The following is a 189,383-nucleotide window of genomic DNA, read 5'->3' as shown; positions in this document are numbered from 1 at the left end:
GGCGGCGTGTCAGTCTACGTAAATATTGATTGACACGCCGCCTTCGCGGGCAAGCCTCGCTCCTACAGGAGGATTGGGTTACCAAAATCAAACGGCGCCAACGCAAACCCTTGCTCATCCACCTGCAACACCCAGCCTTGACGGTCCCAATCCCCCAGCACAATGCGCTTGGCCGCCTGCTCGCCAATCTGCAACTTGTGGATGGCGGGGCGATGGGTGTGGCCGTGGATCAAGGTTTTCACACCATAGGCCTGCATGACCCGCGGCACTTCTTCCGGCGTGACATCGACAATGTCATTGGCCTTCATCCGCGTTTGCGCACGGCTTTCACTGCGCAGCTTGCGCGCCAGTTTATGCCGTGTGCCCAAAGGCAGATGGCGCAGGATGAACAGGGTGATCGGGTTACGCAGGTAGCGCCGCAGCTTCATATAACCTACGTCGCGGGTGCAGAGGCTGTCGCCGTGCATCAACAGCACCGGCTCGCCGTAAAACTGCACGACACTCGGATCTTTGAGCAAGGTACAGCCGGCCGCTTTGCAGAAGGCCTTGCCGAGCATGAAGTCGCGATTGCCGTGCATCAGGAAAATGGCCGTGCCGCTGTCGCTCAAATTACGCAGGGCCTGGCAGATGGAACGCTGGAAGGCTGTCATGGCATCGTCGCCAATCCACGCCTCGAAAAAGTCGCCCAGAATGTACAACGCACTCGCCGAGCGGGCGCGTCCAGCGAGCAAATCCAGAAACGCCCGGGTAATGTCCGGGCGCTCCTCTTCCAGATGCAAGTCTGAAATCAGCAGTATCACTCAATGATCTCGGCTTTCTCGATGATCACGTCGTCTGCAGGTACGTCCTGGTGACCGGCCTTGGAGGTGGTGGCCACGCCTTTGATCTTGTCGACGACGTCGGTGCCTTCAACCACTTCGCCGAATACCGCGTAGCCCCAGCCCTGAACGGTCTTGGCGCTGTGGTTCAGGAAGCTGTTGTCAGCCACGTTGATGAAGAATTGCGCGGAAGCCGAATGCGGCTCCATGGTGCGGGCCATGGCAACGCTGTACTTCTTGTTCGGCAGGCCGTTGTCGGCTTCGTTCTGGATGCTTGGGCGCTTGTCTTTCTTTTCTTTCATGCCTGGCTCGAAACCGCCGCCCTGGATCATGAAGTTACCGATGACGCGGTGGAAAACAGTGTTTTCGTAGTGACCGGCCTTGACGTATTCGATGAAGTTGGCAACGGTCAGCGGTGCCTTTTCAGCGTTCAGTTGCAGGACGATGTCGCCGAAGTTGGTAGACAGTTTGACTTTGGTCATGATGGGTACTCATTCTAAGAATTCGTGGGTTTCGGGGCTCTACAGCCCTCAACCGGTCCGGCCAGTGTCGGCCAAGGTGCGCAGTTTAGCGTGCCGGACGCGAATTTCGAGGCTGTTTTTCATCGCCGGCCGATTAAATGCAACCGATTGCCGGCCTGCTCTGTCAGCCACTTGACAGCATCGGCTATGATAAGCCCCTTTGATTTATAACAGCCGCTTTGATTTGGCCAACTGGCCGCGCACTTGTACGTTCAAGGATCCTATGAGCAAGCCCACTGTCGACCCTACCTCGAATTCCAAGACCGGCCCTGCCGTGCCGGTCAATTTCCTGCGCCCGATCATCCAGGCGGACCTGGACTCGGGTAAGCACACGCAGATCGTTACCCGTTTTCCGCCTGAGCCCAACGGTTACCTGCACATCGGTCACGCCAAGTCGATCTGTGTGAACTTCGGCCTGGCCCAGGAATTCGGCGGCGTCACGCACCTGCGTTTCGACGACACCAACCCGGCCAAGGAAGACCAGGAATACATCGACGCGATCGAAAGCGACGTCAAATGGCTGGGCTTCGAATGGTCCGGTGAAGTGCGCTATGCCTCGCAGTATTTCGACCAGTTGCACGACTGGGCGGTAGAGCTGATCAAGGCCGGCAAGGCCTATGTCGACGACCTGACCCCCGAACAGGCCAAGGAATACCGTGGCAGCCTGACCGAGCCGGGCAAGAACAGCCCGTTCCGCGACCGCTCGGTTGAGGAAAACCTCGACCTGTTCGCTCGCATGAAGGCCGGCGAATTCAAGGACGGCGCACGTGTGCTGCGGGCCAAGATCGACATGGCCTCGCCGAACATGAACCTGCGCGACCCGATCATGTATCGCATCCGTCATGCCCATCACCACCAGACCGGCGACAAGTGGTGCATCTACCCGAACTACGACTTCACCCACGGTCAGTCGGACGCCATCGAAGGCATCACCCACTCGATCTGCACCCTGGAGTTTGAAAGCCATCGTCCGTTGTACGACTGGTTTCTCGACAACCTGCCGGTGCCGGCGCACCCGCGTCAGTACGAATTCAGCCGTCTGAACCTCAACTACACCATCACCAGCAAGCGCAAGCTCAAGCAGCTTGTGGACGAGAAACACGTCAACGGCTGGGACGATCCGCGCATGTCCACGCTGTCGGGCTTCCGCCGCCGCGGCTACACCCCGGCGTCGATCCGCAACTTCTGCGACATGATCGGCACCAACCGTTCCGATGGCGTGGTCGACTTCGGCATGCTCGAGTTCAGCATCCGTCAGGACCTGGACGCGAATGCCCCGCGCGCCATGTGCGTGCTGCGTCCGTTGAAAGTCGTGATCACCAACTACCCGGAAGACCAAGTCGAGAATCTCGAACTGCCACGTCATCCGCAGAAAGAAGAACTCGGCGTGCGCAAGCTGCCGTTCGCCCGTGAAATCTACATCGACCGCGATGACTTCATGGAAGAGCCGCCAAAAGGCTACAAGCGCCTGGAGCCGAACGGTGAAGTGCGTCTGCGCGGCAGCTACGTGATCCGTGCCGACGAAGCAATCAAGGATGCCGACGGCAACATCGTCGAACTGCGTTGCTCGTACGATCCGGACACCCTGGGCAAGAACCCTGAAGGCCGCAAGGTCAAAGGCGTGGTGCACTGGGTGCCGGCTGCGGCCAGCGTCGAGTGCGAAGTGCGTCTGTACGATCGTCTGTTCCGTTCTCCGAACCCGGAGAAGGCCGAAGACAGCGCCAGTTTCCTGGACAACATCAACCCTGACTCACTGCAAGTCCTCACCGGTTGTCGTGCTGAACCCTCGTTGGGCAACGCACAGCCGGAAGACCGTTTCCAGTTCGAGCGCGAAGGTTACTTCGTCGCGGATATCAAGGACTCGAAACCGGGCGCTCCGGTATTCAACCGTACCGTGACCCTGCGTGATTCGTGGGGCCAGTGATCAAGTCTTAAGGAACCGTCGTGCTTACGATCTACAACACGCTCACCAAGAGCAAAGAAGTCTTCAAGCCGCTGGATGGCAACAAGGTGCGCATGTACGTCTGCGGGATGACCGTGTACGACTACTGCCATCTGGGCCATGGCCGCAGCATGGTCGCGTTCGACCTGGTGACCCGCTGGTTGCGGTTCAGCGGTTACGACCTGACCTACGTGCGCAACATCACCGATATCGACGACAAGATCATCAATCGGGCCAACGAGAACGGCGAGTCGTTCGAGGCCTTGACCGAGCGCATGATCGCGGCGATGCACGAAGATGAAGCGCGCCTGAACATCAAAAAACCGGACATGGAGCCGCGTGCCACGGATCACATCCCGGGCATGCACGCGATGATCCAGACCCTGATCGACAAGGGTTACGCCTACGCACCGGGCAATGGCGATGTGTACTACCGCGTCGCCAAGTTCATGGGCTACGGCAAGCTGTCGCGCAAGAAGATCGAAGACCTGCGCATCGGCGCACGAATCGAAGTCGACGAGTCGAAACAGGACCCGCTGGACTTCGTGCTGTGGAAAGGCGCCAAGCCAGGCGAGCCGAGCTGGCCATCGCCGTGGGGCGACGGTCGTCCGGGCTGGCACATCGAGTGCTCGGTGATGTCCACCTGCTGCCTGGGCGAGACCTTCGATATTCATGGCGGCGGCAGCGACCTCGAGTTCCCGCACCACGAAAACGAAATCGCCCAGAGCGAAGCGGCCACCGGCAAGACCTACGCCAACGCGTGGATGCATTGCGGCATGATTCGCATCAATGGCGAGAAGATGTCCAAGTCCTTGAACAACTTCTTCACCATTCGCGACGTGCTCGACAAGTACCACCCGGAAGTCGTGCGTTACCTGCTGGTGTCGAGCCACTACCGCAGCGCGATCAACTATTCGGAAGACAACCTCAAGGACGCCAAGGGCGCCCTCGAGCGTTTCTACCATGCGTTGAAAGGCCTGCCGAAAGTGGCACCTGCTGGCGGCGAAGCCTTCGTCGAGCGTTTCACCCAGGTGATGAACGACGACTTCGGCACGCCGGAAGCCTGTGCGGTGCTGTTCGAGATGGTCCGCGAGATCAACCGTCTGCGCGAGAGCGATCTGGATGCGGCGGCCGGTCTGGCGGCACGCTTGAAGGAACTGGCCAGCGTGCTGGGTGTATTGCAGCTTGAAGCCGATGACTTCCTGCAGGCCGGTGCCGAAGGGCGGGTCGACGCGGCTGAAGTCGATGCACTGATCCAGGCGCGCCTGACTGCCCGTGCCAACAAAGACTGGGCCGAATCCGACCGCATCCGCGACCAGCTCACCGCCATGGGCGTGGTGCTGGAAGACGGCAAGGGCGGCACGACCTGGCGTCTGGCTGACTGATCGCTGCGTTTGCTACAAACAAAACCCGCCTTGTGCGGGTTTTTGTTTGTTTGGTTGAAGATCAAAAGATCGCAGCCTTCAATCCCCCAATTGGCGCAACCGCTTGTAAAGGGTATTGCGACTAACCCCTAACCGCCGCGCCAAGTGCGAAATATTTCCCCCAGCCGCCTGCAATTGCCGATTCAATGCCTCGGCATCATTCAAATCAACGGCTATCGGCTCCGGCGTATCCACCGGCTCCATCTCCAGATCGACAAAAAAATCATCCGGCAAATGTTCCGGCCGTACGGGTTGCTCTTCGGCCATGGCCAACGCCACCTGCATCACGCTGCTGACCTGACGCAAATTCCCCGGCCACGGATGGCGGCTGAACAGTTCCAGCACCTCGGGGCTCAACCCGGCCCACTGCGACGGTTCACGGTGTTGCTCCCACAAGCGCTTGAACAACGCCTGCTTGTCGCTGCGCTCCCTGATCGGTGGCAGTTCCAGGGTCAAACCGCCGATGCGGTAATACAAATCCTCACGAAACCGCCCCAACTGCACCTGCTCGCGCAACAAGCGGTTGGTCGCCGAGATGATCCGGATGTCCACCGGGAACAACTCGCTGCTGCCCACCGGTTGTACGCAACGTTCCTGCAATACCCGCAGCAGCCGGGCCTGGGTCGGTAGCGGCATGTCGCCGATTTCATCGAGGAACAGGGTGCCTTTGTCGGCCTTGCGGATCAGCCCGATGCTGCCTTTCTGGTTGGCGCCGGTGAACGCGCCTTTCTCGTAGCCAAACAGCTCGGACTCCACCAGTTCGGCGGGGATCGCTGCACAGTTGACGGCAATGAACGGTTGTTTGCTGCGTGAGCTGGCGTGGTGCAGGGCTTTGACGAAGACTTCCTTGCCGACCCCGGTTTCCCCGTGGATCAACAATGGAATGTCCTTCTCCAGCAAACGTTCGGCCTGGCGCACGGCTTTTTCCACGCGGCTGTCGCCAAAGTGCAGGGTGTTGAGGCTGATCGCGGCGGGCGCTGCCAGGGTGGGCTCAGTGCACTTTATTTCAGGGCTTTTCGTTTCAGTGCTCTTTTTTTCTGCAAACAGCCGCGCCTGAATCGACGCCTGTTTCGGTCGTTTCAGCACGCACTGGAAACGGTTGTTTCCTGAGGCTTGCAGGGAAAACGGCAGGCCGTCCGGCTGATTCAGCAGTTCCATCAACGAGACTTTGAACAGGCTTTCGACGCTGACCCGCGACAGGCTGATGCCCAGCAGATTGTCGGCCCGGCGGTTGGCCGACAGTACCTGACCGGTTTCATCGAAGATCAGCATCCCGGCCCATTGGCTGTCGAGGTTGTTCAACCCGGTGTTGAAGGTCAGTTGGAAATGCTGGCCGTGGAACAGGTTGAGGATCAGCCGGTTCTCCACGGTCTGGCTCATCATCTTGACCATGCCCAGGGTGTGGGAGGGCGGCAGGTAGCTGTCGCTGGACACATCCAGCACCGCGATCACCTTGCGCTCGGCATCGAAAATCGGCGCGGCGGAACCGGTCATGAAGCGGTTGGCCTTGAGGAAATGTTCATCGTGCTCGATGTGCACGGCCTGCTCGCAGGCCAGCGCGGTGCCGATCGCATTGGTCCCGCTGCAATGCTCCATCCAGCTGGCGCCGACGCTGAAACCGCGGGTCAGGCTCGGCTCGATGAAACGCTGGGTACCCCACGACGTCAGCACCTGGCCGTGATTGTCGGCGAGCATGATCAGGCAATTGGAGTTGCTGAGGATGTTTTCGTAATACGGCAGGACTTCCTGATGGGTGGTTTGCACCAGGGAATGCTGACTTTCCAGCAAGTGGGCGATGCCGTCTGCCGGCAGCTGATCGAACGCTGGCGCGCTCTGATGATCGAGCCCGAACGCGCGGCAGCGGGACCAGGAGTCCTGGATGATGGCGTCGTGGGAGCGCTTTGAGACAGGTACGGCCATGGCGGTCGATCTCTGGGCAAGCTTTTATTGTTTTTATGGGTTTTGCATCACGTGAGGGCCACGCAAAAAACATCCGTAGAGTGTTGTTCACATTTGTTCATTGTCAATCGTTGAATTGTTCAGTTGTTCATTCGTGGTTGTTCATTTCTGTTCATCAACGAATCCGATTTTTATCTTGTTTGATGGGATTTCCAGCCAAATCAAACGCTTGAGATTTTTGGCACGGATGTCGCTATGTAGCTCCGGTCGCTTGACTCAAAAAATAAAAAAAGGCCGAGCCATGTCACTAATCCTGGAACATGTCAGCCGCACCATCGAAGGCCAGACCTGGATCGACGATGCGTGCCTTAATTTCGAACCCGGATCGTTCAACGTTTTGCTCGGTCGCACGCTGTCCGGCAAAACCAGCCTCATGCGCCTGATGGCCGGTCTGGACAAACCCGACAGCGGCCGCATCCTGATGAACGGCGTCGACGTCACCCAGCGCCCGGTGCGTTTGCGCAATGTGTCGATGGTCTATCAGCAGTTCATCAATTACCCGACCATGACGGTGTTCGAGAACATCGCCTCGCCGCTGCGTCAGGGTGGCGTTGCCAATGAGTTGATCCAGAGCAAGGTGCTGGAAACCGCGAAGATGCTGCGCATCGAGAAGTTTCTCCAGCGCCATCCACTGGAGCTCTCCGGCGGCCAGCAACAGCGCACGGCCATGGCCCGGGCGCTGGTCAAGGACGCCGAGCTGATTCTGTTCGACGAGCCGCTGGTCAACCTCGACTACAAGCTGCGCGAAGAGCTGCGCCAGGAAATGCGCGAGCTGTTCAAGGCGCGCAATACCATCGCGATTTACGCCACCACCGAACCCAACGAAGCCCTGGCGCTGGGCGGCACCACGACGATTCTTCACGAAGGCCGGGTGATTCAGAGCGGCAAGTCCTCCGAGGTGTATCACCAGCCGCAAACCGTGCTGGCGGCGGAGTTGTTCTCCGAGCCACCGATCAACCTGATGCCGGGGCGCATTGCCGGCAACGAAGTCAGTTTCGCCAATTTCGTGCACTTCCCGTTGAACGTCGATCTGCGTCCGGTGGGCGAGGGCGAATTCCGTTTCGGCGTGCGTCCCAGCCATATCTCGCTGGTGCCGAGCAACGACGACGATCTGGAACTGGCGGTGACCGTCGAGGTGGCCGAGATCAGCGGTTCGGAAACCTTCCTGCACGTGCGCAACGAGTATTTCCTGCTGGTGCTGCACTTGCCGGGGGTGCACGAATACGACGTCGATGCGCCGATTCGCATCTATATCCCGACTCATAAACTGTTTGTGTTCGATATGCAGGGGCGGCTGGTCCAGGCGCCCGGTCGCCGCATTGCGAGGGTTGCCTGATGGCCGAAATCCGTTTGCAGAGCCTTGCCCACAGCTACACCCGCACGCCAGCCGGCCCTGAGGATTACGCGATCCGCGAGATGGACCACGTCTGGGAGCAGGGCGGCGCTTATGCGCTGCTCGGGCCATCGGGGTGCGGCAAGTCGACCTTGCTCAACATCATTTCCGGGTTGCTCAGCCCGTCCCAGGGCCAGGTGATGTTCGACGGCAAAGTGGTCAACGAACTGACCCCGGAAAAGCGCAACATCGCCCAGGTTTTCCAGTTTCCGGTGGTCTACGACACCATGACGGTGTTCGACAACCTGGCTTTCCCGCTGCGCAATCAGGGCATGGTCGAAGCGAAGATTTTCAGCAAGGTGCATGAAATCGCCGAAGTCCTCGACCTTCAGGCATTGCTGCACAAGAAGGCGCGTAACCTCACCGCCGATGAAAAGCAGAAAGTCTCCATGGGCCGTGGGCTGGTGCGCGATGACGTGTCGGCGATCCTCTTCGATGAACCATTGACGGTGATCGACCCGCACCTGAAGTGGAAGCTGCGGCGCAAGCTCAAGCAGATCCACGAGCAGTTCAACATCACCATGGTCTACGTCACCCACGATCAGCTCGAAGCCTCGACCTTCGCCGACAAGATCGCGGTGATGTACGGCGGGCAGATCGTGCAGTTCGGTACGCCACGGGAATTGTTCGAACGGCCGAGCCACACCTTTGTCGGCTATTTCATCGGCAGCCCGGGGATGAACCTGATCGACGTCCAGCCGCAGGCCGGCGGTGTCGGTTTTGCCGGGACTCACTTGCCGTTGTCCCACGCGATGCAGCAACGGATCGCCGACAGCGAATGGAAAACCCTGAAGGTCGGCATCCGTCCGGAGTTCGTTCATGTGTGGGAGGAAGCCTTTGATGACGCGTTGCGGGCTAAGGTCGTACACGTCGAGGACCTGGGCACCTACAAAATCATGACCCTGAACCTCGACGGCGTGCTGCTGAAAGTACGCCTGGCCGAAGACAAACCGGTGCCCGAGGGCACGGCGTACATCAGTTTCCCGGGGCAATGGCTGATGGTCTACGCCGATGATTACTTGCTGGAGGTGCTGCCATGAACAAGGTGCAGAACAACAAGGCCTGGTGGCTGGTGCTGCCGGTGTTCCTGCTGGTGGCGTTCAGTGCGGTGATCCCGATGATGACCGTGGTCAACTATTCGGTGCAGGACATCTTCGACCAGTCCAGCCGCTATTTCGTCGGCGCCGATTGGTACAAGCAGGTGTTGCTCGACCCAAGGCTGCATGACTCGCTGCTGCGCCAGTTCATCTATTCCGCCTGCGTGTTGTTGATCGAAATTCCGTTGGGCATCGCCATCGCCCTGACCATGCCGATCAAGGGCCGCTGGTCGTCGCTGGTGCTGATTATCCTGGCGATTCCGCTGCTGATCCCGTGGAACGTGGTCGGCACCATCTGGCAGATTTTCGGTCGGGCCGACATCGGCTTGCTTGGGTCCAGCCTCAACGGCATGGGCATCAGCTACAACTATGCGGCCAACACCATGGACGCCTGGGTCACGGTGTTGGTGATGGACGTGTGGCACTGGACGTCGCTGGTGGCGTTGTTGTGTTTCTCCGGTCTGCGGGCGATTCCGGATGTGTATTACCAGGCGGCGCGGATCGATCGGGCGTCGGCCTGGGCGGTGTTCCGGCACATCCAGTTGCCCAAGCTCAAGAGCGTGCTGCTGATCGCGGTGATGCTGCGGTTCATGGACAGTTTCATGATCTACACCGAACCGTTCGTGCTGACCGGTGGTGGTCCGGGCAATGCCACGACCTTCCTGAGTCAGACCTTGACCCAGATGGCCGTAGGGCAATTCGACCTCGGCCCGGCGGCGGCTTTCTCGCTGGTGTACTTCCTGATCATCCTGTTGGTGTCGTGGCTGTTCTACACCGCCATGACTCACTCTGACGCCAATCGGTGAGGCCTGCCATGAGCAAGAGAAAGCTGATTCCGCTGCTGGTCTACATCCTGTTCCTGCTGGTGCCGATCTACTGGCTGCTGAACATGTCCTTCAAGAGCAACACCGAAATCCTCGGCGGCCTGACGCTGTTTCCCCAGGATTTCACTTTCGCCAACTACAAGGTGATCTTCACCGACCCGAGCTGGTACACCGGCTACCTCAACTCGGCGTACTACGTCAGCATGAACACAATCATTTCCCTGACCGTGGCGTTGCCGGCGGCCTATGCGTTTTCGCGCTATCGCTTCCTCGGTGACAAGCACCTGTTCTTCTGGCTGCTGACCAACCGCATGGCACCGCCGGCGGTGTTCCTGTTGCCGTTCTTCCAGCTGTATTCCTCGATCGGCTTGTTCGACACGCACATCGCGGTGGCGTTGGCTCACTGTCTGTTTAACGTGCCGCTGGCGGTGTGGATTCTTGAGGGCTTCATGTCTGGCGTTCCCAAGGAAATCGACGAAACCGCCTACATCGATGGCTACAGCTTTCCCAAGTTCTTCGTGAAGATTTTCGTTCCGCTGATCGGCTCCGGGATCGGTGTCACGGCGTTTTTCTGCTTCATGTTTTCCTGGGTCGAATTGTTGCTGGCGCGAACCCTGACGTCGGTGAACGCCAAACCCATCGCCGCGGTGATGACCCGCACGGTCTCGGCGTCCGGCATCGACTGGGGCGTGCTGGCAGCGGCGGGGGTGTTGACCATCCTGCCGGGCATGCTGGTGATCTGGTTTGTTCGCAACCACGTGGCCAAGGGCTTTGCCCTGGGCCGGGTATGAGGAACTGATGATGGAATGGATGAGTTGGACCAGCCCGACGGCGGCGTTCTTCGGCGTCATAGCCTTGATCCTGGTGGGCATGACGACTTGGGAGTTGCGTTCGCCAAGCATTCTTCGAAAAGGTTTTCTGCCGATTACCACCACCCGTGGCGATCGGCTGTTTATCGGTCTTCTCGGCAGCGCCTACCTGCATTTGCTGGTAATCGGCGTCACCGACTGGAGCATCTGGATAGCGTTCGCGTTGTCCCTGGTGTGGCTGTTGGCTGTGATGCGTTGGGGCTAGTCGAATCGCTCGGCAATGTTGCTCCGAAACCCATAAAGGAGGTCTCTATGTTCGACAAAAACAATAAGCTGCGACATAGCATTTCACTGGCAGCCATGCTGGCACTCAGCGGATTGAGCGCATCGGCCTGGGCTGATGCCTACGAAGACGCTGCGAAGAAGTGGATCGGCGGCGAATTCAAACCGTCCACCTTGACGGCCGATCAGCAACTCGCGGAATTGAAGTGGTTCATCAAGGCGGCCGAGCCGTTTCGCGGGATGGACATCAAGGTTGTCTCGGAAACCCTGACCACCCATGAATACGAGTCCAAGGTGCTGGCCAAGGCCTTCACCGAGATCACCGGGATCAAAGTCACCCACGACTTGCTGCAAGAAGGCGATGTGGTGGAAAAGCTGCAGACCGTGATGCAGTCGGACAAGAGCATCTATGACGGCTGGGTCAACGACTCCGACCTGATCGGTACGCACTTTCGCTATGGCAAGACCGAGTCGATCACCGACCTGATGGCCAACGAAGGCAAGAACTTCACCTCGCCGACCCTCGACATCAAGGACTTCATCGGCATTTCCTTCACCACCGCGCCGGACGGCAAGATCTATCAGCTGCCCGACCAGCAGTTCGCCAACCTGTATTGGTTCCGCGCCGACTGGTTCGATCGGGCGGACCTGAAAGCAAAATTCAAGGAAAAGTACGGCTACGAATTGGGCGTGCCGGTGAACTGGTCGGCCTATGAAGACATCGCCAAATTCTTCAGCGAAGACGTCAAGGAAATCGACGGCAAACGCATCTACGGGCACATGGACTACGGCAAGAAGGATCCATCCCTGGGCTGGCGCTTCACCGATGCCTGGTTCTCCATGGCCGGCGGCGGCGACAAGGGGCTGCCCAACGGCTTGCCGGTGGACGAGTGGGGCATCCGTGTCGAGGACTGCCATCCGGTCGGTTCCAGCGTGACCCGTGGCGGCGATACCAACGGCCCGGCGGCGGTGTTCGCGACGCAGAAATATGTCGACTGGATGAAGGCCTATGCGCCGCCGGAAGCAGCGGGCATGACCTTTTCCGAGTCTGGCCCGGTACCGTCTCAGGGCAACATTGCCCAACAGATCTTCTGGTACTCCGCCTTTACCGCCGACATGACCAAACCGGGCCTGCCGGTGGTGAACGCCGACGGTACGCCGAAGTGGCGCATGGCGCCGTCGCCGAGAGGGCCGTACTGGGAAGAGGGCATGAAGCTTGGGTATCAGGACGTGGGTTCCTGGACATTCATGAAGTCCACGCCTGAGAAACAGAAACTCGCGGCCTGGCTGTACGCGCAGTTCGTGACCTCGAAAACCGTGTCGCTGAAGAAAACCATCGTCGGCCTGACACCGATCCGCGAGTCGGACATCAACTCTCAAGCCATGACCGACCTGGCGCCGAAGCTCGGTGGCCTGGTCGAGTTCTATCGCAGCCCGGCGCGGGTGCAATGGACCCCGACCGGCACCAACGTGCCGGACTATCCGCGTCTGGCACAGTTGTGGTGGAGCCACATCGCCGAAGCCGCCAGCGGCGAGAAAACCCCGCAACAGGCGCTCGATGGTCTGGCCAAGGATCAGGACGCGATCATGACCCGTCTGGAACGCTCCAAGGCCCAGGCCACTTGCGCGCCGAAAATGAACCCGGAACGCGACGCGCAATACTGGTTCGACCAACCGGGCGCACCGAAGCCGAAACTGGCTAACGAGAAGCCCAAGGGTGAAACCGTGAGCTATGCCGAACTGCTGAAATCGTGGGAGGTGGCGCGTAAGTAACAGATCGGCCTGCGACGTCGAACGGCACCTTCGGGTGCCGTTTCTATTTATGCCCACTTTCTCGTTTCAGCGACTGGCGTACGGTTCTCATTACCGCGAGGTCGAAGGCGTTGTGCCCGGCGTGGAGCAGACGACAACGGATGTTCTGGCGCTGGCGAAGCCAACGTACGCTGGACATGCCGAAGGTGTCTTTGATGCCTTGTATCACCAGGGTATCGGCATCGACCCGGAGACGCTCGTCCGCCCGTGTGAAGAAATAGTGATTAACGTGGTAATGCAACTCCAGGCAGATGGCGCGCACCGCTTCTTCATCAACGAAGTCTTCGAGTGCGTGCGGGCACATCGATTGCCCGTTCAATTGCAAAATAGCCTGCAGCCAGTGGATGGCAGCCTGACGCTGTTGCACCTCGCAACCATTGCTCAGTAGCTGGTAGATACCCCGCGCACTGGCGTCGTGGGAGCCAGGGGTTAATTGAGATAAACCCTCGCTCAAGGTTTTATCGTAGGCGCTTACGTTCGCAACAAACGGTATGAACACTGAGACCAACGTGGTTTTCAGAATGGCGTCGGGATAGCGCTGCTGGTATTGGATGGCCAACCAGCTTCCCCATGAAATGCCCAGCAAACTGATTTTTTCGAAACCAAAATGCCGCCGCAGGGCATCGATGTCTTCAACGGACAGCCCAGTGTTGTTGTGCTGGAGCTCGCCGAGGGGAAGGGAGCGCCCGCAGCCACGCTGGTCGAACAAAATGATATCGAAACATCGCAGATCGAAGAACTCAAGATGATGGAGGGCGCTACGACCACCCGGCCCGCCATGCAGGAAAAATATCGGTTCGCTGCCGGGGGTGCCGTGCCGCTCCCAATAGAGATGGTGGCCGTCACGAGTCGGGTAGTAGCCATTGATCGGGGAGACCACCATCAGATGGGAACCTTCAGCCTGTAGAACTGGAACAGCTCCGTGTGCCGGGGGCGGGCCGCTACACTGGAAATCACCTGCAGTTTCAGGATCTGGGCCATGTAGGGAACGGAAATCAGTACCGGCGTATGGCCGAAAACGATAATCGTGCTTCCCGGATTCACGCACGGTGCCATATCGTGCAATGTCTGCTGCGCATCGGCGCGAGTCATGACTTCGGCATTGAGGAAACGCAGTATCAGCACATCACATTTGATGCCGGCAGAGGCAATGTTTCGGGCATCGGCCAGATAAAATTCGGCAGATGAGGTGCCATGACGATTTTTTGCATGTTCGATCATCGACGCCGAACGATCGGAGCCCAGGCAATGTCGGTCGGGGAGTTCGCGGGCCAGGTGCGCAATGAATTCCCCAGTCGAGCACGCCGGATCATGGATCACCGCGCCGGGACTCGATATCGTCTTGAGTAACGTTGCGCAATGCTGGCGAAAGTGGCTTTCGTCGGCATCCAGTTGCTTGGCGAGCGATTCATTGCACTGCCAGTATTCGGGCGGGCAAACAAACTCCAGGCCCGTGTCATCAGTGACAGGAAGCGGGAAACACACCTCGCTGTCCGGTTTAGTCTGCGCAACGTGGAAAGCCGTTTCCTTTTCTTGTCGGGTAACTCCTCGAAAATAGATCTCTGCACCTTCATTGCCCCAATGCCACTCAGCGAGCGGTCCGAGCAACATCCAGGGCCTGAGCAGGCTGTTGATATGCCAGCCGTCAGTGTCAGTGTGTTGCAGGACTTTTCGGCCCACCCAGTCGCAGCCATTCACGCGCAGAACAAAGAGCTGATGGAGCCCCGGCCCCAAGGGCTCGACGTAACGATCGAGTTTGCCAGGGGAGGCCACATGACGGACGAAGGATTGAGCCAAGCGCTGTTCTCGATGGAGGGCAGTCGTTGCCGATCGAGCGTTCATGCCGGCACTCCATGTCGCCTTTCCAAGCGCCGTCCCCGCGCCTGCGGGATAACCACATTGCCGCTGGAGACTACGAAAAATCGCTCCAGCCCCGGAATGACGACATTGACCAGCGTGGTGCCGAGGGCGGTCTGGTGAAGCGGTGCAATGCCCAGCGTGCGCCCATACCGATGCAGGTCTTCGGCCAGCAAGCTGATTTGCTCGGCCAATGGTCGTTCATCACGAGCATCGGGCAAGACTACCGTTTGTTGCTCGCACAGGTTCAACAGCGGATGCAGATCGAATCGCAGGCAGCGCAACAGGCGAGGAAAGGCCGTCAGATGCCGCTGAGCGTTGCTCAGATAGTCTCTCAGTTCAGGCTCCGAGGACCAAAGATGTAACTGAACCAGTTCGGTAAGTGCTCGCCATGCGCCATGCCTGGCATCGATCGAGCAACCGGTGCCGAAGACTCGCGGGTGAGTGCATGGCGCGGCTGAAAAGGCCAGAAAGGTTCGCGGCAGGAATTCGGTGCTGATGTCGACAAGGACGATCTCGGCACCGATCTCCGCTTCGGCGTCCAGCCACAGCCGACCCAGCTCGTCGTGATCGGACATGCGTGCGACGCGGCGCAGGGGCGCGTGGTTTTCGTAGTAAAAATGCTCCAGCAAGAACAACGAAACCGCATCGCGCTCAATACATTCATTGGCAGCATGCAAAACCGCCTCGTTGTAAGTTGCGCCAATAGCGGTTCCGCTATTATTGGCATAACGTTGCAGTGCGCCATAGTTGGTTGTGTCTTGTATCGGTGTTCGTCGTGAATAACCGGGTGTGCATAAAGCGACCGGGTATGTAAATGAAGTGTGCTTTAGAACATTCGTATACTGTCGGCAGGCTGTTATGGCATTGGGTTGTTCGGCGATAAGTGCCAGGGCAGTGTCGTCAGTAAATAGTGACGTGTCGGAAAAATAGCGCGGGGCTACATAGTGAATGTCGGATGTATCCAAGTGGTCACTTAAATAGTGTTCCAGCATTTCGTAAAGTGCACCGACACGGGCGTGGCGCGGGTAGCCTTTACCTGATCCCCTGGCGGTGTGGTGCTGATCGCTGGAGCTGGCAGAGGCATGGACCGCGACAATCTGCTGGCCCAGTGTGCGGGTGTCGACACGCAGGCCCAAGCTATCAAGTTCAGCGTGAATCCGCTGTTCAGCTTGCTCCAGGGTGAGTTCTCGTTCGGCTAGTGTGAAACCCATTGTTCGCTCCCTCGAGAAACGGGGGGCGCCGGCCCCCCGTTTTTTATACGGCTTCCAGTTCGGACTGTTCAGCCTCAGTCAGTTGCAGTTTTTCAACCTGCTCTGGCGTAGGCGCTTCCTGTTGTTCAAGGTCGATCACTTTGTTGGCGTTCCAGTTACCCATATAACCCATGATTAAACTCTCTTTTTGTTAGACATTGGATGTGCTGTATCGAGCACGGAGCAAATGTATAAGGCAGGTATTGGCTCGGTCAAAAATGACAGGAAGTTTCAAAAACCATATTCAAGGGGTGTTGAAATACGTACACATCAATTGTCGGCTTGACGATTTTTTTCGTGACGCATCGGCGGGTGTTGAATGGGACGGTATTGCGGGACATACCCGCCCCAACGATTTCGACGCATGCACTTGTCGGAAATTTCAGCTGCATGGAGGTGCGAAATCGTGATGACTGACTTTTGTGGCTCTTCAGGGTTCTTCGCGCGACGATTTTTCCTATCGCGTATGAAGGCGTTTCAGAAAAAATGCAGGTTGAATGACTGGGCATCTATTCATCGGGGGTGGGAAATCCCAATCGAAACACCGTCAACGTCCCAGGCGAGCTTTTAACCTGTGCCACCCCCTGATGCAGGCTCATGATCGAGCGCACGATGGCCAGGCCCAGTCCGGTGCTGCCTTGTGAGCGGGAGCGGCTGCTGTCGACCCGGTAAAAGCGGTCGAACAGGTGCGGCAGATGCTGCGCTTCGATGCCCGCGCCGGGGTTGCTGACTTCCAGTGCAACCTGTGTCGCCTCTTGCTCAATGTGCAGCGAAACCGTTTGCCCGGCCGGACAGTGGCGCAGGGCGTTGGACAGCAGGTTCGAGATCGCCCGTTGAATCATCAGCCGGTCGCCCAGCACGCGCGCGCTGCCGGTCACGCTCAGGCTGATGCGCTTGTCTTGCGCCGACAAGGAAAACAGGTCGGCCACTTTTTCGACTTCTTCTTCCAGGGCGACCGACTCGAAAGATGTGAGCGCTGCGGGGTTACTGGCCTGCGCCAGAAACAGCATGTCCGAGACAATCCGCGCAACACGCTCCAGCTCTTCGGTGCAGGACACCAAGACGTTTTTGTACGCCTCGGCCGTGCGTTCCCGGGACAGCGTCACCTGTGCCTTGCCCATCAGATTGTTGATCGGCGTGCGCAGTTCATGGGCCAGGTCATCGGAGAACTGCGACAACTGCTGCACACCATTGTCGAGGCGATCCAGCATGACGTTGATCCCCTGGGCCAGTTCACTGAGTTCCTGGGGCATGTCGAGCACCGACAGCCGATGGCCGAGGTCTTGCGTCGAGACCATCGCCGCCACTTTGCGAAACTCGCGCAACGGCATCAGCCCCCGCTGTACGGCGGCCCAGGCACTGAGGCCGATGAAGATCAGCAGCAATGGCAAAGCAATCAGCGTCGAGCGCAGATAGGCGCTGAGCAACGCCTGATTGTGGGCATCGTCCATCGACAGCAGCACCGGGACGCGGGTGCCGTCCTTGATGCGGACCAACCGAGAAGCGGTCAGGTAGCGCTTGCCTTGATCGTCGGTGCCGTCGGAGAACGCCAGTGGTTCGTCGGCAGCCAGTACTGCCTTGCGTTCAAGGCGCGGGTCGGCCATGCCGGAGCCGGATTTCAACAGCGGCGTGCGCAAGTTACTGCGGTCATAAATCGTCAGGGTGAGGTTGTCATGGCCCATGACCTGATCGAGCAGAATGTGCGGCGCCGAACGAATTTCTGCGGCATCGGCGTACAGCGACAGGCTGTGTTCCACCTGTTCCACCTTCTGGGCCAGGCTGTTTCTGGATAACGCGTTCAACTCATGGGTCAGGGCAAAGTAGGCAAGGATCGCCAGGAACACCACCAGTAGTGCGCCGAGAATACTCACCGTCAGGCCCAGGCGCATCGACAGGCTGGCCGGCTTCATTCCCGCGCCTCCAGGACATAGCCGACACCGCGCAGGGTGTGGATCAGTTTGCTGTCGAACGGGTCGTCGATCTTCGCCCGCAAACGCCGGATCGACACTTCGACCACGTTGGTGTCGCAGTCGAAATTCATGTCCCACACCAGCGAAATGATCTGGGTGCGGGTCAGTACTTCCCCGGACTGGCGCATCAGCAGATGCAGCAGGGCGAACTCCTTGGTGGTCAGGTCGATGCGCTGCTCGCCGCGAAAGGCGCGGTGACGGCCCGGATCAAGTTCCAGATCGGCGACTTTGAGCACCTGCGGCACCGGGATGTTTTCGCTGCGGCGCATCAGCGTGCGCACCCGCGCCAGCAATTCCGGAAACTCGAATGGCTTGACCAGATAATCGTCGGCACCCAGATCCAGACCACGAATCTTGTCGGCCAGACGCCCGCGCGCGGTGAGCATCATCACCCGGGTGGAATGGGTGCGACGCAATTGCTCCAGCACGCCCCAGCCATCGAGTTCCGGCAGGTTCACATCCAGGATCACCAGGTCGTATGCCTGCTGTTGCGCCAGATGCAGTCCGTCGGCGCCAGTGGCCGCGTGGTCAACGATATAACCACTTTCCGTCAGTCCCTGATGCAAGTATTCGGCAGCTTTAAGCTCGTCCTCGACGACAAGGATTCGCATGATTTATCACCACTTTTATTTAATGGATATTTAATTAAGGTGGCCAGGAAAGTTGTTGTTTTTGTAGGGGCTTCCGGACGGATTTGAATAACGACTAGAGGTTGTGAGTGCTGGTTTCCTACGGCGGTTTCCCTGTGTGATGGCGTGCAAGGTAAAGGCTGTAGTGGCTACAGGGTCAACTGAAATGCTGAGTCTTGAGCCCTGAGTATGGTCATCTGCGACAGCCTGTCGCAGCGGGCAAGCCCGAATGCCCATGCGCTACATTCAGGCAAGTGCTGTTTGGCAGATAACTACCGTGTATTTGTTTCCATGTATTGCTATGTTGCCTTTTGCACTTCGCATCCTAGATCAAAACAACTTCCATAAGCCGTGGATGACGGATTTGTAATGTTCCAGTCACCTTGCCGATAAGTTCAAAACCCTACCGTGGCGGCATCAAAGATTCTTGAATAAAGGAAGTCTTCCATTGCCCGGTTTAAAAGAGCGGACGGCGCGAGCACGCCTGAAAAAAACAGCGAGGACAGTGACGGCCAGCGTTGTGTGGCTGGCCGGCACGGGGCTTGTGCATGCATCGACCCTGACCCTCGATCAAGCCCTGCAAACGGCATTTGCCGGTAACCCGGATCTGGCGGCTGCGCAGTGGGAAATCGGCATCGCCGAGGGTGAGCGCAAACAGGCCGGTCTGATCCCCAACCCCGAAGTGTCGTGGGAGGCCGAAGACACCCGGCGCGATTCGCGAACCACCACGGTGATGCTCAGCCAACCGATCGAACTGGGCGGCAAACGTGGTGCACGGATCGACGTCGCCAGCCGCGCGCAGGACGCCGCCGGGATCGAGTGGGAGCGCAAGCGCAATGCCTTGCGCGCCGATGTGATTCAGGCGTTCAACAGCGCCCGGACCGCGCAACAACGCTTGCAGTTGTCCCGCCAGTCGCTGCAACTGGCCGAACACGGTTTGCGCGTCGCCCAAGGACGCATCGAGGCCGGCAAATCCTCGCCAGTCGAAGGCACCCGGGCGCACGTGCAACTCTCCGAAGTGCGCCTGGAACTGAGCCGCGCCGAACGCGATCGGGCCAACGCCTACCAGCAATTGGCGCAGGTCATGGGCGCACCGTTGCCAGCCTCGACCACCGTGCAAGCGGCCACGCAAAGCGTGCCCACCGTGCCACCGGCGAGCCGATTGCTGGAGCGCCTGAACGAGACCGCCGAACTGCGTCTGGCCAAATTGCAGATCGATCAGCGCGAAGCCTCATTGGGTCTGGAAAAGTCGCAACGCATTCCCGACCTGACCGTGAGCATTGGCAGTCAATACAGCGAAACCGAGCGCGAGCGGGTCAACGTGGTCGGGCTGTCGCTGCCGATTCCGCTGTTCAACCGCAATCAGGGCAACGTGCTGGCGGCAGCCCGGCGCAGCGATCAGGCGCGGGACCTGCGCAACGCCACCGAGCTGCGTTTGCGCACGGAAATCCAGACCGCCCTTGAGCAATGGCAGACCGCCAACGGCGAAGTCGAAGCGTTCAACCAGACCATCCTGCCCGCCGCGCAAAGTGCGGTCGACAGCGCCACACGCGGCTTCGAAATGGGCAAGTTCGGCTTCCTCGATGTGCTCGACGCCCAGCGCACCCTGATCAGCGCACGCAGCCAATACATCCAGGCCGTCAGCGAGGCGACGGACGCGCGAGTACGCATCGAACGCATCTTCGGCGACCTCACCGTCAGCCCTTGAATTTCATCTTTCAAATCACTGCGCGATGGCATGGCGCAGAGGAGTTTCCATGGAAAAAAAACTGATCGTGGTGGCTGCGGCGACGTTGGCGCTGGGCATTGGTATTGGCTCGATGTGGCCGGGAAATGCGTCCATCGACGCTCACGCCGATGAAGCGGCGGAACACGCCGGTCACGCTGAAGAAGGCACAGCAGCCAACGGTGAACATACAGAAGAAGGGCACCTGGAGCTGAGCACCGAACAGATCGCAGCGGCGGGCATTCAACTGGCCGAAGCGCGGGCGCAGAACATCAGCCTCGGCTTGCCGTTCCCCGGCGAAGTGCGCTTTGACGAGGACCGTACCGCGCACGTGGTGCCTCGGGTGCCCGGGGTGGTCGAGTCGGTGTCGGTCAATCTCGGGCAGTCGGTGAAGAAGGGCCAGTTGCTGGCGGTGATCGCCAGTCAGCAGATCTCTGATCAGCGCAGCGAACAGGCTGCCGCGCAGCGGCGCCTGACCTTGGCGCGCACCACCTACGAACGCGAGAAAAAACTGTGGCAGGACAAGATCTCCGCCGAGCAGGATTTCCTTCAGGCACGCCAGGCATTGGAAGAAGCCGAAATTGCCCTGACCAATGCCCGGCAAAAAATCAGCGTGCTCAGCGGCAGCGTGGTCGCCACCGGCGGCAATCGCTATGAACTGCGCGCGCCGTTCGACGGTGTGGTGGTGGAAAAACACCTGACGCCGGGGGAGGTGGTCGATGAGACCTCGGCGGCTTTTACCCTCTCCGACCTGTCGCGGGTGTGGGTGACGTTCGGCGTTTCGCCCAAGGATCTGACCAAGGTACAAGTGGGCAAACCGGTCACCGTCAGCGCCCCGGAACTCAATGCTGAAATCGCCGGCACCGTGGCCTACGTCGGCAGTTTGCTCGGTGAACAGACCCGCACTGCAACGGTCCGCGTGACCCTGGAAAATCCGCAAGGCTCGTGGCGCCCCGGCCTGTTCGTCACCGCGCTGGTGGCGACCGACAGTCGCCAAGCCAGGGTCGCCGTACCTGAAACCGCGATCCAGACCGTCGAGGACAAACCCACGGTGTTCGTGCGCACCGATGACGGCTTCAAGGCGCAAGCGGTGGAGCTGGGCAGTCGCGCGGCCGGTCTGGTGGAAGTCACCCAAGGTCTGGAACCGGGCGTGCAAGTCGCCAGTGCCGGCAGCTTCATCCTCAAATCGGAATTGGGCAAAGCCTCAGCCGAGCATTCTCATTGAAGGCTCCCACTGATCCGTCAACCTCGACCGGAAGGTTCTCATGTTCGAACGCCTGATCCAGTTTGCCATCGAGCAGCGCATCATCGTGCTGCTCGCCGTTCTCCTCATGGCCGGCCTCGGCGTCGCCAGTTACCAAAAACTGCCGATCGACGCCGTGCCGGACATCACCAACGTCCAGGTGCAAATCAACACCGGCGCGGCCGGGTTCTCGCCGCTGGAAACCGAGCAGCGCATCACCTTCCCGATTGAAACCGCCATGGCCGGTTTGCCGGCGCTGGAGCAGACCCGTTCGCTGTCGCGTTCGGGGCTGTCGCAGGTCACGGTGATCTTCAAGGACGGCACCGATCTGTTCTTCGCCCGGCAATTGGTCAACGAGCGTTTGCAGATCGCCAGGGAGCAATTGCCCGAGGGCGCGGAAGCGCTGATGGGGCCGATTTCCACCGGGCTCGGGGAGATTTTCCTGTGGACGGTGGAGGCGCAGGACGGTGCGCTGAAGGACGACGGCACCGCCTACACGCCAACCGATTTGCGGGTGATTCAGGACTGGATCATCAAGCCGCAATTGCGCAACGTGCCCGGTGTGGCCGAGATCAACACCATCGGCGGATTCGCCAAGGAATACCAGATCGCCCCCGACCCGAAGCGGCTGGCGGCTTACAAATTGACCCTCACCGATCTGGTCACGGCGCTGGAGCGCAACAACGCCAACGTCGGTGCCGGTTACATCGAGCGCAGCGGCGAGCAGCTGCTGATTCGCGCGCCCGGGCAAGTGGCGAGCACTGACGACATCGCCAATATCGTGATGGCCAATGTCGACGGTACGCCGATCCGGATCAAGAACGTCGCGACGGTAGACATCGGCCGCGAACTGCGTACCGGTGCCGCCACCGAAAACGGTCGCGAAGTGGTACTGGGCACGGTGTTCATGCTGATCGGCGAAAACAGCCGAACAGTCTCCCAGGCGGTGGCGACCAGGCTTGAGCAGATCAATCGTTCCCTGCCCAAAGGCGTGATTGCGGTGCCGGTGTATGACCGCACGCACCTGGTGGACAAGGCCATCGCCACGGTGAAAAAGAACCTGGTGGAAGGGGCGATTCTGGTCATCGCGATTCTGTTCCTGTTCCTGGGCAACATCCGCGCGGCGTTGATCACCGCGATGGTCATTCCGCTGTCGATGCTGTTCACCTTCACCGGCATGTTCACCAACAAAGTCAGCGCCAACTTGATGAGCCTCGGCGCCCTCGACTTCGGCATCATCGTCGACGGCGCGGTGGTGATCGTCGAAAACACCCTGCGACGGCTGGCCCATGCGCAGCAGCATCACGGGCGTTTACTGAGCCGTTCCGAGCGTTTCCATGAAGTATTCGCAGCGGCCAAAGAAGCGCGGCGGCCGCTGATTTTTGGCCAGTTGATCATCATGGTCGTGTACCTGCCGATCTTCGCCCTGAGCGGTGTCGAAGGGAAAATGTTCCACCCGATGGCCTTCACCGTGGTCATCGCGCTGTTGGGCGCCATGCTGTTGTCGGTGACGTTTGTGCCGGCGGCCATTGCGTTGTTTGTCACCGGCAAGGTCAAGGAAGAAGAGGGCGTGGTCATGCGCGGCGCGCGTCGCGTTTATGCGCCGGCGCTGGCGTGGGTGATGTCCCATCGCGCCATGGCGGTGGGGGCGGCGCTGGCTGTGATTGTGCTCAGCGGCGTGCTTACCAGCCGCATGGGCAGCGAGTTTGTGCCGAGCCTCAGTGAGGGCGATTTTGCCCTGCAAGCCTTGCGCGTGCCGGGCACCAGCCTCACACAATCGGTGGACATGCAGCAGCGTCTGGAGACCTTGATCCTCAACAAGGTGCCCGAAGTCGAGCGTGTGTTCGCCCGTACCGGCACCGCCGAAATCGCCTCCGACCCGATGCCGCCAAACATCTCCGACAGCTACGTGATGCTCAAGCCGAAGGCGCAGTGGCCGGATCCGGGCAAGTCCCGCGAAACGCTGATGGCCGAACTGCAACAAGCCGCCGCGACGCTGCCGGGCAGCAACTATGAACTGTCGCAGCCGATCCAGTTGCGCTTCAACGAACTGATCTCCGGCGTGCGCAGCGATGTGGCGGTCAAGGTGTTCGGGGATGACATGGACGTGCTCAACGCTACGGCGGCGAAGGTCGCTGCCGCCATGCAGAAGGTCAACGGCGCGTCCGAGGTCAAGGTCGAGCAAACCACTGGCCTGCCGGTGCTGACCATCAACATCGACCGCGACAAGGCGGCGCGTTATGGGCTCAACGTCGGTGACGTGCAAGACACCATTGCGGTGGCGGTCGGCGGGCGTCAGGCCGGGACATTGTATGAAGGCGATCGGCGTTTCGACATGGTGGTGCGCCTGTCTGATGCCATGCGCAAGGACATCGACGGTTTGTCGGCACTGTTGATTCCGGTGCCGGCGCCCCTGAATGGCGCGGCCGATCAGATAGGCTTCATCGCCCTCAAGGATGTCGCCAGCCTTGATCTGGTGCTCGGGCCGAATCAGGTCAGCCGCGAAAACGGCAAGCGGCTGGTGATCGTCAGCGCCAACGTGCGTGGGCGCGATATTGGCTCCTTCGTTAAAGAGGCCGGCGAGGTGATCGAGCGCGATGTGCAGGTGCCGGCGGGTTACTGGACCGGCTGGGGCGGGCAGTTCGAGCAGTTGCAGTCGGCGGCCAAACGCTTGCAGATCGTGGTGCCGGTGGCCTTGCTGTTGGTGTTCGGCTTGCTGTTCATGATGTTCAACAACCTCAAGGATGGCTTGCTGGTGTTCACCGGGATTCCGTTTGCGTTGACCGGGGGCGTCATGGCCTTGTGGTTGCGGGACATTCCGCTGTCGATCTCGGCGGGCGTTGGTTTCATTGCGCTATCGGGGGTGGCGGTGCTCAACGGGTTGGTGATGATCGCGTTTATCCGCAATTTGCGGGAGGAGGGGCGTTCGCTCGCTGATGCAATCAATGAGGGTGCGCTCACACGTCTGCGCCCGGTGTTGATGACGGCGCTGGTGGCGTCCCTAGGCTTCATTCCCATGGCTTTGGCGACCGGCACGGGTGCCGAGGTGCAGCGACCGTTGGCGACGGTGGTGATCGGTGGGATTCTGTCCTCGACCATCCTGACGCTGCTGATTTTGCCGGCGCTGTATCAGCTCGCGCACCGAGGTGAAGAGGAGAGGAGTCCCACCTCATAAGCCAATGTTTCAGGCATACCACTATCTGTGGCGAGGGAGCTTGCTCCCGCTGGACTGCGTAGCAGGCCCCTTCTTTTTTTGTGAAGGAGGGGCCGCTTCGCGACCCAGCGGGAGCAAGCTCCCTCGCCACAGGTGCCTTTCAGGTTACATAACGGATATGTAATTTGCGCGCCACCGTCACGAAAGGTTCGGATTGTTACCTTGATCCCGTTAGTTAATTAAACGAGGAATCAAGCATGAAATTTGTACAACTGAGTGCGTTCGCAGCGGCGTTGGTGATGTCTTCTGTTGTTTTGGCTGAAGGTGGCGGCGACAGAGTCTTTGAGAAAATGATGGCGGCCAATGACCGTTCGGTGGAGGCGTTTGTCGCCAAGGAACAGGCGCGTAACCCCGTCGTGTTGAATGAAAAAAAGGACGACAAGACCAAAGACTTGTAAGCGTGTCGCACCTGAACTAGCCCGTCATCGAAGGCCGATGGTGGGCTTTTTTTTGAGCCTGGATTTGAAGGTACTGGATATGAAAGTTTTTAAGTTGATGGCGTTCGTCGGTGTGATGGCGATGTCGTTGAATGCGCTGGCAGAAGGCGGCGGTGACAGGACGTTTGAGAGGGCGTTCAGTGCCAACGCCCAAGCCATGCAGCAATACGCGGCCAACCAGGGCAAACCTGCGCCGGTGGTGAAAGATTACGAATACGGGATGAAGTTGGATGTGGTCAAAGTGGTGAGCGTTGTGCGACCGCAAGTTGCCTGCTCCGTGGTGCCGACTGCCATGACCTATGAAGATTCAAAGGGCCAACTCAATACCATCAAATACACCGTGGCAGGCGATTGCCGCCGACAGGGCGGGTGAGGGCACAGAGGGCCTCCAACCTACGTTGAGTATTTCAATTCGGGATGTTTAACAGATATGGCGAAGGTAGGGAGGCTTCCCACAATGTTTTCAGGTTGTCCGTCGGACGTCCGCTCTCTAGCCTGTGTTTGTCGCTGCCAATTCAGTGATCGGAATTGGAACCCCGCGGCTCCACTGAAAGCAAAAGCGCCTTTCATGACGTGCGCACCTTGATGTGTGCACTCCGTTATGGCGGCTGTGCGCGGGAGACTTCGAGTCTGTCGGGTTTTGCTCAGTGGCCCGGGTTCCAACCTGCGTACAGCTGCCTCCTTTTCGCGTTGAACCGAATGGGTCAGCTCTAACCATCACGCTGAATGCCGAAATCATGAAAAAGCCAACACCAAACCCTCCCGAAACAGAAACCGACCCTGTAGGCGTCGCCGAAGGCTGCTTCTGCAGTGCTCAATTCACGGGCATAAAAAAGGCGCCCCGAAGGACGCCAAAGGATTCACCTCTTACCAAAGGAGCAAGGAGCTTCTAAAGGTGAATTTGCATTAGCCGTGAAGTCAGAGAATCGCCAGCGGATACTCGACAATCACCCGCACTTCATCCAGATCCGACTCAAACGCCGTGGCGCGGGTGGTGGCCTGGCGCAAACGAAGAGACATGTCTTTCAACGAGCCGCTCTGCACCACGTATTTGACTTCGATGTCGCGCTCCCAGCGCTTCTGGTCAGTCAGTGGGTTGCCGTCGGCATCGCGGCGCATGTACACGGCGTTGGCGTTGGAGTAATCGGCGTCGGTGCCGCGGGCGTAACGAGTCATGAACGACAAACCCGACACGCCATAGCTGCTCATGTCGAGGTCGTAACGCACCATCCACGAACGTTCCTTGGGCGAGTTGAAGTCGCTGTACTGGATGGAGTTGTCGAGGAAGATCGAGTCGGACTGGCGCAGGTAATCGAAGTCGTCGTTGCCGTTGTTGCGCTGGTGCGACAAGGCAACGGAGTGGGCGCCGAGTTTCACCCCGACACGGCCGCTCCAGATGTTGTTGTCGAACTCGCCGAGCAGTTGTTTGCCTTCGTCGACCGCCTTGTAATAGTTCAAGCCACCGAATAGCGACAGGTCATCCGACAGCGGATAAGTCCATGCGGTGCCGGCGTAATACTGATTCCAGGCATCCTTGAGGCGACTGGAATACAGGCTGAAACTGAGGTTTTTGTTCAGTGCATAGTCGCCACCGAGATAGCCGACCCACGGCGAATTGACTGGACCGGCGTAGAAGGTCGCGAAGTTCTCGCGCATGTCGCTGGACACCGGCTGGCTCATCGCATGCAGGCGACCGCCCTGTACCGACAGACCTTCGATGCTGGTGTTGGTGGCCGTGACACCCCGGAAGCTTTCCGGCAACAGTCGGGAGTCACCCGCCGCAACCACCGGGTTGGCGGGGAACACATCGCCGACCTTCACCACCGTATCGAAGGCGCGCACTTTGGCGACGCCACCGACCTTGGTGTATTCATCCCGCGCCTGACCATCGCTGTCGACCGGCAACACGTCGAAAGAACTACGGCCACCGTTGCGCCCGTCACCGGTATCGAGTTTCAAGCCGATCATCGCAAACGCATCGACCCCGAATCCAACGGTGCCTTGGGTAAAGCCGGATTCGAACTTGCTGATGACCGCGTGAGCCCAGGCCTCGGAATAGCCATTGCCGGTGGGACTCGACTGGCCGTCACGGTGATCACGATTGAAGTATAAGTTGCGGTTGAGCACCGTCAGGCTGCTGCCCTCGATAAACCCCTCGGGTTTTTCTTCCGCCAACACCATGGACGGCCCGGAGCCGACAACCACCGCTAAAGCGGCTATCGACATTTTTGTATTGTTAACCATCAATCACTCCTTGGGTTCGGCAGAACGGGAACGTGCTTCGGCGTGGGTTTTATTGTTCGGCGGGCAAGGGCCCGCCGGCATGGTCGCCGGGTGACATCGTTGCAAGCTGCGGATAACGCCAAGGTGATGGGGGAATTACAATTTCGTCATGTGGGTGTGGTGTTGCCCGATCAGACCAAAACAGCCAGATCCGTGTACCGGACAACCAATGGATCGGCGGTGAGGAGTTTCATGGGTTCTGTCATGGCCGTTGCAACAATGAGACGGTCAAACGGGTCACGATGGTGATGTTCGAGGTCCTTCACGGCAATGGCGTGTTCTGAGGTCACAGGCAGCTCGATGAACCCGCTGTCGAGGCAGCACTGGCGGATTTCTTCCAAGTCAACGTTCAGCTTTCCCAGTCCAACCTTGATCGCCATCTCCCAGAATGTCGCTGCGCTGATGTAAATGTCGGCAGCGCTCTCAATGAGCTTTCTGGCTTTGCTGGATAGCCTGGGGTCATCGCTGAGCGTCCAGAGCAAAATATGTGTGTCGAGCAGAAGCCTCATTCTTGAGTGCCTTCAAAAGCATCGAGCATGTCGTCAGGCAATGAGGCGTCAAAGTCTTCGGGGAGCACCAGTTTGCCTTTCATCGCTCCGATACGCTGGCCGCGGGTTTTTCCCACCGGAACCAGACGCGCAAGGGCCCGGCCATGTTTGGCAATCGTGATGATCTGCCCGGCGGCTGCGTCATCGACGAGCTTGGACAGGTTATTTTTTGCTTCGGCCAACGGAACGACGATCATGGTGTCTCTCCCATATTCTGGACAAATATAGCCAGAAATTTGAGGGGCGGTAAAGATGCGCGATTCTTCAAGTGGGACGGGGGGCGATTTGGAGCGTTTCACTCGATGGGTCAGCAGCGTGACATTACCCTGGCGCTCAGCGGCCAAGGCGTCGAGGCCGTCTACCAGTTCGGAAAAGATGTCACGGTTCATTGTTCTTTCTCGCGTTGATTTATCGATCCAGCCAGTCATTCAAGATAGAGCCAAGTGCGCAGTGCTGGATGTAGGACGAAACGGACATTCCTGCGCGAGGTTTCGGGGATTGCAGAAGGAGGGGAGGGCAGCGGTAACAAATCCCACAAACGCAAAAACGGCACCCGAAGGTGCCGTTTCTGTTTTCTACCGAGTATCGCTTAAGCGATCAACCCGCCAACCCCGACTGTTGAACCAGGTTCAGCAGCGGTTGTGGGTACAGGCCGAGGAAGAACGCCAGTACGGCGATCGCCAGCAGCATCACGCCGCCTGCACGTTGTTCCCAGTGCAGTTGCGCATCGTGGCGACGCAGGTTCGGTTCCATCAGGTACAGGGTGACCATCACACGCAGGTAGTAGAAGACGCCGATGGCGCTGCCCAGTACCAGGGAGCCGACCAGCCACCATTGGTGCGACTCGACGCCGGTGGCGATGATGTAGAACTTGCCGATGAAGCCCGCGGTCAGCGGGATACCAGCCAGGGACAGCATCATCACGGTCAGGACGGCGGTCAGGTACGGACGGCGCCAGAACAGGCCACGGTATTCGTACAGGGCATCCGCGTCACGGCCGCTGTACGGCGAGGACATCAGGGTGATCACACCGAACGCGCCGAGGCTGGTGATCACGTAGGTGACCAGGTACACGCCGATGGCTTCCACGGCCAGGCCCTTGCTCGCCACCAGGGCGATCAGCAGGTAACCGAAGTGTGCGATGGACGAGTAACCCAGCAGACGCTTGAGGTTGCTCTGGGTCAGTGCCAGCAGGTTACCGAACAGGATCGACGCGATGGCGATGACGGTCAGCACGTTGCTCAGCACGCCACTGCTCGCCGCTGGCGAGATCTGGAACAGACGCACCATCACCGCGAACACAGCCACTTTGGAGGCCGTGGCCAGGAACGCTGCCACCGGTGCCGGAGCCCCTTCGTAAACGTCCGGGGTCCAGAGGTGGAACGGTACCAGCGACAGTTTGAACGCCAGGCCGATCAGCATCATGCCCAGGCCCAGTTGCGCGATCGGGCTAGGCAGGCCGGTGGCCGCCAGGGCCTGACCGATGCCGTTGAAGCTCAGGCTGCCGGCTTCGGCGTAGAGCAGGGCCATGCCGAACAACAGGAACGCGGAACCGGCGGCCGACAGCACCATGTACTTGATGCCGGCTTCCAGTGAACGCTTGTTGAAGAAGGCGTAAGCCACCAGACCGTAGACCGGTACCGAGAGCAGTTCCAGACCGACGAACAAGCCGGCCAGGTGCTGCGCGCTGACCAACACCAGGCCACCGGCGGCGGACATCAGGATCAGCAGGTAAAGTTCTTCACGGTTGCCCGGGTAGCCCGTACCGCCATCGCCCAGGTAGGCGTGGGCGAGGGTCACACAGGCGAGGGTGGCGACCAGGATCAGCGCCATGTACAGGCAAGCGAAGGTGTCGATCTGCAGCAACGGGGTCACGGCCAATGGCGCGACTTTCAGGGCTGGCAGGATCGACAGCAAGGCCAGGTTAAGACCTGCCACCGACAGCAGGAAGGTTTGCGAGTGGTTGCGGCGCCACGCGATAGCCAGCATCACCACGATGATCGTGGCGCTGGTGATCAACAACGGCGCAAGCGCGATAAAGTGTTGAGTCGTGAATTCCATAGCGCTCTTACCGGGCCGAAGCGAGTTGAGTGAAGGCGGAGCCGAGCCACTGCTGCACGCCATGCATCGTCGCGGCAGAGGTATCGAGGAACGGTTGCGGGTACACGCCGATGTAAAGCAGCAGTGCCGCAAGCCCAACCACCATGATCAGTTCGCGACCGTCCATGCCATGCAGCACCGCGTCGGATTTCGACGGGCCGAAGTAGGCGCGGTGGATCATGATCAGCGAGTAGACCGAACCGAATACCAGGCCGGACGTGGCGATCACGGTGACCCATGGCGCGCTGGCGAAGGTGCCGATCAGGATCAGGAACTCACCGACGAAGTTACCGGTCGCCGGCAGGCCCAGCGACGCCGCTGCGAAGAACAGGCTTAGGGCTGGCAGGTAGGCAATCTTCGACCACAGGCCACCCATCTCGCGCATATCGCGGGTGTGGGTGCGCTCGTACAGCTGACCGGAGAGGATAAAGAGTGCCGCGGCCGACAGACCGTGAGCCAGCATCTGCATGACCGCGCCCTGCAGTGCCAGTTGGCTGCCGGAGTAGATGCCGATCAACACGAAGCCCATGTGGGAAACGGACGAGAAGGCAATCAGACGCTTGATGTCGGTTTGCGCAAAGGCCAGGAACGCACCGTAGAAGATCCCGATCAGACCCAGGGTCATGGCGAACGGCGCGAACTCGGCCGAGGCATTCGGGAACAGCGGCAGGGCGAAACGCAGCAGGCCGTACGCAGCAGTCTTCAGCAAGATACCGGCCAGGTCCACGGAACCCGCGGTCGGTGCCTGGGCGTGAGCGTCAGGCAACCAGGAGTGGAACGGTACGACGGGCAGCTTGACCGCGAAGGCGATGAAGAAGCCGAGCATCAGGATGTACTCGGTGGTCTGCGACATCTTGGTTTTCAACAGATCGGCGTAGTTGAAGGTAATCACGCCGGTGTCGTTGAAGTTGACCAGTACCAGGCCCAGGATCGCCACCAACATGATCAGGCCGGAAGCCTGAGTGAAGATGAAGAACTTGGTCGCCGCGTAGATCCGGGTTTTCTTGCCGTCCGAAGAACTGTGACCCCAGAGCGCGATGAGGAAGTACATCGGCACCAGCATCATTTCCCAGAAGAAGAAGAACATGAACAGGTCGAGGGCGAGGAACACGCCAACGACACCGCCCAGGATCCACATCAGGTTCAGGTGGAAGAAGCCCACGTGACGCTGAATCTCTTTCCAGGAGCAGAGTACCGAGAGGACACCCAGCAGGCCGGTCAGCAGGATCATCAACAGCGACAGGCCGTCGAGGGCCAGGTGCACGTTGATGCCGAAGCGCTGGATCCAGACGTGTTTGAACTCAAGCGCCCAGGTCGGATCGGCGCCAGGTTTTGGTGCAAATGAATAGTCACCGTTGGCCCACAGCCAGAGGCCGAGGGAGAGCAGCAGGGACATGGTGATCAGCGCAATCCAGCGGGGGAGGGTGGCGCCGAAGCGCTCACCCATCCAGCACAGCAGGCCGCCGATGAAGGGGATCAGGATTAGCCATGGCAGAATCATGACGGGCTCGTTTCCTTTCGCAAGTTCGCAAGGTTCATAGTCAGACCGCTACCAGCACGACGGCGCCGATTACCAGCACGGCACCAGCAGCCATCGAGGCGGCATACCAACGCAATTGACCGGTCTCGGTGCGGCTCAGGGCGGTGTGACCGCCTTTGGCCATACGCGGGATCAGACCGATGGTCTGGTCGAGCGGGTCTTTGCGCAGAATGTGGCTGATCGCAAGGTATGGCTTGACGAACAGTTTGTCGTAGATCCAGTCGAAGCCCCAGGCAGCGAACCACCAGGCCGAAAGGAAGCGGCCGATGCCGCTGTTGGCGATAGCCGTGACGAAGCGACGCTTGCCGAGGAACAGCAGCGCGGCCAGCAGGATACCGGACAGGGCGATGGCGCCCGAAGCGATTTCCAGGCTGTGCTTGGCTTCGCCGCCGGCATGGCCGACGCTTTCCGGCAGTACGCCGTGCAGCGGTGGAACGATCATCGCGCCGACGAACGTCGACAGTACGATCAGCACCGACAGCGGCAGCCAGTGAGCAACACCGTGACCGGCATGGGCTTCGGTCTTCGCTTCACCGTGGAACGTGATGAAGATCAGGCGGAAGGTGTACAGCGAGGTCATGAAGGCACCGACCAGACCGGCATACAGCAGGCCTTCGTTACCGCTGGCGAACGCTTCCCAGAGGATTTCATCCTTGGAGTAGAAGCCCGCGGTCACCAGAGGCAAGGCCGCCAGGGCCGCGCCGCCGACGATGAAGCTGGCGTAGGCCAGTGGCAGTTTCTTCCACAGGCCGCCCATCTTGAAGATGTTCTGCTCGTGGTGGCAGGCAACGATCACCGCACCGGATGCAAGGAACAGCAGCGCCTTGAAGAAGGCGTGGGTCATCAGGTGGAAGATCGCGCCATCCCATGCACCGACGCCCAGGGCCAGGAACATGTAGCCGATCTGGCTCATGGTCGAGTAGGCGAGGATACGTTTGATGTCGGTCTGAACCAGTGCGGCAAAACCTGCCAGCACCAGCGTCACGCCACCCACGACACCTACCAGGTGCAGGATATCCGGCGCCAGTGCGAACAGGCCGTGGGTACGGGCGATCAGGTAGACACCGGCGGTTACCATGGTCGCGGCGTGGATCAGTGCCGAAACCGGAGTAGGGCCGGCCATCGCATCCGCCAGCCAGGTTTGCAGCGGCAGTTGCGCGGATTTACCGACAGCGCCGCCCAGCAGCATCAGGGTCGCCAGAACGATCCAGAAGTCACCGGCCTTGAAGTGCTCAGGCGCCTTGACCAGCAGTTCCTGGATATTCAGCGTGCCCAGTTGCTGGAACAGGATGAACAGGCCGATGGCCATGAACACGTCGCCGACGCGGGTCACGATGAAGGCTTTGAGTGCCGCGTTACCGTTGTTGCGGTTGCTGTAGTAGAAACCGATCAACAGGTACGAGCACAGGCCCACGCCTTCCCAGCCGAAGTACACGAACAGCAGGTTATCGGCCAGGACCAGGAACAGCATGCTGGCGATAAACAGGTTGGTGTAGGCGAAGAAGCGCGAGTAACCGGCTTCACCGCGCATGTACCAGGACGCGAACAGGTGGATCAGGAAGCCCACGCCCACCACCACACCGAGCATGGTCACGGACAGACCATCCAGGTACAGGGCGAAGTTCGGCGTGAAGCCTTCCACCGCCATCCATTGCCACAGCACCAGGGTGTAGTGGCCACCCTCCGGCGGTGCAACGTTGAATTGCCAGATCACATAAGCCGCGACGATCGCCGACAAGCCGATGGAGCCGACGCCGATCAGCGCCGAGAGGTTTTCCGAGAGGCGTCCCCGGGAGAACGCCAGCAGCACAAAACCGATCAGGGGGAACAGGAAAGTCAGATAGAGAAGGTTCATCCGCGCATCTCGCTGGCAGCGTCGATATCGAGAGTGTGGAAGCGGCGATACAGCTGCAACAGAATCGCCAGGCCGATACTGGCCTCGGCGGCTGCCAGGCTGATCACCAGGATGAACATGATCTGTCCATCCGGCTGCGCCCAGCGGCTACCGGCAACGATGAACGCCAGTGCGGAGGCATTCATCATGACCTCCAGGCTCATCAGCACGAAGAGAATGTTGCGCCGGACCATCAGGCCGACCAGACCGAGGCAGAACAGGATGCCGGCGACCGCCAGACCATGCTCCAAAGGGATAGCAGGCATCGTCATTGCTCCTTGGCTTCGTTGCGGCCCAAGTGGAACGCCGTGACGGCTGCGGCGAGCAGCAGCATCGAGGCGAGTTCGACCACCAGCAGATAAGGACCGAACAGGCTGATGCCCACGGCCTTGGCGTCTACGGTGGTGTGGCCGAGGGCCTGGCCGCTGGAGTGGCTGAACAGCACATACAGCAGTTCAGCCAGCAGCAGGCCGCCGAGTACGACCGGGCCCAGCCAGATACCGGGCTTGAGCCAGACGCGCTCTTGCTGAACCGAGGCCGGGCCCAGGTTCAGCATCATCACCACGAACACGAACAGCACCATGATGGCGCCGGCGTAGGCGATCACTTCCAGTACACCGGCAAACGGTGCGCCAAGGGCGAAGAACGTCATGGCCACGGCGATCAGCGAAATGATCAGGTAGAGCAGGGCGTGCACGGGATTGGTGTTGGTGATCACGCGAAGCGTGGACACAACAGCGATACCCGATGCGAAATAGAAAGCGAATTCCATCGTTCTTCCTTAAGGCAGCAAGCTCTTCACGTTGATCGGCTCGGCTTCATTCTGCGCGGCGCCTTTTGGCTTACCGGCAATCGCCATACCTGCAACACGATAGAAGTTGTAGTCAGGGTTTTTACCGGGACCGGAGATCAGCAGATCTTCTTTCTCGTAAACCAGGTCCTGCCGCTTGAACTCGGCCATTTCGAAATCCGGTGTCAGCTGGATCGCGGTGGTCGGGCAGGCTTCCTCGCAGAGGCCGCAGAAAATGCAGCGCGAGAAGTTGATGCGGAAGAAGTCCGGGTACCAGCGACCGTCTTCGGTTTCAGCTTTCTGCAGCGAGATGCAACCCACCGGGCACGCCACGGCGCACAGGTTGCAGGCTACACAACGCTCTTCGCCGTCGGGGTCGCGGGTCAGGACGATACGGCCACGGAAACGCGGCGGCAGGTACACGGGTTCTTCCGGGTACTGCAGCGTGTCGCGCTTGCGGAAGGCGTGGCCGAAGATCATCACCAGGCTGCGAAGCTGGGTGAAGAAGCCATGCACGATGTCAAAAATGTACTTCATGATTCTCTATCCTCACTGAGCCGCGACGGCGGGCGTGTTGAGCAACACGATCGCAGCGGTCACCAGCATGTTGACGAGGGTCAGCGGCAGGCAGAACTTCCAGCTGAAGTCCATCACTTGGTCATACCGTGGGCGCGGAATCGAGGCGCGCAGCAGGATGAAGAACATGATGAAGAACGCGGTTTTCAGTGCGAACCAGATGAACGGGATCTGCGGCAGCAGGCCGAACGGGCCGTGCCAGCCACCGAAGAACAGCGTGACCAGCAGCGCCGAGATCAACACGATGCCGATGTACTCACCCACGAAGAACATGCCCCATTTCATGCCGGCGTATTCAATGTGGTAACCGTCGGCCAGTTCCTGTTCCGCTTCCGGCTGGTCGAACGGGTGACGGTGAGTCACGGCGACGCCAGCGATGAAGAAGGTCAGGAAACCAAAGATCTGCGGAATGATGAACCACATGTTCTGCGCTTGGTATTCAACGATGTCGCGCATGTTGAACGAGCCAACCTGGATCACGATGCCCATCAGCGACAGGCCCATGAACACTTCGTACGACACGGTTTGTGCCGAGGCCCGCAAGCTGCCCAACAGGGCGAACTTGTTGTTGCTCGACCAGCCGGCGAACAGCACCGCGTAGACCGAAAGACCCGCCATGGCGAAGAAGAACAGGATGCCGATGTTGATATCCGCCACGCCCCAGGTCGGGGTGATCGGGATGATCGCGAAGGCAATCAGCAAGGCGCTCATGGCCACGACCGGTGCCAGGGTGAAGATCACTTTGTCGGCGAACGGCGGGGTCCAGTCTTCCTTGAAGAACATCTTGATCATGTCGGCCGCAATCTGGAACGCGCCGAACGGGCCGACGCGGTTCGGACCGTAACGGTCCTGCCAGAGGGCGAGCAAACGACGCTCGACCCAGCTCAGCAGCGCGCCGCAAACCACTACGGCGAGCAGAATCACGATGGCCTTGAGGACCGCGATGATTACATCGATCACTTCAGGAGTGAACCAGGTCATAGCGCTGCCTCCTGCAGACCGTCAACGGATTTGCCAAAGATGGCTGGTGGAATGCCGGCGATACCTGCAGGCAATGCGACCAGACCGGCACCCAGCTCTTCGTTGATGCGCAGCGGCAGACGCAAAGTCTGGCCGGCAACGTTCAAGCTCAGCAGGGCACCGTCATTGACACCCAGGCGATCGGCTTCGGACTTGGCCAGCGACACGTAGGCGGCCGGGATGCGTTCCTGCACCGGTGCGGCTTTGGAAGAGTTTTCTTCGCTGCCGAACAGGTGGAAGAACGGTACGACCTGCCAGGTGCCTGGCGCCGGGTTGAACGCACGCGGAACACTGGCGAACCAGTTCAGCGAATCACCGGTGCTTTCGATCAGGCGAGTGCCCGGGTCGCCAGCGCGCAGGTGACCACCGACTTCGTCCTGGAACTTGTTCCAGGCTTGCGGCGAGTTCCAGCCCGGAGACCAGGCGAAAGGTACTTGCTGGCGCGGTTCGGCGGAGCCCGAGTAACCTTCCATGGAGAACGAGAACGCGGTGTCGTTATCCTGGGAAGTACGCGGTTCGTGCACGCTGATGTCGGCGCGCATGGCGGTACGACCGGAGTAACGCAGCGGTTCGCGCGCCAGTTTCAGGCCTTTGATCCGGAATGCGGCGGACGGTGCGGCATCGACGATACGCGCCAGTTGCGGCGTGCTTGCAGCAACGGCAGCGGTGACGTGGTCCAGTTGGGTCCAGTCGATCGGCTGGTTCAGCAGGGTCGAACGCAGGGCGTGCAGCCAGCGCCAGCCTTCGTGAACCAGAATGCTCGCGTCGAGGTAAGTCGGGTCGAAGACCTGGAAGAAGCGCTGGGCGCGGCCTTCCTGGCTGACCAGCGTACCGTCGCCTTCAGCGAAGCTGGCCGCTGGCAGTACCAGGTGCGCGCGATCGCTGGTGGCGGTCTTCTGATGGTCCGCCACGATCACCACTTTCGCGGCGTTCAGGGCAGCATCGACCTTGGATTTGTCGGTGCGGGTGTACAGGTCGTTTTCCAGCACGACGATGGCGTCGGCACGGCCGTCGATTACCGCTTGCAGCGCTTCGTCGACCGAGTTGCCGCCGAGCATGGCCAGGCCGAGGCTGTTGGCCTCTGGCACGATCAGGCTGATGGAACCGTTCTTCTCGCGCAGCTTCAGGGCTTTGGCGATGTTTGCCGCCGCTTCGATCAGCGCCTTGGAACCCAGCGAGGTACCGGCAATGATCAGCGGACGCTTGGCGGCGAGCAGGGCGTCGGCAATGCGCTTGGCCAGCGCCAGAGCTTCAGCGTCCAGACCTTCAACGGCCGGTGCGCTGGCGTCGAGGGCGTGAGCCACGGCGAAACCGATGCGGGCCAGGTCGTCTGGTGCGGCGTGAACGCATTCTTCAGCGATGTCGTCGAGCTTGGTTTCAGCCAGGCTGGCGATGAACAGCGGGTTCAGCTCGTGCTGGCCGATGTTCTTCACCGCGGCGTCGAGCCATGGCTGAACGCGCATGGCGTCGGCCATGTCTTCGGCCTTGCCCTTGACCGATTGACGCAGGGCCAGGGCCATGCGCGCAGCGGTCTGGGTCAGGTCTTCGCCGAGGACGAAAATCGCATCGTGGTCTTCGACGTCGCGCATGTTCGGGATCGGCAGCGGGCTGTCTTTGAGCACCTGCATGACCAGACGAATGCGTTCCAGCTCCGAGGCTTCGATACCGGAGTAGAAGTGCTCGGCGCCGACCAGTTCGAGCAGCGCGTAGTTGCTTTCGAGGCTGGCGCGTGGCGAACCGATACCGACGATGTTGCGACCGCGCAGCAGGTCGGCGGCTTTATCCAGTGCTTCGTCCAGGCTCAGTTTCGCGCCGTTGGCCAGCAGTGGCTGACGTGGGCGATCCTTGCGGTTGACATAGCCATAGCCGAAACGGCCACGGTCGCACAGGAAGTACTGGTTCACCGAACCGTTGAAGCGGTTTTCGATGCGGCGCAGTTCGCCGTAACGCTCGCCCGGGGAGATGTTGCAACCGCTGGAGCAGCCATGGCAGATGCTCGGCGAGAACTGCATGTCCCATTTGCGGTTGTAGCGCTCGGAGTGAGTCTTGTCGGTGAACACACCGGTCGGGCAGACCTCGGTGAGGTTGCCGGAGAACTCGCTTTCCAGGGTGCCGTCTTCAACGCGACCGAAGTACACGTTGTCGTGGGCGCCAAACACACCGAGATCGGTGCCACCGGCGTAGTCCTTATAGAAGCGCACGCAGCGATAGCAGGCGATGCAGCGGTTCATTTCGTGGGAAATGAACGGGCCCAGTTGCTGGTTCTGGTGGGTACGCTTGGTGAAGCGATAACGGCGCTCGTTGTGGCCGGTCATCACCGTCATGTCTTGCAGGTGGCAGTGACCGCCTTCCTCACAGACCGGGCAGTCGTGAGGGTGGTTGGTCATCAGCCATTCAACGACGCTGGCGCGAAACACTTTCGCTTCTTCGTCGTCGATGGAGATCCAGCTGCCGTCGGTGGCGGGGGTCATGCAGGACATGACGATCCGACCACGCTTGTCGTTCTCGTCGGTGTACTGCTTGACCGCGCACTGGCGGCAAGCGCCAACGCTGCCAAGGGCTGGGTGCCAGCAGAAATAAGGGATATCGAGGCCTAGCGACAGACATGCCTGTAACAGGTTGTCTGCCCCATCGACTTCGAGCTCTTTGCCGTCTACGTGGATAGTGGCCATGGTTCAAAGTTCTTCGTTGGCCCGGTGTCAGCGGGCGTGGCTAATGGAATCTTGTTATCCGTCCAAATCCAAACAGCCTCGAAAGGCGTCATCGGACGAAAGGCGAACGGCACGGACCGTTCGCCTTTTTTAAAGCGTTAAGCGCCGACTACGATCGGCTTTGCCAGAGGCGGGACGACGGCGCGGGTAGGCGCGATGCCGGCTTCGAACTCTGGACGGAAGTATTTGATGGCACTGCCCAACGGCTCCACGGCACCCGGTGCGTGAGCACAGAAGGTCTTGCCTGGGCCGAGGAAACCGACCAGACCCAGCAGGGTCTCGATATCGCCGGCTTGCCCTTCACCGTTCTCGATCGCGCGCAGCAGCTTGACGCTCCACGGCAGACCGTCACGGCATGGGGTGCAGAAACCACACGATTCACGGGCGAAGAACTCTTCCATGTTGCGCAGCAGGGAAACCATGTTGACGCTGTCGTCCACCGCCATGGCCAGGCCGGTACCCATACGGGTGCCCACTTTGGCGATGCCGCCGGCGTACATTTGTGCGTCCAGGTGTTCCGGCAACAGGAAGCCGGTACCGGCGCCGCCTGGCTGCCAGCACTTGAGCTTGTAACCGTCGCGCATGCCGCCGGCGTAGTCTTCGAACAGCTCGCGACCGGTAACGCCGAACGGCAATTCCCACAGGCCCGGGTTCTTGACCTTGCCGGAGAAGCCCATGAGCTTGGTGCCCATGTCTTCACTGCCTTCGCGAGCCAACGATTTGTACCAGTCCACGCCGTCGGCGATGATCGCCGGCACGTTGCACAGGGTTTCGACGTTGTTCACGCAAGTCGGCTTGCCCCACACGCCGACGGCGGCAGGGAAGGGCGGCTTGGAGCGCGGGTTGGCGCGGCGGCCTTCGAGGGAGTTGATCAGTGCGGTTTCTTCACCGCAGATGTAACGCCCGGCGCCGGTGTGGACGAACAGCTCGAAATCGAAGCCGCTGCCCAAAATGTTTTTACCCAACAGCCCCGCTGCCTTGGCTTCTTCCACTGCACGGTTGAGGTGCTTGGCAGCGGTGGTGTACTCGCCACGCAGGAAGATGTAGCCACGGTAGGTTTTCAGCGCGCGAGCACTGATCAGCATGCCTTCGATCAGCAGATGGGGCAGTTGCTCCATCAGCATGCGGTCTTTCCAGGTGTTCGGCTCCATTTCATCCGCGTTGCACAGCAGGTAGCGGATGTTGATGGATTCGTCCTTGGGCATCAGGCCCCACTTCACGCCAGTGGGGAAGCCTGCGCCGCCGCGACCCTTGAGGCCGGAGTCTTTCACGGTCTGGACGATGTCGTCCTGGGCCATGTCGGCGAAGGCCTTGCGTGCAGCGGCGTAACCGTTCTTGGCCTGGTACTCGTCGAGCCATACGGCTTCGCCGTCGTCACGCAGGCGCCAGGTAAGCGGGTGAGTCTCGGCCGAACGCTTGATGCGGTTGGCTGGACCGAAGGAAGTCAGGGTCATACGTAGCCCTCGAGCAATTTGGCAACGCCGGCAGGCTGCACATCACCGAATGTGTCGTCGTCGATCATCAACGCCGGCGCCTTGTCACAGTTGCCGAGGCAGCAGACCGGCAGCAGGGTGAAGCGACCGTCGGCGGTGGTCTGGCCCAGGCCGATGCCCAGCTTGCTCTGGATTTCGCTGACCACCGACTCATGGCCGCCGATGTAGCAGACCATGCTGTCGCAGACGCGGATGATGTGACGGCCGACTGGCTGACGGAAAATCTGGCTATAGAAAGTAGCCACCCCTTCAACGTCGCTGGCCGGGATGCCGAGGATTTCGCCGATGGCGTAGAGCGCGCCGTCAGGCACCCAACCACGTTCCTTCTGGACGATTTTCAGGGCTTCGATCGACGCCGCGCGCGGGTCTTCGTAGTGATGCAGCTCGTGCTCGATGGCCGAGCGCTCGGTTTCGCTGAGGGCGAAACGGTCTGTCAGGATAAGCGTGCTGTTCATGCTTAACGGTCCACGTCGGCCATAACGAAATCGATACTACCCAGGTACGCGATCAAGTCCGCGACCATGCTGCCTTTGATCACCGAAGGGATCTGCTGCAGGTGCGGGAAGCTTGGGGTACGAATCCGGGTGCGGTAGCTCATGGTGCCGCCATCGCTCGTCAGGTAATAACTGTTGATGCCCTTGGTCGCTTCGATCATCTGGAAGGATTCGTTGGCCGGCATGACCGGGCCCCACGAAACTTGCAGGAAGTGCGTGATCAGGGTCTCGATGTGCTGCAGCGTGCGCTCTTTAGGCGGCGGCGTGGTCAGCGGGTGATCCGCCTTGTACGGGCCTTCCGGCATGTTGCGCAGGCACTGCTCGATGATCTTGATGCTCTGGCGCATTTCTTCGACGCGAACGATGCAACGGTCGTAGGCATCGCCATTGGCCGCCAGCGGGACTTCGAATTCGAAGTTTTCGTAGCCGGAGTAGGGGCGAGCTTTACGCAGGTCGAAATTGCAACCGGTCGAACGCAGGCCGGCACCGGTGACGCCCCATTCCAGGGCTTCCTTGGTGTTGTAGGCGGCGACGCCGATGGTCCGGCCACGCAGGATGCTGTTGTCCAGTGCGGCTTTCTGGTATTCGTCCAGACGCTTTGGCATCCACTCGACGAAATCCTTGACCAGTTTTTCCCAGCCGCGTGGCAGGTCGTGGGCGACGCCACCGATGCGGTACCAGGCCGGGTGCAGGCGGAAACCGGTAATGGCTTCGATCACCGTGTACGCCTTCTGGCGGTCGGTGAAGGTGAAGAACACCGGAGTCATCGCGCCGACGTCCTGGATGTAAGTCCCCAGGAACAGCAGGTGGCTGGTGATCCGGAAGAACTCGGCCATCATGATGCGGATGACATCGACCTTCTCGGGCACCTTGATGCCGGCCAGCTTCTCGACCGAGAGCACGTACGGCAGGTTGTTCATTACGCCGCCGAGGTAGTCGATACGGTCGGTGTACGGAATGAAACTGTGCCAGGACTGGCGCTCGGCCATCTTCTCGGCACCACGGTGGTGGTAGCCGACGTCTGGCACGCAGTCGACGATCTCTTCACCGTCCAGCTGCAGGATGATACGGAACGCACCGTGGGCCGAAGGGTGGTTCGGACCCAGGTTGAGGAACATGTAGTCCTCGTTCGGGCCGGAACGCTTCATGCCCCAGTCTTCAGGCTTGAAGCGCGCGGCTTCTTCCTCAAGCTGTTGCTTGGCCAGGGTCAGGCTGAACGGATCGAACTCGGTGGCACGGGCCGGGAAGTCCTTGCGCAGCGGGTGACCTTCCCAGGTCGGCGGCATCATGATGCGGCTCAGGTGCGGGTGGCCGGCAAAGTGAATGCCGTACATGTCCCACACTTCACGCTCGTACCAGTTGGCGTTCGGCCAGATGCTGGTGACGCTCGGCAGGTTGAGGTCGCTCTCGGACAAGGCGACCTTGATCATTACGTCACTATTACGTTCGATCGACATCAAGTGATAGAACACAGTGAAGTCGACGCCGTTTGGCAGCCCTTGACGCTTGGTACGCAGACGCTCGTCCACGCCGTGCAGGTCATAGAGCATGACGTACGGCTTGGGCAGGTTGCGCAGGAAAGTCAGGACTTCGACGAGTTTGGCACGGGCAACCCAAAGCACCGGCATGCCGGTGCGGGTAGGCTGGGCGGTGAACGCCTCTGGGCCAAAACGGTTGTTCAGTTCGACGACCACATCCTGGTCGTCTGCCTTATAAGGCGGGATGTACAGAGCACTGCCTGCAGTCATGGTTATTTATCGCTTTCGGTCAACGTAAAGAATGAAGCCAGGTTCTCGTTCTATAAAAGAAGCAGATCTGGATCAGACTTCGTCGGGGCTGCGCAGGTTGGTTACCTGAATACGCTGTTCGCGGCGCTGTTCCTTTTGCGAAGGCATCTCGGCGCGGTAAACGCCTTGATCGCCAACGACCCAGGAAAGTGGGCGACGCTCCTGGCCAATCGACTCCTGCAACAGCATCAAGCCTTGCAGAAAAGCTTCAGGGCGGGGTGGGCAGCCAGGCACGTAGACGTCCACGGGCAGGAACTTGTCCACCCCTTGAACGACGGAGTAGATGTCGTACATGCCACCGGAGTTGGCGCACGAACCCATGGAAATGACCCATTTAGGTTCGAGCATCTGCTCGTAGAGACGCTGAATGATCGGCGCCATCTTGATGAAGCAGGTACCGGCGATAACCATGAAATCCGCCTGACGCGGCGATGCCCGGATTACCTCGGCGCCAAAGCGCGCGATGTCGTGGGGCGCCGTGAAGGCGGTGGTCATTTCCACGTAGCAGCACGAAAGACCGAAGTTATACGGCCACAGGGAGTTCTTGCGCCCCCAGTTGATCGTGCCGTTGAGCACGTCTTCGAGCTTGCCCATGAAAATGTTTTTGTGAACTTGATCTTCTAACGGATCGGAAACGGTTTCCCGTTGGCCAATCGGATACTGCTCGTTAGGAGCATCGGGGTCGATCCTGGTGAGATTGTATTGCATTGCCAAAGCCTCATTGTTTCAGCTTCGCTTGCCGCTTAAGACGAGCTGCCGGAGCCCAGTCAAGGGCGCCCACTCGAAATAGGTAGACAAGACCTGCCAACAGAATTGCTATGAAAACGAGAGCTTCGACGAATCCGGTCCAGCCGCTTTCGCGGACGGACACAGACCAGGCAAAGAGAAAGAGGGCTTCGATATCGAAGATCACGAAGAGCATCGCGACCAGATAGAATTTGGCTGAGAGCCGCAAGCGGGCGCCACCTGTAGGTAGCATGCCGGACTCGAACGGTTCGTTTTTGCTGCGGCCCCAGGCTTTTGACCCGAGGAGGCTGGAGACGCCGAGCATGAAGGCGCAAAGGCCGCCGACACCCAGAAGGAAAATGGCAAAGCCCCAGTTGTGGGCCATGAGTCCGGTCGCTTCGGGCATGCTGGTAATCCTTAACAGAGAGCAAAGGTCTCTGAGCTTGATAAAGAAATAAGGCAGTGACGATATGTCGCAGCAATCAATCCCGCTGATTTTATGGCTAAACACCCTGCAAGTAAAATTCCTATAGCGAAATTATTTATTGGAATAAGGACATGGCGCATCTCCAAAGCCCTGCAGCCCATACGGTTCGGGCATTAGCGGGGGTTTTGTCAAATATGTTTTGTAGGGAATGTAACGAACATAGTTTTCGCTAAATGATAATCAATGTTATTTGGTGTGGTTTTCAAACTGTTTAGCGAGCAGCGGTTTGGGAAGTTGTCTTATATGCGCGTTACTGCAAGTAGCGCGCGGGGTGGTTTTACCTTTTTTTCCTGATCGTGAAACTGCTCTGGATCAAGGTTTTTCCCTGCACCCGCTCCTACAGAGGGGGAGAATCGCAGGCAAAAAAACGCCCCGAACCAGTCGGGGCGTCAGATGAGCGGCTTTGCGGTTAGCTTTTTATTCGGTCCGCAAGGGCCGTTTGTTTAAGCGAAGCAGATCAGTGGAACTGTTCTTCTTCGGTCGAGCCGGTCAGTGCGGTTACCGAAGACGTGCCACCCTGGATCACGGTGGTCATGTCGTCGAAGTAGCCGGTGCCCACTTCCTGCTGGTGAGCCACGAAGGTGTAGCCCTTGGCGGCGTCAGCGAACTCTTGCTCTTGCAGCTTCACGTAGGCAGTCATGTCGTTGCGGGCGTAGTCGTGTGCCAGGTTGAACATGCTGTGCCACATGTTGTGAATGCCGGCCAGGGTGATGAACTGGTGCTTGTAACCCATGGCGGACAGTTCGCGCTGGAACTTGGCGATGGTCGCGTCGTCCAGGTTTTTCTTCCAGTTGAAGGAAGGCGAGCAGTTGTATGACAGCAGTTGGTCCGGGTATTCCTTTTTGATCGCTTCGGCGAAGCGACGGGCTTCGTCCAGATCCGGCTTGGCGGTTTCGCACCAGATCAGGTCGGCGTACGGCGCGTAGGCCAGGCCGCGAGCGATGGCCTGGTCGAGACCGGCGCGAACCTTGTAGAAGCCTTCCTGGGTACGGGTGCCGGTCACGAATGGCTGGTCGTACGGGTCGCAGTCGGACGTCAGCAGGTCAGCAGCGTTGGCGTCGGTACGGGCCAGGATAATGGTCGGTACGCCGGCGACGTCGGCTGCCAGACGAGCAGCGGTCAGCTTCTGCACGGCTTCCTGGGTCGGAACCAGTACCTTGCCGCCCATGTGGCCGCATTTTTTCACGGAGGCCAGTTGGTCTTCGAAGTGAACGCCGGCGGCGCCTGCTTCGATCATGCTTTTCATCAGCTCGTAAGCGTTCAGCACGCCGCCGAAACCGGCTTCAGCGTCAGCCACGATCGGGGCGAAGTAGTCGATGTAGCCTTCGTCGCCCGGGTTCTTGCCAGCTTTCCACTGGATCTGGTCAGCGCGACGGAACGAGTTGTTGATGCGCTTGACCACGGTTGGAACCGAATCCACCGGGTACAGCGACTGGTCCGGGTACATCGATTCGGCGGAGTTGTTATCCGCAGCCACTTGCCAGCCCGACAGGTAGATCGCCTGGATGCCGGCCTTGACTTGCTGTACCGCCTGGCCACCGGTCAGGGCGCCCATGCAGTTGACGAAATCTTTCTCAGGACGGAAGGACGGCTTGGCGCCCTGGGTCACCAGGTTCCAGAGCTTCTCGGCGCCCATTTTTGCAAAGGTGTGCTCAGGTTGAACCGAGCCACGCAGACGGACGACGTCAGCAGCGGAGTAATTGCGCTTCACGCCTTTCCAGCGTGGGTTTTCAGCCCAGTCTTTTTCGAGGGCTGCAATTTGCTGTTCGCGTGTCAGTGCCATGGAGATAAACCTCGTCGCGTCTTTAATCGAAAATGGTTCTGGGTGAACAATTCCTGCGTGCCAAATACGCTCATTCAGTTGGGGGCGTACATGGCTGCTCGCTGACCAGAAGCTTAGGCGGTCAAGTCGGGTTCGGCGGGGATGGCGACGGGATGAACGATGGGCTCGAGGGGGAGGTGAGCAGGTAAGGGCGAACTGGCGAGCGCATTCGGGCGTCGTGGGCCTTGGTGCGAACTTCAGTGTGGAGCCGGGTTACCTAATTACGCTTCCGTCCCTCGGGACAACTTCGTTCCAGTCGGCAACCTCGTCAAACACACCTTGTGGGCGGTACAGACACGAATCGGCTCGCGGGGTAGGGTGCGAACAGCGACTCGAAAGCCCTTGCCAGGGCCTCTGATTAGCGGGAGCGAGGCCATCATGCCTTTGCTTTTTTGGCTCGTCAAACGTTTTGTAGTGCTTTTTTTCAAGCACTACATCTTTGGTCTAATACGACTAATCAGTCAGTTTTTGGTGCTTTAGTCCAAGGTGTCGACTTTCACCCGTAAAGTCATGTCATCCCGGCCCTGAGTCGAGTAGCTGCGGGTCAGGCCCTGTTTGTCGGCCTGAGTCTGACGATTCACGCCGGCCAGGGTGATCCACTCGCCCAGTCGACCGCTGACAGTTGTGTCGGTACTTTGCACGTTCACTACATCGGGACGTTCCTGGCTCATCCGGTCACGGTTGGTGCTGATAGCCAGGTGAACGATGTTGCCGGTGACGCTGGCGGTGACGTAGAAACCCTGGGTGACATTGCGGTATTCGGTCTGGCTGCGCAGGTCGCCATAGCCGTCAGTCTGAGTGCTGGTGAGCGGCACGCTTTGGCCGACCTGGATTAGCGCCGGTGCGCCTTCGCTGGCCTGAATCTGCTGGATACCGCCTTCACGGCTGTCGGTGCTGCGATTGATGATGCGGGTTTGATTCGGTGCGGCACCGTTGACCGAGTAGCCCTGATCGCCCTGAAAGTTGTTTTCGTTGGTGTCGACGGTGATCAGTAAGCGTTTGGGGGCGGTGTCGAGTTGCGCGAGGAAGGTCTTGAGTTCATCGATCTTGTCGGGCTCGGCGTTGACGATCAGCTGGTTGCCGTAGGCGCTGACCTTGCCGTCCTTGCCGATGAAGTTCTGCGCTACTGGCAGCAGGTCGGCGCTGGTGCGGTAATTCAGGGGCACGATCTCGGTGGCGGCCATGACCGAAAAACTGCAGGTCAGCAGCAGCGTGGTGAGCAGGGTGCGTAGGGACATGTCCGTTTCTCCGCAAATCAAAGGTTTGATATTGCCAGTTTGTCGGCCCGGCGTGGTGCGAGTTGAATCACAGACAGCAAAACGCCCCGGCATCCGAGAATGGCGGGGCGTTTTGTGGAGTTCTTGATGGCTTTTGTGGCGAGGGAGCTTGCTCCCGCTGGGGCGCGAAGCGGCCCCAAAATTATCAGGGCTGCTGCGCAGCCCAACGGGGGCAAGCCCCCTCGCCACAGGGAATCAAGTCGAGTGACGCACCATGTCCACATGCGGAATCCCGGCTTCCAGGAATTCCTCACTGACCATGCTGAAGCCCAGGCGCTCATAGAACGCCGTGGCTTGCACTTGCGCGCTCAGCATCTGCTGCTTCAGTCCGCGCTTCTCGGCTTCACCGATCACCGCTTGCATCAGCGCATCGCCAACCTTCATGCCGCGCCAGTCTTTGAGCACCGATACCCGGCCGATGTGGCCATCGGGCAACAGGCGGGCGGTGCCGATCGGAAAGTCGCCTTCGAAGGCCAGGAAATGCACCGCCGTGGCGTCATCGGCATCCCATTCCAGTTCAGGAGGAACGGATTGCTCGGCGACGAATACTGCCTCACGAATGCGCCGGATCTCGGCGTTGTCCTTTTGCCAGTCTGCGACACGTACGTGAATCTTATTCATCGGCAAACCCCAGGCTGCCCTGCTTGACCAGTTCACACAGCAGGCCACGGCCGTCTTCGTCGCTCAGCCATGAGCCGAGGTTATCGACATGCAGGGCGTCGGCGGCGCAGATCATTTTCAACAGCTCGCGCAGCTTGCCCGGCAGGTAGCGGCTCTGGCCGCTGGCGAACAGCAGCAGGTCGTCGTCGACTTCCGACCAGGCCAGACGCGCACTCGGGTTGCGGATCAGCACGGCACCTTCTTCGAGAGCGCTGAGGAAGTCTTGCTCTTCGACTTCTTCCGGGCCGACCACCAGTTCCGGGTAGCGCGGCTCGGTCATGAACTGGCCGAACCAGGTCAGCAGCAGGCGCTCGTCGCTCATGTGCTCGGCCAGCAGGCTTTTGAGGCGATCAAGGGCATCGTGCTGGATCTGATGAGGATCGACCGCCGGCAGGGCGTCGGCGTCGGTGTAGCGCTCTTCGTCCGACAGGAACTGGCTGAGGAAGTCGGTGAAGTGGGTCAGCACTTCAGCGGCGCTCGGGGCGCGGAAACCGACTGAGTAGGTCATACAGTCGTCGACAGCCACGCCACAGTGAGCCAGGCGCGGCGGCAGGTAGAGCATGTCGCCCGGTTCCAGTACCCACTCATCGGTGGCTTCGAATTCGGCGAGGATGCGCAGGTCCGCGTGCTGCAGCAGCGGGCTCTCGGTGTCGCACATCTGGCCGATTTTCCAGTTGCGCTTGCCGTGGCCTTGCAGCAGGAACACGTCGTAGTTATCGAAGTGCGGGCCGACGCTGCCACCTGGGGCGGCGAAGCTGATCATCACGTCGTCGACGCGCCAGCTCGGCAGGAAGCGGAAGTTTTCCAGCAGTTCGGCGACTTCCGGCACGAATTGGTCGACGGCTTGCACCAGCAGGGTCCATTCGCGTTCCGGCAGTTTGCTGAATTCGTCTTCGGCGAACGGGCCGCGGCGCAATTCCCAAGGGCGCTCACCGTGCTCGATCACCAGGCGCGATTCGACTTCTTCTTCCAGCGCCAGGCCGGCCAGTTCGTCGGCGTCGATCGGGCTTTCGAAATCAGGAATCGCCTGACGGATCAGCAGGGGTTTTTTCTGCCAGTAGTCGCGCAGGAATTCCCGTGCCGTGATGCCGCCCAGAAGTTGAAGAGGAATGTCAGGATTCATGTGTAACCTATTGAAAAAATGCACTTTTCAGACGGGAATAAAAACGCCCGGCGGCGCCGGGCGTCTCAAACGGGTAGAGCGGTCGATCAGATGCGTTTGGCTTGTGCTACAGCGTTGCCGATGTAGTTGGCCGGGGTGAGCAGTTTCAGCTCAGCCTTGGCGGCGGCTGGCATGTCCAGGCCGTCGATGAAAGTTTGCAGTGCTTCAGGGCTGATGCCCTTGCCGCGCGTCAGCTCTTTGAGCTTCTCGTACGGGTTTTCGATGTTGTAGCGACGCATCACGGTCTGGATCGGCTCGGCCAATACTTCCCAGCAAGCGTCCAGGTCGGCGGCAATCTTTTGCTCGTTGAGCTCCAGTTTGCTGATGCCTTTGAGGCTGGCTTCGTACGCGATCACGCTGTGGGCGAAGCCGACACCGAGGTTGCGCAGCACGGTGGAGTCGGTCAGGTCGCGCTGCCAGCGGGAGATTGGCAGTTTGCTCGCCAGGTGCTGGAACAGTGCGTTGGCGATGCCCAGGTTGCCTTCGGAGTTTTCGAAGTCGATCGGGTTGACCTTGTGCGGCATGGTCGACGAACCGATTTCGCCAGCGATGGTGCGCTGTTTGAAATAACCCAGGGAGATGTAGCCCCAGATGTCGCGGTCGAAGTCGATCAGGATGGTGTTGAAGCGCGCGATCGCGTCGAACAGCTCGGCGATGTAGTCGTGCGGTTCGATCTGCGTGGTGTACGGGTTGAAGCCCAGGCCCAGCTCGTCTTCGATGAAGGCGCGGGCGTTGGCTTCCCAGTCGATCTCAGGGTAGGCCGACAGGTGAGCGTTGTAGTTGCCGACGGCGCCGTTGATCTTGCCCAGCAGCGGAACGGCGGCGACTTGGGCGATTTGACGCTCCAGGCGGTAAATCACGTTCGCCAGCTCTTTGCCCAGGGTGGTCGGCGATGCCGGTTGGCCGTGGGTGCGCGACAGCATCGGCACTTCAGCGAAACGGAGGGCCAGTTCGCGGATGGCGTTGGCGGTCTGGCGCATCAGCGGCAGCATCACGTCATCACGGCCTTCACGCAGCATCAGGGCGTGGGACAGGTTGTTGATGTCCTCGCTGGTGCAGGCAAAGTGGATGAACTCGCTGACCTTGGCCAGTTCCGGCAGCTTGGCCGCCTGCTCTTTGAGCAGGTATTCAATGGCTTTGACGTCGTGGTTGGTGGTGCGCTCGATCTCTTTGACACGCTCGGCGTGCTCCAGAGAGAAGTTTTCCGCCAGGGTGTTCAACACAGCGTTGGCTTCGGCGGAGAACGCCGGCACTTCGCTGATGGCAGGGTGAGCGGCCAGGCGCTGGAGCCAGCGCACTTCAACCAGAACGCGAGCACGGATCAGGCCGTATTCGCTGAAAATTGGGCGCAGGGCCTGGGTTTTGCCGGCGTAGCGGCCGTCAACAGGGGAAACCGCAGTGAGCGAAGAGAGCTGCATGGGGTGTTCTCGGACAGTCGGGCAACGAAATGGGGCGCGTATCATACATGAAAAATATCCGCCGGTCCGTTGCCAACTGACCGGCGTATTACGCGTTACTGACTACAAAACGGTATTGCAGGCGCGGTTCAGCTGCTGCGCATCAGCGGGTAAAGCTCTTTAAGCAACTTGCGTCGGCTGATCACCAACTGCCAGCGATGACCGCCCAACTGCCGCCACAGGCGTGCCGAACGAATCCCGGCCAGCAACAGTGCGCGGATTTTCGAGGCATTGCTCGGTTGCTGCAGGTTGCGCATGTCGCCATGCACCTGAATCCGTTGGCGCAAGGTGCTCAGGGTGTCCTGGTACAGCGCACCGCAAGCGGCGATCACGTTTTCGTGGGCCGGGCCAAAGTGTTCGACCTGGGACTGAATCTGCGGCAGGCGTTTGCCGATCACGTCCAGCATGTCATTGCGCTTGGCCAATTGGCGCTCCAGTCCCAGCATCGCCAGGGCGTAGCGCAGCGGTTCGCGCTGAAGGGTGCTGGGATCGCGTTCCAGGGCGCCGATCAATGCGCGATAGCCTTCGCGCAAATTGATGTCGTCGCCGCCATACACTTCCAGAGTGTCCTTGGGGTCGCGAATCAACAGGCTGCCGAGCATGCAAGTCAGGCCGGCTTCGTTGGTCTGCCCGGTCTTGGCTATCTTGTCGACCAGCACGGCGGCGAGAAACACGCCGCCCAGGGCCGTCAGTTGCTCCTGAGTCGGGCTCATGAATGGTCCTTGCTGGTCCAGGGTTCGGCCACTTCGATCACGCCGCCGCCGAGGCAGATTTCACCGTCGTAGAACACCACGGATTGGCCCGGAGTGACCGCGCGTTGCGGGTCATCAAAGGTGGCGCGGTAGCCGGTGGCGGTCTTCTCCAGGGTGCAAGGCTGGTCGCTCTGGCGATAACGCACTTTGGCGGTCAGCCTGCGCGGCTCGGTCAAGTCGATCGGGTTGACCCAATAGATGTCCGAGGCGAGCAGGGCGCGGGAGAACAGCTGCGGGTGGGCATTGCCCTGGCCAACGATCAGCTCGTTGTGTTCCAGGTCCTTGATCAATACGTACCACGGTTCTTCACCGGCGTCTTTCAGGCCGCCGATGCCCAGGCCCTGGCGCTGGCCGATGGTGTGATACATCAGGCCATGGTGGCGGCCGATGACTTCACCGTCGGTGGTCTTGATCTCGCCGGGCTGTGCCGGCAGGTATTGCTTGAGGAAGTCGCTGAAGCGGCGTTCGCCGATGAAGCAGATTCCGGTGGAGTCCTTTTTCTTCGCGGTGGCCAGGTCGTGTTTCTCGGCAATCGCGCGGACTTCGGGTTTTTCCAGCTCGCCGACCGGGAACAGGGTCTTGGCGATCTGTTCGCCGCCGACGGCGTGCAGGAAGTAGCTCTGGTCCTTGTTCGGATCCAGGCCCTTGAGCAATTCGGTGCGACCATCGATGTCGCGGCGACGCACGTAGTGGCCGGTGGCGATCAGGTCGGCGCCGAGCATCATGGCGTAGTCGAGGAACGCCTTGAACTTGATCTCGCGGTTGCACAGGATGTCCGGGTTCGGCGTGCGGCCGGCCTTGTATTCGGCCAGGAAGTGCTCGAACACGTTGTCCCAGTACTCGGCGGCGAAGTTGGCGGTGTGCAGCTTGATGCCAATCTTGTCGCAAACGGCCTGCGCGTCCGCCAGGTCATCCATGGCGGTGCAGTATTCCGTTCCGTCGTCTTCTTCCCAGTTCTTCATGAACAGGCCTTCCACCTCATAGCCTTGCTCGATCAGCAGGAGAGCGGAAACGGAAGAGTCCACGCCGCCGGACATACCGACAATGACGCGCTTCTTTTGTGTGGCAGAAGGGGCTGGATCACGCATAGGGATTTAATGAGTGTCTTGAAAAAGGACGCGATTCTAGCAGGCTCAAGCCTGCAAGGCTAAAGAGAAGGGCGGATCAGCTCGAGGCTGAAGTGTTTACCGTCCAGATAATCATCGATGCAGCGGATGATCAGCTCACTGCGCCAGTTTGCGCGCTGTTGCAGCAGTTCGTCACGCGTCAGCCATTTTGCGCCGACAATACCGTCGTCCAATTGATAGTCGGGATGGTGTTTCAGCGCTTTGGCGGTGAAGCAGACGCGTTGATAGGTCACTCCGTTGCTCGGGGCGGTGTAGAGGTAAATGCCTATTACGCCGGTTGGCTCGACGTCCCAGCCGGTTTCTTCGAGGGTTTCGCGTACGGCAGCCTCGATCAGGGTTTCGTCCGGGTCCAGATGACCGGCGGGCTGATTGAGCACCGTTCGTCCGTGTTTGGATTCTTCGACCATCAGGAAGCGACCGTTGTCTTCGACGATGGTGGCGACGGTGATGTGGGGTAGCCAATCCATGAAATGTCCTCGATGTTGAATTTGAAGCGCTTTCCCTGTGGGGGGCGGTGTTCACATTTGAATGCTGTCAACGCTGAAAGCACAAACCCCGGCGCATGGCCGGGGTTTGTGATGTTCCCTTACAACCTTAAACCAACGCAGCAATCGCAGCGTTGAAGGTTGCGCTCGGGCGCATGGCCTTGCTGATCAGCTCGGCATTGGCGTGGTAGTAACCGCCGATGTCCACTGGCTTGCCCTGAACGGCGTTGAGCTCGGCAACGATGGTTGCTTCGTTCGCGGTCAGGGTTTTGGCCAGTTCGCCAAACTGCGCTTGCAGTGCAGCGTCTTCGGTCTGGGCGGCCAGGGCTTGAGCCCAGTACAGTGCCAGGTAGAAGTGGCTGCCGCGGTTGTCGATGTTGCCGACTTTACGCGATGGCGACTTGTTGTTGTCCAGGAACTGGCCAGTGGCCTGATCCAGGGTCTTGGCCAGCACCAGCGCTTTAGGGTTGTTGTACGTCACACCCAGATGCTCAAGGGAGGCGGCCAGGGCCAGGAACTCGCCCAGGGAGTCCCAGCGCAGGAAGTTTTCTTCCAGCAGCTGTTGAACGTGCTTCGGTGCCGAACCGCCAGCGCCGGTTTCGAACAGACCGCCGCCATTCATCAGCGGAACGATCGACAGCATCTTGGCGCTGGTGCCCAGTTCCATGATCGGGAACAGGTCAGTCAGGTAGTCGCGCAATACGTTGCCGGTCACCGAAATGGTGTCGAGGCCGGAGCGAGTGCGCTCCAGGGTGAACTTCATCGCGTCGACTGGCGACATGATGCGGATGTCCAGGCCGGAAGTGTCGTGATCCTTCAGGTAGGCCTGAACTTTCTCGATCACTACGCCGTCGTGGGCGCGCATTGGGTCCAGCCAGAAAATCGCTGGAGTGCTGCTTGCGCGAGCACGGTTGACGGCCAGTTTGACCCAGTCCTGGATCGGCGCGTCTTTGGTCTGGCACATGCGGAAGATGTCGCCGGCTTCAACCGACTGTTCCAGCAGCAGGGTGCCTTTGCTGTCGGTGACACGAACAACGCCGTTGGCCTTGATCTGGAACGTCTTGTCGTGCGAGCCGTACTCTTCGGCTTTTTTCGCCATCAGGCCAACGTTCGGCACGCTGCCCATGGTGGTCGGATCGAAGGCGCCGTTTGCCTTGCAGTCTTCGATCACCGCCTGGTAGATGGTGGCGTAGCAGCGATCCGGGATCACCGCTTTGGTGTCGTGCAACTGGCCGTCGGTGCCCCACATTTTGCCGGAGTCACGGATCATGGCCGGCATCGAGGCGTCGACGATGACATCGCTCGGCACGTGCAGGTTGGTGATGCCTTTGTCGGAGTTGACCATGGCCAACGATGGGCGAACGGCATAAACCGCCTGGATGTCCGCTTCGATCTGCGCTTGTTGCTCGGCAGGCAAGGCCTTGATGCGAGCGTACAGGTCGCCGATGCCGTTGTTCAGGTTGAAGCCGATCTGCGCCAGCACGTCAGCGTGTTTGGCCAGTGCGTCTTTATAGAACTCGGCAACGATCTGGCCGAACATGATCGGGTCGGAGACCTTCATCATGGTGGCTTTGAGGTGAACCGACAGCAGCACGCCTTTGGCCTTGGCGTCTTCGATCTCGGCTGCGATGAAGCTGCGCAGCGCGTTTTTGCTCATGACCGCGCAATCGAGGATCTCACCGGCTTGTACGGTGGTTTTTTCTTTCAGGACGGTGGTGGTGCCGTCTTGAGCGATCAGTTCGATTTTAACGGCGTCAGCGGCGTCAATCAGGGCAGCTTTTTCGCTGCCGTAGAAATCGCCGGTGCTCATGTGGGCTACGTGGGACTTGGAGTCCTTGGCCCAGGCGCCCATTTTGTGCGGGTGCTTGCGCGCATAGTTCTTGACCGACAGCGGTGCACGACGATCGGAGTTGCCTTCGCGCAGAACCGGGTTTACGGCGCTGCCCTTGATCTTGTCGTAGCGGGCCTTGGCTTCTTTGTCGGCGTCGCTGGTCACGGTTTCCGGGTAGTCCGGCAGTGCATAGCCCTGGGCTTGCAACTCTTTGATCGCGGCCTGCAGTTGCGGAACCGAAGCGCTGATGTTCGGTAGCTTGATGATGTTGGCTTCAGGTGTAACGGCCAGGTCGCCCAGTTCGGCGAGGTGGTCGGCTACCGCTTTGTCACCCAATTGCTCGGGGAAGCTGGCCAGGATGCGCCCTGCAAGAGAGATATCGCGGGTTTCAACGGCGATATCAGCGGAGGCGGTGAAGGCCTCTACGATAGGCAACAGTGAATAGGTGGCGAGGGCTGGGGCTTCGTCGGTGAAGGTATAGATGATCTTCGAGCGGGTGGGCATATTCGGATTAACTCTCTCTTCTTTGCTAAAGCGTGCATAGAAACTCGAGGGGCGCCGGGTAAGCGCGTTCGTTCAAAGTCATCCATGAGCCGAATGTCGAGGTTTCTTTGCGGTGATGTTGGGTGCATCGGTCGAGCGTCAAGCGGGTGGACTGCGGTAACAATCCTGCTTTTCCGGGCCCAGAGTCTCGGCTACATTTCCAGTGGCAGAGAGGTCGGCCGTCGTGACTCTGTGGTCAGCGGCGGCATTATACATAGGTAGCTGGCAATCTGCCGATGGTTCATATGCAACGATTCTCGTCCATTGGTCTAAAGGTCGCAGGCAGGCGTGGGGAGTAGCCTTGTATGGTGTGCTTGAGTTTGGCGCTTTTCCCTTTACTTTCAGGCTTGTACGTCACGAACTGTGCAGCTTCGCGGCAGATGGACGGAACATAGGGTTTGCGCGCCGATTCAACTGGGGTACGCTCGGACGAAGCCAGATGTTCAATCCAAACAATGGAGTTCAGCATGGGATACAAGAAGATTCAGGTTCCAGCCGTCGGCGAAAAAATCACCGTCAACGCGGACCATTCTCTCAATGTTCCTAACAACCCGATCATTCCCTTCATTGAAGGCGATGGTATTGGCGTTGATATCAGCCCGGTCATGATCAAGGTTGTCGATGCTGCTGTTAAGAAGGCCTACGGCGGCGAGCGCAAAATTTCCTGGATGGAAGTCTACGCCGGGGAGAAAGCGACTCAGGTTTACGATCAGGACACCTGGCTGCCTCAGGAAACCCTGGACGCGGTCAAGGACTACGTGGTTTCCATCAAGGGCCCTCTGACCACGCCGGTCGGCGGTGGCATCCGTTCCCTGAACGTGGCGCTGCGCCAGCAACTCGACCTGTATGTGTGCCTGCGTCCGGTGCGCTGGTTCGAAGGCGTGCCGAGCCCGGTCAAGAAACCAGGCGACGTCGACATGACCATCTTCCGCGAAAACTCGGAAGACATTTATGCCGGTATCGAATGGAAGGCCGGTTCGCCGGAAGCGACCAAGGTCATCAAGTTCCTTAAAGAAGAAATGGGCGTCACCAAGATCCGTTTCGACCAGAATTGCGGTATCGGCGTCAAGCCGGTTTCCCTGGAAGGCACCAAGCGTCTGGCGCGCAAGGCCCTGCAGTATGTGGTCGACAATGACCGCGACTCGCTGACTATAGTGCACAAAGGCAACATCATGAAGTTCACCGAAGGTGCCTTCAAGGAATGGGCCTACGAAGTGGCTGCCGAAGAATTCGGCGCGACCCTGCTCGACGGCGGTCCGTGGATGCAGTTCAAAAACCCGAAAACCGGCAAGAACGTCATCGTCAAGGACGCCATCGCCGACGCCATGCTTCAGCAGATCCTGCTGCGTCCGGCCGAGTACGATGTGATCGCCACCCTGAACCTCAATGGTGACTACCTCTCCGATGCCCTGGCGGCAGAAGTGGGCGGTATCGGTATTGCGCCGGGTGCGAACCTGTCCGACACCGTGGCCATGTTCGAAGCCACCCACGGTACCGCGCCGAAGTACGCCGGCAAGGACCAGGTCAACCCGGGTTCGTTGATCCTGTCCGCCGAAATGATGCTGCGTCACATGGGCTGGACCGAAGCGGCCGATCTGATCATCAAGGGCACCAATGGCGCCATTGGTGCGAAAACCGTGACCTACGACTTCGAGCGTCTGATGGACGGTGCCAAACTGGTGTCGTCTTCGGGCTTCGGTGATGCGCTGATCTCGCACATGTAAGCGAAGAGCGGCTGCAATAAAACCGCCCGGCTCGAGTGATCGAGTCGGGCGGTTTTATTATGACTGGATGCCTTGGGTGGTATGAATCAGCTCACGGCTTTGGCGTGGCTGCTGGTAGCGGCTGCGGCGGCTACTGCGTCAATGGCCACTTTGTCCGTAATGTTGACGGCGTGCAGCCCCTTGGGGCCTTGAATAATGTCAAAGTATACGGCTTGCCCGGCCTTGAGGGTCTTGTATCCATCCATCTTGATTGCCGAAAAGTGGGCAAAGAAATCGATATCCTTGCCATCCTCGTCGCGACCTTCTCCGGCGTCGGTGTTAATGAAACCGAACCCCTTGGCATTGTTGAACCATTTCACCTTACCGACAGCCATACTCATATCCCTCTGCAACAGACTCCATCACTGGAGTATCATCCAGTTAATCCGCAGTCTAATCTTGTAAATAGATTGACTCCGCGGACCTTTTTTACCCACTGTGGGCTCTATTGGTTGTAACACCGTTTTCCCGATAGTCAAGGTGACCGGGCAGTCGGAGTTGAAATCGCTGATGGCCGCCCCCACCACTGTATTTGCACAACTGACGAACCTTTCTTTCCATGCATGCAATCAGCCAGATTCGACTAACATTCAATCAGGATCGCCCTGATTTACACGACGACGATTCCGCAGGCATTGCTGTTCAGGAGGCTAAGCCTGCTTTACAGGCGCCGCCTATGTACAAGGTGGTTTTGTTCAACGATGACTACACACCGATGGATTTCGTCGTCGAAGTGCTCGAGGTGTTTTTTAACCTGAATCGCGAGCTGGCGACCAAGGTCATGCTGGCCGTTCATACAGAAGGACGGGCAGTATGTGGAGTGTTTACCCGCGACATCGCCGAGACCAAGGCCATGCAGGTCAACCAGTACGCCAGGGAAAGCCAGCATCCGCTACTCTGTGAAATCGAGAAGGACGGTTAATCGCCGACCACTTGGGTATGAGGTGAAGCTATGTTAAACCGCGAGCTCGAAGTCACCCTCAATCTAGCCTTCAAGGAGGCTCGTTCGAAGCGTCATGAATTCATGACCGTCGAACACCTGCTGCTGGCCCTATTGGATAATGAGGCTGCCGCTACCGTTTTGCGTGCCTGCGGCGCAAACCTCGACAAACTCAAGCATGACCTGCAGGAGTTCATCGACTCCACCACGCCATTGATCCCCTTGCATGACGAGGATCGTGAAACCCAGCCAACCCTGGGCTTCCAGCGTGTACTGCAACGTGCTGTCTTTCACGTACAGAGCTCGGGCAAACGCGAAGTGACTGGCGCCAACGTGCTGGTCGCGATCTTCAGTGAGCAAGAGAGTCAGGCAGTGTTTCTGCTGAAACAGCAGAGCGTTGCGCGCATCGATGTCGTCAACTACATCGCCCATGGCATTTCCAAAGTGCCGGGGCATGGCGATCACTCTGAAGGTGAACAAGATATGCAGGACGACGAGGGCGGTGAGTCTTCTTCTTCAGGCAATCCTCTGGATGCTTATGCCAGCAACCTCAACGAACTTGCGCGCCAGGGTCGTATCGATCCGTTGGTAGGCCGTGAGCTCGAAGTCGAGCGCGTCGCGCAGATCCTGGCGCGTCGTCGCAAAAACAATCCGCTGCTGGTGGGCGAGGCGGGCGTGGGTAAAACCGCGATTGCCGAAGGCCTGGCCAAACGCATTGTCGATAACCAGGTGCCGGACCTGCTGGCCAACAGCGTGGTGTATTCCCTCGATCTGGGGGCCTTGCTGGCCGGAACCAAATACCGCGGCGATTTCGAGAAGCGCTTCAAGGCGTTGCTCAATGAGCTGAAAAAACGTCCGCAGGCGATCCTGTTCATCGACGAGATTCACACCATCATCGGTGCGGGCGCTGCGTCCGGTGGCGTCATGGATGCCTCGAACCTGCTCAAGCCGTTGCTGTCGTCGGGCGATATCCGTTGCATCGGTTCGACCACGTTCCAGGAATTCCGCGGGATCTTCGAGAAGGACCGTGCCTTGGCCCGGCGCTTCCAGAAGGTCGATGTGTCGGAGCCTTCGGTGGAAGACACCATTGGCATCCTGCGTGGCCTGAAAGGGCGTTTCGAGCTCCATCACAACATTGAATACAGTGATGAAGCCCTGCGCGCCGCTGCTGAACTGGCCTCGCGTTACATCAATGATCGGCACATGCCGGACAAGGCCATCGACGTCATCGACGAGGCGGGCGCCTATCAGCGTCTGCAGCCAGTCGAGAAGCGCGTGAAACGCATCGAAGTGCCTCAGGTCGAGGATATCGTTGCGAAAATCGCGCGAATTCCGCCAAAACACGTCACCAGTTCCGACAAAGAGTTGCTGCGTAACCTTGAGCGTGACCTGAAGCTCACGGTATTCGGCCAGGATGCGGCGATCGACTCACTGTCGACCGCGATCAAGCTGTCCCGTGCCGGCCTCAAGTCGCCTGACAAGCCCGTCGGTTCGTTCCTGTTCGCGGGCCCGACCGGCGTCGGTAAAACCGAAGCTGCGCGGCAGCTGGCCAAGGCGTTGGGGGTCGAGCTGGTTCGCTTCGACATGTCCGAGTACATGGAGCGCCACACCGTATCGCGGCTGATCGGTGCGCCTCCAGGCTATGTCGGGTTCGACCAGGGCGGTCTGCTGACCGAAGCCATCACCAAGCAGCCTCACTGCGTATTGTTGCTCGATGAAATCGAGAAGGCGCATCCGGAAGTCTTCAACCTGCTGTTGCAGGTCATGGACCACGGTACGCTGACCGATAACAACGGGCGCAAGGCAGATTTCCGTAACGTGATCGTCATCATGACGACCAACGCCGGTGCCGAGACTGCAGCGCGTGCTTCGATCGGTTTCACCTATCAGGACCACTCGTCCGATGCGATGGAAGTGATCAAGAAGAGCTTCACGCCGGAATTCCGCAACCGTCTGGACACCATTATCCAGTTTGGTCGCCTCAGCCATGAGGTCATCAAAAGCGTGGTGGACAAGTTCCTTACCGAGCTTCAGGCGCAGCTGGAAGACAAGCGTGTGCTGCTGGAAGTCACCGACGCTGCTCGCAGCTGGCTGGCGGCCGGTGGTTACGACGTGACCATGGGTGCTCGACCAATGGCGCGCTTGATTCAGGACAAGATCAAGCGTCCGCTGGCGGAGGAGATTCTCTTTGGCGAACTGGCCGAACATGGCGGTGTGGTGCACATCGACATCAAGGATGGCGAGCTGACCTTCGAGTTCGAGACCACGGCTGAAATGGCCTGACGTTAACCGCAACAAAGCCAAAAGGCGCCGAAAGGCGCCTTTTTGCTGTCTGCCATGATCGTTCCCGCGCAGAGCGTGGGAACGATGGGAACGATCCGCACACAAAAACGCCCGGCATAGCCGGGCGTTTTGTATTGACTTGATTAGCGAGCGCGGTAGGTGATGCGCCCTTTGCTCAAGTCATAGGGCGTCAGCTCGACGCGCACTTTGTCGCCGGTAAGAATACGAATGTAGTTCTTGCGCATCTTGCCGGAGATATGCGCGGTTACGACGTGCCCATTTTCCAACTCCACACGAAACATGGTGTTGGGCAGGGTGTCGACGACAGTGCCTTCCATTTCGAAGCTGTCTTCTTTCGACATGCAGTAAAGCCCTCGGTGTCCAATGAATGGCCCGGTGCAACTGCGCCAGGCAAAAGCGGCGTGCATTGTGCCCGAAAAGTGGGGTTTAAGCCAAGGGGTTCTAGTTCAGGATGACCCAACGTTGATTAATCAGCAGTTCGATAGGGCGATATTGGGTCTTGTAGCTCATTTTTTTGCAGTTTTTGATCCAGTAGCCGAGATAGACCGCTTCCAGCCCCAGGCGCCCGGCTTCGGCAATCTGCCAGAGAATCGCGTAACGCCCCAGGCTGCGACGCTCCTCGCCGGGCTCGTAGAAGGTGTACACCGCTGACAGGCCATTGGGCAGCAAGTCGGTGACGGCCACCGCCACCAGTCGGCCTTCGAGACGAAATTCGTAGAAGCGGGAGAACGGCAGGTCACGCACCAGGAAGGTCGAGAACTGATCGCGACTCGGCGGATACATATCGCCGTCGGCGTGGCGTTGTTCGATGTAGCGCTGGTAGAGGTCGAAATACTCCTCGCTGAACGTTGGTCGGGCCGGGCGTACCTGCAAGTCGGCATTGCGTTTGAGAATGCGTTTCTGCTGACGGTTGGGGGTAAATTGCGCCACAGGAATACGCGCCGGTACGCACGCATTGCAATTCTGGCAATGGGGCCGGTAGAGATGATCACCACTGCGACGAAAGCCCATTTCCGACAGATCTGCGTAGACATGCACATCCATGGGCTGACTGGGATCGAGGAACAGCGTAGTGGCCTGCTCCTCGGGCAGATAACTGCAAGAGTGGGGCTGAGTGGCATAGAACTTCAAACGCGCCAACTCGGTCATGATCAACCCTCGGGATAAACTTTTGATAAGGGGACTTTCTCAATTCGTCTCCCCGCATTAAGTGTAAGCCACACGGGCCAATGTCGCTCAGCAAACCCAGGTGGCACGACCGGGTTGATCCAGGTGCCGGGCAAGGTAGCCGGCAAACTCGGTGCGGGGAATCGCTCGGGCGCCCAGGCTATGCAGATGATCGGTAGGCATCTGGCAATCGATCAGCACAAAACCTGAGTCTTTCAGATGTCGCACCAGCGTGGCAAAGCCATATTTGGAGGCGTTGTCGGCGCGGCTGAACATCGACTCACCGAAAAACAGCTGTCCCATGGCCAGGCCGTAGAGCCCGCCGACCAGCACGCCATCGTCCCAGACCTCCACCGAATGGGCGTAGCCGCGCCTGTGCAGTTCGACGTAGGCGTCCTGCATCGCTTGGGTGATCCAGGTGCCATCGGCGTACTCGCGCGGCGCGGCGCAGGCGCTGATGACCGCGGCAAAATCCCGATCGAAGGTCACTTGATAGCGTTGTTGGCGCAGCAGTTTATTCAGGCTGCGGGAGACATGCAGTTCGTCGGGAAACAGCACCGTGCGCGGATCCGGTGACCACCAGAGAATCGGTTGGCCTTCCGAGAACCACGGAAAGCAGCCATGGCGATACGCCTGAATCAGACGGTCGGCGGACAGATCGCCGCCCGCGGCCAGCAGTCCGTTGGGGTCGCGCATGGCTTTTTCCAGCGGCGGAAAAGTCAGGGTATTGCGTTGTAACCAAGTCAGCATGGCATCCGGGCTTGCAGAAGGGGAGGGCGGTGGCGGGCGATAAACCCGCCAGATAGAAGGTTAACCGTCAAACGCCGGGAATGTCATCGAGATACTTCTCGGCATCCAGCGCAGCCATGCAACCGGCTCCGGCAGAGGTCACTGCCTGGCGGTAAACGTGGTCGGCCACGTCGCCGGCGGCGAATACACCCTGGATGGCGGTGGCGGTGGCGTCGCCTTCGCTGCCGCCCTTGACCAGCAGGTAGCCGTTGCGCATCTGCAGCTGGCCCTGGAACAGGTCGGTGTTGGGTTTGTGGCCGATGGCGATGAACACGCCGGCCAGCGACAGTTCAGCGGTTTCGCCGGTATGGCTGTGACGCAGGCGGGCGCCGGTCACGCCGCTGGCGTCACCGAGTATTTCGTCCAGGTTCTGGTTCCAGTGCAGGCGGATATTGCCGTTGGCGGCTTTTTCGAAGAGCTTGTCCTGCAGGATCTTCTCCGAACGCAGTTTGTCGCGACGGTGAATCAGATGAACCTCCTTGGCGATGTTCGACAGGTACAGGGCTTCTTCCACCGCGGTGTTGCCGCCGCCGACCACTGCGACCACCTGGTTGCGATAGAAGAAACCATCGCAGGTGGCGCAGGCCGAAACCCCTTTGCCGGCAAAGGCTTCTTCCGATGGCAGCCCCAGGTATTGGGCCGAAGCGCCGGTGGCGATAATCAGCGCATCGCAGGTGTAGGTGCCGCTGTCGCCGATGAGCTCGAACGGGCGCTGTTGCAACTTGGCGGTATGGATGTGGTCGTAAACGATCTCGGTGTCGAAGCGTTCGGCGTGTTTCTGCATGCGTTCCATCAGCACCGGGCCAGTCAGGCCTTCGACGTCGCCGGGCCAGTTGTCGACTTCGACGGTAGTGGTCAGCTGGCCACCGGCCTGTATGCCGGTAATGACAACGGGTTTGAGGTTGGCGCGAGCGGCATAAACGGCTGCGCTGTAACCGGCAGGGCCGGAACCCAGAATGATCAGGCGGGAATGCTTCGCTTCACTCATAAAAACACCTCATAAGCCTTTGTCACAAAAGAGAATGCATGCTCAAATTGGACTGCGCGTATTGTGCTGTTGGCTATGCTGGAGCCAAGGGTCTCAAGCATGGCATTGGGCGAACAAACCCGTACAATGCCCGCTTGTAACAGTGTTTGTATCAAAAAAGCGCTGCGTGCCGTATTTCGAAAAGCCGGGGCACAGTGTTAAAAGTAGTCCCGGTTGGGACTGTTAACTTTTTTACCTGCCTGGATTGGGCAGTTTTTATAGTCATTCAACAGATGGACGCGCCAAGGGCGCAGGAAAAGAAGCGTTTTGAAGAAATCCACCGCAGCACCTAAAACAGTCGTTCCGCTCTGGCGCCAGCAATTGCACTACCGGCTCAAGGAAGGTGCATTGATCGCCATCGGCGCCTTGTGCCTGTTCCTGATGATGGCCTTGTTGACCTATGGCAAGGACGATCCGGGCTGGAGCCATAACAGCAAGATCGACGATGTACAGAACTTCGGCGGGCCTGCCGGTTCTTACAGCGCCGACATCCTGTTCATGGTCCTGGGTTACTTCGCCTACATTTTCCCGCTATTGCTGGCGATCAAGGCCTATCAGATCTTCCGTCAGCGCCACGAGCCATGGCAGTGGAGCGGCTGGCTGTTTTCCTGGCGCCTGATCGGCCTGGTGTTTCTGGTGCTGTCGGGCGCGGCGCTGGCCCATATCCATTTCCATGCGGCGACCGGTCTGCCGGCCGGCGCCGGCGGCGCTTTGGGTGAAAGCCTCGGCGACCTGGCGAAGAATGCGCTGAACATTCAGGGCAGCACGCTGTTGTTCATTGCGCTGTTCCTGTTCGGCCTGACGGTATTCACCGATCTGTCGTGGTTCAAGGTGATGGACGTCACCGGCAAGATCACCCTCGATTTGTTCGAATTGTTTCAGGGCGCGGCCAATCGCTGGTGGGCAGCCCGTACCGAACGCAAGCAACTGGTCGCCCAGCTGCGTGAGGTCGACGATCGCGTGCATGACGTGGTTGCGCCGACGGTCACCGATAAACGTGAGCAGGCCAAAGTCAAGGAGCGCCTGATCGAGCGCGAGCAGGCCCTGAGCAAGCACATGTCCGAGCGTGAAAAGCAGGTGCCGCCGGTGATTGCTCCCGCACCGCCGAAGCCGGCCGCTCCGAGCAAGCGCGTGGAAAAAGAGAAACAGGCGCCGTTGTTCGTCGACAGCGCCGTGGAAGGCACCTTGCCGCCGATTTCGATTCTCGACCCGGCGGAAAAGAAACAACTCAATTATTCGCCTGAATCCCTGGCGGCCGTCGGCCACTTGCTGGAGATCAAGCTCAAGGAATTCGGCGTCGAAGTCTCGGTGGATTCGATTCACCCGGGTCCGGTCATTACCCGTTACGAAATCCAGCCTGCCGCCGGGGTGAAAGTCAGCCGTATCGCCAACCTGGCGAAAGACCTGGCCCGTTCCCTGGCCGTGACCAGCGTGCGCGTGGTGGAAGTGATTCCGGGCAAGACCACGGTCGGTATCGAGATCCCTAACGAAGACCGGCAGATCGTGCGGTTCTCCGAGGTCTTGTCGACCCCCGAGTACGATAACTTCAAGTCTCCGGTCACCTTGGCCCTGGGTCACGACATCGGCGGCAAACCGGTCATCACTGACTTGGCGAAAATGCCCCACTTGCTGGTGGCCGGTACGACCGGTTCCGGTAAGTCGGTGGGTGTGAACGCGATGATCCTGTCGATTCTGTTCAAGTCTGGCCCAGAAGACGCCAAGCTGATCATGATCGACCCGAAAATGCTTGAGCTGTCGATCTACGAAGGCATCCCGCACTTGCTGTGCCCTGTGGTCACCGACATGAAGGACGCCGCCAACGCCTTGCGCTGGAGCGTCGCCGAGATGGAACGGCGCTACAAACTGATGGCGAAGATGGGCGTGCGTAACCTGTCGGGCTTCAATGCCAAGGTCAAGGAAGCCCAGGACGCCGGCGAGCCGTTGAGCGATCCGCTGTACAAGCGCGAAAGCATCCACGATGAGGCACCGCTGCTGCAGAAGCTGCCGACCATCGTCGTGGTGGTCGACGAATTCGCCGACATGATGATGATCGTCGGCAAGAAGGTTGAAGAGCTGATCGCGCGTATCGCGCAGAAGGCGCGTGCGGCGGGTATCCACTTGATCCTCGCGACCCAGCGTCCGTCGGTGGATGTGATCACCGGTCTGATCAAGGCGAACATCCCGACCCGTATGGCGTTCCAGGTATCGAGCAAGATCGATTCGCGGACCATCATCGACCAGGGCGGCGCCGAACAACTGCTGGGCCACGGTGATATGTTGTACATGCCGCCGGGCACCAGCCTGCCGATTCGTGTTCACGGCGCATTCGTGTCCGATGACGAGGTGCACCGGGTGGTTGAAGCCTGGAAACTGCGCGGCGCGCCGGAATACAACGATGACATCCTGGCCGGTGTCGAAGAAGCCGGTAGCGGCTTTGAAAACGGCGGCGGTGGTGGTGACGATGATGCCGAAACCGATGCGCTCTACGACGAAGCGGTGCAGTTCGTCCTGGAAAGCCGCCGTGCGTCCATCTCCGCGGTTCAGCGCAAGCTGAAAATCGGCTACAACCGCGCGGCGCGCATGATCGAAGCCATGGAAATGGCCGGGGTCGTGACGTCCATGAACACCAACGGCTCGCGTGAAGTCCTGGCCCCTGGCCCGGTGCGCGACTGATCCGGTATTGAAAGGGGCGGCGTCTTGAGACGCCGCCCGCACTCCCACGAATGTTTATGAGGACTCCCATGCGTCTTATCCGCATGCTGTTGCTGCCGGTACTGGCTCTGACCACGCTCTCGGCCCACGCCGACGACAAGGACGTGGCGCGTCTGACTCAACTGCTGGAAAAATCCCAGACCCTGACCGCGCGCTTCTCCCAGCTGACCCTCGATGGCAGCGGCACCCAGTTACAAGAAACTGCAGGTGAAATGTCCTTGCAGCGCCCGGGCCTGTTCTACTGGCACACCAACGCGCCGGCCGAGCAAACCATGGTCTCGGACGGTAAGAAAGTGACCCTGTGGGACCCGGATCTGGAACAGGCCACCATCAAGACTCTTGATCAGCGTCTGACCCAGACCCCGGCGTTGTTGCTGTCCGGTGACGTGTCCAAGATCAGCCAGAGCTTTGACATCAGCGCCAAGGAAGCCGGCGGCGTGATCGACTTCACCCTGAAGCCGAAAACCAAGGACACCTTGTTCGACAGCCTGCGCCTGTCGTTCCGCAATGGTCTGGTCAATGATATGCAGATGATCGACAGCGTCGGCCAGCGCACCAACATCCTGTTCACCGGCGTGAAGGCCAACGAGCCGATCCCGGCCTCCAAGTTCAAGTTCGACATCCCCAAGGGTGCCGATGTGATCCAGGAGTAAACCTGTAGAAGCGGGCTTGTGTGGCGAGGGGGCTGCTCTTGTCACAGGGTGTTCGCCAAACTTGAGAATTGACTCGAGGTTTTAAAAGTACGTGATGGACCTGTTTCGCAGTGCCCCGATTGCTCAGCCCTTGGCCGCCCGTTTGCGTGCGGCCAATCTGGACGAGTACGTCGGTCAGGAACACGTGCTCGCTCGCGGCAAACCTTTGCGCGAAGCCCTGGAGCAGGGTGCCCTGCACTCGATGATTTTCTGGGGGCCACCGGGCGTGGGTAAAACCACCCTGGCGCGGCTGCTGGCGGAAGTCTCGGATGCGCACTTCGAAACGGTTTCGGCGGTGCTGGCCGGGGTCAAAGAGATTCGTCAGGCGGTGGAAGTCGCCAAGCAGCAGGCCGGGCAGTACGGTAAACGCACCATCCTGTTCGTCGACGAAGTGCATCGCTTCAACAAGTCCCAGCAGGATGCGTTCCTGCCATACGTTGAAGACGGCACGCTGATTTTCATCGGCGCGACCACGGAAAACCCCTCGTTCGAACTCAACAACGCGCTGCTGTCCCGGGCGCGTGTCTATGTGCTCAAAAGCCTCGACGAAGCCGCCCTGCGCAAGCTGGTGCATCGCGCGCTGACCGAAGAGCGTGGGCTGGGCAAGCGGCAACTGACCCTCAGCGACGAGGGCTTCCAGATGCTGCTGTCCGCCGCCGATGGCGATGGCCGGCGTCTGCTCAACCTGTTGGAAAATGCCTCGGACCTGGCCGAAGACCACAGCGAAATCGGCATCGACCTGCTGCAAAGCCTGCTCGGCGACACCCGGCGGCGTTTCGACAAGGGCGGCGAAGCCTTCTACGACCAGATATCCGCGCTGCATAAATCGGTACGCGGTTCCAACCCTGATGGCGCGCTGTACTGGTTCGCGCGAATGATCGACGGCGGCTGCGACCCGCTGTACCTGGCCCGACGCGTGGTGCGCATGGCCAGCGAAGACATCGGCAACGCCGACCCCCGCGCCCTGAGCCTGTGCCTGGCGGCGTGGGAAGTGCAGGAGCGCCTCGGCAGCCCCGAAGGCGAATTGGCGGTGGCCCAGGCCATTACCTATCTGGCTTGCGCGCCAAAAAGCAACGCGGTGTACATGGGCTTCAAGGCCGCGATGCGCAGCGCTACCGAACACGGTTCGCTGGAGGTGCCGCTGCACCTGCGCAATGCGCCGACCAAGTTGATGAAGCAATTGGGCTATGGCGATGAGTATCGTTACGCCCACGATGAACCGGATGCCTACGCCGCTGGCGAAGATTACTTCCCGGACGAGTTGGAGCCTCAACGGTTCTATCAACCCGTGCCCCGCGGCCTGGAGCTGAAGATCGGCGAAAAGCTCAACCACCTCGCGCAGCTTGACCGTCTAAGCCCCCGACAGCGGAGAAAATAGTGATTCCCTTGATTGTTGCGGTTTCTGTCGGTGGTGTCGCCGGCACGCTGTTGCGCTTCGCCACCGGTAACTGGATCAACGCGAATTGGCCGCGGCACTTCTATACCGCGACGCTGGCCGTTAATATCGTGGGCTGTTTGCTGATCGGCGTTCTATACGGCCTGTTTTTGATTCGCCCGGAGGTATCGTTTGCGGTACGCGCCGGGTTGATCGTTGGCTTCCTCGGGGGGCTGACGACTTTTTCATCCTTTTCACTGGATACGGTGCGCCTGCTGGAAACCGGGCAAGTGCCGCTGGCCTTGGGCTATGCGGCCATCAGCGTATTCGGCGGGCTGCTCGCCACCTGGGCTGGCCTGTCCTTGACCAAACTTTGATAACGAGAAACCGACATGCTCGATTCCAAACTGTTACGTAGCAACCTTCAGGACGTAGCGGACCGCCTGGCATCCCGTGGCTTTGCCCTGGATGTTGCGCGCATCGAAGCGCTGGAAGAACAGCGCAAGACCGTCCAGACCCGCACCGAAGCTCTGCAGGCTGAACGTAACGCGCGCTCCAAATCCATCGGCCAGGCCAAGCAGCGCGGCGAAGACATCGCGCCGCTGATGGCGGATGTCGAGCGCATGGCGGGCGAGTTGAGCGCCGGTAAAGTCGAGCTGGACGCGATCCAGACCGAGCTGGATTCGATCCTGCTGGGCATTCCGAACCTGCCGCACGAATCGGTGCCGGTCGGCGATGATGAAGAAGGTAACGTTGAAGTGCGCCGTTGGGGCACGCCGAAGGCGTTCGACTTCCCGGTTCAGGACCACGTGGCCCTGGGTGAGAAGTTCGGCTGGCTGGATTTCGAAACCGCCGCCAAACTGTCCGGCGCCCGTTTCGCCCTGCTGCGCGGCCCGATTGCTCGCCTGCACCGTGCACTGGCGCAGTTCATGATCAACCTGCACATCAACGAACACGGTTACGAAGAAGCTTACACGCCTTATCTGGTACAAGCGCCGGCCCTGCAGGGCACCGGTCAGTTGCCGAAATTCGAAGAAGACCTGTTCAAGATCAGCCGCGACGGCGAAGCCGATCTGTACCTGATTCCGACCGCTGAGGTGTCGCTGACCAACATTGTGGCTGGCGAAATCGTCGATTCGAAACTGCTGCCGATCAAGTTCGTGGCACACACGCCGTGCTTCCGCAGCGAGGCTGGCGCGTCGGGTCGCGACACTCGCGGGATGATCCGTCAGCACCAGTTCGACAAGGTCGAGATGGTCCAGATCGTTGAGCCGTCGACCTCGATGCAAGCGCTGGAAAACCTGACCGCCAACGCCGAGAAAGTCCTGCAACTGCTGGAGCTGCCATACCGCACCCTGGCGCTGTGCACCGGCGACATGGGCTTCAGCGCGGTCAAGACCTACGACCTGGAAGTGTGGATTCCGAGCCAGGACAAGTATCGCGAGATTTCGTCGTGCTCCAACTGTGGCGACTTCCAGGCCCGCCGTATGCAAGCGCGTTTCCGCAACCCGGAAACAGGCAAGCCTGAGCTGGTGCACACCCTGAACGGTTCCGGCCTGGCGGTCGGTCGTACCCTGGTGGCGGTACTCGAGAACTATCAGCAGGCCGACGGTTCGATCCGTGTCCCTGAAGTGCTCAAGCCGTACATGGGTGGCCTTGAGGTCATCGGCTAAATGGACTATCTGCCGCTGTTCCATAACCTTCGCGGCAGTCGTGTGTTGGTCGTCGGCGGGGGGGAGATTGCCTTGCGCAAATCCCGCCTGCTGGCCGAAGCCGGTGCGCTGCTGCGTGTGGTCGCGCCTGAAATCGAACCGCAGTTGCGTGAGCTGGTAGCTGGCAGCGGCGGCGAGTGCCTGGTGCGTGGCTACGTCGAGGCGGATCTGGACGGTTGCGGGCTGATCATCGCCGCCACCGACGATGAACCGCTGAACGCGCAAGTCTCCGCCGATGCACATCGGCGTTGCGTGCCGGTCAACGTGGTGGACGCGCCGGCCCTGTGCAGCGTGATCTTCCCGGCGATCGTCGACCGTTCGCCGCTGATCATTGCCGTGTCCAGTGGCGGTGATGCACCGGTGCTGGCGCGGTTGATTCGCGCCAAGCTGGAAACCTGGATTCCTTCCACTTACGGTCAACTGGCCGGTCTGGCGGCGCGTTTCCGCAACCAGGTCAAAGGCCTGTTTCCGGATGTGCAGCAGCGTCGGGCGTTCTGGGAGGATGTGTTCCAGGGACCGATTGCCGACCGACAACTGGCCGGGCAGGGCGCCGAGGCCGAGCGCTTGATGCTGGCGAAAATCAATGGCGAGGCGCCTGTCGCCACCGGCGAGGTTTATCTGGTGGGCGCCGGGCCGGGTGATCCCGACCTGTTGACCTTCCGTGCCTTGCGCCTGATGCAGCAAGCCGACGTGGTGCTGTATGACCGTCTGGTGGCGCCGGCGATTCTGGATTTGTGCCGTCGTGATGCCGAGCGGGTCTACGTCGGCAAGCGCCGCGCCGATCACGCCGTGCCTCAGGAACAGATCAACCAGCATCTGGTGGATCTGGCCAAGTCCGGCAAGCGCGTGGTGCGCTTGAAGGGTGGCGATCCGTTCATTTTCGGGCGTGGCGGCGAAGAGATCGAAGAACTGGCGGCCCATGGCATCCCGTTCCAGGTCGTGCCGGGCATTACCGCTGCCAGCGGTTGCGCGGCGTATGCCGGGATTCCGCTGACTCACCGCGATTACGCGCAGTCAGTGCGGTTTGTCACCGGGCACCTCAAGGACGGTTCCACCGATTTGCCGTGGGCCGACCTGGTCGCGCCGGCGCAAACCCTGGTGTTTTACATGGGGCTGGTGGGCTTGCCGATCATCTGCGAGCAGTTGATCAAGCACGGTCGCGCGGCTGATACCCCGGCGGCGTTGATCCAGCAGGGCACCACGGTCAATCAGCGGGTATTTACCGGCACCCTGGCCGACCTGCCACGGCTGGTGGCGGAGCATGAAGTGCATGCGCCAACACTGGTGATCGTTGGGGAAGTGGTGCAACTGCGCGAGAAACTGGCGTGGTTCGAAGGGGCTCAGGCGCAGGTCTGACCTGTGGCGAGGGGGCTTGCCCCCGTTGTGATCGTTCCCACGCAGAGCGTGGGAACGATTAACATCAGGCCTTGCGCCAAACCCCTTTCCCGCTCAACCGCCCCCGATCATGGGCCGCGGTAAAATCCTGCGCCGGCCCTTTCGGCACAATCCCGGTCGGATTGATGGTCTTGTGGCTGCCATAGTAGTGGTTCTTGATGTGGGTGAAATCCACCGTCTCGGCAATCCCGGGCCACTGATAAATCTCCCGTAGCCAGTTCGACAGGTTCGGATAATCGGCAATCCGCCGCAGATTGCATTTGAAGTGGCCGTGATACACCGCATCAAAACGAATCAGCGTGGTGAACAGGCGAATATCCGCTTCGGTCAGGTATTCACCCGTCAGGTAACGGTTCGCGCCCAGCAGTTGCTCCAGCCGATCCAGCTCGGCAAACAACTCATCGAACGCCTCTTCATAAGCCTGCTGCGAGGTGGCAAACCCGGCGCGATAGACGCCGTTGTTCACTGCTGGATAAATCCGCTCGTTCAGGGCGTCGATTTCGCTGCGCAGCGGTGCCGGGTAGAAATCCAGGTCATTGCCGGTCAAGTCATCGAACGCACTGTTGAACATGCGGATGATCTCCGCCGATTCATTGCTGACGATGCGGTTGGTCTGTTTATCCCACAACACCGGCACGGTGACGCGGCCGGTGTAGTCGGCGGTATCGGCGGTGTAGCGCTGGTGCATGAAATTGAAATGATCGAGCTTGTCGCCGGTCGATCCGAGGTTTTTATCGAAGGTCCAGCCGTTTTCCAGCATCAACCAGCTGACCACCGACACGTCGATCAGGCTTTCAAGGCCTTTGAGTTTGCGCAGGATCAGCGTGCGGTGGGCCCACGGGCAGGCGAGGGACACATAGAGGTGATAGCGACCGGCCTCGGCGGCAAAACCACCGACGCCGCTCGGGCCTGGCTTGCCATCGGCGGTCAGCCAGTTGCGACGCTGCGCCTGTTCACGCTGGAACGCGCCATCCTTGCTGCTTTGGTACCACTGATCCTGCCAGCGACCTTCGACTAACAAACCCATGTGCCTGACTCCTCAACCTATAAGCGTTGGAGAGGAGTCTATGCGCATAGGTTCGAACAAAAAGCGCAAAGGTTGGGCTGTTATGATCGATTAAATCGATCGGTCCCGGGCGTCCCAATATTGCTGGGCGGTTTCGAAGGCTTGTTCGCGGGGCTGGCCGAGGCCGCGCAAGGCCAGGGCCATGGTCGAGATCAGCGCCATTTGCGGGTAGCTGTCGACCACGTCGCCACGCCATACGGCTTTCAAGTGCTCCGGGTCCAGGCTCGCCGGTTTGACGTGGCGCTGGCTCGACAGCTGCGGCCATTCTTCATCCCAGCTTTCGCCGCCGGTGGTGCCATACAGGTGACTGTCGGCGTCCGGGTTGATCTCAATCTCGCCGCCATCGCCCTTGACGACGATTGCCATGTCCCCGAGCAGACCGCTGGCATCGCGATGCACCGCCTGGTAGCCGGGGTGGAAAATGCTTTGCAGGCCACAACGGGCGCCCAGTGGGTTGAGAATCCGCGCCAGGGAATGGATCGGCGAGCGCAGGCCCAGAGTGTTGCGCAGGTCGATCATTCGCTGAAGCTGGGGGGCCCAGTCCACCAATGGCATGAACGCCAGACCGCCCTGATCGAGGGCCGCACCGACCTGCTGCCAGTTGCGGCACAACGGTATGTTCAGCGTCTCGAGCAGTTGCTCGCTGTACAGCCGCCCCGCCGTGTGCGCGCCACCGCCGTGCATGAAGATGCGCACGCCGTTCTGCGCCAGGCACTTGGCCGCCAGCAGATACCACGGCAAATGCCGCTTCTTGCCTGCGTACGTCGGCCAGTCCAGATCGACCGCCAGCGCCGGTGGGTTCAGGCGTTCACGCAAGGCTTCGGTGAACCCGGCCATTTCCTCGGCGCTCTCTTCCTTGTGCCGCAACAGCATCAGGAACGCGCCGAGCTGGGTGTCCTCGACCTTGTCGTCGAGCACCATGCCCATGGCTTGGCGGGCTTCTTCGCGGGTCAGATCGCGGGCGCCGCGTTTGCCTTTGCCAAGGATCCGCACGAATTGGGCGAACGGGTGCTCGGCGGGCGTTTCGAGGGTCAGCGCTGGATAGTCGGTCATAAGCAATTCGTCGGTTTGGGCAGGCCCGCCAGTTTTGCGGCGAGTTTGGCAGGGGTGCCTTTGAACAGTCGGTTCAGGTGCAGGCTGTTGCCCTTGTCGGGGCCGAGCTTCAATGCGGTGTACTTGATCAGCGGGCGGGTGGCCGGGGACAACTGGAATTCGTCGTAGAAACTGCGCAGCAGTTCGAGGATTTCCCAATGTTCCGGGCTCAACTCGATGTCTTCGGCGGCGGCGAGGGCGGTGGCCACCTCGGTAGACCAGTCGCTCAGTTCCACCAGGAAGCCGTCCTTGTCCAGTTCAATGGCGCGGGCGCCAACGGTCAGGGATTTCATAGCCAACTGTTGACCTTGTCATAGTGAATCGACAGTTCGACGAAGGCCGGGTAGTCAATGGCACTGGCCCAGTCCGGAACTTGCAGAGCCCGGGCCTGCGCGTCTTCGGCCAGTACGAACAGTTTCAGGTTGCGAGCATGCAAAGAGCTGAATGGCGCGGTGCCTGGCTGCAGGGCATAGGTCGCATCGCCACTCAGCAGCAGCGCATCGTTGGGGCCGATCACGCGCAGGCAACTGCCCAGGCGCTCGTCGCCGAAAGGGGAATGAGACAACACATGCAAAGTCGACATCAGAGGGTGATCACCTGGTCGTAACGGTCAATAAGGGCGGTGATGTCCTGGGCGCTCAGTACCCGGGCTTCTTCAAGCGACAGACCTTTGGGGTCCAGGCCTCGGGCCGCTACGCTTTCAGCGCACACGAACAGGTCTTCGACGCCAAACATCGGCAAGGCTTGCAGGTTGGCGCTCAGGTCTTTCTGCTGCAATGCCTTGGCGTCCTGTTTCGCGGCGAGTTGGAACACGCCGTCATCAAGAAACAGCAGCCCGATCGGCAGATCGAAGGCGCCGCCGGCCAATACAATGTCCAGCGCTTCCCGCGCATTCGGCCCGGACCACGGCGCCTGACGGCTGATAATCAGCAAGGATTTAGCCATCTCACGCACCTCCGAAACAGATCAGACGGTCAGCGTCCTGCACCGCGTCATGCAACTGGCCAAGGCCGGACAATTCCCACGGCGCGCCCACGGCGACCGCTTCACGCTGATAGCGCTGGGCTTCTTCCTCGTTCAGCACGCCACGACGCAGGGCGGCGGCGATGCAGACCACGCCATCGAGTTGATGCTCGCTGACAAAGGTGCGCCATTGCTTGGGCAAGTCCTGCTCATCCTGAGGCGTGACCACACTGCCGGACGCGTTGTAGACGCCATCCTGATAGAAAAACAGCCGGACAATCTCATGCCCGCCGGCCAGCGCGGCCTGGGCGAACAGCAAGGCACGGCGCGAGGAGGGCGCATGGGCGGCGGAAAACAGCGCAATGGCGAATTTCATGACGGACTCGATCAGCAAAACTGCGGCCATGATAAAGCTTTATCGGCAGGGCGGCGAAGGGCGTTTACTCGCAGACCGAGTCGCTGCCATCGCGAGGATTATTTGGTCAGCCCGTACAACTCGCAATACTCAAGCCAGTCCATGCCGGCCATCTTTGCAACTTCCTTGTGCACTTCCATGCGTTGGGCCTGATATTCCTCGGGCGTGGCGGTGGTCAGTTGCAGTGTCAGCTCCCAGGCAAACAAACCCAGGCGCTCGGCCTCGGCTTCGAACGCTTCATGCAAGCGTTCGTCGCGGTACTGCGCCACTGTCTCGCCTTTGGCCTGGGCCAAGAGTGGGTTGAGGTTGTCCAGTTCGAGGCGCAGCTCAGGGCGTTCATCGAGAAATTTTCTCAGCGCCTGTTCGTGTTGCTGTTCGGTTGCCGCCATGGTCACTCCTTGAGGGGATTACGAAGACTGCTTTTTACTCGCCTTGGCAGCCGCGGCCAGACACTCAAGGGCAAACTGCTCGGTGTAGGTCATCTGGATTGGCGTGGTTTCGCCTTTGACGGTTCTTTCGCCGTCGAGAATGTAACGAATCCGCTTGTCGGTGACGCCAATTCGCTTGGCGATCCAGGCCGGCGTCTGGCCGATCTGGCTGATCAGCTTGTCGGCGTAGTCGGTGGAGGGTTTGTAGAACTCGGCGTTGGGTGTCATGGCTTTCCTGAAAAGTGGGCGATGCGAGGCTATCGGCGCGACAGGGTGCGCGAATCGTTGCGCGGTGTCGCGGTATAAATGAAGTAAAGCAGAACGATACGCCGCGCCGCGGTGGTACAGTCCGCTTTTTCCTGATGAGCGAACGCAATGCGAATTCTGATGGTGGCGCTGGCCGCAACCTTGCTGGCGGGCTGCGCCGGATCGGCGATGAACGATGCCCGCAGCAAAACCCCGTACAAAACCCTGACCTCGGACAAACCGGAAAAAGTCGTCGCCCAGTGCGTGCAGTTTGCCTGGCAGGACGAGGCGGTGTTCGGCGTCGATGCCGGTGCGTATTTGCAGCCGGGCAAGAAGGGCGGCTCGACGGTCTACACCCGTTCGGCCGAATCTTTCGTGGACGTGACCAGCGATGCTTCAGGCACGGCCTTGAGCTACTACGCCCAGCATGATGATTTTGTTGCCAAGCGTCGTTTGGCGGCGTTGGCGACCTGCCTGTAAGAGGTTTATGAGGCAGTCCCCCTGTGGGAGCGAGCAGGCTCGCTCCCACAACGTTTGCGTTTTAATCAATCAAACGCTTCTGGAAAAAGAAACGCTTATGGCCTGGCGGATAATCGGCAATCTGCCCCAGTTCGCTGAAGCCGTGTTTTTTGTAGAACTCCGGCGCCTGGAAGTCGAAGGTGTCCAGCCAGATCCCGATGCACTCTTTCTCCCGCGCCAGGTCTTCGGCCATCTGCATCAGCTTCGAGCCCAGCCCTTGGCCCCGTGCCTGGTCCGGCACCGACAACAACTCAATGAAAAACCATTGGTAAAACACCCGGCCATAAAGCCCGCCGAGAATCTCGTCGTTGTCATCGCGCACCAGCAAGGCAATCTGCTCTGACACCGTGGGCCCGGCCTTTGAGGCGTTGTAGGCGCGCAGCGGTGTGAGGATTGCTTCGCGCTCTTCCTGAGTGGCGTTTGTCGACAGTTCAATTCGCAGGGTCATGGGCTACATCCATATGGCAAAGAGGGAGCCTATCGCGATCGCAGTTTGTTTGGAACTCCCGGGTGCGCCGGGAGGTCTAGCCTCAATAATGTCATTCGCAATGCACCCATGAGGACCGCCCGTGGATATCTTTGAAGCCTTGCGCGAAAGCCATGATCGCCAGCGTAGCTATGCCGTCGCCCTGATCAAGACCCACGGCGACACCCCAGAACGGCTAGAGGCTTACAAACAGCTCAAAGCCGAACTGCACGCCCACGCAACGGCCGAAGAACGCCATTTCTACATCCCGTTGATGGCATTCGACAATGGCATGGACCTGAGTCGCCACGCCATTTCCGAACACCATGAAATGGACGAAATGATGGAGGAACTGGACGAGACTGAGATGTCCAGCGCCGCTTGGCTGATCACTGCCAAAAAGCTCTCGGAAAAGGTCCATCACCACCTGAAAGAGGAAGAGCAGAAGTTCTTTCAAATGGCCGGCAAACTGCTCGACAACAAGCAAAAGGAATCACTCGCCGGGCAGTACCAGAAAGAATATAAGGCGCAGTTGCCCTGACCTGAAGCACGCAATCATTTGTTGCTTTGGCGTGTAGGCCAATTGGATTTCAAGTAACACCGACCCTCTGAATCCGTTCTGAAGGATTGGACAGAGCGTTAGAAAAAAAGAAGCCCGGCAACCATGCCGGGCTTTTCTGTTTTCGCCTAACATGGACGTCTTCTGACGAAAATAGGGATGGATTGTCATGTCGAACACAGCCGAGCGGGTCAACATCATCGAGTCTCAGGTGTTGTCCCACAACTGGTATCTGCTGAAGAAAATCACGTTCGATTACCTGCGCAACAACGGCGACTGGCAGCGCCAGAGCCGCGAGGTCTACGACCGTGGCAACGGCGCGGCGATTCTGCTGTTCAACCGCGAGAAGAAAACCGTCGTGCTGACTCGCCAGTTCCGGTTGCCGGTGTTCGTCAACGGCCATGATGGTTTGTTGATTGAAGTGGCGGCGGGGCTGCTGGAAGGCGCTGCGCCTGAAGAGCGCATTCGCGCTGAAGCTGAGGAAGAAACCGGCTATCGCGTCCACCATGTGCAGAAGGTGTTCGAGTCCTACATGAGCCCCGGTTCGGTCACGGAGAAACTGCATTTCTTTATTGCCGAGTACGACGCCTCTTCGAAAGTCAGCGAGGGCGGTGGGCTGGAAGACGAAACCGAAGAACTGGAAGTGCTGGAGTGGAAATTCGACGACGCCCTTGAGGCGTTTTATCGCGGGGAGATCTGCGATGCCAAGACCATCATGCTGCTGCAGTATGCGGCGATGAAGGACATTTTCGGACCGGTCTGAGTCGGCGGGGTGTGCCTGGATCGAGAGAGCGTTCAGGCACAATGGTCGAGCGTTTCGGCACAGTAATCAGCCTTTGCTCTCTCTAGACTCGTGCTTCACGCCAAGACACCGATGAGGTCACGATGAACATCCGAATTATCCTATCCGCATTGTCCATGGGGGTCGTCCTCACAGGGCACGCAGCCGACTTCTCGCTGACAAGCCAGGATATCGCTGAAAATCACCCGCTGACCAGTCGCGAGGTGTTCCAGGGCTTCGGTTGCGAAGGGGGAAATACGTCTCCGCAACTGTCCTGGTCCAACGCCCCGGCGGAGACTAAAAGTTACGCGATCACGGTCTACGATCCTGATGCGCCGACCGGCAGCGGCTGGTGGCATTGGACAGTGGTCAACTTACCGGCTTCAACCAAAAGTCTGCCAAGCGGGGTCGGTTCGAACCTGCCTGCCGGAGCCGTACAAGGACGAACCGATTATGGCCAACCGGGATTTGGCGGAGCGTGCCCTCCTGTGGGGGATAAGCCCCATCGCTATCAATTCACTGTATGGGCGTTGAAAGTCGACAAGTTGCCACTCGACAGCCAGGCCAGCGGAGCCTTGGTAGGCTATATGCTCAATGCCAACGCCTTGGCCAAAGCGACCATCACTTCAACTTACGGACGTTAAGAACGATGCGCCCTTGTGACGGCATCCAGCACCGGGAAAACATTATCGATGCGTGTGTCATCCGGGCGCGGCAGCCTCATACCTTGCAACGGGTGCCGATCTTCGCGACTGCCTTGTGTCGAGTGCGACAGGGGGAAAAACTGTTGCAATGGGATGACCGGGAGATGCGCGCAGGGCCGCAACATCTGATTCTGTTGCCGGCCGGGCGTGAGCTTGGTATCTCGAACTTCCCCGGTCTTCACGGTCACTACATCGCCGATGTCGTGACCTTTCCCGGTTCGACACTGCGCAACTTCAGCAGCCGATATGGCCGGCAGATCATGAATGGTCACCGTGCCCCGAAGACAGATCTGTGTGTTCCTCTGGACAGGCACACGACGCAGGCATGGGATCAATTACTGGCCGCCATCAATGCCAACGCGCCGGATGCATTACGCACCCACTATGGGGAAGCGGTTCTGCTCAGCCTGGGCCTCAATGGCCAGGCCGGACCGCTGCTGATGGATCGCAATGATCCACTGTGCGAGCGTGTGCAGCAGTTGCTGATGGGCAGCCCTGAGAGCGACTGGACGGTTGCGAGCGTCGCTCAACACCTGAATCTCGGTGAGTCGACTTTGCGTCGCCAACTGGCCAATGAGGGGAGCAGCTTCAGGAATATTCTGGAAAGCGTTCGACTGGCGACCGCGTTGCAATGGTTGCAAACCACTTCCCGGCCCATCGGTGAAATTGCCGGTGCCAGCGGCTACGCCTCGGCCTCACGTTTTGCCGTGCGCTTTCGCTCACATTACGGTCTGTCGCCACGGGAATTGCGCGCGGCGATTTAGGTATTCCTGTGGCCTGTAGGAGCGAGGCTTGCCCGCGAAGAATGCGCCGCGGTTTTTCAGGTATTACACGTCATCGTTCTTCGCGGGCAAGCCTCGCTCCTACAGGATTTTTGTCGCGGCCAAAAAACGGCCTTGATCAGGCCGTTTTTTTGCGGGCGTTGAACAATGGGATCACGGCATTTCCGGCAATTCCTGCGGCCGTAAATCAAACACCAGTACCTCGGCATCCACGCCATTGCTCAAGGTCAGCACCTGTTCTTTGCGAACCCGTACGCCGTCGCCTTCCTGCAGCTGCAGGCCGTTCAGCTCGACACTGCCCCGCGCCACATGCACATAGGCGTAGCGATCGGCAGCCAGTTCCAGCGTGGCGCTTTCCTTGCCGTCGATCAGGCCGGCATACACCCGCGCATCCTGCCGGACTTTCAACGAGCCCTTGGCCCCATCGGGGGAGATGATCAACTGCAAGCGGCCGCGTTTTTTCTGGGTGCTGAAATGCTCTTGCTGATAACGCGGTTTGGCGCCGCTGACGTCAGGCACGATCCAGATTTGCAGGAAGTGCACCGGGCGTGTCGATGAGTGGTTGTATTCACTGTGCGCCACGCCACTGCCGGCACTCATCAGTTGCACGTCGCCAGGGCGGATCACCGAACCGGTGCCCAGCGTGTCCTTGTGTTCCAGCGCGCCTTCGAGCACGTAGGAGAAAATCTCCATGTCGCGATGAGGGTGCTGTCCAAAGCCTTTGCCTGCGGCTACGCGGTCGTCGTTGATCACCAACAGGTCGGAAAAGCCCTGTTCCCGTGGGTTGCGGTAGTTGGCAAAGGAAAAGGTATGGAACGACTTCAACCAACCGTGATTGGCCGCACCGCGATCCGAAGCTTTGCGAAGGGTCAGCATGATGAAATCTCCTGTCAGGACGTGAATTCGTCCGAGTGAGGAGAAGGTTAATGTTTACCTTAAAGTGCAGTAAGTAGATGAAAATTGAAATACTGTCTCGCATAGGTTGACAGTTGTGTGAACGGGTTCATGTATGCTTGTTGTTACATGTGGCCATAATGTCGGGCGCCAGACCCGTGGGCGGCGCAATGGTATTGAACAGTTCTCTATTAGTGACCTTGAACCCATGAAAACCGTGGCAATGGTGTTGTTCCCAGACTTTCTCCTGCTCGACATGGCCGGCCCCATGGAAGTGTTTTCCATCGCCAATCGTTATCTGCAACCGGCGGACCGATACGAGCTGTTGACCATCGGCACCGTGCAGGGCGCATTGCGGGCCTCCAACGGCGTGAGCGTACTGGCGGATCTGCACATCGATCAGGCTAACGAGCACTATGACCTGTTGCTGGTGCCAGGCGGGCCGGGGGCCTACAACGAAAAGTATCCGCCGCTGCTCGACTGGCTTCGGGGAGCCATCAGCCGTGCTGACCGATACGGGTCGATCTGCACCGGCGCGTTCGTGCTCGGGCATGCCGGATTGCTGGACGGCTTTCGCGTGACCACTCACTGGCATTACACCGAACGACTGATCAAAGGCTTCCCCAAGGCTGTCGTCGAGACCGATCAGATTTTCGTGCAGGACCGCAACCTCATCACTTCCGGCGGTGTCACCGCCGGTATCGACCTGGCGCTGGCGGTGGTTGCCCAGGACCACGGCAAGAAAGTCGCCCAGGATGTGGCCAAAGTGCTGCTGGTGGTGATGAAGCGCCAAGGCGGGCAGGCGCAGTTCAGTCCGTTGATGGCCGCGGTGGGCCCCCAGGAAACGCCAGTCACCCGGGTTCAGAACCATGTGCTCGAACACCTCGACGAAGCGTTCGGTATCGAGCGTATGGCCAGTCTGGTGAACATGAGTGCGCGGCACTTCGCCAGGGTTTTCACCCGGGAAGTGAATATGACGCCGATGGAGTTTCTGCAAAGCGCGCGCATCGATCACGCCAGGAATCTGTTGGAAACCAGCGAGCTGCCGCTCAAGACCGTAGCCTATAAAAGTGGCTTCGGCAGCGTGCGGCACATGCGATTTCTTTTCAGTGAAAAGCTCGGCCTGACCCCCACCCAGTACCGCGAGCAGTTCAGTTAACGCGCTGTTGTCCGTCGTGCGCACCGCGATGACCGTGACGCTCCTCCCATGGCCGTTGTACCGTCAACCATGCCTGCCAAGATACCCGTGAACTCTTTTTTGGGAGGTGCGGAGCCTGGATGGGCGGGATCGATGGAGCTTGCAGTTCCTTGAGCCGAGCCAGGTTTTCAGCATATGAACGTGCATGAACAACCTCAGAGAGATAAACAGTGACACGGTGCTGCGGTTCGGGCCCTACGCATTCCACTTGCATCAGCGGTTGATCCTGGACGGTAATCGGCCGCTGCGCATGGGCGGGCGAGCCCTGGACATTTTGCAGGTGCTGGTTGAGCACGCTGGTGCGGTGGTCAGCAAAGAGGCGCTGATTGCCCACGTATGGCCGACCTCGGTGGTCGAGGAAATCAACTTACGCGTCCACATCGCCGCCCTGCGTCGAGCGCTCGGCGATGGGCCGAACGGGCAGCCTTATATCGTTAATATTCCCCAGCGCGGTTATAGCTTCATCGCCCCGGTGCAGCACGATCGGGCGGGCACGCCGGTGCTGGTCGAAACCGTGCACAAGCCTCAACACAACTTGCCTGCGCGGCTCACACCGGTGACCGGTCGCGACTCGATCGTCGGCAGCGTGGTTCGGCAGTTGCCGGTTCGACGCTTCATGACCCTGATCGGCCCTGCTGGTATCGGCAAGACCACCGTGGCGTTGCGCGTGGCCGAGTTGCTGTTGCAGCACTATCGGGATGGTGTCTGGATGGTTGACCTGGCGGCCATCGATGACCCGTCGCAGCTTGTCGATCATCTGTCGCGCACGCTGGAACTGGACATTGGCGCAAAGGCGTTGGCGCAACGGCATGCCTTGGTGGTGCTCGACAACTGCGAACACCTGCTCGAACGTTGCAGGACAGTGGTGGACGATCTGTTGGCCTCGGCACCTCGACTGTCGATCCTCGCCACCAGTCGCGAACCGCTGCGAGCAGCGGGGGAAACGCTGCTGCGGTTACCGCCCCTGACGGTGCCGCCAGCCTCGGTGATTTATAGCGTGGACGAGGCCATGGGGTATTCAGCGGTGCAGCTGTTGGTCAGCCGCGCCCGAGCCCGTCAGCAAGGGTTTGCCTTGCGTCAACAGGATCTGAAGGCTGTGCGTGAAATCTGTCGTCGGCTGGATGGCTTGCCCCTGGCCATTGAGCTGGCGGCGGCGCAGATCGATGCATTGGCGCTGGTGGGGTTGCAAGCGCAACTGGGCAACTGTTTTCAGCTGTTGAGCCAAGGTCGACGCACCGCCGTGCCACGGCATCAGAATCTCAAAGCCGCACTGGACTGGAGCTATGAACGGCTGAGCCCGTTGGAACAGATCGTGTTGCAGCGGCTGGCGGTGTTCAAGATGGCGTTCTCCCTGGACGCAGCGATTGGCGTGGTCAGTGGCGCGATGTTACTGCCCGCAAGCCTGGTTAACGTGGTGGAGAGTCTGGCGAATAAATCGCTGCTGTCGGTGGAGCAGGGCAGCGGCGTGACGCGCTACCGTTTCCTCAATACCACGCGCACCTACGCCCTGGAGAAACTCGAAAACAGCGGTTACTTGCGTGCCTTCGAACTGCGTTATGAGCGCTACATCAGCCGGGCCCACGGGACATCAGTCGGGCAGGTCGTGCTGCAACTCGTCGAGTAACCGCCGGACTTTGATCAGGTCCGGTGTGGCGAAGCCTTCGGTGAAGCGCTGGTAAATCGGCGCCAGCAGCTCATGGGCTTGCCGGAAGTGGCCCTGACGCTGCCACAACTGGGCCAGCGATGTCGCACTGCGCAGTTCCCAGGCCAGCGCTCCCTGGTTTTTTGCCACGGCTAAAGCCTTGAGCAGCACCGCCTCGGCCGCGTCAGCACTGCTCGGGCAATCCTGCGCCAGTAACGCGTCGGCCCGAGCCCGCAGAATTTCTGCCGTGCTCCAGCCCGCCGCGCCGTTTTCGGCCCGCTCCAGCAACGCATCATCGATGAAACGGCTGCCCAGAGTGACCATGATTTCCTTGACCAACCCGGTGTCCGTTCGCGGGGATGAGGGCGCATCAGTTCCGTCGATCACCTGCGCGTAATGTTTGGCCCAGGTGTAGAACAGCAACACCGAGTGTTTCTTCGCCTGCTCAAGCAGCAAGGCCAGGAGCTCGCGGGCGACCGGCGTGTTGCCGTTGTAGTGGGCGATCAGGCAACCGGACAGCGCCAGGGTGTAGCAGATGGACGTGCCATGATTGATTTGCATCGCGATGTCGAGCGCCTGTCGTGCGGTATGCCAGGCTTTTTCCGGGAGCCCTTGCAGCCAGAGAATGCGCGCCAGAATCGTCAGGGCCGCCACGCTCTGGTCGTATTGCACGCCAAAGCCATGGGTGAAGCGGTTGAGCTGGCCGCTCTGGGCCAGACGTTGAATGACCTGTTCGGCATTCTCCCGCGCCAGTGCCTGATCCCCGGCAAAATGCAGGGCCAGGACCCGCAAGCGTTGGGTGCTGAGGGCCGTCATCGCGTCGTCGTGCGGCCTCAACCGCTCGAATTGGCGGCTCTGCTCCAGGGCCAGTTGGTAGTTGCCGCAACTGAGATCAACCGCCAGGTGCCCGGAAATCGCTTTGAGCTGACCGGCCATATCGTTGCAGTGTTCGGCCAGGTGTTTGGCGCTGACGAAGGCTTCGACGGCTTCGGTGCTATTGCCCTGGGTGTGGTAGCAGGAACTGCCGAGGGCAAGCTTGAGGTTCATGGTCAAACGCGGACAGGGCTGGTGCGTCGTTTCGAGCAACGCCAGGGCTTTGCGCACGTACGCGCCGTATTCCTTGAGCAGCGACAGCTCTTGCCAGAGCGGTGCCGAGGTCGCGGCGAGACGGATGGCCAAGGCCTGCGGCCCTTGAGCGTTCAAGCCCCAATCCAGGACTGCACGAATGTCGTCCAGGCTGCGGGCGTAACGCTCGGTCCAGCGCTCGCTCTGGGTGTGTTCCCATTCACTTTGCGCCTGCTGCATCAAGGCCAGGCAGCATTCGGCGTGGCGCTCTCGGGTGTCCGCCAGCTCTTGGGCCTGGTCGAGTTTTTCCAGCGCATAGCCACGCGTGGTGTCGAGCAGACGGTAGAACACTTCTTCATCGCCGACTTCCACGTTCAGCAATGACTTGGCCACCAATTGGGTAATCGAGGCAAACACCACATCGGGCTCGACGTACTGGCCGACAATCACGGCAGCCGCCGATTCCAGGGTAAAAGCGCCCCGGAATATCCCCAGTCGGCGCAGGCACGTCTGCTCGCAGGCATTGAGCAGTTCGAAGCTCCAGTCCAGCGTGGCGCGAAGGGTCTGATGGCGGCCCATGGTGGTCGGGCAGCCTTGGGCGAGCAGGCGAAAGCTGTCTTGCAGTTGCGACAGCAAGCCGCTCAAACCCAGGTTGCCAACTTGCGCCGCCGCCAGTTCGATCGCCAACGGAATGCCGTCCAGACGTCGGCAGATTTCAATCGCCAGCGGCAGGTCGGCTTCGCTCAGTTCGAAGCTGTCGTGGCTGGCCATCGCCCGCTCGACAAACAATTGCAGCGCCGAAAACGTCAGGGCCTGAGCGCGGTCGAGCAGGGCGATGGGCGGCGGGCAGTCCAGTGATTCCAGGCGCTGCACGTATTCGCCTTCGGCCCGCAGGCTTTCGCGACTGGTAGCCAGAATGTGCACTTGGGGTGCCGCGCGCAGGATGCTTTCGCTGAGCAACGCAATGGCATCGATCAGGTGTTCGCAGTTGTCGATGACCAGCAGCATCTGCCGTTCGCGCAAGCATGTGGCGAGCCCGTTCATGGGGTCGGCGTCATGCAACGGCAAGCCCAGCGCTGTCGCCAGGTGCGCGCCGATCATCAAAGGGCAGTTGATCGGTGCCAGGTCCACCAGGCGAATGCCGTCTCGATAGCGACCGATCAGTTGCTCGGCGACGCGCAGCGCCACGGTCGTCTTGCCGATCCCGCCGGGGCCCACGAGGGTGATGAAACGTTGCTGTGAGAGTTGCGCCAGCAGTCTGTCGACCAGGGCCTGACGGCCGATCATGCGAGTCCGGCGCACCGGCAGGTTATGGCCGCCCGGTTCATTGGCGTCGTTTTGGGGATGTTGTTCGATGGACTCCAGGGAAAACGGCGCGACAAAACTGTAGCCGCGCTGGGCGACGGTGACGATGTAACGCTGGCCGGCCTGACCGTCACCGAGGGCTTTGCGCAGTGCCGCCATGTGCACGCGCAGGTTGGTGTCTTCCACTACGCTTTTGGGCCAGACCCGCGCGATCAGTTGCTGCTTGCTCACCACCTGGCCTGCGTGCTCCAGCAACATCAACAGAATGTCCATGGCTTGCCTGCCCAGGCGCAGGGGCTGGTCGGCCTCCATCACCAGGCGTTGGCCAGGGTAGATCCGGTAGGGGCCGAAATGGATGGCCTGTTCGGGGGTAAGGGTCAACGGGTCACTCCTGCTTGCATCCGTCTATCGCGCGGTATCCAGGCATATTCCTAAGGTTTTTTCGGTAGCGCAACGTGGCGTCATACATCTCGGCAGCAGGTGCAACGGCTGTGGCCTTGCCGTCGGTGCCCGGCGGCCCCGTATTTATTGGACTCGGCGCTGGTGAACGGCACGCCGTGGCCATGGGTGTACGGCAGAAAATTAACAACGTTTAACTCGTACCGATCCGGTCTACGCTCAAAAATCCATTTCTTCAAGTAGCCGAAGGTATCGGCCTTTTTGCAACAGAAAGTGCAACAAAAAGCGTGCCGCAAAAAGGACGAACACTTCTGGAGGAGCCGGAATGAGCAACGTGGTGGTGGTCTATCACAGTGGTTACGGGCACACCCGGGTCATGGCCGAAGCCGTGGGCCTGGGGGTGGAACGACACTTGGGCAGCACCTGTCGGCTGATTCCGGTGGAGGAAGTGGACGATCACTGGGAGCGCTTGCACCGTGCCGATGCAATCATCTTCGGCGCCCCCACCTACATGGGCAGCGCCTCGGCAGCCTTCAAGGGTTTCATGGAGGCCACCGCCTCGTTCTACCTGGCCCAGCCCTGGCGCGACAAGCTCGCTGCCGGGTTTACCAACTCCGGATGCCTGTGTGGCGACAAGCTCAATACCTTGCTGCAGATGGCGGTGTTCGCCGCCCAGCACTCGATGATCTGGGTCGGCCTCGACCTGCTGCCGGCGCGCAGCAGCCTCGGCCTGTTCGACGGGCAGTTGAACCGGCTCGGCAGTTCGCTGGGGGCGATGGCCCAATCGAACGTCGAGCAATCCCCCGAATTTGCTCCGCCCCTGGAAGACCGCCGCACCGCCGCACATTTGGGCGAGCGGGTGGCGCGCCTGGCCGAACGCCTGGCTCAAACCTCTTGTTAATCGTCGTAAACCCATGCATCAGGAGAGTCGTAATGAGCACCTTTACTACCCGAGACGGCACCGAGATTTACTACAAGGACTGGGGCACCGGTCAGCCGATCGTCTTCAGCCACGGTTGGCCGTTAAACGCCGACAGTTGGGAGTCGCAGATGATCTTCCTGGCCTCCAAAGGCTACCGGGTCATCGCCCATGACCGCCGTGGTCACGGTCGTTCGAGCCAGCCATGGTTCGGCAACGAAATGGATACTTACGCCGATGACCTGGCGCAGTTGATCGAGCATCTGGATCTGCAAAACGCTGTGTTGTTCGGTTTCTCCACTGGCGGTGGCGAAGTGGCGCGCTACATCGGTCGCTACGGTACTGGACGCGTGGCCAAGGCCGGGCTGATTTCATCGGTGCCGCCGCAGATGCTCAAGACCGAGGCCAACCCGGGCGGCCTGCCGATGGAAGTGTTCGACGGTATTCGTCAGGCGTCTTTGGTCGACCGTTCGCAGTTGTACAAGGATCTGGCCAGCGGTCCGTTCTTCGGTTTCAACCGGCCGGGTGCCAAACCTTCGCAAGGCATGATCGACTGGTTCTGGCTGCAGGGCATGGCTTCCGGCCACAAGAATGCGTACGACTGCATCAAGGCGTTCTCTGAAACCGACTTCACCGAAGACCTGAAGAAGTTCGACGTGCCGACCCTCGTGGTGCATGGCGACGACGATCAGGTGGTGCCGATTGAAGCCTCGGGCATCGCCTCGGCAAAACTGGTCAAGGGCTCCACATTGAAAGTCTATCCGGGAGCTCCACACGGCCTGACCGATACCCACAAGGATCAACTCAACGAAGATCTGCTGGCGTTCATCAAGGGCTGATCAAAATCAAAGGCGCCGGCGCCTACAGGGACATGTGAGCACCTGTAGGCGCTGGCGAAGGCTGCGATCTTTTGCTGTTGTGAGAGGGAAGAGTACGCATGGCACGGCAGCGCCAGGCAAACGGTGTGATGCCTTCGCTGCGGGTGAAGATATGGGAGAAATGCGCCTGGTCGCAGAAGCCACATTCCAGGCTGATTTGCGTCAGGGTCAGGTCGGTGTTCTGGATCAATTGTTTGGCTCGGGCAATGCGTTGCTGTCGGATCCAGTCCTGCGGCGAAACACCGGTGCTGCATTTGAACGCACGGGAAAAATGACTGCGCGACAGGGCACAGACCCGTGCCAGTTCGGTCACTTCCAGGGTGTCGTCGAGGTGGTCGAGGATCAGTTGCTTGACCAGAGTTTCGCGCCAGGGGCTAAGGCCCCCCGTGGTTTTTTTTTGCGTTTCAATGGCACACGCCTTGATCGCGTTTTGCTGAATGAGAGCCATGGCCAATGTCCGTGTCGATGGGCGCGCGCGGATGCACTGCACGGTGGGTCAGCACGTTCCCTTGTCTGAAAAACAAGTCTGCGCAGAAGGCTTCATTCTTGGCCGCGAGGACTTTGGCTTGCGAGTTAAACGTTGTTAATTCCGCAGTCAGGCTTAAGGGTGAAAATGCGCCAACTGAGCACATCACTGCAATTCGCGCCGATGCACGGTCATGCAAGATGGGCGACGTGTAGCGGCCTGGACTGGGCCGCTTTTTCTGGCTCGATCAAGGGTGATCTCATGAAGCAATCCCGCGTTTGCACACTTGGCGGACTTGGCCTGGCATTGGCGCTGATGTCTGGCATCAGCCTGGCCCAGGCACCGGCTCAGGTGAACACTCAGGTGCCCGGTTATTACCGGCTCGCGGTGGGCGACTACGAGGTGACGGCGTTGTTCGATGGCTACAACGACCTGTCGCCCAAACTGCTCGAGGGGCTGACCCAAGACCAGATCCGCGCGTTGCTGGCTCGTCGTTCGATTGAAACGCCGGGGGTGCAAACCGCGTTCAATGCGTTTCTGGTGAATACCGGCAAACAATTGATTCTGGTGGATACCGGAGCAGGGCAGTGCATCGGTGCCACGGCGGGCCAACTGTCGGCGAACATGAAAGCCGCCGGTTACCAGCCGGAACAGGTCGATACCATCCTGCTCACTCACCTGCATCTGGATCATGTGTGCGGGTTGGTGGATGGGCAGCAAAAGCCCGTGTTCGCCAACGCAACGGTGTACGCGGCCAAGGCAGAAGCCGATTACTGGCTTGATCCCCAGGCCATGGCCAAGGCACCGGCCGGTGCCAGGGAATTCTTCAAGATCGCCCAGGACTCAACCGCGCCGTATATCGCGGCGGGCCGTTTCAAAACCTTTACTGCCGGGCAGTCGCCAGTGCCGGGCGTTGTCGATGCCGAGCTGGAGGCCGGGCACACACCGGGCAGTACCACGTATCGGTTCAACTCCCAAGGTCAGAGCATTCTGTTCATGGGCGATCTGGTGCATAACCTGGCGGTGCAGTTCGAGCATCCTGAGGTGTCAATTCGTTTCGACGTCGACAATCAGCAGGCGATCAAGAGCCGCGCCAAGGTGTTCAGCGATGCGGCGGCCAGCAAGATCTGGGTCACGGCGGCGCATTTGCCGTTTCCGGGTGTCGGCCATATCACCGCGGTGGACAAGCATTTCCAGTGGGTACCGATCGAGTACGGGCCTTACAAACGAGCGGCGAAAGTGCCGATGATCGAGTAAAGTCCGACACACTTGCGCCTGGCTGAACACAAAAGGGAACCGTGCCCATGAACCGTAACGATCTGCGCCGTGTCGACATGAACCTGCTGGTGATTTTCGAAGCGCTGATGTTCGAAAAGAACCTGACCCGCGTCGCCGAAAAACTGTTCATGGGCCAACCGGCGGTGAGCGCGGCACTGGGCCGGTTGCGTGATTTGTTCGACGATCCGTTGTTGCTGCGCAACGGTCGCGGCATGGAGCCGACGGCGCGGGCGCTGGCGATTCTCAAGGAGCTGCAACCAGCGATGGACACCATCTCGGGGGCGGTCAGCCGGGCCAAGGAATTCGACCCGGCCAGCAGCTGCGATGTGTTTCGTATCGGGCTGTCGGACGACGCCGAGTTCGGGCTGTTTCCGCCGTTGCTGCGCCAGTTGCAGGAAGAGGCACCGGGGATCGTGGTTGTGGTACGCCGTGCCAATTATCTGTTGATGCCGACGTTGCTGGCGTCGGGGGAAATCTCGGTGGGGGTGAGTTACACCACGGATCTGCCGGCCAATGCCAAACGCAAAAAACTGCGCGACATTCCCTGCAAAGTCCTGCGCGGCGATGACCGCCCGGAGCCGCTGACCCTCGACGATTACTGCACACGACCCCATGCGATGGTGTCGTTCTCCGGCGACTTGAGCGGCAACATCGACGTCGATTTGGCCAAGGTCGGCCGCACCCGCCGCGTGGTGCTCGGCGTACCGCAATTCAGTGGTTTGCGCGCGTTGCTCGCTGGCACGGAAATGATTGCCACTGTCCCGGACTATGCCGCGTGCGCGTTGGTGGAAGGCTGTGCGTTGCGGGCTGAAGATCCGCCGTTCCCCATCGACGCGGCGCAACTGTCGATGGCCTGGAGCGGGGTGCATGACAACGATCCTGCCGAGAAATGGCTGCGGTCGCGGATCAGCCAGTTCATGTCGGCCTCGCTGGATATTCCGGCTGTGTAAGGCGAAACCGCGCCGCGCCGTTCGTCCGAAACAGCCGCACACCTATAAGTTCTGACAGTAGCGCGTGCCCGCGCGTCGGTGTGTGATTCATTCAATGCTCTTTCGGGGGCCGGATCGATCATGCACAGGGACAGAACAATGAACATCGCTACCGCCACAGTGAACGCCGGCAGCCCACCGCCTCCTGTCATCCAGGAAAGCGCCAATCAGTCCCTCCTCAATCCGGTGGACGTGAGGAATACCCTCACGATCGAGGTGACCGATCCGACGTTGCAGCCCACCGACCAGGTGAGTGTGGCCTGGACAGGTGCACCGGGCTCCGGAGCAAACGGCTCTCTCACTACGGCTTTCATCAACGCCGGTAACACTCGGCCGCTGGTGATTCGAATCCCGGTTTCGCTAGTACTCTTCAATCTGAGCCAGACGGTGACGGTGACTTACACCATCATTCGCGGCACCGCTGCACCCGTGACTTCAGAGCCACAGGTCGTGTACGTGCTGCCTCTGGCGCAACGCGATTTGCCTCGTCCCTTCATCACCCAGGCAGAACAGTCCGGGGAAGGTCCGATACTGGACATCAATGGCCTGACCGACATTACCCTGCGTATCAACGCGTGGCCCTTGAGCGCTCGGGGTCAATTCCTTTGGTTGTGGCTTGAGGGCAAGAACGCCGACGGCAGCGATTTCCGTATGAGGTACTGGAGTGCGCCGAGCAATGTCATCACTGACGAATTCATCCGTTTCGGTTTTTACGAGCGAAGCCACTCCGCCAATGCCTTGCAAGGGCTCAAGGACCGCAGCGTACTGACCCTGAAGTTGATGGTGGGGCTGCAAGGGAGCCCGGATGAGTCCCTTGCCCAGCCGTTTGCCCATCGAAACTATATCGTCCTGACAAACGCAGCGACCCCGCCCGCGATCTTGTCGGTCACCGGTCCCGACGGCCAGGACATCGCCGATGGCGCAGACACCCCTCACACTAGCGTTACGTTAAGCGGCAGTGCCGGGGCTGGCGGTGAAGTGGAAATTTTTGATGGGCCAACCCCCCAAGGCACGGTCATAGCTGTTGGTAGCGCCTGGACGTATAAGGTGGCTGTATTGACGGGCGGCTTGCACGTTTTCACGGTTAAGCTGGCGGATGGCAGTGGAGGGGCGTCCAGCCCATGGACAATCAACGTTGTGCTGCAAAACCTGGAGCTGACGATTGCAGAGGCGCCTGATAACGGCAATCTGGATCCTATTGCGGCATTGACGAGGCTGACGGCTGTCCTGGATTACAACATGCAGGCCGATGACAGGATCAGGGTCATCTGGACTGCTGCGCCAGGAACACCCGCTGCGGGCTCACACACCACCAATACCGTTCAGGCCGGCACTACCATCCGACCCAGGATAATCCAGCTGCCCGTTTCGCTGTTGGCTTTCAGCTTGGGCAAACGGGTGACGGTGAGCTTCGAATATGATCGCGGAACAGCACTCCCGGTGGTTTCACGGCCGCTTGTCCTGAACATCGGGACTATTCCGGCAAACTGGTTCGTCCCTCCGGTAATCACCCAGGCGAACGGTACGACGGTGCTGAATCTGGCCAATGTGCAAGCCGGGGCAACGCTCCTGTTTGGCGGTTGGCCGCTTATTGCCTCCGGTCAGCCGATCTGGCTGGATTTTGAGGGCCAGAACGCCAGTGGGGGCAGCCACAATCTCACCATGTGGACGGGCCCCAACTTCGCAGTCCATCGAAGTTGGGTGTTGAACGGCCGCTACAGCGTTACCGTTTTGTACAGTTATTTGAAGGATCTGGCGGAAGGCAGCCTGTTGTCCATTCACTTCAGGGTCAATTTGGATCAGGTCCCGAATCCGGCGACGGCGGTGGTCTTCGCCGCACGTCAGTACACCATTCGGGCCATTCCTTGAAGAAGGGCTGGCGGGAGGTGTGTTTAACGGCGTTTATCGTTACTTGATGAAAGCTACAGATCCTTGCGCCGTTGCCTACGACTGCGCCAGAATCCGCCGGCTTGTGCGCTTTGGGCCTGGTCTTTATCGTTTCCGTATCGCTGCCAATCAGCGATCGGGTTTAGCGACCTGAACAGGTATAAGCGCAACAACGCTCCGTCATATTGCAGGCATTCCATGTCTGCAGTTTCGATATGGTGGCTGTGCGCGGGAGGCCCTCGGGTCTGCCGGGTCTTATACCTCTCGGTTCGCTAACCTGCGTACAGCCGCCACCCTTACTTGTTTAGCGACAGGTACTGGTGGTTCCATCAGGTATAACGGAGATTCACCATGTTCAAAGCCACACCTAATCCGCCAGCAACCGATGACGTTTCCCCCTACGATCCCCTCGATCCCAAAAAACTCAACGAAGCCGCCGAACGCGCCCTCGATCACTACCTCAAACCGTCTGACACCAAGTCCCCACGCAAACCGAGCACGATTTACACCGTCGCCCCGGACATCAACATCGAAGAGCTGCTGACCAATGCCTGCGAGTCCTTTGCCTCGGCCAAGGTGATCGCCAGTGACTGCGCCGGATTTCTGGAGGGGCCGCAGCGCAATACGATACTGGGCGTCGCGCAGCTCATCATGTTCGGCGAGTTGGCGGTGAGTCGGGCGCTGGACAGTCTGGAGCTGAAGGCCAACCCGGCCCTATGACCTGAGGTCAAACGCTGACCCCTGTGGCGAGGGAGCTGGCTCCCGCTCGGCTGCGCAGCAGTCGTAAACCCTGTACATGCGGTCTACCTGATGCAATTGGGTCGAATGGTTTTGGGGCTGCTTCGCAGCCCAGCGGGAGCAAGCTCCCTCGCCACAATTCCCGCGGTACAAAGAGAGCACGTACATTCAATTTTTCCCTACCCCTTGGCGGCACTATTCAATCCAATGATTGAACAGGGGTGAGTCATGAACGCTTCGCAAAGGGATGAACAGGCGCGGGATGTCGGGCTGCTGTTTCTGCGGGTCAGCGGTGGTCTGTTTCTGCTGTGGGTTCACGGCTTGCCCAAGCTGCTGGACTTCAGTGCGCAACTGCAACTGATCGAAGACCCGTTCCACCTCGGTGCCCACCTCACCCTCAGCCTGGCGATTTTCGCCGAAGTGCTGTGCCCGCTGCTGATTGTCGCTGGTGTTCTGGCGCGTCTGGCGTGCTTGCCTATTCTGTTTGTGCTGCTGGTGGCGCTGCTGGTCGTGCACCCGCAATGGAGTGTGGCCGAAGGGCAGTTCGGCTGGCTGTTGTTGATCATCTTCACCTCTGTGTTTATCGCCGGGCCTGGACGGCTGGCGCTCAATGTTCGTTTGCCCGGAGTGCTCCGTTATGTCTGAAGCCCAAACTCAAAAAGCGCCGGGGTCCGATGAGATCGTGACGCTGATCGTCAAGCACCGGGTCAAGGCCGGTTTCGAAGCAGCCTATGAAGCCTGGCTGCGCAACATCGTCAGCGTAGCGGGGCGCACGGAAGGGCATCTGGGCGTGGACGTGATCCGCGGCAAGAACGCGGGCCTGGACATGTTCACCTGCGTGCTGCGCTTTTGCTCCACCGAGGCCATGCAGCACTGGCTCGATTCGCCGCAACGTCAGTCGTTGATCGATGAAGCCGCGCCGATGCTGGCCGACGGCGACCAGACCGAGGTCAACCCGGTCAACGAATTCTGGTTCGCGCCGCTGGCCGATGCCGCCTCACCGCCACCGCGCTGGAAGCAGGCCGTGGTGTCGTTGCTGGTGATTCTGCCGCACACCTTGCTGGTGCCGCTGCTCTGGGGGCCGCTGCTCAAACTCAACGCTTTTCTCTCCAACTACCTGGTCGCCACGTTCCTGATCACCCTGACCATCGTGGTGTCGGTGGTGTACGTGTGCATGCCGGCCGCGACTCGCTTGTTTGCGCCGTGGCTGACGGCCAGTCAGCCACGGGAGCACCTCGAATCCAACGCAAATTCGCCGCGCTGAACCGGCGCTTTTTTGCTTCATTTCACTGATGACGAAGGAACTGCGATGAACGCCGATCTGATTCTGTTCAATGGTCAATTTCATACCGTAGACCGCGAAAAGCCCCTCGCCAGCGCCGTGGCGATCAAGGGCGGCCGCTTCGTCGCGGTCGGCACCGACGCCGAAGCCATGGCCCTGCGCGGCTCGGGCACCCAGGTGATCGACCTCAAGGGTCGCTGTGTCATCCCTGGCCTCAACGACTCGCACCTGCACCTGATCCGTGGCGGTTTGAACTACAACCTCGAACTGCGCTGGGAAGGCGTGCCGTCCCTGGCTGATGCGTTGCGCATGCTCAAGGAGCAAGCCGACCGCACACCAACGCCGCAATGGGTACGGGTAGTCGGTGGCTGGAACGAATTCCAGTTTGCCGAGAAGCGCATGCCGACCCTGGAAGAGCTCAACCAGGCGGCGCCGGACACCCCGGTGTTCGTGCTGCATTTGTACGACCGCGCCTTGCTCAACCGCGCTGCATTGCGGGTTGCCGGTTACACCCGCGACACGCCGAACCCGCCGGGTGGCGAAATCGTGCGTGATGCCAACGGCAATCCGACCGGCATGTTGGTCGCAAGGCCGAACGCGATGATCCTCTACTCGACCCTGGCCAAGGGGCCGAAGCTGCCGCTGGAATATCAGGTCAACTCGACCCGCCAGTTCATGCGTGAGCTCAACCGCCTCGGTCTGACCAGCGCGATCGATGCCGGCGGTGGTTTCCAGAATTACCCGGACGATTACCAGGTGATCGAGCAGTTGGCGAAAGATGATCAACTGACCGTGCGTATCGCCTACAACCTGTTTACCCAGAAGCCGAAAGAAGAGCTGACCGATTTCCAGAACTGGACTGGCAGCGTCAAGTTGCACCAGGGCGACGACTACCTGCGGCACAACGGCGCCGGCGAGATGCTGGTGTTCTCGGCGGCGGACTTCGAGGACTTCCTCGAACCGCGTCCGGACCTGCCGCAGACCATGGAGCAGGAGCTGGAGCCGGTGGTTCGCCACCTGGTGGAACAGCGCTGGCCGTTCCGTTTGCACGCCACTTACAACGAATCGATCAGCCGCATGCTCGACGTGTTCGAGAAGGTCAACCGCGACATTCCGTTCAACGGCCTGCCATGGTTCTTCGACCACGCTGAAACCATCACCCCACAGAACATCGAGCGGGTAAGGGCGCTGGGCGGTGGCATTGCGATCCAGGACCGCATGGCGTTCCAGGGTGAATATTTTGTCGACCGCTACGGCAAGCAGGCTGCCGAATCTACGCCACCGATCAAGCGCATGCTGGCCGAGGGTGTACCGGTCGGCGCCGGCACCGATGCCACGCGAGTGTCCAGCTACAATCCATGGACCTCGCTGTACTGGATGGTCAGCGGCCGTACCGTCGGTGGTCTGGCGCTGTATGAGGAAGGTTTGCCGCGCACCACTGCACTGGAACTGTTCACCCACGGCAGCGCCTGGTTCTCGTCGGAACAAGGCAAGAAAGGCCAGATCAAGGTCGGGCAACTGGCGGACCTGGTAGCACTGAGCGCGGACTTCTTCAGCGTCGAGGAAGAAGCGATCAAGTGGATCGAGTCGGTATTGACCGTGGTCGGCGGCAAGGTGGTGTACGCCGCCGGCGACTTCGAAAAACTCGGACCTGTCAGCCTGCCGGTGCTGCCGGACTGGTCGCCGGTGGCGAAGGTTCCGGGACACTGGCGGCCGAACGCGCCGATGCAGGCGCAGGTGCACCAGTGCAGCGGCCCGTGCGCCGTGCATACCCACAGCCATGAGAAGGCCCGTATGTCGAACGTGCCGGTGAGTGACTTCGCCGGTTTCTGGGGCGCCTTCGGCTGTTCCTGCTTCGCGTTCTGAGTCTTGCAACAAAAGCGTCGGCCATGTGTGGTCGACGCTTCACTCACCACCCTCCGAGGAGTTTCACATGAGCAACGTTCCTTACAAACGTCTGAACAAAGATGACGCCGTTGTGCTGCTGGTCGATCACCAGACCGGCCTGATCTCTCTGGTGCAGGATTTCTCGCCCAACGAATTCAAGAACAACGTGCTGGCCCTGGGCGACATCGCCAAATTCTTCAACCTGCCGACCATCCTCACCACCAGTTTCGACGCAGGCCCGAACGGCCCGATCGTGCCTGAACTGCGCGAGCAATTCCCGGACGCGCCGTTCATTCAGCGTCCAGGCCAGATCAACGCCTGGGACAACGAAGACTTCGTCAAAGCCATCAAGGCCACCGGTCGCAAGCAACTGATCATCGCTGGCGTGGTGACTGACGTCTGCGTGGCGTTCCCAACCCTGTCGGCCATTGCCGAAGGCTTTGAAGTATTCGTGGTAACCGACTCTTCCGGTACCTTCAACACCACCGTGCAACAAGCGGCGTGGGCACGCATGTCGGCGGCGGGTGCACACCTGCTGAACTGGTTCGCCGTGGCCTGCGAGCTGCAAGGCGACTGGCGCAACGACATGGAAGGCCTGGCCAACCTGTTGTCCCAGCGTCTGCCGAACTACCGCAACCTGATCAACAGCTACACCAAGTTCACTGCCAAGTAAGGCATTGAAGAAAAATGCCCGCGATGTGCGGGCATTTTTTTGTACTGCTCGAATGTCCTCTGCATCAGCGCTTCTGCAACCATCCCAGAAACCCACCTTTCCTGATCGGCACCGGTTTGGCCATCAACGCCAGCCGACTGTTTTGCTGGCGCACCGCCTGCAACTTGTTCAACGCCCGGCCCACTTCGCTGCGTTGTTCCATGCACTGGCGGGTCAGGTTCTTGTCCAGACGGTAGATGATCGAAGATGTCAGCGCGGTGAACGTTGCCTGCGACGGCGTATCGGCCAGGATGCTCTGTTCGCCCATGACTTCGCTTGGCCCCATGCGACCGGCCTCGGTGAAACCATTGCCGTCCGGCACGCTGGCGCTGACGACGCCAGTGGCGATCACGAACAGGCTGTCCGGCACTTCAGCCAGATCCAGCACCACCTCACCGGCGGCGTATTGTTGCGCGACCATCGATTCGGCGAGGCGGTCGCGTTCCTCATGGCTCAGCGAGCGGAAAATCTTCACTTCATCGAGCAGTGCGCGGGCGCGGGTCGAGGGCTCGATCACGCCGTCGGGGTGTCGCGAGATGCCGGCCGCTTCCAGATGGCGATGGGCGAGGTCGAACAGTTGATTGCGCACGTCGCTCTTTTTGCCCAGTTCGGCGATGAACCCGCTGGCCACGTATTCGGACATCTCTTCGCCAGCCTCTTTGAGCACCGCTTTTGGCGCGGGCGAGAGCAACAGACTGCTGCTGCCTTGCAGCGTGCGGTCGAGGGCGTCGAGCACCCGGCGTGGGCGGATGTGGTTCGCCACCTTGATGCTGATCGACACCCCGTGCAGGTTGTTCGGGCGGCTGAGGTTGACGATCTTGGCCTTGGCCGCCACCGAGTTCGGCACCACGGCCATCGTGCCGGCGCTGCTCAACAGGTGCGTGGCGCGCCAGTTAATGTCCAGCACTTTGCCTTCGACGCCATCGATCACCACAAAGTCGTCCACCTGATAGGGTTTGGTGGTGTTGAGCACAATGCCGGAGAACACGTCAGCCAACGTACTTTGCAGCGCCAGACCGACCACGATGGCGAACACGCCGGAAGTCGCCAGCAGACCCTTGACCGGCAGATCGAGCACATAACCGGCGGCCGCGACGATAGAGGCCAGAAACACCAGCGCACCGATCACGTCCTGCAGCAAACGGCCGCTGTGACCTATGCGACGCATCAGCACCAGACCGAACACCTCGGTGAGCACTCGTGCGGCGTACAACCACCAGATAATCCCCAGCGCCGTTGCACCGAGTTGCGCCACCGGGTCATCGGCAACCAACGGTGTCTGCAACGGGCTGACGCCAGCGTTGATAATCAGCGCGCTGAACGCCAGAAACAGCACCAGCCGCACACCGACCTTTGGCGCGCGATGCTTGAACGGGACGAGGTGCCAGAGCAGGGCGTCGAGCACCAGCAGCAGGGCGCTCCAAGGCAACAGGTGGGCAGAGAAAAGGCTCATGGATTGCACTCCAGCGGGCACAAAAAAACTCGCCACACCCTGAGGTGTGGCGAGAGGTTGGGCTTAGTTCAGATGCGTCTTGAGCTCAGCCGCGGCCTGACGTACCGCCGCTTTGACTTCCGGAATCTGATTCAGCGGATTGAGCAGGCCAAAGTCATGAATCATCCCGTTGTAGCGCACCGAGGTCACCGGCACACCGGCCGCATCGAGGTGGCGGGCGTAGCCTTCGCCTTCGTCACGCAGCACGTCGAATTCGGCGGTCTGCACCAGTGCCGCAGGCAGGCCCTTGAGTTGTTCGGCGCTGGCATTCAGCGGCGAGGCATGGATCTGCGCACGCTCGGCCGGGTTGGTGGTGTAGTTGTCCCAGAACCACTGCATCATCCCTTTGGTGAGGAAGTGCCCTTCGGCGAATTGCTGGTACGAGCCGTCGTCGAACTGTGCGTTGGTCACCGGCCACATCAACAGCTGGAAGCGCAGGGCAGGGGTTTTCTGTTCCTTGGCCATCAGCGCCACGACTGCCGCCATGTTGCCGCCGACGCTGTTGCCGGCCACCGCCAGTCGCTTGCCGTCGACACCGATCTCTTTGCCATGCTCGGCCACCCATTTGGTCGCGGTGTAGGCCTGGTTGATGGCGGTCGGGTAGTGCGCTTCGGGCGACGGCGTGTAGTCGACGTATACCGCGACTGCGCCGGAGCCCACCACCAGGTCACGGATCAGGCGTTGGTGAGTCGGGAAGTCGCCCAATACCCAGCCGCCACCGTGGAAGAACATGAACACCGGCAACTCGCCCTTGACCTTGGCCGGACGCACCACTTTCAGGTTGATGGTCTGGCCGTCGACCTTGATCGCCTTGTCGCTGACTTCAACACCCGACAGATCTACCTTCACCGAAGCCTGGGCACCGGTCAGCACCGCGCGGGCGTCTTTCGGGCTCAGTTGTTCCAGCGGTTTGCCACCGCCGGCGGCGAGGGCATCGAGGAAGGCCTGGGTGTTGTGTTCGACACCGGGGCTGCCGGCGGCGAATGCGTTGCCGATGGACAGGGCGAGGACGGAAGTGGCGAGGGTTTTCTTGATGTTCATGTGCAAATCCTTTTTAAATCGTTTGAGTTTTTATGCCTTGGGATCGGGCTGCTGTGGCGCTGGGGTTCAGGCCTCAGCAACACCGTGAGCACAGATTAATAAGATGTCTGAAAGCGAAAAAGCGGCTATAAAGCGATTAACTGTCAACCAGAGAGTGACAATGAACCCGTTCGAAGACATGCGTATTTTTTGCCAGGTCATGGACTCCGGCAGCTTCACGGCGGCGGCCGATCAGTTGGGCCTGTCCAAGCAGTTCGTCAGCCGTCGGCTGATGCAACTCGAAGAGCGCCTCGGTGTGCGCCTGCTCAATCGCTCCACCCGACGGCTGGACGTCACCCCGCTGGGGCAGAGTTATTACGAATCGGCCCTGCGCCTGCTCAGTGAAGTCGAGCAAGTGGAGCAGGGCATCGCCGGCCAGACCATCGAGCCTCGCGGGACCATTCGCCTGAGTGCACCGTTGTCGTTTGCCGTGGCGCATTTGGGCTGCTTGCTGCCAGTATTTTTGCAGCGTTATCGCGACGTCACCGTCGAGGTCGACCTGAGTGATCGGCCGGTGGACTTGCTCGGTGAGGGATACGATTTGGCCTTGCGCATCGGCGTGCTGGAAGACTCGACACTGATCGCCCGGCGCATTGCCGTCATCGAGCGGGTGTACTGCGCCAGCCCGGCGTATCTGGCCGAACGTGGCACGCCGCTTGAACCCGAGGAGTTGCACAGCCACGATTGCCTGCCGTACGGCCATGGCCGCCAGGTGCAATGGCGGTTCGAAGGGCGGGGCAAACCGCTGACCGTCAATGTCACCGGGCGGATGCGGGTCAACAACGGTGAACTGCTCAAGGACGCGGCCATCGCCGGCATGGGCATCACGTACTTGCCGACCTTCATCGTCGATTCGGCCCTGGAGGACGGTCGGCTGGTGCCGGTGCTGGATGATTTCCGCCCCGAGCCGCTGACCTTATCGGCGGTCTACCCGCAGCACCGTCAGGCCTCGCGACCGGTGCAGGCGTTGATCGAGTTCTTGCGTGAGCGGTTGAATCAACAATAAGGGGTTAGTAGCGGTATCGTTGATTACAAGATCGCAACAAACCCCTGATGTGGTTTTTCCTGACGCTGATCTAGACTCGTGCCGGTCAATCAAAGGCCCGGAATCTGGAGCGTGCAATGGAAATGCCGACAAAAGAAAAAGCCATCGCCAGCAATCGCGATGCATGGAATGACTCCGCCCAACACCACAAAGACACCCCCGAATGGCAGGCCCGTTTGAGTGCGGTGAGCCATGGCGATTTTTCCTGCCTGGATGACACCCTCACTAGGTTGCTCCAACAGGTCGGTGTCGACGGCAAGGATGTGGTGCAACTGGGCTGTAACAATGGCCGGGAAAGCCTTTCACTGTTTGCGCTGGGGGCCCGCAGCGCAGTGGGCGTCGACCAGTCCGGGGCCTTTCTCGATCAGGCCCGGGAGCTGGCATCCCGTTCGCCTCATCAGCCCGAATTCATCGAGGCTGATATCCATCACCTGCCGACAGAGCTGCACCAACGCTTCGACGTGGCGCTGATCACCATCGGCGTATTGAACTGGATGCCGGACATCGGCGAGTTCTTGCGCCATGCCGCGCAAACCCTCAAGCCCGGCGGCAGCCTGGTGATTTACGAAACCCACCCGTTCCTGGAAATGTTCGACCCCGAGTCAGCCGATCCCTATCGCCCGGACAGCTCGTATTTTCGCAGTGAGCCTTTCGTCCAGGACCAACCGATCGTCTACGAAGGCAAAGTCGAACAGCAGGCCTCGGCGTCCTACTGGTTCGTCCACACCCTGGGCGCGATCTTCACCGGTGCCGTCGAAGCGGGGTTGCAGATATGCCATTTCAAGGAGTACCCGCATTCCAATCGCGAAGAACTCTACGACAAGTATCAGCAGCAAAAGGCGCAGTTGCCGTTGTGTTACACGTTGGTGGCGGTGAAGCGAGCGACGTAGTGCCTGGGGTATTTTCAGAGCGTTGAGTGATTTGCCGCGTGCCCTGGTTGCGCGCAGAGATCAATGCCCAAGGCATGAATGACCTTTAGAACAGTATCAAAACGTGGTTTCGCCCCGGGTGCGAAGGCCTTGTACAGGCTTTCGCGCCCCATTCCGGAATCTTTGGCAATTTGTGTCATGCCGCGAGCCTTTACCACGTAGCCGATAGCACGAAGAAACTCTTCGTTGTCGCCGTCTGCCAATACCTGAGAGAGGTATTCGCTGATGGCTTCGTCACTGTCGAGCAGTGCCGCCATGTCGAAGTTTGTTAGTTTGTGATTCATGCTTCTGGCTCCTCGTTCCTGTGCGAATGTATCTGTTAGCGCAGGCATGAGGAGTCAGTTGGTTCTTTTATGATGGGTGTATTTTTCCCTGAACTGTGTAGGCAACTGACCCCATCGCGGGAAAGCCCTAATGTCAGTCAGTTAAGCCGTAATGCAATCTGTAGCAGCTGGCGAAGCCTGCGTTCGGCTGCTCAGCAGTCGTGAGTCGGACTAACGCGGTCAGCCTGATGCACCACAATCTCTGGTTTTACGACTGCTGCGCAGCCGAACGCAGGCTTCGCCAGCTGCTACAAGGAGTGCGTCGCGGCTGAAATTGTTTAACTGACTGGCATTAGGGCAAGCCCGCTCCCACAGGGAGATGCGGCCAAATGTGGGAGCGGAAGCCAATCACGCCTGCGCCGCCGTCACCGGCCGTTGTTCCGGTTTGCGCAGTGCCGTCAGCCGCGAGCCGGTGTAGTAGGTTTCGCGGAAGAAGCGCCAGCGGCCGAACAGGTCGTAGACGTGGGTGATGCGCCCTTGCTCCTGGTAGTCCATGCGGATGTGCATTTTCATCGCCTGGATGTTGCGGGTATCGCAGACGTCGACGATCTTGTTGCACCCTTTGGCCCGCATCGCGTCCCAGAGCTTGAACTGGGCGTCCATCGACAGGCTGGTGCCGAAGTATTGAGGGATCATTTCACCGCCGAACTCGAAAAACTCACCAGGGTTGATCCGGAACCAGCAGCCGTAATAGTGCCGGTCGAAGTAGTCCCTGGCACTGCCCCAGATGAATCCGATGGCATCACCTTCCTCGTTCACGTACATGTGTCCGGTGTGACCCTCGGCGGCGATTTCGGCCATGGCCTTGACGCGATTGCCGTAGTACTTGGTGAACGCGGTGGCGTTTTCCGGGGTGATGATCACCAGGCGCAGGCCCGAATAGGGCCGCAGATTTTGCGGCGCCACCGGGGTCACCAGGTCGCGCCCCAGCCACAGCAGCTCCCTATGGAAATACACGTAGCGCTTCCAGAGCGACTGGAGCGTGTGGAGCAGGCCTTTTTGTTTGATGCGTTCGCGAATCTTGTCGATGGCGCTCATGAAGTCCTCCGAGGCTGAAGCCTGGGTGTGGTGGGTAACGTTTTCGATGGCGAAAATCAGGATTTCAACGGGTGCAGTTCGGTCGGGTAGTGCGGCTCCTCTTTGGATGCCCTTGGCACCACGGCATAGGACACCCTCGGAACACCCCCGAGACGCTGATCCAGCACAAGGCTCAGCGACTCGCCCGGGTCTAGGTAGGCATCGCCAAAATCGGCGCCGATATGGATCGGATGGACGACGATTTCCAGCAGGCCGTCGATTGGCATCGCCACGGTGCGCAGGTCGACCGGGGTGCAGACGTTCTGGGCGGTCGCTCCGGACAGGCTGTTCAGGCGATGGTTGAGCAACGTCTTGAACACTCGCTTGGGCACGCTCAGGTTACTTCCCAGATCGCGCGCCAGTCGCACGGGCACCCCTTGGCGGGCAGCAAACCGCGCGACGATTTCACCGATGGGCCAGATGTTGTGCACGTGCTGATGGGAATCGAGGTGGCTGGGGTGCAGGCCGTTGTCCAGGCAGCGTTGCCATTGGGCTTCGAGTTCCTCCAGCACCGCGTCGCGATCCAGGCGGTTGAGCCAGAGGCTGTGGCGGGGCAGGCTGAGGTCGAACTCACCCTGGCTGTCGCAAAATGTCGAGCGCGCGCGAATCGACAGGCTCAACGGCCGGCCGTATGTGAGGTTGAAGTGCAGCCCGATCCGCCCCTTGAGCAATGGTTGCCGGGCCAGGACGCAGGCCGCTTCGAAGGCCGGCATGTTGGCCATGGCGGTTGCGGAGCTGATGACTCCAGCGTGGAAGGCACCCAGTATCACCGCATTTTCACTCGGGCTGAGGCCGAAATCGTCAGCGTTGACTATGACTTGGCGAGGCATGGCTGCCCTCTCTTTCTTGTTCGGTGGGTGCAGCGTCTTTGGCGACAATAGGTGCCTGTATAGGTGTAAGCGTAGGAGCAACCAGCGTTGCTGCACGCCTGGCCTGCCACTTTTTTAACCCGGGTTTGATTCGGTGCCAGAGTCGCAGGGCCAGCCCCAGGGCGAGGCCGCTGGGGCGCCAGGAGTAGAAACTCCAGCGCCAGTGCTCCAGTTGGCCGGTCATGCGCTCCAGGAGTTGATGACTGGAGTTTTCCAGGCTGATCCGCGAGGCATCGACCCAGTGCCAGTTGTCGTCCAGCCCCCAGTGGATCCACTCTTCAAGCAGCACACGACCGCTGCCCAGATCAGCGTGTTGCGGCAGGAACGCCAGGTTGTAGTCGTACAGCCGACCCTGTTCCAGCAAGCCGATGCGGTAGCTGATGCAACGCCCGTCCAGTTCCAGCACCACCACCCGCACTAGTCCTTCTTCGGCGAGGGCGGTGAAGGCTTGCTCGATCCATTGCCGGTAGCGGTCATTGGTGAAAATCCCAACGCCTTGAAGGCCTTTCCAGCTCAGCGCTTCGACTTTGCCGAGGGTCCGCAACAGTGGCCTGATGGTGGCGGCGTCGGGGGTTATCCGTCGGATCTCGGCACCGCAAGCCGCGATGCGTTTACGTGCACGGCGCAGTTTGTAGCGGGGGTCGCCGGACACTTCCTGATGGTCGGCCTCGCTGATCAGGTGCACCGGCACCCGACAGCTGAGGCGGCGCTCGCCGGTCGAGCTGTGGGCCATCCAGGTGGTCAGTGCACTTTCTTCGCCGATGGGTTCGCACAATTCATTGAGTTGCAGCATCGCATGGGGCACGCGACGGCGGATGATCACCAGCGCCTTGCGCATGCTCTCGGCATCGAGGCAACTGAGCAGGGCCAGGCGATCGGTGAGGGGGTAACCGAGGTGATGCAGGACTCGAAACGGTAGCCCGCCAAAGCGCTCCACGGACACCACCAGCGGCAGGCACAAGGCCAATTCATCGCCGTGCCAGCCGAGCAGAACGTGCAAGCGTTCCCCGGCAAGCAGTGCCTGTTCCGATGCGCGCAGCCAGGCGAGGGTGTTGAACGGCGTATTGTCCGTCACGCGCCAGCGCAACCCCTCATAAGCGGCTGTTGGAAAGTCCGGAGCGCACAACGACGTGCGCCATTCGAATCGAGCCATCATAGGTTCAGACCGCCGCATAACTCATGGACGTTCATGAGGCGCTCCAGCTCAGGGCGAACAGGGTTTGCCCTGGCAGGTCGAAGCTGACGCGACCGTCCTGACAGTTGAATTTGCCTTCGCGACTGCGGCTGTCGGCACCAAAATACACCAGCGCTCCCTTGGTCAGCGGGCAGGTCGCCCCGGCCAGATCGACACGCTGCAAGCGCGCGCCCTTATTGACGCCCAACAGGCTGCGTTGGTGTTCGGTGGCCATCGCCAGCACGTCGACTTCGAAGGCGTCGTTGTCCAGGCGCATGACGTTTTTCAGCCAGTGCTGCCGGATGAATTGTTGGGCCAGGCCCACCGGTTTGAGCTCGAAACGATCGCCGCCCAGCACCCGCACCATGCCTTTGGGGTAGTTCGGTTCGTCGGCGGCCTGGAACCAGTTGAGCATGTCCAGCAAGCCGTCCTGCGCCGAGTTGATGACCACCGAGGCCCACCACAGCGAAGCGAAATGGGTTTCCTGATCGTAGGGGCTCAGGCTTGAGCCGCTGGACAGGTTGGTCTGGTCCAGCAGCAAGGCCTTGCGTGGCCGGCCCTTGGCATCGAGGCCCACCAGCTGGGCGGCGCGGCGCACGCTGTCGCGGTAGACCCGGGTCGCCAGCAGGTCGCGAACCATCCATTCATGCCAGGCGAGGGCGTCGATCTGCTCGCCGGATTCAGCCAGCAGGCGCCGTGCCCAGTCGATACCGCGCTTGTCGGCAGCATCGTCGGTGAACGGGCCGTTGACGAAGCGTGAACTGGCGGGCATGGCAATGCGAATGCCGGCCTTGGCGTTGGCCGGATCGCTGCGCACTTGCCGGGCCATGCTGTTGAAGATCGCCTGGTAGTTGGCGTAGCTCGAGTAGTTGAGATTCGGCTCGTCGGCGAACGCGATGTAGTGAGTGCCGCCACCACCGAGGGCACGGGTGGCGGCGAGCCAGGCGTCGAGGCCGGCGTTGCTCACGGTGTCGGCGCGCAGATCGGCCTGACGCTGGCTGCCGGCCAACAGCGTAATGTCCTGCGTAATGCCGAAGCGGTTCTGATAGAGCTGGCGGAACGCATCTTCGTGGTGCGGATTTTGCGCCGTGACGTCGACGAAACTGTAGTAGGAACCCGCCTGAGGCTTGAGGGCGTCGAGCGCCGCGAAACTGGATTGCGGCGGCAGCACGTAGGGCAAATAAATGCCCAGGTTCGGGGTCGGGCCGAGCGTCTCTTTATGCAGGGTCAGCCGGGTCTGGCCAGCGTCCTCGCGCAGCGGCTTGAGTTGCTGCGGGTTCTGGGCGAACAGGTTTGCCGTGCCATCGAGCCAGAACGCGACCTTGCCGCTGCCTTGCAGGCGCAGGCGCCAGACTTGTTCGTCCTGGGTGACGGGCAGTTCGAGCTGATCGAATTGCCAATAGGCGCGATAGGGCTTGAGCATCAGCGACACTTGTTTGTTATCACCCACACGCTGCGCCTGCAGGGCGCCGACTCCACCATGAAACTTGCCGGCCAGTACCGCGTGTTCCCCCGGTGCGATTTTGAAATACAGCTCATCGCCGCCACGGGCTTCGGCGCTGAAATGCACCTTGGCCGGGGCGAATAACGCCACGGTGTGTTCGTCATGTTCGACGGTGTAGCGGCGGAAGCTGTAGCCCGGAATTTCCAGTCGATAACTGGCGGCACCCGGCGCCAGCGGCCAGCTCTGCTTGCCGCGTGTTTCACTGGCGGCGATCCGGCGATCACCCTTCAGGTTGCCGTTGCCGTCGAGTAGGTACAGGTGTTCTTCGTTGGCATCGGCCTGCCACGCCGGGACCCACTGGATGGTCAACGTGTCGGGGCGATCCGCTTGCAGGTACAGGCTGCCGTCGCGAATGTCGGTCCAGCGCATGGGCGCCGCCTGAGCACTCAAACCAAGGCCCAGGCTCAACAGCAGCACCAGGGGTTTCATGCTGATTTCCGTTGCAGTATCTGAAGCATCGGTGCCACATCACTGGGCAGGATGATCAGGGTTTGCCAGAAGGGTACGCCGCTCAACCGGCAGTACATCACCAGCAGCGCGACGGTCACCGCCAGGTAGGCGATGGACGATGCCGCCGCAGCACCGACGATGCCATACAGCGGGATCAGCAACAGGTTCAGGGCCAGGTTCAGCAGCGCGCCGAGGCCCACCAGCAGCGAAACCGTGCCGGGTCGATTTTTGCCCAGCAAGTCCAGGCGCAGGATGCTCGCATAGCAAAGACCGAGCAGCCCCGGCAGCAGGGCCAGCAAGGCCGGGTAGGCCGGTTGATAGGCAATGCCGAACAGGGTGACGATCAGCCATTGCCCGATCACGGCCATGGTCAGGCAGGCACCGAGCATCACCGTGGCGGTCAGGCGCAAGGCCAACGGCGTCAGGCGTTCCATGCCTTCGTCCTGTTGCAGCAGGCGTTTCATCAGGGGTGTGGTCACCGCTTCCGGGACGATCAGCAGCAACTCGGCGGCAGCGCTGGCCATGGCGTAATGACCCAATGCCGTACTGCCGAGCAAGGCACCGATGAACAGGTAGTCGGAGCGCAGAATGACTTGCTGGAACAACAAATCGGGATGGCTACGGGCGCTGTAGCGCAACAGTTCTTTCTGGCTGGCGCGGTCCCATTGCAACGTCAGGGGTTGCGCACGGTTGAGCCAGACCCAGCCAGCCAGCACCACCAGGCTGATGCCGGCCAGCCAACTGATCAGCGCCGCTTCCAGCGCGGCGTCTTTCCACATCCAGAACAAGGCGATAAACAGCAGCAGTGGCGCCAGCGACTCCACCAGCCGCAAGGCATTGAACGCCACCACACCGCCCGACGCGTTGTGCAAGGTCAGCAGGCCGCTCTTGAGCACGGTCAACGGCACCGCCAGCAGCAACAGCCAGGCGAGCAATCCCAGTTGTGTGGTGATGTCGAGTTCGCTGCCGAACTCGCGGGTCAGCGCCACCACCAGCAACGTCAGCAAACCCGCCAGCAGGCAACCGAATACCAGCACCTGACTCAGCAGCAAACCCATGGGCCGTTGCTTGGCCGCCTGATAACCCACCGCCGAATTCAGCCCGCCGCTGGTGGCGGCGCTGATCAAATCGGGCAGGGTACTGAGCAGCGCAAACAGGCCGCGCTCGCTGGGCCCCAGAATCCGCGCCAGCAATACGTTACGCAGCAGGCGCAGGCCGATCATCGCCAGTTTGGTGCCCATGCTCAGGGCCAGGTGTTTGAGGTAGTGGCTGCGACTCATGGCCGGGCTCCGCGGTAGATGCGCCACGACAGCAACTCCGGGTTGCGTGCCGTGCGCTGGCTGATGCCGATCCGTGGTAAGGCCAATGGATCTTCGACGCCACGGTAAATCCCGCTGGCGGTGCCCAGGGCAAACGCAAAATCGTGGTCGGCCACATGCTCGCGCACCCGCGCATCGTGGTCGCCATTGGGGTAGCAATAGACCGGCAGCGGCCGGATGCAGCCGTTCAACAGTGCATTGCGGCTGCGGCTCAACTCTTCATCCAGGTGTTGATCGTCAAGCTCGGTGAGTAGCGTGTGGCTGGCGCCGTGAGGGCCAAAGCGGATCAACCCGCTGGCTTCCAGCGCGCGCACTTGATGCCAGTCCAGGGCCTGGGGCAACGACACTTCAGGGCATTGATTGGTGAGCCGGTTCAGTTCGCCCGGCGGCAGGTTTTTCAGGCTTTGCAGAAAATGCAAAAGCGCCAGGCTACGGCGCTGCACATCCAGGTCATCGAGCAGCACCGGTAACGGTCGCCCGATCTGTCGCAGGCATTCAATCAAGTGCGTCCGGGCTTTTTCACCATGGCTGTGCCACAGGGTTTCCCCCAGGCTTTCCCACCAGAAGCGTTGCCGGCTGCCGATGAAATCGGTGGAGAGAAAAATACTCGCCGGCATCTGATACCTTTTCAACAACGGAAAGGCATTCAGCGCGTTGTCGCGCCAGCCATCGTCGAAGGTCAGTGCGACTTTGGGGCGCTCCGACATGGCGGTGCCGGGTTGCAGAATTTCCATCAGCGGCACGCAGTCGAAGTGTTTTTTCAACCAGAGCAGCAGATGGGCAAAGGCCTTCGGCCCCACGCACAGTTCATTTCGATGAGGCAGGTCGGCGGCGCGGTCATTGGGCAGCACCCGGTGCAGCATCAGGATCACCCCGGCACCGTGCAGTTGGTGGCGGCCTACCGGCGAGTTGAGATAGAGCCAGCCACTGGTGCGTTTTAATAATTGTCTGATCGCCATGACGCGGTCCTTTCAACGATTTTGCTCGGGGTTCCACTGCGCGTACCGCTGTCCACGCAGGAACTGCCACAGACCGATACTCATCCCGGCAAGGGTCACCAGAAAGAAGCCGGCGAGGCGAAAGGGTTTGGGCAAACGGTGTTGCACATCCAGCAGGCCGGCGATGGCCACCGCATAACCGAGCAGTTGCGCGACCAGGCTCAGGCGATAGAAGCCATGGACGTTCCACAGCCAGAAGTTGCTCAGCAACAACGGCAGTAACAGGATCGGTGCCAGGCGTCGAATCAGTTTGTGGCTGATCAGCGCAATCGCATACAAGCCATGGCGCCATGGGTTCAACAGTTCCCGGCGCTGGGCCAGGCTCTGCAAACCACCGACGGTGACGCGCAGACGACGGCGCCATTGTTTGTCGATCTCATCGACGCCCTGGTCGATCACCCGGGCTGTGGGCACATAGACAATGCGTTTGTGCGCCACCGGCGCGCAGGTACTGATAAAGAAATCATCGTTGACCTCCGACGGCACGTTCTGGAACAACTCGCGACGCAGGGCGAGCAGGGCGCCGTCGGCGGAGACCATGCAGCCGGTACGATTTTCCACCATGCGCAGCCAACCTTCGTAGTGCCGATAAAGGCTGTCGCCCAGGCTCAGGCCCTGGCCCGCCACCGGGATCAACATGTGCCCGGCGCAGGCCCCGACCTGTGGATCGGCCAGGGGCGCGAGCAATTGGCCGAGGGTGTCTGTCGACCATTGGTTGTCGGCATCGGTGAACACCAGAATCTCGCCCGTGCTCAGGGCAACGGCGGCATTCAAGGTGGCTGCCTTGCCCTGACGGGGCAGGTCGAGCACGCTGATGCGCGGGTCGATGACCTTGCGGGCGCAGGCCACGGTGTCGTCGGTGGAGCCGTCGCTGGCCAGAATGATCTGTAGCGAGCGCGCCTGATAATCCTGGGCGAGCAGGATGCGCAACTTTTCTTCGATGTACTGGGCCTCGTTGTGCGCGGCGATGACGATGCTCACGTTCATCGGCTGTGCCGGCCCATGACGCCGCGCGGGAAATAACGGTGCGAGCAGCGTCAGCAGCAGCGGGTAGCCGAACCAGGCGTACACCGGCAATAACAGGCACCACCAGAAAATGAATTCAGCCACGGGCGGGTCTCCTGGCATTCCAGCGACAAAGGCTCAGGATGAGCGCGGCACCCGCCAGGTGCAGACGCACCCAATGCAGGCCCCAGAGTTGCAGCATCAGGCGCAGGTCGCGGTGTATCAGGCTCTGGCGCAGACTTTGGGCGAGCGCTGGCAGGCTGGTGACGAACAGCATGAATAGCGCCAGTAGGGGGAAACCGTTGAGCAGGGCGGATAGCGCCATGAAATCCAACACCCAGGCGATGATCGACAGCATCGGGAAACGCAGTAAACGCAGATTCATGCCGTGGCTGCGCAGTAATTGCAGGTGACTGCCCTGACGCCAGAACTCCTTGCCCATCCATTCGCGCCAACTGCTCTCGTAACCCCAATGCAGGGCAACGCTCTGGTTGACGGCCAGCAGGCGTGCGCCAGAGTGGGAAAGGCGCATGGTGAAATCTTTGTCTTCGCCGGTGCGCAGGTTTTCGTTGAAGCCGCCGACCTTGTCGAACCATGGACGACGCATCAACAGGTTGGAACTGGGCAGCCATCGCACTGCTTTCATGGTTTCATCGTTCGGGCGCAACGTGCGGCGTTGCCAGGCATTGGCATACCACGGGGCTTCGGCCGGGGTGTGCAGGTCCAGTCCCAGGACGTCGACCTGAACCGCGTGTTGGATGCTCAACAACAGCGTGAGCCAGTCCTCGGGCATCTCGATATCGGCATCGATGAAGCCCAGCCATTCGCCTGTCGCCATCGCCGCCCCGCGATTGCGCAGGGCGCCGATCAGCAGCCCGGGCAGCACCAGCACCTGCGCCCCGAGCTGGCGAGCGATGTGCGGGCCCTGATCGTTGGAGCCGTTATCGACCACGATCAGCTCGCATTCCATCCCGGCAGCCTGCGCGGCTTTTTTCGCGGCAAGCAAGGTGCGGCCGATGTGTCTGGCCTCGTTGTACATCGGGATGGCAATGCTGATGCGGTTCATGCCCTGGCCTCCGTCGGCGGACGTTCTTCCGCCTTGAGGCGCAACACCCAGGTCAGGGCGAGCATGATCCACAGGTACTTGTGATTCGGTGCGCTGAGGAACATCAAAAACAGTGTCAACGACAGATAACTGATGCCCAGGTGGGTGATCAGGTCGGCCTGTTCCCAATCCCGTCGCAGCATCCAGGCTTGACGGGCGCGGACCAGGTTGTACATCCCAAGGCCGAGCATGCCGACGAACAACAGCCCGGCGGGAATCCCCAGTTCACTGAAGATTTCCATGTACGTGTTGTGAGCACGGCGGTACAAGTCGCCGGGTTTGCGGTTGGCGGAAAACACCTTGGCGTAACCGGAGGTGGCGTAGTGCAGCGGGAAGGTACCGGGGCCGGAGCCGAGTAACGGGTGTTCACGAATGATCTGGCTGCCGACCACAAGGTATGACGTGCGGCGGCCGAGGGATTCGTCCTGGCTTTTGGCGCCTTCTTTCAAGACGCTCAAGGACTGGATGCGCTTGAGGTAACCGGCCGGCATCGAATAAATCCCCACCGGGATCACGAGCGCAAGGCTGAGCATGGCAAAACCCAAGTGGCGCGGCCGGATGCGTGGCAACTGCGCGCGGTAGTGCCAGGCGCCGATCATCAAGCTCAGGAACAGGACTACCAGCCCGGAACGGGAATCGGTTTTGGTCATGCCGCCCAGCAGCAAAATGCAGCAGCCGCCCCAGAACAATCGGTGCAACAGGTTCGGGCCGCGGATCACCAGCAGCAGGGCCAACGGCACGGCGAAGGCGATCAGCAGGGCAAACGAATTCGCGTCTTCCAGCAGCCCGGCGGCACGGCCCTGGTCCTGATACTTGGTGGAGAACATGGCCAGCACAGAGGTTGCGGCGACGCTGAGGGTCACCAGCCGGGCGAACAGATCGAGGTTCAAATCACGGCCAATCAGCAAGGTGATCACAAACAGCACCAGGCCGACGCTCAAATCCCGTAGATGACTTTGGGACATGTCCATGCTGTCGGTATTGATCATACTCAACCCGTACAACACCATGAATCCGATCAGGTAGCGCCAGATGTTGCTGCGCAGGCGCTCGGACGGAATCTGGTGAATGGCCAGTTGCAACATCAGGACCAGTGCCAGTGACGCACCGATGAATTTGGTGCCCGACAGCGCGTTGCCCTTGAAGAAACCTTCGAACGGCACCAGCGCCGCGATGCCCAATAACCCCCAGGCGGGTTTTCGGTAGAGCACACCGACAGCGACCATGCCCAGTACCGCGCCGGGCGCCAGATAGGGGTAAGGGCTGGCCAGCAAACCGAGGCAGACCAGGGCGAGCAGACTGACGATCGAGAGCGGAAAGATCACGCGCGTGCCTCCCGTGCAGTACGGATATAAAGCTGCGACCAGCGTTCGGCCAAGGCCTTCAGGTCGTAACGGTCCTGTTGCGTACGTCTTGCGTTGTCGATCAGTTCGCGAGCCAGTACCGGCTCACTCAGCAGCGTGTCGAGCTGCCGGGCGAGGGCGACGCTGTCGGTGGGGGGCGCTAGCAGACCGTTGTGCCGATCCTCCAGCACATCGGGAATTCCGCCGACGCTGAATGCCACCACTGGCACTCCGGCCTGCATTGCTTCGAGCAAAATCATCGGCGTGCCCTCGGTGCGCGAGCTGATCACCAGCGCATCGAGTTGCGGCCACCAGCGGTTCATGTCGGTCTGGTAACCCGGCAGGGTGATGCGGTTGTGCAAGCCGGCGGCGGCAATTCGCGCCAGCAGGGTTTCCCGTTCCGGGCCATCGCCGAGCATCACCGCGTCCAGTTGCGGATGTCGCTGACACAGCGCAATCAGCGCATCGAGAAACAGGTCCGGGCCTTTTTCATGGGTCAGCCGACCGACGTAGCCCGCCAGCCAGCGTGGGTGTCTGGCGTTGTGGGGCAGCAGGCCGTTGGCGGTTGGCAGACCATTGGGAATCACTTGCAGCTTCTCCTTCCGAACACTGGCCTTGCGGTGCAGCGCTGCGATGCTTTCGGCCACGCACACCACCCGATTCACCGACGCGGTGCGGCACAGTTGCAGGCTCAGCCAGCCGTAGAAGCGTTGCTTGCGACTGCGCGGGGTGAAACCGTGCTGGGTAATCACCAATGGCAAGTCAAACAATGTCGCGCCGACCCAGCCAAACACCAGGCCTTTGAAATTGTGCGTATTGATCAGCGGATGTTCAGCCCGCCGATAACGTAAATGACCCAGCAATTGCCCCAGTCCCGCGAAAGCGCGGCAATCGACCCCGGCCTCGCGGAACCGGTCGATCAGGGCCGGCGGCGCATCCAGAAACAGCACCTGGTGGTGCCCTGGCGTCGCCAGGCAATGGTCCAGCAACATCCGCTCAGCGCCATAAAAGCCGCCGCTGCTGATCAAATGCATGATCGGCAGCGCGCTGGCGTTGAGCGGCCCGTTCAATGGCGCACCCAATACATGAAGCTAGGCACGGTCCAGTTCTTGTGCGGGTTGTTCGGCAGGACGTCCTGATCGTTGATCACCAACAGCACCGGCAAGCCCAGTTCATGGGTGATTTGCGCTGGATGTTTGAAGCTGTGATCGAAGAACTCACGCACGTAGACGAAGGCAATCGCCAGCAGCAGACCGGTCAGCATGCCGAACGGAATGATCAGCAGCGGTTTGGGAAACGCCACCTCGGACGGTTCGAACGGCGGGCTGAGCACCCGGGCGTTGGACAAATCGCTGTCCAGCGCGCGGGCGGTGCTGCTTTCGGCAAAGCGCTGGGCGTAGGTGGAGAACGCCGCGTGCAAGGCATTGATCTCGGTATCCATCTGCTGCAACTTGCTCTGCGCCACTTGCAACTGGTGGATACGGTTCTTGAACTCGGCGATGCGCGCGGTTTTCTGGTTGATCACCGAGGTGACAATCGCCAGGTCGCTGGTGCGTTCCTGAATCCGGTTGCTGACGATTTTCAGGAACTGCTGACGGGTGCGGGTAATTTGCTCACGGGCCAGCAGCATCGGTTCGCTGCCCGGCTGGAACACCGCCAGGTCATTCATGTAGCGACTGACTTGAGTCGTCAGTTGCTCACCGATCTGCCGGATCTCCCGGTCTTCGAAGGCAATGTTGTCCACCGTGGTGGTGAAGGTGAAGGGGAAGGTGTAGTCGTTGAGCCGAGAGGTATTGTTGGCCGCCGCCAGCGCGGTTTTCAGGTAGTCGAGCCAGCGCTGGCTTTGCAGCAAGCGATCCTGATACTGGTTCAGGTTCTCTTCCTCGGTGTTGATGGCGTTGAGGCGGAAGGTGATTTCTTCCTTCGGATCGGACGCACCGATCTTTTCGAGCAACGCCAGTCGAGTGCCTTCCAGGCCATCGAGCCGCACCTGATACTGCTTCTTCTTGGTTTCGTAGAAGCTCTGTGGCAGATCGATCGATTGCAGTTCCTGACGGCTGGCCAGGTAGTTTTGCAACATCGTTGCGACAAACCGGGTGCCTTGGGCCGGATCGCTTGAGCTGTAGATAATGGAAATCACGTTGGAGCCGGGCAGGGTGTCGATCTTCAGGTTATCGATGGCCTCCTGGGTGAAGGTATCCAGGGAGGTGTCCCGCACCGGATCGATTGCAAGCCCGAGCGCGCCGCGCACCGGGTTGATCACGTATTCACGCAAGGGGTTGGTCACGAAACGCTGGATCGGTACGGTCACCAGTTTGTTGAAGGCCCCGGGGTTGGGCGTGTATTCGCCTTTGGCCTGAAGGTCACTGATGGTCTGACGGATCAGGGCCGGCGAGCGCAGGATATTGCTCTCGGTTTCCATATCCGCCAGTGATGGCGGAATGAAAGAGGCATCGCCTTGGGTCAGGGATGTGGTGGCGTCGCCCTGAGAGAGTTTTTTGGACTGCACGAGCACCTGCGCGGTGATATCGAAGCTCTGTTTGAGCACCAGTGGCAGGAGCAGGGCGATCACTGCAAAGATCAGGAAGATTCGCTTCACCAACCGCTTGTTGGCGAAGAAGATCCTGAAGAACTCATGCAGGTAGTTTTCCTTTGGATTCATGATGGGTCACCTGAGAGTTAGTTGCTGCGGTTGCTGCCTTTGTTGTCGACGCGGTAGGCGAAACTGAAGCCCACCCCCTGAAACAGCACCACGTCCGCCAGCTGCCGTGCGAGCTCACCGGCGCTGGCCAGTTTGGTCTTGGGCACATAGAGCATGTCGTCCGGTTGCAGGTAAGCAATCTGCGACGCGTCACCGGACAAGGCTTTCTCCACGTCGTAGTGCACAGCCTGCACCTGGTTGCCGTTGCGGCGCATGATCACCACCGAATCGAGCCGGGCCTTGATGCTGGTGCCACGGGCCAGGGTCAACGCTTCGAGCACCGAGACCGGGCGGCGAATCGGGTAGGAGCCCGGCTGCCCGACTTCACCCAGCACATAGATTTCGTTGCCCGACGTGGATTTGAGCATGACGTCGACTGTCATCCGTCCCGGCAATTGCGCGTAGCGTTGATTGAGGAACGTTTCGAGCTGGTTGACGGTCATGCCTTGCAGCGGCACGGAGCCGATTTCCGGAAAACTCGCATAGCCGTCGTTGCCCACGGTGATCTCCCGGCTCATGCCGGTAGCGGGGTGGTTCAAGGCGCTCTTGAGGTTTTGCTCGTTGCTCAGCGGGCTGGTGACCTGCACGGTCAACTGGTTGCGATTGGGCTGGAACAGGGATTTGCGGTTATAGGCGCGCTGGATTTCCTCCCGGGCCTGGACCGAGGTCATCCCGGCGATTTTCACTGAGGTGTTGGCCCCCGGCAGTTCGATGGTGCCATCGGGCAGCACCAGTTGCGTGCCGTTGAGCTGGCTGGCCGCAGTGAAGTTCAGCGCGACCTGGTCGCCGGACTGAATGCGGTAAGCCTCCGAGCCACTGGTGCTGACGTGGAAGATCACGTCCAGCACGTCCTTGGGCCGCAAGGTCTGTTCGACCTTGGGCATATCGGTGGCCTGGGCGTTGGCCGGCTCGGCCGTGAGGATCTGCACCGGCATGTTCTGGGTTTCACTGGTGCTGGAGCAACCTGCAAGCGGTAGCAACAGCAGGACAAGCACTTTGGCATTCATGACTTCATCCTTCAGGTGGGTGCTTACAGGTTTTTGTAGAGCCATTTGGGCATGTAGTACTTGCGCCGGTTGAAGACGCTGCCCACCAGTTTCGCGCCGGCCTGGGTCAGGCGCTGGGCCGCGGCCTGGGCCACTTCCCAGCGGGTGTCTTCCGCGCGCACCACCATGATCACGCCGTCCACCAAAGTGCTGATGACCAGGGTGTCGACGGCCTCATACACCGCATCGCCGTCGATCACCACGAAGCGATACCGATCGCCCAGTTGCTCGAGCAACGGGCTCAGTTGTTCGCGGGTCAGGTGCTCGGTGCCGCGGATGTGCCGCCCGTTCGGCAGGATGTGGAAGGGCAGGCTGGAGACGGTCACCAGGCAGTCCTGCAGCAGCGGCGGGGAGTCGTTGAACAGCAGATCGCGAAAGCCGCGCTCTTTGCTCAACCCCAGCTGATGCGTGAGGTTGCTCGCCGACTGGCTGGCGTCCACCAGCAGCACTTGGCCGCTGCTCATTGACGCCAATTGGGTGGCCAGCGCCAGGGCACTGGTGGTGGTGCCCGTGCCTGCGTTGGCAGCGGTCAGAAAAAGGATCCGCAGATCCAGGTCGAGCACGGTCGAGGTCAGGTTGGACTCGCTCGGGCTGGCGATGGTCAGGCTGTTATTCGATGAACCGTCCATTTAACTCGCTCCGTGGCCGTTGAACACGATGAAGGGGGTTTTCAACAGAATCTTCAGATCAAGCAACAGGCTCTGCTCGGCGATGTACGTGAGGTCCAACTCAACGCGCTGGTCGAAGTCGATATTGCTGCGCCCGGAGATCTGCCACAGACCGGTCATGCCGGGGTAGATGCTCAGGCGTGCAAGGTGGCTGTCCTTGTAACGACGGGCATTGAACGAGGTGGGTCGTGGACCTACCAGGCGCATGTCGCCGCTCACCACATTGATCAGGTTGGGTAATTCATCGAGGCTGCTGCGCCGCAGGAAGCTGCCGATGGGGGTAATCCGCGGGTCGTTGTCGATCTTGAAGTCGATGGCGTCGGCGCCGTGCTTGTTCAGATGCCGCAGGGACTCCTTGAGCTCCTCGGCGTTGGCCACCATGGTGCGGAACTTGTACATGCCGAACATGCGGCCGCGGTAGCCGGTGCGTTGTTGCACGAACATCACCGGCCCCGGGCTGCTGAACTTGATCGCCAGTGCCAGCCCCAGCAGTACCGGGGAAATCAACAGCAAGATCACCAGTGCACCGAGGCAGGCGAGCACCCGATTGGTGCGCGACAGGGTCCAGGGCCGACCGCCGTTGCGGCCGGTCACCCAGCCGTGACCCTGCACGTGGATCGCCTTGTCGAGGCGCATCCGGTGCTCGGGATCCAGGCGGTTATCATGCTGCATGTGATCGAGCAACATGCCTTTTTCATGTCCAGTCATAGAGTCCTCCGCTAAAGCCCGGCCATGAATGGCGAGTGGGCGCTACGCAGTGGGTAGTAGTCACGGAACCAGGCGATGAATCGTCCGAGTCCTTCATCCAGCTCTATCCGTGGCTGGAAACCGGTGGCCAGTGCCAGATCGCTGGCATCGGCGCAGGTGTTGAGCACGTCGCCCGGTTGCAGGGGCAGCAACTCGACGAGGGCCTTTTGCCCCAGGTGCTTTTCCAGCAGTGCCAGGTAGTCCTTGAGCGCTACCGGCTGCTGTCCGCCAATGTTGTAAATGCACCATGGCGCCATGCTGCTGGCCGGGTCCGGTTGCTCGCGGCTCCAGTCCGGTGCCGGCTGCGGCGCGCGCTCGACCAGGCGGGCGATGCTCTCGATGATGTCGTCGATGTAGGTGAAATCCCGCTGGTGCTGGCCGTAGTTGAACAGCTTCAACGGCTGCCCTTCGGCAATCGCCCGGGCGAACTGGATCGGCGACATGTCGGGCCGGCCCCAGGGGCCGTACACGGTGAAAAAACGCAAACCGGTGCAGGGAATGCCGAACAGATGGCTGTAGCTGTGGGCCATCGACTCGTTGGCTTTTTTGGTCGCGGCGTACAGCGACAACGGATGGTCGACGTTGTCTTTGACTGAATATGGCGTGTGCTGGTTGGCGCCGTACACCGAACTGGACGAGGCATAGATCAAGTGCCTGACCGGGTGGTGACGGCAGCTTTCGAGAATGTTGAGGAACCCGCTCAGATTGCTGTCGAGGTAGGCCCGAGGATTTTCCAGGGAGTAACGCACCCCGGCCTGCGCCGCGAGGTGAATCACCACTTGCGGTTGTTCACACTCAAACAGTGCGTCGAGGGCCTCGGCATCGGCCAGGTCGACTTTCGCGAGGGGGAAATCGCCGACCTGCTCGCGTACCCAATCCACGCGGTCATGTTTGAGTTGCGGGTCGTAGTAGTCATTGAAGTTGTCCAGCCCGCACACCTGATGCCCGTCGCTCAAAAGCCGCAACACACAATGGGCACCAATGAAGCCGGCGGCTCCAGTGACGAGTATCTTCATGATCGTGGCGCCTCTGGAGCTGCCAATGCCGCAGCTTGGATGAGGCCGACGCAACACGTACCCAATACGTTCACGTCCATATTGGCGTGCCTCGTAAGACGGTGGATGTAACTGAAATGAGACTGTCAAAAGGGGTATAGCCCAGCCTTGGGAAAGCGTGTCAGCAAAATGACGGGTAGCGCGGGCTGGAAACCCTGATTTCATGGGCTATTTGGTATCAAGTGCTTGCCGTTGCTGGATTTGTCGCGGTTTTGAGGGGTTTCAAGAAAACGATAAACGGTCGAAAGGCCTGTATTACAAGGGTTACAGGCGTTTTGAAGCGTCAGATTTGAGTTAATGTTTTTTTGACGCTTTTGGCAAAAAACCGGCATTTCTTGCGCTTTCATGGCTCGGTGCTAGTGTCAGAAAATGGCTGATAATCATTGGTTTCCATTTGCCAATGGCAGCCATGGAGGTACTGCATCCACCATGATCCGATACTTCAAGGAACTGTTGCTGGTTCTGTATTTACTCAAAAGCTACGACTATTACCTCGATCGTCTCGAGGCATTGGGCATCGGTTTGCCGATGTTGCTGTATGGCGGGATGTTCGTTGTGCTGACGATCGCGCTGTTCATGACCGCCTATATTCGTCAGACACTGGTCCGTCATTTGTTTGCGTTGGCGCTGTTTGGCTCGGCGATTTTCTTTGACGTGTATACGCACGTGACCGCCAGTTACCTGACCTACAGCAGCTTTGTGTCGCTGGTGTATTCCGGTGGGTTCATTCAGGAAGCGGCTTACCAGTACCGCGATGCGATCATCAGTGCGACGGTCAGTGGCTTGTTGCTGCTGTTGGGTATCGGGCTCAAGCCGCGTCGACGGTTGCCGTTGCCGGGGGCGTTGTTGGCGGCGGCACCGGTGCTCGGCGTGCTGCTGCTCAGTGTCGTGCTGTTCGTGCGGGCCGGCGAGGGCGCCCGTGGCTTGCCGATCATGTACACGCCGTTGGCCTATCTGAATCTGTTTACCTATGAAGCGTTGCACAACACCGTCGGCCCGCGCGAGCCGGTGAGCCTGGCGCGCATCGATCGGCCGGTGGGTTACGACATCGTACTGATCATCGACGAGAGCATTTCCGGTAATTACCTGGACATCAACACGCCATTCGGTGTGCACAGCAACCTCAAGGAAGCACACCCGGGCGTGGACATCTTCAATTACGGCTACGCCGCGTCCATCGCCAATTGCAGCGCCGACACCAACGTCACGTTGCGCTATGGCGGCACCCGTGGCGATTACATGCGGATCAACACCACACTGCCGTCGATCTGGCAGTACGCGAAAAAAGCCGGGCTGCGCACGGTTTACATCGATGCCCAGCGCACGGGCGGCAACTTGCAGAATCTGATGAGCAATGCCGAGAAACAGGACATCGACGAGTTCGTGCAATTCGACCAGACCAGCGTGCGTGAGCGAGACATGGCTGCGGCGGCCAAGCTGATCGATCTGCTCAACGACGGCATACCGGAGCTGGTGGTGATCAACAAGGTCGGCGCGCATTTCCCGGTACACGACAAATACCCGGACGCGTTTATGGCGTATCGCCCGACCTTGCCTCGGGGGCAGTTTGTCGAGGTGGCGGACACGGGCACGCGCGAGGGTTTCAATGGGCAGCCGAACGATTGGGTGTTGTACCGCAATGCCTACAAAAACACGGTGCTGTGGAATGTCGGCGAGTTCTTCTCACGGGTTTTCGCCCAGGCGGATATGCGTAATGCGCTGATGATCTACACCTCGGACCACGGGCAGGATCTGCATGAGCGCGGTAACCCGGGGCTCAACACCCACTGTGGCAGTGACCCGGTGGAGGAAGAGGGGTTGGTGCCGTTGGTGGTGATCTCGGGCAGCGATTTGAAGACGATGGACTGGCAGGCGCAGTTGCCGGCCAACAAGGACCGCTCCAGTCACTACAACATCTTCCCGACGTTGTTGCAGTTGATGGGCTATGACCTGGCGGGGATCGAGGCGGTGTATGGCAAACCGTTGAGCGTGTCGACGGCGGATGACTTCACTTTCAACTATCGCTTCAATGCGCGGCTCGGTGCTGTGCCTGCGTGGAAGTACATCGATCTGAAGAGCATTGTGACGCCGGGGCCGGTGGTGCCGAGTGTGGCGGTGGGGCAGTGAGATTTTGATGAAATGGCCTGGCCTTATCGCGAGCAGGCTCGCGATAAACGATAACGCGGTCTTGCTGCCGTCCGCTATCCTAGGCCAACTGCCTTCAACGAGCCTCCTCTCATGCTTTCGGTCCAGGGCGTCTTCAAAAGCTACGCCACCCCCCAAGGCCCATTGCCGGTATTACAAGGCGTCGACCTCACGTTGAAACCCGGCAGCAGCCTGGCGTTGATGGGCGAGTCGGGCAGTGGCAAAAGTACCTTGCTGCACCTGATCGCCGGCCTGGACAAGGTCGATCGCGGCAGCATTCGCAGTGGCGAGCATCGGCTGGAACAGATGAACGAAGGCCAATTGGCCCACTGGCGGCGCACCGAAATCGGCCTGGTGTTTCAGCAGTTCAACCTGATCGGCAGTTTGCGGGTCGAGGACAATCTGGCGTTTCAGGCGCGTCTGGCCGGGCGCCACGACCCGCGCTGGCAAGCGCATCTGGTGCAGCGTCTTGGGTTGGTGGATCTGTTGCAGCGCTATCCGGAACAACTGTCTGGCGGGCAACAGCAACGAGTTGCGCTTGGCAGGGCGTTGGCCTCGCAACCGAAACTGCTGCTGGCCGACGAACCCACCGGCAGCCTCGATGAAGCCACCAGCGATGAGGTGTTGAAGTTGCTGCTGGAGTTGCTCGACGACAGCCCGACGACGTTGTTGATGGTCACCCACAGCCCCAGGGTCGCCGCGCGGCTGGCGGAAAAAGTGGTGCTGCACAATGGCCGTCTGGCTGGCGCGGACGAGCGCTGAAGTGCGGGTTTTTCGCGAGACATTGCGGGCGCTGCTCAGCCATTGGCGGCAACATCCGGTGCAATTTTTCAGTGTGCTGACCGGGCTCTGGCTCGCCACCAGCCTGCTGACCGGCGTGCAAGCGCTGAACAGTCAGGCACGGGAAAGCTACGCACGGGCCAGTCAGTTGATCGGTGGCGAACCTCAAGCCAGCCTGAGCGCACCCGGCGGCGGGGTGTTCCCTCAGCAATTGTTTATCGACCTGCGTCGCGCAGGTTGGCCGGTATCGCCCGTGTTGCGAGGCCGGGTGACGCTCAAGGGCCATGAAGACCAGCGCTTGCAGTTGATGGGCATTGAACCGGTGTCGCTGCCGGCCGGTTCCGCAGTGGCCGGCCGGTCGTTGCCGATCGAGCAGGTCGTCGAGTTCTTCACGGTGCCGGGCAGCACCTGGATTTCGCCGCAGACCTTGCAGGCGTTGGGCTTGCACGAAGGTGAAACACCGACGGCCGAGAGCGGCATCGCCTTGCCGCCACTGCGTGCCCAACCCGACATGGCCCCCGGTGTGTTGCTGGTGGACATCGGCTTCGCCCAGCAAATTCTGCAATTGCCCGATCAACTGTCACGTCTGTTGCTGCCCAAGGATTTCACCGCGACCCTGCCTGATCAGTTCAAGGGCCAACTCCAGCTCATCAGCAGCGGCGAAGAAAACAATCTTGCACGCCTGACCGAGAGCTTCCATCTGAACCTCGATGCCTTGGGCTTTCTGTCGTTCGTGGTTGGCCTGTTCATCGTCCACGCGGCGATCGGTCTGGCGCTGGAGCAACGTCGAGGCTTGCTCAGAACCCTGCGCGCCTGTGGCGTCAGTGCGCGAATGTTGATTGCCGGCCTCGCCGTCGAGCTGGGTGGTCTGGCGTTGATCGGTGGTGTCGCTGGCGTGGTCAGCGGCTACTTGCTGGCCGGCGTGCTGTTGCCGGACGTCGCCGCCAGTTTGCGCGGCTTGTACGGCGCCGAAGTGCCGGGACATTTGAGCCTCAGCCCGCTGTGGTGGTTCAGCGGCATCGGTCTGAGCCTGCTCGGCGCGTTGCTGGCCGGTGCCAACAGTTTGCTGCGAGCGGCGCGTTTGCCGTTGCTGGCGCTGGCCGATCCGCAAGCCTGGCATCAGGCCCACGCGCGCTGGTTGCGGCGCCAGGGCTGGGTCGCGGCGATGGCTGCGCTGATCGCGGTATTGGCGTTGATGTTCGGCGACAGCCTGAGCAGTGGTTTCGTGCTGATGGCCGCGTTGTTGATCGGCGCCGCACTGGCCTTGCCGGTGGTGTTGAACAGCGTGTTCAACCGGGTGCTGCGGCGCAGTCGCTCGGTGCTCGGCCAATGGTTTGTCGCCGATTGCCGTCAGCAGTTGCCGGCCCTGAGCCTGGCCTTGATGGCGCTGTTATTGGCGCTGGCGGCGAACATCGGCGCCGGCAGCATGACCGCCGGTTTCCGCCAGACCTTCAACAACTGGCTCGAACAACGCCTGACCGCCGAGTTGTATGTCAATCCGCAAAATCCGGCCCAGGCCCGAGAGCTTTACACATGGCTCAAACAACAACCCCAAGTCAGCGCGGTGCTACCCAACTGGCAAGTGTCGATTCAGTTACAGGGCTGGCCGGCGGATGTCTTCGGCGTGATCGATCACCCGACCTATCGCCAGCACTGGCCGTTGCTGGAAGCCTTGGGCGACGACCCCTGGGAACGACTGGCCAAGGACGACGCGCTGATGCTCAGCGAACAACTGGCCCGGCGGTTGAAGGTGCGCCTGGGTGATCACATGACCATTGCCACGCCCAACGGTCCATGGTCGCCACGGATCGTCGGGATCTACGCCGACTACGGCAATCCCAAGGGCCATCTGCTGGTCAACATCAATCACCTGCTGCGCGGCTGGCCGCAGCTGACACCCAGCCGTTTCAACCTGCGCATCGAGCCCGCGTCGATTCCCGCGTTCCTGGCCGCGCTGCAAGCGCGCTTCGCCCTGGACGACAGCCGCATCGTCGATCAGGCCCGGCTCAAGGGTTGGTCCACACAAGTGTTCGAGCGTACCTTCGCCGCCACCGCCGCACTCAACAGCCTGACGCTTTGCGTCGCGGGCGTGGCGCTGTTCATCAGCCTGCTGACCCAGAGCCAGAGTCGCCTCGGACAACTCGCGCCGTTGTGGGCGCTGGGCGTGACGCGGCGACAGTTGATGCTGCTCAACCTCGGGCAGACCTGGTTGCTCGCGGTGCTGACATTGGTGCTGGCATTGCCGTTGGGCATCGCATTGGCGTGGTGCCTGGACACGGTGATCAACGTGCAGGCCTTCGGCTGGCGCTTGCCGCTACGGGTGTTTCCACTGCAACTGTTGCAGTTGATGGGCCTGGCCTTGCTCGCCACGTTGCTCGCGTCGGCGTGGCCGTTGTACTCGCTGTATCGCACGCAACCGGCGGATCTGCTGCGGACGTTTGCTCATGAAGATTAAGATCTGCGTGTTGCTGCTGGCGTTGCTGAGCGGCTGCGACAACACGCCTGCGCCGGAAAAAGGCTTCGCCGGCCTCGGCCATCAGGCCTCCGCATTTACCCCGGTGGTGCCCGGGCGAGAATTCAGTTTCCCGGCGGACCACGGCGCCCACGATGGCTTTCGCATCGAATGGTGGTACGTCACCGCCAACCTCAAGGACGATCAGGGGCGCGAGTTCGGTGCGCAATGGACGCTGTTTCGCAGCGCCTTGAAAGCGACGCCCGAGCAACCTGGCTGGGCCAATCAGACTATCTGGCTGGGTCATGCGGCCGTGACATCCGCCACCGCACACCATGCCGCCGAACGCTACGCCCGAGGTGGCGTCGGCCAGGCCGGAGTGATCCTTAAGCCGTTCAACGCATGGATCGATGACTGGCGTTTCAGCAGTCAGGCCACCGACGCAAACCCGCTGGCAGACCTGCAACTCAGTGCCCGCGACAAGGTGTTCAGCTACCAGCTTCGACTGACCTCAACCCGGCCACTGGTACTTCAAGGAGACAAAGGCTTCAGCCAGAAATCCGAACAAGGCCAGGCGTCGTACTACTACAGCCAACCGTTTTTCCAGGCCAGCGGCACCCTCGAAATCGACGGCAAAACCTACACCGTCAGCGGTCCGGCCTGGCTCGACCGCGAGTGGAGCAGCCAACCGCTGACCGCCAACCAGACCGGTTGGGACTGGTTCTCCCTGCACCTGGACAGCGGCGCGCAGGTGATGCTCTACCGCATGCGGCAAAAGGACGGCGCGCCATACCTCACCGGCACCTGGATCGACGCTCAAGGGCAGGCACAGCTGCTGCACGCCGACGACATCCAACTCACACCACAAGACACCGCCAAGGTTGCCGGGCGTTCGATGCCTGTGCGCTGGTCGATCAACATCCCGGGCAAGCACCTCGAAATCACCATCGATGCCCTCAACCCCAAGGCCTGGATGGACTTGCGCATTCCTTATTGGGAAGGGCCGGTGCGGCTGAGCGGCAGTCATGGGGGGCAGGGGTATCTGGAGATGACCGGGTATTGAGTTGGAGTTCTCGGCGCGACACTATTTGGTGAAATTGAAAGATCTGAAAGCAGGGCAGAGCGTTGTGCTGACCTGTAACGATGTGCTGAAAGTGACCAGCCGGCACCCAAGCTGATCATTACTTGTACGTATTGATTGTTCTTGTGCGGATAGCTGTATAAGAACAATCAATTTTAATGGTCGAACTGGTGATTTTAAGAAGTTTGTAGACGTTGTGTAAGCGGGGCCTTACGAAATATTACGTGCATAAATTTCATGTTTGTATACGAGGACATATCTGCCAAATTCTATTAAAATCCTTCCCGTTCGCCCGGTGTCAGGGCTCTTTACCGGTGCATGGATTGCCAAGGCCATTACACTGGGCGAACACCTTCTTTGGGAGGTGCTGTTTAAAAGTTTCGGATATAAAAATGGGCGACCTTGGGGTCGCCCATTTTTATTGGAAGATCTAAAGCTGCTTCCGCAAGCGCTGTCCGACCACATCCATCAAATCGCAACCGTCCTGCAACGGGATGGCCAACCCGCGTAAAGTGCCGCGAGTCGATGCATAGTGGGGCGCCTGGACGGTTACGGTGATGCATTGAAACGATCAATATTGATACTCTCCAATACACAAACCTCTTCAGGATCAACGAACAGGGAGTAGAGAATGGCTGGAGCCACAGCTGGGCTCGAGGGTAGGAGTCCTTAATGATCAAAGGGGAGCCAATCGTTATGGCGAGATCAAAGCAAAACAAGAGCTGTTTTAAACGGGTATCCATCGGCGTACTGGCCGCTTTGCTGTCGGTCGGCGTCGCTAAAAGTTTCGCAGAGGATAAGGAAGTCAAAGGAATGCAGAGTATTCAGTTTCGAAAGGTCATTGACCTCAGCCATGTCATTAGCACGACGATTCCACTGTGGCCTAACGACCCTCCAGTGACATTCGACGTGGTGGCTTCACAGGAAAAAGACGGTTATTACCTGCGGCGTTTCAGCATCGGCGAGCACAGCGCTACCCATATGAACGCGCCCAATAGTTTTCACCCCAATGCCATCGGGATTGATGCCTATAAACCAGAGTCCCTGGTGCGCCCGGCCGTTGTGATTGATATACGAACCCAGGCTCGGGATAACCCGGATTATGTGATTGGCGTCCAGGACATCGAAAAATGGGAACAGGCTAATGGGCGCATCGCCCAAGGCTCTGTTGTGCTGTTTTATACGGGATGGCAAGCCTTGTGGAACGATCCCAAGCGCTTTATCAATGAAGACGCGAAAGGCCCACACTTTCCCGGTGTGGGCGCTGCTACGACCCAGTTTCTGCTTGAAGAACGCCAAATCGCTGGTGTCGGTATCGATACACATGGCGCTGATCCAGGTCAGGATACGGTTTATGCCACCAACAGCCAGATTCTGGCCAAAGATGGCATTGTCCTGGAGTGCCTGACTAATCTCGATCAGCTACCTGCGAAAGGCACGACACTGGTCATTGGCGTGCTTCGACTCAAAGAGGGGTCGGGTTCTCCTGTTTCCGTAATGGCGTTTGTACCCTGAGCCCATTTCAACTTGAAATTGCATCCACTACCGGAGTACTGGCCTGGAGCTGTCGCCGGTAGTTGGCTGCACGCTGAAGTACTTGGGTCAAGGCCTGGAAGTTTGCCGGTTTGGTCAAAATGTCATTGGCACCGGCGGCCCTGAAACGTTCTATCTCGCTCGAAAAAGCGCTCGCGGTGAACGCAACGATGTAGCACGTATCGCCCAGTGGTAGTTCGCGGATGTTACGGATGGCCGCCAGCCCATCCATAACAGGCATATTGATATCCATGAAAATGATATCTGGAATCGACGTCATGCACTCGTTGATCGCCTCCAGACCATCTGACGCAAGGGCGGGTGTATAACCCAACGCCTGTAACATCGCCAAGGCAACTTTCTGACTAATGGGATGGTTCTCCACCAACAGGATATCGAGCGGGTAATCCCCGGCAAAAGATGAGTCGAAACCAACCGTTGCATGATCGTCCCCGAGGGGGATTTCCGAGACGGAAAAAGGCTCCATGGGGAGTGAGAAGGAAAACGTCGATCCGATACCAGGCTGACTGGTAAAGGATAAAGTCCCCTGTTGCGCCTCGACCAGATTCTTGCAAATTGAAAGACCTAGCCCACTTCCGGTAAAGCGTTGACTGGCTGGCCCTTTGAACTGAACAAAGGGCTTGAACAGGCTGTCTTGCCGCGCCAAAGGGATACCTATGCCGGTATCGCGTATGGAGAACTCGAGTCGGGCTCGAGGGCTGTCACCGCTCGTTTTGACCACGAGCGATACTGTTCCGGTTTCGGTGAACTTGACCGCATTACCCAACAAGTTGATCAGTATCTGGCGAAGGCAATCGGTATCGGTTTTGACCCAGTGCGGTACATCCGGTGATACCTGAGCCTCAATGATGATTGGTTTGCCCTGAGTGTTTTGCCGGATCATTTCAATACTGGATGAAACCAATGCTCTCACTTCGAATACACGAGGCCTCAATTCAAGTTTGCCCGCTTCGATCTTTGCCAGGTCGAGAATGTTGTCGATAAGCGACAGCAGGGTTCGTCCGCTGGTATGAATCGTATTGACCAGAGCGCTTTGCTCGGGATTCAGGGCGGAGCCGGCCAGTAACTCGGTCGCACCGATGACACCGTACATGGGGGTGCGGATTTCATGACTCATGGTGGCTAAAAAACGGGTCTTGGAACGATCCGCGTCTTCGGCGGCATCTTTTGCCTGACTCAATACCTGTTCGTTTATTTGCAGTTGCTGAAGATGAGCACGCATGCGCAATAAGTCGATCACGAACAAAAGACTGAAGGCGAGAAATACCAGAATGGCAAGGATGATATGGTGCAGAGAGTCCTGATTAAGTTGTTGGTTGTAGTTCGCCAACGTCATCTCCGCACCTGCCACATAAACCGTCCCGTCCTGGGATTTCATTGGGACGAAGACGGCGCGAAAGTCTCCCCAGTGATCCGAGTAATCGATCCAGGTGGGCTCGGTACGCTCAAAACTGTCGAGCAGGGCCTGACTGGCATCTGGATAAGGATCGAAAAAGCGTACGTAATTCTGCTCTTGAATCTCTTTTTTCGAGGCGCTGGAGCTGATCAGATAGGCTTCCCCATCGCGTTTGACCACGCTGTAGACAAAGGCGGTGCCCATGGACTCGTTGAATCTGGAAAGCCGCTGAATGGTATCCCAGTCTTGCGCTTCCGTTTTCGACTGTTTGTCGATCAGATTGTCATGGTAGCGGTCGCCGAGGATGGCTGACGCGCCCAGCGCGGCATGCAGCAGCTTGTTATTAATGTTGTCAGTGAGAATTCCCTGAGTCTCGACGTAGAGGTAGTAGATATAGCCACTGACACCTACGATGTAGACCAAAAGTAAAGCCCATGTTTTCCGTCTGAGTTTGAACATTCATCACAGCCTCCATACTGTCAGCCCAAGCATAGATTGAAGACTGGTTGAAAACCATTGTTTATCAGTGAGGAAGTTACTTGACCGAGTAGCCAGTTTTTCTGGGTTTTTGGGAAGGTCGCGATTTTGCGGAAGAGCCCACCATAGTGGAAGTTGGAAGAATTTTGCTCCTATATCAAGAAATTTGCGGGCGAAGTTTTAGCAGCCTCTTGCCAAATGCTCTGTGTATAAAATTGAGGGATGATATTAAACGTCGGATATAAAAATGGGCGACCCTGGAGTCGCCCATTTTTATTGGCTGAATTAAAGCTGGGCCCGTAACCGCCACCCGACCACATCCAGCACGTCGCCCGGAGACAGCTCTCTTCCAACAGTTGAGTGACACAACGAATGCGATATGCGGCCGTGTCCTGCAGCACATCGACAGGCGCTGCGGTGTCGATCGGGAGGGAAGGGATCGTGCAGTCGATGCCGGTAATCGACATGTATCGAGTCATGGTTGAACACTCCCGAGTGTCGGACGCCCCACCGGGTGGGTCGAGGTTGTCCAGCACCCGGTTTACCAACAACTTACCCGGTACAGCCAATTGCTGAATCGATAGCGCCAGGCTGCGGTGCGAGCCTTCGAGTTCACAGGCAAGGTCGGTGTTCAGGACGTTGAGCGAAGCGAGGGTTTCGCAGGCGTGGCTTAGCAGGGTTTCGGTGCGGATGTTGGGGGGAGGGTGACGACGTGGCTGATGGGGTCGAGAGACTCGGGTGGAAACTTTTTCATCGTGAAGCTCCTGAATCAACGGAGCCGCAAAGCGGCATTTGCATGCCTTGATCGTGTTCGGTCTGCCAAAACCGGTCGCTGGGGTTGCAGTGACTGGGGGAGGTTATCTGGGGAGAAGGGGGGGTACAAGTTCATGGATGGTGATGGGAGTTGCGGGAAATGTCCGATGCTTTTGTCAGACGACTCAAAGGGCAGAAAAATGAGTTAGATTTTTTAAGTGAGTACGGGCTTTTTGTCGTTCATATAAACTGAGGGGCCACAAAGTAGCGGGGATTTTGTTGAGAATTCAATTATCGAGCTGCTGTTCGAAGCATGAATCGTGAAAATGTTTTCGCTCTGAGTGATTGTTATATTGAGTTTTTCTTTTGTAGGTATGTTTTTGATCGTCGGGTTGCTGATTTCGCTGCAGTTTAAACAGATGCGGCATGTGTTGAATTCAGCCTTTTTCCACTTTGCGGGAGGGGCGTCCGGGAGTTCTTCGATGTCAAACTCCAGTATTATCGTTGGTCTGTTGTTGTCGATACTTACTGTGAAAAGTTCAACGAGGCCAATCACTACGGAAGTCTTGAAAACCTGGTTGAAAAAAATGCTGCCATCGATATCGTTCCAGAATTTCATTTTTACTCCTTGAAACAGTCAAAAGGGACCACCCCTTAGCCAAGCCAAAAGAGCCAAAAGGGGACGCCCATTTTTGCTTTGAAGCGTTGAGGTGAGTTTCGTTAATTTTTTAGGAGGTTCTCTTGCTGTGATCTGATTTGGATGTTCTTTTGCTACGCTACACCATAGTTATGGTATGCCTTAATATTTGCTATGGTAATCTAAGTGTGACTTTGTAGTTTGAGTCGTGTTGGGTGACGGTTATAGTAGTAGGGCCGCTGAAATTGAAATTTTCTATATTTATTATGTAAGGCTGGAATTCGTACTCGTTATAATCTTTTTTCAGCCATTTCTTAGGGGTGACTGCTTGTTCTACTTGGCTGTATAGTTTTAAGCATGTAGAGTTTCCGTCCAGCATGACGTAAGAAGTGCGCATGCTGGTAGGGGAGTAATCTTCTCCAAAAATAGAAGCTCACTGTTTTTTATTCGATATTGATGATGTCCACATTTTAGATTGCTCAAACACGTAATGATAGCCAAAAGGGGACAAATTTATTTTATGGCATGAAAAATAAATCTGTCCCCTTTTCTCTCGACTCTCCGGGGATTATGATTCTTTTATTTGCGTCTAGCATTTTCTTCTGAAAGGCCAAAATGAGGTGGCTTTTTTTTTTGAGCGCTCGGGCGATCATTTTTCTAGTTTGTTTAAAGCATTGGAAATTGCCTTGTTTAATTCTGTCCAGCTTTTTGCTTTTTCGCTGAAAGCTGGGTGCTCCCAGTCATAGGCTTTAATTAAAGAAACTCTAAATGTGCCGTTTTCACAGAATTCAGGGTACCAACCTATGTCAATAAGTTGATCATGTGGGAAGACGGCTTGGAATAGATCCTCCTTTAAGTCATCAACGATCATCGAAGTGTCAATAAGCTGGTTGAGGTGGGAGATGTCATCAAATGTGACTGTTCCGCCAAGTTCTATAATTTTTTTAGTGTCCATTCAGTTTTTCTTCGCTTTTGTGAGTTTTTTAAATGCTTCTTCGGAAATAGGGTGGCCGTGGATAGTGTTTGCGCTTAGTTCAACCCTCATGAAGCGTGTTTCTTTACCATCGTTGGCGCCAATAGTCTTGCCCATATCAATAACTTTCCAAGGCTTTCCGTTGTTAACATCTTGGCCATTTTTAAATGCATGCCGCTCGAGTGCTTCGATGTCTGTCCCAGGTAAATACCTTGCCGCGCCTCCATTTGCCGTTGATTTAACAACATTTGGCCAGGGGGCCTTGGGGGCTACGTGCTTGTTACCGTGATTCGTCCATTGAACATCAGGTGCTCCTGATGTCCCCTCATTTACCTTGGCCTTACTCGCCGGATCTTCAACCGTTCCAGGCTTGCAGCTCGCTCCCCCCGGACATTCGCTATTCAACCCCAACGGATCCACCCACCCCGTAGGGTTAGGCACGTACTGGTAGTTGTTCAACCCGCCCGCAAGCTTGATCGGATCCGGCGTCAAAAACCGTCCAGTCCCCGGATTGTAGTAGCGATGCCGGTTGTAATGTAAGCCTGTCTCCGCGTCGAAGTACTGACCCTGGAAGCGCAGCGGGTTGTCGACTTCTGCAACGTCGAGGGTGGCGAGGTTGCCGTAGGCCCGGTATTTCGCCGACCACATAATCTCGCCGCTGTAGTCGGTGAGTTCCTGTGGCGTGCCGAGATGATCGAGTTGGTAATAGAAAGGCGTAGCGTTCAGCGGGCCTTCGCCATCGAGCATCGCCAATGGGCGGAAGCTGCCGGGTTCATAAATGTAAGTGCGATAGCGATTGTCGGCGCTTTCAGCGATGAGGCGTTCGCCTTGCCACAAGAATTCGGTGGTTTGACCATCGACGGTTTTGGCGATGCGTCGGCCGAAGGCGTCGTACTTGTAGTTTGCGATGCTGCCGCCGGGCAGGCTGACGCCGATCAGGCGATGTTGGCAGTCGTAGCGATACTCGGTGACGAGTTTCTGCCCGGCGCCACGACGTTCGCGGATCAGGTTGCCGTGGGCGTCGTAGCCATAATGGCGGTCGCCTTGCATCAGCAGGCGGTTGCCTTTGACGTTGGCGAGATTCGCGGTCGGTTGGTCGCCTTGGCCCAGGAGGTTGCCCGCCGGGTCGTGGGCGAAGCTTTCCGGTGTGGTGCCACGGACGTTGATCAGGCGATCGAGCGGATCGTAATGGTAGCTGCGGTTGCCTTTGCGGCTGTCATCGATACCCGCGAGGTTGCCGTTGGCATCGTAGGCGTAGCGGCGACGGAACAGGTTGCGGTCTTGCTGACTGACGGTGTGGGCTTGCAGTCGGCCTTGTTCGTCGTACTGGTATTGGCTGAGCAGCAGGCCTTGTTGGCGCTGTTGTTCGCGACCGGCGCTGAACTGGTGGGTGGTGAGGCGCGAGCCGTTGAGGTCGATGCTGCTCAGGCGTCCGCCGGGTTGGTAGCGGTAGTCGAGTTTACTGCCGTCGGGAAGGCGGCAATGACTCAACTGGCCCAGGTTGTCGTACTCGTAACGTAAAGTGCCCCAGCCTTGGTGTTCGGTGATCAGGCGATCCTGCAGGTCGTATTCGTAGGCGAGGGGCCAGTGGCCGTCGTCGACGTTGACGAGGCGGCCTAGGGCGTCATAGCTGTAGTGAATTTCCTCGCCATCGGCCAGGGTTTTCACCAGCAAGCGGCCGGCGGCATCGCGCTGGTATTCGGTGACCAACTCACTGCCGTCTTCGCCGAATTCGGTTTTCTTCAGCAGTTGGCTGTTGAGGTCGTATTCGTAGGCAGTCCGGCGACCGTCGAACCCTATTTCCTGCTGGATCAGGCCGTTGGGGTAGTAATCGAGGTGGTAGTGCTCGCCACGTTCGTTTTCGATGTCGCTGAGCAGCAGACGCGAGTTGTCGTAGCGGTAGCGAAGTTGGCTGCCATCAGGGTTGATACGACGGCTAACCAGATGCAGACCATCGGCGTATTCGTATCGGGTGATGCGGCCCAGTTCATCGCGCTCTGCTGTGACGCGGCCATAAGGGTTGTAGGTGAACGCACGGGTTGCGCCGCCGGGCAGGGTAATTTGTGCGAGGCGGTTGGCGGCGTCCCACTGGTACTGGGTGATGGCGCCGTTTTCTTCCTGACGGGTGATCTGGCGGCCTAAGGCGTCGTAGCGGTACTTGCGCTGACCGCCGTCGGACAGTTGCTCTTCAAGCAATTGGCCGAGGTTGTTCCAGCCCAGCTTGTGGCGACTGCCGTCCGGATGGCGGATCTCCAGCAGGCGACCCTGGCGGTCATAGCTGTAATGTGTGGAGTTGCCATCCGGGTCGATCTGCTGAGTGATATCGCCCTGATCGTTGCGTTGATACTTCCAGGTCGCCTTGCCGCGACTTACTTTGCTTACGAATCCATTGCTGTATTCGTAGCCGGTAGGTTGGTCTTCCGGTGGAACAACCGCCACCATGTGACCGGTTTCGTTGTAGTGATACTCCGTGATTGCGCCAAGCGGATCCTGTTCTGCAATCAAGCGACCCTTGTCATCGTAGGCCTTGAGGTGCTCAGCACCATCCGGGTCAATTTTGGCGATCAGTCGAGCCTGATCGTCGTGGGTGTAGATCTCTTCGCTGCCGTCCGCATTGGTGACAGTAACGCTACCCTTGTCATCCCAGGCGTAGTGCGCGTCCATCTGCGAGAAGCTTGCCCAGTGATGGATGCAGCGTGCCGATTTGCCTTCTTTTTCCCATTCCCAGTAGAAACTGGCGCCACCGGCCAGTTGGCGCTCAAGAATGACGTTCTGCTCGTCGTAGGTGTAGCGCTCGGCTTCGCCCGCCGGGTTTTTGGCTTCGATCAGGCGGTGTTGAGTGTCATAGCTATAGGTGACCAGGGTCTGGACGGTGCCCCAGGCATCTTCCAGATTGTCTGCCGGACTGAACTGCTGGTAATCGACGGCGACGATGTGTTTGCGGTCATAACGCAGGAGCAGGGCGCGACCGGCGCCATTGTCGACACGTTTGATCCGGCCGTGAATGTCGCGGGTGATGTGCAGGTGGTTGTTGTAGGTGTCGCTAATGGCGATCAGCGTCGCGCCTTTGCTGTTGTAGCGAAAATGATAGAACTGGGAACGGTCGCCAGCTTGAGTGAGGATCAGCTCGGAAGGATCCTCACCGAGGAAAATCGCCGCTTCGGACAAACTGTTGGTAATCGCCGGTCGTTGCATACTCGGCAATGGGAAGGTCGTAATGCGGTTTTCGTGGTCGGTCCAGACCACCTCATCACCGTTGATGTCCACCCTTTGCGCCAGTGCGTGACTCCATCCGTAGCCGAGGCCGCAATCGACTTCCGCGGCGCTGGTGCGATAGAGGCGGGTCCAACTGAAGGGCAGTATTCCACCGAGTTCACCATCGGTCAGGGTCAACAGTTCTTCACCCGTCACCATCGAAACCGGACAGCCATTGGTGCAGGTGTTTTTGGCGCAGTTAGCACTTTTTTCGTCGGGAGTCTTGGACTGAGCGGGTGCATCGTGGTGGACTTTCGGCGTTTCTACGGTAGTCACTCGCTTCCCGTCAAAACGAACCTGTGCAATCCCTTTCTTTACCTGAGCCGTCACACCACGAGCCGCTACCGCGGTGTACTTCGCGACGTATTCCATGAAGCCTTTGATGATCTTGAACACCGACTCCACAAAGCCGGTCACGGCCTTGATGACGATTTCGCCGTACTTTTTCAAGCGCGCGGCGAGGTAGATGACACCGGTACCCTCGGCAGCAACGGTCAGCACGATCGAAATCACGATGTCGATCGCGATGCCGACTACCGCTGCCGTGGTCATTTTTGCAGCGTCACCGGCCATCTTCATCGGTGGCAAACCGGCCAGCCAGATCACGGCACTGCGTACCATCAGGAACAGAGCGGCCTCGTCGCTGGCCAGCAGCATGGCCTTCTTCATGACGTCTGGCGTTTCTTTTGCCAGTGCTATCAGTTTTTGGGTTCCGGCACCGAGGTCTTTGGCAAACTTGCTCGGGTCTTGCAGGATATCGAGCACCAGGCTGATACCGTCCCAAACCCCTTTGATCGCTTCCCAACCGCCTTCAAGGATGCCGTTGCCAATTGCCGAGGCCGTTCCCAAGGCGGATATGTTCGACCATTGCGGTTTGAAACCGGCCCATTCCTTGCGCAGGAAACCTTCCAGTTGACCGGTCAGGCCTTCATAGGATTTGAACAAGGTATCGATCTGAGCCGGCGTCACTTCGTGGTGAACACGGATCTTGTAGAACTTGCCGGGAACACCCTCCGTCCAGCTGGCTTTGCCCTGGGCGTCGAGTTTGACTTTGCTGACTGCGCCGCCTTCCACCGCAACGATTTCAACTTCGATGTCACCCAATGGGATGTCATACACCGATTCGAATTTGCTCTCGATCAGCAGTGGCCCCTTGAGCGGGCACTGGGCAACGTTCGAGGCGAAGTCGCCATCGGTCATGCTCACCGATTTGCTGGTGTTACCGACCTTTATCACGCGCTCCATGCCCAGCAGGGAGGGCAGGTCTGCGGCTCGACTGCCTTTGTCGGCGGCTTTCGCGTACCAGGTTTTGGTCTGTTCTTGATACAGCTTCAAGCTGTCCTTGAACGTGCTCAGTTGGTTGTCAACGTAGGCAACGCGATCCATCAGCCTTGCTCCAGAATCAGGTGGTTTAACAGTGCTTCATTAAGGTTTTTCGGAGCATCGGGCCGGCTCACGAAACGTGCGATTTTCAGCTTCAGATTGCTCTCGGGGTAAGCGGCGTAGATGTCTGGACGTTCCTCTTCCAGCCATTGCATCAGGTTGCCGATCAGGGTCGACGGGTTTTGCTTCGCCAGGCTGTCGAGCAGTTTCTGCGGCACCTCCCACCACGGCCAGTCTTTTGCCGGCGGCACCACCCTCGGCCCCACCTCCAGGCTCTTCCCATTAATCAGATACCGATCAAACACCGGCAGTACCTCACCGGCGGCATCGCCGAGACCTTCCAGAATCGGATAGATATGCCGTCCATCCCAAAAACGGAAAAACACTTGCGTCCCATCCGGCATCCGCACTTGAGTCAGGCTGCGCAGATGTTCGAACACCACATCCGGTGTGCTGGTTGAAACCGCCATCCAGCCCCAGTCCTGAGCATCCGTATCGGCAATCCACGTTAGAAAACTTGAGTTGGGTTTCAGCTCGATGAGGTAGGGCATCACCGGCTGCCAAGCCGCGTAAGGTGTGCCGCCCCAAATCGGGGTCGCCTGGGTTGTGGGTTCGTTTTGGTAAAGCGACTTGAGCGCTTCGGCATCACTGGCGGCGCTGATGATCAGGTAGAGGCGTTCACCCGGCAGTAGCGGGGTTTCGGATAACCAGACCTGTGGATTGGTGTTTTCAGATGTCACAACAGCCGTCCTTGATGAGTGAATCTAAAAACTCATATCAGCTTCAATGTTTTCTTCGTAAGTCGAGAGCAACTTCTCAACGTTTTCGTTTCCGGAGTATTTTTCTTTCAACTGCTTCAGCTGCTGGTCGGTGCCCTTGCAATATTTATTTATATCGCTGATGACACGATCGAGAATTTTCGGGTCGGCGGGGTCCCGTTCAGGAATATCTCCGCGCAAAGAATCACAGTTGTCTCTATTTTTGATGTAGCCGGAGACGTCGGTCGGAACGGACTCAGAACTTTCCGTTTCGCAAGAATTTGACGTTGGCTCTACATCGTAACCTAGGCTCAAATAGAGATGACCGTTCAAGCTCCCATTTTTTCTCGAGAAGAGATGAACGCCTTCTTGACTCAAACAGGTGCTGATAGTTGTAGCTTGATCCTTGACCTCAACGGCTGAGACGCCGTTTCCGGTTGCATTTTTACCAACTACAGCTATGCCGATGAAAGGCGCAGAGTATTGAATGTCAAGCCCATAAATGTGCATGTCGGATTCGTTGAGCAGATCCATTGCATCGCCCTGCTGCTGTTTTCCCCCAGTTGTCTTTGTTAACTTGCAGCAAGCAACGGTTCCATCCTGAGGGAATTGGACCGAAATGACTTCGTTGCTTGAAATATTCTGGGTTGTATATAAATAAGTTTGCCCGTCTGGATTATTTTTAACGAATCCAAATCCAGTGTCTTGGGCAAATACTGACCCTGAGCAAATAGTCAGAATGAAGAAAAGTGTATGTTTAATGTCCATCGGTTGACCAATGTGGAGGGTCGGAAACAAGCTTTTTAACTCCATATGTAGTACCTACTGGATTCAAGTCGCTTAAGTGAGTGATCAAAACGGAGGCGCCAGAAGCATTTACAATTGTTTTTCCAGATATGTTGGATATTGTCATGTCTATGGCTTTTCGCTGTGTATGGCGACTTGTAAGTGCCGGCGGATACACAATTCCGTAGCCCGACGCCATGCTGGTCGCAGCACTGATTGATTGCGCTGAGGTGCTATGAACCCACTCGATATTTACACCGTCCATTTCAGGTACGTCTTCTGGTGCAATGATTCCTTTAGATATTGCTGAGGAATAGTGCATCAGATAAGCACGCTCTTTGGGCCGATAAGTTGCCGAAATTGAAACACTGCCCCCGGCTTCTTTTATCGCTGCAATAAATTTGTTCACACTGGCTTCGAACTCAGTCGTGAGATCGCCCACACTTGTACTGGTCGGAAATCGTGCAACCCATTGCGTACCGCTTAGCTCCTTGGTCGGGATGCTAACAGTTACAGGTGTCTGATCCGTGGTTGGGGTGAGCGTCGCTTGTTGTGTTGCCATAATACGGGGCCTCGATAGTGGCTTTTTCAGCTTTGTTAGATGAGACTTTTTGGGTCATCCCCTTGTTGTCAGTGACACCATCAACAATAATCCCGGATTCAAGCGTTATTCGATAGGGAATATTCTGCTTCGGTTTACCCGTTTTTTCATCATTGACTAAAAATACTAAGTCGTGGCTGGTTTTTTCAGTGTCTTGGGCAGGTTTTGCTATATCGCATACACCCGCCTTACACCTCTCGCACTCTTCACAGAACGGCGCGTTGCGTTTCAGGGTGTTGATCTGCGCCGGCGTCAGTACCGCGCCAGCCTTGTCGGCATCAGCCTGTTTCAGCGCGCCGGGCATCAGCGGTGCCGCCCCGGTTCCGCTGCCGGGGCTGCCGCCGGAGTTCATGTTGATCACCGGTCCGCTCAGCGTCACGCCGCTGGCGTCGATCTTGATGAAGCTGCCGCCGGCCTTGAGGGTGAGTTCGCTGCCGGCTTCGAGCACGACTTTCATGCCGCTGCTCAGGTGGATTTCCTGGCCGGCTTCGATGAATTGGCCGGTGCCGACCTTGATGTGCTGGTTGACGCCCACGGTGAGGTGGTCGTTGGCGCGGGCTTCGACTTTGCGATCGGCATAGACGGTGTGGTGTTCTTCGGCCTTGAATTCGCTGTAGCTGTTTTGCTCAACGGTGTCGTGGCGTTCGTTGCCGACGCGGATTTTCTGGTCGTGCTCGACGTTCTCGTCCCAGTCGCGCTGGGCGTGCAGGAAGATCTGCTCCTGGCCCTTTTTGTCTTCGATACGCAGCTCGTTGAATCCGCCGCCGCCCGGAGAGCTCAGGGTTTTGAAGGTGCTGCGGGTCTTGTTCGCCGGCAGGGCGTACGGGACGACGTTTTCCTTGTGGTACAGGCAGCCGCTGATTAGCGGTTGGTCGGGGTCACCTTCGAGAAAGCTGACCAGCACTTGCATGCCGATGCGTGGAATGGCGATGCCGCCGTAATGGGCGCCGGCCCAGGCGGAGGAGACGCGCAGCCAGCAGCTGGTCTTGTCGTCGGCCTGACCTTCGCGGTCCCAATGGAATTGCACTTTGACGCGGCCGTATTGGTCGCAGTGGATCTCTTCACCTTTTGGCCCGGTGACCACGGCGCTCTGGCTGCCGAGGATCCGTGGCTTGGGGTGGTTCAGCGGCGGACGGTTCGGCACGTCCCAGGGGGTGGCCTGGAAGCGGTTGCGGTAGCCCTGGTGGAAATCGTCTTTCAGATTGGTGGTGTTGCTGGTCACCGACTCTTCCAGCACTTGCGGCTGTTTGCCTTCGTGGAGGATTTCGGTCAGCAGCCACAGGTCGTTCCACTTGGCCTTGGGGTGTTGGGTCAGGGCCAGGAAGTGGCCGCTGACCAGCAACGGCTGATCGCTTCGGCCTTCGGCCAACTGGAAGTCGCTGCGGTGACGTTCGAGGGCGCGTTTGGCCAGGTGCTTGCCGCGTTCGCGGTCGATGAAGCGACCGGGGTAGTCGTAGTCTTCGAGGTCGGGCAGGGCGTCGCCACGGTTCTCGCTTTCCAGTTTCAGGCGCGGTTTTTCGAAGTCGTAATCGCGGCGGGTGGTGCGGCTGGTGCGGGTTTCCAGGCGCAGGTCGAAGCGCTTGATTACCGGGTCGTTGGCGACCATGCCGGAGTCTTGCTGGTAGGCCACGGGCGCGAGTTTCGGGAACACCGTCTGGTCATCGCCGAACACCAGCTTGTGGGCCGTGGCGCTGTGCTGGAAGTGGTAGTGAATACCTTCTTCCTCACACAGGCGCTGGATGAACTGCAGGTCCGATTCATCGTACTGAACGCAGTAAATGCGCTCGGGATAAATCGCCCCGACTTCGAATTCGTAGGCATTGCTCTGGATGCCGTGCTCTTCGAGGACCATCCCGATGATTTTCGGCACAGTGAGGTTCTGGAAGATGCGTTGGTTGATGCGGTGCGCCAGGTAGGACAGCTGCGGGCGCAAGGTCACGGCGTAGCGGGTCAGGCGTTTGCCCGAATCGCCCTGGGCGGCGCGGTAGATCTGGCCATGAATGCCGCTGCCGTCAGGCGAGAGCTGCAAAAAGGCCGGTTTGTGCAATAGCGTTTCGAGGTCCAGGGACGGCTGCTCACTGACCAGCTCCACCTCAAACACAAAAGGTTGGCTGATGGCTTCCCGACCTTGCAGGGCAAGGACCTGGAGATCGTTTTCCAGACCTTCGACAGTCAGGGCAAAGTGAGTCTGATTGGCCGGCGCGAACATCCCTTGTTCCTCGTGCAGTGCTGCGGCGCGCGTTGACACCCGAAAGCCGGATCAACGGACGCGAAAATTCCTGGAAGGCGCAAATGACATCGACCAGCAGAGCTGGCCGATGTTTGGAACCGTCAGCCGCGATTAAGCGACTGGAACACGCCAGTCATCGGAACCCGAAGTACCGGATACTTCGTGGGTCCAGGTGATTTTGCGGTAGGTGAATTGCACTTCTTCCAGGTGCGTGAAGTGCGAGTTCGACGGATCCTGGCAGTTGTGCATTTTGTTGTTGATGGCGACGATGATCGCGTCTTCCAGTTTGGTGGTGTAGTAGTGCTCTTGGGTACCTTGAGCCGAAGTGCGGTACCACTGGATAACGATTTCGCTCATGCGCTCGCCGGAAGTCAGGGCGGCTTGCAGCAGTGGCGAAGACTTGTCGTAGACCTTGGTGATCACGACTGGCTTGTGTACACGCTGACCGGTCGGTTGGCCGGACTGTGGGTCACGCGGGATGATCACGTCGTGGCTGAACGCCTGAACCATGACCTGGTCTTCGTGACCTTCCTGGTAGGTGTTGCCAACGGAGTCGGCGGTGAAGGCGCCGGCAGTGATCAGGCCTTGTTTTTCGCCGGTAACGGACATGTACGCTGGTGTAGCCATGGATGTGCTCCTTGCTAAAAGTTAGGGTGCCCGGGAGGCGGTATCGCCCGGTGGGTGCCTGACTGTTATCAAGGAGCGTGCCATAAATGTTTTTTGTCATATAAATCAGGTGGTTGAGGATATTTTTTAAACGTGGAGAGGTTGTTCGGCAGAGATCACCTGAAAAAGTGCGCAACTTCTTGCGCAGTGGTGCGCAAGAAGTTGCGCACTCGGCTGGAGGGCTTGATCCACCTGGCGTTCAGCGATGTTGAGGTGTATTTGGGACGAATAACTGCGCAAGAAGTTGCGCATCAAGGCTACGAGCGATCATCCCGATAGACCCAGCCGTCTGTCCGGGCAATTCCAGTGGCGATGGAATTTTTTTCCGGACCTGTCGCTCTGCTGATGTAGAGACGTGCCGATTCAGCGTCCGCCAGCGAGCACCCGGTAAGCCATGAACAAGACCCTGGACGATTACAACCGCATGCGTGACTTTGTGGCGACTCCGGAACCGGCCGCCGCCAAGCGTTCGGGCAAAAAAGCGGTGAAGGATCATGCGCTGCAATTCTGCATTCAGAAACATGACGCCTCGCAGCTGCACTATGACTTTCGCCTGGAGCTCGATGGCGCGCTGAAAAGTTGGGCCGTGCCGAAAGGCCCGTCGCTGGACCCCAAGGTCAAGCGACTGGCAATCCACGTCGAAGACCATCCGCTCGATTACGCCACGTTTGAGGGCACCATTCCCGAAGGGCATTACGGCGCCGGCGAGGTGATCGTTTGGGACCGTGGGGTATGGATTCCCCAGGACGACCCGGCCAAGGCGTACGCCAAGGGCCGGCTGAAATTCGAGTTGCAAGGGGAGAAGCTCGGCGGCCTGTGGAACCTCGTGCGCACGCACATGCCGGGCAAGCAGGAGCAATGGTTTCTGATCAAGCATCAGGACGGCGCGGCCAGGCCCGAAAGCGATTACGACGTGGTCGCCGCCGAGCCCGACAGCGTACTCAGCGATCGCACCATTGTCGCCAAATCGAAACCCAGTCCCGTAAAAAAGCCAGCGGCGAGGGCGCGCAGAGAGCGTTCATCACAGCTGACAGGCGCTCGTAAAGCCAGACTGCCGGAGCTGCTCAAACCCGAATTGGCGACACTGGTGGAGTCCGCGCCGGACGGCGAATGGAGCTATGAGATCAAGTTCGACGGCTACCGGGTCATGGCGCGCATCGACCATGATGAGGTCAAACTCTTCACCCGCAACGGTCACGACTGGACTCACAAATTGCCGGAGCAGGCTGCAGCGCTAGCGGCGTTAGGCTTGGAATCGGCCTGGCTCGACGGCGAAATGGTGGTGGCGGACGAGCAGGGTGTTCCGGACTTTCAGGCGCTGCAAAACGCCTTCGATGCCGGTCGTAGTGCCAGCATCGTTTACTACCTGTTCGATTTGCCTTACCTCAACGGCGTGGACCTGCGCGAAGTTCCTGTCGAAGCGCGCAGGGCGGCGCTGGCGACTGTGCTCAAGCCCAATGAAAACCCTCTGTTGCGGTTCTCCGACACGTTCAACGAGTCCCCGGAGGCGTTACTCGACAGTGTCTGCAAAATGCACATGGAAGGGTTGATTGGCAAACGCCTGGGCTCGCCTTACGTGTCCCGGCGCAGCAGTGACTGGATCAAACTAAAGTGCAAGCATCGGCAGGAATTCATCGTGGTCGGCTTCACCGATCCCAAAGGCTCGCGCAGTGCCTTTGGCGCGTTGCTGCTGGGGCTGCACGACCGTGACAGCGGGGAATTGCGCTATGCGGGCAAGGTCGGCACCGGATTCAGCGAGGCGAGCCTCAAGCGTCTTTACGAACAACTGAAACCGCTGCAGGCGAAAAAGCCTCCGGTGGTGAACCCGCCCACCGGTGTTGAAGCCAAGGGTGTGCATTGGCTCAAACCCGTTCTGCTGGCGGAAGTGGCGTTTGCCGAGATGACCAAGGACGGCTCGGTGCGCCAGGCCGTGTTCCATGGGCTGCGCGAGGACAAGCCTGCCACCGACATCACCGAGGAGCGTCCGACAACCGTGAAAACCTCAACCACTAAAACTAAAACCTCCCAAGCGACACCGTCACAAGTCGGCCTGGAGCAGGGCAAGGTGCGCATCACGCATCCAGATCGGGTGATCGATGCCAGCAGCGGCACCACCAAGATGCAATTGGCGGAGTATTACGCCAGCGTCGCCGAGTGGATTCTGCCGCAACTCAAGGACCGGCCGGTGGCGCTGGTGCGCGCACCGGACGGTATCACCGGCGAACTGTTCTTTCAGAAGAACGCCGAGAATCTGGCCATACCCGGCATTATCACTCTGGACAAGGCACTGACCGGCCAACCGATGATGGTTATCAACAATGCCGAGGCCCTGATTGGCGCAGTGCAGATGAGTACCGTGGAGCTGCACACCTGGAACGCCACGTCGGTCGATCTGGACAAACCCGACCGCTTCGTCCTCGACCTCGACCCGGATCCGGCGTTGCCCTGGAGGAGCATGGTCGAAGCGACCCGGCTGATCCTCACGGTGCTGGATGAGCTGGGGCTCAAGGCGTTTCTCAAGACCAGCGGCGGCAAGGGGATTCACCTGGTCGTACCGCTGACCCGCAAACACGGTTGGGACGAGGTCAAGGACTTCAGCCACGCGATTGTCAGTCACATGGCCAAGCTGCTGCCGGAACGATTTTCCGCAGTGTCGGGGCCGAAAAACCGGGTTGGGCGCATCTTCATCGATTACCTGCGCAACGGTCTCGGCGCCACCACGATCTGCGCTTATGCCGTACGCAGCCGCGAAGGGTTGCCAGTGTCGGTACCGATCTTTCGCGAAGAAGTGGCTGAGCTCAAGGGCGCCAATCAATGGAACCTGCACACCGTGCATGAGCGCCTGGCCGAGGTGGGCGATGAACCCTGGGCCGAGCTGAAGAAAACCCGGCAGACGATTACCGCCGATATGCGGCGACGGATCGGGATGTAGGAGCCAGGCTTGCCGGCGAAGGCGTCCTTAAGAGCGCCTTCGCCGGCAAGCCTGGCTCCTACGAAAAGCTTGCATTGGGCGGCGAGGGGCACCCGCCGCCTCGACAACTATTGCTTGCCCACTGCGGCAGCGAGCAGCGGTGCCACCTGTTCATCGGTCAATGCGGCGTGGACTTCCATGTTCATGAGGTCGCTCCATTCCAGCACCCACTTCTGAATCGCCACTGGATCACTGGCCTCGGCAATGCCCACGCCGCTGGAGCCGCCGACGGCATGCCAGCGCCCCAGCATTTTGACGCCTGCGGGTGGGGCGCCACCGGTCTTGAGAAAACGTTCGATCGCGCTGTTACGTTGCTGCGGACTGATGGACCAACGGACCATGAATAACATCTGCCACCTCCTGCTACGGACTGGCACCTTTGATCTTCGCGTTCCTGGCTGGCGCCGGGGCCACGGTCACGCCTGAGTTTCCAGCGACGTCCTGGCTGGCCTGAAACCTGTTCTCCCATGAGAAGGCATAGCAGCGGACCGTGTCGTGCGTACGACCGCTGATCCTGTTTCAGGGCATTCGAACGAACGTATCGGGATAACGGTGCAAGCCATCAGGCATCACGCAACAAGTCGTTGGCATTGAGCAGCTCGTAGGCAACTTCCGGGTGCTTCTCCAGCCCTCGGCGAATGGCCGCCGGGATCGACTGACGGGTTTTGCGGCACAGGCCCGGCAGTTCGCCCAAGGTGATATTGATACCGCGCATGGTGCGCACTTCATTGAAGCCCGGAGCGATCTCCACGCGCAGACCCAATTGCTCATACATTCGCCGTTGCAGACGCTCCAGGTCGCTCAGGCTCTGGAGGTTTTCCAGGCGTTCGATCAGGCGTTTCTCTTCCGACTGGGTCAGGCTCAGGATGCGCAGGTCCGTGCCGGGGGTTTCCAACAGCTGCTCACGTTCGCAGATGCAAGCACCGGGAGGGCAGGGTTGGCGGATCGGAAGAGAGGTCGTCATGGGGTTCAATCATAGAGCGCTATGATCGGGTTTGCCCATGGGGTTGTTGTGGCGTTGAGAGTGGTGTTTCCGTCGATGCAACACGCCGCCTGTTTACACAGTGCCTAGTGTGTTGCATCGACCGGTTGAATCTATTTTATCTGCACAATCACCGGACCTTCCGTCACGATCGGCGGTTTCACTTGAATATGCGAAGCATTTTTCTGAATCCAGTCGCGCGCCACTTTCAAGCTTGCATCGGTGCCGGTCTTGTCTTTGCAAACCGTCACCGCCGTGCCGCCATCACCCGTGTTGAGCAGTGTGTAGCTTTCGATGCCAGGCACTGTCCGCAGGGCCGCTTCGACATCGGCATTGCGCTTTTCCAGAAACTCGAAAAGCTCCTTTGCGCCAGCACCCAGGTAGGTTCTTATAACTGCATACATAGTCGTCTCCTTCGGGAGTACCGTCTTGATGCCAATCCAGATCCGCTGATGGCCGCCATCACTCCGGTATCAGTTCACCCCCGATTTATTCAGCTTAGCCAAACGTCGGTGACAAGCGAAATGTAACGACCATCGGCGACATTTGACCGGATGGGCGACCGTCGTTGGGCGGATTTACCTCTCTGTCGGTTCTCAGGGGCTTTACTTCTAGTCAGGCCCTGTATGTACAGAGAGGAGAGCACAATGAGCAACGAACAGGCGGCACCCGAAACACAAGGTGTGGCGGTGAAGTTACTGGCAACGGTTGACCTTGGCCCCGAGATCGAAGGCATGGCAGGGCGCCAACTTAGAATGCGCATGGTGACCATCGAGCCTGGAGGCGTCTTCGGGCCGGTTCACAACCATAAAGACAGACCCGGTACCGTCTACATACTGCAAGGAACCATCACCGACCATCGAAATGGCGTCGCCACGGACTATGGGCCGGGCGTGGGTTGGCCCGAGGACAGGAACACCACGCACTGGCTTGAGAACCGGGGCACGATCGCTGCGGTGGAGATCTCGGTCGATATTGTCAGGCAGGAGTAAGTTCAGGTCCGACATCCAGCACGGTCGGAACTAGAGTCGATTCAATCCGCTAACGGGGCTCCATAATCCGTAGTACCGGGTGCCCGTCGATATCCTTGAGCGGAAAATACGAGCGGTGTGTCGCGGCATCCACGGCAACGACATGCGCACGCGGGCCTACGCTGCCATTGCCGATTTTCGTGACCACTGCTCCCTTGACGTGGAACATCGACACAATGCCAGCCTCTCCAGCGACATAAAGTGTGTTCAGCACTGGATCGAACGCAAGCACATCGGGGGCTCCCCCGGTATCGAACGCCTGGATAACCCGCATGGTGTGCATGTCCAGTACGAGGAGCTTGTCATTACCTTCGCACGCGATAAAGGCAAGCCGGTCACGCGGATTGATCAACAGGCCATGGTTGCCACGTGCCCCCGGCAGATCAATGCGCGCCACGATGTGGTCGGTCACGGGATCGATTTCGATAAGTTGCCGACGAGTCTGGATATTGACGAAGACGTGTCGTGATATGGGGTCATATTGTGTATTGCCGACTTCACCTCCCAGTGGAATCGTCGCAACACGAGTGTTCGTGTCCACGTCGATCACCGTTTCGGTCTCGCCGTTTTCGTTCGATACGTAAAGCTTGTGAAGGTCAGGCACATAAGCCATGCCGTCTGGATAGATGCCGCCCGGTATGCGACTGACAATTGCCAGGGTCGCTTCGTCTATCGCAACGATTTCGTTCGTGCCCGTCGCCGAAGCGTAGACGCGTGACAACTCAGGAATAACGAGCACGCCGTGTACCGACGAGACGTTCGCAATGCGCCCGACAACGCGGGACTCGCGCATGTCAAAGGCGATAACTTCACCGTCACCAAGATGAGCGATGAACATCAGGTTGCGCTCTGGATCGTAGCTCTCGTAGTCGAGCCGAGTGGCGCCACCGGGCAATGGAATGTCGGCGACGTGCTTCAGAGGCAGGTCGTTAGCCGGCAACTCGTCGGCGGCCTGACAGTAGCGAAGGCTTGCGAAGTCCATGACGGCTAGCGCAGTCAGCAGGATCGCGAAGACTGGCAGAGTGAAACGTCGATTGTCTCGTATGTTCATGAGGTCTTCTTCTGCTCGGACAAGGCGGGTTCAACCGCCTCGCCCAAGTCTCAGCAATGCGCAGATCAGAATATGCAGTGTTTCACTGATCATGAGCCCAGTTCCGGGCTGGACCGCCGTGTAGACGCCTCTCACATCTGAGGAGGCCAATTATGCGACTCGCCCTGACATTCCTTGCACCAGGCATACAGGGCGTCATACAGGATCAAACCATGTGCCAGCATTTCGTGGTCATCGGCATAACTATGCGATAGTCCCAGCGAAATCGCATAGAGCCCAGCCGATTGCGGTGTCAGATCCAGGCGGGAGGTATCTGCTCCGCGCACGATTTTGGCCAACTGCTGCAAGGCAGGATCACTGAGGTGGTACTTGTTCAGGAACGCATCAAAGCTGCACAGCTCACCTACGTGGGAAAGCTCAACGCCCGGAATGTCATAAGGCGTTGCATCTTTCTCAGCGGCAATCTGCAAAACCTCTCTGCTGGGCACGTACAAGAACTCGGCCTCAGGGTCGATAAAACGGGTGATCAGCCAGGGACAGGCAATGCGATCAATTTTGGGTCGTTCACGGGTAATCCACCTCATGGAACACCTCCTGCCTAACTCAGTAGGCTGGGTAATCTGGCAGGCCCGGTGCCCGCCAGAAAATAGTTGATCATTGCGCGCTCTAGCGCAGTAAGTGCACAGTCAAACCAACGAGTGCGCAGGCCATCAATACTTGAATCACGCCGCGCTTGAAGCGGAACAAGGCAATCGCCGCCGCAATCGCGATCAGCGCGGAAGGCCAGTCCAGGTTGCCGCTGAACCCTTTGGGCCAAAGAACGTGATAGCCGAAGAAACACGCCAGATTGAGAATCACCCCAACCACTGCGGCAGTGATCCCGGTAAGCGGTGCGGTGAACTTGAGTTCATTGTGAGTCGACTCCACCAGCGGGCCACCTGCGAGGATGAACAGGAACGAAGGCAGGAAGGTGAACCAGGTCACCAGCGTGGCCGCGACGGCTCCGGCCAGAAACACCTGATCGGCGCCGAACACCTGCGAGACATAGGCGCCGACAAAGCCGACGAAAGCCACCACCATGATCAGCGGCCCCGGTGTGGTTTCCCCCAGCGCCAATCCGTCGATCATTTGTGTCGGTGTCAGCCAGCCATAATGACCGACCGCGCCTTGGTAGACGTAGGGAAGCACCGCATAGGCGCCGCCAAAGGTCAGCAATGCGGCCTTGGTAAAGAACCAGCCCATCTGAGTCAAGGTGCCTTCCCAGCCAAAGAGCACGGTCAAGACCCCCATCGGCAACGCCCACAACGCTGCGCCGATGAGTGCCAGCAGCGCCAGTTTCAACCAGCTGAACCGGGCATGCTCAGGGGACGGGGTGTCGTCATCGATCAATGCTGGGCCGAAGGACTTTTTGGCGGCGCTATGGCCCCCGGTCCTGAATTTCTCGGGCGCCAGGCGGCCTCCTGCATAACCGATTAACGCGGCTCCCAGCACGATCAGCGGGAACGGCACATTGAACGCGAAGATCGCGGTAAATGACGCCGCCGCCATAGCCCACAGCCAGTTGTTCTTCAGCGCGCGCGAGCCGATTCGATGGGCCGCCTGCACGACGATGGCCGTCACGGCGGGCTTGATGCCATAGAAAAGCCCGGCCACCACCGGGACTTCGCCGAAGGCGATATACATCCAGGACAGCGCGATCAGGATGAACAGTGAGGGCAACACAAACAGCCCCCCGGCGATCACCCCACCCCAGGTTCGATGCATCAACCAACCGATATAGGTTGCTAGCTGCTGAGCCTCCGGCCCTGGCAACAGCATGCAATAGTTGAGGGCATGCAGAAACCGCCGCTCGGAAATCCAACGCCGCCGCTCTACCAACTCCTGGTGCATGATCGAGATCTGTCCTGCGGGCCCGCCAAAGCTAATGAATCCCAACTTCAGCCAGAACCAGAACGCCTCACGCAAACTGATCGGTTCAGGCCTCGACAGATCCTCTTCAACAGCTGATGGGGAAGCCTTAATCATTGGGATGTTCCTCTTTCACGAACTCGGCGAGCAGGCCGTCAAAGATGGCGCTGGCAGCAGCCAACAAGTGGTCGTCATGGGCAATGGTTTCGCGTAGCCCTGCCAGCACCCGTTCGATGCCGGCAGCCTCCACCGGCTGAATGCCACCGATATCGAGGTAATGCACCAGTGCAGCGATGCGGCTCAGGCCCGGCTCTTGAAGTTCAAAGCTGGCTTGCAGGGTTTCAAAGGTCACGCGATTGCCGACATGACTGAAAGTTGCGTCATCGAAGTCGAAACCCAATGCATCGGCTGGGCACTCCTGTGGAGTGTTCAGCCAAAGGATCTGAGCCTGCGGATCAATGAAGCGTCGAATCAACCAGGCGCAAGCCAGGCGGTCGATCCATGGGCGTTTACGCGTTGCCCAGACACGACATTGATAATCGCCAAGGCTCAGCGCCGTGATTGGCTGGTCGTGGCTATGCGGCTCATCCGCAGACAGCGCTCTGCTGACCGCTGTCTCAAGCTCCTGCAACGCCAAGTCGACCTGCTGCTTCGGCTTGCCTGAAAAGTAATCGATGCTGGTCAGCTGATCGTAGGCTTTACGCAGTTTGCGAATTTGCTTGGTGGTGACCAGCGCATTCTCGGCATTGAGCTGTGCCCGGCATGCTTCGATCTCGGCGCCTAGCTTGCTGTAATCATCGCTACGGTCGAACAGCTCAATAAAGCGTTCACCGTCAGGATCAACGACAGGCAGGACGTAGGCGGTGCCATTGATGGCCAGGATGTCGCGCTCGACAGACGTTAGCGCTTCTCGACAGGCAGCGGTATCCGGTAAAAGGTAGGCGCCATCGCGTAAGACCGCCGCTCCGGAGGCTTTTAGTGCGCGCCAGGCACGCATGCGTTCGGTGGCATTGGCAGTCGGCAGACCTAATATCAAAGCTAGCCAATTTTTCATGTAGCGTTTTCTACGATTTATGTAGGTCTTGCTACTTTATTCCTGATTCAGGCCATGGGGAAGCGCTCCTTCAGAAGTAGGGCGGCAAACGCCCCTGAACGGTCATTCATTTTTGTTTTTCACCGTGCGAGCTAACAGGACCTGCCCATCCCAATACGCATCCGCCATTCCTTCGGTCCGGGAAACGAGCCGCCCATCGTCCAGAACGGCCGCTAGCATTCTGCGCGGTGTATTCGCATCGGGTTGTGTTGACGTTAGCGTGACGAGGGCCAGGGGATGATAGAAACGCTCCTCGACAACCGAGCCAATCCACAGCGGCATAGTTCGCCCGTTTGTGAGCTCGATATCGACGATCCACAATCGAAGCACCAGGCGCGAACCGGCAGATCCATCATCGTTATACGTTCGAATGAGCGTCAGACTGGGAAGGCGACCACTGGCGAAAAGAGGGATGACCGGAAGATCGGCAGGGTCAGCCTGGACGGTAAACCAGTTCAGGGAATTCAACAGTGTCCATGCCGCTGAGGTGCGCCATCCGTTGCGCTGCAGGACATCTTGCAACTCCGGCAGACCACCGGCCCACTGAAACGTCAGTGGCTCATTCGTCTCGCCAGTGAGGTCGATACGCCGCACCGGCAGTTGCTGCCAATCCGACGTCCACCAATCGGTGGCAGCTAAGGTCAACGTTCCCACCTTGACGGCATAACGACTGCTGTCCGTCGTATGGTTACGATAGATATTGAAGCCGCCGGCGAGCAGAAGTGTCACACATCCGAGGGCGAGCAGCCCCGCTGAGCCAATGTGCTCGGCCTGCCGCCGCAGGTAGAAGAGGCTGAGTAGCGCCAGCCAAGCGGATCCGAATGCCAGCCCCCCGAGCACGTCGGAAAGCCAATGTGCCCCGAGGTAGAGGTGCGAGAATGCAATCAGAAATATCAGGGTGGCTGCGCCAGGAGCGACCACGAGGCGCCGTGCCGGGCGGGTATCACGCGCGATAAGGAAGGCGAGAAAACCGTATAGCACGACATTGATCGTGCTGTGGCCGCTGGGGAAGGAAAAGGCACTCCACCCGGAATAGAGAGGTTCCGCAGGGAGAGCTCGATACAGCGCTACCTTGATGACTATGGTGAGCCCCGAAGCGCCGGCGATTGCAATCAGCCAATAGGCAGCCGTACGCCAGGCGCGTTTCCACATGAGCCACAGCAAGACAACAATCGTGACCGCCAGCACGACCTTGGTGTCGCCGAGTTCCGTGATGGCGATCATCACCGCATCGCCCGGTGCAGTGCGAAGATCCTGGAGCGCGCGGTATATCGCGCTATCTGCAAGCAGCAACGGGTCACCGTTGATGATGTCCTCAAGGACACCGAAGAAAAGCCACGCGGCACCGACGAGCAGGACCGTCGACAGTGCGAGAGCCCGTGCTTCGGGCCGTGAAGGATCGAGAAAGTGAGTGAGACTGCGGCTCAGCCAGGTGTCGTGGGCGCCGGTCCAGCCCCGCAACCGCTGCACTGCGACGATGAAGTAGGGGATGCCGCGATGCAGTGCCCAGCGCACGATATGCAGGACCGCCCAGCCCACCGCGACTAGAACGGTCAGCAAGATCGCGAGCGGCTTTGCAGCTGCACCGAGAATGCTGAACGTCGCGCCGACGAGCACACCGGGCAGGATATGCGACGGAGCCCAGGCGAGCGCCGACACGACATTGACGGCATAGAACCGACTGACCGCCATTCCCAGCGTGCCGGCGAGGAGCGGAACGAAGGCGCGGACGCCCGGTGTGAAGCGCGCGAAAAAGATACTTTTATCGCGATGACGGTTGAAAAAGGCTTCGCTGCGCTGAATCAGCTCAGGATGCCGGTTCAGTGGCCAGAGGCCAAGAATCTCGCGGCGGTATCGGTGCCCGAGCCAGAACGAAAGACCATCCCCCGCAATGGCGCCTGACGTGGCGGCGATCAGCAACGGCCAGAGCAATAACACGCCGCTCGGCACCAGGGTGCTGAGCGCAAGAATCACGGCGGTGCCGGGAACGACGACACCGATGATCGGGATTGACTCGGAAAGTGCCAGGAGAAACACGGCCAGATACACGATATGCGGGTGCGCCGTGAGTAACTCGATGATCGATGAGACCAAGGACGTCATGTTTCGCGGCTGCCTATGGAGGACCAGTGGGGCGGCGATCGACACGGGTGTCTGCAATACCCGTCTGCACAATCAGTTTGCACAACAGACTAAGCATAGCTACTCATTAACTATCGCTTCGCCCACCGGCTGTTTTTGGTCCAGCGTCGAGACTCTCGGGGTCTGTGATGGAGAGCAGCAGACGGCAGGATTGCCTGGCCCTTTGAACTCAAGGATGTCGAGGAGGTTCTGACTGGGCCACGCTGGCCCTTAGCGCTCTGGCTACCTTGGCTTGAATCTCGTAAGCAGGCGCCTCGACGGCTGTGTAATCACGGGTATAGCGAGTGGAAAACTCCCGAACTCCCCATTGCTGGTACTGCTGCACGTGCTTCAATTCATGGGCCCACAGCGCGACATTGTTAAGAGCATCATCGGCACTGCGAAAGACGATGATGTCTATCAGGGTGACCGCAGTGACATCGGGATTCTGCAACATGGTGTTTGCGGCGTTCAGCTCCTCATCATCGCCTACCTTGTAGCGGACCGAATCAAGCACTTGAATGTCATAGTAGGGTTCGAGTTGGGCTCGGATATTCAGCGGGATTGTCTGAATATCGCCATTTGCCGCGGTGTTGCGCGATTGCACAATCCAACTCTGTAATCCAGTGGAAGCCATTTTGTTCATGCTTTCAAAGATCGGCCCCATTTCCTCTTTGGAGCCTGGAGCACAAAAACAAGTGACCACGCAGGCTTCGTACTGCCCTGCTGGGCAGGCGTAAACAGAAAACGAAGTGCCAACGGAAAAGAGCAGTGCCGATAGCCGGAAAGCTTGACGTAAAAAGACAGCTGACAATTGGTTCTCCCAGAGGTAGTGGCGGTCGGCAGGTGATGCTTCTGGTAGCTCGCACCTGGTGTTCAACCGCGCGTTGGACCGTTGCGGCCACCGTTTGTTGCCTTGGCCCGGGTTCATTCCTCTATTTGCGTATTCATGCGCCGTAACAGGCAGCGATGACAATGAGTGCGAGAAAACAGGCCAACTGAACGCAGAAGAAGGTAAACCGAACCGTTACGAACGTATCGGTTTGCACATGGGATACGTGAACCAGAGACTGGCACACGCGAGCAATCAGGACGCATATGGACAAGTAGTTCACTGCTGGGCTGTCGACACCAAGGGCCGAAATCACCAACACGATGGCGCCAAAGACAGGCAGGTTTTCCACGCAGTTGGCGTGTGCTCTTGTCCCGCGACGATACCAATCCTCGCCTTCGAGCTGATCGCTTCGGAAAGAGGCAATCGGAACATGCGAGAAGAGGATTCCGACCCAGCGATACACCCCGACGGTTGCCATCAAGAGCAGCAAAGTCCAGGTCGCAAATCCAAGCAACATCCACATCGGTATCGTCATGGCTGCCATCCTCAATCAATCATTTTCAGCAGGTCATGCCACAACCGCGCGGCCGACAAACGGTCGGTCGCGCGCTGTCGATCAATGGCTCATGATGGGGGCCAGTGCGGTCTGAACCCTGGACATCTGTGCTGGCGTTGTCATGCGCGTCAGCAGCCGGCCAAAGTGTGGATGCTGCACGCCCGAGATAATGTATTGCCAGCGATAGGCGCTCAGCACGCAGACATGGATCTGCGCTGTCTCATCGACACTGAACGATCGCGAGACACTTTGAATAAAGTAGTCGGCATCGGATGCCGATTGTGCCTGCAGGATTGCATCGACGGCCGCCACCAGCGCAATCAGATCGTTCACTGCCTGGTCACACTCGGCTGGCGACAGTTTCGCATGCTCCGCCTTCCACTCCAGTTCATCGAGTACGACGTGCCGGCTTTCATCCTTCCAGTGAAATTTGAAGACATCCTTGAATAGAGGGCACAACTCCTCGCGCGGTGCGATGCTCTGTGTGTAGTGCGCCTGAACAAACAGCTCGATATGACAGGTCAGCGCCAGCACCGACCAAGTGCTGGCTGCAAGTACCGCACGCGCTACATCGTTTGGATCGGCAACTTGACGATATCCCGCTGGCAATCGCGAACCAATCATCGTCTCCATGCGCCGGAATAATTCCTGGTGCTTGATCTCGTCGTTGGAAAAGCGCACCAGCGCTTCGAGTGCGAGCTGATCGTCAAATACATGGGCTCGACCTTGATCGAGCATTTTGGCACTGATAAACCGCTCGACCAGGCCAAAGATGTACGCATAGGTCCGGCCCTGAATCTGACTGAGCAGGCGCGCCTCGGCCTCGGTGAGAAAGGTCAGGCGGTCGATCTGCGAGAGTCCATCGGGCAAGAATTTGCGCGAGAAGTCGAAACTCCGGTCTTGTAGCAAATCGCGATCGATCTGCCATTCGGTTTTTTTCGATGATCTGACCATTTGAGCATAGCGGGCGGCGTTGCCTGACTCTGAGCCGGGTAGGGTAGCGATGGTGTTCATATAGATCTCCTGCTGCCTTGGTCGAGTTGGAATGGGGCAATTACGGTTGACGTCGGAGCCAATGACCATCGATCTCTGAGTCCGCGTTGGTGCTAATCTAGGCATCGCAGTTCAGGTGGTGAATGACCGATGCGCCTGAATACCTGCTCCGGAGTCCGGAAAAGAGGACGGGCAAGTGTTGGATGCGCTTTCTGATGTCTTGCGTGTGATCAGGCTGTCTGGAGGGGTCTTCCTCGAGGCGGAGCTCACTGCGCCCTGGTGCATCAACGGCAGAATCTCGGCGGATGATTGCAAACCGTTCCTGGCGGCCCCTCGACATATCATTGCGTCGCATTTTGTCGCCGCGGGGCACATGCAAATACGAATAGACGGTGGTGCCGCCCTCGACGTGGGGGCAGGTGAACTCGTTCTGCTTCCTCGCAATGACGCCCATTCCTTTGGCAGTGACCTGAGCATTGCGCCCATGCCGGCGAGGGACGTTATTCAGCCGCCGGAAGTCGGCGGCATTTCACGAATCAAGTATGGCGGGGGCGGCGAGGCCACGCAGTTATTGTGCGGATTCCTCGGCTCTGAAACACCCTTCAGTCCGTTGCTTTCGTCGCTGCCATCCTTATTGAAACTGGACCTGCGCGCGACGGCTTCGGGCACCTGGATCGAAAGCTCATTCCGTTTTGCTGTGAGTGAAATCGCGGCGGGACGCGTCGGCTCGACAACGGTTATCGCCAAGCTATCCGAATTGCTATTCGTCGAAGCCGTCAGCCAGTATGTCGCAAGTCTCCCCGCTGAGCGGCGCGGGTGGCTGGCGGGGTTGCGAGACCCGCATATCGGGCGCGCACTGGCGCTACTCCATGCTCGTCCAACCGAGGGCTGGACTGCAGAAGCCCTGGCGCTTGAAGTGGGCATGTCGCGCTCGGTATTCGCGGAGCGATTCACGGCATTGGTCGGACAGCCACCGATGCAATACCTGACGCTCTGGCGTATGCACGTGGCGGCTCAACACCTGCGCGAAGGTCGCGGCAATGTGGCGCAAATTGGCTTTGCAGTTGGCTATGAGTCCGAAGCCGCGTTCAGTCGCGCATTCAAACGCCAGTTCGGCACGTCACCCGGCACTTGGCGCAGACAATCAGCATGAGAAGATCCGGAGCCGATGGAGACTCACTCAGCTAAATCGAAAGACCAAACCGACATTCGTGCTCTGCACCTTCTCGATACACATGTTCGATCAAGAAGCCGCACCGTTCGAGTACTTTTGCCGATCCGATATTTTCAGCGTATACGGTGGCCACCAGTTGTTTAAGGTTCCAATGCAACTGCGCCTGCTGGATCAGATGCCTCACCGCCAGCGTTGCCAGTCCCTGTCCGCAAGCGTTTTGGGCAATCCGGTAGCCGACTTCTGCCGACCGCTCGGTCATGTCGATGCCTTTGAGGTTGGCTCGACCCACTATATTTCCAGCGTCATCTTCGATGACGAATGGGTGCCAGGTTCCGGCGGCAAAATCAGCTAAATAAGCGTCAATGTGGTCGGTGACGCCCTGCATCGAGTAAAAGGCAGAACCGCGCGCGTCAATGTGGCGCTCGAACCATTCGCGATTGTCCAGCTCGAACGCCAGCAACGCCTCGGCATCAGTGCTTTGCAGGGTACGAATTCTGACGGGCTTCATAAGGTCGCTCTCCTTGCTGGTAGCACTACTTGAATAATTGCTCGATTCAATCCCGGGAAGGCGCAGACTATCACTTCAACCCGCAGTGACGGGTCGGCCAATTTTGCCTCGCCACAGGACCGGGCGGGGGGCATAGCCTGTCGGTATCCAGGAATCGCATTCGGCATGCCATGATCTATACTCGCTCGTTAGTTGAATTCCTCATGCCTAGAAGTTTGCCGTTGGGCGGATTGATCTCTTCCTTCAGGAGAGTTTCGTATGCCAGATGACGCCAATTTTGAAGCGCCCGTCGCGCCCGATGTAAGCGGTGTAACGGACTTGCCCCCGGAAATGATTCAACAGTTGAAGGTGCGATTGACAGACGCGGCCAAGTTGCATGATGTCTTGGCCGATCCGATCATGTTTAACGGCGGCACTATCCTGGTGCTGCTGTTGACGACGCTGGCGACGCTGTTACCTGCTACAAACTTTACTTGGGTGGCACCTTTGTGTTCTGCGCTCGCCGGGTTGTTCGTCGCAATGGAGCGAGCCCTCGGATTCGGTGCCCGTTGGCGTTATCACCGTGAAATGCGTTTTGCCTATGAATCAATTATCGACATGCTGGATTTTCTTCCGGTAATTCCCGCCTCCGAGCGCCCGAAATATATCCGCGATATCTTTTCGGCATTGTATGCGGTTCGATCTCGGGAGTCGGCGATCCCGAATGCAGGGACTAATTCGGCACCTACTTGATTACGATTCCAAACTACCTGCTTCGCTGCGGCTCAACCGGGGGGGCTTCAGTCGGCTTCATATCTTTTAGGCGTCGGTTAGCCACGACGTTATAAATGGCTGCTTTGCGATTCACCGCACCAGTTGCTCCAGCAACTCAGGCGTCACGTAGTGCGGTCCGTCGAACAGGTAGAGCGGATAACCGTCATAGGCCGCGAGTTGCGGTTTGAGTTCGGCCGCGGTCGCGGAGCGGAATCCGCCGCCGAAGTTGGGGCGAAAGGCTTCGACGATGATTCGCACACGGTCCTTGCCCAGACGCTGGCGCATGGCGTCGGCGTAGGTTCGGGCCACCGGTGCGGTGCGGGCGTAGACGCCGACGCCATCCTGGAAGAACACGCCGATGTCATCCGGCAGCCATTGCTTGAGCCAATCGGCGGTGGCGGCGGGGCCGATGTTGGCGCCGTCGTAAACACTGATCCATAACGGTCGCGGCAGCTTGGCCAGCAGGGCGGGCAATTCTTTGGCGCGGGTCCAGCTGGGGTCGACTTCGGCCGGGAAATACCAACCGGTGACGTGTAGCGGCGTAGGCAATTTGGCGATGCGTTCCGAGACAGCGGCCAGTTGCTCGATGTTGTCCCGTGAGCGGTTCTCGCTGAAGTAACCGGCCAGCCCGAGAATGACATCCTGCGCCCAGGGCGCCTTGGCGATACGGGTCCAGTCAGGCAACACCGGCACGGTGGGCAGGCCGGTACCGGGAACGAATGCCTGATCGTCGACGACGGTCCATTGCACCAGCAGCTCATGGGCGCCGAGTTTTTCCCAGTGGCCGTTGATGCCGACGGTCTTGTTGTCCGGCTGCCAGACGATGCCGACAATCCCCGGGTCAAGAGCCTTGGTGTGTGTCACGTAGAGCATGCCGGAACCTGCGCCGAGGGTAGCGATAAGCAACAGGGCGACAACGGTCGCGCGACTGGCGGTGTAGCCAAAGATTTTCACAGGGCTGCCTTTTTCAGGGGCGGGGGATATGCCCACGTCGAGGGCAGGTTAAACCCCAGGCACAAATAAACTCGAACGTTCATACCAGTCCTCAATAGGAATACGTCAGGCGAGCGAACACGCCTTGAGCGCGGTCATCGCCCAGCACCTTCACGCGGTACTGCAGAGAAAAATCCACGTAGGAGCGTGGGGCGTTGTAGGCATCTTCGCGGAACCAGTACCGGACGTTGTTGCCGACGCCGATGCCTGCGGCCTTGCCGGATGATGAGCTCGTGCTGCCGTCGGTATCGGTCTCGCTGTTCATCTTTGAGTCATAGTCGAATGCGGCCACGACATGGGGGAAGCTCACCCAGTGTGAACCTGCGCCGCCGATGGCGTAACTGCGGCCGACCTGCCATTCGCTGTTGAAATAGTCACGCGAGTCATTGATGTAATGACCGCCTTCAGCGAACAACTGCGAGGTCCACCAGCTGGAGGTATCGACCCGCAAATCGGTCCCGATACTTGAGCTATAGCCCAGGCGCACCAGCCAGTCACCGTTGACGTCTGACGACCCCAAGGGGAACGTGCGCTCAACGGCGGCCATCACGTTCAGCGCCGTGAACGGCTTGACCCGCACACCAACAGCGCCTTGCAGGGCATCGATACCGCTAGCCGAATCGCTGTTCTTGCTCCATAGCGTGTCGGTGACGCGGCCGTAGAGTTCGACAAAACGTGCATTGCGATAGCCCAACGGGCGCCAGGACAGTTCGGTGCTGTTTTGCAGGCTGTCGTTGCTGTTACTGCCGCTGCTCGGCGCTGAACTCAGACCGCTGCTGGAACTGTTGCCGCGATAACTGGTAGTGCTGATCAAGCCCCAGGTACGCGACACATCGGCCACCGCGCGACGGGTGTCGAAGAGCTGCTGCGGGGACATGTCGAGTTCACCGGCATTTTTTGCGTCGATGACTCGCTTGAAATAGGTGACGGCTTGCTCATCGTCATTGACCCGCATGGCGTTGTAGGCGGCATCCTGCGTTGCCGTCGGTGAGAGTCGGCTGCCAGCATCGGCCTTGCGAAACGATTCACGGGCGCGGTCATCGTCGCCGGCCTGGACCGACAAGTAGGCGATCTGCAGGTCGCTCATCGCTTCCAGTTCGCCGGTGTCCCGCGCCTGTTGCAGCCGTTCGCGCGCAGTTCTTCTCTGGCCGATGGCGGCATACAGACTGGCCTCTTCGTAAGCCGGCAAGCTGCCCAGGGCCAAGGCCTGGGTAAAATCCTGGCGTGCCCCGGTATCGTCCCCCGATTGTTGACGCAAGAAGCCGCGCTGGCTCAGCAGCCGGGCGTCATCGCCATTGGCCTTGAGACCATCGCTGGCCGCCGCGATGGCTTCGGGCACATGCTTCTGGTCGGTCAGGGCTCCGACCAATAGGCGTCGATACGCCGGGTTGTGCGGCGCGCGGCCGACGGCTTGGTTCGCCTGGGCAACCGCCGTTTCGAAATCCTTGCGGGCCAGGGCCGCATAGGCCTGGGCGGCGAGGTCGGTTCCGTCGTCGCGTTGGTTGCCAGGCCAGATATCACACACCAGGCCGAAGGCCGTTTCCTGACAGTTCAGGGCTGGAGCAGGGACGTGAGCGGCAGTGTTCAGATCCCGATTGTTTTTCTGCCGCAGCGCCACTCGTGCGGCGCTGCGTCGGCGGGCTATTTCGCCACCTTCATCGTCGACCAGTGGCTGCAAATCATCGAGCGCCTGCTGAGGCTCGCCATGGGCCAGTGCGGCGTCGGCGGCGAAGAAGCGAATGTTGCGGACTTGCGCTTGCGGCAGGCCATCGATGGCCAGGGCCTGCTTCAGGTCAGTTTGAGCGGCTTGAGTCTTACCCTGCCGATCAAGGGCGTAGCTGCGCAGAATCCACGGTGCGATTTCCCCGTCATCCTGTGCCAATGCAGCGGACGCGGCTTGCTCGGCCCCAGGGTAATCGTTGGCGGCGAGCAGGGCGCTGATGAGCAGTTGCTGGTTGGCGCCGATTTCCGGGGCCCAGGCGACGGCTTTTCTGGCCTGGTCCACAGCCAGCGGCACATGGCCTTGCTGCAGGGCGCGATAGCCCTGAACCGCCAGCGGCACCGCCAGTTGACGACGAATCGCTGCGCGACGCGTCAGCAATGCGTCGTCGTCCGGGAACATCGCAAGCGCCTGGGTGGTGGCTTGATCCGCTTCCTGCAGATGCGGTTGGCGCTGCAAGGACTCGATCAGCAGCAGTCGATAGTCCATGCGTTTAGGCGCCTGAGCGATGGCCTTGCGTGCGGCCTGGGCAGCAGCGCCGAAGTCATCGCGGTCATAGGCCTTGAAGGCCTGGGCAGCAGCACCGAAGCCCGGAGTCTGACGTGATTGCGGGTAGCGCCTGGGATGATCGCGCAGGTCCTTGTCGCGCTGAGCCAGCACAATCAGCGTGTTCAAACGCTGGATATCGGCGCGCTGACGTAGCGCTTCGCGAGCCTTGGCGATGGCCAGGTCATAGTCTTTGCGCTCGTAAGCGCTGTACGCCTCGTTGGCGGTTACATAGGCCGGACCGGTCAATGGCAATGGCAGCGTCTGGGCATGAGCAAACGCAGGTATCAGGCTCAGCCCCGTGGCCATGAGGGTCAGTAAGGGGCGATTCATGCAGGAAGCTCCGCAGGGTAGTGGCTGTGCTGACGTGCCACGGCTTTTTCGATGGTGGCGCGAGGCAGCACGCCGCTGTCGACCAGATAGTCGCCAATGCGGCCGTGATGCTGCGGGCGGTACTGCAACATCGCGCGGCTGAACACATCGCGATCAAGCAGGCCCATTTCGATCAACAGGTCGCCCAGCAATGGCGCTCGGGCATCCGGCACGGATTGGCCTTCGCGCACGTTCAGTTGACGCAATTGCGCGACGATTTCGCTCTCCCGGGCAATCAGCTGCACCGGTTCGCTGCCCAGTTCGTCGCTGACCTGTTGCAGGCCTTCGGCCGGCAGTGGGCTGGCCACGGCGACTTGCGCACGGCCGTCGGCATTCAAGCCAAGCGGCACCACGCGCCAGCGCAGGGCGAATTCATCGTCCAGCGTCTGGTTCGAATCCCGCGCCTTGGCGGCCACATCGAACACCCGCGGCAAGTCGTTCTGAAAGGCGATGGCTTCCGCGAGCGTTTCGTCGTCCAGCCAGCCGTTGCTGAGCAAAATCCGCCCCAATGGCATGTGCCGGGTTTTCTGTTCGACGAGAGCATTTTGCAGGTCGGTTTCGTTGATCGCCTGCCAGGACAGCAACACGCTGCCCAGTTTGCGCGGTGCGGCAGCGACCAGGTCGGTGGACGGGAAGTCGTGCATGGTCTTGTCCCACACCAGTTTGCGGTTCAGCGCCTTGCCAACCAGGAACATGCGCCAGGCCCGTGACGCGGCCATGAAGTTGACGAAGTTGCCCACCACCATGCGCGGGATCGACAGCAAACCATGCTGCCAGCCGTATAGCACGGTGGTGAAATAGCAGCGATGCGCGATGCGCCAGGCCAGCGCGAGACCGTTGGCCAGCAGCAGGTACTGGATAAAACCGTTGGTTTCAAACGGCGTCGGGAAACTCACGTCCCACAGTCCGCTCTGGCGCAAAACAATCAGGCCCAGCAACTGCACCAGAATCACGTAGGCGATGATGCTGACGAACGCCGTCACTACGCCTTTGCGGTCACGAAACAGTAGATAACGGTTGGCCAGCGAGCCGCTCCAGCCCATTTGTTCCCAGCCTTGCAGCCCGATGCCCAATGTCCAGCGGGCCTTCTGGCGGAACGCGGTGCGGAAGGTGTCGGGAAAGAATTCGCGCACGCACAACGGCATCCTCAGGGTCGATTCGTAAGGCTTGCGAAACCATGATTTGCGCAGCACGCGAAACTGCACCGGGAAGCGCACGAAGATCGCATTCATACCGACCTTGGCCAGGCGTGCGCCGACGTCGTAGTCCTCGGTGAGGCTGTCGGTGTTGAATGGCTGGTTCTGGGTTTCCCCGGCCAACACTTGCAAGGCACGATGTGAAAAACAGGTGCCGACCCCGGCAGATGGCACGGTATCGGTCATGCTTTCTCGCACCACCAGATCCTTGCCATGCCATTCGGCGAATTCGTCCATGTAGGTGCCGGCCACCCATTCGTACCAGTTGCGCTCCAGCGAAACCACGGGCAACTGGATCATGTCCTTGCGCGGCAGCAAGTAGTTGAACAGGCGCAATTCCAGCGGGTGCAGCACGTCTTCGCTGTCGTGCAGCACGACGCCGGCGAAGGTCATGCCGTGGGTTTTCTCATGCAGGAAAATCGCCTGGATCACCCAGTTCAGGCAGTCGGCCTTGCAGGTCGGTCCGGCATGCGGGACTTCCACGCGATGCAGCTGCTTGTAGCGCCGACGCATGCGCTCCACTTCATCGATGGTGCGTTGGTCGTTGATGTAGGTGCCGACAAAGACCACATAGTTCTGGTAGTCCAGGGTCGACACCATGTTCTCGATCATCGGCGCGATGACGTCGTATTCCAGCCAGGCCGGAACCATGATTGCCAGCGGTTGTTCATCCCGGGCCATCAGTTGCTCCGCGGTCAGCGGCCGGTACTTGCGACCCACGGTGAATTTGCGAAACAGGCGACGAGACCAGTACCACAGGTCAATGAACAGATCGTCCAGGCTGGAAATCAGAATCAGCACCGCGACCACGATGGTCGAGGTCTCCAGGAAACTGTAGTAGTGGGCCAGCCAATAGGGCCAATAAAGCGACGTCATCGAGGGTTACCGTTACTGGCGATTGCGACGGGCGTTACGGCCGGCCAGCAACAGGATGAGGACCAACAGGATGCCACCGGGAATCAGCCACAACAGCGACGGTGTGCGCCAGGCGTCCAGCCCCTTGGGTTCTTCGTGGTCGATCAATTGGCTGCCACTGGGGTCCTGGGTGTCGAAGGTGGTCAGCGTGCCGTTGTCACCGAGGATGGCGACGTCGCCGCGACTCAGCAGAACCTGCCTGGCGAAGCGGGGGGCGTCGGTGCCCAGTGTGCGATAAACCAGACCGTGCTGGCCGCCGCTTTCCACGGCTTGCAACGAGGCCAGGTGGTTGAGGGGATGCACGTCGAGCAACACCTGATCCTTGTGATTGATACGCAGGCGGCCCTGCTCGTCGACCTGCACCGACTCTTTGCTGTCCTTGATCGGCAACTCGAAGGCCAGGAAGGCTTTGTCTGGCGTGACTGAGACTTTCGGGTCTGCGCTGATATTCAATTGCGCACGCAGCGGCGAAACACCGGCGGCGTCAGCCACCGAAATCACCTGCGGCAAACTGCTTGCCGGGTGTTCGAGGTAGGCCTGCGGCACGAGGATCTGCGCGTTCACGGCAAAGCGTGCAGCCATGCCGGAGAAGTCATCATCCAGCGCAGTCTTTTCCAACACGATATGGCTGGTCGGCAGCACCGAGACCGGGAAGGCTTGTGGCGTTTCGAGGCAGCGATCACTGACCGGCTGGCGCTGGAACGACACACGCAGCACGTTGGTCGAGCCCACGGCGTAACGTGGGATCCGCGCTTCAATGCGTTGCTTTTCTCCGTTGGCCACGAGCTGTTGTGCGCCAATCAGATAATCGTTGAGAAACAGCGAGGCCACCGGCGCGGTGTCCGAGGCGCCGGGTGCGGCGGACACATCGATCACCGCCTTCACCGGCAGACGTCCGTCGTAAGCCACGCTGCCCAGAGGGAACGAGGTGCTCCAGTCGGATTTGGCCAGCACGTCGATCGCACCGGGTTTGCCGCCCAGGCGCGACAAGGCCACACGGCCGTCGGCGCTCAATGGCAACTGTGCTTCGCTGACGGTCAATTGGCGGCTGCGTGCCAGTGTGTTCCAGGCCGAGCTGAACAAGGCCAAGGCCTTGCCGGTCGCTTGCGGCGCAATCGTCAGCACCGGGCGTGTCCCCAGCAATGCCAGTCGCACATTGTCCGTGCCGGTGGCGGCCAGGCCTGCATTGATATGCCGTACACGCCATTGCGCGAAGGCGCTGGCTGCGGTGGCGTCGAGACCTTGAATCTGACTTTGCAGCGCATCCAGAGACTCATTGACGGCCTTGAGCAGTTGCGGGTCGTTGATGGCCAGATCCGCCTGGACGTTCGGGGTTTGCCCCAACATCAGCAGCGCGCCGATTTGCGCCGGGTTCCCCAGGACGTGCGGGCCTTTGCCGTTGAGGCTGGCGAACGCTGGAATAGTTTGCAGCTCGGCCGGGATACGCAGGCCGGTCAGGTCAACGCTGTCCTGTAGGGCAGGATAGGGCAGGATGTGGCTGTGCTTGCCGATCCGTTCCAGTGCCACGCCCAGACGCCAGGCGGCGTCGTAGCTTTCGGCGGTTAGGGTGCCCGGCGCGACCATGATCCCCGGTTTGCCGGGCAGTGCCGTCCAGGCTGCACCAACGTCCTGTAACTGGCTGGCGTCGTAGCTGTAGTTGAGGCGGGTGTCCGGTTCGATACGCAATACGTTGCCGATGGCGCGTTCGTCTTCGCACAACACGCGGGACACGATCGACGACCAGGCAATACCCAGGCGCACCGAACCGCTGTCACGCGCGGTCTTGTCCACGCCCAGCGTGGCGCTGGCGTCACCTTGAGCTTCGCTGAGCCCTTCGGCGCGCACCGGATAACCGTCCAGCGACAGCAGCAAGGTGTTGCGGCCGCCTTCACCGTTGAGGTAGCTGGCGTCGAAATTCAGCGTGGCATCGGTCAGTGGTACGCCCGCCGGCACGGGTAAATACAATTCGCGCCGGGCATCGGTGGAACCCAGGATGATGGGGGCGTCGATCCCCAGATCGCTCAAGCGGATCTCACGCTCCTGCCGAGTGTCGGCGTTGAGTCGGTTGATCGCCTGGGTGAGCGGGCTGTCCGCGGCCAAGGCGAAGGTCGGCATGAGCGCGAGCAGGCTCACGCCACAGGCAAGGGCGCTGAGCGCCCCCGTATGGATGGCAACGGAAGACTTCATTCAGGTAGATCTCGAGCTGATAAGGGGAGGAGCGGTTCGGTTTAGAGAGAGGTGAAAGCCGGGTAATTTTCCTCGGGCACAGGCACCGCTGTCGGGTAATGCAGGAACTTGGGCAATGACTGCCGAGCGACGACGAACTCATCGACCGGACGACCCATCAGCGCGTCGACGATGCGCGCACTGGCGCAGCCATCGCCGTATGGGTTGGCCGCCTGGGAGCATCGGCGCCATAGCAACTCGTCATCGAACAACGCGTTGACACCCGCGATGATCGAGTCCGGCGAGGTCCCGACCAGGCGCACAGTGCCCGCCGCGACCGCTTCGGGGCGCTCGGTAACGTCACGCATGACCAGCACGGGTTTACCCAGTGAGGGGGCTTCTTCCTGCACGCCACCGGAGTCGGTGAGGATCACGTGTGCCCGTTGCATCAGGCGCACGAAAGCCAGGTAGTCCAGTGGCTTGATCAGGTGCACATTGGGCAGGTCGCCCAACTGCTCGGTGACCGGGCCCATGACATTGGGGTTCAAGTGCACCGGATAGACGATCTGGATGTCGGCACGCCGGGCCAAATGGCTCAGGGCCTTGCAGATGTCGAGGAAGCCTTCGCCGAAGTTTTCCCGACGATGCCCGGTGACCAGCAATACCTTGCGGCCGGGTTGCAGGAACGAGAATTGCTCATCCAGGCCTGCACGCAGGTCAGCGTCCTGTTCGATGCGCTGCGCGGTCATCTGCAAAGCGTCGATCACCGTGTTGCCGGTCACGAAAGAGCGCCCCTGCAAACGCTCGTCGAGCAGGTTTTTTTGCGACTCGTGGGTCGGCGCAAACAGCATGTCCGCACCCAGGTCGATGCAGCGACGATTCATTTCTTCCGGCCACGGGCTGTAGATGTCACCGGTGCGCAGGCCAGCTTCCACATGGCCGACCGGAATGCGTCGATGGAATGCAGCCATCGCGGCCACCATGGCCGAAGTGGTGTCGCCATGTACCAGCACCCGGTCCGGCTGGGCCACTTCCAGCACCGGATCAATCGCCTCGTAAAGCGCCGCGGTCAGCGAATTAAGCGTCTGGTGCGGCGTCATCACATCGAGGGTGTAATCGGCCTTGAGGTTGAACAGATCCAGCACCTGTTTAAGCATGCTTTGATGTTGGCCGGTGATGCATATCTGCGAATGAATGCCAGGTTCCGCAGCGAGGGCTTTGACTAAAGGCGCCATCTTGATGGCTTCAGGACGGGTACCGAAGATCGAAAGGACTTTAAGCCTTGAATGATGGCGGACGATGATGCCTTCCTCGCGCAGTTCTAGTGCGCAACACAAAAGCTGCCCCAAGTTATATTGAAACTTGAGCCACGCTAGCGTTATTTGAGTTTAGTAAAGGCCGGGATAGTCAGCGTGAGCGCTGATGTTCACTTCATGTGAGAGGGGACGTCGCCTGGAAACCCGGAAGCTGCCGGATTATTAGCATCAAAGGTGAATATTTTAAAGCGTTATGTGTGGGTTTTTATTTAATTATAAAGTTTGAAACTTTTATATTTGTGGTTGGTCACTTATGGTTTTTAATGATTTTATGAGGTTTTTATTTAAGTGTTGTTGAAGTTTTATATTATTGATTTCTATAGCTATTTTATATTTTTACTCCGTTCGTCAGTGCGTATGAATTATTCATGGGTTGTAACGGTCGCGTCGGCGCTGTTAAGGGGCTGTTTCTCTGAAGAATGGTGGTTGTGGCGGTCACTTAAATGACGCCTGAATATTGTCGCGATGCAGTAGGGTAATAAGTTTTTGTGAAAGGGTAAATAACGCATTAATAGGGGATGATATTTTAAGAAAGTGTTCGCCAGTGTACTTGGCCTGTGTTTCAACAGAATCAGCCGATAGCAGTTCCTTTGCCATCAGCGTTTTCTGCGAGTCGAGCGCAAGTCCGCTCCAGGCCTATCGCAGCCTGCATAGCTGACCAAAATAGACCTTGGCGGACAGTCAGGACACTAGCGTCAGGTTTCGGATTGATGAGCCGCCCAGTGTTTCATCTCTTCGGCAATGAAGTGGTTCACCAGGTCGCTGTACATCTTCTCGATGGCATCCGGGCTCAGGCCCTCGGCTTCGGCCCATTCGCGTCGAGTTACCAGCATGGCCTTGAAACGCTCCGGAGCGCGCACCGAAGTCACCGAGGTCTTGAACTTCGAGGCGGCCAGCACGTAGTGAAAACGCTTGCCCAACAGCTTGATAACGGCCTGGTCCAGGGCGTCGATTTCGCGTCGGATATCTTCCATGCCTGCACACTCTGCGGGCTGCAACTGATTGATGACTTCCATGTAGGTGACTCCGTTTGTTGAAAAAATCGTGGGATTCAAGTGCCGATTTTACGACGGCTACGCAGCCTCGCGAGCGCTGATAAATTCGATGAGCGCTTTCAAGGCGGGTGGCACATGCCGCCGGCTTGAGTAGTAAAGAAAGAACCGGCTGGGCGGTGCTTTCCACTCCTGGAGTATTTCTCTGAGATGCCCGTTCCGGAGATCGTCGCGCACCAGCTCCTCGTAGACATAGGCAATACCAGCGCCGTCTTTCGCTGCCTGGATCATCAGCGCATCGTCTTCCAGAATCAGCGGGCCGGTGACGGATAACCGTATCGGTTGACCGTCGGCTTGATACTCCCAGGCGTAAAGTTTGCCACTGGGAAAACGCCTGGCAATGCACGCATGGTCGAGCAAGTCGCGGGGGACGTGCGCGGTTCCCTTCGCGGCCAGATAAGCATCCGCGGCTACGGTCACGAACGATTGAGGTGCGCCGACAGGGACTGCGATCATGTCACCGGCCAGGCTTTCACCAAAGCGGACTCCAGCGTCAAATCCCTCATTGACGATATCGGTCAATCCATCATCGGTGATCAGGTCCAACTGAATACGTGGATACCTGGCCACGAAGGGCGCCAGCACTTTCGCAAACACGATGCGAGCCGCCGGACGCGCCACGTTGAGGCGAAGTTTGCCAGTGGGCACTTCCTGCATCGAGGTCAATTGCGCCAATGCATCGTTAACCTGGTGCAGGCTCGGGACCAGCGTCGCCAATAGCTGCTGGCCGGCCTCGGTCGGGGTCACGCTACGAGTGGTTCGGTTCAGCAGTCTGATGCCCAAACGTGCTTCCAGCGCTCGCATTGCGTGACTCAACGCGGAAGCCGAAACGCCACGTTCGTCGGCGGCCTTGCGAAAGCTGCGATGGCGAGCGACGGCGGCAAAGGCGTCGAGTTCAGAGAGATCGGGGTGATGACTCATGAGTTTTGTTCAGTAGTTCAAATACGATTACCTATCTTATCGTCATGAGACCTCTGCCGGATACTTCCTCCATCATTCGTGGAGAGGTGGCTATGCAAAACAATCGTCTTGGATCATCGGATTTTCTGATTTCACCGATTGGCCTGGGAACCTGGGCAATCGCCGGCACCGGCTGGGAGTACAGTTGGGGAGCGCAGGATGACAAGGACAGCCTGGGCGCACTTGAATATGCCGTCGAACGCGGCGTGAACTGGATTGACACCGCTGCGGTTTATGGCTTGGGCCATGCAGAGCAATTGGTGGGGCAATTGCTGCGGCGGGTGCCGGCGTCACGGCGTCCTTTGGTGTTCACCAAAGGCAGTTTGGTCTGGGACCCGGTCACGAAGAAGATTTCGCATTCGCTGGCCCCTCAATCCTTGCTCGCCGAGATCGACGCAAGCTTGCGCCGGCTTCAAGTCGAGACCATCGATCTTTATCAGATCCACTGGCCTGCTTTTCCTGCTGATGCCAGCAGTGAAGGCATTGAAATGGCGCTTTCGGCTTTGGCTGCCGCGCGCGATCAAGGAAAGATTCGCGCGATCGGTGTATCGAATTTCGATGTCGCTCAACTCAAGCGGGCGCAGGCGGTGACGGAGATCGTTTCGCTCCAGCCGCCGTACTCGGCCTTGATGCGGGACATTGAGCAGGACGTTTTGCCATTCTGCGAGCAGGCCGGGATGGGTGTCCTTGCCTATTCCACGCTTCAATCAGGGCTGCTTTCCGGCAGCATGACGCGCGAACGCATCTCGCAACTGCCCGAAGACGATTGGCGCAAGGCTCGAAGTGCTGATTTCCAGGAGCCCCGTTTGAGTGCGAACCTGGCATTGGTTGACGTCATGGCACGTATTGGAGAAAGGCACGGGGTGAGCGCTGCGGCGGTCGCCATCGCCTGGGTACTTCGCAAACCGGTCGTGACGGGCGCCATTGTCGGAGCCCGCCATCGCGCACAAGTAGACGGGCTGATTGCAGCCTTGGAGTTGCGCCTCAGCGCTGCGGAAATCGATGAAATTCGACCGTTCCTGCCGGCGGGCATGGGAACAAATGTCCCTGGTGCCGCCTGACACTATTGAGAAGAGGATGAGTGTTCAGTTTTGCATACTGAACGCAGGCGTTCGATGGGTAGCAGAGCGGTCGATCAAGATCGCAATGCTACCCATCACATCACCGATCAAGCCCGGCGGCGCGGTCAGCACCACCATCCACATGCGAGAGAAGTTCTGCAGTTGCAGCATAAGTGACGGCAGTTTCGCTTCGATCTCCTTGAGCAACGGCTGGATCTGCTGCGTCACCGATACACCTTGCTATCAGTTTTTGCACTCCGCCATCACCACATGACAGGTCGTCGGCGTGCCACCGGATTGGCCGGCATAGCGTATGCAGTTATCCATGGACTTTTGACGAGCCTTGTCCAGGGTGGAGCCCCAGGCCAGGCCGCCCTCGCCAGCAGTGGGTAGCGCTTTTGCATAGCAACTTGAGCCTGTGCTTGAGTCTGCACTTGAGGCCGAGTAGCGGGCCGTGGAAGTTTTGCCCGCACAGCCCGCGGTCAGCGCCAGGTTGATGGCGAGCAGGGAAGGGAGGATCCATGACGAGCATTGGCGTGCTGTTTTGCCGATCATCCCGTTTCCCCTGTATCAAGAGGCTGGAGGCGTGTTTGTGGTCGTGTTCTATTTAGATTAGACGGTGTTGCGCCTGCCTTGGTTAAAACGGCTCGTTAAATAAACGAGCCGTTGTTGTGAAGGTGTTCAGCGGGGCAAGTGCATGGATGTCAGATCACCTCAAAGGTGATCCGCATCAATCACAGCCTTGGCGAACGCCTGCGGATCTTCCTGCGGCAGGTTGTGGCCGATGCCGCCGCTGATCAGCCGGAACTCGTATTTGCCGGTGAAGCGCTTGGCGTAATCCTCGGGGGCCGGGTGCGGCGCACCGTTGGCATCGCCTTCAAGGGTGATGGTCGGCACGCTGATGGAAGGCGCCGTGGCCAGTTTCTGCTCCAGCGCTTCGTATCGGCTCTCGCCCTGGACCAGGCCCAGGCGCCAGCGGTAGTTGAATACGGTGATGTCGACATGGTCGGGGTTGTCCAGCGCCTTGGCGCTGCGGTCGAAAGTGGCGTCGTCGAACGCCCATTTCGGCGAAGCCAGTTGCCATATCAACTTGGCGAAGTCGTGGGTGTTTTTCTCGTACCCGGCGCGACCGCGATCGGTGGCGAAGTAAAACTGATACCACCACTGCAATTCAGCCTTGGGTGGCAGCGGGTTCTTGCCGGCCGCCTGATTGCCGATCAGATACCCGCTGACCGAGACCAGCGCCTTGACCCGTTCTGGCCACAGCGCCGAGACGATGTCGGCCGAGCGTGCGCCCCAATCGTAACCACCGAGCACGGCTTGTTTGATCTTCAGCGCATCCATGAAGTCGATGACGTCACTGGCCAGCGCAGCCGGTTGGCCATTGCGAACGGTTTTATCGGACAGAAAATGCGTATCGCCATAGCCACGCGCATACGGCATCAGCACTCGATAGCCCTTCGCGGCAAGCAACGGGGCGACCTCGTCATAGCTGTGAATGTCGTACGGCCAGCCGTGCAGAAGAATCACCACTGGCCCATTAGCCGGGCCTGTTTCGGCGTATGCCACGTCCAGCAGGCCGGCGTTGACATGCTTGAGCGGGCCGAACGGGGAGGGTGTTGCATGAGTGGCGCCAGCATTGACCGAGGTTGGCTGCGCCGCGGTGGTCGTTTGTGCGTGGGCCGCACCGAGAGCGCTGAACAGGGTAAACGCGAGGATCGACGAGCCGAGCAGGCGGTGGCGGGTTTTGCCGGTTTTGTTCTGCAGTGCCATCTTCATGTGATGTCTCCGTTGCAAGTCGTTGGCCAGGGGATCTGGCTGAGCCCCTTGAAACCTTGCTTGCATTTGAACGTAGCGACGTATCTGGTCTGTGTCGAATCGCAGGCCTGGTGAAAAATCATGTATCGAGAGGCTAATCAGACACACTGTGATACATAAGGAGAGATCTCGGTATCAAATCGCATGTCTGAAAAAGGTGGGGCCATTGAAATTAAAGTTCAGCCACGTCGATGTTCTCGTCAAAGACCTTGAGGAAGCGTGCAAGTATTACGCCCGTGTCTTCAGCGCCAGAATTTCAAAGACACTTGATTGGCAGCGCGACGGTTTGCATGTGCGCTATGCGATCGTCATGTTCGGAACGGAGCGCCTTATGCTGGTGCAACCGTTTACCGGAAATCTCAAGGCTCTGATGGACGCCAACGGCGAAGGCACCATCTACCGGCACTGCTATTCCACACCGGACATCGAGGCAGCCTACGACGAATTGATCGACGCAGGCGTCCAGCCGGAAGATGAGAACGGCAAACCGCTGTCTCGCGATAACCTCCAGACGCCAAGTGGGACACGCATACTCTGGTTACCGAAACGCTTCGGGCATTTTTCTATTGAGTTGCTTGAAGAGAAAGAGCTGGAGGCATTTATCAAGGAGGCATTTGCCGAGGAGGGCTGAGGGAGGGCGCTCGGCATTGCCATGCTGACTGCCGATTGATCCAGGCTCTACGTGGTCACTGCGAGCGGATGTCGAGACTGACCCCCATAAACCGTGGCGCTAAGGAAGAGCGTGGGCCATCGACTGTCGTAGAGTGAAATGTTGCTGGTTAGAGCCATGGTGCTTCTTCATTGTGTCCACTGGCAACAAACTATGGTCGCTTGCTCCCGACAAAATAAAAAACAGCGCTGAGCAGGAAAAACACTATGCCAGCGATGATCAAACCGTACAAAAAGTAATGCTCATGGGGCGTTAGGTATACAACCGAACCGTGCGTATCCAGCGGGTAGGTTTTTCCACTTTGAAGATCCGGCGTTCTCAGTCCGTGAGCATCAAAGTATTTCCAGGCAAAAAATGAAGAAAACCAAAAGCCTAAGGCCAGTACTCCCACGACGCGTTTAAGTGCATTCATTCTCTCACCTCCCAGATTTTGTATCGCCAGATTGCCTCTGATTACAGATTGATCTTGTGAGCCGCTATCGGTATATCCCTCTCCTTCGGTGGTTTCGTCTTTTAATTACAGTGTAGAAGATAAAGAAGATGGACGCAGCGTGCTCGATGGAGAATGCAATAAAGAAGAAGTTGTCAGTCATTGGGTGCGGCATAGAAGTGATTATTGTGTAAGCTTCCATTTGTCCGAATGTCACTGCGAAAATGGTCGCAATAGATACGGCTCCTCCTATTAATCTTTTCAGAAAATTGTCACGTAATCGCCGCAATGAACTCAGGTACCAAAGCAAAACGCCCCACTGAACAAAGGCAAATGGCAGGATTGCCAGTCTTCCGATAAGTAAGTGTTCGCTTCCGTCGGTCATTTTTACACCCTGACTTTGATGGCTCACTTTCGCCCGCTAGCACCGCACCAATTGCGGGCAAGCCAATGGCCGGGCCGGACATGCTTTCTGATCTGGAAGCTCGCCGGGGTGGGGTATTTCCATGCAGATGCCAAGAGTGATCTCCATATGTGTGTATATTTTTATAAATTATTTATCAATCCCCATGTTAAGAAAAAAGACATTAAAAGAGCTAATGCGCCAACTGATCTAAGAATATACAGATAATTGCTTGATCTGATCAGGCTCTTGAGTGGGTATTTTTTTGATGCGCCTGCTCGGTCAATTAACTTGATTATAATGCCTTGCGTTTTCTCAGAAAAAAACAAGCACATTATTCCCAGTAAGCACAGTATTATAATAAAAGCCAATAGCCCAATAGTCATAATTTCCACCATTCTGATCCAATCTTCCTTGCAGCCTGGAAGGAGTAGTTTTAATTAGCACCTAGTTGTGGAGAAACGAATCCAAACCCTGATGCGGACCCATTACCTAGTGACCACGAATCAGAAACGCCCCCCCCAGCAGCCAGCGGTAGCGTTAATTCCATTTCCCGACAAGCGACGCCCTTACACACCACCACCAAAAAAAATAAAAACCGTAAAAATAGCGATGAATTGAATCGGTATAAAAACAATCAACAACCAGTTCGGCAGTTTTTTTGAGAAGGTCAGCATTAAAGCGCTAATAAGAACTGATGCGGCTGGAAATAATACATAAAGCTTAAGTTGGCCGGAATTGGGGTAGCCAACGGCTTTTTGTGGTGCAATTCCAGAATACAGCTCAATGCCAATAAAAAAACAATGCATGTCAATAACAAGACAATAGTTAATGCAATACGGACTCCTACTTTGCTCCTTTTTTCTAGTTGACTCATGGTCCAGTTCCTACACTAGGATTAAGGTTGATATAGCCAGCAACACCCAGCGCACTGAAAATTACCGGCCCAATGTACTGGTTTAGAGTAGCATTTGGCCCATTGCCGGTCCCCACAAATTGGGCGCCCACGGCGCCATTCTGGTCGGTAATTGAAGAAAATAAATCCGTCCCCTTTGTTTGCTCGTTCTTTTAATTGCAGCGTAGAAGATAAAGAAGATGGACGCGGCGTGCTCGATGGAGAATGTAATAAAGAAAAAGTTGTCAGTCATTGGGTGCGGCATAGAAGTGATTATTGTGTAAGCTTCCATTTGTCCGAATGTCACTGCGAAAATGGTCGCAATAGATACGGCTCCTCCTATTAATCTTTTCAGAAAATTGTCACGTAATCGCCGCAATGAACTCAGGTACCAAAGCAAAACGCCCCACTGAACAAAGGCAAATGGCAGGATTGCCAGTCTTCCGATAAGTAAGTGTTCGCTTCCGTCGGTCATTTTACACCCTGACTTTGATGGCTCACTTTCGCCCGCTAGCACCGCACCAATTGCGGGCAAGCCAATGGCCGGGCCGGACATGCTTTCTGATCTGGAAGCTCGCCGGGGTGGGGTATTTCCATGCAGATGCCAAGAGTGATCTCCATATGTGTGTATTTTTTTTATAAGTTTTTTATCCATGCCCATATTAAGAAAAAAGATGTAAAGAGGGCTATCGCGCCCACCATCCTAAGCATGTTCAAGTAGTTGTTTGATCTAACCAGGGTCTTGAGTGGGTGGTTTTTTGATGCGTATGCCCAGTCAGCCACTTTTATTGCAATTTCTCGGGTTTGCTCGAGAGAAAACAAGCACATTACTCCTACTGAGAACAGTATAATAATCAATAATAACAATCCGACGCTTTTCATTCTCACCATCCTGATCCAGCCTTCCCAGCCTCTTGGGAGGAATAATTGTAACTAGCACCTAGTTGAGGCGAAATCAATCCAACCCCTGTTGCAAACCCATTACCTGGTGACCACGTCTCAGAAATCCCCCCCAGAAACCAGCAGCAGCGTTAACTCCATTTCCCGACAAGAAGTTATTGAGCTGATTTTCTATAGCGTTACATGACTGGTTTATCCAGTTTGCAGTAATGCTTCCAGTTATAATGTTAGCAGACTTTCCAAGTTCTGCACCTAATACGCTCCCGTACCAGTTCCCATATCGATCTAAACTAGCAGTTCCCGATCAGCCAAAATACGTGTCCGTTATTGGATTTGGAATTGCGATATTTATATTTACTGCGAGGAAGTCTGGAAGACGCCATAGCCCTAAAGGGTCAATGTAAGAAACCGGATTCCCGCCAACATAACCATACGTATTAATCCCCCCCCGCAAGTCCAATCGGATCTCCCGAGATAAACCGTCCAAAGCCTGGAGAGTAATACCGTGCCCGATAATAATAGACACCCGTGCCATCATTTTCCCGCCCGGTGTACTGCTGGCTGTTGGTACTGGCGGAGCCGGGGCTGCTGGTTTGGCCATAAGGGTCATAGGTGTATTGCGTGGTGAACGCGCCAGTGCTGTCGGTAAGCGCTTGGGTTGAACCCAGCGCATCAGTCAAGTAGCTGTAGGTGTTGCCGCTGGCCTCGGTGCGGCTGAATACTTCGTCCAAACCGCCCGTAAGGAGATTGGCCTGTACCGTGGGGGTGACAGTACCGGTCAGCTCTTGCACCAGATTGACACCGTCGAAGACATAACTGGTGGTCTGGCCGGAAATTGTCTTCTGGCTGCGCCTGTTGGCCGCGTCATAACTGAAACTCCCGGATACGGTGCCCGTGAGCGTGCTCAGGCGCTGGCGCGAATCCCAGGTGTAGGTATTGCTCCCGTCACTGTCGTTAAAATGTTCAATGGCATGTTTAACTAAAAATACCCTGCCACACACGTTGAATTATTCATTTTCTGGATAGTTGCACCATTGACAGCAAACATATTTCATGGTTGTTAGCGGGATGAATCGAAGTGCCTTATTTCCGCACCTAGGACAGCGTATTTTTGAAACTCGGATTATTAGTATAAATCCAATTATAGCGCTGCCGGCATTAAGTGTTGTGAAAATCCATGCTGGTGGTTCCCCCCAAGAAATTTTTATAATTGATATGACTGCCAGCTGGATCAAGAGCGCGACTGGCAACCACAACCAAAACAAATTACGTCGATGACGTATTTCCTTTAGAAAATCATTTTTATCGTGAGACTTCATTTTATAAAACCTCAAGTGATGTGATTTTTTCGTAACTGTAGATGTTTATGGGGCTTATCTCAATGTTTGAATGAGTTAAACCAGTTTTTAGCACTCTGGATCGTTGGAGATACTGCTGTTGCAGTTCCTGACTGACCGACAAACGCACCAAGCCCTTTACCAAGTCCAAATTTGTATGGGACTGCTCCAGATACACCCGATATGTTACCGCAGCTGTTTCCTGAGGCACTAATACCGAATGCTGGCCCCCAGCCGATATCGGCTTCCGCGTACGATGTGTGATCAAAACCTGTAGTAGGGGCATCACCATCTCCACCAACGATACTGACTCCCCATCCAACATAATAGCCTGCACCGAGCCAACCATTGGCTTGACCTTGTGAGTACACCGATGTGTTCATCCAATCGAGATTCACACCTACGACCACATTAAGACTTCCCCTGTTCCTGGGACTATCAAAGCTACGCCGCCAGAAATCGTCAATTGATATGCGAGGCCATATGGATCAGTAATGCCAATCGGATTCCCGCCAACATAACCATACGTATTAATCCCCCCCGCAAGTCCAATCGGATCTCCCGAGATAAACCGTCCAAAGCCTGGAGAGTAATACCGTGCCCGATAATAATAGAGGCCCGTGCCATCATTTTCCCGCCCGGCGTACTGCTGGCTGTTGGTGCTGGCGGAGCCGCTGCTGCTGGTTTGGCCATAAGGCTCGTAGGTGTATTGCGTGGTGAACGCGCCAGTGCTGTCGGTAAGCGCTTGGGTTGAACCCAGCGCATCAGTCAAGTAGCTGTAGGTGTTGCCGCTGGCCTCGGTGCGGCTGAATACTTCGTCCAAACCGCCCGTAAGGAGATTGGCCTGTACCGTGGGGGTGACAGTACCGGTCAGCTCTTGCACCAGATTGACACCGTCGAAGACATAACTGGTGGTCTGGCCGGAAATTGTCTTCTGGCTGCGCCTGTTGGCCGCGTCATAACTGAAACTCCCGGATACGGTGCCCGTGAGCGTGCTCAGGCGCTGGCGCGAATCCCAGGTGTAAGTGTTGCTGCCGTCACTGGTCATATTGCCGTTGGCGTCATACAGCAAGGAGGCACCGCTCCATGCCGTCAACTGGTTAGATAAACGCCACCAAATCGGTTTTTCCAGGGGCGTCAGAACCAGAGGGCGACTGGCTTGGATGAGCTGTTTTGTCGTGTCCATAGCGATAACGATCAAATGCAGAGTTACCAGCCACCAGGGTGCGTTCGTAGGCCGCGATGGCTTGTGCAACTTGCGTGGCCATTAACGTCTCAGGGGAGGCCGCATACACCTTCTCGAAAGCCGCAACATACTGAATGTCCTGCCGAATGGTATGGAGTAACTGCGCCTCATCATTCACGGCGTGTTCGATCGGGTTAAAGAGGGGATCCGTAGCCTGCGACTTGAGGCTGTCACGGCGCCCGTCCCAGAACTGAGTTCCGGCAATAGCCGCATTGACGAGGGTAGGTGTGTTGCGTGTTCCAAGCTGGCGATGGATGCCCTGGGCGCGCGGCAAACCGTCGATGAAGCCTCGTTCGGGATTATGGCAAGAGGCACAGCTGATCGAGCCGTCAGCACTCAGACGCTTGTCAAAGAACAGCGTTTTGCCAAGCTGGATTTTTTCCACCAGATGCTCAGGTGACGAGGCATCTGGTATGGGCGGAAGCCCCAGCAGGTTATCTACGGCTTGCTCCGTACAAGACGCCGATAATCCGGGAAGAGAGTCAGCCATAACCGTGCCGGCAGGCAACAGCGCCAGGCACATGCTCAGGCAATGCATGCTGCGCATGTTCAGTTACTGGTACTTAGCGGGCTGAAATCGGGAGCCGGGATGCCAGGGGAGGGAAGCAGCGTGTTTCGTATCAATACAATGGCGAATGCTCAGCATTTGCTGCCGAGACTTTAGACCTGAAGCCACCATAAGCACCTCCCTGTGAACCGGAGCCACATTGGGCTCGTCGTACACGTCGTATGCACAGCGGTTGGAACACTTGTGTGTTCACGATGGGGTCTTCATTCCATGACCTTGGGGGAGATCGAACGTCCGCGATCCCGAGCATCCAGCACGAGATGACAGTAGTACAGGGTTTGAAAACTTGCCAATGGGACTGGAAAGCGACCGGTCAGGATGGCTTTCTGCAGTCGAGGATTTCGCGGGTTTGCGCTTTCCCCTCATTGACTTTGTCGCGAAGCGTTAACAGGCCCTGGGTTACGGGCAAAGAAGCTGTCGTCGTTGATGTGGATGCCAACCCTGAGCGGACACTCGTCAATGTCCGTCAGGGTCGAAAGCTGCTTGCTCCGCTATTGAAGCGGAACATACACGTCAGTTTGCCATTGATCCTGCGGCGTCTCGGGATAGACGCTCAGGTAATTGAAGAACAGCGGGTGGTCACGGAGTTCCTCGCCACTGGCAGGAAGCCAATCGCGGTAAATCGGATAGATCGTTTCGCCGATGTGATCCGGTGACCCCGTATGTCGCACCACGACGCAGCGACCGCCAGGAATGACGATCTCGCGCACGCCGAACTCATTCGGCGCCACAGCCTCGTGAATCTCGCCGCAGATGGCGAAGCGGAATGCTTGTGCAGGTGTCGTGTCGGGGTTGCCATAGGGAATGCCAAAGCTGCGACTCGATGCCACCGGCGACTGTCCGCTCTGCATGCGCCACTCGATGAACTTGCGCACGCTCTCATTGACGAGCCCGGGTGGTCCGCAGTGCTCAAGCGCTGCGACCCTGACTTCTGGGAATTCCACGATTCGTACTTGCATGATGATAGTCCTGGAAAAATGAGGGATTGCGAATACCGCATTCCAGACCTGCCAGTTCGGTTCCTTCCTGAACGCACTCGGGGTCATACCGAACGCCCGCCTGAACGCCCTGCAAAATGCCTCGGGGCTTTCAAAGCCGGCACCGAGTGCCGCGTCCAGTACCGAGTGATCAGCGAGGGAGGCCAGGCGATGTGCCGCGCGTCGTAGCCGCATCAGTTGCACATAACGTGAGACCGGCACACCTGCGAACGCGCTGAATTGTCGATGGAAGTGAAACACCGAAAAGTTCGCCACATGACTCAACGTCTTCACCGACAAGTCACCTTCAAGATTGGCATCGATGTAGGCGAGTACGGCGTTGAAGCGTTTTGTGTAGGCGAAGTTGCTCGGCATGTCAGACACTGGGAAAAGGCTCCTGGAAGTACGGTCGGCAATAGAATCGACTATAGCGGTGTAAACGCGCCTAGCCGCGTTTGCTCAAGGTACGTTTTGGGTTGGCCAATGCGATCTCTTCCACCATGAGACACCGTATACCCAGTCCGATCACTTCTGATCGACTGTTGCTGTCGTTGTGAGGGCAGCAATTACCCCCAGGCAATCATCGAGAAGAGACCCGACAAGGGTGCGCTAAAGTTATGCGGGTCATCGATCAATTGTGATTCGCTGTTCGCGCTGCTTCCGTCCCTGGAGGGCCCAATGCCGCCCATCATCACATGTCTGGTGGCGCTGTCTGTTCTTGGCCTGACTCCTGTAGTACAAGCCCAGACTAACGCCTGCCCACCTGGCGAGAAACAAGTGTGCCTGAACGGCTGCATCTGCCTGCCAGATCTGGGGCAGGTGACTGATGGCGTCTACCAGGTCGCGGCACCTGCCCTGGCGCTGTGGCTGACCCAAGCCCGCGCTGAAGCAGCCAGCGCCGAGATCCAACCCATTCCACCGCACATCCGGGAGCAACTGCTGCGCTGGTACGACCCCAGCGTCCTTGATGCCGCGCACTACAAAGTGAGCGACAACGGCCAATTCAGCGCCGCCACTTCCATGCTGCAAAACCCCGACGTCGGTGCCGTGACGCTGATCGACATCATCCTCTTCCGGGACACTCAAACCGCAGAACAGGACATCGCGCTCTGGGCTCACGAACTGAAGCACGTGCAGCAGTTTCGGGAATGGGGGGTAGAAGGATTTGCCCAGCGCTATACACAAGATTTCAATGCTGTGGAGGCGCCGGCTTATGCCATACAGGCTGAAGTTCGACGGTCGGTGCGGGGAGGGACTCAATGAAGGGTAGCGAAGCCGCCTGACATTACAGGCATAAAGCAGTCATTATTGGCTGAAAGCAGCCTGTCAGTTAGGGAAGAGTTGAATGGTGTTCAGGGTGATGGTGGTCGGTGGCTACGGAAACTTCGGTAGCATCGTTTGCAGGCATTTGGCGGTAATGCCAGATGTGGAACTGGTGATCTCGGGCCGCGATCCACACAAGTTGCAGCGCAAAGTCGATGAGTTGAAAAGCCAATCGGGCACTGTCGCCGAAAGTTGGTGCGGCAATGCCATGGGCACTGAGTTCAAATCCGTTTTGCGCTCGATGGACATCCAGTTGGTCATCCATACTGGCGGCCCGTTTCAGGGGCAATCCTATGCGGTCGCCGAGAGCTGCATCGAGGCTGGCGTGAACTACTGCGACCTGTCTGACTGCCGAACCTTCGTCAACGGCGTTGGCGTACTCGATGCCTTGGCGAAACAGGCAGGAGTGGCGATCCTCAGTGGCTGCAGTTCGGTGCCGACGCTATCGTCAGCCATCATCGATCAGCAGCGCTATCGCTTCAGTCGTATCGACTCGATCGAGCATGGCATTTCCTCTTCGGCGAAGATGCCGGGATTGTCGACCGTCGAAGGCGTACTCGCCTACGCGGGTAAACCGATCAGGCAACTCAAGAATGGCAAGGTGCATGAAGTGTCGGGTTGGCAGGATCTGACGCTGCGCAAGATGCCGCATCTGGGCACTCGCGTGCTGGCCAATGTCGATGTGCCGGACATGGATATTTTCGCCAGCCGCTATGGCGCGCAAACCCTGAGCTTCAAGGCCGGCGCGGGCTTGAAGCTTGGTGGTGTCGCCAACTATCTGCTGGCTCAGGCGTTGAAGATCGGGCTGGTTCGCGACCATGCCCTTTGGGCCGCCAGACTGCATCGGCTGGGGACCCGGTTTGAACGTTTCGGCGATGGCAAAAGCGCGATGTACATCGACGTTCAGGGCAAGGGAGTTGATGGGAAACCGCTGGCCATGACGGTGCAACTGACGGCCACCAATGACAAAGGTCCGCAAATCCCAAGCTGCGCATCTGTAGCCTTGGCCGCAAAAATGGCCCAGGGCTATGTGCCGCATCCCGGTGCCAGGGCTTGCGTGGGCGAAATTACCGTCGATGAATACATGGCAGCGATCAACGATCCGGACAATTTGAGCCTGTCTGTGCAGTTCTCTGGCGAGCTGCGCTGACATGCTCTATCTATGCCTGAAGTACCTCCACATCATTGCCGCGATTTTCCTGTTCGGATTCGGCATGGGTTCCTACCTCTATCTGATCGCCGCCAGCCGCACGGCCAACCCTCAAGTGATCGCGCATGTGGCCCGGATGGTCGTGCGCTTCGACACCTGGATTACCACGCCGGCAGGCTTTGTTCAGATCATCACGGGCTACCTGCTGATGAGGCTCTCCGGACTACCCATGACCACGGAGTGGGTACTGACTTCGTTGATTATCTTCTTCTGCGTGGGTTCGCTTTGGCTGCCGGTGCTGGTGTTGCAGAAGCGGCTGTACCTGATGGCGTCGTGCGCAGTTGAGGCTGGAAGCGGACTCGATGATGAATACCGATCCGTGTACAAAAAATGGTGGTGGATGGGGGTAGTCGGTTTTGTCGGGATGTTTGTGATTGTGCTGATGATGGTGACGAAGATGACGCCGGTGCAACTGGTTGGGCTATTGGGATAGCAGGATCGGCTGGCTCAAGTCTTGGTGTTCCAGGCCACTGCGCACAGGGTAAGTCCCGCCACATTCAACGAGACTGGATTGAAGGCCTCCTTGAGCATTGATGGATTGAAAATTGCTACATCCAGCAGCAGGCCAAACAGCGCCGCCGCGGCGACGGCAAGAGGCCAGGCACTGCGCGGTGCGATCAGTATCCATAAGGCCAGCGCAATTTCTGCGACCCCGGCAATATTGGCGAACAGCTCAACCTGAGTGATCCCGTGAGACTGGATCATTGTTCGCTCGCCAGGGCTTAGCCACAGCAACTTGGGAATCAGACCGTGGTAGCCAAACATGAACGCCAGCCCCCCACGGGCGATCCAGTTAATACGTGTGAGGGCGTTCATAGGGGCGCTTTCAAAAAGCGTTGTTCATGATCAGGATCCGGCAGCAGGCACGTGTCGTATTTCCCGAAGAGCCGATAACGATTAAGCGCAATGCGGTCGTATGCCCAATCTCGAAGCATGCGAGGGAAGATGCGCAACAGGTTCACTGGGCGCCAGAGAGCGGGCAACTGGGCGATGACTTCGAAAAATGCATCCGAACGCTCCCAGAAGTGTCGGTCGCGGATCACCGCCATGGTGTCGAACTGATCCACGGGCAAACCTGCCCACGCGAGCAGGACTTGCCCCTCGGGTGACTGAACCGCCGCCAACCGCACGCGCTGCTGGCGGTCATGGCGAATCAAGAACCTCGCCCAACCATTGCACAGCTTGCAGACACCGTCGAACAAGACCACCGTCTCTCCTGGTTTGAGCAGCGGCGCGGGTGAGGGGCGGATTTTCGAGGTGGGCATAAGCGTGGATCCAAGGGAACCTGATTATCCCGGATCATAACCGCGTGCCAGCGTTAAAGTCTGCATTTCGCCGAAGGGGGGCTGCTCCTTGCCGGCAGCTGCAATATCATTGTTCCTTTAATATCAGCCAAGGAGGCATCCATGAGTGTGCGTGGTAAAGACCGGCAGATCGACAATATTGAATTTAATGTCGACGACATTGCTCGCAGCAAAGCTTTCTACGGCAGTGCGTTCGGCTGGACATTCGTCGACTACGGCCCGACCTATACGGAATTCAGTGATGGCCGCCTTACCGGTGGCTTCACTACGGGAGAGCCGGTTCGACCTGGTGGCCCTTTGATCATTTTGTATTCGGATGATCTCGATGAGGCGCAGCAACGGCTCAAAGCCTTGGGCGCTGTTATCAGCCGCGAAATATTTTCGTTCCCCGGTGGAAGCAGGTTCCACTTCATTGATCCGGATGGCTATGAACTGGCCGTTTGGACAGCTCGGCAGTAGGGCTCAGGTCGGCCCAAAGCGATCCATTACCAGGGCTCGCTTTGGGCCGATACTCAAGCGGCAGGTGCGGGTCGAGCCATGATCCTGGTCGCATAAATTTGAAATGCACAGCGTTGCTCGCCAGAATCGCGGGCCGATCCGGTCAAAGGTGCCGGACGTTCGTGGTGAAAAGGGGCAACAGTTGAACCAACAGACATTGTCCATGCGCCTGGAACGCGTGGCGGCACATGTGCCAGCAGGTGCGCGCCTGGCCGATATCGGCTCGGATCACGGCTACCTGCCTGTGGCATTGATGCGCCGTGGCGCCATCGTGGCGGCGGTGGCCGGCGAGGTGGCATTGACGCCATTTCGCTCGGCCGAACGCACCGTGCGCGAGAACGACCTGGACCAGTGGATCACCGTGCGCCTGGCCGATGGCCTGACGGCAATCGAGCCGGGAGACGGGATCACGGCAATCAGCATCTGCGGCATGGGCGGCGAGACGATCCGCGACATCCTCGACTGCGGCAAGGCACGTCTGAGCGGCCAGGAGCGCCTGATCCTTCAACCCAACGGCGGCGAGCAGCCACTGCGCCAATGGCTGATGGAAAATGGTTACTGCATCCTCTGCGAGGAAGTGCTGCGGGAAAACCGCTTCGACTACGAAATCATCGTCGCCGAGCGCACCGGGCCGGTGATGTACACCGCCGAGGAGCTGTATTTCGGTCCGCTGCAGATGCAGGCACGCAGCTCGGCATTCCTGATCAAGTGGCAGCGCCTGTTGCGCGAGAAGCAGCGGACCCTGAGCAGCTTCGCCAAGGCGCGGCAGGCCGTGCCCGAGGAGAAGGTGCAGGACGTCGCCCGGCAGGCCCGGTGGATCGCCGACCTGCTGGCTTGAGCCCTTGACTAAGTAATTGCAGGGGCAAATTTCAACCTGACGGTTGCTGCTCTTATAGGGTTTGCGGTTAGCGGCAGCACAGGCAACCGCTGATCAGCGGTTGATCGGGGTCGCTTTCGAGAAATGTAACCATGACTTCCATACCCGTTCGGGGGGGCGTCATTCCACAACTCCAATTGGAGGTCCCCCTCAGCCAACAACAACTCTTGTCGTCAAATCTACCTTCGCGGTCCCAGGGGAACTTGACCTTGACCCTTCCGAGGCGCCTATCACCCTGGATCTCCTCGTCTTCCAGAGCGATGATCACAGCGGTGTGGTTACTTGGTACCTGAGGTTTCTTGTGAGCCAAAGGTGGACGATAGGACACGTCCCACGGAAGAACGATAAAGCGGTTGCGGTAACCCTGATGAAAGTCATCCTCGTTGTCTGTGTTGCCACTGGCGACGTTCTCGCTCAATACCTGTGGTTGCTTGCCTTCGTGGATGATCTGAGTCAGTAACCATCGGTCGTTCCATTCCTGGCGCGGGTGGCCAGAGATCTCCAGAACATGGCCACTGACTAACCGGGTCTGGTCACCTTGCCCTTCGGCTTGACGATAAGCCGCATGGCGGCGCTCCATAGCACGCAGACTTATCTGCTTGCCGTGCTCATGGCTTGTGAAAGGCTTCAGCTTGTCATCGTTTTCCATGCCTGGCTGTTGCTCGTTTCTCCCCAGACGTAGGTTGAAGCGCTTGATCAGTGGCTCGTTGGCCACTCTATCGCTCTCTTGTCCATAAGCAGTGGGTTGCCCAATCCTGGGAAAAGCCGCCTGGTCATCGCCAAAGACCAGCACGTGGCCTTGAGCGCTGTGTTGGAAGTGGAAGTGGATACCTTCTTCTTCGCACAAGCGCTGAATAAAGTGCAAATCCGTTTCATCGTACTGGGTACAGTAGTCACGCTCGGGGTAGGTCGACCCCAGATGAAACCGATAAGCCTCACCCACAATCCCGTGTTCTTCCAGTATCAAGGCGACGATTTTCGGCACCGAGAACTGTTGATAGATCCTCTGGTTGATGCGGTGGCGCAAGTAGGACAGGTGCGGTACGAGGGCCAGATTGTAGTGCGTCAAACGCTGATGATTACCGCTTTGGGCGATGTGATAGATCCGTCCATGGACGCCGTTGCCCTTCGCGTCGAAGGTCAGAAAAGCCTCTACGTCGAAGAGGCTTTCGAGATCCAGGTCAGACCGCTCGCTAACAAGCTCCACGTTGAAGAGGTAAGGCCTGCTGATCGCCTCATCTCCGGTGAATGCGAGTACTTGAAAATCGTGCGCAAAACCGTCGATGGTCAAACTGAAAGACGTCTGATTGGCTGGGCTGAACATCCACTGTTCTCTTCTTGCATAAAGTGTTGAATCGGGGCTGTCGCAGATGTCAATGTCAGGAAGCCGGGTAAGTCCAGCTCAGGGCAAGAGCCTATAACAGGCACTAATCCACTAATTTGGCGCTCTTGTATATTGGCGTTTGCGTCTTACTTTCCGGACATAAATAGCCTCAACCTGCTGCTCAAGCACGTCCGCGTATAAAATAAAGACATGCATAGAGCAACAGGCGACAAATCAAGTCAGATCACACACCACTCTTCACTTTGGTCCAGATCCGCGTGCGGATTCGCTCCAGCTTCAATGGCAGTGGCTCAAGTGGGATAAGTGTGGCAATGGTCTTTTTGTCTGGATAAATCCAGGGGTTGTCTCGCAACTTCTGTTCGACAAACTCAGCGGCATCTTTGTTAGCGTTAGGGTAGAGAGTGTGGTTTGAGGTCTTGGCAATAACTTCTGGTCGCAACATGTAATTAATAAACGCCATACCTTCCTTTGGGTGGGGCGCGTCTTTTAGAAGAACCAGATTTTCCGACCAGACCAGCGCTCCTTCGCGAGGAAGGCTGTAGGTAATCTTGCGTCCAGTGTTGGTCTTCTCGTTGATGGCCTGCGCAGCAAGGGCACCATTAGCCCATCCCACGACTGCACAAATATTGCCGTCAGCCAGGTCAGCGTCAATTCGGGAGGAGTCGAAATAGAGGACGTAGGGGCGGATTTTTAACAGTAGGGCTTGAGCTTTCTGGTAATCATCCGGGTTCCTGCTGTTGCTGGGGAGCCCAAGGTAATGCAACGCAATCGAAATGATCTCACTTGGAGAGTCAAGCATTGCCACACCACACGACTGGAGCTTACTGATGTTTTCTTCTTTGAAGATCAAATCCCAGCTATTCACCGGAGCATTATCACCCAATGCCGCTTTGACTTTGTCAACGTCATAGCCAATGCCGGTAGTACCCCATAGATAGGGCACAGCGTAGCGATTACCAGGATCATTGACCGCGACCTGGGACAAGATATCAGGATCGATATGGGACAAATTACTCAGTTGATTACGATCCAGCGGCTGAAGTACTCCCGCCTGGATCAGGCTTGGCAACACATTGGAGGTGGCCACAACCACGTCATACCCCGTGCGCCCAGCCATTACTTTGCTCTGCATGATTTCGGCGCTGTCGAAAGCATCCATATGCACTCTGGTGCCAGTTGCCTGCTCAAACTCCTTTGGGGTCTCCGGTGCGAGAAGCCCGAACCAGTTGTACAGATGCACCCCAGGCTCTACAGCTCCCACTGATGTGCTCATCCCAGCACAGAGAAGCGAGGCCGAAAAAATGGTTCGCAAACGTGATTTTCTCATGCAACATCCTTATCAAGACGATGTGCCCTCATGGCCATCGTAAGTCCTGCCAGCGAATATACCGGGCGTTACCGAATAGTAAATACCTACGAATACTTACCTCTGACCTACGAATCCCTAACCCTAAAGGGGTAGAAAATGCCGTTCGACCTTCATAGCCTGGCTTGGCACCGATCGATTGGGAAGCTGATCATGCAGTTGAACCGTCCAGAATTCTGGAGTTCGCTTGTTCGTATATTAAACGAATACGTGCAAATCGATAATTGGGTTGTATTGATCTTTAGCAATCAACAAGTGCAAGTCGTTAGTCTTCCTGAAGTCGCAGATGTTGAAGAGGTAGACGCGTTCATTCATCGCTATGTGAAGGGGCTTTACCTGCTGGATCCATTTTATATAGCTAATCGAGAAAACCCCCAGAGCGGTTTCTTTCATTTGCTGGATATTGCGCCGGAATACTTTCTTGAAACTGAGTATTATCATCAATATTTTGCACAATATATCTCTGTTGATGAGGCTCAGTACAATGTTCAGCTCGACGCCGATAGAACGTTATGTATTTCCGTTGGTAGCAAAGTCCGTTTTAATCAAGAACAAATAACAATGCTTGATATTATCAAGCCATGGGTGACTGCATTAATGCATCAGCGCATGTGTTTTGAAATTGATGTAGAGAAAAATCTCGCTGAGCCACCTCTATGGCCAGAAACGATTACCCAGCTGGGCACGCAAATAACAGCGCGCGAAAGTGATGTGCTCAGATTGTTGCTCAGTGGCTTCTCTAATAAAGAGATAGCCGGAAAGCTTTCCCTCTCGGTGGAAACGATAAAGGTTCATCGGCGCAATATTTATGCCAAATTAAATATCAAGTCACAATCCGAGCTGTTTGCTCGATTTTTTATGCCCAAACAAGATGTTTTCTCTACAAGTTGAAGTCGGTGTTTTAGTCTGAATATTACCGTTAAATGGGTTCACGGCTTCAGGTACGAACCTGGCCTGACCTCTATATCCCGGCTCGGGACGAGGGCATCACGCTAATTTGCGCGGGTCATCGGAGTCATGTTCCTGCAAGCATCAAATCCAGATTCTGCACTGCAGCTCCAGCTGCTCCCTTCCCAAGATTGTCAAACACCGCAGCCAACAAAACCTGGCCCGTTTCGTCATTCTCAAACACAGACAGTCGCAGATCATCAGTCCCGTTAAGTGCCTGAGGATCAAGGGACGTCAGCCCTTTAGCCTCCAGCATCGACATCACCTGTACATGGCTCGTATCGGCGTAGTGCTGCATCAGACACGCATGTAACTGCACCGCACCCACACTTGGCGCCAACAACCGGGTTTGCAAGGGGATGGTCAGCACGATCCCCTGCCGAAAAGCGCCATAGGCCGGCACAAACATCGGCCGCTCCGTCAGACCGCTTTGTTGTTGAATCTCTGGAATATGTTTGTGTGCCAACCCCAGCCCATAGACCTGAAACGCCGACGCCTGTGCTGCGTCTTCTCCCTCATGCTCTTCCACCCCGACACGTCCTTTCCCGGAATAACCCGACACGGCATGAATGTTCATCGGGTAATCCTTGGGCAGTAATCCGGCCTCCAGTAAAGGGCGCAGCAACCCTATGGCCCCCGTTGGATAGCAACCGGGATTGCTGACCCGTCGTGCGGCGGCGATGCGTTGGCTCTGCTGCGGATTCATCTCCGCGAAACCATAGGTCCAGTCTGGATGGGTGCGGTGCGCCGAACTCGCATCGATCACCCGCACGGCGGGGTTTTCAATGGTCGCTACAGCGTCGCGCGCGGCTTGGTCGGGCAAGCACAGAATCGCGATGTCGCAGTTATTGATGGCTTCGGCGCGACGTTGCGGATCCTTGCGATAGTCGGGGCTGAGTGTGATAAGCCGCAGATCGCTGCGGTCGCGTAGGCGTTGATGGATTTGCAACCCGGTGGTGCCTTGGTCGCCATCGATGAATACAAGGGGACTTGCCATGGAATGCTCTCGGACATAGGAAATCAGGAGTTCCAATCTTCAGTGAGGCGCTAAGATAGGAAAAGTTGAATTTATAAACGATGAAATTCAGTTTTTCTGAACGAGGAGTCACTCATGCGCGAAATCAGCCTGGACCGTCTGCGCACGCTGGTGGCGATTGCCGACCTGGGTTCGTTTGCCGAGGCGGCCCGCGTGCTGCACTTGGCGCCACCCACGGTCAGTTTGCATATCGCCGACCTGGAGGCGCGCGTGGGCGGCAAGCTGTTGTCGCGCACGCGTGGGCGCGTTCAGCCTTCGGCGATTGGGAACACACTGGTGGAACGTGCGCGGCGTCTGTTGGCGGATGCGGAGCAGGCGCTTGAGGACGTGGAACGTCAGGTACAGGGATTGGCCGGGCGTGTGCGGCTAGGCGCCTCCACGGGGGCCATCGCACAGTTGATGCCGCACGCTTTGGAGACGTTGAGCCAGCGCCATCCCGCTATCGATGTGCAGGTCGCGGTGCTCACGTCGCAGGAAACTCTGAAGAAGCTTGCCGAGGGCTCGTTGGAAATCGGTTTGGTCGCGCTGCCGCAGTCCCCGGTGAAGGGCTTGCGGATCGAGCCATGGCGACGGGACCCGGTCATGGCCTTCCTGCCGGCTCGCTGGGAATCCCCGGAGGTTGTGACCCCCGACTGGCTGTCCACTCAGCCATTGATTCTGAATGACAACACCACTCGTCTTTCGCGTTTGACTGCGGAGTGGTTCGCCAGTGGTGGGCCGCAGCCTGCGCCGCGTATTCAACTCAACTACAACGATGCGATCAAAAGCCTGGTGGCGGCTGGCTATGGTGCGACGTTGTTGCCGCATGAAGCCTCCACGCCATTGCCCGATACCAGGATCGTCATGCGGCCATTAAAGCCCTTATTGTGGCGGCAACTGGGTATTGCCCACCGTAGTCGAGACATCGAACGGCCTACGCAACATGTGCTGGATGTGCTGTGGGAATTGAGTGCGGGGTAGGGGATTTTGTCAGAGGAGGGACAGCTTCTGGCCGGTTCCGGCCTGTCTCGACCGCAATAAAACGGCAAAGAAGCAGATGCTTGATTATGAAGCAGTTAAATCCAAAATTTTTACTAAAAGAAAATGTACATGAAGAAGCTTAGTAATGATTTCAGTGGAGCACTCCGAACGTTTGCATACTTCATGGCAAGTGGAAGCCATTACATGCTTGAAAACGTTGAGTACCTCGACATTTATGGCTCTGAGCCGAGTGCAATTGAGATGGTTTTCGCGATATTCGCGAACGTGATAGAGATGGACAGTGAAGGCAGCGTGCTCAATTTCACCTACGCCCAAAGGAGAGCGACTGACTACTTAAGGTCATACTGCGACCCATCTTTCAAAGTAACGCCACCTCTTGAAGACTGGGAAACTGAGCTCTATGGGCCGCCCTCACTCGGACGCTAAGAAATGGCGTTAGCTCGCAGACACGAGGAACCGGAAGGGTCGAAAGTATCTAGCCGAATGGCTGCTTTTGGCCGTTATCTACCTGATGCAAAAGCCAGTTTTCCCTGACAACGCAGCCGGCTATCGGTCCTGCAGAGGTGCCAGCAGTGCCGCGCCAGTGCGAACCTCCCAGTAAATCCGTTGGCGGGCGTCGCAGCGCAGGAAGTGCGAATCAATCGTGGGATTGCTAAACCAACTGGCGGACCCCCAGAGACAAAATCAAACCGCCGCACAGTCGATCGATAGCTTTTTTCCTCCCTTGATACGCGGACGCAATCTTGGGTTGCGAAAGAGTGATTGCAACCATTCCATACCAGGTCATTGAAATCACCACGACAACTGCCAGCATCGACAAAAACGTGCCTGGTGAAACGTGGGCGGGGGCTGCGGCTGAAAAGACAGCGGCATAGAAAGCCATGGACTTGGGGTTGCCAATATTGGTAAC

General features: G+C 58.7%; 174 protein-coding genes and 2 pseudogenes. 60 read left to right on the top strand and 116 right to left on the bottom strand.

What is annotated here, in order from left to right:
* Positions 1–62: 62 nt before the first annotated feature.
* Positions 63–800, bottom strand: a complete 738-nt coding sequence (gene lpxH / locus AC07VO_RS25550; protein ID WP_086944999.1) for a UDP-2,3-diacylglucosamine diphosphatase — start codon at positions 798–800, stop codon at positions 63–65.
* A complete protein-coding gene (locus tag AC07VO_RS25545) occupies positions 797–1,300 on the bottom strand; it encodes a peptidylprolyl isomerase (protein ID WP_086944998.1) in 504 nt (167 codons plus the stop codon). Before AC07VO_RS25545 ends, lpxH begins: the two co-directional genes overlap by 4 nt.
* 262 nt (positions 1,301–1,562) lie before the next feature.
* Here AC07VO_RS25545 and AC07VO_RS25540 point away from each other — a divergent pair, with 262 nt between their 5' ends.
* Complete coding sequence (locus tag AC07VO_RS25540; RefSeq protein ID WP_028941250.1) at positions 1,563–3,263, top strand: glutamine--tRNA ligase/YqeY domain fusion protein; 1,701 nt, start codon at positions 1,563–1,565, stop codon at positions 3,261–3,263.
* A 20-nt stretch (positions 3,264–3,283) separates the two neighbouring features.
* Positions 3,284–4,666, top strand: coding sequence for a cysteine--tRNA ligase (gene cysS / locus AC07VO_RS25535; RefSeq protein WP_019580054.1), 1,383 nt, complete (start codon positions 3,284–3,286; stop codon positions 4,664–4,666).
* A 78-nt stretch (positions 4,667–4,744) separates the two neighbouring features.
* Here cysS and AC07VO_RS25530 read toward each other — a convergent pair whose 3' ends face one another.
* The gene (locus AC07VO_RS25530) at positions 4,745–6,625 is read right to left on the bottom strand and encodes a sigma-54-dependent Fis family transcriptional regulator (protein ID WP_086944997.1); all 1,881 of its coding nucleotides are present in this window, start codon (positions 6,623–6,625) and stop codon (positions 4,745–4,747) included.
* Between the two features lie 280 nt (positions 6,626–6,905).
* Between AC07VO_RS25530 and AC07VO_RS25525 the strand changes: the two genes are divergently transcribed.
* The 6 genes from AC07VO_RS25525 to AC07VO_RS25500 are packed head-to-tail and all read left to right on the top strand — an operon-like array spanning position 6,906 to position 12,842.
* Positions 6,906–8,000 carry an ABC transporter ATP-binding protein gene (locus AC07VO_RS25525; RefSeq protein ID WP_018925486.1) on the top strand — a complete coding sequence of 365 codons (1,095 nt, stop codon included), beginning with the start codon at positions 6,906–6,908 and terminating at the stop codon, positions 7,998–8,000.
* Positions 8,000–9,097 (top strand): ABC transporter ATP-binding protein, encoded by a 1,098-nt coding sequence (locus AC07VO_RS25520; protein WP_086944996.1) that lies wholly within the window; start codon positions 8,000–8,002, stop codon positions 9,095–9,097. The genes AC07VO_RS25525 and AC07VO_RS25520 overlap by 1 nt, the downstream gene beginning before the upstream one ends.
* Positions 9,094–9,960, top strand: coding sequence for a carbohydrate ABC transporter permease (locus AC07VO_RS25515; RefSeq protein WP_064618816.1), 867 nt, complete (start codon positions 9,094–9,096; stop codon positions 9,958–9,960). Before AC07VO_RS25520 ends, AC07VO_RS25515 begins: the two co-directional genes overlap by 4 nt.
* A gap of 8 nt (positions 9,961–9,968) precedes the next feature.
* Positions 9,969–10,769, top strand: coding sequence for a carbohydrate ABC transporter permease (locus AC07VO_RS25510; protein ID WP_018925489.1), 801 nt, complete (start codon positions 9,969–9,971; stop codon positions 10,767–10,769).
* Between the two features lie 10 nt (positions 10,770–10,779).
* Positions 10,780–11,052 (top strand): DUF2160 domain-containing protein, encoded by a 273-nt coding sequence (locus AC07VO_RS25505; RefSeq protein WP_026345728.1) that lies wholly within the window; start codon positions 10,780–10,782, stop codon positions 11,050–11,052.
* A gap of 47 nt (positions 11,053–11,099) precedes the next feature.
* Complete coding sequence (locus AC07VO_RS25500) at positions 11,100–12,842, top strand: ABC transporter substrate-binding protein (protein WP_064618814.1); 1,743 nt, start codon at positions 11,100–11,102, stop codon at positions 12,840–12,842.
* Positions 12,843–12,885: 43 nt separating this feature from the next.
* On the opposite strand, the gene AC07VO_RS25495 is transcribed toward AC07VO_RS25500, so the two are convergent.
* The 6 genes from AC07VO_RS25495 to AC07VO_RS25470 all read right to left on the bottom strand — a co-directional run bounded on the left by AC07VO_RS25495 (position 12,886) and on the right by AC07VO_RS25470 (position 18,572).
* A complete protein-coding gene (locus tag AC07VO_RS25495) occupies positions 12,886–13,764 on the bottom strand; it encodes an alpha/beta fold hydrolase (RefSeq protein WP_086944995.1) in 879 nt (292 codons plus the stop codon).
* Positions 13,764–14,723, bottom strand: a complete 960-nt coding sequence (locus AC07VO_RS25490) for a class I SAM-dependent methyltransferase (RefSeq protein ID WP_495007677.1) — start codon at positions 14,721–14,723, stop codon at positions 13,764–13,766. Before AC07VO_RS25490 ends, AC07VO_RS25495 begins: the two co-directional genes overlap by 1 nt.
* The gene (locus tag AC07VO_RS25485; RefSeq protein WP_495007676.1) at positions 14,720–15,952 is read right to left on the bottom strand and encodes a YcaO-like family protein; all 1,233 of its coding nucleotides are present in this window, start codon (positions 15,950–15,952) and stop codon (positions 14,720–14,722) included. Before AC07VO_RS25485 ends, AC07VO_RS25490 begins: the two co-directional genes overlap by 4 nt.
* Before the next feature lie 43 nt (positions 15,953–15,995).
* Positions 15,996–16,124 (bottom strand): hypothetical protein, encoded by a 129-nt coding sequence (locus tag AC07VO_RS25480; RefSeq protein WP_256580748.1) that lies wholly within the window; start codon positions 16,122–16,124, stop codon positions 15,996–15,998.
* A 376-nt stretch (positions 16,125–16,500) separates the two neighbouring features.
* Positions 16,501–17,901, bottom strand: a complete 1,401-nt coding sequence (locus AC07VO_RS25475; protein WP_086944992.1) for a heavy metal sensor histidine kinase — start codon at positions 17,899–17,901, stop codon at positions 16,501–16,503.
* Positions 17,898–18,572: a heavy metal response regulator transcription factor gene (locus tag AC07VO_RS25470; protein ID WP_007940896.1), complete on the bottom strand. Its 675-nt coding sequence runs from the start codon at positions 18,570–18,572 to the stop codon at positions 17,898–17,900. Before AC07VO_RS25470 ends, AC07VO_RS25475 begins: the two co-directional genes overlap by 4 nt.
* Before the next feature lie 466 nt (positions 18,573–19,038).
* On the opposite strand from AC07VO_RS25470, the gene AC07VO_RS25465 reads away from it, so the two are divergent.
* From AC07VO_RS25465 to AC07VO_RS25445, 5 genes are all read left to right on the top strand, one after another.
* Positions 19,039–20,298 (top strand): TolC family protein, encoded by a 1,260-nt coding sequence (locus tag AC07VO_RS25465; protein ID WP_086944991.1) that lies wholly within the window; start codon positions 19,039–19,041, stop codon positions 20,296–20,298.
* A 49-nt stretch (positions 20,299–20,347) separates the two neighbouring features.
* Entirely contained in the window at positions 20,348–21,541 is a 1,194-nt protein-coding gene (locus AC07VO_RS25460) for an efflux RND transporter periplasmic adaptor subunit (RefSeq protein ID WP_086944990.1), read from the top strand.
* Positions 21,542–21,581: 40 nt separating this feature from the next.
* Complete coding sequence (locus AC07VO_RS25455) at positions 21,582–24,734, top strand: CusA/CzcA family heavy metal efflux RND transporter (protein ID WP_018925499.1); 3,153 nt, start codon at positions 21,582–21,584, stop codon at positions 24,732–24,734.
* Positions 24,735–24,970: 236 nt separating this feature from the next.
* Entirely contained in the window at positions 24,971–25,171 is a 201-nt protein-coding gene (locus AC07VO_RS25450) for a co-regulatory protein PtrA N-terminal domain-containing protein (RefSeq protein ID WP_018925500.1), read from the top strand.
* Positions 25,172–25,250: 79 nt separating this feature from the next.
* Positions 25,251–25,583 carry a DUF2790 domain-containing protein gene (locus AC07VO_RS25445; protein ID WP_086945151.1) on the top strand — a complete coding sequence of 111 codons (333 nt, stop codon included), beginning with the start codon at positions 25,251–25,253 and terminating at the stop codon, positions 25,581–25,583.
* A 545-nt stretch (positions 25,584–26,128) separates the two neighbouring features.
* Here AC07VO_RS25445 and AC07VO_RS25440 read toward each other — a convergent pair.
* The 25 genes from AC07VO_RS25440 to AC07VO_RS25320 form a co-directional block, all read right to left on the bottom strand.
* Positions 26,129–27,454: an OprD family porin gene (locus AC07VO_RS25440; RefSeq protein WP_086944989.1), complete on the bottom strand. Its 1,326-nt coding sequence runs from the start codon at positions 27,452–27,454 to the stop codon at positions 26,129–26,131.
* 170 nt (positions 27,455–27,624) lie between these two features.
* Positions 27,625–28,002 (bottom strand): type II toxin-antitoxin system VapC family toxin, encoded by a 378-nt coding sequence (locus AC07VO_RS25435; RefSeq protein ID WP_086944988.1) that lies wholly within the window; start codon positions 28,000–28,002, stop codon positions 27,625–27,627.
* Entirely contained in the window at positions 27,999–28,430 is a 432-nt protein-coding gene (locus AC07VO_RS25430) for a type II toxin-antitoxin system Phd/YefM family antitoxin (protein ID WP_086944987.1), read from the bottom strand. The genes AC07VO_RS25435 and AC07VO_RS25430 overlap by 4 nt, the downstream gene beginning before the upstream one ends.
* 208 nt (positions 28,431–28,638) lie before the next feature.
* Positions 28,639–30,102 (bottom strand): NADH-quinone oxidoreductase subunit NuoN, encoded by a 1,464-nt coding sequence (gene nuoN / locus AC07VO_RS25425; protein ID WP_018925505.1) that lies wholly within the window; start codon positions 30,100–30,102, stop codon positions 28,639–28,641.
* Between the two features lie 7 nt (positions 30,103–30,109).
* Positions 30,110–31,642 (bottom strand): NADH-quinone oxidoreductase subunit M, encoded by a 1,533-nt coding sequence (gene nuoM / locus AC07VO_RS25420; protein ID WP_018925506.1) that lies wholly within the window; start codon positions 31,640–31,642, stop codon positions 30,110–30,112.
* A 40-nt stretch (positions 31,643–31,682) separates the two neighbouring features.
* Positions 31,683–33,536 (bottom strand): NADH-quinone oxidoreductase subunit L, encoded by a 1,854-nt coding sequence (gene nuoL, locus AC07VO_RS25415; protein WP_064618791.1) that lies wholly within the window; start codon positions 33,534–33,536, stop codon positions 31,683–31,685.
* Positions 33,533–33,841 (bottom strand): NADH-quinone oxidoreductase subunit NuoK, encoded by a 309-nt coding sequence (nuoK, locus tag AC07VO_RS25410; protein WP_007940879.1) that lies wholly within the window; start codon positions 33,839–33,841, stop codon positions 33,533–33,535. The genes nuoL and nuoK overlap by 4 nt, the downstream gene beginning before the upstream one ends.
* 2 nt (positions 33,842–33,843) lie before the next feature.
* A complete protein-coding gene (nuoJ, locus tag AC07VO_RS25405; protein WP_018925508.1) occupies positions 33,844–34,347 on the bottom strand; it encodes an NADH-quinone oxidoreductase subunit J in 504 nt (167 codons plus the stop codon).
* A gap of 9 nt (positions 34,348–34,356) precedes the next feature.
* Positions 34,357–34,902 (bottom strand): NADH-quinone oxidoreductase subunit NuoI, encoded by a 546-nt coding sequence (gene nuoI, locus AC07VO_RS25400; protein WP_007940875.1) that lies wholly within the window; start codon positions 34,900–34,902, stop codon positions 34,357–34,359.
* Between the two features lie 12 nt (positions 34,903–34,914).
* On the bottom strand, positions 34,915–35,922 hold the full coding sequence (gene nuoH, locus AC07VO_RS25395) for an NADH-quinone oxidoreductase subunit NuoH (protein WP_018925509.1): 1,008 nt from the start codon (positions 35,920–35,922) through the stop codon (positions 34,915–34,917).
* Complete coding sequence (gene nuoG / locus AC07VO_RS25390; protein WP_018925510.1) at positions 35,919–38,633, bottom strand: NADH-quinone oxidoreductase subunit NuoG; 2,715 nt, start codon at positions 38,631–38,633, stop codon at positions 35,919–35,921. The genes nuoH and nuoG overlap by 4 nt, the downstream gene beginning before the upstream one ends.
* Positions 38,634–38,770: 137 nt before the next feature.
* Positions 38,771–40,126, bottom strand: a complete 1,356-nt coding sequence (gene nuoF / locus AC07VO_RS25385; protein WP_018925511.1) for an NADH-quinone oxidoreductase subunit NuoF — start codon at positions 40,124–40,126, stop codon at positions 38,771–38,773.
* Positions 40,123–40,620, bottom strand: a complete 498-nt coding sequence (gene nuoE, locus AC07VO_RS25380) for an NADH-quinone oxidoreductase subunit NuoE (protein ID WP_007905058.1) — start codon at positions 40,618–40,620, stop codon at positions 40,123–40,125. Before nuoE ends, nuoF begins: the two co-directional genes overlap by 4 nt.
* A gap of 2 nt (positions 40,621–40,622) precedes the next feature.
* A complete protein-coding gene (gene nuoC / locus AC07VO_RS25375) occupies positions 40,623–42,407 on the bottom strand; it encodes an NADH-quinone oxidoreductase subunit C/D (protein WP_018925512.1) in 1,785 nt (594 codons plus the stop codon).
* A 72-nt stretch (positions 42,408–42,479) separates the two neighbouring features.
* Positions 42,480–43,154, bottom strand: coding sequence for a NuoB/complex I 20 kDa subunit family protein (locus AC07VO_RS25370; protein ID WP_007940869.1), 675 nt, complete (start codon positions 43,152–43,154; stop codon positions 42,480–42,482).
* 10 nt (positions 43,155–43,164) lie between these two features.
* Entirely contained in the window at positions 43,165–43,578 is a 414-nt protein-coding gene (locus tag AC07VO_RS25365; RefSeq protein ID WP_007940868.1) for an NADH-quinone oxidoreductase subunit A, read from the bottom strand.
* Between the two features lie 538 nt (positions 43,579–44,116).
* Positions 44,117–45,442, bottom strand: a complete 1,326-nt coding sequence (gene aceA / locus AC07VO_RS25360; protein ID WP_018925513.1) for an isocitrate lyase — start codon at positions 45,440–45,442, stop codon at positions 44,117–44,119.
* 515 nt (positions 45,443–45,957) lie between these two features.
* The gene (locus AC07VO_RS25355; RefSeq protein ID WP_018925515.1) at positions 45,958–46,719 is read right to left on the bottom strand and encodes a secretin N-terminal domain-containing protein; all 762 of its coding nucleotides are present in this window, start codon (positions 46,717–46,719) and stop codon (positions 45,958–45,960) included.
* 234 nt (positions 46,720–46,953) lie between these two features.
* Positions 46,954–47,379, bottom strand: coding sequence for a GNAT family N-acetyltransferase (locus AC07VO_RS25350; RefSeq protein ID WP_019580080.1), 426 nt, complete (start codon positions 47,377–47,379; stop codon positions 46,954–46,956).
* Positions 47,372–48,541: a ribosomal protein uL16 3-hydroxylase gene (locus AC07VO_RS25345; RefSeq protein ID WP_018925517.1), complete on the bottom strand. Its 1,170-nt coding sequence runs from the start codon at positions 48,539–48,541 to the stop codon at positions 47,372–47,374. The genes AC07VO_RS25350 and AC07VO_RS25345 overlap by 8 nt, the downstream gene beginning before the upstream one ends.
* Positions 48,542–48,627: 86 nt before the next feature.
* A complete protein-coding gene (purB, locus tag AC07VO_RS25340; protein ID WP_086944986.1) occupies positions 48,628–49,998 on the bottom strand; it encodes an adenylosuccinate lyase in 1,371 nt (456 codons plus the stop codon).
* 128 nt (positions 49,999–50,126) lie between these two features.
* On the bottom strand, positions 50,127–50,750 hold the full coding sequence (hflD, locus tag AC07VO_RS25335; protein WP_007940860.1) for a high frequency lysogenization protein HflD: 624 nt from the start codon (positions 50,748–50,750) through the stop codon (positions 50,127–50,129).
* Positions 50,747–51,877 carry a tRNA 2-thiouridine(34) synthase MnmA gene (gene mnmA, locus AC07VO_RS25330; RefSeq protein ID WP_026286365.1) on the bottom strand — a complete coding sequence of 377 codons (1,131 nt, stop codon included), beginning with the start codon at positions 51,875–51,877 and terminating at the stop codon, positions 50,747–50,749. Before mnmA ends, hflD begins: the two co-directional genes overlap by 4 nt.
* A gap of 59 nt (positions 51,878–51,936) precedes the next feature.
* Complete coding sequence (locus AC07VO_RS25325; protein ID WP_018925520.1) at positions 51,937–52,383, bottom strand: NUDIX hydrolase; 447 nt, start codon at positions 52,381–52,383, stop codon at positions 51,937–51,939.
* Between the two features lie 127 nt (positions 52,384–52,510).
* Positions 52,511–54,736, bottom strand: coding sequence for an NADP-dependent isocitrate dehydrogenase (locus AC07VO_RS25320; RefSeq protein WP_018925521.1), 2,226 nt, complete (start codon positions 54,734–54,736; stop codon positions 52,511–52,513).
* A gap of 506 nt (positions 54,737–55,242) precedes the next feature.
* On the opposite strand from AC07VO_RS25320, the gene icd reads away from it, so the two are divergent.
* Positions 55,243–56,499, top strand: coding sequence for an NADP-dependent isocitrate dehydrogenase (gene icd / locus AC07VO_RS25315; RefSeq protein WP_019580084.1), 1,257 nt, complete (start codon positions 55,243–55,245; stop codon positions 56,497–56,499).
* Positions 56,500–56,585: 86 nt separating this feature from the next.
* Here icd and AC07VO_RS25310 read toward each other — a convergent pair whose 3' ends face one another.
* Positions 56,586–56,873 (bottom strand): cold shock domain-containing protein, encoded by a 288-nt coding sequence (locus tag AC07VO_RS25310; protein ID WP_086944985.1) that lies wholly within the window; start codon positions 56,871–56,873, stop codon positions 56,586–56,588.
* Between the two features lie 224 nt (positions 56,874–57,097).
* Between AC07VO_RS25310 and clpS the strand changes: the two genes are divergently transcribed.
* Both clpS and clpA read left to right on the top strand, forming a co-directional pair.
* A complete protein-coding gene (clpS, locus tag AC07VO_RS25305; protein WP_015094394.1) occupies positions 57,098–57,460 on the top strand; it encodes an ATP-dependent Clp protease adapter ClpS in 363 nt (120 codons plus the stop codon).
* A 30-nt stretch (positions 57,461–57,490) separates the two neighbouring features.
* The gene (gene clpA, locus AC07VO_RS25300) at positions 57,491–59,761 is read left to right on the top strand and encodes an ATP-dependent Clp protease ATP-binding subunit ClpA (RefSeq protein WP_018925524.1); all 2,271 of its coding nucleotides are present in this window, start codon (positions 57,491–57,493) and stop codon (positions 59,759–59,761) included.
* Between the two features lie 143 nt (positions 59,762–59,904).
* Here the strand turns inward: clpA and infA are convergent, their stop codons facing one another.
* The 4 genes from infA to trxB form a co-directional block, all read right to left on the bottom strand.
* On the bottom strand, positions 59,905–60,123 hold the full coding sequence (gene infA / locus AC07VO_RS25295) for a translation initiation factor IF-1 (protein WP_002553999.1): 219 nt from the start codon (positions 60,121–60,123) through the stop codon (positions 59,905–59,907).
* A 100-nt stretch (positions 60,124–60,223) separates the two neighbouring features.
* A complete protein-coding gene (locus AC07VO_RS25290) occupies positions 60,224–60,931 on the bottom strand; it encodes an arginyltransferase (protein ID WP_018925525.1) in 708 nt (235 codons plus the stop codon).
* Positions 60,932–61,018: 87 nt separating this feature from the next.
* On the bottom strand, positions 61,019–61,699 hold the full coding sequence (gene aat / locus AC07VO_RS25285; RefSeq protein WP_018925526.1) for a leucyl/phenylalanyl-tRNA--protein transferase: 681 nt from the start codon (positions 61,697–61,699) through the stop codon (positions 61,019–61,021).
* Positions 61,700–61,766: 67 nt separating this feature from the next.
* Positions 61,767–62,726 carry a thioredoxin-disulfide reductase gene (trxB, locus tag AC07VO_RS25280; protein WP_018925527.1) on the bottom strand — a complete coding sequence of 320 codons (960 nt, stop codon included), beginning with the start codon at positions 62,724–62,726 and terminating at the stop codon, positions 61,767–61,769.
* A 306-nt stretch (positions 62,727–63,032) separates the two neighbouring features.
* Between trxB and AC07VO_RS25275 the strand changes: the two genes are divergently transcribed.
* The 6 genes from AC07VO_RS25275 to cysG all read left to right on the top strand — a co-directional run bounded on the left by AC07VO_RS25275 (position 63,033) and on the right by cysG (position 70,612).
* On the top strand, positions 63,033–65,438 hold the full coding sequence (locus AC07VO_RS25275) for a DNA translocase FtsK (protein ID WP_086944984.1): 2,406 nt from the start codon (positions 63,033–63,035) through the stop codon (positions 65,436–65,438).
* Positions 65,439–65,506: 68 nt separating this feature from the next.
* Positions 65,507–66,130 carry an outer membrane lipoprotein periplasmic chaperone LolA gene (gene lolA, locus AC07VO_RS25270; protein WP_018925528.1) on the top strand — a complete coding sequence of 208 codons (624 nt, stop codon included), beginning with the start codon at positions 65,507–65,509 and terminating at the stop codon, positions 66,128–66,130.
* Positions 66,131–66,224: 94 nt separating this feature from the next.
* Positions 66,225–67,547: a replication-associated recombination protein A gene (locus tag AC07VO_RS25265; RefSeq protein ID WP_064618782.1), complete on the top strand. Its 1,323-nt coding sequence runs from the start codon at positions 66,225–66,227 to the stop codon at positions 67,545–67,547.
* The gene (gene crcB, locus AC07VO_RS25260) at positions 67,547–67,921 is read left to right on the top strand and encodes a fluoride efflux transporter CrcB (RefSeq protein WP_007941127.1); all 375 of its coding nucleotides are present in this window, start codon (positions 67,547–67,549) and stop codon (positions 67,919–67,921) included. Before AC07VO_RS25265 ends, crcB begins: the two co-directional genes overlap by 1 nt.
* A 15-nt stretch (positions 67,922–67,936) precedes the next feature.
* A complete protein-coding gene (gene serS / locus AC07VO_RS25255; RefSeq protein WP_018925530.1) occupies positions 67,937–69,217 on the top strand; it encodes a serine--tRNA ligase in 1,281 nt (426 codons plus the stop codon).
* Positions 69,218–70,612 (top strand): siroheme synthase CysG, encoded by a 1,395-nt coding sequence (gene cysG / locus AC07VO_RS25250; RefSeq protein ID WP_018925531.1) that lies wholly within the window; start codon positions 69,218–69,220, stop codon positions 70,610–70,612. It begins immediately after the preceding gene.
* A 64-nt stretch (positions 70,613–70,676) separates the two neighbouring features.
* On the opposite strand, the gene AC07VO_RS25245 is transcribed toward cysG, so the two are convergent.
* From AC07VO_RS25245 to AC07VO_RS25210, 8 genes are all read right to left on the bottom strand, one after another.
* Positions 70,677–71,678, bottom strand: a complete 1,002-nt coding sequence (locus AC07VO_RS25245) for a glutathione S-transferase family protein (RefSeq protein WP_086944983.1) — start codon at positions 71,676–71,678, stop codon at positions 70,677–70,679.
* A 90-nt stretch (positions 71,679–71,768) separates the two neighbouring features.
* The gene (locus AC07VO_RS25240) at positions 71,769–72,770 is read right to left on the bottom strand and encodes a glycosyl transferase family protein (protein WP_086944982.1); all 1,002 of its coding nucleotides are present in this window, start codon (positions 72,768–72,770) and stop codon (positions 71,769–71,771) included.
* On the bottom strand, positions 72,767–73,102 hold the full coding sequence (locus AC07VO_RS25235) for a TusE/DsrC/DsvC family sulfur relay protein (protein ID WP_018925534.1): 336 nt from the start codon (positions 73,100–73,102) through the stop codon (positions 72,767–72,769). Before AC07VO_RS25235 ends, AC07VO_RS25240 begins: the two co-directional genes overlap by 4 nt.
* On the bottom strand, positions 73,099–73,392 hold the full coding sequence (gene tusB / locus AC07VO_RS25230) for a sulfurtransferase complex subunit TusB (RefSeq protein ID WP_086944981.1): 294 nt from the start codon (positions 73,390–73,392) through the stop codon (positions 73,099–73,101). The genes AC07VO_RS25235 and tusB overlap by 4 nt, the downstream gene beginning before the upstream one ends.
* Positions 73,392–73,754, bottom strand: a complete 363-nt coding sequence (gene tusC, locus AC07VO_RS25225) for a sulfurtransferase complex subunit TusC (RefSeq protein WP_018925536.1) — start codon at positions 73,752–73,754, stop codon at positions 73,392–73,394. Before tusC ends, tusB begins: the two co-directional genes overlap by 1 nt.
* Position 73,755: 1 nt before the next feature.
* A complete protein-coding gene (tusD, locus tag AC07VO_RS25220) occupies positions 73,756–74,148 on the bottom strand; it encodes a sulfurtransferase complex subunit TusD (RefSeq protein ID WP_026345734.1) in 393 nt (130 codons plus the stop codon).
* A gap of 98 nt (positions 74,149–74,246) precedes the next feature.
* On the bottom strand, positions 74,247–74,576 hold the full coding sequence (locus tag AC07VO_RS25215; RefSeq protein ID WP_086944980.1) for a DUF6388 family protein: 330 nt from the start codon (positions 74,574–74,576) through the stop codon (positions 74,247–74,249).
* 18 nt (positions 74,577–74,594) lie between these two features.
* On the bottom strand, positions 74,595–74,843 hold the full coding sequence (locus AC07VO_RS25210; RefSeq protein ID WP_007941139.1) for a hypothetical protein: 249 nt from the start codon (positions 74,841–74,843) through the stop codon (positions 74,595–74,597).
* Positions 74,844–74,990: 147 nt separating this feature from the next.
* Here AC07VO_RS25210 and AC07VO_RS25205 point away from each other — a divergent pair, with 147 nt between their 5' ends.
* Positions 74,991–75,341 carry a hypothetical protein gene (locus AC07VO_RS25205; RefSeq protein WP_086944979.1) on the top strand — a complete coding sequence of 117 codons (351 nt, stop codon included), beginning with the start codon at positions 74,991–74,993 and terminating at the stop codon, positions 75,339–75,341.
* Positions 75,342–75,402: 61 nt separating this feature from the next.
* Here the strand turns inward: AC07VO_RS25205 and AC07VO_RS25200 are convergent, their stop codons facing one another.
* On the bottom strand, positions 75,403–75,828 hold the full coding sequence (locus AC07VO_RS25200; RefSeq protein ID WP_064618773.1) for a GNAT family N-acetyltransferase: 426 nt from the start codon (positions 75,826–75,828) through the stop codon (positions 75,403–75,405).
* Positions 75,829–75,949: 121 nt separating this feature from the next.
* On the opposite strand from AC07VO_RS25200, the gene AC07VO_RS25195 reads away from it, so the two are divergent.
* From AC07VO_RS25195 to AC07VO_RS25180, 4 genes are all read left to right on the top strand, one after another.
* A complete protein-coding gene (locus AC07VO_RS25195) occupies positions 75,950–76,387 on the top strand; it encodes a hemerythrin domain-containing protein (protein ID WP_018925540.1) in 438 nt (145 codons plus the stop codon).
* A gap of 187 nt (positions 76,388–76,574) precedes the next feature.
* The gene (locus AC07VO_RS25190) at positions 76,575–77,168 is read left to right on the top strand and encodes an NUDIX domain-containing protein (protein ID WP_018925541.1); all 594 of its coding nucleotides are present in this window, start codon (positions 76,575–76,577) and stop codon (positions 77,166–77,168) included.
* 122 nt (positions 77,169–77,290) lie between these two features.
* Positions 77,291–77,830 carry a kinase inhibitor gene (locus AC07VO_RS25185; RefSeq protein ID WP_086944978.1) on the top strand — a complete coding sequence of 180 codons (540 nt, stop codon included), beginning with the start codon at positions 77,291–77,293 and terminating at the stop codon, positions 77,828–77,830.
* A gap of 5 nt (positions 77,831–77,835) precedes the next feature.
* Positions 77,836–78,654, top strand: a complete 819-nt coding sequence (locus AC07VO_RS25180; RefSeq protein ID WP_086944977.1) for a helix-turn-helix transcriptional regulator — start codon at positions 77,836–77,838, stop codon at positions 78,652–78,654.
* Positions 78,655–78,825: 171 nt separating this feature from the next.
* On the opposite strand, the gene AC07VO_RS25175 is transcribed toward AC07VO_RS25180, so the two are convergent.
* Positions 78,826–79,548 (bottom strand): pirin family protein, encoded by a 723-nt coding sequence (locus AC07VO_RS25175; RefSeq protein WP_018925544.1) that lies wholly within the window; start codon positions 79,546–79,548, stop codon positions 78,826–78,828.
* Between the two features lie 226 nt (positions 79,549–79,774).
* On the opposite strand from AC07VO_RS25175, the gene AC07VO_RS25170 reads away from it, so the two are divergent.
* Positions 79,775–80,725, top strand: a complete 951-nt coding sequence (locus tag AC07VO_RS25170; protein ID WP_018925545.1) for a GlxA family transcriptional regulator — start codon at positions 79,775–79,777, stop codon at positions 80,723–80,725.
* Between the two features lie 184 nt (positions 80,726–80,909).
* Entirely contained in the window at positions 80,910–82,388 is a 1,479-nt protein-coding gene (locus AC07VO_RS25165; RefSeq protein ID WP_086944976.1) for an ATP-binding protein, read from the top strand.
* Here the strand turns inward: AC07VO_RS25165 and AC07VO_RS25160 are convergent.
* Entirely contained in the window at positions 82,353–85,157 is a 2,805-nt protein-coding gene (locus AC07VO_RS25160) for an ATP-binding protein (RefSeq protein WP_192351565.1), read from the bottom strand. The genes AC07VO_RS25165 and AC07VO_RS25160 overlap by 36 nt on opposite strands.
* 343 nt (positions 85,158–85,500) lie before the next feature.
* Between AC07VO_RS25160 and AC07VO_RS25155 the strand changes: the two genes are divergently transcribed.
* Positions 85,501–86,076 (top strand): flavodoxin family protein, encoded by a 576-nt coding sequence (locus AC07VO_RS25155; RefSeq protein WP_018925548.1) that lies wholly within the window; start codon positions 85,501–85,503, stop codon positions 86,074–86,076.
* 32 nt (positions 86,077–86,108) lie between these two features.
* A complete protein-coding gene (locus AC07VO_RS25150) occupies positions 86,109–86,933 on the top strand; it encodes an alpha/beta fold hydrolase (protein WP_064618763.1) in 825 nt (274 codons plus the stop codon).
* A 22-nt stretch (positions 86,934–86,955) separates the two neighbouring features.
* Here the strand turns inward: AC07VO_RS25150 and AC07VO_RS25145 are convergent, their stop codons facing one another.
* On the bottom strand, positions 86,956–87,420 hold the full coding sequence (locus AC07VO_RS25145; RefSeq protein WP_086944974.1) for a helix-turn-helix domain-containing protein: 465 nt from the start codon (positions 87,418–87,420) through the stop codon (positions 86,956–86,958).
* A 279-nt stretch (positions 87,421–87,699) separates the two neighbouring features.
* Here AC07VO_RS25145 and AC07VO_RS25140 point away from each other — a divergent pair, with 279 nt between their 5' ends.
* The 8 genes from AC07VO_RS25140 (at position 87,700) to ycaC (ending at position 96,172) form a co-directional block, all read left to right on the top strand.
* Complete coding sequence (locus tag AC07VO_RS25140) at positions 87,700–88,695, top strand: MBL fold metallo-hydrolase (protein ID WP_018925551.1); 996 nt, start codon at positions 87,700–87,702, stop codon at positions 88,693–88,695.
* Positions 88,696–88,742: 47 nt separating this feature from the next.
* Complete coding sequence (locus tag AC07VO_RS25135) at positions 88,743–89,666, top strand: LysR family transcriptional regulator (RefSeq protein WP_018925552.1); 924 nt, start codon at positions 88,743–88,745, stop codon at positions 89,664–89,666.
* Positions 89,667–89,804: 138 nt separating this feature from the next.
* Positions 89,805–91,574, top strand: coding sequence for a hypothetical protein (locus tag AC07VO_RS25130; protein WP_173861171.1), 1,770 nt, complete (start codon positions 89,805–89,807; stop codon positions 91,572–91,574).
* A gap of 369 nt (positions 91,575–91,943) precedes the next feature.
* Entirely contained in the window at positions 91,944–92,312 is a 369-nt protein-coding gene (locus tag AC07VO_RS25125) for a DUF6124 family protein (RefSeq protein ID WP_086944973.1), read from the top strand.
* A gap of 246 nt (positions 92,313–92,558) precedes the next feature.
* A complete protein-coding gene (locus tag AC07VO_RS25120; protein ID WP_064618759.1) occupies positions 92,559–92,975 on the top strand; it encodes a DoxX family protein in 417 nt (138 codons plus the stop codon).
* Positions 92,968–93,594: an antibiotic biosynthesis monooxygenase gene (locus AC07VO_RS25115; protein WP_018925556.1), complete on the top strand. Its 627-nt coding sequence runs from the start codon at positions 92,968–92,970 to the stop codon at positions 93,592–93,594. Before AC07VO_RS25120 ends, AC07VO_RS25115 begins: the two co-directional genes overlap by 8 nt.
* A 45-nt stretch (positions 93,595–93,639) precedes the next feature.
* Entirely contained in the window at positions 93,640–95,478 is a 1,839-nt protein-coding gene (locus tag AC07VO_RS25110) for an amidohydrolase (protein WP_018925557.1), read from the top strand.
* Positions 95,479–95,545: 67 nt separating this feature from the next.
* On the top strand, positions 95,546–96,172 hold the full coding sequence (ycaC, locus tag AC07VO_RS25105) for an isochorismate family cysteine hydrolase YcaC (protein WP_028941293.1): 627 nt from the start codon (positions 95,546–95,548) through the stop codon (positions 96,170–96,172).
* Between the two features lie 64 nt (positions 96,173–96,236).
* Here ycaC and AC07VO_RS25100 read toward each other — a convergent pair whose 3' ends face one another.
* Both AC07VO_RS25100 and AC07VO_RS25095 read right to left on the bottom strand, forming a co-directional pair.
* Positions 96,237–97,664 (bottom strand): mechanosensitive ion channel family protein, encoded by a 1,428-nt coding sequence (locus AC07VO_RS25100; RefSeq protein WP_086944972.1) that lies wholly within the window; start codon positions 97,662–97,664, stop codon positions 96,237–96,239.
* A 63-nt stretch (positions 97,665–97,727) separates the two neighbouring features.
* Positions 97,728–98,744 carry an alpha/beta hydrolase gene (locus AC07VO_RS25095; protein WP_018925560.1) on the bottom strand — a complete coding sequence of 339 codons (1,017 nt, stop codon included), beginning with the start codon at positions 98,742–98,744 and terminating at the stop codon, positions 97,728–97,730.
* A 160-nt stretch (positions 98,745–98,904) separates the two neighbouring features.
* On the opposite strand from AC07VO_RS25095, the gene AC07VO_RS25090 reads away from it, so the two are divergent.
* Both AC07VO_RS25090 and AC07VO_RS25085 read left to right on the top strand, forming a co-directional pair.
* Entirely contained in the window at positions 98,905–99,789 is an 885-nt protein-coding gene (locus tag AC07VO_RS25090; RefSeq protein ID WP_086944971.1) for a LysR family transcriptional regulator, read from the top strand.
* Positions 99,790–99,905: 116 nt separating this feature from the next.
* On the top strand, positions 99,906–100,718 hold the full coding sequence (locus AC07VO_RS25085; protein ID WP_086944970.1) for a class I SAM-dependent methyltransferase: 813 nt from the start codon (positions 99,906–99,908) through the stop codon (positions 100,716–100,718).
* A gap of 14 nt (positions 100,719–100,732) precedes the next feature.
* On the opposite strand, the gene AC07VO_RS25080 is transcribed toward AC07VO_RS25085, so the two are convergent.
* From AC07VO_RS25080 to AC07VO_RS25005, 16 genes are all read right to left on the bottom strand, one after another.
* Entirely contained in the window at positions 100,733–101,041 is a 309-nt protein-coding gene (locus tag AC07VO_RS25080; protein WP_086944969.1) for an addiction module antidote protein, read from the bottom strand.
* A gap of 387 nt (positions 101,042–101,428) precedes the next feature.
* Positions 101,429–102,118: an N-acetyltransferase gene (locus tag AC07VO_RS25075; protein WP_086944968.1), complete on the bottom strand. Its 690-nt coding sequence runs from the start codon at positions 102,116–102,118 to the stop codon at positions 101,429–101,431.
* 56 nt (positions 102,119–102,174) lie between these two features.
* Positions 102,175–102,987 carry a ChbG/HpnK family deacetylase gene (locus AC07VO_RS25070; protein WP_086944967.1) on the bottom strand — a complete coding sequence of 271 codons (813 nt, stop codon included), beginning with the start codon at positions 102,985–102,987 and terminating at the stop codon, positions 102,175–102,177.
* The gene (locus AC07VO_RS25065; protein ID WP_086945150.1) at positions 102,959–104,182 is read right to left on the bottom strand and encodes a GNAT family N-acetyltransferase; all 1,224 of its coding nucleotides are present in this window, start codon (positions 104,180–104,182) and stop codon (positions 102,959–102,961) included. Before AC07VO_RS25065 ends, AC07VO_RS25070 begins: the two co-directional genes overlap by 29 nt.
* Positions 104,183–104,213: 31 nt before the next feature.
* Complete coding sequence (locus tag AC07VO_RS25060; RefSeq protein ID WP_086944966.1) at positions 104,214–106,133, bottom strand: hypothetical protein; 1,920 nt, start codon at positions 106,131–106,133, stop codon at positions 104,214–104,216.
* Positions 106,130–107,434, bottom strand: coding sequence for an oligosaccharide flippase family protein (locus AC07VO_RS25055; protein WP_064618743.1), 1,305 nt, complete (start codon positions 107,432–107,434; stop codon positions 106,130–106,132). The genes AC07VO_RS25060 and AC07VO_RS25055 overlap by 4 nt, the downstream gene beginning before the upstream one ends.
* Positions 107,431–108,432, bottom strand: coding sequence for a polysaccharide deacetylase family protein (locus AC07VO_RS25050; RefSeq protein ID WP_086944965.1), 1,002 nt, complete (start codon positions 108,430–108,432; stop codon positions 107,431–107,433). Before AC07VO_RS25050 ends, AC07VO_RS25055 begins: the two co-directional genes overlap by 4 nt.
* 12 nt (positions 108,433–108,444) lie before the next feature.
* Positions 108,445–109,581, bottom strand: a complete 1,137-nt coding sequence (locus tag AC07VO_RS25045) for a glycosyltransferase (protein ID WP_086944964.1) — start codon at positions 109,579–109,581, stop codon at positions 108,445–108,447.
* Complete coding sequence (locus AC07VO_RS25040) at positions 109,574–110,542, bottom strand: glycosyltransferase family 2 protein (RefSeq protein ID WP_018925572.1); 969 nt, start codon at positions 110,540–110,542, stop codon at positions 109,574–109,576. Before AC07VO_RS25040 ends, AC07VO_RS25045 begins: the two co-directional genes overlap by 8 nt.
* Entirely contained in the window at positions 110,539–111,906 is a 1,368-nt protein-coding gene (locus AC07VO_RS25035) for an O-antigen ligase family protein (protein ID WP_019648516.1), read from the bottom strand. The genes AC07VO_RS25040 and AC07VO_RS25035 overlap by 4 nt, the downstream gene beginning before the upstream one ends.
* Positions 111,903–112,958, bottom strand: coding sequence for a glycosyltransferase family 4 protein (locus tag AC07VO_RS25030; protein WP_086945149.1), 1,056 nt, complete (start codon positions 112,956–112,958; stop codon positions 111,903–111,905). Before AC07VO_RS25030 ends, AC07VO_RS25035 begins: the two co-directional genes overlap by 4 nt.
* Positions 112,959–112,990: 32 nt before the next feature.
* Positions 112,991–114,586 carry a GumC family protein gene (locus AC07VO_RS25025; RefSeq protein ID WP_018925575.1) on the bottom strand — a complete coding sequence of 532 codons (1,596 nt, stop codon included), beginning with the start codon at positions 114,584–114,586 and terminating at the stop codon, positions 112,991–112,993.
* A 17-nt stretch (positions 114,587–114,603) separates the two neighbouring features.
* Complete coding sequence (locus AC07VO_RS25020; RefSeq protein ID WP_086944963.1) at positions 114,604–115,632, bottom strand: polysaccharide biosynthesis/export family protein; 1,029 nt, start codon at positions 115,630–115,632, stop codon at positions 114,604–114,606.
* Positions 115,633–115,655: 23 nt separating this feature from the next.
* The gene (locus AC07VO_RS25015; RefSeq protein ID WP_064618731.1) at positions 115,656–116,300 is read right to left on the bottom strand and encodes a CpsD/CapB family tyrosine-protein kinase; all 645 of its coding nucleotides are present in this window, start codon (positions 116,298–116,300) and stop codon (positions 115,656–115,658) included.
* Complete coding sequence (locus AC07VO_RS25010; RefSeq protein WP_018925578.1) at positions 116,301–117,047, bottom strand: sugar transferase; 747 nt, start codon at positions 117,045–117,047, stop codon at positions 116,301–116,303. It abuts the gene before it with no gap.
* 11 nt (positions 117,048–117,058) lie between these two features.
* Positions 117,059–118,102, bottom strand: coding sequence for an NAD-dependent epimerase (locus AC07VO_RS25005; protein WP_086944962.1), 1,044 nt, complete (start codon positions 118,100–118,102; stop codon positions 117,059–117,061).
* Positions 118,103–118,570: 468 nt separating this feature from the next.
* On the opposite strand from AC07VO_RS25005, the gene AC07VO_RS25000 reads away from it, so the two are divergent.
* From AC07VO_RS25000 to AC07VO_RS24980, 5 genes are all read left to right on the top strand, one after another.
* A complete protein-coding gene (locus AC07VO_RS25000; protein WP_018925580.1) occupies positions 118,571–120,268 on the top strand; it encodes a sulfatase-like hydrolase/transferase in 1,698 nt (565 codons plus the stop codon).
* A 111-nt stretch (positions 120,269–120,379) separates the two neighbouring features.
* Entirely contained in the window at positions 120,380–121,048 is a 669-nt protein-coding gene (locus AC07VO_RS24995; RefSeq protein WP_018925581.1) for an ABC transporter ATP-binding protein, read from the top strand.
* A gap of 1 nt (position 121,049) precedes the next feature.
* Entirely contained in the window at positions 121,050–123,521 is a 2,472-nt protein-coding gene (locus AC07VO_RS24990) for an ABC transporter permease (protein ID WP_495007678.1), read from the top strand.
* Positions 123,511–124,581, top strand: coding sequence for a lipocalin-like domain-containing protein (locus tag AC07VO_RS24985; RefSeq protein WP_086944961.1), 1,071 nt, complete (start codon positions 123,511–123,513; stop codon positions 124,579–124,581). Before AC07VO_RS24990 ends, AC07VO_RS24985 begins: the two co-directional genes overlap by 11 nt.
* A gap of 690 nt (positions 124,582–125,271) precedes the next feature.
* Entirely contained in the window at positions 125,272–126,114 is an 843-nt protein-coding gene (locus tag AC07VO_RS24980; protein ID WP_225609293.1) for a cyclase family protein, read from the top strand.
* 7 nt (positions 126,115–126,121) lie between these two features.
* Here the strand turns inward: AC07VO_RS24980 and AC07VO_RS24975 are convergent, their stop codons facing one another.
* The 10 genes and pseudogenes from AC07VO_RS24975 to AC07VO_RS24930 all read right to left on the bottom strand — a co-directional run bounded on the left by AC07VO_RS24975 (position 126,122) and on the right by AC07VO_RS24930 (position 140,029).
* Positions 126,122–128,008 (bottom strand): ATP-binding protein, encoded by a 1,887-nt coding sequence (locus AC07VO_RS24975; protein ID WP_086944960.1) that lies wholly within the window; start codon positions 128,006–128,008, stop codon positions 126,122–126,124.
* Between the two features lie 518 nt (positions 128,009–128,526).
* A pseudogene (locus tag AC07VO_RS24970) lies at positions 128,527–128,765 on the bottom strand (DUF6124 family protein); the annotation flags it as partial.
* A 228-nt stretch (positions 128,766–128,993) separates the two neighbouring features.
* Positions 128,994–129,398, bottom strand: coding sequence for an Imm50 family immunity protein (locus AC07VO_RS24965; RefSeq protein ID WP_064618725.1), 405 nt, complete (start codon positions 129,396–129,398; stop codon positions 128,994–128,996).
* A gap of 667 nt (positions 129,399–130,065) precedes the next feature.
* Positions 130,066–130,371 carry a hypothetical protein gene (locus AC07VO_RS24960; RefSeq protein WP_018925589.1) on the bottom strand — a complete coding sequence of 102 codons (306 nt, stop codon included), beginning with the start codon at positions 130,369–130,371 and terminating at the stop codon, positions 130,066–130,068.
* Complete coding sequence (locus AC07VO_RS24955; protein WP_495007675.1) at positions 130,372–135,030, bottom strand: RHS repeat-associated core domain-containing protein; 4,659 nt, start codon at positions 135,028–135,030, stop codon at positions 130,372–130,374.
* Positions 135,030–135,767 (bottom strand): DUF4123 domain-containing protein, encoded by a 738-nt coding sequence (locus tag AC07VO_RS24950; protein WP_086944958.1) that lies wholly within the window; start codon positions 135,765–135,767, stop codon positions 135,030–135,032. Before AC07VO_RS24950 ends, AC07VO_RS24955 begins: the two co-directional genes overlap by 1 nt.
* Before the next feature lie 24 nt (positions 135,768–135,791).
* Positions 135,792–136,583, bottom strand: coding sequence for a hypothetical protein (locus AC07VO_RS24945; protein ID WP_225609294.1), 792 nt, complete (start codon positions 136,581–136,583; stop codon positions 135,792–135,794).
* Positions 136,543–137,133, bottom strand: a complete 591-nt coding sequence (locus AC07VO_RS24940) for a hypothetical protein (protein WP_086944957.1) — start codon at positions 137,131–137,133, stop codon at positions 136,543–136,545. The genes AC07VO_RS24945 and AC07VO_RS24940 overlap by 41 nt, the downstream gene beginning before the upstream one ends.
* Positions 137,075–139,381: a type VI secretion system Vgr family protein gene (locus AC07VO_RS24935; RefSeq protein ID WP_086944956.1), complete on the bottom strand. Its 2,307-nt coding sequence runs from the start codon at positions 139,379–139,381 to the stop codon at positions 137,075–137,077. Before AC07VO_RS24935 ends, AC07VO_RS24940 begins: the two co-directional genes overlap by 59 nt.
* 132 nt (positions 139,382–139,513) lie before the next feature.
* Complete coding sequence (locus AC07VO_RS24930) at positions 139,514–140,029, bottom strand: Hcp family type VI secretion system effector (protein ID WP_007900657.1); 516 nt, start codon at positions 140,027–140,029, stop codon at positions 139,514–139,516.
* A gap of 433 nt (positions 140,030–140,462) precedes the next feature.
* Between AC07VO_RS24930 and ligD the strand changes: the two genes are divergently transcribed.
* Positions 140,463–143,000: a DNA ligase D gene (ligD, locus tag AC07VO_RS24925; RefSeq protein WP_086944955.1), complete on the top strand. Its 2,538-nt coding sequence runs from the start codon at positions 140,463–140,465 to the stop codon at positions 142,998–143,000.
* 107 nt (positions 143,001–143,107) lie between these two features.
* Here the strand turns inward: ligD and AC07VO_RS24920 are convergent, their stop codons facing one another.
* The 3 genes from AC07VO_RS24920 to AC07VO_RS24910 form a co-directional block, all read right to left on the bottom strand.
* Positions 143,108–143,389 carry a DUF3303 domain-containing protein gene (locus AC07VO_RS24920; protein WP_018925598.1) on the bottom strand — a complete coding sequence of 94 codons (282 nt, stop codon included), beginning with the start codon at positions 143,387–143,389 and terminating at the stop codon, positions 143,108–143,110.
* 212 nt (positions 143,390–143,601) lie between these two features.
* Positions 143,602–144,003 (bottom strand): hypothetical protein, encoded by a 402-nt coding sequence (locus tag AC07VO_RS24915; RefSeq protein WP_007937009.1) that lies wholly within the window; start codon positions 144,001–144,003, stop codon positions 143,602–143,604.
* Positions 144,004–144,134: 131 nt separating this feature from the next.
* Positions 144,135–144,425, bottom strand: coding sequence for a hypothetical protein (locus tag AC07VO_RS24910; protein ID WP_018925600.1), 291 nt, complete (start codon positions 144,423–144,425; stop codon positions 144,135–144,137).
* A 243-nt stretch (positions 144,426–144,668) separates the two neighbouring features.
* On the opposite strand from AC07VO_RS24910, the gene AC07VO_RS24905 reads away from it, so the two are divergent.
* Positions 144,669–145,013 (top strand): cupin domain-containing protein, encoded by a 345-nt coding sequence (locus AC07VO_RS24905; protein ID WP_018925601.1) that lies wholly within the window; start codon positions 144,669–144,671, stop codon positions 145,011–145,013.
* 49 nt (positions 145,014–145,062) lie between these two features.
* On the opposite strand, the gene AC07VO_RS24900 is transcribed toward AC07VO_RS24905, so the two are convergent.
* The 8 genes from AC07VO_RS24900 to AC07VO_RS24865 all read right to left on the bottom strand — a co-directional run bounded on the left by AC07VO_RS24900 (position 145,063) and on the right by AC07VO_RS24865 (position 153,630).
* Positions 145,063–146,103: a YncE family protein gene (locus AC07VO_RS24900; RefSeq protein WP_064618711.1), complete on the bottom strand. Its 1,041-nt coding sequence runs from the start codon at positions 146,101–146,103 to the stop codon at positions 145,063–145,065.
* A 131-nt stretch (positions 146,104–146,234) separates the two neighbouring features.
* The gene (locus AC07VO_RS24895) at positions 146,235–146,687 is read right to left on the bottom strand and encodes a chromate resistance protein ChrB domain-containing protein (protein WP_086944954.1); all 453 of its coding nucleotides are present in this window, start codon (positions 146,685–146,687) and stop codon (positions 146,235–146,237) included.
* 82 nt (positions 146,688–146,769) lie between these two features.
* A complete protein-coding gene (chrA, locus tag AC07VO_RS24890) occupies positions 146,770–148,128 on the bottom strand; it encodes a chromate efflux transporter (protein WP_018925604.1) in 1,359 nt (452 codons plus the stop codon).
* Positions 148,121–149,065: a chromate resistance protein ChrB domain-containing protein gene (locus AC07VO_RS24885; protein WP_026286370.1), complete on the bottom strand. Its 945-nt coding sequence runs from the start codon at positions 149,063–149,065 to the stop codon at positions 148,121–148,123. Before AC07VO_RS24885 ends, chrA begins: the two co-directional genes overlap by 8 nt.
* A 102-nt stretch (positions 149,066–149,167) precedes the next feature.
* Entirely contained in the window at positions 149,168–151,207 is a 2,040-nt protein-coding gene (locus AC07VO_RS24880; protein ID WP_086944953.1) for a bifunctional DedA family/phosphatase PAP2 family protein, read from the bottom strand.
* Between the two features lie 208 nt (positions 151,208–151,415).
* The gene (locus tag AC07VO_RS24875) at positions 151,416–152,039 is read right to left on the bottom strand and encodes an eCIS core domain-containing protein (protein ID WP_225609295.1); all 624 of its coding nucleotides are present in this window, start codon (positions 152,037–152,039) and stop codon (positions 151,416–151,418) included.
* A 133-nt stretch (positions 152,040–152,172) separates the two neighbouring features.
* Positions 152,173–152,595 (bottom strand): MAPEG family protein, encoded by a 423-nt coding sequence (locus tag AC07VO_RS24870; RefSeq protein ID WP_086945146.1) that lies wholly within the window; start codon positions 152,593–152,595, stop codon positions 152,173–152,175.
* Positions 152,596–152,676: 81 nt separating this feature from the next.
* Entirely contained in the window at positions 152,677–153,630 is a 954-nt protein-coding gene (locus tag AC07VO_RS24865) for a diiron oxygenase (protein ID WP_086944952.1), read from the bottom strand.
* A gap of 175 nt (positions 153,631–153,805) precedes the next feature.
* Here AC07VO_RS24865 and AC07VO_RS24860 point away from each other — a divergent pair, with 175 nt between their 5' ends.
* The gene (locus AC07VO_RS24860) at positions 153,806–154,762 is read left to right on the top strand and encodes an AraC family transcriptional regulator (protein WP_086944951.1); all 957 of its coding nucleotides are present in this window, start codon (positions 153,806–153,808) and stop codon (positions 154,760–154,762) included.
* 31 nt (positions 154,763–154,793) lie between these two features.
* Here AC07VO_RS24860 and AC07VO_RS24855 read toward each other — a convergent pair whose 3' ends face one another.
* Entirely contained in the window at positions 154,794–155,291 is a 498-nt protein-coding gene (locus AC07VO_RS24855; RefSeq protein ID WP_086944950.1) for a GNAT family N-acetyltransferase, read from the bottom strand.
* A gap of 258 nt (positions 155,292–155,549) precedes the next feature.
* Here AC07VO_RS24855 and AC07VO_RS24850 point away from each other — a divergent pair, with 258 nt between their 5' ends.
* On the top strand, positions 155,550–156,023 hold the full coding sequence (locus tag AC07VO_RS24850) for a hypothetical protein (protein ID WP_064618699.1): 474 nt from the start codon (positions 155,550–155,552) through the stop codon (positions 156,021–156,023).
* A 111-nt stretch (positions 156,024–156,134) separates the two neighbouring features.
* On the opposite strand, the gene AC07VO_RS24845 is transcribed toward AC07VO_RS24850, so the two are convergent.
* From AC07VO_RS24845 to AC07VO_RS24815, 7 genes are all read right to left on the bottom strand, one after another.
* A complete protein-coding gene (locus AC07VO_RS24845; RefSeq protein WP_225609300.1) occupies positions 156,135–156,917 on the bottom strand; it encodes an alpha-amylase family protein in 783 nt (260 codons plus the stop codon).
* A gap of 172 nt (positions 156,918–157,089) precedes the next feature.
* Complete coding sequence (locus AC07VO_RS24840) at positions 157,090–159,636, bottom strand: NfrA family protein (protein ID WP_086944948.1); 2,547 nt, start codon at positions 159,634–159,636, stop codon at positions 157,090–157,092.
* On the bottom strand, positions 159,633–161,747 hold the full coding sequence (locus tag AC07VO_RS24835; protein ID WP_086944947.1) for a glycosyl transferase family protein: 2,115 nt from the start codon (positions 161,745–161,747) through the stop codon (positions 159,633–159,635). Before AC07VO_RS24835 ends, AC07VO_RS24840 begins: the two co-directional genes overlap by 4 nt.
* A gap of 12 nt (positions 161,748–161,759) precedes the next feature.
* A complete protein-coding gene (locus tag AC07VO_RS24830) occupies positions 161,760–163,973 on the bottom strand; it encodes a hypothetical protein (RefSeq protein WP_086944946.1) in 2,214 nt (737 codons plus the stop codon).
* 41 nt (positions 163,974–164,014) lie between these two features.
* Positions 164,015–165,253: a non-hydrolyzing UDP-N-acetylglucosamine 2-epimerase gene (wecB, locus tag AC07VO_RS24825; RefSeq protein ID WP_256580792.1), complete on the bottom strand. Its 1,239-nt coding sequence runs from the start codon at positions 165,251–165,253 to the stop codon at positions 164,015–164,017.
* 710 nt (positions 165,254–165,963) lie between these two features.
* A complete protein-coding gene (locus AC07VO_RS24820) occupies positions 165,964–166,284 on the bottom strand; it encodes an isochorismate lyase (protein WP_086944945.1) in 321 nt (106 codons plus the stop codon).
* Positions 166,285–166,341: 57 nt separating this feature from the next.
* Positions 166,342–167,241, bottom strand: a complete 900-nt coding sequence (locus tag AC07VO_RS24815) for a LysR family transcriptional regulator (RefSeq protein ID WP_086944944.1) — start codon at positions 167,239–167,241, stop codon at positions 166,342–166,344.
* Positions 167,242–167,333: 92 nt separating this feature from the next.
* Here AC07VO_RS24815 and AC07VO_RS24810 point away from each other — a divergent pair, with 92 nt between their 5' ends.
* Entirely contained in the window at positions 167,334–168,341 is a 1,008-nt protein-coding gene (locus AC07VO_RS24810) for an aldo/keto reductase (protein WP_086944943.1), read from the top strand.
* Positions 168,342–168,365: 24 nt separating this feature from the next.
* Here AC07VO_RS24810 and AC07VO_RS24805 read toward each other — a convergent pair whose 3' ends face one another.
* The 3 genes from AC07VO_RS24805 to AC07VO_RS24795 form a co-directional block, all read right to left on the bottom strand.
* Positions 168,366–168,569 carry a hypothetical protein gene (locus tag AC07VO_RS24805; protein ID WP_086944942.1) on the bottom strand — a complete coding sequence of 68 codons (204 nt, stop codon included), beginning with the start codon at positions 168,567–168,569 and terminating at the stop codon, positions 168,366–168,368.
* 15 nt (positions 168,570–168,584) lie between these two features.
* Complete coding sequence (locus AC07VO_RS24800; RefSeq protein ID WP_086944941.1) at positions 168,585–168,896, bottom strand: hypothetical protein; 312 nt, start codon at positions 168,894–168,896, stop codon at positions 168,585–168,587.
* Between the two features lie 159 nt (positions 168,897–169,055).
* The gene (locus tag AC07VO_RS24795; RefSeq protein ID WP_086944940.1) at positions 169,056–170,120 is read right to left on the bottom strand and encodes an alpha/beta fold hydrolase; all 1,065 of its coding nucleotides are present in this window, start codon (positions 170,118–170,120) and stop codon (positions 169,056–169,058) included.
* Positions 170,121–170,325: 205 nt separating this feature from the next.
* On the opposite strand from AC07VO_RS24795, the gene AC07VO_RS24790 reads away from it, so the two are divergent.
* A complete protein-coding gene (locus tag AC07VO_RS24790; RefSeq protein WP_086945144.1) occupies positions 170,326–170,790 on the top strand; it encodes a VOC family protein in 465 nt (154 codons plus the stop codon).
* A gap of 190 nt (positions 170,791–170,980) precedes the next feature.
* Here AC07VO_RS24790 and AC07VO_RS24785 read toward each other — a convergent pair whose 3' ends face one another.
* The 8 genes from AC07VO_RS24785 to AC07VO_RS24750 all read right to left on the bottom strand — a co-directional run bounded on the left by AC07VO_RS24785 (position 170,981) and on the right by AC07VO_RS24750 (position 177,969).
* Positions 170,981–171,241, bottom strand: coding sequence for a hypothetical protein (locus AC07VO_RS24785; RefSeq protein ID WP_064618677.1), 261 nt, complete (start codon positions 171,239–171,241; stop codon positions 170,981–170,983).
* A gap of 990 nt (positions 171,242–172,231) precedes the next feature.
* Positions 172,232–172,471, bottom strand: coding sequence for a hypothetical protein (locus tag AC07VO_RS24780; RefSeq protein ID WP_086944936.1), 240 nt, complete (start codon positions 172,469–172,471; stop codon positions 172,232–172,234).
* A 150-nt stretch (positions 172,472–172,621) separates the two neighbouring features.
* The gene (locus AC07VO_RS24775) at positions 172,622–173,113 is read right to left on the bottom strand and encodes a hypothetical protein (RefSeq protein ID WP_086944935.1); all 492 of its coding nucleotides are present in this window, start codon (positions 173,111–173,113) and stop codon (positions 172,622–172,624) included.
* 781 nt (positions 173,114–173,894) lie between these two features.
* Positions 173,895–174,458: an RHS repeat-associated core domain-containing protein gene (locus AC07VO_RS24770; protein WP_310398347.1), complete on the bottom strand. Its 564-nt coding sequence runs from the start codon at positions 174,456–174,458 to the stop codon at positions 173,895–173,897.
* Between the two features lie 377 nt (positions 174,459–174,835).
* Positions 174,836–175,192 (bottom strand): hypothetical protein, encoded by a 357-nt coding sequence (locus AC07VO_RS24765; RefSeq protein ID WP_140393624.1) that lies wholly within the window; start codon positions 175,190–175,192, stop codon positions 174,836–174,838.
* Between the two features lie 2 nt (positions 175,193–175,194).
* On the bottom strand, positions 175,195–175,980 hold the full coding sequence (locus AC07VO_RS24760) for an RHS repeat-associated core domain-containing protein (RefSeq protein WP_086944931.1): 786 nt from the start codon (positions 175,978–175,980) through the stop codon (positions 175,195–175,197).
* A complete protein-coding gene (locus AC07VO_RS24755) occupies positions 175,895–176,587 on the bottom strand; it encodes a cytochrome-c peroxidase (protein WP_086944930.1) in 693 nt (230 codons plus the stop codon). The genes AC07VO_RS24760 and AC07VO_RS24755 overlap by 86 nt, the downstream gene beginning before the upstream one ends.
* Before the next feature lie 512 nt (positions 176,588–177,099).
* Complete coding sequence (locus tag AC07VO_RS24750; protein WP_026286372.1) at positions 177,100–177,969, bottom strand: AraC family transcriptional regulator; 870 nt, start codon at positions 177,967–177,969, stop codon at positions 177,100–177,102.
* 294 nt (positions 177,970–178,263) lie between these two features.
* Here AC07VO_RS24750 and AC07VO_RS24745 point away from each other — a divergent pair, with 294 nt between their 5' ends.
* From AC07VO_RS24745 to AC07VO_RS24735, 3 genes are all read left to right on the top strand, one after another.
* A complete protein-coding gene (locus AC07VO_RS24745) occupies positions 178,264–178,848 on the top strand; it encodes an eCIS core domain-containing protein (protein ID WP_086944929.1) in 585 nt (194 codons plus the stop codon).
* An 82-nt stretch (positions 178,849–178,930) separates the two neighbouring features.
* Entirely contained in the window at positions 178,931–180,058 is a 1,128-nt protein-coding gene (locus tag AC07VO_RS24740) for a saccharopine dehydrogenase family protein (RefSeq protein WP_086944928.1), read from the top strand.
* 1 nt (position 180,059) lies between these two features.
* Positions 180,060–180,551: a DUF2269 family protein gene (locus tag AC07VO_RS24735; RefSeq protein WP_018925626.1), complete on the top strand. Its 492-nt coding sequence runs from the start codon at positions 180,060–180,062 to the stop codon at positions 180,549–180,551.
* Positions 180,552–180,565: 14 nt separating this feature from the next.
* On the opposite strand, the gene AC07VO_RS24730 is transcribed toward AC07VO_RS24735, so the two are convergent.
* Together AC07VO_RS24730 and AC07VO_RS24725 are read right to left on the bottom strand one after the other, a co-directional pair.
* Positions 180,566–180,934 carry a DoxX-like family protein gene (locus tag AC07VO_RS24730; RefSeq protein ID WP_086944927.1) on the bottom strand — a complete coding sequence of 123 codons (369 nt, stop codon included), beginning with the start codon at positions 180,932–180,934 and terminating at the stop codon, positions 180,566–180,568.
* Positions 180,931–181,383: a thiol-disulfide oxidoreductase DCC family protein gene (locus AC07VO_RS24725; RefSeq protein WP_064618657.1), complete on the bottom strand. Its 453-nt coding sequence runs from the start codon at positions 181,381–181,383 to the stop codon at positions 180,931–180,933. The genes AC07VO_RS24730 and AC07VO_RS24725 overlap by 4 nt, the downstream gene beginning before the upstream one ends.
* Positions 181,384–181,524: 141 nt before the next feature.
* Here AC07VO_RS24725 and AC07VO_RS24720 point away from each other — a divergent pair, with 141 nt between their 5' ends.
* Positions 181,525–181,881, top strand: a complete 357-nt coding sequence (locus AC07VO_RS24720; RefSeq protein ID WP_064618653.1) for a VOC family protein — start codon at positions 181,525–181,527, stop codon at positions 181,879–181,881.
* A gap of 181 nt (positions 181,882–182,062) precedes the next feature.
* Positions 182,063–182,758: a tRNA (adenine(22)-N(1))-methyltransferase gene (locus AC07VO_RS24715; RefSeq protein WP_026286374.1), complete on the top strand. Its 696-nt coding sequence runs from the start codon at positions 182,063–182,065 to the stop codon at positions 182,756–182,758.
* 67 nt (positions 182,759–182,825) lie between these two features.
* On the opposite strand, the gene tssI is transcribed toward AC07VO_RS24715, so the two are convergent.
* Together tssI and AC07VO_RS24705 are read right to left on the bottom strand one after the other, a co-directional pair.
* On the bottom strand, positions 182,826–184,121 hold the full coding sequence (gene tssI / locus AC07VO_RS24710; RefSeq protein ID WP_086944925.1) for a type VI secretion system tip protein TssI/VgrG: 1,296 nt from the start codon (positions 184,119–184,121) through the stop codon (positions 182,826–182,828).
* Positions 184,122–184,365: 244 nt separating this feature from the next.
* Positions 184,366–185,469 (bottom strand): polyamine ABC transporter substrate-binding protein, encoded by a 1,104-nt coding sequence (locus AC07VO_RS24705; RefSeq protein ID WP_018925631.1) that lies wholly within the window; start codon positions 185,467–185,469, stop codon positions 184,366–184,368.
* Between the two features lie 138 nt (positions 185,470–185,607).
* Here AC07VO_RS24705 and AC07VO_RS24700 point away from each other — a divergent pair, with 138 nt between their 5' ends.
* On the top strand, positions 185,608–186,399 hold the full coding sequence (locus AC07VO_RS24700; protein WP_018925632.1) for a helix-turn-helix transcriptional regulator: 792 nt from the start codon (positions 185,608–185,610) through the stop codon (positions 186,397–186,399).
* A gap of 124 nt (positions 186,400–186,523) precedes the next feature.
* On the opposite strand, the gene argC is transcribed toward AC07VO_RS24700, so the two are convergent.
* On the bottom strand, positions 186,524–187,453 hold the full coding sequence (gene argC, locus AC07VO_RS24695) for an N-acetyl-gamma-glutamyl-phosphate reductase (protein ID WP_086944924.1): 930 nt from the start codon (positions 187,451–187,453) through the stop codon (positions 186,524–186,526).
* A gap of 114 nt (positions 187,454–187,567) precedes the next feature.
* On the opposite strand from argC, the gene AC07VO_RS24690 reads away from it, so the two are divergent.
* On the top strand, positions 187,568–188,452 hold the full coding sequence (locus AC07VO_RS24690; RefSeq protein ID WP_064618643.1) for a LysR family transcriptional regulator: 885 nt from the start codon (positions 187,568–187,570) through the stop codon (positions 188,450–188,452).
* A 129-nt stretch (positions 188,453–188,581) separates the two neighbouring features.
* Entirely contained in the window at positions 188,582–188,899 is a 318-nt protein-coding gene (locus tag AC07VO_RS24685; protein ID WP_086944923.1) for a DUF7677 family protein, read from the top strand.
* A 120-nt stretch (positions 188,900–189,019) separates the two neighbouring features.
* On the opposite strand, the pseudogene AC07VO_RS24680 reads toward AC07VO_RS24685, so the two are convergent.
* Positions 189,020–189,109: pseudogene (locus AC07VO_RS24680) on the bottom strand (Mut7-C RNAse domain-containing protein); the annotation flags it as partial.
* Between the two features lie 16 nt (positions 189,110–189,125).
* Positions 189,126–189,383, bottom strand: a 258-nt coding sequence (locus AC07VO_RS24675) for a LysE family transporter (RefSeq protein WP_158245543.1), incomplete at its 5' end; no start/stop codon positions are given.

This window comes from Pseudomonas sp. GW821-FHT03E01 (assembly GCF_059420765.1).
The sequence above is the reverse complement of the archived record's forward strand: the minus strand, read 5'-3'. Positions and strand labels throughout refer to the sequence as shown.

What these genes read in the sequence shown, in the direction of transcription:
- AC07VO_RS25545 (WP_086944998.1), bottom strand. Translation starts at nt 1,300, where the DNA reads ATGACCAAAGTCAAACTGTCTACCAACTTCGGCGACATCGTCCTGCAA.
- AC07VO_RS25540 (WP_028941250.1), top strand. Translation starts at nt 1,563, where the DNA reads ATGAGCAAGCCCACTGTCGACCCTACCTCGAATTCCAAGACCGGCCCT.
- AC07VO_RS25530 (WP_086944997.1), bottom strand. Translation starts at nt 6,625, where the DNA reads ATGGCCGTACCTGTCTCAAAGCGCTCCCACGACGCCATCATCCAGGAC.
- AC07VO_RS25525 (WP_018925486.1), top strand. Translation starts at nt 6,906, where the DNA reads ATGTCACTAATCCTGGAACATGTCAGCCGCACCATCGAAGGCCAGACC.
- AC07VO_RS25520 (WP_086944996.1), top strand. Translation starts at nt 8,000, where the DNA reads ATGGCCGAAATCCGTTTGCAGAGCCTTGCCCACAGCTACACCCGCACG.
- AC07VO_RS25515 (WP_064618816.1), top strand. Translation starts at nt 9,094, where the DNA reads ATGAACAAGGTGCAGAACAACAAGGCCTGGTGGCTGGTGCTGCCGGTG.
- AC07VO_RS25510 (WP_018925489.1), top strand. Translation starts at nt 9,969, where the DNA reads ATGAGCAAGAGAAAGCTGATTCCGCTGCTGGTCTACATCCTGTTCCTG.
- AC07VO_RS25505 (WP_026345728.1), top strand. Translation starts at nt 10,780, where the DNA reads ATGGAATGGATGAGTTGGACCAGCCCGACGGCGGCGTTCTTCGGCGTC.
- AC07VO_RS25500 (WP_064618814.1), top strand. Translation starts at nt 11,100, where the DNA reads ATGTTCGACAAAAACAATAAGCTGCGACATAGCATTTCACTGGCAGCC.
- AC07VO_RS25495 (WP_086944995.1), bottom strand. Translation starts at nt 13,764, where the DNA reads ATGGTGGTCTCCCCGATCAATGGCTACTACCCGACTCGTGACGGCCAC.
- AC07VO_RS25490 (WP_495007677.1), bottom strand. Translation starts at nt 14,723, where the DNA reads ATGAACGCTCGATCGGCAACGACTGCCCTCCATCGAGAACAGCGCTTG.
- AC07VO_RS25485 (WP_495007676.1), bottom strand. Translation starts at nt 15,952, where the DNA reads ATGGGTTTCACACTAGCCGAACGAGAACTCACCCTGGAGCAAGCTGAA.
- AC07VO_RS25480 (WP_256580748.1), bottom strand. Translation starts at nt 16,124, where the DNA reads ATGGGTTATATGGGTAACTGGAACGCCAACAAAGTGATCGACCTTGAA.
- AC07VO_RS25475 (WP_086944992.1), bottom strand. Translation starts at nt 17,901, where the DNA reads ATGAAGCCGGCCAGCCTGTCGATGCGCCTGGGCCTGACGGTGAGTATT.
- AC07VO_RS25470 (WP_007940896.1), bottom strand. Translation starts at nt 18,572, where the DNA reads ATGCGAATCCTTGTCGTCGAGGACGAGCTTAAAGCTGCCGAATACTTG.
- AC07VO_RS25460 (WP_086944990.1), top strand. Translation starts at nt 20,348, where the DNA reads ATGGAAAAAAAACTGATCGTGGTGGCTGCGGCGACGTTGGCGCTGGGC.
- AC07VO_RS25455 (WP_018925499.1), top strand. Translation starts at nt 21,582, where the DNA reads ATGTTCGAACGCCTGATCCAGTTTGCCATCGAGCAGCGCATCATCGTG.
- AC07VO_RS25450 (WP_018925500.1), top strand. Translation starts at nt 24,971, where the DNA reads ATGAAATTTGTACAACTGAGTGCGTTCGCAGCGGCGTTGGTGATGTCT.
- AC07VO_RS25445 (WP_086945151.1), top strand. Translation starts at nt 25,251, where the DNA reads ATGAAAGTTTTTAAGTTGATGGCGTTCGTCGGTGTGATGGCGATGTCG.
- AC07VO_RS25440 (WP_086944989.1), bottom strand. Translation starts at nt 27,454, where the DNA reads ATGGTTAACAATACAAAAATGTCGATAGCCGCTTTAGCGGTGGTTGTC.
- AC07VO_RS25435 (WP_086944988.1), bottom strand. Translation starts at nt 28,002, where the DNA reads ATGAGGCTTCTGCTCGACACACATATTTTGCTCTGGACGCTCAGCGAT.
- AC07VO_RS25430 (WP_086944987.1), bottom strand. Translation starts at nt 28,430, where the DNA reads ATGAACCGTGACATCTTTTCCGAACTGGTAGACGGCCTCGACGCCTTG.
- nuoN (WP_018925505.1), bottom strand. Translation starts at nt 30,102, where the DNA reads ATGGAATTCACGACTCAACACTTTATCGCGCTTGCGCCGTTGTTGATC.
- nuoM (WP_018925506.1), bottom strand. Translation starts at nt 31,642, where the DNA reads ATGATTCTGCCATGGCTAATCCTGATCCCCTTCATCGGCGGCCTGCTG.
- nuoL (WP_064618791.1), bottom strand. Translation starts at nt 33,536, where the DNA reads ATGAACCTTCTCTATCTGACTTTCCTGTTCCCCCTGATCGGTTTTGTG.
- nuoK (WP_007940879.1), bottom strand. Translation starts at nt 33,841, where the DNA reads ATGCCTGCTATCCCTTTGGAGCATGGTCTGGCGGTCGCCGGCATCCTG.
- nuoJ (WP_018925508.1), bottom strand. Translation starts at nt 34,347, where the DNA reads ATGGAATTCGCTTTCTATTTCGCATCGGGTATCGCTGTTGTGTCCACG.
- nuoI (WP_007940875.1), bottom strand. Translation starts at nt 34,902, where the DNA reads ATGAAGTACATTTTTGACATCGTGCATGGCTTCTTCACCCAGCTTCGC.
- nuoH (WP_018925509.1), bottom strand. Translation starts at nt 35,922, where the DNA reads ATGACCTGGTTCACTCCTGAAGTGATCGATGTAATCATCGCGGTCCTC.
- nuoG (WP_018925510.1), bottom strand. Translation starts at nt 38,633, where the DNA reads ATGGCCACTATCCACGTAGACGGCAAAGAGCTCGAAGTCGATGGGGCA.
- nuoF (WP_018925511.1), bottom strand. Translation starts at nt 40,126, where the DNA reads ATGACCCTGACTTCCTTCGGTCCAGCCAACCGCATCAAGCGTTCGGCC.
- nuoE (WP_007905058.1), bottom strand. Translation starts at nt 40,620, where the DNA reads ATGAACAGCACGCTTATCCTGACAGACCGTTTCGCCCTCAGCGAAACC.
- nuoC (WP_018925512.1), bottom strand. Translation starts at nt 42,407, where the DNA reads ATGACTGCAGGCAGTGCTCTGTACATCCCGCCTTATAAGGCAGACGAC.
- AC07VO_RS25370 (WP_007940869.1), bottom strand. Translation starts at nt 43,154, where the DNA reads ATGCAATACAATCTCACCAGGATCGACCCCGATGCTCCTAACGAGCAG.
- AC07VO_RS25365 (WP_007940868.1), bottom strand. Translation starts at nt 43,578, where the DNA reads ATGCCCGAAGCGACCGGACTCATGGCCCACAACTGGGGCTTTGCCATT.
- aceA (WP_018925513.1), bottom strand. Translation starts at nt 45,442, where the DNA reads ATGGCACTGACACGCGAACAGCAAATTGCAGCCCTCGAAAAAGACTGG.
- AC07VO_RS25355 (WP_018925515.1), bottom strand. Translation starts at nt 46,719, where the DNA reads ATGTCCCTACGCACCCTGCTCACCACGCTGCTGCTGACCTGCAGTTTT.
- AC07VO_RS25350 (WP_019580080.1), bottom strand. Translation starts at nt 47,379, where the DNA reads ATGAATAAGATTCACGTACGTGTCGCAGACTGGCAAAAGGACAACGCC.
- AC07VO_RS25345 (WP_018925517.1), bottom strand. Translation starts at nt 48,541, where the DNA reads ATGAATCCTGACATTCCTCTTCAACTTCTGGGCGGCATCACGGCACGG.
- purB (WP_086944986.1), bottom strand. Translation starts at nt 49,998, where the DNA reads ATGCAGCTCTCTTCGCTCACTGCGGTTTCCCCTGTTGACGGCCGCTAC.
- hflD (WP_007940860.1), bottom strand. Translation starts at nt 50,750, where the DNA reads ATGAGCCCGACTCAGGAGCAACTGACGGCCCTGGGCGGCGTGTTTCTC.
- mnmA (WP_026286365.1), bottom strand. Translation starts at nt 51,877, where the DNA reads ATGCGTGATCCAGCCCCTTCTGCCACACAAAAGAAGCGCGTCATTGTC.
- AC07VO_RS25325 (WP_018925520.1), bottom strand. Translation starts at nt 52,383, where the DNA reads ATGGATTGGCTACCCCACATCACCGTCGCCACCATCGTCGAAGACAAC.
- AC07VO_RS25320 (WP_018925521.1), bottom strand. Translation starts at nt 54,736, where the DNA reads ATGCCCACCCGCTCGAAGATCATCTATACCTTCACCGACGAAGCCCCA.
- icd (WP_019580084.1), top strand. Translation starts at nt 55,243, where the DNA reads ATGGGATACAAGAAGATTCAGGTTCCAGCCGTCGGCGAAAAAATCACC.
- AC07VO_RS25310 (WP_086944985.1), bottom strand. Translation starts at nt 56,873, where the DNA reads ATGGCTGTCGGTAAGGTGAAATGGTTCAACAATGCCAAGGGGTTCGGT.
- clpS (WP_015094394.1), top strand. Translation starts at nt 57,098, where the DNA reads ATGCATGCAATCAGCCAGATTCGACTAACATTCAATCAGGATCGCCCT.
- clpA (WP_018925524.1), top strand. Translation starts at nt 57,491, where the DNA reads ATGTTAAACCGCGAGCTCGAAGTCACCCTCAATCTAGCCTTCAAGGAG.
- infA (WP_002553999.1), bottom strand. Translation starts at nt 60,123, where the DNA reads ATGTCGAAAGAAGACAGCTTCGAAATGGAAGGCACTGTCGTCGACACC.
- AC07VO_RS25290 (WP_018925525.1), bottom strand. Translation starts at nt 60,931, where the DNA reads ATGACCGAGTTGGCGCGTTTGAAGTTCTATGCCACTCAGCCCCACTCT.
- aat (WP_018925526.1), bottom strand. Translation starts at nt 61,699, where the DNA reads ATGCTGACTTGGTTACAACGCAATACCCTGACTTTTCCGCCGCTGGAA.
- trxB (WP_018925527.1), bottom strand. Translation starts at nt 62,726, where the DNA reads ATGAGTGAAGCGAAGCATTCCCGCCTGATCATTCTGGGTTCCGGCCCT.
- lolA (WP_018925528.1), top strand. Translation starts at nt 65,507, where the DNA reads ATGCGTCTTATCCGCATGCTGTTGCTGCCGGTACTGGCTCTGACCACG.
- AC07VO_RS25265 (WP_064618782.1), top strand. Translation starts at nt 66,225, where the DNA reads ATGGACCTGTTTCGCAGTGCCCCGATTGCTCAGCCCTTGGCCGCCCGT.
- serS (WP_018925530.1), top strand. Translation starts at nt 67,937, where the DNA reads ATGCTCGATTCCAAACTGTTACGTAGCAACCTTCAGGACGTAGCGGAC.
- cysG (WP_018925531.1), top strand. Translation starts at nt 69,218, where the DNA reads ATGGACTATCTGCCGCTGTTCCATAACCTTCGCGGCAGTCGTGTGTTG.
- AC07VO_RS25245 (WP_086944983.1), bottom strand. Translation starts at nt 71,678, where the DNA reads ATGGGTTTGTTAGTCGAAGGTCGCTGGCAGGATCAGTGGTACCAAAGC.
- AC07VO_RS25240 (WP_086944982.1), bottom strand. Translation starts at nt 72,770, where the DNA reads ATGACCGACTATCCAGCGCTGACCCTCGAAACGCCCGCCGAGCACCCG.
- AC07VO_RS25235 (WP_018925534.1), bottom strand. Translation starts at nt 73,102, where the DNA reads ATGAAATCCCTGACCGTTGGCGCCCGCGCCATTGAACTGGACAAGGAC.
- tusB (WP_086944981.1), bottom strand. Translation starts at nt 73,392, where the DNA reads ATGTCGACTTTGCATGTGTTGTCTCATTCCCCTTTCGGCGACGAGCGC.
- tusC (WP_018925536.1), bottom strand. Translation starts at nt 73,754, where the DNA reads ATGGCTAAATCCTTGCTGATTATCAGCCGTCAGGCGCCGTGGTCCGGG.
- tusD (WP_026345734.1), bottom strand. Translation starts at nt 74,148, where the DNA reads ATGAAATTCGCCATTGCGCTGTTTTCCGCCGCCCATGCGCCCTCCTCG.
- AC07VO_RS25215 (WP_086944980.1), bottom strand. Translation starts at nt 74,576, where the DNA reads ATGGCGGCAACCGAACAGCAACACGAACAGGCGCTGAGAAAATTTCTC.
- AC07VO_RS25210 (WP_007941139.1), bottom strand. Translation starts at nt 74,843, where the DNA reads ATGACACCCAACGCCGAGTTCTACAAACCCTCCACCGACTACGCCGAC.
- AC07VO_RS25205 (WP_086944979.1), top strand. Translation starts at nt 74,991, where the DNA reads ATGCGAATTCTGATGGTGGCGCTGGCCGCAACCTTGCTGGCGGGCTGC.
- AC07VO_RS25200 (WP_064618773.1), bottom strand. Translation starts at nt 75,828, where the DNA reads ATGACCCTGCGAATTGAACTGTCGACAAACGCCACTCAGGAAGAGCGC.
- AC07VO_RS25190 (WP_018925541.1), top strand. Translation starts at nt 76,575, where the DNA reads ATGTCGAACACAGCCGAGCGGGTCAACATCATCGAGTCTCAGGTGTTG.
- AC07VO_RS25185 (WP_086944978.1), top strand. Translation starts at nt 77,291, where the DNA reads ATGAACATCCGAATTATCCTATCCGCATTGTCCATGGGGGTCGTCCTC.
- AC07VO_RS25180 (WP_086944977.1), top strand. Translation starts at nt 77,836, where the DNA reads ATGCGCCCTTGTGACGGCATCCAGCACCGGGAAAACATTATCGATGCG.
- AC07VO_RS25175 (WP_018925544.1), bottom strand. Translation starts at nt 79,548, where the DNA reads ATGCTGACCCTTCGCAAAGCTTCGGATCGCGGTGCGGCCAATCACGGT.
- AC07VO_RS25170 (WP_018925545.1), top strand. Translation starts at nt 79,775, where the DNA reads ATGAAAACCGTGGCAATGGTGTTGTTCCCAGACTTTCTCCTGCTCGAC.
- AC07VO_RS25165 (WP_086944976.1), top strand. Translation starts at nt 80,910, where the DNA reads ATGAACAACCTCAGAGAGATAAACAGTGACACGGTGCTGCGGTTCGGG.
- AC07VO_RS25155 (WP_018925548.1), top strand. Translation starts at nt 85,501, where the DNA reads ATGAGCAACGTGGTGGTGGTCTATCACAGTGGTTACGGGCACACCCGG.
- AC07VO_RS25150 (WP_064618763.1), top strand. Translation starts at nt 86,109, where the DNA reads ATGAGCACCTTTACTACCCGAGACGGCACCGAGATTTACTACAAGGAC.
- AC07VO_RS25145 (WP_086944974.1), bottom strand. Translation starts at nt 87,420, where the DNA reads ATGGCTCTCATTCAGCAAAACGCGATCAAGGCGTGTGCCATTGAAACG.
- AC07VO_RS25140 (WP_018925551.1), top strand. Translation starts at nt 87,700, where the DNA reads ATGAAGCAATCCCGCGTTTGCACACTTGGCGGACTTGGCCTGGCATTG.
- AC07VO_RS25135 (WP_018925552.1), top strand. Translation starts at nt 88,743, where the DNA reads ATGAACCGTAACGATCTGCGCCGTGTCGACATGAACCTGCTGGTGATT.
- AC07VO_RS25130 (WP_173861171.1), top strand. Translation starts at nt 89,805, where the DNA reads ATGAACATCGCTACCGCCACAGTGAACGCCGGCAGCCCACCGCCTCCT.
- AC07VO_RS25125 (WP_086944973.1), top strand. Translation starts at nt 91,944, where the DNA reads ATGTTCAAAGCCACACCTAATCCGCCAGCAACCGATGACGTTTCCCCC.
- AC07VO_RS25120 (WP_064618759.1), top strand. Translation starts at nt 92,559, where the DNA reads ATGAACGCTTCGCAAAGGGATGAACAGGCGCGGGATGTCGGGCTGCTG.
- AC07VO_RS25115 (WP_018925556.1), top strand. Translation starts at nt 92,968, where the DNA reads ATGTCTGAAGCCCAAACTCAAAAAGCGCCGGGGTCCGATGAGATCGTG.
- AC07VO_RS25110 (WP_018925557.1), top strand. Translation starts at nt 93,640, where the DNA reads ATGAACGCCGATCTGATTCTGTTCAATGGTCAATTTCATACCGTAGAC.
- ycaC (WP_028941293.1), top strand. Translation starts at nt 95,546, where the DNA reads ATGAGCAACGTTCCTTACAAACGTCTGAACAAAGATGACGCCGTTGTG.
- AC07VO_RS25100 (WP_086944972.1), bottom strand. Translation starts at nt 97,664, where the DNA reads ATGAGCCTTTTCTCTGCCCACCTGTTGCCTTGGAGCGCCCTGCTGCTG.
- AC07VO_RS25095 (WP_018925560.1), bottom strand. Translation starts at nt 98,744, where the DNA reads ATGAACATCAAGAAAACCCTCGCCACTTCCGTCCTCGCCCTGTCCATC.
- AC07VO_RS25090 (WP_086944971.1), top strand. Translation starts at nt 98,905, where the DNA reads ATGAACCCGTTCGAAGACATGCGTATTTTTTGCCAGGTCATGGACTCC.
- AC07VO_RS25085 (WP_086944970.1), top strand. Translation starts at nt 99,906, where the DNA reads ATGGAAATGCCGACAAAAGAAAAAGCCATCGCCAGCAATCGCGATGCA.
- AC07VO_RS25080 (WP_086944969.1), bottom strand. Translation starts at nt 101,041, where the DNA reads ATGAATCACAAACTAACAAACTTCGACATGGCGGCACTGCTCGACAGT.
- AC07VO_RS25075 (WP_086944968.1), bottom strand. Translation starts at nt 102,118, where the DNA reads ATGAGCGCCATCGACAAGATTCGCGAACGCATCAAACAAAAAGGCCTG.
- AC07VO_RS25070 (WP_086944967.1), bottom strand. Translation starts at nt 102,987, where the DNA reads ATGCCTCGCCAAGTCATAGTCAACGCTGACGATTTCGGCCTCAGCCCG.
- AC07VO_RS25065 (WP_086945150.1), bottom strand. Translation starts at nt 104,182, where the DNA reads ATGATGGCTCGATTCGAATGGCGCACGTCGTTGTGCGCTCCGGACTTT.
- AC07VO_RS25060 (WP_086944966.1), bottom strand. Translation starts at nt 106,133, where the DNA reads ATGAAACCCCTGGTGCTGCTGTTGAGCCTGGGCCTTGGTTTGAGTGCT.
- AC07VO_RS25055 (WP_064618743.1), bottom strand. Translation starts at nt 107,434, where the DNA reads ATGAGTCGCAGCCACTACCTCAAACACCTGGCCCTGAGCATGGGCACC.
- AC07VO_RS25050 (WP_086944965.1), bottom strand. Translation starts at nt 108,432, where the DNA reads ATGGCGATCAGACAATTATTAAAACGCACCAGTGGCTGGCTCTATCTC.
- AC07VO_RS25040 (WP_018925572.1), bottom strand. Translation starts at nt 110,542, where the DNA reads ATGAACCGCATCAGCATTGCCATCCCGATGTACAACGAGGCCAGACAC.
- AC07VO_RS25030 (WP_086945149.1), bottom strand. Translation starts at nt 112,958, where the DNA reads ATGCATTTGATCAGCAGCGGCGGCTTTTATGGCGCTGAGCGGATGTTG.
- AC07VO_RS25025 (WP_018925575.1), bottom strand. Translation starts at nt 114,586, where the DNA reads ATGAATCCAAAGGAAAACTACCTGCATGAGTTCTTCAGGATCTTCTTC.
- AC07VO_RS25020 (WP_086944963.1), bottom strand. Translation starts at nt 115,632, where the DNA reads ATGAATGCCAAAGTGCTTGTCCTGCTGTTGCTACCGCTTGCAGGTTGC.
- AC07VO_RS25015 (WP_064618731.1), bottom strand. Translation starts at nt 116,300, where the DNA reads ATGGACGGTTCATCGAATAACAGCCTGACCATCGCCAGCCCGAGCGAG.
- AC07VO_RS25010 (WP_018925578.1), bottom strand. Translation starts at nt 117,047, where the DNA reads ATGACTGGACATGAAAAAGGCATGTTGCTCGATCACATGCAGCATGAT.
- AC07VO_RS25005 (WP_086944962.1), bottom strand. Translation starts at nt 118,102, where the DNA reads ATGAAGATACTCGTCACTGGAGCCGCCGGCTTCATTGGTGCCCATTGT.
- AC07VO_RS25000 (WP_018925580.1), top strand. Translation starts at nt 118,571, where the DNA reads ATGATCCGATACTTCAAGGAACTGTTGCTGGTTCTGTATTTACTCAAA.
- AC07VO_RS24995 (WP_018925581.1), top strand. Translation starts at nt 120,380, where the DNA reads ATGCTTTCGGTCCAGGGCGTCTTCAAAAGCTACGCCACCCCCCAAGGC.
- AC07VO_RS24985 (WP_086944961.1), top strand. Translation starts at nt 123,511, where the DNA reads ATGAAGATTAAGATCTGCGTGTTGCTGCTGGCGTTGCTGAGCGGCTGC.
- AC07VO_RS24980 (WP_225609293.1), top strand. Translation starts at nt 125,272, where the DNA reads ATGATCAAAGGGGAGCCAATCGTTATGGCGAGATCAAAGCAAAACAAG.
- AC07VO_RS24975 (WP_086944960.1), bottom strand. Translation starts at nt 128,008, where the DNA reads ATGTTCAAACTCAGACGGAAAACATGGGCTTTACTTTTGGTCTACATC.
- AC07VO_RS24965 (WP_064618725.1), bottom strand. Translation starts at nt 129,398, where the DNA reads ATGAAATTCTGGAACGATATCGATGGCAGCATTTTTTTCAACCAGGTT.
- AC07VO_RS24960 (WP_018925589.1), bottom strand. Translation starts at nt 130,371, where the DNA reads ATGGACACTAAAAAAATTATAGAACTTGGCGGAACAGTCACATTTGAT.
- AC07VO_RS24955 (WP_495007675.1), bottom strand. Translation starts at nt 135,030, where the DNA reads ATGGATCGCGTTGCCTACGTTGACAACCAACTGAGCACGTTCAAGGAC.
- AC07VO_RS24940 (WP_086944957.1), bottom strand. Translation starts at nt 137,133, where the DNA reads ATGGCAACACAACAAGCGACGCTCACCCCAACCACGGATCAGACACCT.
- AC07VO_RS24935 (WP_086944956.1), bottom strand. Translation starts at nt 139,381, where the DNA reads ATGTTCGCGCCGGCCAATCAGACTCACTTTGCCCTGACTGTCGAAGGT.
- AC07VO_RS24930 (WP_007900657.1), bottom strand. Translation starts at nt 140,029, where the DNA reads ATGGCTACACCAGCGTACATGTCCGTTACCGGCGAAAAACAAGGCCTG.
- ligD (WP_086944955.1), top strand. Translation starts at nt 140,463, where the DNA reads ATGAACAAGACCCTGGACGATTACAACCGCATGCGTGACTTTGTGGCG.
- AC07VO_RS24920 (WP_018925598.1), bottom strand. Translation starts at nt 143,389, where the DNA reads ATGTTATTCATGGTCCGTTGGTCCATCAGTCCGCAGCAACGTAACAGC.
- AC07VO_RS24915 (WP_007937009.1), bottom strand. Translation starts at nt 144,003, where the DNA reads ATGACGACCTCTCTTCCGATCCGCCAACCCTGCCCTCCCGGTGCTTGC.
- AC07VO_RS24910 (WP_018925600.1), bottom strand. Translation starts at nt 144,425, where the DNA reads ATGTATGCAGTTATAAGAACCTACCTGGGTGCTGGCGCAAAGGAGCTT.
- AC07VO_RS24905 (WP_018925601.1), top strand. Translation starts at nt 144,669, where the DNA reads ATGAGCAACGAACAGGCGGCACCCGAAACACAAGGTGTGGCGGTGAAG.
- AC07VO_RS24900 (WP_064618711.1), bottom strand. Translation starts at nt 146,103, where the DNA reads ATGAACATACGAGACAATCGACGTTTCACTCTGCCAGTCTTCGCGATC.
- AC07VO_RS24895 (WP_086944954.1), bottom strand. Translation starts at nt 146,687, where the DNA reads ATGAGGTGGATTACCCGTGAACGACCCAAAATTGATCGCATTGCCTGT.
- chrA (WP_018925604.1), bottom strand. Translation starts at nt 148,128, where the DNA reads ATGATTAAGGCTTCCCCATCAGCTGTTGAAGAGGATCTGTCGAGGCCT.
- AC07VO_RS24885 (WP_026286370.1), bottom strand. Translation starts at nt 149,065, where the DNA reads ATGAAAAATTGGCTAGCTTTGATATTAGGTCTGCCGACTGCCAATGCC.
- AC07VO_RS24880 (WP_086944953.1), bottom strand. Translation starts at nt 151,207, where the DNA reads ATGACGTCCTTGGTCTCATCGATCATCGAGTTACTCACGGCGCACCCG.
- AC07VO_RS24870 (WP_086945146.1), bottom strand. Translation starts at nt 152,595, where the DNA reads ATGACGATACCGATGTGGATGTTGCTTGGATTTGCGACCTGGACTTTG.
- AC07VO_RS24865 (WP_086944952.1), bottom strand. Translation starts at nt 153,630, where the DNA reads ATGAACACCATCGCTACCCTACCCGGCTCAGAGTCAGGCAACGCCGCC.
- AC07VO_RS24855 (WP_086944950.1), bottom strand. Translation starts at nt 155,291, where the DNA reads ATGAAGCCCGTCAGAATTCGTACCCTGCAAAGCACTGATGCCGAGGCG.
- AC07VO_RS24850 (WP_064618699.1), top strand. Translation starts at nt 155,550, where the DNA reads ATGCCAGATGACGCCAATTTTGAAGCGCCCGTCGCGCCCGATGTAAGC.
- AC07VO_RS24845 (WP_225609300.1), bottom strand. Translation starts at nt 156,917, where the DNA reads ATGCTCTACGTGACACACACCAAGGCTCTTGACCCGGGGATTGTCGGC.
- AC07VO_RS24840 (WP_086944948.1), bottom strand. Translation starts at nt 159,636, where the DNA reads ATGAATCGCCCCTTACTGACCCTCATGGCCACGGGGCTGAGCCTGATA.
- AC07VO_RS24835 (WP_086944947.1), bottom strand. Translation starts at nt 161,747, where the DNA reads ATGACGTCGCTTTATTGGCCCTATTGGCTGGCCCACTACTACAGTTTC.
- AC07VO_RS24830 (WP_086944946.1), bottom strand. Translation starts at nt 163,973, where the DNA reads ATGAAGTCTTCCGTTGCCATCCATACGGGGGCGCTCAGCGCCCTTGCC.
- AC07VO_RS24820 (WP_086944945.1), bottom strand. Translation starts at nt 166,284, where the DNA reads ATGGAAGTCATCAATCAGTTGCAGCCCGCAGAGTGTGCAGGCATGGAA.
- AC07VO_RS24815 (WP_086944944.1), bottom strand. Translation starts at nt 167,241, where the DNA reads ATGAGTCATCACCCCGATCTCTCTGAACTCGACGCCTTTGCCGCCGTC.
- AC07VO_RS24810 (WP_086944943.1), top strand. Translation starts at nt 167,334, where the DNA reads ATGCAAAACAATCGTCTTGGATCATCGGATTTTCTGATTTCACCGATT.
- AC07VO_RS24800 (WP_086944941.1), bottom strand. Translation starts at nt 168,896, where the DNA reads ATGATCGGCAAAACAGCACGCCAATGCTCGTCATGGATCCTCCCTTCC.
- AC07VO_RS24795 (WP_086944940.1), bottom strand. Translation starts at nt 170,120, where the DNA reads ATGAAGATGGCACTGCAGAACAAAACCGGCAAAACCCGCCACCGCCTG.
- AC07VO_RS24785 (WP_064618677.1), bottom strand. Translation starts at nt 171,241, where the DNA reads ATGAATGCACTTAAACGCGTCGTGGGAGTACTGGCCTTAGGCTTTTGG.
- AC07VO_RS24780 (WP_086944936.1), bottom strand. Translation starts at nt 172,471, where the DNA reads ATGCATTGTTTTTTTATTGGCATTGAGCTGTATTCTGGAATTGCACCA.
- AC07VO_RS24775 (WP_086944935.1), bottom strand. Translation starts at nt 173,113, where the DNA reads ATGTCCGGCCCGGCCATTGGCTTGCCCGCAATTGGTGCGGTGCTAGCG.
- AC07VO_RS24760 (WP_086944931.1), bottom strand. Translation starts at nt 175,980, where the DNA reads ATGGACACGACAAAACAGCTCATCCAAGCCAGTCGCCCTCTGGTTCTG.
- AC07VO_RS24755 (WP_086944930.1), bottom strand. Translation starts at nt 176,587, where the DNA reads ATGCGCAGCATGCATTGCCTGAGCATGTGCCTGGCGCTGTTGCCTGCC.
- AC07VO_RS24745 (WP_086944929.1), top strand. Translation starts at nt 178,264, where the DNA reads ATGCCGCCCATCATCACATGTCTGGTGGCGCTGTCTGTTCTTGGCCTG.
- AC07VO_RS24740 (WP_086944928.1), top strand. Translation starts at nt 178,931, where the DNA reads ATGGTGTTCAGGGTGATGGTGGTCGGTGGCTACGGAAACTTCGGTAGC.
- AC07VO_RS24735 (WP_018925626.1), top strand. Translation starts at nt 180,060, where the DNA reads ATGCTCTATCTATGCCTGAAGTACCTCCACATCATTGCCGCGATTTTC.
- AC07VO_RS24730 (WP_086944927.1), bottom strand. Translation starts at nt 180,934, where the DNA reads ATGAACGCCCTCACACGTATTAACTGGATCGCCCGTGGGGGGCTGGCG.
- AC07VO_RS24725 (WP_064618657.1), bottom strand. Translation starts at nt 181,383, where the DNA reads ATGCCCACCTCGAAAATCCGCCCCTCACCCGCGCCGCTGCTCAAACCA.
- AC07VO_RS24720 (WP_064618653.1), top strand. Translation starts at nt 181,525, where the DNA reads ATGAGTGTGCGTGGTAAAGACCGGCAGATCGACAATATTGAATTTAAT.
- tssI (WP_086944925.1), bottom strand. Translation starts at nt 184,121, where the DNA reads ATGTTCAGCCCAGCCAATCAGACGTCTTTCAGTTTGACCATCGACGGT.
- AC07VO_RS24705 (WP_018925631.1), bottom strand. Translation starts at nt 185,469, where the DNA reads ATGAGAAAATCACGTTTGCGAACCATTTTTTCGGCCTCGCTTCTCTGT.
- AC07VO_RS24700 (WP_018925632.1), top strand. Translation starts at nt 185,608, where the DNA reads ATGCCGTTCGACCTTCATAGCCTGGCTTGGCACCGATCGATTGGGAAG.
- argC (WP_086944924.1), bottom strand. Translation starts at nt 187,453, where the DNA reads ATGGCAAGTCCCCTTGTATTCATCGATGGCGACCAAGGCACCACCGGG.
- AC07VO_RS24690 (WP_064618643.1), top strand. Translation starts at nt 187,568, where the DNA reads ATGCGCGAAATCAGCCTGGACCGTCTGCGCACGCTGGTGGCGATTGCC.
- AC07VO_RS24685 (WP_086944923.1), top strand. Translation starts at nt 188,582, where the DNA reads ATGAAGAAGCTTAGTAATGATTTCAGTGGAGCACTCCGAACGTTTGCA.